Origin of the sequence: Microbacterium sp. S1037, from assembly GCF_048381605.1 — a bacterium.
In the GTDB taxonomy this organism is placed as follows: domain Bacteria; phylum Actinomycetota; class Actinomycetes; order Actinomycetales; family Microbacteriaceae; genus Microbacterium; species Microbacterium testaceum_B.
Genome location: NZ_JBLWIG010000002.1, coordinates 347,021 through 572,808 on the forward strand (window position 1 = coordinate 347,021; position 225,788 = coordinate 572,808).

The window sequence follows — 225,788 nt, forward strand, 5'->3', positions numbered from 1 at the left end:
CGCGGACGGCGATCACCGTCGACGCGGCGCCGAGCGCGAGGGCCGCGATGGCGAGCGCGGCGGGGCTGCCGAGGCGATGGGCGACCCCGCCGATCACGGCCCCTGCCACGAGTGATGCCCACAACAGCAGGGGGCGTCGCCACGCCGTCCGCGAACGCCCGGTGAGCAGGGACGCGAGGCCCAGACCCAGGCTCACGAGGGTTCCCGTCGCGTAGGTGATGGCCACGCGTGCGCGGCCCTCCGCGAGGAAGAGCGTGTTGAGCGCCCCCATCGCGGCGGCGAGCAGTCCTGCTCGCCAGAGCGTCGCGTCGCCGGCCAGGGCGAGTCCGGCCGCGATCCCGACGGCCACCGCAGCGCCCGCGACCACGCGCGCGAGGGGGCGCGACGCGTGCATGCCGGCGGTGGCCCCCGCCGTCACGCCAATCACGAACGCGGCGATGATCCCGGCCGAGATCAGCGCCACCCGGGCGCCGCCGTCGAAGAGGTCTACCGCGCCCTGCGTCGAGTTGCCGCTCATGAACGAGACGAAGAGGCCGCCCGTGTCGAGGAACCCGATCGCGTCGACGAACCCCGCGACGCCGGCGAGAGCGGCCGAGAGGGCGAGCGCGCCGCGGTCCACGTCCTTCATAGCGCCCTCCCGTGCGTCTCGTTGATTCGCATCTTCGTGCGCGGGGCAGCCGCGGGCAAATCCTCGGGGCGTGAAAAGGCCGTCGGGGCCGCGTGCCGATGACACGCGACCCCGACGGCCCCTCTGCGGTGCTTACTCCTGCGGGCGTCGACGGGCGATGATCGTTCCGGCGGCGATGAGCGCGCCGATGACGAGCATTCCCGCGCCGATCGCCGGGAGCGGGGAACCCTCGGCATTCGATCCCGTCTTGGCGAGGTCGTTGCGCGAGCCAGGACCCGCGGTCGCGCTCGGCGACGGGACGGGCTGCGCGGTCGGCTCCGCCGTCGGCTGCGCGGTGGGCTCAGCGGTGGGCTCGGGAGTCGGCTCGACGGTGGGCTCGGGCGAGGGCTCCGTCGGCTCGGGCGACGGCTCGGCCGCCTCGTCCCAGGCCAGGGCGACGGCGGCGTAACCGATCGCCGGGGCGAAGATGTCGATCGAGTCGCGGTTGACGTTCGCGAGGCTGTCGTTGATCGTGTGGTAGTTCCGGTCCATGTAGACCCCGGCCGTCCCGCCGAACAGTGCGGCCTGCTCCTCGGTCTTGATGTCATCGGCGCCCGAGAACAGTCCGCCCGCGGGCACGCCGTTGTCGATGAACGCCTGGTAGTCAGAGCGACCCGAGTACTCGGTGTCGATCCACGGCTGCTCGATGGTGTCGAAGTAGTCGGTGTAGAGCTTCTCGATCTCCACCGACCCTTCGGGGATGTTCACGCCCTCCGCCGGGAAGGTGGAGCGGTCGGCGTCGTACACGCCCACGGTGAAGTTCTCGGAGCCGATCATGTCGTAGTTCAGGTACGACGAGATGCGGTCCCATTCCGCGGGGTCGTTCGCGACGAGGTCGTTGACGTACGCGGTCGAGCCCAGCAGGCCGATCTCCTCGGCGCCCCACAGGGCCAGGCGGATCCGCTTGTCGTTCGGAACCTCGGATGCCGCGATCTTCTCCGCGAGAGCGAGGACGGCCGCGGAGCCCGAGCCGTTGTCGTTCACCCCGGGTCCCTCGGCGACGCCGTCGAGGTGCGCGCCGATGACGACGGTGTCGTCGGGGTCGCCCGCGACGCTGTCGGCGATGATGTTGAAGGACTGGCCGACGAGGAACTGCTTCTCGATGACCGCGGTTCCCTCGACGGGAGCGTCCACGGGCGCCGCGGTGACGAGCGCGGCGAGGGCGTCGCCACTGGCCTGCGGGAGCGTGGCGGCGGGGGAGTCCTCTTCGTTGCGCGGGCCCGAGCCCACGTTGGTCAGCTGATCGTCGGGCGAGACGCCCTCTTCAGCGGGGCGCTCGTTGTTGTAGACGAACACCGCTCCGGCTCCGGCCGCGGTGGCGTTGTCGATCTTGGCCTCGAACGTGCAGTCGCCGCGCTGGACGAGCACGATGGCTCCCGCGGGGACGTTCGCGAAGTCGGTGGGTTCGCAGCCGAGCCGACCGCCGTCCGCGGACTCGGGGAGGGCGAGCGCCGCGGTCACCGGGGAGTCGGTGCCTTCGCTGTTGTCGAAGTGCGAGCCGGTGTAGGTCGTCCCGTCGACCGTGAGGGAGGCCTCGCCGAACTCCGAGTACGGCACGTCGAACGCGTGCCGCGACACCGTGAACGCGCCGGTCGCTTCAAGAACCTGCTCGGCGTACTGCGCGGCGGCCTCGTAGCCGGGGGAGTTCCAGGAGCGGTAACCCTGGTCGGCGAACGACTCGCTGATGTCGGACAGCTCCGTCAGGTGCGTCATGACGTCGGCACCGGTCAGACCGAGATCGTTCGGCGCGTCGCCCGGTGCGGGGGCGGCGAAGGCCGCCGGAGCGACCAGGAGCGCGCCCCCGACGAGGGCGCTGGTGGCCAGGACGGCCGAGGCGCGCCGGGCGCGCGAAGCCGCGCGCGGCGCGAGGGAATGCGGGGTGTTACGGGGCACGGTGAAGGTACCTCTCTGCGGGCGGCGTCGCCCGCTTCATCCGGGGGAAATGACACGTCGCCGGAGGGCGGCGAACGTGTGACCGATTCTCACGGCAAACTCATCAAATGGCCAGAGTCAACCGGATTTTTTACGGCCCGGAAACACGCAAAGCTGACTTTTGCCCCGTCTTTCCGGGGCGAATCAGGAAGATCCGAATCCGTCAGGATCGCGATCTCGGCACGTACCGCGGGACCCAGCGGACGAAGCCGAAGGCGCCCAGCGCGGCAATCGCTCCCATGGCGGCGACGGCCCCCGACAGCGACACCAGCGCCGTCAGCGCCGAGATCATCACGGGAGCGATCGCACCCCCGGCATCCGTCAGGGTCCGCCACGATCCCAGGAACGCGGCCGGCTCGTCCGCGGGTGCCAGATCGGCGCCGAGGGTGAGCAGGATGCCACTGGAGAGCCCGTTTCCGACCCCGAGCACCGCCGCGAACATGGCGAACCACATCGCCGAGCTGTCGAGATCGTGCGTGAACGACAGGGCGAGGAAGCCGGCCCCCATCAGCACCATCGCGGGGAGGGCCGCCCACAGGCGGCCGAAGCGGTCCATGACCTGTCCGCTCGCGTAGAACAGCGCGAAGTCGATGGCTCCCGAGACGCCGACGACCACCGCGATCGTCGAGGCGTCCAGCCCGAGCGACACGCCCCAGAGGGGAAGGACCACCTGTCGCGCCGAACGCACCGCCGACAGTGAGGCGGCGGCGAGGCCGAGGCGCGCCAGCACCGCGCGGAATCGCCACATCGTGCGGAACACGCCGACGCGCTCGACGGTCGGGATCGCACCCGTCACGGGCTCACCGGTGTCCTCGGCGTCGCGCGAATCGCTGCCGTTCGCCGCGACCGCCTTCTCGGGGTCGGGACCGAGGAACACGAGCAGGATCGTCGCCACCTGGCAGACGGCGAAGAAGGCGATGGATGCCTTCTCGTCGCCGAAGATGCCGAGCAGCGCCGCGGAGATGAAAGGGCCGACGAACATCCCGAGCCGGAAGGTCCCGCCGAGAAGCGACAGGGCGCGAGCTCGGAAATGCAGGGGAACGCGCGTCGTCATGAAGGAATGGCGGGCGAGGGCGAAAGAAGCCGCGCAGAAGCCGATGAGGAAGACGGCGGCCGCGAAGATCGCGAGAGTCCCGGCGAAGACGACGCCCACCAGGCCGCCGAGGATGACGATCCCCGCCACGCCCATGGTGATCCGCTCGCCGAACCGCGCGACCGCCCATCCCGCGGGGATGTTGCCGCACAGCTGACCGACCACGAGGGCGGCCGCGACCAGGGCGGCCAGGGCCACGTCCGCGCCGAGCCGGTTCGCGATGACGGGGATGAGGGGGATGACGGCTCCCTCGCCGATCGCGAACAGCAGGGTGGGCCCGTAGATCATGGGTGCGAAGCGCACCAGCACGCTCCGGGGAGAGTCGGCGGTCACCGTCTCCACGATAGGCTGATTCCAAATGCTCGAACTCGATTTGACCGCCGACATCCAGGCGCTGCGCTCGACCTTCGCCGATATCCAGGCCGTGGTCGACGTCGACGCACTCAAAGCCGACATCGATCGCCTCAGCGAAGAGGCGGGTGCTCCCGACCTCTGGGACGACGTCGACAACGCCCAGAAGGTGACCAGCCGGCTCAGCCACCGTCAGGCCGAGCTCAAGCGCATCACCGAGATCGAGCAGCGCCTCGACGACCTCGAGGTGCTCGTCGAGCTGGCGATCGAGATGGACGACGAAGACAGTGCCGATGAGGCCCGCCGCGAGCTGGCCTCGCTGAAAGACGTGATCGGTCAGCTCGAGGTCCAGACGCTTCTCGACGGCGAGTACGATTCCCGCTCGGCCGTCGTCACGATCCGTTCGGGAGCGGGCGGCGACGACGCCACCGACTTCGCCGAGATGCTTCTGCGCATGTACCTGCGCTGGGCCGAGCGTCACAAGTACCCCGTCAAGGTCATGGACACCTCCTACGCCGAGGGCGCGGGCATCAAGTCCGCCACCTTCGAGGTAGACGTGCCCTACGCGTACGGCACCCTGTCGGTCGAGGCCGGCACCCACCGGCTCGCGCGCATCAGCCCCTTCGGCGGTGCCGACAAGCGCCAGACGAGCTTCGCCGCCGTCGAGGTCATCCCCGTGATGGAAGAGGCCGTCGAGGTCGAGGTGCCCGAGGGTGACATCCGCGTCGACGTCTTCCGCTCGTCCGGCCCCGGCGGTCAGTCGGTCAACACGACCGACTCGGCCGTGCGCATCACGCACATCCCCACCGGCCTGGTCGTCTCGATGCAGAACGAGAAGTCGCAGATCCAGAACCGCGCCGCGGCCATGCGCGTCCTCCAGACGCGCCTGCTCCTGCTCAAGCGCGAAGAAGAGGCCGCCAAGAAGAAGGAGCTCGCCGGCACGATCACCGCGAGCTGGGGCGACCAGATGCGCTCCTACTTCCTCTACGGCCAGCAGCTCGTGAAAGACCTGCGCACCGGCTACGAGGTCGGCAACCCCGCCGTCGTCTTCGACGGAGACCTCGACGGCCTCATCGCGGCCGGAATCCGCTGGCGCAAGCGCAAAGACGACGACGACTGAGACGGATGCCGCGGCCCTCGGCATCCATAGGGTTTTCCCGGATGCCGACACGGCGCGTCCTGTCGGGCTCTCCGGAACGCGCGCTTAGGCTCGTCGAGCCATGATCCGGTTCGAGAATGTCACCAAGCGGTATCGCGGCACCACGAAGCCCGCGCTGAGCGCAGTCGACTTCGAGGTGCAGCGCGGAGAGTTCGTCTTCCTCGTCGGCGCCTCGGGTTCGGGGAAGTCGTCGTGCCTGCAGCTGATCCTGCGGGCCGAGACCCCGAGCGAAGGGCGTGTCGTCGTGCTCGGCCGCGACCTCCGCACCCTGTCGAACCGCAAGGTTCCCTATTTCCGTCGCCACATCGGGTCGGTGTTCCAGGACTTCCGGCTGCTGCCGAACAAGACGGTCCACCAGAACGTCGCTTTCACGCTGCAAGTCACCGGTGCCTCGCGCGGCTTCGTCCAGCAGGCGGTTCCGGAGGTCCTCGCTCTGGTCGGTCTCGACGGCAAAGAGAAGCGCCTTCCGCACGAGCTGTCGGGCGGTGAGCAGCAGCGCGTCGCGATCGCGCGCGCCCTCGTGAACCGCCCCCAGGTGCTCCTGGCCGACGAACCGACGGGAAACCTCGACCCCGGTACGTCGATCGACATCATGCGCCTCCTCGCGCGCATCAACGCCGGCGGGACGACGGTCGTCATGGCCACGCACGAGGCGGGATTCGTCGACCAGATGCAGCGCCGTGTGATCGAGCTTCGCGGTGGCGAGATGGTGCGCGATGAGCGCCACGGCGGCTACGGCGACCGTTCGGGGCTGCCGGTGCTCGCACCGGAGGTCGAGAAGGGCGCGGCCGCGGTCGCAGCGCTCACGGCCGTGCTCGAGGTGCAGCGCGAGGTCACGAACATCACCGGGCCCGTCGAGCCGCTCCGCGGACCGGAGGGGTCGGAGCAGGTCTCCGCCGCCCCCGTCGAGCCCACGTCGCCGTCGGTCACCACCGCTGCTGCGGAACGCCGCGAACCCGGGACGAACACGCGCTCCATCCCGGTGAGCAACCCCGAGGTCGACGCGCTCGGCCTCGCCGACAGGCTCGGGCTCGCCGAGAAGAAAGACCGCGACGACGAAGTGGGACCCACGTCATGAGGTTCGGGCTCATCCTCTCCGAGGCCTTCACGGGTCTTCGCCGTAACGCGTCGATGGTCATCTCGGTCATCCTCGTCACCTTCGTCTCGTTGACGTTCGTGGGTGCCGCGATGCTCATGCAGATGCAGATCGGCAAGATGCAGTCGTACTGGGCGGATCGCGCGCAGGTTGCGGTGTTCATGTGCTCCACCGTGTCCGACAAGCCGACGTGCAACGCCGGTGAAGCCGCCACCCAGGATCAGATCGACGCGGTGCGCGCCACGCTCGACGGCGAGGCGCTCAAGCCGCTCATCCGCGATTACACCTTCTCGACCAGCGACGAGGCCTACCAGAACGCTCAAGGTCTGCTGTCGTCCGACATCGCCGGCGTCGTCACGGCGGACCAGTTCAACGCGACGTTCAACATCAACCTCGTCGACCAGAACCAGTCCGACGTGATCGCGGAGGCGTTCAGTGGGCAGGCCGGGGTCGAAGAGGTGACCAACCAGATGCAGTACCTGGAACCGCTGTTCCAGTCGCTCACGGTCGCCACGTACGTCGCCGTCGGCATCGCCGGTCTCATGCTCATCGCCGCGGTCCTCCTGATCGCCACGACGATCCGTCTCTCCGCCTTCGCGCGGCGAAGAGAGCTCGGCATCATGCGTCTCGTCGGAGCGTCCAACCGGTTCATCCAGACGCCGTTCATCCTCGAGGGCGTGCTCGCCGCGCTGATCGGGTCCGCTCTCGCGAGCGTCGCCGTGTGGGCGATCGTGCAGGTCGGCGTCGAACGGTATCTGCGCGATCGGATCAGCTTCATCACGTCGTGGGTGAGTCTCTCGGACGTCGCGATCGTGGTCCCCGTGATCGTGGTGATCGGCGTCGTCCTGGCCGCGTTGAGTGCCGGCTTCGCCATCCGGCGATGGCTGCGCGCCTGATCGCGTAGACTGAGAGGCTCTGTGTGCCCGTGATCATGAGGAGGTGGCACCATGCCTCGTGAGCAGGGGGAGAAGCTCATCGCGTCCAACAAGAAGGCGCGACACGACTACGCGATCGAGAAGACGTACGAAGCCGGTCTCGTGCTGACCGGTACCGAGGTGAAGTCGCTGCGCCAGGGGCGTGCGAACCTCACCGACGGCTACGCGTACATCGACGGCGGTCAGGCCTATCTCGACGCCGTTCACATCCCGGAGTATTCGCAGGGCCACTGGACGAACCACTCGGCCAAGCGCACGCGGAAGCTGCTGCTGCACAAAGAAGAGATCGTGAAGCTCTCGCACGCCGTCGCGGCGGGCGGCTACACGCTCGTTCCGTTGCGTCTGTACTTCCTCGACGGGCGTGCGAAGGTCGAGATCGCGGTGGCCAAGGGCAAGCGCGAGTTCGAGAAGCGACAGACGATCCGCGAGCGCGAAGACAAGCGCGAGGCCGAGCGGGCCATGCGCACGCGCAACCGTCTGGGGGAGTGACTCTCACTCCGCGCGGAAGCGCCCCTCGACGGTCGAGCTCACCACGATCTCGGGCGGCTGCAGACTGAACGACGGCCCGCTGTCGGCGGTCATCGCGCGAGCGGCGAGAGGCATCGGTTGATCGGGTCGCGACGCCAGGAGTCCGGCATCCGCGATCTCCATGGCGGACACGGATGCCAACCCCAGGGCGTCCGCGTAGGCGCTCGCGCGCTCGACCGCGACGCGCACGGCGTCGGCGGCGACGTCGCGTTCGACCCGGGCGCGCGTGTCCGCCGAGAGTCGCCAGTCGACGGCCGTCACATGGACGTCGTCGGACTCGGCCACATCGCCGAGCCACCACGACAGCGCGCCGGCATCGGTGAAGGTGGCCGAGAGCTCGACGGCGGCGTGATGGACGAGGGGGAGCTGAGCGCCCTCGTTGTTCCAGGGGCGGTCGGACCAGACCGACACACGCGCGCTCGACCACTCGGAGATCTCGCCGGAGCGCAGGTGCGCGACGAGGCCGTCCTGGACGGAGGAGGCGCGCTCCTGCGCGCGCTCGACGACCGGGCCGCGAGCGGGTCCGTCCGTCACGACGCTGACTCGCACCGCGGCTTCCTCGGCGCGCACGCGGGCGCTGCTCTCGCCACGGACGGTGATGACGACCTCGCTCATGCCGCGAGCCTACGGGACGGGCCCCGTCGACCGCCGAGAGTCGTCACGCCGCGGGCTGGAGATGCCCGAGGTCGTCGCGCACCTGGGCCCATCGCACGTCGGTGCCGGTGAACAGGTACGTCTGTCCCCACCCCTCGGCGTCCGCCCAGCCGCCCGACTCGCCGCGCAGCGCCCACTGCACGCCCTCAGGCACGTCGAGGCGCTCGAAGCCCGCGTCCGCCAAGTACTCCTGCGCGGAGGTTGCGGCGGATCCGTCGATCGGTGCCCACGCAAGGTCCAGCACGTTGTCGGTGGCTACGTCGGGGCTGGCGCCGAAGCGGCAGCTGAGCTGCCCGACCGGGGCCCCGCCGGGGAAGGCGTCGAACGGGCTGTGCCCGATCTCCTGGCCGACCATGTTCCAGCCGACCCACCCGAGGTCGGCGAGCTCGGCGCGGAATTCCGAGGTGACGGCCTCGTCGCACGAGGCGAAAGAGGCGGGGATGGCACTCGGCTCCGTAGACGAAGACGGGGCGACATCGGGTGAGACGGGGGCTGAAGCCGTGGGGGAGCTGGAGGGTGGCATCGTGGCCGCTCCGGCTTCGTCGATCTGTCCGGCGGGAGTGGTGCAGGCTGAGAGGCCGAGAGCGGCGACGAAAAGAAAAGGGATCAGAGCGGGGCGTCTGGACACGGGGTTGACCGTATCGAACTCGTGCGACCGGCACGGGGACCGGCAGCAGCCGTCACCGAATCGTTGCACGAGCGCTAGGGAATCATCCGGCGTGCTGATCCGTTGTAGACTGTGATGCTCGGGTGCCGCTGACGAAGACGGCGACCCGAGGTGGTAATTCAACAGTGTGACAGTGGCCACTCCGAACGGAGTTCCCGGGGCTGATCGGTTTCGACAGCGCCTGCGAACCCGCGAGAAGCGGGCCGAGGATGTGGGGTTATCTCGTAAACGCTCCCTGCAAAACAATAAGTGCCGATGCTAAGCGCACTGACTTCGCCCTCGCTGCGTAAGCGAGCCCGATAGTCCGTCAGACCGTGTGTGACCCCGCCACGGATCCTGGCGTCATTTAGGGGTCTTGCTGCGTGACGGCGTCTGGACGTCACGCGGGACTTTTCCCAGGCTGGGCTTGTCGACTTAGGTGTCTGTGACAAAGGTCGGAGCCGAGCAGAACGTCTTCACAGACTGCGCCCGGAGAAAACGCGGAGACCCAGCGTTGGACGGGGGTTCGATTCCCCCCAGCTCCACGAGCCACTGTCACCTCGACGACGCCCCCGCTCCCACCCGTCTCGGTGGGGCGGGGGCGTCGTCGTTTCCGCCGTCGTCAGGCGGCCGAGCGCGTGTGGATGTCGCTCTCGCCCGAGACGCCATTGAGCTCGAGGTATACCCGGCCCTCGGTGCGGGTGAGCGTGGCCGTGCTGCGTCGTTCGATGTGACCGGCCATGCGCTCCACGAACCCCGCGTCGAAGCTGTGCAGGAGAACGTCCTCACCCCGATGGATCCGCTTTCCGGCCCACGGTGCGGCGACCTTGTCGGGGTCGCGGTGCGTGTACACGACGGTGCGCGCGGCCTTCATGCTGCCGGTGTGCAGGCGGGCGGCATCCGGGGCTCCCACCTCGATCCACGCCACCAGCGCGCCCGTGAGGTCGCGCACGAGCACAGCGGGTTCGTCCGTGGCCGAGATGCCCTCGCTGAAGTCGATGCCGTCCTCGTACTCGAGGCAGTAGGCGAGCACACGGGTCAGCATGTAGGCGTCGGTCTCGGACGGGTGCCGAGCGACGCGGATCGACAGCTCGTCATAGACGCCGCGGTCGACGTCGGAGAGCTGCACCGTGAACGTGTGAATGGTCGCGCCGATAGCCACGAGGGTCGAGCCTACGTCGTCTGCGCTCGCCTGCGCGTTCGCGCACCCCGTTGAGTTGCGCCGAATGGTCGCCGCGGAGCCTCCCGAGCGGACATTCGGCGCAAGTCGCCGAGTGTGGCGCGCTTGTCGGGGCACGAGTGCAGCGCATAGCGTCGAGGGATGCCAGATCCCCGCGCATTCCGCATCGATGTCGGCCCGTTCCGCCTGGAGCCGACGCCTGACGTCGGCACCTGGACCGCTGTGCCCCGCGAGGCGGACGGGGGAGTGGCATCCGGGATCACTGCCGCGTGGAGCGACTGGGTCGCCTTCGCGGAGAAGGTGAGCCGGGCCGACGAGTTGTGGCGCGAGCGCGAGGCGCGCGGGGACGCGTGGGACGAGGGCTTCTCGGCGGCGGGAGATGCCGCGGCGACCAACCCCTACCGGTGACGGGTCAGGAGGGACCGTCGACGAGCACGAGGCTCTGACGGGTGTCGGCGACTTTGACCCAGCCGTCTCCGAAGAGGTAGGTGATGCCGTAGCCGTCGCTGTCGCCTCGTCCTCCCACCCACGAGGAGTTCTCGGTGACGTAGGTGCCGGCCGGCCCCTCCTCGCGACGCCAGCCGGATGCGACCAGGTCGCGTTCGGCCTTCGCGGCGGTCGCCTCGTCGATCGGAGCCCACCCGAACACCTGGACCCGGTCGGTCGTGATGCGCTGATCGCCCCACTTGCACTGGATCCCGCCGTCGATCTCGGTCGCCCCGATGCGGAACGGCTCGGAGCTCACGCTCCACCCGAGGCCCCGGAAGTCGTCGGCGGTGCTCTTCGGGATGATCGTGTCGCACGTGGGGTCGGCAGCGGGCTCGGGGGTGCCGTCGGAGGTCGGTTCCGGGGTGGAGGTGCCGGCGGCGTCGCTCGGCACCTGCGCGGCCGCGGTCGGCGTCGGTGCCGGAGCGGAGCAGCCGGCGAGCAGGATGCCGGCCAGCGCGACGGTCGAGATGACGAGCCCGAGACGGCGGGTCACGCGGTGCCCTCGTCGTGCGTGAGGCGGAAGAAGTCGTCGTGCAGGATGCCGTTGGTCGCGAACGACGAGCCGGCGTCGAGGCGGTCGGTTCCGTCGAAGGCGGTGAAGCGGCCGCCCGCTTCGCGCACGATCGGCGCGAGGGCGGCGACGTCGTACTCCTTCACGCCGAACTCCGCCACGAGCTCGAGGCGGCCCTCCGCGAGCCACATGTAGGGCAGGGCATCGCCGTACCCCCGGTCGCGCCAGACGGCGCGGGTGAGCCGGTCCAGGGCCGGGAGGAGGTCGACGTCGCGCCACTGCTCGACGCTCTGGAAGCTGACGCTCGCTTTCGCGACGTCGTCGACAGCCGAGACGTGGATGCGGCGTGGTTCACCGGCCGGCGTGTTCGTCCACGCCCCGTGGCCCGTCGCGGCCCACCAGCGGCGCCCGAGGGCCGGCTGGCTCACCACACCCACCACGGGAACCTCGCCGACGCTGAGGGCGATCAGCGTCGCCCAGATCGGGATGCCGCGCATGTAGTTGTGCGTGCCGTCGATCGGGTCGATCACCCAACGCCGGGCGGTTTCACCCGACGTGCCGTACTCCTCGCCCAGAACGGCGTCGCCGGGCCGTTCGGCATCCAGGATCTCCCGGATCGCCCGCTCGGTCGCGAGGTCGGCTTCGGTCACGTGCGTCCGGTCGGCCTTCGTGTCGATGCGCAGGTCGGCGGCGTCGAAGCGCGCCATGGCGACCGCGTCGGCGGCGTCCGCCAGCCGCAGAGCGAGCGCGAGGTCGTCGGCGAGGGTGGGGAGGTTCTCGTCGGGAGTCGGGGACACGGCTCCAGGATAACGGGCGACCCCGGGCCGATTTGGCGCGGTCGCGTCACGCCTGGTAACGTAATCCCTCGGTTCGCCAAGCAAATCTGAGGCGGATCAGCCTGCACCTCTAGCTCAATCGGCAGAGCAACTGACTCTTAATCAGTGGGTTCTGGGTTCGAGTCCCAGGGGGTGCACGCACCGGGCCTCCACCTTCGGGTGGGGGCCCTTTCTCGTGCGGGCGGACGTCACTCCACGGTCCACCATGCGATGTCGACGAGGCACAGGCCCCCGTCGTCCTCCCGGTAGAACAGGTCTCCCGGATACTCGACTCCGGATGCCACCCGCCCGGCGGGCAGCGAGAGGTTGATGCTCCACGTCGGGTCGAGCTCGGCCTGCTCGGGCCAGTACTCGGCGACGAACTGCTCGGGCTCCTCGGCGGACAGTCCGTCCCAGTCGGCGGGGGAGCCGAGATCCAGCTCCCGCCCGTCGCACACCGTACCTTCTGCCTCTCCCGCTGCCGCGGCCTCGATGAGGTTTCGCGTGGTGTCGATCACTCTCGCGCCCTCGGGACCCCAGATCAGCCCGTCCAGAGAGCACCCCGTCAGGGCGAGCGCGGAGGCGGTCGTGAGGGTCGCGGCGATGCGGCGGTGCGTTCGGCTCATGCGCTCAACCTATCCACGGCCCATTACCGTGCGCGTACGCAGCCTGTCACGCGGTGGAAAGGGGGGAAGGACCCTCGTCGACCATCGGAGTCCGGGCAACGACGAGAGCGTGTACGTCGACGTGCTTCCCGCTTCGGCAGAACGTTGACTGCACGCGCCCTACGCGCCGCCTCTTCGGGAAGGATGGCCCCATGGCCGATGACGAGATCTGGGACGTGACCGACATCCAGGGGACTCCGACGGGCGCGCTGCATCGCCGTGGGGACGGCCCGGTGCCGGCCGGGGCGTTCCACATCGTGGCATCCGTCTGCGTGGTGTCGTCGACGGGACGGGTGCTCGTGAGTCTGCGTGCGCCCGGGAAGGACTACCCCCTCGCGTGGGAGTTCCCCGCGGGAAGCGCCCTCCGCGCGGAGTCGAGCCGACGCGGCGCCGCGCGTGAGCTCGAAGAGGAGACGGGGCTCTCGATCGCCCCGGACGATCTCGTCCTCGTCGGGCGGGTGATCGAGGAGCGCGCGCTCTTCGACCTCTGGATCGCGCGAGTGGACGGCGAGCCGGTGCCCGTACCCGACCCCGAAGAGGTCCAGGATGCCGAGTGGGTCACGCTCGATGAGGTGAGGCGCCGTTGGCAGGCGGGGATGTTCGCCTCGCCCTGGAACGCGCGCTTCGACCAGTTGTGGGACACGCTCGCGCGCGAGGTGGGGCGCGGCGCATGAGCTCCGCGTACCGGACGCACGACATTGCGGTCGAGGCGGGGTCGCTTCTCGTAGGGGAGTGGAATCCGGATGCCACGGGCATGCCGTGGCTGCTCGTGCACGGCGTGACCGCCTCGCACCTCGCCTGGGCGTGGCTGGCTGCCGAAGCACCCGGGCAGCGTCTGATCGCTCCCGACCTGCGCGGCCGCGGGCGGAGCGAGAGGGGAGAGGGACCGCTCGGCATGGCCGCCCACGCGGATGACCTCGTCGCTGTCGTGGATACGCTCGGGGTGGAGCAGGTCGTCGTCATCGGTCACTCGATGGGCGCTTTCGTCTCCGCCGTGCTCGCCGATCGGCACGCGGGCCGGGTGGATCGAGTCGTCCTCGTCGACGGTGGCCTGCCCCTGGAACTGCCGCCGGGGATGTCGCCTCGGGAAGCCGTGCGGCACGTGTTGGGGCCGACGGCGGCGCGGCTCGAGCGGCGGTTCGCCGACCAGGGCGAGTACAGAGACTTCTGGCGCGCGCACCCCGCGTTCGTCGACCGCGAGGATCCGCTGCTCGATTCGTACTTCGCGTACGACCTCGCGGGCGCGGCACCGTCCCTGCGTCCCGCTACGTCGCTGTCCACCGTTGAGGAGGACTCGATCGATCAGAACGCGGGCGACGCGATCGGGAGGGCTATCGAGCGGATGCCACGGCCGACGACGCTCCTCGCGGCAGAGCGTGGTCTGCGCGGTGAGGTGCCTCCGCTGTACCCCGACCTGGACGCGCTCCGGGCGACCCACCCGCGCCTTCGGGATGTCCGCCGCGTGGACGGGGTCGACCATTACTCGATCGTCATGTCCGCGGCGGGAGCGCGGGAGGTCGCGCGCGCCGCGGGCGAGGCCGGCTGACGCAACGGTGGGCGTGAGGGTGAAGTTCGGCCCCTTAGGGGTCGAAAGCCGGGTCGCCCGCCCTCCGCGGCTCTAGCGTCGGGCGGATGCGCCGTCTTCTCTCCACTGGTGCCGTGCTCGCCGTCCTCGCCGTGTCGGCGATGGCCGCGATCGCCGTCCCCGCTTCCGCCGCCGTCCCCGACCTGACGGGTCGTTCCTACGTCTCCCTCGGTGACTCGTACGCCGCCGCCTGGGGACTCCCTCTCGCCGCGACGCAGCCCGCCGCGGGGTGCGATCAGTCGGATGAGAACTACCCCCACCTCGTCGCCGAGGAGTTCGGCCTCGACCTCGACGACCGCTCGTGCGGGGGAGCTGTGATCGCCAACGTGGTCGACACTCCGCAGTCGGTGGGCGGGGCGACGGCACCGGTCCAGTCGGACGCCCTGGATGCCGACACCGACCTCGTCACCCTCACGATCGGCGGGAACGACCTCGGGTTCTGGCAGCTCGGTCAGATGTGCATCGCGGCCACGGCGGGAGGGCCGGTCGCCGGGAGTCTCGACGGCAACGTGCACGCCTCGTGCGCCGAACAATTCGTGGTGAACACTCCCGCGGGCCCGGTGAACACGCTCGAGACGCAGATCGATCAGACGGTGGCGCCCGCCCTGTCGGCGGCCCTCGCCGATATCGGGGCCCGGGCTCCGCACGCGAAGGTCATCGTGGTCGGATACCCCGCGCTCGCCCCCGACGCCGCGCACACCCCGAGCGACGGGTGCTATACCTCGCTCCTCCAGGGGCTCGGGTTCCGCACGAACGCCTACCCGTACACGAACGCGGACGTGGAGTTGCTCTACGCCACCCAGGTCCACCTCGACGACACGATGGCGGAGGTCACCGCGGCCTCCGGCGCGACCTACGTCTCGCTGCTCGCGGACTCCGTGGCGCATACGCCATGCAACCCGACCGACGCATACGTCAACGGCATCACGCTGAGCCTCGCCCCCGACAGCGTTCCCGTCTCGGGGCTCCCCGTCGGCGGGATCAAGAAGGGGGCGATCCACCCGAATGCGGCGGGTGCCGCGTTCACCGGTACGAAGGTCTCGGATGCCGTGCGTGCGCTGTTCGCGGAGCCGGATCCGACGCCGACCCCGACGATCACGCCGACGCCGACCCCGACGGACGACCCGTCGCCCACCCCGACGGCGTCACCGAGCCCGAGCGCCACGGAGAGCCCGAGCGCCGGCGTGAGCCCGGTGCCGTCGGCCAGTGCCACGCCCGTCGCCGCCGCGTCGACCGGGGCCTTGGCGACAACGGGGACGCCGTCGGTCGCCGGGGCGATCGGTATCGGTGCTGCGCTGCTCCTCGTGGGGGTCGCGGTGACCCTCCTGCTTCGGCGCCGCGTGCACAGCTGACCCGACCGCTATACGGGCACGCGCCCTGTTCCGAACGATTCGGAACAGGGCGCGTGCGTGCATTCGCGATGCGTCAGGCGGCATCGCCCACGAGGACGGCGGCTCCCTCGTCGGCGATCGTCGGATGGGCCTGATCCACGTGCGCGAGGGCTCGCCGACCGAACAGGACGCACGCCGCCGCGATCAGCACGGAGACGGTCGCCATGACGTACGGCACTCCCGCGCCGGCGGCGTGCCAGAGGAAGGCGGCGAGCGGCGGGGCGACGGCTCCGCCGAGGAAGCGGACCGCCGAGTACGCCGAGGAGGCGACCGAACGGGGGAGGTCGGTGGCTTCCATCACGGCCTCCGTCAACGCCGTGTTCACGACGCCGAGCACCAGACCGCCCACGACGATGCAGATCACGAGTCCGACGGGGGAGTCCACGACGAAAGCGGCGACGAGGAGGTCGACAGCGAGCAGGGGGAGGGCGAGCAGCAGCACCGACGTCAGCCGCATCCGGCGGAGGAGGATCGGGGCGACCCAGACACTCGTGATCGCGAGCGCCACACCCCACCCGAAGAAGGTGAGCCCGATCCCCATCGCGCCGAAGCCCAGCGGGAAGGGGGAGAAGGCCAGGAGGGTGAAGAAGCCGATGTTGTAGAACAGCGCGGTGGCCGCCAGGATCGCGAGCGCCGGACGACCGAGGGCGCGGAACGGTGCGCTGAACGGAATGGGTGTGCGTGCGGGAGCAGGACCGCGCAGGAGCACAGCCACCGCGACGAAGGCGATCGCCATGAGGACGACCACGCCGAAGAACGGTCCGCGCCAGCTCGCCTCGCCGAGGATGCCGCCGAGCAGCGGTCCGATCGCGATGCCCAGGCCGAGCGCCGCCTCATACAGGATGATGGCCGCCGAGCTGCCACCGGAAGCGGCGCCGACGATGGTCGCGAGAGCCGTCGAGATGAACAGGGCGTTGCCGAGGCCCCAGCCCGCGCGGAAGCCGATCACGGCGTCGACGCTTCCGCTCAGCGCGCACAGGAGCGAGAACACGACGATCAGGGCGAGCCCCACGAGCAGCGTGGCCTTCGCTCCGATTCGGCTCGAGATCCAGCTCGTGACGAGCATTGCGAGGCCCGTCACGACGAGGTAACTGGTGAACAGCAGCTCGGTCTCGACGGGCGTCGCCTTCAGGGACTCGGCGATCGCGGGGAGGATCGGGTCGACGAGACCGATCCCCATGAACGCGACGACGCACGCGAAGGCCACGGCCCATACCTGCGCCGGCTGCTTCCACACGCTCGGAGCGGCGCTCATCGCACGACCTCCGGCTGAAGGCCCACGCGGGCCGAGAGGGCGCCGGCAGCCGTGCTCACGGCATCCCATTCGGCGTCCGTCAGATCGGCGACGTGGGGCGCGAGGGCGGTGCTCAGCTGGGCGAGCCAGCGCTCGAGGGCGGAGAGACCGGCGTCGGTCACGGCGATGACGCTGACGCGCGAGTCGTCGGGGTGCGGTTCGCGCGTGACGAGACCCGCGTCGCTGAGCTGGTGGACGAGGCGCGTCATGCCGGGCTGGGTCACGCGGCTGAGGGTGGCCAGGTCGCCGAGACGCTGGGGTCCGTGGTCGCGCAGCAGGGTGAGGGTGCGCCACTGCGCAGAGGGGGCGTCGTTCTGGGTATCGAGGGCCGCGATGCGCGTCAGGGCGTGCACCGCGAGCAGCAATCTCTGGAGATCGTCATCGCGGGTCATGGGGAAAAGCATACCGCAGATATATACCTGAGGTATTTATCGCGAGGCGAGTCGCGTGGACAGCTGGTGCGCGTGCGCGAGCAGCATGCGCCCGAGCTCGCCGAGCCGCTCGCCCGAGAAGCGGAATTCGACGCCGGTCAGGCTCAGCGCCCACTGCGGAGCCCCCGCTCGGTCGAACACGGCCGCCCCCAGGCCCCAGCTGCCCTCGACGATGAGCCCCGGGTTCACGGCGTACCCGCGCTCCTGCGTGTCGCGCACCCGCGCGCGCAGGCGTGCCGGGGCATGCGAGGATCCGAACCTCTCGGCGAGGTCTCCGTGGCGCTCGAGGTAGGCGTCCACATCATGGGGCGGAAGAAAGGCGAGGATCGCGAGACCCGCGGATGCCACCCCCAGCGGGAACCGCACTCCCTCGGACAGCACGAAGGAGCGAATGGGGAAGCTCCCGTCTTCGCGGACGAGGCACACCGTCTCGTCGCCACGCCGCACGGACAGGAACGCGCTCTCTTCGGTCCGGACCGCCAGCGAGCGCACGATGTCGCGCGCCGTCGCGGTGATGTCGAAGCGAGAGGCCGCCACGCTGCCCATGAGGTAGAGCTCGGGGCCGGGGAGCCAGTGGCCGGTCGTCTCGTCGCGGTCGACGAGCCCCTCCGCGCGGAGGGCGGTCAGGAGTCGGTGCGCGGTGGGGCGCGTGAGGTCGGCGTCGCGGGAGAGGTCGCCGATGGTCGCCCCGGCGGATCCCGCCGCCGTCACCAGGCGGAGAAGCGCGGCGGCGCGGGCGATCGCCTGGGCGCCGGGAACGCTCGCCGGTGAGCGCGGATGAGGTGCGGTGTCCACGATGTGGACGCTACGCGGCTTGGCATCCACATCGCAAGATCGCGCTGGGCGCGTCCCGGCGCCGACCCTCAGCATGAGATCACGCAGACACGAAGGAGTTCGCGTGATCGACAAGACCTGGTCCTCGGCCGCCGACGCGGTCTCCGACATCCCCGATGGCGCGTCCCTCGCCGTCGGCGGCTTCGGACTCTCCGGCAACCCCATCGCCCTCATCGAAGCCCTGCTCGCGCAAGGGACGCGAGACCTCTCCGTCGTCTCCAACAACTGCGGTGTCGACGACTGGGGTCTCGGCATCCTGTTGGGGGCCGGCCGGATCCGCAAGATGACGTCGTCGTACGTCGGCGAGAACAAGGAGTTCGAACGGCAGTTCCTCTCCGGTGAGCTCGAGCTCGAGCTCACCCCCCAGGGCACTCTCGCCGAGAAGCTCCGAGCCGGCGGGGCGGGCATCGCGGCGTTCTACACCCAGACGGGAGTCGGAACCCAGGTCGCCGAGGGCGGCCTTCCCCAGCGGTACGACGGCGCCGGAGGTATCGCGGTCGCTTCCCCCGTCAAAGACGTGCGCGCCTTCGACGTCGACGGCGTGCCTCGCGAATTCGTCCTCGAAGAGGCGATCACGACGGACTTCTCGCTCGTCCATGCGTGGAAGGGCGACCGGCACGGCAACCTCGTGTTCCGCAAGGCCGCCCGCAACTTCAACCCGCTCGCAGCGATGGCGGGGCGGGTCTGCATCGCCCAGGTCGAGCATCTCGTCGAGCCCGGCGAGATCGACCCCGACGACGTGCACCTGCCCGGGGTCTACGTCCATCGAGTGGTCGAGGTGGGACCCGGGATCGAGAAGCGCATCGAGAAGCGCACGGTGCGAGAAGGCGTCACCGAGCCGGGGCCGGTTCCTTCGACGAGCTCAGGTCCCTCCGCATCGATGAGCAAGGAGTTCTGACATGGCCCTCACCCGCACGGAGATGGCGGCGCGAGCCGCTCGTGAACTCGCCGACGGCTCGTACGTCAACCTCGGGATCGGCCTGCCGACCCTCGTTCCGAACCACGTCCCCGAGGGCGTGACCGTCGTGCTGCAGTCCGAGAACGGCATCCTCGGCGTCGGTCCGTATCCGACCGAAGACGCGGTGGATGCCGACCTCATCAACGCCGGCAAAGAGACGGTGACCACGCTCCCCGGCGCAGCCTTCTTCGACTCGGCGTTGAGCTTCGGGATGATCCGCGGGGGCAAGATCGACGCCGCGATCCTCGGGGCGATGCAGGTGTCGGCATCCGGAGACCTGGCGAACTGGATGATCCCCGGGAAGATGGTGAAGGGTCCCGGCGGCGCGATGGACCTCGTCCACGGAGCCGCGCGCGTCATCGTGCTCATGGAGCACGTCGCCAAAGACGGCTCGCCGAAGATCGTGAACGACTGCTCGCTGCCGTTGACCGGTCGCGGTGTCGTCGATCGCATCATCACCGACCTCGCCGTCATCGACGTGACCGAGGATGGACTCGTGCTCGTCGAGCTCGCCCCCGGGGTGAGCGTCGACGAGGTGCGGGATGCCACCGAGCCCCCGCTGACCGTGAGACTCACCGAGGAGGTCACCCGATGAACCCCGAAGACGTCGTGATCGTCGCCGCCGCGCGCACCCCTCAGGGGCGCCTGAAGGGCCAGCTCGCTCCGCTCACCGCCGTGCAGCTCGGCGCGGCCGCGATACGCGGAGCCCTCGACCGCGGGGGAATTCCCGCCGAGGCCGTCGACGCGGTGCTGGTCGGACAGGTGCTCCAGGCCGGTGCCGGACAGAACGCGGCTCGCCAGGCTGCCGTCGCCGCCGGGATCGGGTGGGACGTGCACGCGGCGACCGTCAACAAGGTCTGCCTGTCGGGTCTCACGGCGATCATCGATGCCGCGCGCATGCTCCGTCTCGGTGACGCGACGGTCGTCGTCGCGGCGGGCATGGAGTCGATGACCCGCGCCCCGCACCTGCTGATGAACTCGCGCGAGGGCTACGCCTACGGCTCGGTCGAGGTGCTCGATCACCTCGCCTACGACGGCCTGACGGACGCCTACGACCGCGAGAGCATGGGGGCGTCCACCGAGCGCGCCAACGCGCGATTCGACGTGACCCGTGAGGCTCAGGATGCGGTCGCCGCCCGGTCGCACCAGCGCGCCGCCGCCGCTCAGGCAGAGGGCGTCTTCGACGCCGAGATCGTGCCCGTCGAGATCCCGCAGCGCAAGGGCGATCCCGTCGTCGTGACGGCCGACGAGGGCATCCGTGCCGACACGACGGTCGACACGCTCGCGAAGCTCCGCCCCGCTTTCGCCGAGGGTGGGTCGATCACCGCCGGCAACGCCTCGCAGATCTCCGACGGGGCGTCGGCGGTCGTCGTCACGACCCGATCCGTGGCGGACGATCGAGGATGGGACGTCCTGGCGGTCGTCGGAGCCGCGGGACAGGTCGCCGGACCCGACAACTCGCTGCACGCGCAGCCCGCCCGCGCGATCGCGAGAGCCCTCGAGAAGCAGGGCATCTCGGCATCCGATCTCGATCTCGTCGAGATCAACGAAGCCTTCGGCGCTGTCGTTGCTCGTTCGCAGGCCGAGCTGGGGCTGTCCGACGACGTCGTCAACCCGCACGGCGGGGGCATCGCGATCGGTCACCCCATCGGCGTCTCGGGCAACCGGCTCGTCGTGCACGCGGTCCACGAGCTGGTGCGGCGGGGGAGCGGCACCGCCGCGGTCGCCCTCTGCGGCGGTGGAGGTCAGGGCGACGCGCTGATCCTCACCCGCTGACGGACAGACGGATGCCACGACCCCGGGGTCGTGGCATCCGTCGTCCGATCAGCGCGCGAGGCGCTTCTTGAAAAGCTTCTGCTGCTTCTTCGCGACAGGGGAGTCGCCCGCGATCACGCGTCCGCGCCGGGCGCGACGGGTATCGACGACCGATCCGATCGCGAGCGCGAGAGTGATGCCCCAGCTGAGCCACGCGAGCGCGGTGCGCCAGGTGAAGGGCTCGTCGTTGCGCAGAGCCCGCAGGAGCGTGATGCCACCCGTGATGGCGCTGAGAAGACCCGTTCCGAAGATGTACTGGCGCATGCGTTCAACCTACCGAGGAGCGCGGACCGATGCCGCGCCTTGACAGGCGGGCGTGCATATCGCATCCCGTCCAGCCCTCTGCGCCGCCCGACGCCGCTGTTAGCCTGAGGTCGATCCCCGAGGAGGACCTGTGACCCAGGCCGATTTCGTCGTCGTCGCCAACCGCCTTCCCGTCGACCGCACCCCGGACGGTGAGGGATGGCGTCGTTCCCCCGGCGGTCTCGTGACCGCCCTCGAGCCGGTCATGCGTCGCGCCGATGGCGCGTGGGTCGGGTGGGCCGGTCAGCCCGACGTCGAGCTGGAGCCGTTCGAGTTCGACGGCGTGCACCTGGTTCCCGTCGTGCTGTCGGCGGCCGACGTGCAGAACTACTACGAGGGCTTCTCGAACGACACGATCTGGCCGCTCTACCACGACGTCATCGCCGCGCCGACCTACAAGCGGGCGTGGTGGGACGCCTATGTCCGCGTGAACCGTCGATTCGCCGAAGCTGCGGCCGCCTCTGCTTCTCAGAACGCGACGGTGTGGGTGCAGGACTATCAGCTGCAGCTCGTCCCCAAGATGCTGCGGGAGCTCCGCCCCGACCTGACGATCGGCTACTTCCACCACATCCCGTTCCCCGCTTACGGGCTGTACTCGCAGCTCCCGTGGCGCAAGCAGGTTCTCGAGGGGCTGCTGGGCGCCGACGTGATCGGGTTCCAGCGCGTCGCGGACGCGGGCAACTTCGCGCGAGCCGTGCGGCGCCAGTTGCGGTACGAGACGAAGGCCAGCGGCATCCTGGTTCCGGACGAGAAGGGCGGGACGCGCGTCGCCCTCGCCAAGGCGTTCCCGATCTCGATCGACGCCGAGTCGTACGTCGAGCTCGCGCAGAAGCCCGAGATCCAGCAGCGTGCGAAAGAGATCCGCGAGGGGCTCGGCAACCCCCGCAAGATCCTGCTCGGGGTCGATCGCCTCGACTACACGAAGGGCATCCGCCACCGTCTGAAGGCGTGGGGCGAACTGCTCGAGGACGGCCGCGCCACCGTCGAGGACGCCACGCTCGTGCAGGTCGCGAGCCCGAGTCGCGAACGCGTCGACGCCTACGTTCAGCTGCGCGACGAGATCGAGATGACCGTCGGGCGGATCAACGGCGACCACGACACCACCACGCACACCGCGATCCGGTACCTGCACCAGTCGTACCCGCGCGAAGAGATGGTCGCGCTCTTCCTCGCCGCGGACGTCATGCTGGTCACGGCCCTCCGCGACGGCATGAACCTCGTGGCGAAGGAGTACGTCGCGAGTCGCACCGACAACCGCGGTGTGCTGGTGCTGAGCGAGTTCGCCGGCGCGGCCGACGAGATGGGCAGCGCCCTGCTCATCAACCCGCACGACATCGACGGGTTGAAGGATGCCATCGTCCGCGCGATCGACATGCCCGCCGCCGAGCAGGGTCGCCGTATGCGGGCGCTTCGCAAACGCGTGCGCGATCACGACGTCGAGGACTGGTCGCGCGAATTCCTCGAGGCTCTTGCGACGTTCCACGACACGGCCTCGAGCGCGGCGGCCGCAGCCGAGGTCGAGGGCGGTTCCGAGAGCGAGGACGCGGAATGACCGCCGCCGACGCCACGATCGAGGCCGTCGCCACGACCGACCGCCTGCTGATCGCCGTCGACTTCGACGGCACCCTCTCCCCGCTCGTCGATGAGCCGATGTCGGCGCGCATGACGCCGGGCGCCCGTGCCGTGCTCGGCGACCTGGTCACGCTTCCCCGCACGGTCGTCGCTCTCGTCTCCGGACGCTCGCTCGGACACCTTCGCGAGATCGCGGAGCACACGGACGACTCGCTCATCTGGCTCGCGGGCTCCCACGGCGTGCAGTTCTGGGTACCGGGGGTCGGTGTCGAGTCTGCGACGGACGACGACGCGGACCTCGCCCTCCGGGATCAGCTGCAAGACGAGGTCAGTCGTCGCGCCGCCGGGACGACCGGCGTCTGGATCGAACCGAAGGAGTACGGCTTCGGCGTGCACACCCGGACCGCGGATGCCGAGACCGCCCGCGCCGTCCGGGAGATCGCCGACGAGCTGGTCGCCGCCGAGGCGCCCGGGTGGAGGCGTCGCACGGGACACGACATCCTCGAGTTCTCGTTCCGCCACGAGGGGAAGGACTCCGCCGTCGCGCACCTGCGCGAGCGGGTCGGAGCGACCGCGGTGCTGTTCGCGGGCGACGACGTCACCGACGAGGACGCGATGCGCTCCCTCGGCCCCGGAGACCTCGGCATCCGCGTCGGCGGGGGAGAGACCGCGGCCACGCTGCGCGTCGACGACATCGACGCTTTCGTGACCGTCCTGGAGGACATCGCGCGTCTTCGCCGCGCGCACACGGATTGATCAGCGATTCGACACTCGTGGCGCATCGGCGCGCCACGCGCGCGCAATAGACTGCGAGGATGCCCGCACCGCAGAATCCGAACACCGGCGAGTTCGACATCAAGCCCCGCAGTCGCGTCGTCACCGACGGCATCGAAGCCACGACCTCCCGCGGAATGCTCCGCGCGGTCGGCATGGGTGACGAGGACTGGGACAAGCCCCAGATCGGCATCGCGTCGAGCTGGAACGAGATCACCCCCTGCAACCTGAGCCTCGACCGCCTCGCGCAGGGCGCCAAGGAGGGCGTCCACGCCGGCGGCGGGTACCCGCTGCAGTTCGGCACCATCTCCGTCTCCGACGGCATCTCGATGGGCCACGAGGGGATGCACTTCTCGCTCGTCTCGCGTGAGGTCATCGCCGACAGCGTCGAGACGGTGATGATGGCCGAGCGCCTCGACGGGTCCGTCCTGCTCGCGGGCTGCGACAAGTCGATCCCGGGCATGCTCATGGCATCCGCTCGTCTCGACCTGTCGAGCGTCTTCCTCTACGCGGGCTCGATCGCGCCGGGCTGGGTCAAGCTCAGCGACGGCACCGAGAAGGACGTCACGATCATCGACTCGTTCGAGGCCGTAGGCGCGTGCCTCGCGGGCAAGATGAGCGAGGCCGACCTCAAGCGCATCGAGTGCGCGATCGCCCCGGGCGAGGGTGCGTGCGGCGGCATGTACACCGCCAACACGATGGCCTCGGTCGCCGAAGCCCTCGGTCTCAGCCTCCCCGGCTCCGCCGCCCCGCCGTCGGCCGACCGTCGTCGCGACTACTTCGCCCACCGTTCGGGCGAAGCCGTGGTCAACCTGCTGCGCCAGGGCATCACCACGCGCGACATCCTCACCAAAGAGGCGTTCGAGAACGCCATCGCCCTCGCCATGGCGCTCGGCGGCTCGACCAACGTCGTGCTCCACCTCCTCGCGATCGCCAACGAGGCCGAGGTCGAGCTGAACCTGCACGACTTCAACCGCATCGGCGACCGCACGCCGCACGTCGCCGACATGAAGCCGTTCGGCCAGTACGTCATGAACGACGTCGACCGTCACGGCGGCATCCCGGTCATCATGAAGGCGATGCTCGACGAGGGGCTGCTGCACGGCGACGCGCTGACCGTCACCGGGAAGACGCTCGCCGAGAACCTCGCGGACCTGAACCCCGACCCCGTCGACGGTAAGGTGATCCACCGATTCGACGACCCGATCCACGCCACGGGCGGCATCACGATCCTCCACGGCTCGATGGCCCCCGAGGGCGCCGTCGTGAAGTCGGCCGGCTTCGACGGCAACGTCTTCGAAGGCCCCGCCCGCGTGTTCGAGCGCGAGCGCGCGGCCATGGACGCGCTCGAGGCGGGAGACATCGCCGCGGGCGATGTCGTGGTGATCCGCTACGAGGGCCCCAAGGGCGGCCCCGGCATGCGCGAGATGCTGGCCATCACCGCGGCCATCAAGGGCGCGGGGCTCGGAAAAGATGTACTACTCTTGACGGACGGTCGATTCTCAGGCGGCACAACCGGCCTCTGCATCGGCCACATAGCTCCCGAAGCGGTGGACGCAGGTCCGATCGCCTTCGTGCGCGATGGTGATCTGATACGGGTCGATATCGCCGCTCGCACTCTCGACTTGATCGTCGATGAGGCCGAGCTGAGTTCCCGCCGCGAAGGCTGGGAACCGCTTCCCCCGCGCTATACCCGTGGCGTTCTGGCCAAGTACTCCAAGCTCGTGCACTCCGCCGCGGAGGGCGCGGTCACGGGCTGACGGCCGTCCCCCTTTTTCACCTTCTTCTGGTTCTCGAGGTACTCCCATGTCCATCGATTCCCCTACGGCGGCCGTGCCCCGGCCTCCCGCCCGCACCGCCCCGGCGCCCGTGATGACGGGTGCGCAGGCGGTCGTCCGCTCGCTCGATCTGCTCGGGGTCACCGACGTCTTCGGCCTGCCGGGCGGGGCGATCATGCCCGTCTACGACCCGCTGATGGACGACGAGCACGTCCGTCACATCCTCGTGCGCCACGAGCAGGGCGCCGGCCACGCGGCCGAAGGCTACGCCGCGGCATCCGGCAAGGTCGGCGTCGCGATCGCGACGTCGGGTCCGGGGGCCACCAACCTCGTCACCGCGATCGCCGACGCCTACATGGACTCGGTGCCGCTCGTGTGCATCACGGGGCAGGTGTTCTCCACCCTCATGGGCACGGACGCCTTCCAGGAGGCCGACATCGTCGGCATCACGATGCCGATCACCAAGCACTCCTTCCTGGTCAAGACGGCCGAGGAGATCCCCGGCGCCATCGCGGCAGCTTTCGAGATCGCCTCGACCGGTCGCCCGGGCCCGGTGCTCGTCGACATCACGAAGGACGCCCAGCAGGCCGAGGCCGCTTTCGTCTGGCCGCCCAAGATCGACCTGCCCGGATACCGGCCGGTGACCAAGGCGCACGGCAAGCAGATCCAGGCCGCGGCGCAGCTGCTCGCCACCGCGCAGAAGCCCGTCCTGTACGTGGGCGGCGGAACGATCCGCGCGAACGCGGCTGCCGAGCTGAAGGTGCTGGCCGAGGCGACCGGTGCGCCCGTCGTGACCACTCTCATGGCACGCGGCGCGTTCCCCGACTCGCACGAGCAGCACCTGGGGATGCCCGGAATGCACGGCACCGTTCCCGCGGTGCTCGCCCTTCAGGAGAGCGACCTCATCGTCTCGCTCGGCGCGCGCTTCGACGACCGCGTCACGGGCAAGGCGTCGCTGTTCGCGCCGCACGCGCAGGTGGTGCACGTCGACATCGACCCCGCCGAGATCTCCAAGATCCGCACCGCCGACGTGCCGATCGTGGGCGACCTCAAAGAGGTGCTCGTCGACCTGGATGCCGCCTTCCGCGCCGCCGACGCCGAGCACCCGCACGATTACTCGGAGTGGTGGACCTACCTGAACGGCCTCCGCGAGGAGTTCCCGCTCGGCTACACGCCCACCAGTGACGGTCTGCTCTCGCCGCAGCACGTGATCCAGCGCATCGGCGAGCTGACCGGTCCCGAGGGCGTCTACGCCTCCGGTGTGGGGCAGCACCAGATGTGGGCGGCGCAGTTCATCAAGTACGAGCGCCCCAACGCCTGGCTGAACTCCGGCGGCGCCGGCACCATGGGCTACGCGGTTCCGGCCGCGATGGGCGCCAAGGTCGCCCAGCCCGAGCGTGCCGTGTGGGCGATCGACGGCGACGGCTGCTTCCAGATGACGAACCAGGAGCTCGCGACCTGCGTCATCAACGACATCCCGATCAAGGTCGCGATCATCAACAACTCCTCCCTCGGCATGGTGCGCCAGTGGCAGACGCTGTTCTTCGACGGACGCCACTCCAACACCGACCTGAACACGGGACACGGCACGCGTCGCATCCCCGACTTCGTCAAGCTCGCCGAGGCGTACGGGTGCCTCGCGATCCGTGTCGAGAAGGAAGACGAGATCGACGCCGCGATCCAGCTCGCGCTCGACACGAACGACCGTCCGGTCGTGATCGACTTCGTCGTGAGCGCCGACGCGATGGTGTGGCCGATGGTGCCGCAGGGCGTCAGCAACAGCTACGTCCAGTACGCGCGCGACCACTCGCCCGCCTTCAACGAGCAGGAGGACTGAGATGTCTCGTCACGTTCTGAGCCTCCTCGTCGAGGACAAGCCCGGTCTGCTCACGCGCGTCGCCGGTCTCTTCGCCCGTCGCGGATTCAACATCGAGTCGCTCGCCGTGGGTGTCACCGAGGTGCCGGGCCTCTCCCGCATCACGGTCGTCGTCGACGTCGAGGGACTGCCGCTCGAGCAGGTCACGAAGCAGCTCAACAAGCTGATCAACGTGATCAAGATCGTCGAACTCGACCCCGCGGCATCCGTCCAGCGCGAGCACGTGCTGGTCAAGGTGCGGGCCGACAACGCCACCCGCTCGAACGTGCTCGAGGTCGTCAACCTCTTCCGCGCGTCGGTGGTCGACTACGCCCCCGACGCGATCGTGATCGAGATCACGGGCGACTCGGGCAAGGTCGGTGCGTTCCTGAAAGCCATCGAGCCGTTCGGCGTGAAAGAGCTCGCGCAGTCGGGCCTTCTCGCCGTCGGTCGCGGAGGCAAGAGCATCACGGAGCGCGTCCTGCGCAGCTGAGCTTTCTACTTTCCATTCCAACCGGTCCCGGAGCGGGGCCAGAATTCAAGGAGAAACATCCTCATGGCAGAGATCTTCTACGACGACGACGCCGACCTCTCGATCATCCAGGGCAAGAAGGTCGCGATCGTCGGCTACGGCTCGCAGGGCCACGCGCACGCGCAGAACCTCCGCGACTCCGGTGTCCAGGTCGTCATCGCGCTCAAGGACGGGTCGAAGTCGGCCCCCAAGGCGCAGGAGGACGGCTTCGAGGTCAAGAACGTCGCGGACGCGACCGAGTGGGCCGACCTCATCATGATCCTCGCGCCCGACCAGCACCAGCGCTCGATCTACGCCGACTCCATCAAGGACAAGCTGACCGAGGGCAAGACGCTCGCCTTCGCGCACGGGTTCAACATCCGCTTCGGCTACATCGACGCGCCCGAGGGCGTCGACGTGATCCTCGTCGCCCCCAAGGCTCCCGGCCACACGGTGCGTCGCGAGTACGTCGCGGGCCGCGGCATCCCCGACATCATCGCCGTCGAGCGCGACGCCTCGGGCTCGGCCTGGGACACCGCCCTGTCGTACGCCAAGGCCATCGGCGGCACCCGCGCCGGCGTCATCAAGACGACCTTCACCGAAGAGACCGAGACCGACTTGTTCGGCGAGCAGTCCGTGCTGTGCGGTGGCATGAGCCACCTCGTCCAGTACGGCTTCGAGACGCTGACCGAGGCCGGCTACCAGCCCGAGATCGCGTACTTCGAGGTGCTGCACGAGCTCAAGCTCATCGTCGACCTCATGTGGGAGGGCGGCATCGCCAAGCAGCGCTGGTCGATCTCCGACACGGCCGAGTACGGCGACTACGTCTCCGGTCCCCGCGTCATCGACCCGTCGGTGAAGGAGAACATGAAGGCCGTCCTCGCCGACATCCAGTCCGGCGCGTTCGCGAAGCGCTTCATCGACGACCAGGACAACGGCGCCACCGAGTTCCTCGCCCTCCGCGAGAAGGAGCAGGGTCACCCGATCGAGGCGACCGGCAAGGAGCTCCGCGGTCTGTTCGCGTGGAAGCAGCAGGACAGCGACTACGTCGAAGGCTCGGCCGCGCGCTGATCCGTCCGTCGAACGCCCCGGAGCCTCTCGGTTCCGGGGCGTTCGCCGTTGCATGGGGTTCTCTCGCCCCGGATGCCGCGGACGAGGCGCTCGGCGGGGCGCGACCCGGTCGCGGGGGAGCGCCGCTACCGTGGGATCGTGAGCACACCGCGCGATGACGACGCCCTCTCGTGGGGCGGTGACGACGACCCGACCCTCGACGTCGGCGACAAGCGCGCGCCCGACCCCGTGGCGGAGCCGGTCGCGGGACCGGAACCCCTCGTGCCTCAACCCCCTGTCTCCGATTCGCCGCCGACACGCGAGGCGCCGCGGGCGCCCGAGGCCGCGGCATCCGTCGATTCCTCGACGGACGCGACTCCGGATGCCGCGCATTCCGCGCCCCTCGGAAACGTCGGCCTGGTGGGCATCGGCATGGTGGCGGCGACGTTCCTGCTCTTCGCGCTCGGCTGGCTGCTTTCGGGACGCCAGCTCCAGAGCCTCGGCATCCCCATCCCGGATGTGACCGTCGTCGCGATGACCATCGGGGCCACCCTCGCCCCGATCGTGTGGTTCGTGACGGTCCTCGTGCTCACGCGCTCGTGGCGCACCTGGCAGCGATTCCTCCTGCTGATCCTGGGCATCGTCCTGCTCGTGCCGTGGCCGTTCCTGTCGATGGGATCTCTCGCATGAGCGCCGTCGCCCACACCCGTCACCTGCCGACGTGGCTCGTCGTCACGATCGCGGGAATCTTCGGACTGTTCTACGCGTACGTCGTGTGGAGTTCGGTGGCCCTGCTCATCCTGCAGGTCAACGGGCCGCTGGGTCTCAACGGCCTCGGCTGGTTCGTCTACTGCCTGCCGATCGTCTTCCCGCTCATCGCGTTCGGCGTCGCTTTCGCGATCGGCGCGCGGCGGAAGGCGGGGGAGTTCGCCCTCGTGCTGCTCGCCGGGCTGACTCTCTCGGCGGCCTTCTGGCTCGCGATCGTGGGGTACGGGACGACGTCGTACGGGTTGTACGGGTCTTGAGCCCGGTTTCGCGCACGTCATCGCGCGCGACCCGCTCCGGCGTCATACGGTCCGGCATCCATTCGCCTCCGCGCTAGGCTGGCAGACGGCCCGCACGGGTCGCGCGCCCGGTTCGCGCCGGCGGTGCGCGACGGTGCGCGTCAGACCCCCAGCACCGTTTCGAAGGACGCATCCGTGACGAAGCCCGTCGTGCTCATCGCCGAAGAACTCTCTCCCGCCACGATCGACGCGCTCGGCCCCGACTTCGACGTGCGCAACGTCGACGGGACCGATCGCCCCGCGCTGCTCTCGGCCCTCGCCGACGCGCACGCGGTGCTCGTGCGCTCGGCCACCCAGATCGACGCCGAGGCCCTCGCCGCGGCGCCGTCGCTCAAGGTCGTCGCCCGCGCCGGTGTCGGCCTCGACAACGTCGACATCAAGTCGGCCACCGCGGCGGGAGTCATGGTCGTCAATGCGCCGACCTCCAACATCATCTCGGCCGCCGAGCTCACCGTCGGGCACGTGCTGTCTCTCGCCCGTCGCATCCCGGCTGCCCACTCCTCGTTGGCGCAGGGCCTGTGGAAGCGCAGCTCGTTCACCGGCACCGAGCTGTTCGAGAAGACGATCGGCATCATCGGTCTCGGACGCATCGGTGCGCTGATCGCCGCCCGGTTGCAGGCGTTCGACATGCGCGTGATCGCGTACGACCCCTACGTCACCGCGGCTCGTGCTCAGCAGCTCGGTGTGCAGCTCGTTTCGCTCGACGAGCTCCTCGAGCAGAGCGACTTCGTCACCATCCACATGCCCAAGACGCCCGAGACGACGGGAATGATCGGCGCCGAGCAGCTGCGCCGCATGAAGAAGACGGCGTACGTCATCAACGTCGCGCGCGGTGGCCTCATCGACGAGGAGGCGCTGTTCGACGCCCTCGCCACCGGCGAGATCGCCGGTGCCGGCCTCGACGTGTTCTCGACCGAGCCTCCCGCCGAGGGCGGCCCGGCGCGCAAGCTCCTCGACCTGCCGAACGTCGTGGTCACCCCGCACCTCGGCGCCAGCACCGAGGAAGCGCAGGAGAAGGCGGGTGTCTCCGTCGCCCGCTCCGTGAAGCTCGCCCTCGAGGGCGACCTCGTTCCGGATGCCGTGAACGTCGCCGGCGGCGCGATCGACCCGTTCGTGCGTCCCGGTATCGCGCTCGTCGAGATGCTCGGCCAGTTCTTCAGCGGCCTCGCCGACAGTGCCCTCACCAGCCTCGACATCGAGGTGCGCGGCGAGCTCGCCGCCTACGACGTGAGCGTCTACCGCCTCGCCGCACTGAAGGGGTACTTCAGCCGCATCGTCAGCGAGAGCGTGTCGTACGTGAACGCTCCGCTCTTCGCCGAACAGCGCGGTGTCGAGGCGCGTCTCGTCGTCGAGGCCGAGAGCCCGCTGTACCGCAACATCACGATCCTGCGCGGCACGCTCGCCGACGGGTCGACCCTGACGGTCGCCGGCACGCTCGCCGGAACCCGCATGGTGCCGAAGGTCGTCGCCATCAACGGCTACGACATCGAGGTGCCGATCGAGAAGCACCACCTTGTGATGCGCTACGCCGACCGCCCCGGCATCGTCGCGATCTACGGCCAGAAGCTGGGTGAGGCGGGCATCAACATCGCCGGTCTCCAGGTGGCTGCTCCGGATGCCACGGGCCGTGCGCTCTCGGTCCTCACCGTCGATTCGCCCGTGCCCGACGAGATCCTCGGCGCCATGCGCGAGGCCGTCGGCGCCGACCTGTTCCGGCAGATCGACATCGTCGAAGACTGACGCGACAGCGTTCGGGGGAGGGGGTCGCGGGAGCGGCCCCCTTCGTCGTTTCAGTGCCGGTGCGCGAAACTCTGCGCCGTCCACGCGATCCGGGTAGAAGGTGATGTGAACGTCGCAGTCGGGTGGTTCGCGCGACGAAGTTTGCACGAGCCGGTTTCGTCGGATGCTCGTATAGACCTGTGTTTGCTTGGGCTCCAGCTCGTGTCCACCTAAAGGTGGACATCCAGCCCGATGCCAGTGTCCGGGCATGAAGAATCGCTGTTCAGAGCCGTTATCCGAATCCATAACGAAGAATCCTCCGGGCTCGTCGCCCTCGCTAGTCCGCCGCGGCTTTCAGGGCGCCCTCCTCGTAGCCGCAATTGTTGCCTCGTCGCTGGTTCCGGCGACGGGGCGTCCGCGCAATGGGGCGCGCCAGAGCCTCAGCGCTACTGTTCATCGTCGGTTGGCTGCTACGTAGATCCCGCGACAGGGCGAGCCGTGTACACGACGCTCGGGCCGACGCTCACCGCTCGCGAGAGGGATCTGCTGGGGCAGTGTCAATTGCGGATGGCCGGAAGCGGCGCCGCTCTAGCAGGTGGTCTCGCGGGGCGTAACTGGCTGGCGATCCTCGGCGCCGCGTTCAACGGAGGAGCCGCATTGACCGGTCCCTGTAAAGATCTTTGGAACTCGACTGCCCGTTACAGGAGGAGCTGACCATGAGGTCATTGCGCGGTATCAACATTCTGCTTGTCGTCCTCGGCGTGATCTTCGTTATCGTCGGTCTCATCACACTTCGGACTGACGTTTTCGTCGGGGTGATCGGTGGAATCGGTGGGATCCTCATGGTTGTCGGAGGTTCGATCGCCTTGGCGAAGAGTCGAGGAACCACGACCTAAAGCTCTCCCTGTCGGAGATCTTCCTCCCTGCCCCGCCGCAACCCGCTCATGCGCGTATGCGGCGGGGCATCTGCATGCCCAGAACCGCGAGGTCTTCGCATCGAGGACCGAGATCGCAACGATGACAATCACGAGTGAGGGTGCTGCGAGCGTGACGTCGCATCTGCGAGACATGCGCGGGCGAGGGGCCGCCTCGCGCGGATCAGGTGGTCGCCGCGACGACCGCGGCGATGAGCTTGTCGAGGTCAGCACCCTCGACCCGCGGGCTCGGGACGGCGTTGAGGTCGAGAACGGCGTTGAAGTAGAGGCCGTCGCTGACGAGCAGCACGATCTGCAGTGCGGTCTCGTCGCGGGTGTGGCCCCGCAGGCTCTCTTCCCAGAGCTCGCGCACGCGTCGGAGTGATGCGGTGGCGGCGTCGTTGCCGTTCTGCGCGAGGCGGGATACCGCGAGGATCGTCACGTCGAGCGCGGAGCCGGTGTTCTGCGATGAGCGGATGTGCGCGGCGACGGCGCCCTCCGTGGACCTCTCGATCTCTTCCACGTCTTCGCGCGCGAGCTTCTCGAGGCGCTCCACGAGGGCCGCTTCGAGGGCGCTCTTGGAGCTGAAGTGGTAGAGGAGACCGCCCTTGGAGACACCGGCCGATCGCGCGGTGGCATCGACGGTCGCCGCGCGCTCTCCCTCGTCGACGAGGATGCGCGTGAACGCGTCGAGGACGGCTTCGCGGGCGAGTGGGGGGCGGCTCATGACTCCTCGATCGTACTGGCGGCAAGTGTTTCTCGTCTGTTACTATACCGGCTGGACGGTTCAGAAACGGATTCGAAGAATGCTCACCTCGTCGTTGCCCACGCAAGACATCGCCGTGACCCGCGCCGGGTGGCGTGGCTGGTTCGCGCTGGCCGTGCTCATGCTGCCCGTGCTCCTGGTCTCGGTCGACAACACGGTGTTGAGCTTCGCTCTCCCCGAGATCGCACTCGACCTGCAGCCGTCGAGCATCGAGCAGCTCTGGATCATCGACGTCTACCCGTTGGTTTTGGCTGGTCTCCTCGTCACGATGGGCACCCTCGGCGACCGCTTCGGCCGCAAGCGCATGCTGCTGATCGGCGCGACGGGTTTCGCAGCCGTGTCGGCGCTGTCCGCCTTCGCCCCGACGGCGGCTGCTCTCATCGCGGGCCGCGCGTTGATGGGCGTGTTCGGCGCGATGCTCATGCCCTCCACGCTCTCCCTGCTGCGGAGCATCTTCCGCGACCGTGATCAGCGTCGCTTCGCGATCGCGATCTGGGCCTCGGGTTTCTCGGCCGGTGCCGCGCTCGGTCCCATCGTCGGGGGCTTCCTGCTCGAGCACTTCTCGTGGGGCTCGGTGTTCCTCATGGCGGTACCGGTGCTCGTGCCTCTGCTCATCCTCGCCCCCATCTTCGTGCCCGAGAGTCGCGACCCCGCGCCTGGCCGCTTCGACCCGATCAGCGTCCTCCTGTCGCTCGCGACCATGGTGCCGATCGTCTACGGCATCAAGAAGCTCGCCGTCGACGGCCCGGTGTCACTCGCGCCCCTGCTCTTCGTCATCGGCGTCGTCTTCGGCTGGTTGTTCGTGCGTCGTCAGCGGCGCCTGTCCGCGCCGATGCTCGACATGACACTGTTCCAGCGCGGCACGTTCTCGGGCGCGATCCTCGTGAACCTGCTGAGCGTGGTCGGTCTCGTCGGATTCCTGTACTTCGTCGCCCAGCATCTGCAGCTCGTCGTCGGGCTGACGCCGATGGTCGCGGGCTTCGCCCTGCTCCCGGGGCTTGCCCTCATGATCGTGTCCGGCCTCGCGGTCGTGCCCATCGCGGCGCGTTTCGCACCGCGCGTCGTCGTGCCGATCGCGCTCGGCTTCTCGGCGGTCGCCTACGTGATGGTCGCGCTCTCGACCGCCGACCTCGTTCAGCTCATCGTGGCCTTCGGTCTGCTGGGCGTCGGTATCGGTGCGGCTGAAACGGTGTCGAACGAGCTGATCCTGTCGAGCGCGCCCTCCGCGAAGGCGGGTGCCGCGAGCGCCGTCTCCGAGACGGCGTACGAGGTGGGCGCGGTGCTCGGAACGGCTGTGCTCGGCGGCATCCTGGCGGCGTTCTACCGCGCTCAGCTGGTCCTGCCGGAGGGGCTGCCCGATGCCGCGGCATCAGCCTCCCGAGAAACCCTCGCCGGGGCTGTCGCCGTCTCGCACACTCTCGACGACGCCACCCTTGCCGAGGCTCTGCGGACCGCGGCGGCACACGCGTTCGACTCGGGTGTGGTCATCACGGCTCTGATCGGGGCGGGCCTCATCGTCGTCGCGGGTGTGATCGCTGCCACTACCCTGGGAGGAACCCGCGGCACGTCGACGAAGTGACGTGCCCCGAGCTCTGAGGAGAGCGATGTCGCGTGTCGTGAAGCTGGCCGTCATCCCCGGTGACGGCATCGGTCCCGAGGTCGTTGCGGAGGCCGTGAAGGTCCTCGACGCGGTCACCGCCGAATCCGAAGTCGTCTTCGAGAAGACGCACTTCTCCCTCGGGGCGGGTCGCTACCTCGAGACGGGCGACACGCTCACCGATGACGACCTCGCGGCCATCGCGGCGCAGGATGCGATCCTGCTCGGCGCCGTCGGGGGAGTCCCCGGCGACCCTCGCCTGAAAGACGCGAACATCGAGCGGGGCCTCCTGCTGAAGCTTCGGTTCGAGCTCGACCACTACGTGAACCTGCGTCCGTCGAAGCTGTACCCCGGTGCGAGCGGTCCGCTCGCCGACCCGGGAGACATCGACTTCGTGGTCGTGCGCGAGGGCACCGAGGGCCCGTACGTCGGCAACGGCGGCGCGATCCGTCGCGGCACTCCGCACGAGGTCGCCAACGAGACGTCGGTCAACACCGCTTTCGGAGTCGAGCGGGTCGTCCGATACGCGTTCGCCCTCGCGGAGCGTCGTCGCCACAAGCTCACGCTCGTGCACAAGACGAACGTGCTCGTGCACGCCGGCGGCATGTGGAAGCGGATCGTGGATGCCGTGGCATCCGAGTACCCCGGGGTCGACGTAGACTACCTGCACGTCGACGCGGCAACGATCTTCCTGGTCACGAACCCGGGCCGCTTCGACGTGATCGTCACCGACAACCTCTTCGGCGACATCCTGACCGACTTGGCCGGCGCCGTCACCGGAGGCATCGGCCTCGCCGCTTCGGGCAACATCAACCCCGACGGCGCGTTCCCCTCGATGTTCGAGCCCGTCCACGGATCGGCGCCCGACATCGCGGGCACCCAGAAGGCCGACCCCACGGCCGCGATCCTCTCCGTCGCCCTCCTGCTCGATCACCTCGGGCTCGCCGACGAAGCCGCCCGCGTCACCCGCGCGGTCGAGGACGACATCGCGAGCCGCGACGGCGCCCGCAGCACCGCCCAGATCGGCGACGCCATCGTCGAACGCGTCCAGGCGTAACCTGGACCGATCGGCCCGCATCGCCCCCGCGCATCGAACAGTTTTGGATCACGAATGACCACCATCGACACTGACCCCGACACCGGACTCGACCCGCTCGAGTTCGCCGTCACCCGCAACCTCGCGGCGAAGAGCGCGGCGGATCGCGACGCGATCCTCGCCAACCCCGGGTTCGGGCAGAGCTTCACCGACCACATGGTCGACATCTGCTGGTCGGTCCGCGGCGGCTGGCACCGCCCGCGCGTCTCGCCCTACGGGCCGATCTCGCTCGACCCGGCCGCAGCTGTCCTGCACTACGGACAGGAGATCTTCGAGGGCATTAAGGCCTACCGTCACGCCGACGGATCCGTGCACACCTTCCGCCCCGACCAGAACGGTCGTCGTCTGCAGCGCTCGGCCCGCCGCCTGGCGCTGCCCGAGCTGCCCGTGCCGTACTTCCTGCAGTCGCTGCGCGAGCTGATCGCCGTCGACGGCGCGTGGGTGCCGTCGGGCGAGGATCAGAGCCTCTACCTGCGGCCGTTCATGTTCGCGAAGGAGGCGTTCCTCGGCGTGCGCCCCGCGCACAAGGTCGCGTACTACCTCATCGCCAGCCCCGCGGGTGCGTACTTCAAGGGCGGCGTGAAGCCGGTCTCGATCTGGCTCAGCGAGGACTACTCGCGCGCCGGCAAGGGCGGTACCGGTGCGGCGAAGACCGGTGGCAACTACGCCGCCAGCCTCCTGCCCCAGTCCGAGGCGTACGAGAACGAGTGCGACCAGGTCGTCTTCCTCGACCAGGACCGCAACGTCGAAGAGCTCGGCGGCATGAACGTTGTGTTCGTCTACAAGGACGGCACGATCGTCACCCCGCAGTCCGACTCGATCCTCGAGGGCATCACGCGCGACTCGCTTCTGCAGCTCGCTCGCGACCGAGGACACCACGTCGAGGGGCGCAACGTGTCGCTCGACGAGTGGCGCCGGGGTGTGGCATCCGGAGACATCGTCGAGGTGTTCGCGTGCGGCACGGCCGCGGTGGTGACGCCGATCGGCATCCTGAAGGGTCGCGACTTCATCGACGAGCAGCCGACGGGCACTCTCGCCCTCGAGCTGCGCGAGGAGCTGACGAACATCCAGTACGGCCGCGCCGAAGACAAGCACGGCTGGCTGTACCGCCTCGACGCGTAAGCGCCGAGTCCAGCGGAGGGGTTCCCGGATGCCGGGGCCCCTCCGTCGTCTCCGCCGGGCGTCGCCCCTCCGCCATAAACGCGATCCACTCACGGAAACGCGGTGTGCACGTGTTTCTGCGCGCGGATCGTGTTTATGGATGCCGCGGGCCAGGGGCGCGCCGGGGCGGAGGAGCTCGGGCCGGACTCGCTCGCCCCGGGCGGGTGGGGAGACGGATGCCATGTCCGACCCCGCGGATAGGCTGAAGCGGTGAAGATCGCTCGATTCAGCCACCAGGATGCCATTCGCTACGGGATCGTCGACGACGGCGAGCTCGTGGTCCTCGCCGGAGACCCGATGTTCGCGGGATTCGACACGACGGGGGAGCGCGTGCCCCTGTCCGATGTCGCGCTCCTCGCGCCGGTCATCCCGCGGTCGAAGGTGGTCTGCATCGGCAAGAACTACCATGACCACGCCGCCGAGATGGGCGGCGAGGCGCCGGCCGAGCCCCTGATGTTCCTCAAGCCCAACACCTCGGTGATCGGCCCGGGAGACGTGATCGTTCGGCCTACGAGTCTGAGCTCGCACACCGACTACGAGGGCGAGCTCGCCGTCGTCATCGGCCGTATCGCCAAGAACGTCCCCGCCGACAAGGCGAGCGACTACATCTTCGGTTACACCGTGGCCAACGACGTCACCGCACGAGACCTTCAGTGCAGTGACGGGCAGTGGTCGCGCGCCAAGGGGTTCGATACGTTCTGCCCCGTCGGGCCCGTCATCGAGACCGAGCTCGACCTCGAGACCGCCGCGATCACCACGCGCGTCAACGGCGAGGTCCGTCAGCAGGGCCCGGTGTCCGACATGATCCACGGCGTCGGCGCCCTGGTCGCGTACGCGTCCGCGGTCTTCACGCTCCTGCCCGGCGACCTGATCCTCACCGGCACCCCCGCCGGCGTCGGTCCCTTCGTTGCCGGTGATGCCGTCGAGGTCGAGGTCAGCGGTATCGGGGTTCTGCGCAACACCGCGCGCGATGCCTGACGCGACCGCGCCGGTGGGCATCGACCTCGCCGCCACCCAGCGCCGTACGGTGCGGGTCCTGGCGGCGGGGCAGGTGCTCACCGGTGTGGCTTTCGGGGCCACCCTGTCGCTCGGAGCTCTCCTCGCGGCCGATCTGTCGGGCCAGGAGGCGCTGTCGGGCTTCGCGACCGCCGCGGTCACCCTCGGCGCTGCCCTGACCGCCATTCCGCTCGCCCGACTGGCTGCCCGTCGCGGCCGGCGATTCGCGCTGACGACGGGAAACCTCGCGGCGCTCAGCGGGATCATTGTCGTCATCGCGGCGGCCGCCACCCGCACCTTCCCCCTGCTGCTGGTGGGCATCGCGCTCATCGGGGCCGGGAACGCCGGCACGCTCCAATCGCGTTTCGCCGCGACCGACCTCGCGACGACCGCTCGTCGCGGTCGCGACCTCGCGACGGTGGTTTGGGCGACCACCGTCGGAGGCGTGGTGGGTCCTCTGCTCCTCGCACCCGGTGAGCTCGTCGGGGCGAGCATCGGGATGCCGCGGCTGACGGGCGCCTACCTTTTCTCGTTCGCCGCGCAGGTGTGGGCGTTCGCTCTGTACGTGCTCGTTCTGCGGCCCGACCCCCTCTTGCTCGCGCAGCGCCTCGACCGGGAGAAGACCGCCTCGGTGGCCGACATTCCCGAGGCCGATCGCCCGGGACTCGCCCGGTTCGCGATGCTCGCGGTCGCCGCCTCCCACGTCACGATGGCGTCGGTGATGGCGATGACGCCCGTGCACCTGTCGCACATCGTCGCCCCGGATGCCGTCACGCTCGCCGTCGGTGTGACGATCGCGCTGCACGTGTTCGGCATGTATGGCCTGTCACCGGTCTTCGGCATCCTCGCCGACCGCGTCGGACGTCTCACGGTGATCCTGCTGGGGCAGGCGCTCCTCGCGGCGTCGCTCGTCGTCGCGTCGCTGTTCTCCGCGTTCCAGTCCGGCGTGCTGGTTGCTCTCGTGCTGCTCGGCCTGGGCTGGAGCGCCGCGACCGTGGCGGGCTCCGCGTTGCTGACCGAGGCGACCCCGCTCGCTCTGCGCCCGCGACGTCAGGGCCGCAGCGACACCCTTATGACCGCGTGCGCCGCCGTCGGATCGATCCTCGCGGGCGTGATCCTCGGGCTCGTCGGGTACGGCGGTCTCGCCCTCTGGGCCTTCGTGCCCGTCGCGCTCGTGTGCGTGGGTGCCGTGGTCGTCCGGGCACGCGCGTCCTGACCGTCGGCGCGATATGCCCCGGGCGCGCACGAGAGCCCGCTCATCTATAGGCGTGCGCGTGCGAAACTCCTGAGAGATCGGGGCCGTGCACCGCGCGCCCGTCGAGAACCACGCGGCGAGCCCAGAAAGTCAGGAGTTCCGCACCCACCCGGGCCGTGGCCGCGCGCGCGTCGACCGATCAGATCGAGTAGCTGAGAGCTGCCGGCCGGGCGGCGGGCACGGCGGTGGTCCCCAGCGCGCGGAGCGCGCGGTCCACGTCGCCGTCGTCGTTGAAGACGTGGAACGCGACGCGCGCGCGGCCCGCGCGTCCCGACGCCGTGATGCCGCGAGCTGACAGCCGCGAGAGGGCTTCGCCGTCGGCATCCGGCCACGTGACGATCGCCGAGGGGCGTGCCGGCTGGGGGAGTCCGAGTCCTTCGCGGAATCGCGCCGCCAACCCCGTCGCGTGGGCGTAGACCTCCGTGATGTCGGCGTCGGCGAACATCTCGATCGCGGGAGCGGCCCCGACGAAGGCCTGCCAGGCGGGCGAGACGTCGAACCGGCGCGCGTCCGGCGCGAGGGTGCCGCCGGTTCCGTAGCACGATGCCCACGGATCGTCTCCCGAGTACCAGCCCGCCTGCACCGGCCGGAGCGACCGCGCGAAATCGGGTCGAACGGTGAGGAAGCCGACGCCACGGGGGCAGCAGAGCCACTTGTACGCGTGACAGACCGTCGCGTCGAAGAAGGTGGCGTCGACCGGATGCCAGCCCGCGGCCTGCGTGAGATCGCACAGCGTGCGCGCGCCGACGCGGGCGGCCGCGGCGACGATCCCCGCGGCATCCGCGACTTCTCCGGTCGCCGACTGCACGAGAGAGAAGGCCACGAGAGAGGTCTCGGCATCCACGGCGTGGGCGAGCTCGCCGAGCGACGCGGTACGCAGACGGATCCCTCGACCGGCGTGGGCGAAGGGGGCGACGAGCGACGCGAAGTCGCCCTCGGGGCAGAGGACCTCGGCACCGTCGGGAAGCGAAGCGGCGATGAGAGACACCATCACTGACGTCTGCGAGGCGATCGCGACGTCGCTGGCGGGGCAGCGCACGAGGCGCGCGTACGCGGCGCGCGCATCCTCGACGGCGCGGGACGCGGCGGCGACATCGGGGCGACCGGATGCCGCGGCGTCGAGGTCGGCGCGGACGGCGCGCACCGTGGCGCGAGACGGGAGACCGACGGTACAGGCGGCGAGATAGTCGCGGCCGCCGGTGAAGCGGGAGGCGAGGCTGCTCATGGATCCAGGCTCCCGCGGAGCGCGACATTGCACTAGAGCAGGTATTGCATGAGAAACATGCACTCTGCTTATGTATCAGGGTGACCGATCAGGACGACGACCTCGACGCCCATTCGCTCCGCGTCGTGAAGGCCATCGCCGACACCGGCTCGATCACCGCGGCCGCCCACGCGTTGGGCTACAGCCAGCCGGCGGTGAGCCAGCAACTGCGGCGGCTCGAGCGGCGCGCGGGCACGCCGATCGTCGAGCGCGTCGGGCGCGGTGTACGCCTGACGGAGGCCGGCCGCGTCCTCGCGCGGCACGCGGCCGTGGTCACGACGGCCCTCGAGGCCGCCGCCGGTGACCTCGCCGAGCTGCGTGGTCTGCGGGCCGGTCGCGTGCGCATCGCCGCATTCCCCTCGGCCTCGTCGACCGTCGTTCCCCGCGTCATCGCCGCCGTCACGGCTCGCCGTCCCGGGGTTTCGATCAGCTTCGTCGAAGCCGAACCACCCGAGGCGATCGTCGCGGTACGCGAGGACCGGGCCGACATCGCGCTCACCTACAGCTATCCCGGTGACCGGCGTGAGCTCGACCTCGCCGCCAACGGACTCTCGGTGCGCGCGGTCGGTGGAGACGACACCGTTCTCATCCTGCCCGTCGACCACCCGGCCGCCACCGGCCCCATCGACCTCTCCCGCCTCGCGGACGATCGGTGGATCGCGGGATGCCCCCAGTGTCGGGGGCACCTGCTCGAAGCCTGTGCGCGAGCGGGCTTCGTCCCCGACATCGCCTTCGAGACCGACAACTACATCGCCGTCGAGAACCTCGTCGCGCAGGGCGTGGGGGTCGCGATCCTGCCGCGCATGGCGGTGGCATCCTTCCCGCTGCTCGCGGGAATCGCCGCTCCTCGGCTCCCGGATGCCGAGGCCCGCACGCTGCACGTGGTGACCGCTCGCGGCGCGGAACGCGTGCCGGCGGTCGGGGTGGCGCTCGACGTCATCGCCGAGGTGCTCGCCGACTACCCCCTGCCCTCGGGGCGTCAGGCGCGCCGCCGGTAGGATCGAGGGGATGTCTGCCTCTCCCGATCCCCGCACCACGACCGCCACCGGTGCCGACGTCCGCGTCCGGTTCTGCCCGTCTCCGACGGGTCTGCCGCACGTCGGTCTCATCCGCACCGTCCTGTTCAACTGGGCCTACGCCCGGCACAACGGCGGAAAGCTCGTCTTCCGTATCGAAGACACCGATGCCGCGCGCGACAGCGAGGAGAGCTATCAGCAGCTCCTCGATGCCCTGCGATGGATGAACATCGATTGGGACGAGGGCGTCGAGGTCGGGGGTCCGCACGCTCCCTACCGGCAGTCCCAGCGTCACGAGATCTATCGCGAGGTTCTCGACAAGCTCGTCGCGGCGGGAGCGGTGTACGAGAGCTACTCGACGGCCGAGGAGATCGATGCGCGCAACGAGGCCAACGGCCGCGCGAAGCAGCTCGGCTACGACAACTTCGATCGCGACCTCACCGAGGAGCAGAAGGCGGCGTTCCGCGCCGAGGGGCGCCAGCCCGCGTGGCGCCTGCGCGTGCCCGACCACGACCTCACCTACGTCGACCTCATCCGCGGCGAGGTGACCTTCCCCGCGGGATCGTTCCCCGACTTCGTGCTCGTGCGCGCCGGGGGAGTGCCCCTTTATCCGTTCGTGAACCCGGTCGACGACGCCCTCATGGGTATCACCCACGTCATCCGCGGTGAAGACCTCATGCCTTCGACCGCGCGGCAGCTCGCGCTGTACTCGGCGCTGGTGGATGCCGGCGTCACGACGTTCATTCCGCGCTTCGGTCACATGCCGCTGGTGCTGGGTGAGACCGGCAACAAGAAGCTCTCGAAGCGCGACCCGCAGGCCGACCTGTTCCTGCAGCGTGAGAAAGGTTTCATCCACGAGGGACTGCTCAACTACCTCTCGCTCCTTGGCTGGTCGCTGTCGAGCGATCGCGACGTGTTCTCGCTCGACGAGATGATCGCGGCCTTCGACATCGCCGACGTCAACCCGAACCCCGCGCGGTTCGACCAGAAGAAGGCCGAGGCGATCAACGGCGACCACATCCGGATGCTGGATGCCGACGACTTCGCCGCGCGGATCGTCCCCTACCTCGCGGGGGCCGGGTTCATCGCCGAGGAGCCGTCGCCGGAGCACCGGGCGATCATCGCCGCCGCCGCTCCGCTCGTTCAGGAGCGCGTGCAACTGCTCGGTGAGGTGCCGGGCATGCTCGGGTTCCTCTTCGTCTCCGAAGTGGAGTACGCCGAGGATGCGCTCAAGGGTCTCCCGGCGAACGCGGCCGAGGTGCTCGTGGCATCGGTCGGAGCCCTCGAACTCGTGCCGGAGACGGAGTTCACCGCAGCGGCCGTGCAGGAGGCGCTGTCGCGAGCGCTGGTCGACGAGCTGGGCCTCAAGCCCCGCGTCGCTTACGGGCCGCCTCGCGTGGCGCTGACCGGCCGTCGTGTATCGCCCCCGCTTTTCGAGTCGATGGAACTGCTCGGTAAGACCGAGACTCTGCGTCGCCTCGATGCGCTCGTCCGTCACCTCGGCTGAGCATCCGCCGCCTGTCGCCCCGTCCGCGAGACTCGCAGAACCTCGCAGAATCCCCGTCGGATTCTGCGAGGTTCTCGCATTCTGTAAGCACGTCGCGCCGGCGACATCGCGGCGTGCGACGCGCGCGGGCCGACGCCGGTTTGGCGCTGGGCCGCGCTTCACGTAAGCTTGATCCTCGGCACGAGTTCCGGCTCAGCGCCTTGGGGTATGGTGTAATTGGCAACACGGCGGTTTCTGGTTCCGTTGTTCTTGGTTCGAGTCCAGGTACCCCAGCAAGACGAAAAGCCCCGGTCAACGCGCAAAGCGCGGAATCCGGGGCTTTTGCTTTTCCCCCCGAGGGTCTCGCATGTCCGCGGTCATCCTGGTAGGCAGGAGGTATGACCACGACCGCTTCTCCACCGCGACGACCGTCGCCGTCGGAGCGTCGCGCCCGCCGGGAGCGACTGTCGACGTGGATCACGATCGGTGTCGTGCTCGTCGTCTGCGCCGTCGCGGCGTTGGGGGCGTACGGCATGGCGAACTCGTGGTGGGTCGAAGATGCTCCGACCGCCTCCGCCGATCAGCAACTCCCGGATGGGCAGTCGCGGTTCGATCAGGCGGGCCTCGACTTCCTGAACCGGCAGCGACACGCCACCGTCGACGTCGTCGATGCTGCCTCCGCGGGTGAACTCGGGCTCCCCGCGAACGGCGACACGCCGGTCGAAACGCTCGTTCCGCTGACCGTCGATGTCCGCGGGAGCGGGGGAGTGATCTCCTTCCCCGGGGTCTCCTGGTTCGCCCTTGCGACGGAACAGGACCGACTGACCGCTCTGACGGTGGCTCCCGCCTCGAGCGCCACCTGGGTCGCCATCCGCTCGGATCTCGAGCAGCGCGCGGCTCAGTGGGGATGGTCGGACAGCGATCTGCGGGACCTGCAGCAGAACGTCGGGGATGCGGGGCGCGAGGAGGGTGTCGCTCAGACGTTCCGTCTGCCGGCGACTCCCGTCGACGGGATGACCGTCACCGCCGAGGTCTCGGTGGATGAGGGCGGGCGCATTTCTCTGCGATACGTCTTCGCGCGCTGACCTCGCCCGTCCCCTCGTGACGCGTCGCGAGCACAATGGGGTCATGGGAATCGTTGCGCAGCGTCCGGAGGAACCGACCGAGTGGGCGGGGTTGCCCGGGGAGCCACGCCGCGCCCGAAGTCGTGCCGAGATGCTTCCCGAGGGCGAGGTGTCGAGTGCGTCGTCGCCGGACCTGTTGGGGGTGGGAGAAGCGCAGCTCTCGTCGATCTCGGTCCCGTCCGAGATAGAAACTGACCAGACTTAAGTGGATCTGGCCGACCGCCGGCGACACGTGAAGATTTCCGTACTTGGCGGCAGGCGACTAGCTATCGCGCTAGCGTTTGGGCTGACTGTCGGCGGACTGGTGTGGGGGAAACGATGGAGCGCAAGCCGGGGCTGGCGAGCCGACGAGAACTCCTCACGCTCAGCTCGCTAGGTATTGTCGGCACCGCTGCGCACGGTATTGCGTCGATCACACCTGCGGCGGCAGCCGATATATCCGCTACGGGCGGGGCGTCGATCCAAGAGATCGCCGGCGACCAGGTGGGGCTCGCAGACTCGGCGGACACCGCTGTGATCATCGCATCTGCCGCGTCGTTTCCGGATATCGACTCGTCGGGAGAAGAAGACTCGTGGCGTGGCCTTCAGAGCGCAATTAACGCAGCTTTGGCGATTCCGAATGCAGTTCACCCTACAGTCGTGGTGCCCAGTGGTCGCTACAAGGTGAGTCGTGCGCTATTGAACGCTGTTTTTGATTTCACGACCGAATCCGCCTCCGCGCCCCGATCGTTGCGGATTTTGGCGCACGGTGCGCACATCACGAAATCTGGGCACAGCTTCCTCCTCGACATTCAGGGCTCGGTTGGAGCGATCTATGAGGTGGCGTCGATCGAAGACATCTACGACGCTCAACCAACACCCGGTGATCAGCCGAATGCGATGATGAGGGTTGCGCTCGCGACACCGGTGTCGAATCTCGCGCGAGGGGACGTCGTCAAGGTCATTGCGAACAACCATGTGCCCGGATCGATCCCGCGCCCCGAAGCGAGCACGACCGGAAACTACCCGCGCGCGGTCCTCATGGCGGTTGTTGATCGCATCGAGGCCAACGATGTCATTATTACCGGCAACACTGGCCTCTTTGACGCGGTCACGATGAGCCCGCGTTTGGTGAAGCTGGAAACGACATTCGAATTCCGTGGGGGAATATTAGACTCCGCGTCCGGGAGTACCACTGGAATGGTGCGGTGCACGAACCTCGTCGAACCCATCGTGTCAGACCTCATCATTCATCGGAGTCCAGCGTCAGGTGTGCAAATGAAGGGGTGTTGGTCTCCGCGAGTCGACAATATTGATGGACGCTACGCGCCCAACGACCCTTCAGCCAAGGCTGCTGGCTATCTGGTAGCGGACAACGGGTCGTTCTACGGTCAGTACTCGAACCTCCGGGGTGCGCATTGCCGCCATGTGTGGACTGACGACATAAATTCGACCGAGCCAATCAGCGGAATGGGCCCAGTAGCGCCGGACGCACTTGGCAACTTTGGTTCGACCTACGGTGCGAGTGTTACCGCTGTCACAGGAATCCAGTGCGATTCGCAAGCAGTCAGTCCTCACCATGGAGGGCGAAACAGCACTTTCTCGAACATTCTCGTGCTTGGTGGTGCTGGAGGAATCGCATCTCGCGGGCGCGGCCACTCCTTTCGCAACCTTCATCTAGTAGGTGGAAGTGTCGGCGTCGTCATTTTCACCCAGAGCGACGGGGTGACTAGTCGGACTACTATCGACGGTGCGTATATCGACGGTCCCTCGCGCAACGCGATTCGTGTACGGCGAAATACAACCGGTTCCTACGGCGGCGAGCGCGAGGCGGCGACCGACCACATCCAGAACGTCCGCGTTGTCAACTCTCCCCGCGAAGCGCTTCACATACTGAATAGCCGTCTAGTAATCAGCAATCTTTCTGTAGAATTTCCCGCTGTGGTTCCAGCTGTCTCGGGAGCTTCTGACCTGAATGTTTCCATTGCCCTTAGCAACTCTGAAGTCCGAGCGTCCGCTGTCTCACTCAACTTCTCCGGCACGGCACCTGCTTCGATACCCGCCGGTCTTACCCTTATCCAGTTGAATAGTGATTCTGTCTGGCGTAGCTCAGAGATAGATGTTGTGTTTGGGAATCCGACCGCTTCGCCCCGCTTTTCGGCCAGCGTTTCGGCAACTTCACGTGCACTATTTTCCTCGAGCTTTGTCTTCGACTATCTTCCGTCAGCGATCCTGTCGGCATCGAGTGCCGCGTTCCTAGCGGAAAAGAAGTCATCCATATCTTGGCGTGAACGCGAATACTCAGGTGTAACCCGGAGATCCAGCGCGTTCCTCGTGCATTCGCCAGACAGTGACGCATTTTCGGCGCTGTCGGTCTCAGGCGAACTGGTTGGCGCCGTTGGCTTCCAAGGGCACACCTCAGCACTGACAGTTCCGTCGATCCCCGCAGGGACGGTCCGCGGACAGCGCTTGTCGCTGCTGAATCAGTCCAGCTACCCGGTCGTTGTCGTAGCGGGCGGAGCCTCGAAGGTTCGAAGCAGTAGCGCGGGAAATCCGACGCTGAATCAGTTCGAATCGCTTGATTTGCTGTGGACGGGCGGGGTCTGGCAGCAGATATGACTCCGCAACGCCGAATCGCTCCCGCGTTGCGAAGCTCCAGACCCTTCGATCGCGCCGTTCGCGCTGTGCATGCTGGTGTCACCGATGACCTGCTGTCGGCGGATCGCATTCGATGCGGTTCGGCTTGGTCGGATGCTCGAGTGTGATTGTGTGCCTCCCGTTCTCGCGGAGGTTTGACTGCGGGCGTAAGAACTCGACGCTTGCGTCGCTACATGACGATCGTGTGACGGTGTGTGGCGAGCGCAAAAATAATCTGAAAAAATCCTTCACATCGTGCTTCACTGTACGCACATCATCCGTACACCCCCTGAGGCACCTATGAAGAAACCCTGGATCACCGCCGGTGCGGCCCTCGTCGCCGTCCTCGTCGTCGGTGGCGCCGCCGGCACCGTCGCCGTCGCGCAGAGCGGCATTCCCGCCGCGCCCGCCCAACCCGCTTCGAACGTCGGCGCGGTGGCATCCGCCATCGATCTCGAGCGCGCGGGGTCGTTCACGCTCGCCGAGTCCGAGGGGGCGGCCGCTCTCGACGACAGCCGCGTCATCGCGGCAGCGCCGGAGACGACCGCGATCGTGCCCGTCAGCCTCGATGCGACGAGCATCGAGCAGTACTGGCTCTGGGCTTCCGGGGTGGAAGTGACCGCCCACGGGCTCACCCCGGGCTCCGACGTGGAGATCGGCATCGTCTTCAGCTCGGGGACCACGAAGCACTGGGCTCCCGTGCAAGCCGACGCCGACGGCACGATCGTCACCCGGGTCCGCACGCTCGATGTCGACCCCGAGAACACACGCCCCGAGGCCGGCCTCGCACAGATCACGGTCAGCTCGTCGGCGGGCGAGGCGGGGTCGGCCCTGCTCGACATCACCGCGACGACCGACGTCATCACGGTCTCGAGCGACCCGGCCACCATCAGCCAGGACGAGTTCCTCGACCGACCCGTCACGATCCACGCGAGCGGGTTCTCGCCGATGACCAAGGTCTTCTTCAATCTCGGCATGCCGGACACCACGATGTACGCGGTGGGCGAGTACGAGGGTCTCCACTCGGACGAGAACGGGAACTTCTCGTATCAACTGCAGATGAACTCCGTCAACTCGCAGGTGGGTACCTGGCTCATGAGCTTCGTCTCGGACGATCGCAGCGGATCCGCCACCTTCCAGGTGACCGCGGGCGCCGTACGCACCGCCGACAAGGCCGTGACCCCGGCGAGCCGCGAGATCTCTGTCGCCGACTTCGCCGCCGAGCCCGGAATGCGGTTCGCGCTCGACGGATTCCTGCCGTTCGACACCTACGAGCTGCTTCTGACCACCTCTCGCGGCTACACGGCGTCGCTCGGTATCTCGCGCACGGACGGCGAGGGCCGTGACAGCAACGCCATCACGAGCCCGAAGGGCATTCCTGAGGGCGAGTACACCGTCACGGCGCGATCGACCACGACGGGCGACTACGCGACCGGCACCTTCCGTGTCACGGGCAACCCGGCGGCCCCCGCGTCGAAGATCTCCCTGTCGACGAGTTCTGTGAGCTCCGGTTCGCTCGCCGACCCGTCGGGCGGAGTGGCCCTCGAGGGCAGCGACGTCACCCCGGGGACGAGTTTGCGCGTCTCGCTGCGTAACGGCGCCTGGGAGCGGCAACCCCTGCTCGTCGGTGCGGACGCCTACGCCACGGCCGGCGACGACGGACGGCTCGCCGTGACGCTCGTCACCCTCCAGCCGCTGGCGCCGGGAAGCTACACGATCTGGGCGGAGGGCGGCGGTGGTGCGGCGGCGTACGACGTGCGCCTGCCGCTCGAGGTGACGGCCGATGCCACGTCGACCACGCCCTCGGTCGCGCCCGAGACCCGTCTCGCGCCCGTCGACGAGGCCCCCGCGCTTCCGGCGCCCACGCCCGACGCCCCGACCCCGGCTCCCGCGCCGCGGCCGAGTGCCTCACCGACTCCCACTCCCGATCCGATCGAGGACGACGTGCCGAGTCCGGCACTGCCCGTTCCGACCGTGCCTACCCGCTGACGTCCAGGAAACCTCATGATCATCTTCCGTTCTGCGCGCTCGCGCGCCTGCGCCCTGGTCGGGACCGGCCTGCTCGCGACCTCGCTGTCGCTCGGCGCCGCTCTTCCCGCCGGAGCCGCCCCCGGCGGTCTCGATGAGATCGCCCTCGCCCCCGCCGGGTCCGGTGGAGGCACCCCGCTTCCCGACTCCGTCGTCTCGGCGGACGGCCCCGTCGACGTGTTCGTCCAGACGCGCGGTGACAGCGCCCTCGGGGTGCACAGCGCGTGGCAGGCCCGAGGGGCGTCGGACGACGCCGCGTCGGCCGCCGCCGCCGACACCGCGGCACAGAATGCCGAGGTCGCCGATCGCGTATCGGAGGCGCTCGAGCAGATCGACCCCGATGCCGAGGTGCTGTACACCTCGACGTACTCGGTGCCGGGTATCGCGGTCAACGCGGACGCCGACACCCTGCGCCAGCTGGCTGAACGGCCGGACGTCGAGAAGGTGTCTCGCATCGTCACGCAGTCGATCGAGTTGCCTGCGACCTCGGATGCCACCCCGTCGAACGCCGCGTCGGATGCGCTGACGCGAGCGGTCAACGCGTGGCAGCAGGCGGGACGCACCGGTAAGGACGTCACGGTCGCCGTCGTGGACACCGGGGTCGACTACACCCACGCCGACTTCGGCGGACCGGGCACGACGGAGGCGTACCAGCAGGCCCTCGCCTCGACCGATGCGCCCGCCGCTGACTGGTTCGACGCGTCGAAGTACCTCGGCGGGTGGGACTTCGCGGGCCCGACGTACAACGGAGCCAACGGCACGCCGGCGTACGACCCGATCCCGCGCCCCGACGCCAATCCGATCGACGGCCCGGGCGGCAACCACGGTACGCACGTCGCGGGAACAGCCGTCGGCCTGGGCGTCGATAAGGACCTGAAGACGTTCCGCGGCGACTACACGGAACTCTCGGCCGAGAGCGTGCGATCCGAGTTCGCGATCGGCCCCGGTTCCGCTCCCGAGGCGGGGCTCATCGCGCTGAAGGTGTTCGGCGACAACGGTGGCAGCACCTCGCTCACCGGCGCGGCTCTGGAATGGATCGCCCAGAAGGTGGCATCCGGAACCTCGATCGACGTCGTGAACCTCTCCCTCGGCACGAACTACGGCGCGATCGACGACCCCGACAACGCCAAACTGCAGACGCTCGTCGACGCGGGCGTGCTGCCGGTCGTCGCCGCCGGCAACTCCGGCGACGTCACCGACATCGCCGGAAGCCCGGGCACCACGATGGGTGCCCTGACGGTCGCGGCCTCGTCGAGCGGGCACGGCCTCGCCGACGCGGCGTTGGCCACCGTCGGCGACCCGGCGCAGAACCCCGCCGAGAAGATCAAGGTGCAGTACTCGCAGGAGTTCGGCTGGGACTTCGCGGTCGCGGCGAACGTCGTCGCCCTCTCGGAGAAAGACAACGCCGACGGCTGCAAGCCGTTCGACGCCGCGGAGAAGCCTCGGGTCGCGGGCAAGATCGTCTGGCTGGAGTGGGACGATGCGGATGTCGCGTGCGGCTCCGCCGTCCGCTTCGACAACGCGTACGACGCGGGTGCGGTGGGCGTCGTGCTCACCGGTCAGGCGAATTCGTTCGAGAACGGGATCGCCGGCAACGCCGCGATCCCCGGCGCACAGCTCACGGGGGACTCGACCAATGCTCTTCGCTCCGCGATGGAGGAGGGTCGGCTCGTCGTCGAGCTGCGCTCGGACCTGCGTCGGACGATCGAGGTGTTCGACTCGTCGCGGGTCGACACCGCGGCATCCTTCACCTCCCGAGGAACTCACGGCTCGATCGACGACGTGCTGAAGCCCGACGTGTCGGCCCCCGGCGTCTCGGTGATCTCGGCCGGCAACGGTTCGGGAACGGGTCTCGAGGTGCTCAGCGGTACGTCGATGGCCGCGCCGCACGCGGCGGGCGTGGCCGCCCTGGTCGTCGAGGCCCACCCGGACTGGACGGCCGAGCAGGTCAAGCAGAAGGTCATGAACACGGCGGCGCACGACATTGTGACGCCGGGTGCCGACCCCCGTGCCTACGGGCCGGCCCGCGTGGGTGTGGGTCGCGTCGACGCCCTGGCCGCCGTCGAGGGCGACATCAGCCTCCGCTCGGTGGAGAACGGCGATCTGCTCAGCGCCTCGTTCGGCGTGATCGACGCCGGCACCGAACCGATCGTGCAGACGAGGACCATCACGGTCGGAAACGACGGGACGGATGCCACGACCCTCGACCTGCGGTATTCCCCGCGCACCGAGACGCCGGGCGTCGGCTACGACGTCAGCCCGTCCACCGTCACGGTTCCGGCGGGAGGAAGCGTCGACGTGACGCTGACGCTGCGCATCGACGACCCCGCCGCTCTGCGCCGCACCCTCGACCCGACCATGGAGGCGGAGACCGGGGGAGCGCCCCGTCAGTACCTCGCGGACGCCTCCGGCGTTCTCGAGGCGACCGGCCCGACCGGGACCTACCCCGTGCGTCTCGCGGTGTACGCCGCTCCGCGTCCCTACTCGGAGACGCACACGGAGGGGGTCGCGTTCGACGGGGCGTCGGGCACTCTGACGATCGCGGGCCGTGGACTGGACCAGGGCGAGGGCCGCGAGCGGTACCGCTCGCTCATGGTGCCCCTGATCCTCGGCACCACCGATCCCGATGACACGTTCCCCGACACGTCGGCACAGCGCACGCTGGAGAGCGCCGACATCCTGGCCGTGGGAGCGTCGTCGACGGCGTCGCTGCTCGACGACCCGACGCAGGGCGTGCTGACGTTCGGTCTGCAGATGGACGGCGAGTGGGCGCGCATGTCGCCCCTGACCTGGCCATCGGTGCAGCTCGACGTGAACGGCGACACCCGCGCGGACTTCATCGTTCAGGTGCAGCCCGGTGAGGCCGGCGACGTGCCGGTCGCGATGACGATCGACGCGGTGACCGGTGATCTGATCGAGGAACGCCCGGTCAACGGCGTGTTCGGCGATCAGGGCACGAACGTCTTCGACAACACCGTTCTCACGATGTCGACCTCGCTCAAGGCGCTCGGCTACACGCCCGGCACCACGCAGACGACGATCCGCTATCTGGCGCAGACGCGCTCGTACTACAACCCCGCTTTCGACGGCGGGTATCAGAGCGCGCTGGTCGACCAGACGGATGCCGCCACGATCGACGCCTATGCTCCGGCCCTGGCGTTCGGTGACTCCGGGACGGCACTGTTCGCCGACGCCGAGGGATCCGTCGCCGTCACGCGGGCGGGGGAGGAAACGCCTCAGGTGCTGGTCCTCCACCTGCACGGCGACGGTGACGCCCGTGCGGAGATCGTCACCCCGACGGTCGCGGGTGAGCCCACCCCGACCCCGTCGGAGCCGGTCCCGAGCCCGACGGCATCCACCCCCGACGGCGGGGCGACCACTCCGCCCGGCGCGTCGCCCTCGCGCGGTGGGCTCGCCTCGACCGGTGTCGACGGTGCGGTCCTCGTGTGGCTCGGTGCCGGGGCCATGGCCGCGCTGGTCGCCGGATCGGCGATCGCGTGGCGACGCCGCCGACGCTCCTGAGTCCGACCTCGGCGGGCGTCGCGCACTCTTCGAGATGCGCGGCGCCCGCCGAGGCGGCACACTGGGAGGACATGTCCGATCAGACGCTCGTCATCTCCGACCCTCGCGCGGTCCGCGCCATGGCGAATCCTCTGCGCATGGTCGTGGTCGACGAGCTCTACCGACGACAGGGTCCGGCCACCGCCACCGAACTCGCCGAGCTCGTCGGGCTCAGCCCGAGCGCGATGAGCTACCACCTCCGAGCGGCGGAGTCGACCGGACTCATCCGGCGCGGTGAGTCCACCGACGGACGCGAACGGCCCTGGCTCCCCGCGGCGCCGAGCTACTCGCTCGTGGCGAGTGCGGAGTCGGATGCCGTGCAGCGGATGGTCCTGATCGACTCACGCCTGACCCCCATGCGCCAGCGCATGGAGGAGCTGCTGGCGGTGCGGTCGGTCCGCCCTCCGGATGCCGACATCACGTACATGGTCCTGCGGACGGGGCAGCTGCTGTTGAGCGCCGACGAGGTGGGCCGGCTCCAGGATCGCGTCATGGAGGTCTTCGACGAGTTCGAGGCCCTGAGTGCCGGTCGCTCCGAAGAAGGAGAACTGCGGCGCGCGCGGTACATGTGGTCGATCGTCCCCGAGCGGATCGAGCCCGAGGACTGAGCTTTTCACCACTCAGACCTGCGCGCGGCGGGTCGATCGGGACGACGTCGTTCGATGAGTGCGGGCGACCGGTGGGCGACCTGCGGATCGCCTCCGGTCAATCCATCGGGTGCCCGGGTAGCATCCGGGCATCGGTGTCGAGGATCGCCGCGGTGGAAGAGGTGTGATGTGAAGCGTTCGTCGTTCTTCGTGGCAGGGGTCGTCATCGCCGGTCTCGGTCTCGCGGGATGCGCGCCCGCGGCGGATCCGACGCCGGCTTCGGACGCGAGTGCTTCCGTGGCTTCGGCGAACCCCCAACCGTCCGGGAGTTCGCAGGCGCTGCCACCGACGCTCGTCTCGCCTGGCGACCTCGACGGGCGGGACGTGTCCGTGGTGGTCGGCACCGCCCTCGTGATCGCCGCCCCGGACGGGACGGACGCCGAGTGGACCGGAACCACCGCCGACCGCACCATCGCGGAGTTCTCGGCCGGGGGCGCCTCCGAGGGGGCGACGTTCCACCCCGGGTTCATCGCGCGCGGGATGGGAACGACCGAGGCGACGCTCACCGGACCGGAGGGCAAGGAGATCGCCTTCCGTATCTCCGTCGTCGCCCCGTGAAGCGTCGCCCCCTGAACTGACAGTGCCGGTCGTGAGACCGCCGGCGAATCTTCAGTAGCGCGACAGCACCGAGAGCAAGGGGTCCGTTCCGGGCTCGGCGGGTCGCAGGGTCTTGCGCTCGACCTCGTCGAGGTGATGGGTGACGAGGTCGGCGGCGCGCTCGGCGTCCCCGGCGGCGAGGAGAACGAGGAGCTCCTCGTGCTCCTCGATCGAGGCTTGCTGGTCGATGTCGCGGCCGTAGATCGCCAGGATCAGCGCCGTCCGCGACACCACCTCCGACATGTAGCGCTCGAGCAGATCGTTGCCCGTCTCGCGGGCGAGCAGGATGTGGAACTCGCCGCCCAGGCGGGAGGATGCGGCCGCGCGGCGTTCTGCCCATGCTCCGCGCTCAGCGCGTACGTGCGACCGCAGCCGCTCGGCTATGTCGGCATCCCACCGTTCGGCGACGCGGAGCGCGGCCTCGCGCTCGAGGACCCGCCGCACGGCGAAGGCGTCGCGCGCTTCGTCGATCGTGGGGTGCGCGACCTCGGCGGAGCGTCCGTGCGGAGAATCGACGAGGCCGTCGGCGACGAGCCGGGCCAGGACGGTACGGACGAGCGTGCGGCTCACGCCGTAGTGGGCGGCGAGGGTCTCCTCGCCGAGTTTGGTCCCGGGGGTGAGGGCGCCTTCGATGACCGCGGCGCGGAGCGAGGCGTACGCGCGCTCAGCGCGCTCAGCGGGTGAACCGACCGCTTCTGTCTCGGGATTCATGCCACGACTGTATACGAGCGCTCGGCGATTTTCGCGAATGTGCGCGGATGCATGGCGTAACGCAAGCGACGCACGTTCGGAACACGCGCGACTCGTATACGGAATAGAACTATTCCTGTATACAGAAAGGCGCCCGAGATGCGACTCTCCCTCACGTCCCAGCAGCGCGAGCTGCTCGACCGCTCCATTCTCGCCGGTGAGGCGGCGGACATCGCCGACCTCGTGTCACTCGCATTGCGCGAGACCTCGCTCGGCGTGTCCGCCCGTCCGATCCCCGGCGTCTCGCCGACCGAGCGTGCGTGGCGAGACGATCTGGCGTTCACCCCGGGCGCCGAGCGGGTCGCCCGGCAGGAGCACCGTCTGCTCCCCGGGACCGGCAAGGCGTTCGAAGTCCGCGCCGGTCAGATTCTGCGCGTGGCGCAGGTCGACGGCGACCAGTGCGCCGACCTCAACGTCTTCTCGCTCGACGACTATCGCGAGGCGATGCACGTCGGTCGGACCCGCACGCTGCACGGCATCCATCCCGGGGAGGGGAGCTTCCTCTGGTCGGCGCCCCCGCGCGAACGCGCGATGATGTTCGTCCTCTCCGACGACGCAGGTCTGAACGACACCCTCTTCCCCCGGTGCAGCGCGGCGATGTACGAGTCGATGTTCGGATTCGTCGAGCACACGAACTGCGCCGACATGCAGGCGGAGGCCCAGCGCGAGTACGGCCTCACTCCCGACGACGTGCACGACTCGTTCAATCTCTTCATGGCCACGCGTGTGAACGCCGACGGCTCGATCGAGGTCGTGCACCAGCACACCCCCGCGGACGCGTACGTCGAGCTGCTCGCGGTGATGGATGTCTTGGCCGTGCCGAACGTGTGCGGCAACGACATCTTCCGCACGAGCAACCACGCGCTGCGGCCGCTCGACGTCACGGTGTTCGACGCCGCCGAGGCTGATCTCGTCCGGGTGCCGCCGCTCCAGGTCCACCGTGCCCAGCGGACCCCGGCCGACTTCACGCAATCCGAGATCCGCACCGACCGCCGGCTCGCGCGCGACCCCGATTACGTGCCGCACTTCCCTCGTACGCCGGTCACGGTCGACGACCTCGAGGTCGAGCTGACGGATGCCGACACAGCCCTGCTCCTCGCCCATGCGCGCCGTGACCTCTACGGCGATGACGATGAGGCCGCGCTGCGCGACATCGTCCTCAGCTGGTGGGTGCAGAGCCATGCATGAGGTCGACGACTTCGATGCGCTCACCCCGTACGAGCGCTACAAGCTCATGGCGTCGCTCGTCGTCCCGCGGCCGATCGCGTGGGTCACGACGCTCGGCCCGACCGCCATCCCGAACGCCGCGCCCTTCTCGATGTTCGCGATGGTGGGGGAGGACCCGCCGCTGCTGATGGTGAGCATCGACCGCCTGCCCGACGGCGCGCGCAAGGACACCGCCGTCAACATCGACGCCACCGCCGAGTTCGTGGTCCACCTCGTCGACCGCCCCCTGGTGGAGTCGATGGATGCCACGAGCGTGCGGCATCCGCCCGAGGTCGACGAGCTCGCCGAGCGGGGGATCGCGACGGTGCCCGCGGCATCCGTTCGCCCTCCGGTCATCGCGGAGGCCCCGGTCGCGCTGGAGTGCGAGCTGTGGTCGCGCATGGACATCCCGAGCCGCGAGATCTACTTCGGGCGCGTCCGTCGACTGCGGACCCGACCGGGACTGGTCGATCGCGAGCGCATGCGCGTGCGGCTCGCCGACTACGCACCCGTCGCACGGTTCGGCGCGAGTTTCTACACCACCACGCGTGAGCGCTTCACCCTGACCGGCGAACCCACGACCGACATCGATTCCCTCTGAGCTCCACCCGACCCCAGGAGAACACCATGATCAGACCCTCTCGTCCCCTGTCCGCGCTGGCCGCCGGTGCGGCCGTCGCCGCCGCCCTGACCGGCTGCGCCTCGGGCGCCTCGACTCCGGCCGCCACCTCCGACCTCGCGATCGGGGAGACCGACCTCTCGGCCGTGTGCCCGGCGAACGTCGTCATCCAGACCGACTGGAACCCGCAGGCCGAGCAGGGCGGCCTGTTCACCCTGCTGGGTCCCGACGCGACCATCGATGCCGGGAAGAAGAGTGTTTCGGGTCCGCTGATGTCGAAGGGGTCGTGGACCGGTGTGAACGTCGAGATCCGCGCGGGCGGCCCGGCGATCGGCTTCTCAGGCGTCCCGGCGCAGATGTACACGGACCCCGACATCCTGCTCGGCTGGGTGAACACCGACGACGCGATCGCGGCATCCGACACCCTGCCCACCACAGCCGTGATGTCGACCTTCGAGAAGGCGCCGTGGGCGATCATGTGGGACCCGAAGACCTATCCCGACGTCCACTCCATCGCCGATCTCGGAAAGACGGATGCCACCGTCCGCTACTTCGACGGCACCACTTACATGGACTACCTGACCGGGTCCGGACTCCTGCGCGCCGACCAGCTCGACGGCTCGTACGACGGTACGCCGGCCGCCTTCATCGCGGCGGACGGGAAGGCCGCGCAGCAGGGCTTCGCCACCGTGGAGCCGTGGGTCTACGAGAACGCGATCCCCGAGTGGGCTCGTCCGCTCGACTACCAGCTCGTCGCCGACACGGGGTACCCGATCTACGCGGTGGCCCTGGCCGTGCGCAGCGCCGACATCGAGCAGCAGTCCGCGTGCCTGAGCGCCCTCGTCCCCGTCATCCAGCAGGCGAGCGTCGACTACTTCGCCGACCCGGAGCCGGCGAACACGCTGATCGTGTCGGCCGTCGAGCAGTACGACAACGGGTGGGTGTACCCGGCCGAGGAGGCGGCGAACTCCACCGTGCAGCAGCGCTCGCTCGGCCTCGCGGCGAACGGCGGGGATGGGACGTTCGGCTCGTTCGACGCCGAACGGGTGGCGAAGGTGCAGTCGATCGTGACGCCGATCCTCAGCGCGAAAGGCGTGAGCGTGGCCGATGGACTCACACCCGAGAGTCTCGCCACGAACCGGTTCCTCGACGCGTCGATCGCGTTGCCCTGACGCTGCCCGACCTCAGGCGGATCGCGGCACGGCCCTCGGGTCGTGCCGCGATCTGCGTTTTGCGGAACGAAGTGTTGATTCGTGTGGCTTCGTGTTGTATCGTGTGGGAATCTTCGAGGGGGATCCCGTGTACGCAATGGAGCGCCAGCAGCTCATCGAGCGCGAACTGCGCGAGGTCGGACGCGTCAGCGTCGTCGACCTGGCCCGGCGCTTCGACGTCACCACGGAGACCGTCCGCCGCGACCTCGACCGCCTCGAGACCACCGGCTCTCTCCGCCGCGTCCACGGCGGGGCCGTGAGCATCGATCGCGCCAGTACCGCCGAGTCCACGCTGACCGAGCGTCGTGAGCGTCAGGGCGACGCGAAGCGCGCGATCGCCGCGAGCGCTGCCGCCCTCCTCGGCCCCGGCTTCCGGGGCTCGATCTTCGTCGACGCGGGAACAACGGCTGCAGCCGTCGCCGCGTCGCTGCCCGGCGCGCTCACCGCCTCGGCCGGTGTCGAAGTGGTCACGCACTCGCTCGAAGCCGCGCATCTCCTCGCGGGTGAAGAGGGTCTGTCGCTCACCACCATCGGCGGCCGCGTGCGCGGCGTGACCGCCGCCGCCGTCGGTGCGCACACCGTCCGCGCGATCGGACAGTTGCGGCCCGATATTGCCTTCATCGGCACCAACGGTCTGAGTGCGACGTTCGGTCTCAGCACCCCGGATCCCGAAGAAGCGGCCGTGAAGACGGCCATCATCCAGTCCGCGCGTCGGATCGTGCTGCTCGCCGACGCCGCCAAGTTCGGGGAGGAACTGCTCGTGAGCTTCGCTCGACTCGACGAGATCGACGTGCTCGTCACCGACACCCCGCCGTCCGGTGCCCTCGCCGAGGCCCTGGCGGACGCCGATGTGGAGGTGCGCGTCGCATGATCGTCACCCTGACCGCCAACCCCTCGGCCGATCGGGCCGTCGTCCTCGCGGAGGCGCTCGCGCAGGGCGAGGTGCAACGCGCTCTGTCGTCGCGCGAGGACGCCGGGGGCAAGGGCGTCAACGTCGCCCGCGTCGTCACCGCGGCGGGCGCACCGGCGCGGGCCGTCGTTCCGGTGAACGGCCACGACCCCTACCGCCTTCTGCTCGAAGACGCCGGCATCGCGCTCGACCTCGTCGAGGTCGCGGGCCGCGCGCGGGCGAACCTCACCATCACCGACCCGGCGGGCGAGACCACCAAGCTCAACCTCCCCGGTGCCGAGCTCTCCGCCGCGGAAGCCCGCGCGCTCGTGGCGGGCGTCGTGGCCGCGGCAGAAGGCGCAACCTGGCTCGTCCTCGCCGGATCACTGCCACCGGGCGTGCCGCCGACGTTCTACGCGGATCTCATCGAGGCCGTCCGCGAACGGTGGGGGAGCGCTGCTCCACGGATCGCCGTCGACGCCTCCGGCGCCGCTCTGGCCGCGGTCGTCGAGACCGCTCGCCCGGATCTCATCAAGCCCAACCACGAAGAACTCGCCGAGCTCGTCGGTGAGGATGCCGCGGACGACGCCGACGTTCTCGCCGAGGCGGCGCGTCGCGCACGTGCCCTCGTGCCCGGGCGCGTGGCATCCGCTCTGGTCACCCTCGGTGCCGACGGCGCGTTGCTCTTCTCGTCCGAGGGCGCCTGGCGCGGACGAGCCCCCAGAATCCAGGTCGCGAGCACGGTCGGCGCGGGCGACAGCTCGCTCGCCGGTTATCTGCTCGCCGATCTCGAGGGAGCCGCGGCTCCCGAACGTCTCGCGCGCAGCATCGCCTACGGTGCCGCCGCCGCGACCCTGCCGGGAACGCAGGCGCCCACCCCGGCCGATCTTCCCTCCGGGACGATCACCGTTTCCGATTTCCCCACCCCCATCGCAACATCCTGACCACGGAGGTCACTGCCCATGTCCGACATCATCACTCCGGAGCTCGTCAGCCTCGACGCGCCCCTGGGCACCGACAAGCAGTCGGTGATCCGAGCCCTCGCCGAGCGCGTCGTCGCGCAGGGTCGCGCGACCAGCGCTCAAGAGCTGTTCGACGACGCCTGGGCGCGTGAGCAGAAGGACGAGACCGGCCTGCCCGGCGGGATCGGCATCCCGCACGCGCGCAGCGCCTCGGTCACCGAGCCGACTCTCGCGTTCGCCCGCCTCACCCCCGGCGTCGACTTCGGCGCCCCCGACGGACCCGCCGACATCGTCTTCCTCATCGCCGCGCCCGCCGGGGCGGACGAAGCGCACCTGGCGGTGCTCTCGCAGCTGGCCCGCAGCCTCATGAACGATCAGTTCATGTCGGGCCTGCGTTCGGCCTCGACCCCCGCCGACGCGGTGCGGATCATCACGGATGCCGTGAACCCGGCCCCCGCGCCGGCGGCGGCCGAGGCCCCCGCCGCGACCCGCGCTGAAGCACGCACCGCCACGGCGACGAAGACGAAGAAGATCGTCGCCGTCACCGCGTGTGCGACCGGCATCGCCCACACCTTCATGGCCGCCGACGCGCTCACCGCCGCCGGCGCCGAGACCGAGGGCGTCGAGCTCATCGTCGAGCCGCAGGGCTCGAGCGGCTACAAGGCCCTCCCGCAGAGCGTGATCGACGACGCCGACGCCGTGATCTTCGCGGTCGACGTCGACGTGCGCGAGCCCCAGCGCTTCGCGGGCAAGCCCGTCGTCCGCGCGGGCGTCAAGCGCGGCATCGAGCAGCCGAAGCAGCTCATCGCCGAGGCCCTCGCCGCGAGCGAGAACCCGAACGCCGCGCGCGTGCAGGGCGGTGCCGCCTCGGCATCCGCGTCCGACGCACCGGTCGCGCAGCAGTCGGTCGGTCGCCGCATCCAGCGTTGGCTGCTCACGGGTGTGAGCTACATGATCCCGTTCGTCGCCGGTGGCGGTCTGCTCATCGCGCTCGGCTTCCTCCTCGGCGGCTACCAGGTCACGAAGGATGCTGCGAACGTCATCATCCAGAACTCGCTGTGGGATCTCCCGACCGAGAACATCACCTCGCCGCTCGGGCCGATCGGGCAGTACCTGGGCTCCGTCGCCTTCATGATCGGTGCCACCTCGATGGGCTTCATCGTCGCCGTGCTCGCGGGCTTCATCGCCTACGCGATCGCCGACCGCCCCGGCATCGCCCCCGGATTCGTCGCGGGTGCTGTCGCCGTGCTGATGAACGCCGGCTTCATCGGCGGCATCATCGGCGGTCTGCTCGCCGGCTTCATCGCCTGGTGGCTCGGTCGCTTCGACGCCCCGCGCTGGCTGCGCGGACTCATGCCGGTCGTGATCGTGCCGTTCCTCGGCTCGATCTTCGCCTCGGGGCTGATGATCCTCTTCCTCGGTCGCCCGATCGCCGCCCTCATGGCCGCGCTGACCGACGGACTGAACTCGCTCGCTGCCAGCAGCGCCGGCGCGGTCGTGCTCGGTGTGATCCTCGGTCTCATGATGTGCTTCGACCTCGGTGGCCCCGTCAACAAGGTCGCCTACGTCTTCGCCACGACCGGCCTCGCCGCCGCGACCCAGACGAACACCGCGCCGTACCTCATCATGGCCGCGGTCATGGCTGCAGGCATGGTGCCCCCGCTCGCGATGGCGCTCGCGTCGACGCTGCTCGCCCGTCAGAAGTTCACCCCGGTCGAGCGCGAGAACGGCGCCGCCGCGTGGCTGCTCGGTGCCTCGTTCATCTCCGAAGGCGCGATCCCCTTCGCCGCGGCCGACCCGCTGCGCGTCATCCCCGCCTCGATGGTCGGCGGTGCGATCACGGGCGGTCTGAGCATGCTGTTGGGCGTCCAGTCGTTCGCTCCGCACGGCGGCATCTTCGTGTTCTTCGCGATCAACCCGTTCTGGGGTTTTGCCCTCGCAATCGTGGCGGGTACCGTCGTGACGGCGCTGATCGTCGTGGCCCTCAAGGGTCTCGGTCGCAGCACCAAGGACGCCGCCGCCGCCGAGGCCGCTCCCGCAGCCACGGTGGCCGCCTAACACCCCGTCGAATCGGAAGGATTCACCATGGCAGAACGTCAGGCCACCATCGCCAGCGCCTCGGGCCTCCACGCCCGCCCCGCGAAGCTCTTCGTCCAGGCCGTGCAGGAGAAGAAGATCCCCGTCACGATCGCAGCGAACGGCGGCGCCGACCTCAACGCCGGCAGCATCCTGTCGCTCATGGGTCTCGGAGCCGGTCACGGCACCGTCGTGACCCTCAAGGCCGAGGGTGAGGGCGCCGAGCAGGCGCTCGACGAGCTCGTCGCCCTCCTCGAGACCGATCTCGACGCGCAGTAAGCACACTTCACGCGAGAACACCGGATGCCACGGGCCTGAGGCTCGTGGCATCCGGTGTTCTCGCGTTTCGGGGCGACCGTCATGTGCCGGACTCCGGACCAGCCCGGGCTCAGCGGCGCACCCGAGGCGCATTACCCGCCGAAGGCCTCACCCGCTCCGGAGCCCGGGACGGTGCCGCGTCACACGTCGGTCGAATCGCCCGGCTTCAGATCGACGAAGGACCCGCCGTTCTGCTCGACCGCCCACGTCAGGCGGCCGTCTCCCATCTGCTTCCCGGCGGCGGACAGCGTCATGTCGTGCGTCGCGAAGACCCGCTCGGGCTTGACCTCGAGGACGAAGTCGATCGCGTCGCCGATCTTCAGCCACGGTGCGCCGACGGGGGCGGCGAGCAGCGCGACCTTCTTGTGCTTCGGAACGGCGTACGAATCCCCGGGGTAGTACAGAGCGTCGTTCACGAGGACGCCGACGTTGTCGATCACCGGGATCGAGGCGTGGATGACGGCGTGCTCCCCACCGAAGAACTCGAGGTGGAAGGGCGCCAGGTCGAGCGTGTCGCCCGGGTGGACCACGCCGATGTCGAAACCGGCGGCGGCCTGCTTGACGCCCTCGGGTCCGTAGATCGGCGTTCCGGGGTGCGCCTCGAGGAGTCGATTCAGGTGGTCGGGCGTCCAGTGATCGGGGTGCTCGTGCGTCAGGACGATGCCGACGAGCCCCTCCAGGTTCTCGAGCGGTGAGGTGAAGCTCCCCGGATCGATGACGAGCGTGTGTCCCGACTCGGTGAGGACGAGAGCGGCGTGTTCGTGTTTGGTGACTCGCATGCGAGAAGTCAACTCTTCGCCCCGGCGAGCGGCAAGCTCTGGCATCCCGACCTCGAGAGATGTACATATGCCTGTCCACGGATACGCGCGGGCGTCTTCCGCTCGCCGCGCGATGGCGGTACGGTGACCGGACACGCCCGAGATCCCCGGCGGTCCCGCCTCGATTTTGCGTGCGTGCTTTCGTGGTGCATACTTGAACGGTTGCGACGCGGCCCCATCGTATAGCGGCCTAGTACGCCGCCCTCTCACGGCGGTAACGCGGGTTCGAATCCCGCTGGGGTCACCAACAACAAAAAGGCTCCGACCGAATGGTCGGGGCCTTTTTGTTGTTCGGGTGCCGCGGCTGGACGAGGAGCCGCATGAGCGTCACACGTCCGCGTCGGTCGACCGGCGTCGCCGGGCCCGCCGGACGCCCCACACCACCGCGCCGATCACCGCGGCCACGGCGAGCCAGGGGAGAAGGAAACCCAGCCCGATCACGACGCCGTTCAGTGCCGCGACGAGGCCGTTCCACCCCGCGACGAGACCGTCGCCGAATCCCGCGGGATCGGCCGAGACGGTCGAGGCTGCGGGGAGGACCTGCACCGACAGTGACGACATCGCCACCTGGGATTCCAGCAGCGTCAGCTGCTGCCGGTCCGCGTCCAGCTGGGCCTGACGCTCGGCGAGCGCCGATTCCGCCGCGATGAGATCGCTCACCGAGGCCGCCTGCGCCATCAGCTCCGTCAGACGGGCGACGGATGCCTCGGCGGCGGCGACGCGTGCCCGAAGATCGACCGCCTGGTCGGTGACATCGCTGCGGTTCACGCTCGACGCCGTCACGGTTCCGATGGCGGAAAGGCCGTCCATGACGCTCGTGAGCTTGTCGGCGGGGACGCGGACGGTGATCCACGCGGTCGCCGGATCACCGCTCGCACCCTGCGGTATCGCCTCTCCCTCGAACGGCACCGCGCCGGACGCGCCACCCACCTGCGAGGATTCGACGTAGCCGCCGACGGAGGTCGCGACATCCGAGATCCGGGTGACGGCGGTGCCGACGTCGCTCGCCTCGACCGTGGCCGATCCGTTCGCGACGATCTCACGGGTGGGAGCGTCAGGCGCGGCCTCGGTGGCCGATCCGTCGAGCGAGGGGGCATCGGCGACACTGCCCGCGGCCCCGGAGTACTGCTCCGTGAGGGCGCCCCCGCCCGCGGCGGACTGCTCGAACAGAGCGCGGCTGCCGCCGTTCATGACGGCGGGGCCGACGATGGCCGCGATCAGGACCACGCTGGCAGCCGCGGCGGTCCACCCGCCGATCCGGGCGCGACGCCGCCGGCGATCGGCACGGGCGGAGTCGCTGATGCGCGCGAAGATCACCCTCTCCATCGATTCGATCCGGTCCTCGTCGAGAGGGGGGAGTGTGGGGGTTTTCATGGGGTCTCCGTCTCCATTGCGGTGGTGCGCATCCGAGACCGGATGCGGGAGAGGCGATTGCGCACCGTGCCGTGGGTGACGCCCAGATGCTCTGCCGCAGCCTGGTAGCCGTAGCCCTCGGCGGCGCACAGGCGGAAGATCTCGCGATCCACCTCGCCGAGGCCGTCGACCTCGGCGAGGATCGCACGCACCGTCTCGGCGTCGACGACCTCCTGCTCGACGTCGACGCGCGCCGGCATCTCGGGGTCGAGTGCGGCATGCGATCCGTGACGCGCCCGGGCGCGGAGGCGGTTCGCCGCCTGGAGTCGACAGACCGTGGCGAGCCACGGCAGGAGCGACGTCCCCTCGAGCGTCATACCGGGCAGCTTCTTCCACGCGACGACGAACGTGTCCTGCACGACATCGTCGGCGTCGCTGGGATTGCCGACCAGGCCGAGCGCCGTCCAGTACACGGGGCGGACGTACGCGCGATACAGCGAGCGGAAGGCCATCTCGGACCCGCCCGCTGCGCGCGCGACGAGCGCCCTGTCGTCGATCACGTCGTCGGTCATCGGCATCCACTTCTCGTCGGGAGCGGCTCTGCGAGCACTCTCTCACTGAGAGGTGTCCGGGCGCGCGCGATCGTCTCACGGAGATACGCACGCAATGAGCAGTACGCGCACAAGCCGCCCGCCGCGCACGGGACGGCCGATAAACTCGAGCGTTTCCCCCGAGAAAGGCCCGCGATGGAGCTGCAGCTGGACCCGCTCTTCCAGACGATCACCCTCGTGGTGCTCGTGCTGATCCTGGTCGCGGATCTGCTGATCATCCTCAAGCGCCCGCACATCCCCGCGGCGAAGGAATCGACCCTGTGGGTCGTGTTCTACGTCACGCTCGCGCTCATCTTCGCCGGAGTGCTATGGATCGTCGCCGGGGGAGAGGTCGCGGGGCAGTTCGTCGCCGGCTGGCTGACCGAGTACAGCCTCTCGATCGACAACCTGTTCGTCTTCGTGCTGATCATGGGGCAGTTCGCGGTGCCCCGGCGCTATCAGCAGGAGGTGCTGATGGTGGGCATCATCATCGCGCTGATCCTGCGCGGGGCGTTCATCCTCGTCGGCGCGACCATCATCGAGAACTTCAGTCCGATCTTCTACCTGTTCGGCGCGTTCCTCGTGTACACCGCGATCCGCCAGGCCTTCCCGGGCGACGACCACGACGACGACACGCAGAAAGAGAACCTGATCGTCCGGACGCTCCGCCGCGTCCTCCCGATGACGGACTCGTACGACGGTAAGAGAGTCATCACGCGTGTCGACGGCAAGAAGCTGTTCACACCCATGATCATCGTGTTCGTGGCGATCGGCGTGACCGATCTGCTGTTCGCGATCGACTCGATCCCCGCGATCTTCGGCATCACGCAGAGCCCGTTCATCGTCTTCACCGCCAACCTCTTCGCCCTGATGGGGCTGCGTCAGCTGTACTTCCTGCTCGGCGACCTTCTCGATCGCCTCAAGTACCTCCACTACGGCATCGCGTTCATTCTGGCCTTCATCGGCGTGAAGCTCGTCTTCCACGCGATGCACGTCAACGAACTGTCGTTCCTCAACGGCGGTGAGCCCATCGAGTGGGCTCCGGAGATCTCGACGTGGGTTTCCCTCGCCGTGATCGTGGTGTCGATGGCCGTCGCGACGATCGCGAGCCTCATCGCCGCGCGGCGTCAGCCGGCCGTGGCGGACGGACCTCGACACACCCCGGGGTGAGCGGGAGGCGGCGTGACGAGGCGTGTCCCGCAATGTGCGAACACAGACGGTGGTTTCTGCACAAAGTGGGACATGCCCCGGAGGTGAGCGGGACTGGGCGCCGAGCGCGCGGCATCCGGGACTAGAACGCCCGCAGGTTCGCCCGCAGACCCCCGTCGACGTACTCCTCGCGGAGGATGCCGCGACGGCGCAGGATCGGCACCAGGTCGTCGAGCAGGCGGTGGACGGTGACCGGGTGGAGGTCGCCCCATAGCAGCACGCCGTCGTTGCCCCACTCGCCGAGCTCCTCGATGCGGTCGGCGAACTCGTCCGCGGTCCCGACGAAGCCGGAACCGTCTTTCAAACGGCCGAGGCGCGCGTGGGCGGCCAGGATCGTCCGCAGCGGCGCGTCGGCGTCGTGCTTCCCGACGAGTCGTTTGATGCTGCCCTCCGACACGTGCTCGCCGAAGATCGAGCGGTCGAGAGGTCTGTCGAGGTCGAGACCGGTCAGATCCGTCTCGAGGTCGCTGGACTGCTTGCGCGCGATCGAGATCAACGCCTCCTCGGACGGATTCGCGGATGCCGCGACCAGACGGTCGGCCTCCTCCGGCGACGACACCAGTACAGGCTGGATCGCGAAAAGGATCTTGATGTCGGCGGCGTCGCGCCCCGCTGCCTCCGCCGCGGCGTGGATGCGTCCGCGGTAGGCACGGATGCTTGCCTCGTCGAGCGGGGCGAGCGCCAACTGCACGTCCGAATTGTGTCCCGCGAACGCCAGCCCGCGCCCCGAGCCGCCCGGTGAGACGATCGCCGGCTCGCCGTCGGTGAAGGGGATCGCGTTGAGCGGTCCGTCGAAGCCGAAGTACTCACCGCGGTGGCGCGTGGCATCCAATCTCGTCCCGTCGGCGTAGACGCCTGACTCCTCGTCGACGACGAGCGCTCCCTCGCCCCAGCTCCGCCACAGCTGACGGATGCCGTCGAGCCACTCCTCGGCCCGGTCGTAGGCCGCGTCGTGTCCGAGCTGCGGGGCCGTGGAGAAGTGGCGCGCACTGCCGGTGTCGGTGACGACGTTGAGTCCCAGGCGGTGCCCGCTCAGGTGTTGCAGCGTCGCGAACTGCCGGGCCGCGGTGTACGGCAGATACGCAGCGGGGTTCACCGTCGGCACCACGCCGAGGTGCCGCGTCGCGGCGAAGAGGTAGGGGGCGAGCAGGAGCGGATCGTGCTTCGGCCCGCCGAAGGCGTGGCGCACGCGCAGGTCGATCGTCTCCGCACTTCCGAGCGAGGGTGCGTCCTCGATGATGAGAAGGTCGAAGCCCGCCTGCTCGAGGGTTCGCGCCGAGTCCTGGTACAGACCCGGCTCCGTCCAGCGGTGATTCCAGCGGAGGTAGGGATGGCCCCAGCCGTGAGGGCCGAAGCCGCGCGCCAGGAACCACCCGAAGTGCTGCAGACGGCTCACAGGACGACCGTTTCGCGCTCGGCGACGGGCACTCCCACGAGCGCCTGCTCGAGATCGGCGAGGAGGTCGTCGACGTCTTCGATGCCGACGGAGAGGCGGATCGTGCCGGGGAAGACGCCCGCGCGCTCGCGCTCCTCGACCGTGCGCGCCGAGTGCGACGTGCTCTGCGGGTGCAGCACGAGCGAGCGCACGTCGCCGAGGTGGGTCATGTGCGTGATGAGCTTCACCGACTGCACGACGTGGCGCGCAGCTTCGAGTCCGCCGCGCAGGGTCACGGTGAAGACCGAGCCGGTGCCTCGCGTGAGGTACCGCGCACCGAGGTCGTGATGCGGGTGGGATGCGAGACCGACGTGGTCGACGCGCTCGACCTCGGGGCGGTTCTCGAGCCACTGTGCGATCGCCAGAGCGTTCTGCGACTGCCTCTCGACGCGCAAGCTCAGCGTCTCGATGCCCTGCCCGATCAGGAAGGCGTTCAGCGGCGACGGCGCGGGCCCGAAGCGCGGGGCCACGCTCTCGCGGATGTACGCGCCGCGTGCGCGGGTGCCGTACTTCTCGGCATAGCTCGCCCCGCCGAGGCGGTCGGCGTGGACGAGGTGCGGGAAGAGATGACCGGATGCCGCGGCGTCGAAGCGTCCGTCATCGACGATCACGCCCCCGAGCACGGCTCCCTGTCCGGCCAGGAACTTGCTCGCGGAGTGCACGACGACCGCCGCGCCGTGCTCGATCGGACGCAGGAGGTACGGGGTCGTGAAGGTGCTGTCGACCACGAGCGGGATGCCGTGCTCCCGCCCGATCGCGGAGACGGCGGCGATGTCGAGCACGTCGTTGCGGGCGTTGGAGAGGGTCTCGGCGAAGAGCGCCTTCGTGCGCGGGGTGATGGCATCCCGCCACGCGTCGAGATCGGAGGTGTCGACGAACGTCGTCTCGATGCCGAGCCGCGCGAGGTTGTCGAGGAGCAGACCGCGTGTGCCCTCGTAGATGTGCTCGGAGACCACGATGTGATCGCCCGCCCCGGCCAGGGCGAGGAGGGCGACGGTCACGGCGGCTTGTCCGCTCGAGACGAGGACCGCCTGATCGCCGCCCTCGAGGGAGGCGAGGCGGTTCTCCACGGCCTGCACGGTGGGGTTGCCCGTGCGCGTGTACCCGAAGCCCGCGCCGGTGCCGAAGTGCTCGGCGGACTCGTCGAGGTCGGTGAACGTGAAGCCGGCGGTGAGGTAGATCGGCAGAGCGCGCGGCGAGGCGGGTACGGTCGTGGCGCCCACGTGCACCTGTCGGGTCGAGAATCCGGGCTCTGCGTTCGCGGCCATGCGGCACGCTCCTTCCTGCGGCGTTCCAGAAGGCTCGCACGAGCGGTTCCGCGACGCCCAAACGTGCGGCGTCGTGTTACGTCGATCGGTACCCGGCGGAGCGCGGTGCGAGCGCCGAGGGGGAGGAGAGCCGGTGGTATCGTGACCAGGTGCGGATCGTCGGCCTCCTCCTTAGCGGCCGCGACGAGACCTTGTTCTAGGCCTTTCTCGTCGCGGAGTTCGTCGCGGGCCTCACACCCCTCCCGAGGAGAAACGCAAACCATGAGCACGATTCCCGAGAACCCTCGCACCCTGGCCGAGAAGGTCTGGGACGACCACCTTGTCGTGAAGGGCGAGAACGGTCAGCCCGACCTCATCTACATCGACCTGCACCTCGTGCACGAGGTCACGAGCCCCCAGGCGTTCGACGGCCTGCGCGCCGAGGGCCGCCCGGTCCGCCGTCTCGACCTCACGATCGCGACGGAAGACCACAACACCCCGACGCTCGACATCGACAAGCCGATCGCCGACCTCACCAGCCGCACCCAGATCGAGACGCTGCGCCGCAACGCTGACGAGTTCGGTGTCCGCATCCACTCGCTCGGCGACAAGGAGCAGGGCATCGTCCACGTCGTGGGGCCGCAGCTGGGTCTGACGATGCCGGGCATCACGGTCGTCTGCGGCGACTCGCACACCTCGACCCACGGTGCGTTCGGCGCGATGGCGTTCGGCATCGGCACCAGCGAGGTCGAGCACGTGCTCGCGACGCAGACCCTGCCGCTCAAGCCCTTCAAGACGATGGCGATCACGGTCGAGGGCGAACTGAAGCCCGGCGTGACGGCGAAGGACATCATCCTCGCGATCATCGCCAAGATCGGTGCCAACGGCGGCCAGGGCTACGTGCTCGAGTTCCGCGGCAGCGCGATCCGCTCCCTCTCGATGGAGGGGCGCATGACGATGTGCAACATGTCGATCGAGGCGGGCGCGCGCGCCGGCATGATCGCCCCCGACGAAACGACCTTCGCGTACGTCAAGGACAAGCCGCACGCCCCGCAGGGGCAGGACTGGGACGACGCCGTCGCCTACTGGCGTACGCTCCCGAGCGACGAGGGCGCCGTTTACGACGCCGAGGTCTTCCTCGACGCGAACGAGCTCGAGCCCTTCGTCACCTGGGGCACCAACCCGGGCCAGGGCGTGTCGCTGTCGGACGTCGTGCCCACCCCGGCCGACATCAGCGACCCCAACGAGCGCGCCGCAGCCGAGCGGGCGCTCGAGTACATGGATCTCGCGGCCGGCACCCCGATGAAGGACATCCCGGTGGATGCCGTGTTCATGGGCTCGTGCACCAACAGCCGCATCGAAGACCTGCGTGCCTTCGCCTCCGTCATCCAGGGGCGCACCAAGGCCGAGAACGTCCGCGTCATGGTCGTCCCGGGCTCGGCGCGCGTGCGCCTGGAGGCCGAGGCCGAGGGGCTCGACAAGGTGTTCACCGACTTCGGAGCCGAATGGCGCTTCGCCGGGTGCTCGATGTGCCTGGGTATGAACCCTGATCAGCTGGCGCCGGGGGAGCGTTGCGCTTCCACGTCGAACCGCAACTTCGAGGGTCGGCAGGGCAAGGGCGGGCGTACGCACCTCGTGTCGCCGCTGGTCGCCGCGGCCACCGCCGTGCGCGGGACGCTGTCGAGCCCCGCCGACCTGGAGCCGCTCCCCGCGGACATCGTTTCGACCGGGGCGGAGGCCTGACATGGAGAAGTTCACCACGCACACCGGTGTCGCCGCGCCTTTGAAGCGGTCCGCGGTCGACACGGATCAGATCATCCCCGCCGTCTTCCTCAAGCGGGTCACCAAGACGGGCTTCGACGACGCACTGTTCGCGAACTGGCGCCAGGATCCGGAGTTCATCCTGAACCAGGACGCCTACCGCTCGGCATCCATCCTCGTCGCAGGTCCCGACTTCGGTACCGGGTCGAGCCGCGAGCACGCGGTGTGGGCGCTGCGCGACTACGGCTTCCAGGTGGTCCTGAGCCCGAAGTTCGCCGACATCTTCCGCGGCAATTCGGGCAATCAGGGCCTGGTCACGGGCGTGATCACGGAAGACGAGGTCGAGCAGATCTGGGCGGTTCTCGAGGCGAATCCCGGCATCGAGATGACCGTCGATCTGCAGGCCAAGACCGCCACGGTCGGCGACCTCCAGGTCTCGTTCGACATCGACGATTACACTAGGTGGCGGCTTCTCGAAGGGCTCGACGACATCGGGCTCACGCTGCGTGACGAAGACAAGATCACGCAGTTCGAGGCGCGCCGCGAGGCATGGCGGCCGCGGACCCTTCCGGTCCGCTGAGCCCGATCGACCCGATCGGGTCGATTCGCCGCCCCTCGTCCACGAAGTGAGGTCCACCCCCCTATGAGCACACTCGTCAGCGACACCGGAGAGCACCCCATCGGGCAGCCGGATTGGGAGGCGGCAGAGACCCTCACCATCCGCGGCGGTCGTCCGCTGCGGGGAACCGTCGAGGTCAAGGGGGCGAAGAACCTCGTCACCAAGGCGATGGTGGCGGCACTCCTCGGCGACACCACCAGCACGCTCCGCGACGTCCCCATGATCAGCGATGTGAAGGTCGTGCGTTCGCTCCTCGAGGTGCACGGCGTCACCGTGACCGAGGGCGAGGAGGAGGGAACCCTCCACCTCGACCCCTCGGGCGCGGTCGCCGCGCATTTCGAGGAGATCGACGCGCACGCGGGAGCTTCGCGCATCCCGATCCTGTTCTGCGGTCCTCTGCTGCACCTCCTCGGCGAGGCGCTCATCCCCGATCTGGGCGGATGCCGCATCGGCGACCGTCCGATCAACTTCCACATGGACGCACTCCGCGCCTTCGGCGCCGTGGTCGACAAGAGCTATGAGGGGATCCGCATCACGGCCCCGAACGGCCTGCACGGCGCGAACATCACGCTCCCGTACCCGAGCGTCGGCGCGACCGAGCAGGTGCTCCTCACCGCGGTCCGCGCGAAGGGCGTGACCGAGTTGCGCAACGCCGCCATCGAGCCTGAGATCATGGATCTCATCGCGGTGCTGCAGAAGATGGGCGCGATCATCTCGTACGAGCCCAACCGCGTCATCTTCATCGAGGGCGTCGACAAGCTCGTCGGATACGACCACCGCGCGATCTTCGACCGCAACGAGGCGGCCTCGTGGGCCTGTGCGGCCCTCGCCACCGACGGTGAGATCTTCGCCAAGGGCGCTCGCCAGCAGGACATGCTGACGTTCCTAAACGTCTTCCGCAAGGCCGGCGGCTGGTTCGACGTGCGCGAGGACGGCATCCTGTTCCGTCGCGGCGACGCCCTCAAGCCCGTCATGGTCGAGACCGACGTCCACCCCGGTTTCATGACCGACTGGCAGCAGCCCCTCATCGTCGCGCTCACCCAGGCGCCGGGCACCTCGACGGTCCACGAGACCGTGTACGAGAACCGCCTCGGCTTCACGGCCGCGCTGAACAAGATGGGTGCCGACATCGTCGTGCACCCGAAGGGCATCGCGAGCCCCGACCGCCGTGTTCCGCGCCGTGACCTCGAACAGGCCGCCGTCATCAACGGCCCGACGCCGCTGCACGGCGCCGACGTCGAGGTTCCCGATCTGCGTGGCGGCTACAGCTATGTCATCGCCGCGCTGGCGGCCGAGGGGGAGTCGACGGTGCGCAACATCGGCATCATCCGCCGCGGGTACGAGAAGTTCCTCGAGAAGCTGACCGCTCTCGACGCCGACTTCTCCGTCGTGGGCTGACGCCGGTGGCCTCGAACCCCGAGAAGAGCCGGCCGAGCGCCTTCTGGCCGCTCGCGGCGATCATCGTCCCCGTCACGGGTCTCTTCGCCCGGATCGAGATCCGCGGTGCGGAGAACCTTCCTCGCGAGGGCGCGTACGTGCTCGCGCCGAACCACAACTCGGAGTTCGACCCGGTGACCGTCGCCGTGGCCGTGTGGCGCCTCGGTCGCGCGCCGCGGTTCATGGCGAAGGAGAGCCTGTTCAAGGTCCCCGTCCTGGGTGCCGCGCTGCGGGCGACCGGCATGGTCCCCGTGCCGCGGACGTCCACGAGCGCGAACCAGTCCATGAAGGCCGCGCAGCAGATCGCCACGGACGGGCGCGGCGTCATCGTCTACCCCGAGGGGACGCTCACGCGCGACCCCGACCTGTGGCCGATGCGCGGCAAGACGGGCGCCGTCCGGCTCGCCCTCGCCGGCGACCTTCCCCTCATCCCCATGGCGCAGTGGGGTGTTCAGCAGATCCTCCCGCGCTACGGCAAGCTCAAGTTCCCCCGCCGCTCGCACGTGATCGTGGAGTTCGGCCCCGCGATGGATCTGTCGGAGTACGCGGGCTCGACCTCGCCAGCCGTGCTCACGAGCGCGACCGACGCGCTCATGGGACGCATCTCGCAGATGCTCGCCGGCATCCGAGGTCTTCCGGCTCCGGCGGAGCGCTGGAACCCGTCGCAGCACGGGCAGAACGAGACGGGGCGCCTTGAGTCGTAAGAACGCCGCGCCCGTCGCCGGTCCCAAGGTCGCCGTCATCGGCGCCGGAAGCTGGGGCACGACGTTCGGGAAGATCCTCGCCGACGGCGGGGCGTCCGTCGTCATGTGGGCACGCCGTCCCGAACTGGCGGCCGAGATCACCGAGTCCAAGCGCAACAGTCGCTATCTCTCCGGCATCAACCTGCCTCGCACCATGACGGCGACCACCGACCTGGCCGAGGCGATCCGCGGCGCCGAGCAGATCTACCTCTCGGTGCCGAGCCAGTCGCTGCGCGAGAACCTCGCCGCGATCAAGCCGTTCGTCGAGCACACCGACGTGCCGATCGTCTCGCTCATGAAGGGCGTCGAGAAGTCGACCGGCCTGCGCATGAGCCAGGTCATCGAGCAGGTGCTCGCGTGCGACCCGGCGCGCATCGCCGTGGCATCCGGGCCCAATCTCGCGCTCGAGATCGCACGGGAGCAGCCGACCGCGGCCGTCATCAGCTCGCTGAGCCCCGAAACGGCCGAGGCGGTCGCTCGACGCGCACGCAACCGCTACTTCCGGTCGTTCGTGAACACCGACGTCATCGGCACCGAGTTCGGCGGGGTGCTGAAGAACCTCATCGCGGTGGCGATCGGCATCGTCGACGGCGTCGGATACGGCGAGAACACGAAGGCCTCGATCATCACGCGCGGACTCGTCGAGATGACCGACTTCGCCGTCGCGCAGGGAGCCCAGCCCGAGACGCTGCAGGGCCTGGCGGGCCTCGGCGACCTCATCGCGACGTGCCAGTCCCCGCTCAGCCGCAACAACACGGCGGGGCGTCTGCTCGGCCAGGGCTACGGATACAAAGAGGTGGTCGCTCAGATGCAGCAGACCGCCGAGGGCCTGGCATCCGTCGCTCCCGTTCTTCAGCTCGCGAAGCAGGTCGGTGTCGACATGCCCATCGTGCAGCAGGTGAAGATGGTGCTCGACGGCACCATGGACCCGCGGGACATCGCGCCCCACCTGACGACCGACGACGACCAGCCGCAGGGCGAGAGGACGCGAAATGACCAAACCGGTGGTGGTGGTGCTCTTCGGCGGGCGCTCCAGCGAGCATTCGATCAGTTCCGCCACGGCGGGCGGGGTGCTTCGCGCGATCGATCGTGACCGCTTCCGGGTGATCCCGGTCGGCATCACCCGCGACGGGGCATTCGTGCTCGAAGACGACGATCCGGCGAAGTTCGCCCTCATCCCCGAGGCGCTGCCCGAGGTTGTCGACAACGGCACGCGCGTCAGGCTGCCCGACTCGACGCTCTCGAGGGAGTGGACCGTGACGGATGCCGAGGGCACCCGGTCGCTCGGGAACGTCGATGCCGTGCTGCCGATCCTGCACGGTCGCTTCGGCGAAGACGGAACGGTGCAGGGCCTTCTCGAACTGCTCGACATCCCGTACGCGGGCGGCGGCGTGCTCATGTCGGCGATCGGCATGAACAAGCACGTGACGAAACAGGTGCTGCGGGCCGCACACGTGCCGGTCGTGCCCTGGGTGGCTGTCACGCGGGCCGACCTCGCTCACGACCGGCAGATGTGGGAGCGCCGCATGCGCGCCCTCGACCTGCCCGTCTTCGTCAAGCCCAATGAGGCCGGCTCCAGCGTCGGTGTGACCAAGGTGTCGCGCTGGGAAGACCTGGATGCCGCCCTCGACACCGCCTTCGCCGAGGACCGCCTCGTGCTCGTGGAGCAGGCGATCGTCGGGCGCGAGCTCGAGTGCGGCGTCCTGCCCGGGCGCGATGGGGGACCGGTGCGGGTGTCGGTGGCGGGCGAGATCGTGGTCACGGGCCGGGAGTTCTACGACTTCGAGGCCAAGTACCTCGATGCGCCGGGCGTCGACCTGGTCTGTCCGGCGGACCTGCGCGACGGCGAACTCGCCGAGATGCAGCGCATCGCCGCGCAGGCGTTCGAGGCCATCGGCGGCCAGGGCCTGGCGCGCGTCGACTTCTTCTACACCGGCACGGAGTTCTTCGTGAACGAGGTGAACACCATGCCCGGGTTCACCCCGATCTCGATGTTCCCGACGTGCTGGATCGCTTCCGGCCTGAGCTACCCCGACCTGATCAGCGACCTGCTCGACGCGGCGCTCGAGAAGGCCTGACGCGCCCTCGGGCGGGCGACCGCGCGGGCCGCGGGTGGCTACGGGGTCGGGGTGGGTGCAGGCGTCGCGTCCGACAGCGACGTGCACTTCGCCCCGGTCGCGGGGAGATTGTCGCGGATGAGCGGGCCGAGGGCCTGGGCGACGTCACCGCTGCTCGCGACACCCTGATCCAGGAACACCTGCACCGCGGGCTCGCGTCCGTACGTGGTGAGCGTGTACTTGTTCTCGGACGCCCGGGATTCGTCGACGATCCAGTCCACGCCGTCCGACGTCCGGCACGGCAGCGTCGTCGGCGCGGGGGCCTCGAGACCGCAGGTCATGAGAATGGATGCCGGATTCCCCCACGCCGCGGTGGACTGCGCGTCGGTCCAGCGCCGCTCCTGTCCCGAGATCGTCTTGGGCAGACGCGCTTCGACGTTGGCGCAGGCCGGGTCGTTCGCGAGCTTCGCGGGCTCCATCGCGACGTTCGTGCTGCAGGCCGCGAGCCCCGGCAGGAGCGTGAGGGCGGCGAGCAACGCGAGGGTCCGTGAAGAGCGGGGCACCCCTCCAGGCTAATAGCGTGGGGGAGTGACCGACGCCGAGACCAGCCGTGAGATCACCGTGGGAGAGCTCTCCGAGGGGCAGATCCTCCGCGGCATCCTGGACCGACTTCCCCCGTCGACGGCACCGGTCGGGCCGGGCGACGATGCCGCGGTGCTGGCCGTCCCGGACGGGCGCGTGGTCGCGACGACCGACACGCTCGTGCACGGCCCCGACTTCCGGCTCGCGTGGTCGTCGGCGCACGATCTCGGCTTCAAAGCGGCCGCCGTGAACCTCGCCGACGTCGCCGCGATGGGTGCGCGGCCGATCGCTCTTCTCGTGGCCCTCGCGATGCCCGACGCGACTCCGGTGTCGTTCGTCCGCGGCTTCGCCGACGGGCTCGCCGACGCGTGCGCCGAGCTCGCGCCCGATTGCGCCGTCGAGGGCGGCGACCTCACGGTCTCGGACACCCTCACGATCGCGGTCACGGCACTCGGCTCGCTCGACGGCCGCGTGCCCGTGCGCCGCTCGGGAGCGCGGGTCGGCGACGGCGTCTACGTCATCGGTGAACTCGGACCGGCCGCGAAGGGCATCGACCTGCTCTTCCGTCGGTTCACGGATGCCGATGGCACTCCCGTGGCCGTGACGCCTGAGGCGCGCGCGAGCCTCACCGCGGGGGACGCGCACGCGCTGTCGCGCCAGCTCGCCCCCCGACCGCCGATCGCCGACGCGCTGCGTGCCGCGGACGCGGGTGCCACCGCCATGATGGACATCTCGGACGGGCTCGCGCTTGACGCGACGCGCCTGGCGGATGCGTCGGACGTGACCATCGCGTTCGACTCCGCCGCTCTGGGCGACGACCCCGCGCTCGCCCTCGGCGGGGGAGAGGACCACGGGTTCCTCGCGACGTTCTCCGCGGAGGCCGCTCCTCTCGGCCGCCGTGTCGGAACGGTCGAAACGCGCGGGGAGCACTCGATCACCGTGGACGGGTCGCCGTGGGCGGGTCGTACGGGCTGGGATCCGTACCGCGACTGGGATGCCGGCCGCGGTTGACGGCCCACGCCCTCACGCGGTCGGTCGACCCCACCACATCGTCGTGTCGCCGTAGGTGCGCTCGCGTTCGGGCTCGAGCCCGGCGGCGGCCCAGTCCGGCGCGGGGGAACGCTTCGCGCGCTCGACGATGACGGCGGCGTCCGGACTCAGCCGTGGCGCGAGGGCGATCAGCACGCGGGTGAGCTCGTCGTCGCCCACGTCGTAGGGCGGGTCGATGAACACGAGGTCCCACTCGGCTCCGGATGCCGAGAGGTAGGTCGTGACGTTCGCGCGATGCACCCGCACGGGGGCCTCGACGCCCGCGGTGCGCAGCCGATCCGCGTTCTTGCGGATCACGGCGGCGGCGGGAGCGGACAGCTCGACGAGATCGGCTGAGGCGGCCCCACGGCTGAGGCTCTCGAGTCCGAGTGCTCCGGAGCCGGCGTACAGGTCGGCGACGCGTGCCTCACGGAGGAGGTCGGCGGATTCGAGCGCCGCGAAGAGCGACTCGCGCACGCGGTCGCTCGTGGGGCGTGTGCCCTTCGCGGGGACCTCGAGCACTGTGCCGCCGGCACGGCCGGAGATGATGCGCGTCACCCTTCCAGCCTACGGTCGCTCGCCCGAGCGAAGCGGGAGCCGCCGACGATGTCGGTGGTCGTCCCTAGACTCGACGCATGCCCGGTCTGTCGCTCGCCTCCCATCTCGACGGAGCGATCGGCGGCAAGACGGCGGCGGCGTTCGACCGCGCCTTCGGCGTGAAGACCGTCGGCGAGCTCCTCGAGCACTACCCTCGGCGGTACGCGCGGCGCGGTGAGCTGACCCCCATCTCGACTCTGCCCCTGGGCGAACCGGTCACGATCGTGGCCGAGGTGGTGAGCGCGAGCGAGCGGCGCATGCAGAACCGTCGGGGGTCGCTGCTCGAAGTCGTGATCAGCGACGGCGACGGTCGCCTGTCGCTGACGTTCTTCAACCAGCCGTGGCGGCTCAAAGACCTCACCCCGGGCAGGCGCGGCATCTTCTCGGGCAAGGTCGGCGAGTATCGCCGCCAGACGCAGTTGACGAATCCCGACTACGAGCTGTTCGACGACATCGCCGAGGCGCGTGCCGAGGCGGAGGTCAGCGCGAAGCGCCCGATTCCGATCTACCCCGCCACGGCGACCGTGCCGAGTCCCCTCGTGCAGAAGACGATCTCGCTCGTCCTCGACTCGCTCGGCGACATCGACGATCCCCTCCCCGCCGATCTGCGAGCGCGGCGTGGTCTGCTCCCCGCCCGCGCGGCGCTCGAGCAGATCCACCGTCCCGAGAACGACGACGACATCCCGCCCGCCGTGGCGACGCTGCGGATGCAGGAAGCCTTCGTGCTGCAGACGGCGTTGCTGCAGCAGCGTCAGTTCGTGCGTGCGCTCTCGGCGACAAAACGCCCCGCGCATCCCGGCGGACTCCTCGAACGCTTCGACCGCATCCTGCCGTTCGAGCTCACGCCCGACCAGCAGAGCGTGGGGGCCCAGCTCCAGTCCGACATGGTGGGGGACTGGCCCATGAACCGTCTCGTGCAGGGCGAGGTCGGCTCGGGCAAGACCCTCGTGGCCCTGCGCGCCATGCTGCAGGTCGCCGAGTCCGGCGGGCAGTCGGCACTGATCGCCCCGACCGAGGTGCTCGCCGCGCAGCACCTGCGCTCGATAGCCCGCATGCTCGGTCCCGAACTCGCGCCCGAACTGATGCCGACGCTGCTGACCGGTCAGCTTCCCGCTGCGGAGCGGCGTAAGGCCGCCCTGCGCGTCGCATCCGGTCAGGCGCGGATCGTCGTCGGCACCCACGCCCTCCTGAGCTCCACGACGACGTTCGCCGACCTCGGGTTCGTCGTGGTCGACGAGCAGCACCGCTTCGGCGTCGACCAGCGAGAGGCCCTGCGCGCCAAGGGCGATTCTCCGCACACCCTGGTGCTCACGGCCACGCCGATTCCCCGCACCGTCGCGATGACGGTGTTCGGCGATCTCGACGTGTCGACGATCCGGACGATGCCGGCCGGGCGTGCCGGTATCCAATCGTTCGTCGCGCCCCTCGCCGAGAAGCCGAGCTGGTTTGCACGCGTGTGGGACCGCGTGGCCGAGGAGGTCGCGCAGGGACGCCAGGCCTTCGTCGTCTGTGCCGCGATCGACGCCGAGCAGCTCACGGCCGACGAGAAGACCGACGAGCCGGCCGATGCGCCCGACGGTGCCGCAGCCGCCCCTCCGAACGAGACCAACCGAACGCGGTGGGGCGTCGTCCAGGTCGAGGCCCTGCTGTCGCGCCTGCCGGCTTTCGCCGACATCCGCGTCGAGATCCTGCACGGAAAGATGCCGTCCGATGAGAAAGATGCCGTGATGCAGGCGTTCGCGCGCGGCGACATCGACGTGCTCGTCGCCACCACGGTCATCGAGGTCGGTGTCGACGTCCCCAATGCGTCGACGATGGTCATCCTCGAGGCCGATCGTTTCGGTGTCTCGCAGCTTCACCAGCTGCGCGGTCGTGTCGGTCGTGGCGGTCTTCCCGGCCTGTGCCTGCTCGTCACCGAGGCGGCGCCGGGCACGTCGTCGCGCGCGCGGGTCGACGCGGTGGCGGCGACGCTCGACGGCTTCGCGCTGGCCGAGGTCGACCTCGAACTGCGCGGCGAGGGCGACGTGCTCGGCGGCGCGCAGTCGGGCGTGCGTTCGTCGCTGCGTCTCCTGCGCGTCGTCACCGACGCCGACCTCATCACCGAGGCGCGCGCCGAGGGCGAGCGGCTTCTCGCCGACGATCCGGCCCTGCAGCGGCATCCGGGGCTGGCGGCTGCGCTCGAGCGTCGTCTCGGCGTCGAAGAACGTGCGGCGCTCGCGAAGTCCTGAGCACGTGGCCGTCGGTAGGCTGGCGGCATGGACCCCCGGATCGCCGTTGTTCCCGGCTCGTTCGACCCGCCCACGCTGGGGCACCTGGACGTGATCCGCCGCGCGGCCGGTCTCTTCGACCAGCTGCACGTTCTCGTGGTGCACAATCCCGGCAAAGAAGCGATGCTGCCGATCGCCCAACGACAGTCGCTGCTCGAGCAGTCGATCGCCGAGGCGGGTGTCGAGGGCGACGTGGTCGTCGCGGCGTGGAGCATGGGGCTCCTCGTCGACTACGCGACCGAGGTCGGCGCGAAGGTGCTGGTCAAAGGCATCCGGTCGCAGGTCGATGTCGCCTACGAGACGCCGATGGCGATCGTGAACCGGGATCTCGCGCACGTCGAGACGGTCTTCCTCCTCCCAGACCCTTCTCACGCGCTCGTGTCGAGTTCTCTGGTGCGCCAGGTCGCCGGTCTCGGGGGCGACGTGTCGCCGTACGTGCCTCCCGCTGTCGCGCGCTTCCTCGACACCGGCGCGCGCGGGATCTGACCGCCGCGGTTCTCGGCGGGGCTCTTCACGGCTCGAGCTGCCGTGCACGCGCTCAGCGCCCCCGCATAAACGCGATTCACTCACGGAAACACGTGCAGCACGCGTTTCTGTGAGCGGATCGCGTTTATGGGTGTGTCTGCGGCTCCGACCGCACCGACGCGCGGCCGCGGTGCCCCGGGGGCGACGCGCGTCTACAAGCCCGGCCGCGCCTCCCCGGCGCTGACCGCACGTGCGCGGCCGCGTCGTCCGGCCCCTCCCCAGGGCCGCCCGGGTAGCATGGACCCCCGTGAGAACCCACCGCCCCGGACCTTTCCAGCTCCCCGTGCGCGACATCGAGCGCAAGCCGGGCGAGATGCGCGAGCACAGCCTCGAGATCCCCGCGCCCGAGAAATGGGGCGAGGGTCTCGTCTCCGTTCCCGAGGCGGAGCCGCTCGAGCTCGAGGTGCGTCTCGAGTCGGTCCACGAGGGAATCCTCGTGTCGGGAACCGTCGACACCACCGCCACCGGGGTCTGCGGACGCTGCCTGATCGACATCGAGGAGCCTGTCGAAGTCGAGTTCCAGGAACTTTTCGCGTATCCTGGGGATGAAGCGAGTGACTTCGACGTTCAAGACGACCACGTGGATCTTGAAAATCTGGTCCGGGATGCCATTGTCCTGTCGCTTCCGTTCCAGCCGGTGTGTCAGCCGGATTGCCTCGGGCTCGACCCGGTGACGGGCGAGAAGCTGACGGAAAGCCCCGGCGACACGGAGCAGTCGTCCGTTGATCCTCGATGGGCTGCGCTCCAGCAGTACACCCCAGACGACGGCGATGCGCTCCGCGCCGCCCCCAAGACAGAGAAGAGCTAGACATGGCAGGTAACCCCCCGAAGCGGAAGGTCTCCCGCTCCAACACCCGTTCGCGTCGCGCGCAGTGGAAGGCCGAAGCCCCCGCGCTCGTCAAGACCATCGAGAACGGCAAGGTCGTCTACAGCCGCCCCCACCAGGCGAAGGTCGTCACCGACTCGCAGGGCACTGAGCTCTTCCTCGAGTACAAGGGCCGCAAGGTCGCCGACGTCTGATCGGCGATTCGTGACGCGTAACAACGTCGAGCGCTCAGCGCTCACCGAGAAGCTCGGGGTCGACATCGACCCCGAGCTTCTTTCGCTCGCGCTGACACATCGCTCGTTCGCCTACGAGAACGGCGGCATCCCGCACAACGAGCGCCTCGAGTTCCTCGGTGACTCCGTGCTTGGTCAGGCCGTGACCGTGCGCCTCTTCACGCGGCATCCGGATCTCGACGAGGGCCAGCTCGCCAAGCGGCGCGCCGGCGTCGTCTCGACGATCGCCCTCGCCGAGGTCGCTCGCGGTATCGGTCTCGGCCAGCACGTCCGGCTCGGCCGGGGCGAGATCCTCACCGGCGGCAACGATAAGGACTCGATCCTCGCCGACACGATGGAAGCGCTCATCGGTGCGACGTATCTGTCGGCCGGTCCGGATGCCGCGACCGCAATGGTTCTGCGACTCGTCGAGCCCCTGATGGCCGACCCGGCCCGGTACGGCGCGGCGATGGACCCGAAGACCAGCCTGCAAGAGATCGCGGCTCGCCTCTCGCTGCCCGCACCCACCTACGCCGTCGAGGCGTCCGGCCCCGATCACGACCGGCGCTTCACGGCGACCGTCACAGTCGGAGACGTGGTGACCACGGGAACCGGGTCGAGCAAGAAGCAGGCCGAGATGGCCGCGGCGCTCACGGCCTGGCGCGAGCTCGACGCGCGTGCCTGAGCTTCCCGAGGTCGAGGTCGTCCGCGCCGGTCTCGAACCCGCCGTCACCGGTGCGCTCATCGCGTCGGTCGACGTTCGCGACGAGCGAGCGCTCACCCGTCACACCGGCGGAGCGGCGCACTTCGAGGCGGCGCTCACCGGGCAGCGGATGAACGCCGCCGTTCGGCGGGGCAAGTTCCTCTGGATGCCGTTCTCCGACGACGAGGCGATCGTCACGCACCTGGGCATGAGCGGGCAGATGCTGCTCCGGGTCCCGGGTGCCCCCGAGGAGCGCCACGAGCGCATCCGCATCGAGCTCGAGCACCCCGTCCACGGTCCGCTCTCGGTCGTGTTCGCCGATCAGCGGACGTTCGGTTCGCTGGCCGTGGACCAGCTCGTCGACACGCCCGACGGCGCGGCGGCCGGACGGGGGTCGAATCTCGCTCGCGTGCCCACGCAGGTCGCGCACATCGCGCGCGATCCTCTCGACCCCGCTTTCGACGTCGGGCGCTTCCGGGCGCGACTCGCGCGCACGGCCTCGGGGATCAAGCGCGTGCTGCTCGACCAGACCGTCGCGAGCGGCATCGGAAATATCTACGCCGATGAGTCGCTGTGGGCGGCGCGCATTCACCCCGAGACCTCGGCATCCGCCCTCCCGACCCGGGCCGTGAATCGTCTGCTGGGCGAGGTCCGCGCGGTGCTCGACAAGGCACTGGCCGAGGGCGGAACGAGTTTCGACGCGCAATACGTGAACGTGAACGGGCAGGCCGGCTACTTCGCGCACTCGCTCAACGCGTACGGGCGCACCGGTCAGCCGTGTCCCCGGTGCGCCCGACCCATCGTGCGGGTGTCGTTCATGAATCGCTCGAGCCACTTCTGCCCGCACTGCCAGCGCCTGCGGTGACCCACTGACCTCAGTCGAGCACCTTCTTCCACGCCCCCTCGTAAGCCACCGGCACGAAGCCGATCGCCTCGTTGATCGAGAGCATCGGACGGTTCTCCTCCGCGTTGTAGGTGAGCACGCGCGGCGAGGCGGGCGCGATGTCGCGCCACGCGAGCAGACCCGCGCACTTCACAAGCATGCCGAGGCGGTGCCCGCGATGAGTACCCACGACGAGGGTGTCGTGCTGAGACGTCGTGGCCGTGCGGTCCTTGCCGATCGCGAGTTCGTTGAAGGCCACGAGGTCCCCGCTGTCGATGTGTTGCGCGGCCGTGATCAGCAGCAGACGTCCCGCATCGAGGTAGGTGCGCTCGTAGCGGCGTACGCGATCGGCATCCCACTTCTCCTCGTCGAACTCGAGTCCCGCCGCCGGGGCGTCGGTCACCATGCGTTCCTTCATGAGAGCCATTCCGTCGACGAACTCGTCGGGGGTCGGGAGGACCCACTGCACGACCCGGTATCCGGCGGAGGCCGACTCGGCTTCGGCGAGGAGCGCGCGAAGGCGGGGCTCCGCGGTCGTCAGGTCGAGAGCGCTGTTGCGTTCGACCTGTTCCAGAGTGTGCCCGGATGCCAGGAAGTACCGCGCGATGTGATCGTGCGGCACCGATCCGAAGCCGGTGGGAGCCTCGAGGTGAGGCCCGTCGGCGGCGGGGTGTTCGGCCCAGGACTGGAGCACGGTTCGACCGTGCTCTCGAGCGGTCTGTTCGACGAGCGCGTAGGCGGCGCGACCGATGCCGCGTCCCCAGACCGATCGAAGAAGCTCGACGAGCCAGTAGCCCGAACGAGCCCCGTCTTCCTGGGGGAGGTCGAGACCGATACGACCCACCGCCTCGCCGTCGAGAAGAACGAGCCATGAGAGACGCACCTGCGCGGGGTCGGGCTGGAAGTTCGGCAGAAGCTCGTCCGCCGGCATGGAGTGATCGTCGTGACCCGAGATCTCGGCGTACACGAGGTTGCGCACGCGGGTCATTTCGCGGAAGTCCGCGGCGTCATCGTCGTGGATGGAGGCGGGGATGTGCAGGCGTCGGAACTCGACGCCGTCGGGGAGCGAAGTCATCAGGTGTCTTTCGTGAGGGGATGGGACGGTGTGCGCCGCCCGCGCGGGGCGGCGCACACCATTCAGATGGTCGGACGCATCAGTGACGCCGTCCGGTACCAGTCGCGTTCACGCTGGCTCCGTTCGGCGTACTGCACCCGAGCGCGGTGCGCGCTCGTCGTGCGCAGCTCGATGACGTGCACGCGAGCCGCGTGGCGCGTCAACAGCCACAGGCCGAGGCGCAGGGTGAGACGGTCGACGAGGCCGACAGGTCGGTCGACGATCGTGGGAAGAGAAACGGTGGGCGTGGCCGCGGTGTGCTGCGGCGCGCGCGTGGGCAGAGTGCTCATGCGGAGGCTCCGGTGAGAAGAGATGAAGAAAGGAGACGGCGAACGGTGCTCGCGAGGGATCGAATGATCCGGAACGCTCGGCATCCGATGGATGCGGCGCGAGAAGCGGAGACGACGGGCGTCTCGACGCGACGGGGTCAGCCCAGGAAGACGGGCATTCCGACGGCGGTGGTCACTCCGGCAAAGGGTGCGGACAGCACGGGAGCGGCGGTGAAGCCGGTGGCGATGAAGCCGGTGGTGTTGCGAATCATGGGAGGACCTCCTTCCGTCGTCGGTTGCGACCCCCGACGCTAGCGAAGGCTGTCAGCGAATGTCAAGCTCGCGCTCAGATTCCGCGGGATCCCGGGCGCGTCTTCGCGGAGCGAGCGGCTCGCCGCCCCGGAATTCCGCGGGTTCTCCGGTAGCGTGAGGCGTCGACGATCAGACGGGAGGCGCGGCGACATGCACTTGAAAAGCTTGACGCTCAAGGGCTTCAAGTCGTTCGCGCAGTCGACGACGTTCGCGCTCGAGCCCGGTGTGACCTGCATCGTCGGTCCGAACGGATCCGGCAAGTCCAATGTCGTGGACGCTCTCGCGTGGGTCATGGGGGAGCAGGGGGCGAAGACACTCCGCGGCGGCAAGATGGAGGACGTCATCTTCGCCGGCACCTCGACACGGGGCCCGCTGGGGCGCGCCGAGGTACAGCTCACGATCGACAACTCGGACGGCGCCCTCCCGATCGACTACAGCGAGGTGACGATCAGTCGCACGCTGTTCCGTACCGGGGCCAGCGAGTACGCGATCAACGGTCAGACGAGTCGCCTCCTCGACGTCCAGGAGCTGCTGAGCGACTCGGGCCTCGGTCGCGAGATGCACGTCATCATCGGTCAGGGGCGTCTCGACACGGTGCTGCAAGCCACCGCGGAGGACCGTCGGGGCTTCATCGAGGAGGCGGCGGGCATCCTCAAGCATCGCCGCCGCAAGGAGAAGACCGTCCGCAAGCTCGAGGCGATGGAGACGAACCTCACTCGTCTCGGCGATCTCGCCGGGGAGCTCCGCCGGCAGTTGAAGCCGCTCGGGAAACAGGCGGAGATCGCGCGAGAGGCGGCCACGATCGCCGCCGTCGTGCGAGACGCGAAGGCCCGCCTGTTCGCCGACGATCTGGTGCGCCTGCGCAGTCAGCTCGCGGACGCGGCGCGGGCCGAGACCGAACGGCACACCGAGCGTCTGGTCCTGCAGGAGCAGGCGGAGGGCTTGCGTCATCGCGTGGAACGACTCGAGGAAGAGCAGCGATCCGAGGCGGTCGATCAGGCCCGACGCGTGGCGTTCTCGCTCGAGCAGGTGCAGGAGCGGCTCCGTGGGTTGTACACGCTCGCGGGGCAACGCCTCGCCCTGCTCTCCGACGACGACCGCGACACGGGTGCCTTCTCGCCCACCGTGTCGCAGTCGGCGATCGATGACGTCCGGAGCGAGATCGACGACATCGCCGCCGGTCTGGGCGACGCGCAGGATGCCGCCTCGGATGCCGCCCGAGCGGTGGCGCGGGCCCGCGCCGATCTCGACGCCCTCGATGTCGACATCGCCGCACAGAGCGCGCTCGTCTCGGAGCACGACATGAAGCTCACGGCGCTGCGCGGGGCGGCGGCCTCCGCCGCCTCGACGAGGGACGCCGTGCTCGCGGGCGTCGAGCGCCAACAGCGCGCCCTGGACGCGGCACTGGTCCGTCGCGCGGAGGCCGAGGAGGCCCTCGCCGCTCTGGGTCCGACGATCGCGCCGGAAGCGGATTCTGCGGAGCATGCGGCGGCCTACGAGCGTGCTCAGCGCGATGCGAACGACGCGGAGGCGGCAGTGGCGCAGTTGCGGGAGCGCCTGCACGCGGCGGAGCGCGAACGCGACGCCCTGTCCGCGCAGACCACCGCACTGGGTCGCGCGCTGGACGTACGCAATGCCGCCGCCGATCTCGTCGCTTCGGGCCAGCCGGGGGTACGTGGACTGGTGGGCGACGGCGTCAAGGTGACGTCGGGTTACGAGGCGGCCGTGGCGGCTGCTCTGGGCTCGCTCGCCGAGGGTGTGCTCGTCGACGATTCGGCCGCGGCGTTCGCGACGGCCCGTGTCGCCGCCGACGACGACCTCGGCGTGGTCGAGATCGCCCTTGCCGACGCATCGGTCGACGCGCCCGCGGTGAGCGTTCCGGCGGGGGGCGTGCGAGCGGTGGACGTGGTGACCGCACCGCCGGGGATCCTCGGCATCCTGGCCCGGTTCGTCGTCGTCGACGACCTGGATGCCGCGCAGTCGGCGCTTCCGTCCCTCGACGACCGTACGACCCTCGTGACGCGTGCCGGCGAGGTCCTGACCGTTCACACGCTGCGCGCAGGTTCGGGCGCCGGGCGTTCGAGGCTCGAACTCGCCGCGGAGCGCGATGCCGCTGCGGAACGGCTCGCCGAGATCGTCGTGGTCGCGGACTCGCTGCGGGAAGCGCTCAGCGATGCTCAACGGGCGCTCTCCGACGCGCGACAGCGGACGAAAGACTCCCTCGCCACGCTCCGCGCGCACGACGCCGCGCTGGCGGCGCAGGCCGAGAAGGTCAATCGCGTCACCGTGCGGCACGAGGCTGCGGTGGCGGAGTGCGAGCGCCTGGAGGCGGGCCTCGCGCAGGCCTCAGCCGCGGTCGCGGAGGCCGAGGATGCGTCCGCCGCAGCCGAGGCCGCTCTGGCCCGAGCCCTCGAGGCCCCTCGACCGATCCTCGACGCTTCCGCGCGCGACGGCATGGTCGCCGAGCTCGAGGCGGCCCGCGAGACGGAGATGCGCGCACGTCTCGACATCGAGACGCTGAAGGAGCGGGTGCGCGCGGGCGAGGCGCGCATCGTGCAGCTCGAGAACCAGCGGGAGCGCGAACGCGCGGCTGCCGAGGAAGCCGCGCGCCGGGCAGTGATCCGGCGTGCGCAGCGCGAGGTTGCGGCGGAGGTCGCGGCTCAGCTCCCCGCGCTCCTCGACTCGGTCGATCGCTCGGTGAGCCACGCCCGCGTGGAGCTCGCCACGGCGGAGGCGACTCGCACCGCGGTCTCGGCGGATCTTTCCCGCGCGCGCGCCGAAGAGTCCGAAGTCCGGGAGCGGCTCGCGCGCCTGACCGAGAGCGTTCACGGGCTCGAACTCCAGATGCACGAGAAGCGACTGCATGTCACGAGCCTGCTGGAGCGCGTGCAGTCCGAGTTCGCCCTCGACGAAGACATTCTGGTCTCGGAATATGGCCCCGACCAGCTCATTCCCGCGGAGGGGGACGGCGAGGCCGTCGCGTTCGACCGGGCCGGACAGAAGCGCCGACTGCAGGACGCCGAGCGGAAGCTCGGCCAACTCGGCCGCGTCAATCCGCTCGCCCTCGAGGAGTTCGCCGCTCTCGAGCAACGCCACGCGTTTCTCACCGAGCAGCTCGCCGATCTGCAACAGACGCGCGCGGACCTGCAGACGATCATCGCCGAGCTCGACGAGCGGATGCAGACGATCTTCGTCGCCGCCTTCGAAGACACCCGCGCCGCGTTCACCGAGATCTTCCCCATCCTGTTCCCTGGCGGCTCGGGGAGCATCTCTCTCACCGACCCGGAGCACCCGCTGACGACGGGGATCGAGGTCTCCGTCCGCCCCGTGGGGAAGAAGATCGAACGGCTCTCGCTCCTGTCGGGCGGGGAGCGCTCGCTCGCGGCCGTCGCCTTCCTGACGTCGATCTTCACGGCCCGGCCGAGTCCGTTCTACATCCTCGACGAGGTCGAGGCCGCTCTCGACGACGCCAACCTCGGGCGGCTCCTCGGGGTCTTCGAGAAGCTGCGCTCGAGCAGTCAATTGATCGTCATCACGCATCAGAAGCGCACGATGGAGATCGCCGACGCGCTGTACGGCGTGTCGATGCGACAGGACGGCGTGTCTGCCGTCGTCGGCCAGCGCATCGGCGATCGGGCCGCGGCCGCACGCGAAGCCGCCCCCGTAAGCTGAAGCAATGGCTGAGAACTCCTGGTCGCTCGGACGCGCGCTGCGCGGCCTGTTCGTCAAACCCACGATCGACGAGACGACGTGGGACGACCTCGAGACCGCCCTCCTGACGGCCGACTTCGGACCCGACGTGACCGAGCGCCTGGTCGACGAGCTGCGCGAGAAGGTCGAGCGCTTTCGCACGACCGACCCGCGCGATCTGCAGCGCATGCTGAAGGAGACGCTGGAAGAGCACTTCGCGAAGTTCGACACGACCCTGCGGCTCACCGAGCGTCCGGCCGTCGTCCTCGTCGTCGGCGTGAACGGCGTCGGCAAGACGACGACCATCGGCAAGTTCGCGAAGTTCCTGCAGCGCTACGGGCGCAGCGTCGTTGTGGGAGCGGCCGACACCTTCCGCGCCGCAGCGGTCGACCAGCTCGCGACGTGGGCGGAGCGCGGGGGAGCCGCGATCGTGCGTCCGCAGCACGAGGGCCAGGATCCGGCATCCGTCGCCTTCCAGACGGTCGCCCACGCGAAAGAGACGGGCACCGAGATCGTCCTCGTCGACACGGCCGGCCGTCTGCACACCAAGGGTGGGCTCATGGACGAGCTCGGCAAGATCAAGCGGGTGATCGAGAAGCAGGCGCCGATCGCCGAGGTGCTCCTCGTGCTCGATGCGACGACCGGTCAGAACGGGCTCATGCAGGCCCAGGCCTTCCTCGACAGCGCCGGGGTCACGGGTCTCGTCCTGACCAAGCTCGACGGTTCGGCGAAGGGCGGATTCGTGCTGGCCGTGCAGGAGCGCACGGGCATTCCGGTCAAGCTGCTCGGCCAGGGCGAGGGCATCAACGACCTCACCGGTTTCACGCCGCACGTTTTCGCCGCGTCGCTCGTCGACTGACCCGGGCGGGTCGCCTTCCCGAAGCGCGTGCCGCCTGGTTTCATGGGGGTATGGCGATCGAGCACGATTTCTTCGGACTCCTCGAGTCCGGGCCCGACGGGTCGATCTTCTGGTCGGAGAACGTCGAGTTCGGCGACCAGAGTGTGACCGTCGATCTCACGGCCCCCGACCAGGACGACGTGTCCGTCGAGGCCCTCGATGTCGCGGCCGCCATGATCTCGGCGCTCGAAGCCATCGACCTGGCTGCGCGGAACGCCATGGTGGGCGAACTCGACTCGCGCACCAGCGAGGTCACCGAGTACATCCTCCAGCAGCAGGCGACGCTCGGCGAGGAGATCGACGACCTGCTCATCGACCCGTCCGGCGATACGCACATCGATGTCATCAAGTCGATGCAGCTGATGAGCGTGACGATCCTCGCGGACGAGCACGGCGGTACGGACCCGTTCGCCGTTCTCGAGTACGCCCTCGATCCGGATGCCACGGACGACGTGCTGCTGGTGAACCTCGCGTCCGACGGCTCGGTGCAGTCGGTCACGAGCGCCGACTGATCGTCGACGCGCGGTCGGACCGCGACCCGCTCAGACGGCTTGAGCGAACCCCACGCCGTCCGCCGCGATGTCCTTCGTGAGGTGAGCGAGGTGCGGCGGGATCTCGCGCCCCTTCGACACCATCGACTGCGCCCACAGGCGCCCGGCGCGGTACGACGAGCGCACGAGCGGTCCGGCCAGGACCCCGAGGAAGCCGATGCGCTCCGCCTCCTCCTTGAACTCGACGAACTCGGCGGGCTTGACCCACCGCTGCACGGGGAGGTGGCGCGGGGTCGGACGCAGGTACTGGGTGATGGTGATGATGTCGGTCCCGGCTTCGTGCAGGTCGTTCAGCGCCTGCACCACCTCTTCGGGCTCCTCGCCCATCCCGAGGATCAGGTTCGACTTCGTGATGAGCCCGGCGTCGCGCGCCGCGGTCAGCACGCCCAGCGATCGCTCGTATCGGAACGCCGGACGGATGCGCTTGAAGATGCGCGGCACCGTCTCGACGTTGTGCGCGAAGACCTCGGGCCGCGAGGAGAAGACCTCCGCGAGCAGCGCGGGGTTGCCGGAGAAGTCGGTCGCGAGGATCTCGACACCGGTCCCGGGGTTCTCCGCGTGGATGCGCCGCACGGTCTCGGCGTGGAGCCACGCGCCCTCGTCCGGGAGGTCGTCGCGGGCGACGCCCGTGACCGTGGCGTACCGCAGCTGCATCCGTGTCACGCTCTCGGCGACGCGACGCGGCTCGTCGGTGTCGTAGTCGGCGGGTTTGCCGGTGTCGATCTGGCAGAAGTCGCACCGACGGGTGCACTGCGATCCCCCGATGAGGAACGTCGCCTCGCGGTCCTCCCAGCACTCGAAGATGTTCGGGCACCCGGCCTCCTGGCAGACGGTGTGCAGGTCCTCGTTCTTCACGAGGCTCTGCAGGGCCGTGTACTCGGGGCCCATCTTCGCCTTGGTCTTGATCCACTCGGGCTTGCGCTCGATGGGCGTCTCCGCGTTGCGGACCTCGAGCCTGAGCAGCTTGCGTCCGTTCGGAGCGGTGGATGCCGGGACCCCGGCCGTTCCGGTGCCACAGGTGCTCATGCCGCCACCCCCGCGTACTCGGCGTGGAAGACGTCGACGATGCGGGGCACGAGGTCGCCGGGGGAGACGTCGGCTCCGATCACCTCGCTCACGGTGGTCACGCCGGCATCCGAGATCCCGCACGGGACGATCCGCCGGAAGGCAGCCAATGAGTTGTCGCAGTTGACGGCGAAGCCGTGCATGGTCACCCCTTTCTCGACGCGGACGCCGATCGCCGCGACCTTGTCCAGGCCGAGCGGGCGCTGCACCCAGACGCCGCTGCGGCCCTCTACGCGGATGCCGTCGACGCCGATCGGTGCGAGGGCGGCGATGATCAGCGACTCGAGGCGGCGCACGTGCGCGACGACGTCCACCGGCTCCGGCAGACGCACGATCGGGTAGCCGACGAGTTGACCCGGCCCGTGCCAGGTGATCTTCCCGCCGCGGTCGACGTCGATGACCGGCGTGCCGTCGTCGGGCCGCTCGTGATCCTCGGTGCGCTTGCCCGCGGTGTACACGGCTTCGTGTTCGAGCAGGAGCAGAGTGTCGGAGCGACGCCCGGCGACCACGTCCGCGTGGATGCGCCGCTGCTGCGCCCAGCCGTCGAGGTAGGGCACGTAGTCCGGGGCGAACCCCACGTGATCGATGTCGAGCATCTCGGCTCCCGCCGTTGTTGGATTGCGTCTAACAATACATGTCGGGGCGTCTTCTAGGCTGGCGGCATGACCTCGCCGAGCCGCAGTGGACGCCCGCGCGCTTCGTCACGCGAGGTCCTTGCCGAGGCGGCGTGCGAGCTGTTCCTCGAACGCGGATACGAGGCGACGTCGGTATCCGACATCACCCGTCGCGCCGGCGTGAGCCGTTCCAGCTTCTTCAACTACTTCTCGGCCAAGAGCGACGTCTTGTGGTCGGGGTTCGACGAGCAGTCGGCGCGCGGTGTCGCCCTCCTGCGCGACGGCGTCGACACGAGCGAGGCGCTCACGTCGATCGGTGAGGGATTGACCCCCGATGCGCTGGCCCTCGCGATCACGAACGCGGATGCCATGGGGATCGCCGCCGAACTCGACCGCGACCGCGCGGTGCGTCAGTTCCACCTGCAGCGCGAGATCGCGGCGCGCCTGGTGCGCGATGGGGTGACGCCGCTCGTGGCTCAGGTGCGAGCGGGAGCTTTGTCGGCGGCGGTCCTGGCGTCTGTCTGGGCGTGGGCCGACCGCACGGCTGCGGGCCGGTCGCTTCCCGAGACCCTCGCCGAAGCCCTCGGCGGGGCCTGACCCTCCCGTCGGGGCGGCGCGGTCGCCGCGCCCCGCGTAAACTCGACTCATCATGGCGACTTTCGGCACCCTCTCCGACCGGCTCACAGAGACCTTCCGCAATCTCCGGAAGAAGGGCCAGCTCACGCCCGCAGACGTCGACGGGACGGTTCGCGAGATCCGCCGCGCCCTGCTCGACGCCGACGTGGCGCTGCCCGTGGTCAAAGAGTTCACGGCCGCGGTTCGCGAGCGCGCCCTCGGAGACGAGGTCAACCGCGCTCTCAACCCCGCGCAGCAGGTCGTGCAGATCGTCAACGACGAACTCATCGGCATCCTGGGCGGCCAGCAGCGTCGTCTGCAGTTCGCGAAGAACCCGCCGACGGTCATCATGCTCGCCGGTCTGCAGGGCTCGGGTAAGACGACCTTCGCCGGCAAGCTCGCGAAGATGCTCGAGAAGGACGGCCACACGCCCCTTCTCGTCGCCTGTGACCTCCAGCGACCGAACGCCGTGAACCAGCTGCAGGTCGTCGCGGAGCGCGCGGGGGCCGCGATCTACGCTCCGGAGCCGGGCAACGGCGTCGGCGACCCGGTCAAGGTCGCTCGCGACGGAGTCGCCTACGCCACGCGCCAGCAGCACGACATCGTCATCATCGACACCGCGGGTCGCCTGGGCGTCGACGCCGAGTTGATGAAGCAGGCCTCCGACATCCGCAAGGCAACGCAGCCCGACGAGGTTCTCTTCGTCATCGACGCGATGATCGGTCAGGATGCCGTGAACACGGCGAAGGCGTTCCAGGACGGCGTCGATTTCACCGGCGTGGTGCTGTCGAAGCTCGACGGTGATGCGCGCGGTGGAGCCGCACTGTCGGTTGCCTCGGTCACCGGTCGCCCGATCATCTTCGCGTCCACCGGTGAGGGCCTCGACGACGTCGAGCCGTTCCACCCCGACCGCATGGCATCCCGCATCCTCGACCTCGGTGACATCCTCACCCTGATCGAGCAGGCGCAGAACGCCTTCGACGAGGCCGAGGCGATGAAGGTCGCCGAGAAGCTCGCGACGGAGACTTTCACGCTCGAGGACTTCCTCGAGCAGATGCAGCAGATGAAGAAGATGGGCTCCATGAAGAAGATGCTCGGGATGCTCCCGGGCATGGGAAACATGAAGCAGCAGCTCGAGGACTTCGACGAGCGAGAGCTCGACCGCACCGAGGCGATCATCCGTTCGATGACGCCGGGTGAGCGTCGTAATCCCAAGGTCCTCAACGGTTCCCGACGCCTGCGTATCGCGCGCGGTTCCGGTATGACCGTCACCGACGTGAACCAGTTGGTCCAGCGCTTCGAGCAGGCCGCCAAGATGATGAAGACGGTCGCTCGCGGCGGTGTGCCCAACATCCCCGGCATGGGTCCGGTGGGCGGCAAGCCGGGCGCGTCGTCGAAGCGCGGCAAGCAGCAGAAGGCGAAGGGGTCGCGTTCGGGCAACCCGGCCAAGCGCGCGGCCGAGAACGCCGGCATCGCGGCATCCACCGCTCCGACGGGCTCGGGCTTCGGGCTGGGCGGTCAGAAGGCGCCGACGGAGGCCGATCTCGCCGAGCTGCAGAAGATGCTCGGACGCGGCTGACGTCGACGCGGCGGCGCGGTCGGCCTCAGGGCAGGACGTCCGCGTCCTGCAGGGCCGACACGATCGTCTGCTCGATCGCCTTCTGGCCGCGAGCCGTCGGGTGAACGTCGTCGTCCTGCAGCCACTCGGGGTGCCCGAGCAGGGGCTGGCCGATGTCGATGTACGTCCCGCCGACCGCGTCGATCGCATCGTGGAGCGCGTCGGACGTGACCGCGTTGTCGTCCGGGATGTCGGACTCGTCGTTCCAGATCGTGCTCAATCCGACGATGCGGGCGGTGGGCACGGCCTGATGGAGTTCGTCGACCGTGGCAGTGGTGTCCGCGCGGATCTCATCGGGGTCCTGCCAGAAGTCGTTGCTCGACGACTCCACGATGAGCAGATCCGGCTGCAGGGCGGCGACGGCGGGTGCGAAGCCCGCGTAGGCCGTTCCGCACTCGCCCTCGACGACGAACCCCATCCCTCCGCAGGCGAGGTTCGTCAGCGCGAGGTGGGCTCGGGACGCCATGAGATCGGGCCACGCTTCACCGATCGTCAGCCCCGCACCCGACATGAGCGAGTCGCCCACCGTGACCACACGGAGACGCGGGGGAGTGGTGGTAGCCGGAGCGGCAGCGGGGGACTCCACGCCGAAGGTCAGTTCGGGCTGCGGCGCGGTCGGTTCGGGCGCGCATGCGGTCAAGGTCGCGACCAGACCCGCGAGGAGCACGGCCACGGAGCGCGCCGAGCGGGAACGAACGGGGGTCATGGCGCGATCCTAGAGGCGCGGCCATGAGAATCCGCCGAGCGCCCGAGCGCCGGATCGGTCACGCGCGGAGAGCCGCCAGATGCTCTCGCAGCGTCGGGCCCGCGCGGAACTCCCGGATGAGATGCTGCACGACCTCACGCAGGTCGCCGTCGGCGGCTTCGGCCACGGCGAGCTGCCGCGCGGAACTGCCCCCGGTCGCGAGGATCGTCTCGAGGCCCGCGAACTCGCGCGCGCACTTCAGCTCGACGGCGATGTCGGCGAGTTCCTCCATCGACTCCCGCAGGTGCTCGACCACCGGCCGTTGCGTGCCGTCCCGGTCGACGATGACCCGCGCGTCGAGCCCGTACCGCGCGGAGCGCCATTTGTTCTCGCGGGCGAACCATGGCGGAATCCCCGGGAGCTCTTTGCCCTCGTCGAGGAGTCGGGAGAAGTGCTCCACGAGTGTCTGGGCGAGAGCGGCGACCGCGGCCAGCTCGGGAAGCGTGGACATGCCGTCGCACGCGCGGATCTCGACGGTGCCCCAGCGCGGGGCCGGACGGATGTCCCACCGCACCTCGGTGGCATCCGCCATCACACCCGTGCGGACCATGTCGTCGAGGTAGGACTCGAACTGATCCCACGTCTGGAGCTGCCAGGGGAGCCCCGCCGTCGGCAGTTGCTGGAAGACGAGGGAGCGGTTCGAGACGTATCCGGTCCGTTCGCCGGCCCAGAAGGGACTGGATGCCGAGAGCGCCTGCAGGTGAGGCAGATAGACGGTCAGGGCGTTGACGATCGGCAGCACCTTGTCCACGCTGTCGACGCCGACGTGGACGTGCACGCCCCAGATCATCATGTTGCGGCCCCACCACTGGGTCCGCTCGATGAGCGTGTGGTACCTCGTCTTGTCGGTGACCTGCTGGTCGTACCACTGAGCGAAGGGATGGCTGCCGGCGCAGAGCAGCTCGATGCCACGCGGCTCTGTCTCTTCGCGCAGCGCGCAGATGGCGTCGCCGATGTCGTCGACGGCGGCGGCGACCGTGTCCCCGACGCCACTCGTCACCTCGACGGTGTTGGTGAGCAGTTCTCCCGTCACCGTGAAGCGTTCGAGCGCGGTGCGCTCCTCGACGAGCTCCAGGATCTCGGGGGCTCGGGGAACGAGATCGCCCGTTTCGCGGTCGGCGAGCATCAGCTCCCACTCCAGCCCCACGGAGGAGCGCGTCGAGGAAGCGAACTGCAGCGTCATCCGGTCAGTCTGACACGGGACACGCGCGACGTTCTGTTTCGCGCCTCGCCGTGTCATCTGGCAGAATAAAGGGTCGGACCAGGCACTCGACCCTCTATCCAGTGCCGGCCCGCCTTTTTTGAGCTTCCGCCGGGTGTGCACCCCACGCTCCAGGCGATCGGTTCGTTCGCTTTTCACCATCCAGGAGAAAATTCGTGGCTGTCAAGATCCGTCTCAAGCGTCTCGGTAAGATCCGTGCGCCCTACTACCGCATCGTCGTCGCCGACTCGCGCACCAAGCGCGATGGCCGCGTGATCGAGGAGATCGGTAAGTACCACCCCACCGAGGAGCCCTCGTTCATCGAGGTCGACTCGGACCGCGCGCAGTACTGGCTCTCGGTCGGCGCTCAGCCCACCGAGCAGGTCGCTGCGATCCTCAAGCTCACGGGCGACTGGGGCAAGTTCAAGGGCGACAAGGACGCCGTGTCCACCGTCAAGGTGCGCGAGCCCAAGGCTGCTTTCGAGGCTGAGGCCGGCAAGAAGTCGGTCGTCAAGCCCAAGGCCGAGAAGAAGGCCGAGGCTCCCGCAGCCGACGCTTCGGCCGACGACGCCGCCGAGACCTCGGCCGAGTAAGTCCCGTGCTGTCTGCCGCGCTCGAACACGTCGTCAAGGGGATCGTCGATCACCCCGAGGACGTGACCATCCGTTCCAGCACCTCGCCCCGTGGCGACGTGTTGGAGGTTCGCGTGCACCCCGATGATCGGGGTCGCGTGATCGGGCGCGGCGGACGCACCGCCAAGGCTCTGCGCACCGTCGTGTCCGCCCTCGCCGACGGGCGCCGCGTGCGCGTCGACGTGGCCGACGACTGATGGCGGCCGGCGAACCCGCGGGCGGTCAGCCCGCCAAGACTCAGCTCCGCGTGGGGCGGCTCGTCAAGGCCCACGGCCTCAAGGGCGCCTTCAAGCTCGAGCTCTACACCGATGACCCCGAGGGGCGCTTCGTCCCGGGTAACACGTTCACGCTGCAGGTGCCGGAGTCGTCGCCGTGGCACGGTCGTCCGTTGACGGTCCGCGAGTTCCGGTGGATGAACTCGCACCCGGTCGCGTTCTTCGAAGGCGTCGACGACCGCACGGCCGCCGAAGAGCTCGTCAAGGCGATCCTGTGGATCGACCAGGACACCGCCGACGCCCCGGCCGAAGACGACGCGTGGTATGACCACCAGCTCGTCGGCCTCGATGTTGTGCGCGAGGGCGAGACCGTCGGACGTGTCGTCCGGGTCGACCACTTCCCCGCGCAGGACCTGCTGATCGTGCGCCCCTCCGGTGAGGATCGAGAGGTTCTCGTCCCCTTCGTGAGCGCCATCGTGCCCGAGGTCGACATCGAGGGCGGACGCGTGGTCGTCACGCCCCCCGCCGGACTCTTCGAAGACCTCCCGAGCGATGAGGGCGACGAGCACGAGCCGACCGGCGCCGACGGGCCCGAGCCCGAGGACGCCACGAGCGAGGCCGTCATGTGCGAGGACGCCAAGATCGCCGACGCCGCGAGCGCCGACGACACCCGTCGCGAGGACTGACGTGCGTATCGACGTCGTCTCGATCTTCCCGACGATCTTCGACGCCCTCGAGGTGTCGCTCCTCGGGAAGGCGCGGACGACAGGTCTCCTCGACGTCCGGGTGCACGACCTCCGCGACTACACGCACGACCGCCATCGCACGGTCGACGACACTCCCTACGGCGGGGGAGCGGGCATGGTCATGAAGCCCGAACCGTGGGGCGAGGCCCTCGACGACGTCACGCGTGACGCCGCGTCCCGGCCCGTCATCATCTTCCCGTCGCCCGCCGGGGAGCGGTTCACGCAGGCGACCGCGCGCGAACTTTCCACGGCGTCGCACCTCGTCTTCGGCTGCGGTCGCTACGAGGGGATCGACGAGCGCGTGTTCGACTACGCCGCGGAGCTCGGCGACGTACGCCTCATATCGCTGGGCGACTACGTGTTGAACGGTGGCGAGGTCGCCGTCATGGCGATGGTCGAGGCCATCGGCCGTCTCATCCCCGGTGTCGTCGGCAATCCCGAGAGCCTCGTCGAGGAGTCGCACGAAGACGGACTCCTGGAGTACCCCTCGTTCACCAAGCCGGCCGTGTGGCGCGAGCGCGAGGTGCCGCCGGTCCTTCTCAGCGGCAACCACGGCGCGGTGGCGGCATGGCGGCGCGAGCAGCAGCTCGAGCGCACGCGGGAACGCCGACCCGACCTTCTCTCCGACTGAGATCTCGCACGGATGACGGATGCCGCGGCCTCGAGGCCGCGGCATCCGTCATCCGTCCGTCAGTCGACGCCGAGGAACGACCGGTCGGTGAGCACGATCGGTCCGTCGGCGGTGATCGCCACGGTGTGCTCCGAGTGCGCGCCGCGGGAACCGTCAGCGCTGCGGAGGGTCCAACCGTCCGGATCGGTCACGAGCTCGTCGGTCGTCTGGAGGAACCACGGCTCGAGCGCGACGACGAGGCCGGCGCGCAGGGGGTAACCCCGCCCGGCCTTGCCGTCGTTGGCGACGTGCGGGTCTCCGTGCATCGTGCGGCCGACGCCGTGACCGCCGAAGTCGGTGTTGATGCTGAGCCCCTCGGCGTGGGCGACGGCAGCGATCGCCGCGGAGATGTCGCCGATCTTGTGGCCGACGGTCGCCGCGTCGATCGCGGCGACCAGGGCGCGCTCGGTGGTGTCGATGAGAGCGAGGTCCTCGTCGCGGGGAGTGCCGACCACGAACGAGACGGCCGAGTCGGCGACCCATCCGTCGACGGATGCCGCGAAGTCGAGCGACACGAGGTCACCGTCGCGCAGCACGTAGTCGTGGGGGAGGCCGTGCAGCACCGCATCGTTGATCGAGGTGCACAGCACCTTTCCGAACGGGCTTGCCCCGAACGACGGGTGGTAGTCGATGTAGCAGGACTCCGCGCCGGCAGTCCGGATCATGTCGTGCGCGCGACGGTCGAGGTGGAGGAGATTGGTGCCCACCTTGGTCTCGTCGCGCAACGTCGCCAGCACCTCGGCGACGAATCGGCCGGCCGGCCGCATCGCCTCGATCTCGGCAGGGGTGCGCAGTTCGATCATCGGTGGTTCCCTTCGTCACCGACCATTCTCCCCGATCGGGACTGCCCCATCCGTCGCACGCCTTCCTCACTCATAGGCGCTGCACAGTGACGGTGCGTAGCCTCGCTCCATGGTGCTTCGCCGAGTGTTCCTCCGATGGCTGTTCCCCGCCGCCTTCGTCCTGCCGCTGTGGCTGTTCGTCGGGTGGATCGTGTTCGCCGGCGGAAGCGGGTGGGCGCTGCTCTGGTTGCTGATCGCGGCCCCGACCGTGTTCGTCTCGGAGATCCTCCTCTCGCTGCTGGTCCGAGCGCGGGCCAGCGTGAGGCTGTCCGGTGCCGCCGGCTGGCGCGACATCGCGGGGCTGGGGCTCTGGCACCTCGTCATCGTCGCGTTGGGGTTCTACGACGCGCGGCTGTTCTTCGCTCTGCTGGCTCTCAGCGTGGTCGGCGCGCTCGTACTCTTCTGGTCGTCGCTGTCGCAGCTGTGGAACGAAGCGCGCGGTTCGGTGACCGTTCTGCACGCGCAGGACGGCACAGCGTACATTCCCCCGACGTCCGAGCCGCCGCGCCCACGGACGGTCGGCGACGTGATCGTGGTGCCGGAGAACCGACCGGGGCACTGAGCCGGTTTGGTGCGGCTCGCGGGGCATGGCAGAATAGGCGTTTGTGCCCTGACCGGCTCTGCCTCAGGGGAGTCCCGCCGCATCCGCGGCCTCGGGCACGCCTCACCTTTTTCCCTCTTATCGTGCGATCGACCTGTGGCGGTCGCAGGAAGTGATGATCATGCAGATCCTCGACTCCGTCGACGCGGCTTCGCTCCGCTCCGACATCCCCGCCTTCGCTCCCGGTGACACCGTCAAGGTGCACGTCAACATCACCGAAGGCAACCGCTCGCGTATCCAGGTGTTCCAGGGCGTCGTCATCGGCCGCTCGGGCGACGGCGTGCGCGAGACCTTCTGCGTCCGCAAGGTCAGCTTCCAGGTCGGCGTCGAGCGCACCTTCCCGGTCCACAGCCCCGTGATCGACCACATCGAGGTCGTCACGCGCGGCGACGTGCGCCGCGCCAAGCTGTACTACCTGCGCAACCTGCGCGGCAAGAAGGCCAAGATCAAGGAGAAGCGCGACCGCTGAGTCGACTCTCTCGAACGCCCCGTGGCTCCGTCACGGGGCGTTCGGCGTTTTCATGGCCACGCCGTCCGGCGCAGGGCGTGCGATGTGCGACCCTTGTTGCTGCGGGTTCTCCGGTGTGCGGCGAGCCCGGTGAAGGATCTTGCATGAGCGACCAGACCGCGTCGACCCCGGATGCCATGGCATCCTCTTCTCCGGACCGTCGACGACGGGGATGGGGCGCCTTCCTGCGCGACATCGTCGTGATCATCCTGATCGCCCTGGTCGTCTCGTTCCTCGTCAAGACGTTCGTGGTGCGTTCGTTCTACATTCCCTCCGCGTCGATGAACAACACGCTGATCGAGCAGGACCGGATCCTCGTCGACGAGCTCACGCCGCGTTTCGGGCAGTACTCGCGCGGCGACGTGGTGGTCTTCCGCGATCCGGGTGGCTGGCTGCCGGTGAACACCGAACCCGCGCGTCCGCCGCTCGAAGAGGGCGCGGATTGGGTGCTGTCGCTCTTCGGCCTGTCAGCGCCCGACAGCGATGACCACCTCATCAAGCGTGTCATCGGAACGCCCGGTGACCATGTCGTCTGCTGCAACGCCCTGGGGCAGACCTCGGTCAACGGCGTCCCCCTCGACGAGCCGTACGTGAAGCTCGCTCCCGGCGCCACGGCCCCCAATCCTGTTCCGTACGACATCACCGTTCCCCCCGGTTCGCTGTGGGTGCTCGGCGACAACCGGAACAGCTCGAAAGACTCCCGCTTCAACCAGGACCAGCCCGGACAGGGGTTCGTGCCGATCGACAACGTGGTCGGACGTGCCTTCCTGATCACCTGGCCGTTCTCGCGCTTCGGGCTCATCGACTTCCACCACAACGTCTTCGCGGGGGTGCCCGCCCCGGAGGCCACCCCGTGATCGAACCCACGCTGACGCTCGAACGGCGCATGCTCAAAGAGCACGCGCTGATCATCGCGTGCGACGAGGTCGGACGCGGAGCGCTCGCGGGGCCGGTGGCTGTGGGCGCGGCCGTGATCGATCCCGCGCGATCGCGCAAGCGCGTCCCGGCCGGGTTGCGCGATTCGAAGCTCGTGCCGGAGGCGCGCCGGCCCGAGGTGGCTGCCCGCGCGGCGGCGTTCGTGCAGCACAGTGCCGTCGGGTGGGCAAGCTCGGACGAGATCGATGAGATCGGCATCATCCGCGCCCTCGGGCTCGCCGCCATCCGGGCGATAGCCGACCTTCGCGCGCACGGTGTCGTCCCCGAAGACGCGCTGGTCATCCTCGATGGGAACCACGACTACATCACCCCGGCGGGGGAGCGCGGTCTGCACGTCCAGCCCATCGTCAAGGCCGACCGTGACTGCGCGAGCGCCGCTGCGGCATCCGTCATCGCCAAGGTCGCCCGCGACACCGTCATGACCTACCTGCACGACGATCTGCCGGCGTACGGCTGGGCGCGGAACAAGGGCTACGCGAGCCTCGATCACCGCGAGGCGATCTCGGCGCACGGCATGAGCGTGCATCATCGCCACTCTTGGGCGATCGCCGCAGCGCCGACGCTGTTCTGACGGCTCCTCGTCCGGGACGAGGCGGGCGCAGACGCCGGATGCGAGTGAGGACGCGCCCGGGGCGTCGACGCCGTGCGACCTCCGCGACCATGCGCGCCTAGGATGGAGAGACCATGGATGACGACGTCTTCGAGGACTACGACCGCGAACTCGAACTGGCCCTGTACCGCGAGTATCGCGACGTCGTGCAGCAGTTCCAGTACGTGATCGAGACCGAACGCCGGTTCTATCTGGCCAACGATGTCAACGTCGTCCGCCGCGACACCGAGCACGACTTCTACTTCGAGATCTCGATGTCGGACGTCTGGGTGTGGGACATCTACCGGGCCGACAGGTTTGTGAAGTCCGTGCGGGTGTTGACGTTCAAGGACGTGAACGTCGAGGAGCTCTCGCGTCGCGACTTCCAGCTGCCCGAAGAGCTCTCGCTCGACAACTGAGGATCGCGGTCGGGCTTTCCTCCCCAATCCGGTGAATTGCTGACTCCTCCACGGAAGGCGTCTTTGCTCGCTAACCTGACCGCCCGGGGCTGTCACGCTCTCGGACATGGCAGCGAAAGACGAACTCGGACGAGCCGGAGAGAACCGCGCCGTCGCTCACCTCAGCAGCAGCGGCTACCTCATCCTCGATCGCAACTGGCGATGTCCGCAGGGCGAGATCGACATCGTCGCGGATCACCACGGGGCGCTCGTGGTCATCGAGGTCAAGACGCGCACGAGTGAGGCGTACGGTCACCCTTTCGACGCCATCGACGCGCGCAAGGCCGCTCGACTCTGGCGTCTCGCGATGGCCTGGATCGCGGAACACCCCGCGGAGGCACGCGGGCGCCGATTGCGGCTCGACGCGATCGCTCTGACGGGACCCGACCCCTCGACCGCGCGGCTCGAGCACCTCGAGGACGCCTTGTGACCGTCGCCCGTACCTGGGCGGTGGCTCTGTCGGGCCTCCGGGGCGACCTCGTCGATGTCGAAGCCGATCTGTCGCAGCAGACCCCGGAGTTCTCGATCATCGGTCTTCCCGATAAGGCGTTGGGAGAGGCGGGTCGCCGGGTCCGCAACGCGTGTGCGAACCGCGGACTCGACCTTCCCAAGCGTCGGATCACCGTCAACCTCTCCCCGGCCAGCCTGCCCAAGCGCGGCTCGGGTTTCGACGTCGCCATCGCGGTGGCCGCGCTCGCGACGACGGGATCGATGGATGCCGCCCGCGTCGCCGCGACCGTGCACATCGGAGAGCTCGGGCTCGACGGGCGTCTCCGCCCGGTGCCCGGCGTCCTCCCCTCGGTGGTCGCCGCCCAGAGGGCCGGTCATCGGCGCGTGGTGGTCCCGGCCGCGAACGCAGGCGAGGCGGAGCTCGTCGACGGAATGGAGGTCTGCGCCGCCGGCTGTCTCGCCGAGGTCGTGCGGTGGCACGGCGGTTCGTGCGACGCCGGAGAGCTCGAGCCGGTGCTCCCTGCGGTGCCACCCGCCCACGACGCTCCGCCACTCGAGCTTGCCGACGTCGTCGGACAGACCGATGCGGTGGACGCGCTGGTGGTCGCCGCCGCCGGTGGGCACCACATGTTGATGAGCGGTCCGCCCGGCGCAGGCAAGACCATGCTGGCGCGCAGACTCCCGGGCATCCTTCCCGACCTGGACGACCAGGCAGCCCTGTCGGTGGCCTCCGTTCGCTCGCTCTCAGGGGAGACCGTGGTGCGGCTGTCCCGGACCCCGCCGTTCGAGAGCCCCCACCATGGCGCGAGCGCTGCGGCGCTGATCGGAGGCGGTTCCGGAATCGTGCGTCCGGGTGCCATCGCCCGCGCGAGCGAGGGCGTGCTGTTCCTCGACGAGGGCGGAGAGTTCCCCGCCTCCGTCCTCGATGCCCTGCGCCAGCCGCTCGAGAGCGGCGAGATTCACCTGCATCGCTCGGGCGTCGCCGCGACCTATCCCGCGCGATTCCAACTCGTGATCGCGACCAATCCCTGCCCGTGCGGGCAGTACGGCGTTCCCGGCGGCTCCTGCGAGTGCGCGCCTCAGGCGATCCGTCGGTATACGCGCCGCCTCTCCGGTCCGCTGCTCGATCGGATCGACATCGATCTGCGCCTCCAACGGGTGTCCGCCGCGCGACGCGGTACCGAGAACGCGACCATCACGACTCGTGAGGCGAGGGCCATCGTCGCCGAAGCGCGGGAGCGCGCGGCCCGACGCTGGGCGGACACCCCCTGGTCGCGGAACGCGGACGCTCCCGGGACGTGGCTGAGAGGGCCCGCGTCTCCATCCGTCGACGTCCTCCGTCCTCTGGACACCGCGCTGCGACGCGGCGCGCTGACCCTGCGCGGGTACGACCGCCTGCTCCGCGTCGCGTGGACCGTCGCCGACATCGCTGGCCACGACGCGATCACGGTGGACGACATCGGGCGGGCGCTGTATCTCCGGCGGGGGATGAGCGCGTGAGCCTGCCCGATCTGTCTCCCGATGCAGCTCGGGCTGCGCTCACCGGCATCTCGGGTGTGGTGGCCGGGATGGAAGCCGAGGCATATGCACGCACGATCTGGAACGTCATCGCCGAGCCGGGAGACGGCGCAGCGGGGGCGCTGATCGCCGCCGTCGGCGCCGTGGAGGCTCTGGGGACGGCCGCGACGCCGACGGACGACGAGTGGACGGCGGCCCGCGCGCGGTGGTCGCCGAGGTTGCGCCCCGCGGCCGTCCGATCCGCTCTCGACGGCGCTCGACGAGCGGGGGCCCGACTGGTGGTGCCCGGCGATCCCGACTGGCCGTCGCGTGTCGACGACCTCGGCTTCCACGCTCCCGTCGCACTGTGGGTGCGGGGGAGCGTCGGAGACCCCCTCGCACCGGCCGTGTCGATCGTGGGTGCGCGCGCGGCGACGCCGTACGGCGAGGGCGTGACCGCCGACCTCGCCGCTGAACTCGGTGAATCCGGGGTCACGATCATCTCGGGGGCGGCCTACGGGATCGATGGGGCCGCTCATCGGGCGGCGCTGTCGGCGGGCGCGACGACGGTCGCCTTCCTCGCGGGGGGAGTGGATCGGGCGTACCCGCGTGGGCACGAAGGGCTGCTCGAACGGATCGCCGTATCCGGCGCGGTCTGGAGCGAGACCCCGTGCGGATCGAGCCCCACGAAATGGAGGTTCCTCGCACGAAATCGCCTCATCGCCGCGATGGCGGACGCCGTGGTCGTGGTGGAGGCCGGGTGGAGGAGTGGCTCACTGAACACCGCGGCGCACGCGGCGACTCTCGGCCGAGCGTTGGGGGCGGTTCCGGGGCCCGTCACCTCGGCGGCATCCGCGGGGTGCCATCGCATCCTGCGGGAGTACGGCGGCGTGTGCGTGACCTCGGCGGAGGATGTTCGCGAGATGCTCGGCGACGTGTCGACGACACAGGTTCCCGCGGAGTCTCCTGACGAGGAGCGGACGGACGAGACGACTCGCATTTTCGACGCGCTCTCCACGCGCGTCGGTCGGCGGACAGACGACATCGCGCGCCGCAGCGGGCTCTCGGTGACTGAGGCGCAGACTCACCTCGGACTCGCCGAGCTCGAGGGACGGGTGGTGCGGGATGACGACGGAGGCTGGCGTGCGATGCGCGAGTGACGGAAGTCCGTGCGGCGTCGGGGTGCACTTCCCCACGACGCGGGCTGCCGGGAATCACCGTTCGACGAGGAGTCAGCGCGCGCCCTGTCACCCCTCGCCGCCCGACGGGGGCAATCTGGACTCATGCGCTCTTCCGTCGCCGCCGAGGCGTTCCTGTCGCACCTTGCGACCGTGCGCCGACTTTCGCCGGCCACCGTTCGCGCGTACCGATCCGACCTCGCAGACCTGGTGCGCTCGACGAGCGACCCTGAGCTGGCAGACCTCGACATCGAGAGGCTCCGCGAATGGCAGTGGCAGGCGACGACCGCCGGCCTGTCCAAAGCAACCGCCGCTCGACGGACGTCGTCCGTCCGTGCCTTCTTCTCGTGGGCGCGAGACGAGGGCCTCATCGACTCCGACCCGTCGGCCCGCCTCGTCGCCCCAAAACGGGGGCGGACGCTGCCCGTCGTCGCGACGAGCTCGGCTCTCGACGAGGTTCTCGCGAGTGCCGCAACCCGCGCGGAGACCGGCGACCCCCTCGAGCTTCGCGATCACGCCGTCCTGGAGATGCTGTACGGGTCTGGCGCGCGCGTGTCGGAGCTGTGCGGACTCGACCTCGATGACGTGGACCGTGACAATCGCACCCTCCGCCTGCGCGGCAAGGGAGACAAAGAGCGAGTCGTTCCGTACGGCCTCCCCGCCGCGCGCGCACTGGATGCCTACCTCGTGCGCGGACGGCCCGTCTTGAGCGCGCGCGACGATGGCGGGGCCGGACGCGCCGTGTTCATCGGTGCGAGGGGCGCGCGGCTCGGCCCGCGTGCTGTCCATGCGCTCGTGTCACGGGTCGTCGGCCCCGCGGTGGGAGCCGAGGCTCTCGGCCCGCACGCCTTGAGGCATTCCGCGGCCACCCACCTTCTCGACGGCGGTGCAGATCTGCGGACCGTGCAGGAGATCCTCGGGCACGCGAGTCTCGGGACGACGCAGATCTACACCCACGTCTCGGGTGAGCGACTACGCGAGGCCTACCGGCTCGCGCACCCGCGCGCCTGAACTTCCGGCGAGTTCTTGCCGCGCGCCGCGTGATGCGCCGCGGGCTCGCGTCCTGTCTGCGCTCACCGTCAGGCGAGCGCGTGCGGCCTGCCCATCGACCCGTGTCCGTCACGTGCCGCATCAGCTGGGACGGCCGAGACCGGCGTGGAACTCGCAGAGGTCGGGACAGCTAGCGCCCGCCCCACCGCCAGCCGTACCGTGGAAGAGTGAATCGACGGGGACGTGCGCGAAGCGTCGCGCTGGGGGCAGGGGTTCTCGTCGCGCTGCTCACGGGCTGCGCGCTCGCGCCGCAACCGACCATCACTCGCCTGCCCCCGGGGATGGGCGAGGGCGCGGCACAGCCCACGGTGACCGTTCCGTCGCCGTCGGTGGTCCCCGCGAGCCCGTCGTTCGCTGCGTCGACCCCGGCGCCCGCGGAATCCGCGTCCTCGAACAACGGAAGCGGTAACGGCGACACGGGTAACGGCGGCACGGCGGACGGCGAGGGTGTGACCTGTGCCGAGGGAGAGTCCGCATCGATCTCGGGGAGCGAGAAGACCGTGCGCGTCGAGGGGTCGTGCGCCGCGCTGTCGGTCTCGGGAAGCGCGCTGACCGTCGATGCGACGGCTGCGCGTATCGGCTCCCTCGTGATCGCGGGGGACCGCGTCCGGGTGGACGCCGCTGAGATCGGCACGGTCTCGGTGCAGGGCAACGACGGTGCGATCAGTTCAGCGGGGACGATCGGCAGCGTCGATCTGAGCGGCGACAGAACCCGGGTCACCGCGGTGGGCGCGATCTCGTCCGTCGCGGTCCGCGGTCAGAACAACGCCGTGACCGCCGGCGGGGGCGTCGGCGATCGCGTGGTCGAAGGTCGCGACAACCAGATCGGTTGAGGCGATCTCCGCGTCGGCCTTCAGCAGCACGGCAGGAGCACCGCCCGCGGGACACCCCCCAGGAGCCGCAGCGGGTTGATGTACTCCCCGTCGAGCCGCACACCGAAGTGCACCGTCCCCGGCCCGGTGTGCCCACCCGTCGCGACCCCGCCCACCGGCGATCCCCGCGAGACGGCGTCTCCGACAGCCAGCTCCGTCGTGACGGGTTCGAGAGTCGTCACCAGACCGTCGCCGTGGTCGATCGTGACGACGGGCCGACCCGCGACCATCCCGGCGAACGCGACGCGGCCGGCGGCTGGTGCTCGAACGGGTGAGTCCGCCGCGAGGTCCACACCGCGATGACCCGGTCCGTATGCGTGGGCGGGTGCCTCGTAACGTCGGATGAGCTGCACCTCGTCGACCGGCCAGACCCAGCCGCGCTGCGCCAGATCATCCGTCGCGGAGACCGAAGCCGCTGGACACATCACGGATACGACGATCGCGACCGCCGCGGAGACCGATTGGAGAGGTGAACGCCACATGGGATCAGTGTCGCCGGGGCGTCGGGTGTCGATGGCGCGGAGACCGGGGAATGGGGACGAATCGACGAAACACGCCGTGGGGGAGGAGTTGCCAGGGCGAGCGGTCGCCGATGCCCGTCCTGTACACTGGCAGACGCATCTCGTGTATTCGGGATGACTCCGCGTGCCCAGAGCGCAGCGCGCCGTCCTCCGGGACAGCGCATCGCGTGGCATCCACACCCCATGGTCCTCCGCTTCGGCGGTTGGCGGGTGTGCGCCGGGCACCAGGCTCGTCGGACGACTCGTCCGGCGCGATCAACCACAACCACGGCGCGAGAGCGCCCAGAAACAGGAGTACGACCATGGCCGTCGTCACCATCCGCCAGCTGCTCGACAGCGGCGTTCACTTCGGACACCAGACCCGCCGGTGGAACCCGAAGGTGAAGCGCTTCATTCTGACCGAGCGTTCCGGCATCCACATCATCGACCTGCAGCAGTCGCTCGGGTACATCGACAAGGCGTACGAGTTCGTCAAGGAGACGGTCGCGCACGGCGGCACCATCCTCTTCGTCGGCACCAAGAAGCAGGCGCAGGAAGTCCTCGCCGAGCAGGCGACCCGCGTGGGCCAGCCCTACGTCAACCAGCGTTGGCTCGGTGGCCTCCTCACCAACTTCCAGACGGTGTCGAAGCGCCTCGCCCGGATGAAGGAGCTCGAGGAGCTCGACTACGAGAACCCGGCGGAGAGCGGCTTCACCAAGAAGGAGCTCCTCCTCAAGAAGCGTGAGCTCGACAAGCTGCACAAGTCGCTCGGCGGTATCCGCAACCTGCAGAAGACCCCCTCGGCCATCTGGGTCGTCGACGCCAAGCGCGAGCACCTCGCGGTCGACGAGGCCAAGAAGCTCGGCATCCCCGTGATCGGCATCCTCGACACGAACGCCGACCCCGACGAGTTCCAGTACCCGATCCCCGGTAACGACGACGCGATCCGCTCGGTGAGCCTGCTCACGCGCATCATCGCCGACGCCGCGGCCGAGGGCCTGATCCAGCGTCACCAGCCCGCCGGTGAGGACGAGGCCGCCGAGCCCCTCGCCGAGTGGGAGCGCGAGCTGCTCGAGACCAACGCCGAGACCACCGAGGCCGCGACCGAGTCGGCTGCCGACGAGGCCGGTGCCGAGGCTCACGACGAGACCGTCGCCGCCGAGGCGGGCGAGTCCGCCGCCGAGGTCGCCGACGCCGAGGCCACCGACAGCAAGTAAGCAGCGCGACGTCCGCACCACCGCGACGTCACCCGCACAGGCTACGATCCGGCGGGGTCGTGACCGCACCTCCTCGTGAGGTGCGGCGCCACGGCCCCGCCGAGCTCTTATCAAGAACGCATACGACAAGGAGACGCCACACCATGGCAAACTTCACGATCGCCGACATCAAGGCGCTGCGCGAGCAGCTCGGCACCGGCATGGTCGACACCAAGAAGGCTCTCGAAGAGGCCGACGGCGACGTCGAGAAGGCCGTCGAGATCCTGCGCCTCAAGGGTGCGAAGGGCAACGCCAAGCGCGCCGACCGCTCCACGAGCGAAGGCCTCGTCGTCGCTCGCGAGAACGACGGTTCCGTGACGCTGCTCGAGCTCGCCTGCGAGACCGACTTCGTCGCCAAGAACGAGCGCTTCATCGCCCTGGCCGAGAAGGTCGTCGACGCCGCAGCCGCTGCCGGCGCTGACTCCGTCGAGGCGGCCCTCGCCGCCGACGCCGGCGGTCAGAGCGTCGAGCAGCTCATCTCCGACGAAGCCGCGATCATCGGCGAGAAGGTCGAACTGCGTCGCGTGCGCACCATCTCGGGCGACAAGTTCGAGGTCTACCTGCACAAGACCAGCAAGGACCTTCCCCCGCAGGTCGGCGTCGTGCTCGCCTACACCGGTGACGACGCTGAGACGGCTCGCTCCATCGCGCAGCACATCTCGTTCGCGAACCCCTCGTACCTCACTCGCGATGCCGTGCCCGAGGCCGACGTCGAGAAGGAGCGCGAGATCGTCACCGAGATCTCGCGCAACGAGGGCAAGCCCGAGGCTGCCCTGCCGAAGATCGTCGAAGGCCGTGTCAACGCCTTCTTCAAGCAGGTCGCCCTGCTCGACCAGGACTACGCGAAGGACAACAAGCTGTCCGTCGCCAAGGTCGCGTCCGACGCCGGTCTGACGCTGACCGACTTCGCGCGCTTCAAGGTCGGCGCCTAACACCTCGACAGGCTGACGGCCCGTCACAAGGCCCGGGATGCCATGGCATCCCGGGCCTTTTTCCTGCGCGCGCGACGTTTCGACTCCGCCGCCAGGCAGATAGTTTGGATGGAACGAGAGGACATGACACGTGATCGATGAAGCGACCAAGCGCCGCCGGGTGCTCCTGAAGCTGTCGGGTGAGGCATTCGGCGGAGGCCAGCTCGGGGTCAACCCCGACGTGGTCAGCCAGATCGCACGAGAGATCGCCGAGGCGGTCGATCGTGTCGAGATCGCGATCGTCGTGGGCGGGGGGAACTTCTTCCGCGGCGCGGAGCTCAGCCAGCGCGGCATGGACCGCGGCCGTGCCGACTACATGGGAATGCTCGGGACCGTGATGAACGCCCTCGCCCTCCAGGACTTCCTCGAGCAGGCGGGTGCCGCCACACGCGTGCAGTCCGCCATCTCGATGACGCAGGTCGCGGAGCCCTACATCCCGCGCCGCGCCGTGCGCCATCTCGAGAAGGGGCGCGTCGTGATCTTCGGAGCCGGTGCGGGCCTTCCGTACTTCTCCACCGACACCGTCGCGGCGCAGCGCGCGCTCGAGATCGGTGCGGTCGAGGTCCTGGTGGCCAAGAACGGTGTCGACGGCGTCTACACAGCCGACCCGCGCCTCGATCCGTCTGCGACGAAGCTCGACCACCTGACGTACAACGACGCGCTCCAGAAGGGCCTGAAGGTCGTGGACTCGACGGCGTTCAGCCTGTGCATGGACAACGGTATCGACATGCGCGTGTTCGGAATGGAGCCCGAGGGCAACGTCACGCGCGCGCTCCTCGGCGAGACGATGGGAACGCTCGTCACCGCGTGAACCGCCGCGTGGGCCCGGGGTGCCGGGCCTACGCGCGACTAGACTGAGACGTCAGTCCCAACGAATGGAGTCACCGTGATCGCCGATGTCCTCGCCGATGCCGGAACGCGCATGGATCGCGCCGTGGAGGCCGCCAAGGAGGACTTCGCGACCGTCCGCACCGGGCGCGCGAACCCCCAGATGTTCCAGAAGGTCCTGGTCGACTACTACGGGTCGCCGACCCCGCTCGCACAGCTCGCCTCGCTGAACAACCCCGAGGCGCGCACGCTCGTCATCAACCCGTACGACAAGTCGGCGCTGAAGGCGATCGAGCAGGCGATCCGCGACATGCCGAACCTGGGCGTGAACCCCACGAACGACGGCAACATCGTTCGCATCACGATGCCCGAGCTCACCGAGGAGCGCCGCAAAGAGTACGTCAAGCTCGTCCGCGGCAAGGGCGAAGACGCGAAGGTCCAGATCCGCAACCTGCGCCGCAAGGCGAAGGACGACCTCGATGCCCTCAAGAGCGATGTCGGCGAAGACGAACTCGTCCGTGCCGAGAAAGAGCTCGACGGCGTGACGCGCGCGCACGTCGACCAGATCGACGAGGCCCTCAAGCGCAAAGAGGCCGAACTCCTCGAGGTCTGACGTCGATGACCGATGAGTCCGAACGCGACGACGCCGAGCCGCACACCGGTGCGGCCGGTCGTCGTCGTGCCGACGGACCGCGCCGATTGCCCGCCACCGGCGAAGGCGTGACGGCGATCGAATCGCAGTTGCGCGCGATGCGATCGGATGCCGAGCAGCACATCGCGCAGGCCCGCGCCGAGTTCGATCAGGCCAACGAGCGGATCAAGCAGCGCACGGGCCGCGACCTGATCCTCGCAACCCTCATCGGCGTTTTGATCGGGGCGGTCGTCATCGCGTCGCTGATCTTCTTCAAGTGGCTGTTCGTCCTCTTCGCTGCGGCGGCCGTGGGGCTGGCGATCTTCGAGTTCTCGCGCGCCCTCCAGGCATCCGGCCGACGCGTCGACATCGGCCCGCAGCTCGGGCTCGGTCTCCTGCTCCTGCTGAGCGGATTCTTCGCCGGACTGTGGGTGCACTGGGTCGCTGCGCTGGCTGCGGTCGTGATCGTCATCGTCTGGCGTCTGGTCGGTCAGATGTTCGCTCGCGACGGCCGGACGCGCGCCGCCGTCCTCGGCGATGTCCTCGTGGCGGGATTCATCCAGCTCTACCTCCCGTTCCTCGGTAGTTTCGCGACGATCCTGCTCTCGGAGGATCGGGGCGAGTGGTGGGTCCTCGCTTTCCTCATCGTGGCCGTCGTCTCCGACACCGGCGCCTATGTCTCGGGCTTGACCTTCGGGCGCGGCGGACGCCATCCGATGGCGCCGCGCATCAGCCCCAAGAAGACCTGGGAAGGCTTCGCGGGGGCGTTCGTCGCCGCTCTGGTCGCCGGTGTCCTCCTCGCGGCGTTCATGCTCCACATCCCGTGGTGGGCCGGGTTGATCTTCGGCGCCGTCGTGCTGGCGACCGCGACCGTCGGCGACCTCGGCGAGTCGATGGTCAAGCGCGACCTCGGCATCAAGGACATGAGCTCGTGGCTGCCGGGCCACGGGGGAGTCCTCGACCGCCTCGACTCGATCCTGTTGTCGGCGATCGCCGCCCTCGCGATGTTCTATCTGCTCGCCCCGCTGGGAGTGTCATGACCGAATCGACGACCGAAGACCGCCGCACGAGCACCCCGTTCCCGGACGCCCCCGGCCGGACGAAAGGGTACGAGAAGCGAGCCGTCGACCAGTTCCTCGCCCGCGCACGGGATGCCTTCGAGTCCGACGCGGAGGGCACTCTGCGCTCGACGGAAGTGCGTGCAACAGCGTTCCCTCTCGTCCGCGGCGGCTACGCCATCGCACCGGTCGACGCTGCGCTCGGACGGGTCGAAGACGCCTTCGCCGCGCGCGAGCGCGAACACGCGCTGTCTCGTCTCGGTGCCCGGGCCTGGGTCGCGGAGACCCGCGATACCGCACAAGTCGTCCTCGACAGGCTTCAGCGGCCGAGCGGGCACCGGTTCGATCGCGTCGGCTTCATGCGGTACGGCTACCGTGTCGAAGAGGTCGACGTGGCCGCCGACCGCATCGCCCGATACCTCGCCACGGGCGACCCGATCACCGCCGAGCAGGTGCGTTCGGTGGCGTTCCGCATGGAGCGCGGCGGTTATCGGGAGCAGCAGGTGGATGCCGTTCTCGACGCGGTCGTCGAAGTGATGCTCGCGATCGGTTGATCCACACGTCGCCGCCCTTGCATCGCATCGGTAGACTCGAGGAACTGTGACTTCCGGATCCGACCTCACACGTGCGTCTTCGCGCCACGTCTCGCGCCGTGGCGCGAACTCGGCCGACGTCATTCCCCCCGCCCTCCCTCGCCGCGGCGCCCCTCGGTGGTCTCGCCGCCGTGGTGTGGTCGGGGTGTTCGCCGGCTGCGCCGCGCTTCTCTTCGCGGCGGCCTACGTCGGACCCATGGGGGCCGTGATCTCGAGCGCGAAGGCCGAGGAGCCGAAGACGGTCACGCTGTTCGCCGAGGGGCTGAGCGACACGCAGGTCGTGGCCACCTCGGGCGAGCGCGAATCTCCGCAGCTCGACCGCGCGAGCTACAACGTCTACGTCAAGCCGAAGCCGACGCCGACACCCACTCCCTCCCCGGCAGACCAGGGGTCGTCGGGTGGCGGGGGTGGCCCGCTGTTCTACACAGGCGGCGGTGCGCCCGCCGAGTGGATGGCGGCCGCCGGCATCGCCGAGTCCGACATGGGCTACGTCGACTACATCGTCAGCCGCGAGAGCGGCTGGAACCCGAACGCGACCAACCGCTCGTCGGGAGCGTGTGGGCTCGTGCAAGCGCTGCCGTGCAGCAAGGTTCCCGGCAACGGGTACGACCCTGTCGACAACCTGCGGTGGGCCACCGGGTACGCGACGGGCCGATACGGCAGCTGGGCCGGTGCGTACGCGTTCTGGACCAGCAACCACTGGTGGTGAGTGGCATCCATGCCCCGCTCACGCAAGCGCCGCCCGGATTCCCGCCGCGGCGATGACTCGCTCGATCGGTTGATCGCCGGCTGGAAGCGCAACGAGGTCAAGCGCGGCATCGAGTGGACCGTGCAGCCGATATCCGCCCCTCAGGCGCAGAAGGAGTATCGCTGTCCGGGGTGCGGTCGGGCTGTCGAGCCGGGCGTCGCGCACGTGGTCGTGTGGCGCGCGGACGGCGTTCTCGGCGACGCGGCCGACCTGGCCGCGCGTCGCCACTGGCACACACCCTGTTGGAGGATTGCCTGATGGAGATTCGCGGACCCGTCCTGCTTCCGGCGCGACGAGAAGACATCGATCTGCAGACCGTCGACGGTCTGACCCTGGTCGGTGAGCTCGCCCTTCCGGCCGAGCGCGAGCCGGTCGCGACGCTCGTCACCCTGCACCCCCTGCCCACCGCGGGTGGGTTCATGGACTCGCACATCCTGCGCAAGGCGGCCGGCCGCCTCCCTGCCCTGGCAGATCTCGCCGTGCTGCGCTTCAACACACGGGGGACGACTTCGCCTCGCGGTACGAGCGAGGGCTCTTTCGACGGAGGAGCGGCCGAGGCTTTCGACGTCGCCGCGGCCATGGATGTCGTCCGGGAGCGCGGGCTGCCGCGCCCCTGGCTCGTCGGTTGGTCGTTCGGCACGGAGCTCGCGTTGAAGTACGGACGCGACCACGACATCGAAGGCGTTATCCTGCTCTCTCCGCCCCTGCACCGCGCCACCGCCGACGAGGTCGCGGCGTGGGGCCAGGATCGTCGTCGCGTCGTCGTGCTCGTGCCGGAGTTCGACGACTACCTGCGCCCCGACGAGGCTCGCGAGCGATTCGCGTCCATCCCGCACGCGACGCTCATCGCGGTGGACGGGGGCAAGCACCTCTGGGTCGGAGAGACGCAGACCCGCCGTGTCTTGACCGAGATCGTCGCCGCGGTGAACCCCGACGCGTTGCCGCTCGCCGTCGAGTGGGACGACGACGTCGCGGACTGACTCTCGTCAGCGCTCGTTCTGGCGCGGGATGATGACCTCGCGATAGATGATCAGGATGCTGGCCGCCACCGGGATGGCGATCAGCGCACCGAGCAGGTTCAGCAGCGCTCCGCCGGCGAGCGCCGCGATGACGACGACCGCCCCCGGGACGGACACGGCGCGGTTCATGATCCGCGGTGAGATGACGTACGCCTCGATCTGCATGTACACGAGGTAGTAGATGAGGGCGATGAGAGCCATCGTCGGCGAGCCGAGACCGGGGATCAGACACGTCAGGACGATGATCGTCGAGCCGGTCAGGGTTCCCACGAGCGGGATGAGCGAGAAGAAGAACGCCACGACCGCGAGGACCGCCGGGAAGGGGGCGTTGATGATGCTCAGGAAGATCGCGCTCAGGATGCCGTTGATGACGCCCAGACTGACCTGACCCATCACGTAGTACCCCACCGAATCGGTGATCTTCTCGGCCAGCTCGATGAAGCGGGCGCGCTTGGACGCGGGCACCAGCTGGTAGACCGCCGATTTGAGGGACGGAGTGGATGCCGTGAAGTAGATCGTCAGGATCAGGACGATGAACGCGCCACCGAGTCCGGCAGCGACCGCCCCGCCGATCGTCAGGAGACTGTTGCCGACCATGGTGGAGATCGAACCCACGTCGAGCGTCGAGAACCAGTGCTGGATGCCGGCCCACACCTGATCGAGGGGGAGCCACGGCAGAGTCGACGAGGCCCAGTCCTGAGCGCCGGAGACGATCTCGTTCCACCGACCGGGCCGGAGGAGTTCCTCGACCTGTGCGACGAGCTGAGCGATCTGGCTCACGATGATCGGCACGACCATCAGGATGATGCCCGCGAAGATGCCAAGAACTCCGAGGATCGTCGCGAGGACGGCTGCCCAGCGCGGAAGCCCGCGCCGTTCGAGGAAGGAGACCACCGGGTCGAGGCCGAGCGAGAGGAACAGCGCAGTGCCCACGTAGAGGAGGATCGTCGACAGGTTCTCGACGCTGCCGATGAGCAGGAGCCCGACGCCGACACCGAGGGTCGCGAGCAGCGCCACCCGGAAGGGGTTGTGGATCTTCATGCCGGGGACTCCCGCCTCCTGCGGCCGTGGCCGCGTCCTTTCCGCAAGGATACTGAGCGCGCGGCGGTGGGGCGCGTCCAGTCCTCGCCGCGAACTTTCAGGAGTCCTCCGATAGTCTGAAACGTCGATTCTTCGGCGACCACCCGAGTCGCCGATTGAGGATGGTGCATAGCGTGAGATTCGTCTGGGCCGTGGTGGCGTTCATCATCGCCGCCGTCATGATCGGTGCGGGCATCGCCCAGCGCACCGTGTTCCAAGGGCCGGCGGAGACATCGCAGACGATCCAGACGGATCAGTCGACCGCCTACACGATGATCGACGGCGCGGTCCTCGGCAGCCTTCCGGGGGCTCAGACGCTGCGCGTCGACGGCGACTCGAATGTCTTCGTGTCCTACGGCCGCACCGAGGACATGCGAGCGTGGCTCTCGGACGCCGAGTACACGTCGGTCACGATGGGCGACCAGAACACCGTCGAGACCTCCGTCGTCGAACCGACCGTGGAGTCCACGCCCGCGGATTCGACGACCGCGACGGATGCGACCGGGGGCACGGATGCCACGGGAACGGCCGACACCACGACCGGAACGCAGACGGCCGGTGCGCGTTCACCGGCCGGTTCCGACCTCTGGCTCGACGAGTTCGAGCAGACCGGCACCCTCACCCAGACCCTGCAGCTTCCCGCCGATATGAGCGTCCTCGTCGCCTCGGACGGACAGGCGCCGGCCCCCTCCACGATCACGGTGACGTGGCCGGTCGACAACTCCACACCCTGGGCGGGCCCGCTCATCGTGGGCGGGGGAGTCGTTCTGCTGATCGGCCTCGTGCTCTACGTCCTCGGCATCCGTCATGTCCGTCGCTCGCGGCGTCCCCGTCGCAAGGGGCTTCCGCTGCCGGTCACGGAACCCATCTCGATCGCCGACGGCGAGGAGAAGGGCGTGATCAGCGAGTCGACCCGCCGCCGTGGAACCGGCCGGACACGCGGTGCGCTCGGGTCGGGTCGTCGTGCTCTCATCGCCCTCCCCGCCCTCGGGGTGTCCGCAGCGCTCTTCGCGGGCTGCTCCGCCGACGCGTGGCCGCAGATCGCCGCTTCCGATTCCCCGAGCCCGTCCGCCACGGTGATCGTGCCCGAGGGGCAGTTCCCGCCCGCGGTCACCGAGGCGCAGGCGCAGCGCATCGTGTCGAAGATCTCGCAGACGGTCGCGCAGGCCGACGCGGCGATGGACGCCACCGCCGCCGAGACACGCCTGACCGGCCCGGCGCTCGCCGAGCGCAAGACCAACTACACCCTGCGCGCAGCCATCCCCGACCGTCCGGCGCTGCCCGCCATCCCCGCGGAGCCGGTGCAGATCACGCTTCCCCAGACCACGAACGCGTGGCCGCGTACCGTGATGACCGTCGTCGAGTCCGCCGACGCGAGCGCCCCCACGACGACGATCATGATGATGACGCAGGACAACCCCTGGTCGGAGTACCGGGCCTCCTACGTCGGCAACCTCGAGGCATCGACGAACCTGCCTGAGCTCGCCGCGCCATATGTCGGCGCGACCCAGGTGCCGCCGGACTCCTCGTTCCTGGTGATGCCGCCGAACGAGCTCGCCACCGCCTACGCGGACCTCATCAACAACGGACAGAACAGCGCGTCGTGGTCGAAGTTCGACACGGCCAACGACCTGCTCCTGCCGGCGATCGAGGAGAACAAGAAGAAGCGGACCGACGAGCTCAACCAGACCGGAGCGGGCACCGCGGAGATCAGCTTCACGGCATCGGCCGGTCCCACGGATCCGATCGCGCTCGCCACCCTCGACACCGGTGCGATCGTCGCGGTGAACGTGTACGAGAGCGACACGGCGAAGCCGACCAACGCGGACGCCGTCATCAAGCTCGACAACAACCCGGCGGTCAAGGCCCTCACCGGCGTCGACCAGTCGGCGACGGGCTTCACCACCACGTACTCCGACCAGATCTTCTTCTACGTCCCGAGCCAGGGGTCGGACGATCCGATCCGTCTCCTCGGCTACCGATCCAGCCTCCTCGAAGCGAAGGTGTCCCCGTGAGCACTCCTGCCCCCGGCTCCGTCATGCGCGGTGCGGTCGATCTGTCGTCGCTGCGCAACCGTCCCACGCCGCCCGCGACGGGTGGCGCTCCCGCGCCGACCGCGGATGCGCCGGCGACGAAGCTGATCTTCGACGTGACCGACGCGTCCTTCGGAGACGTGCTCGAGCTCTCGCGGACGGTCCCGGTGGTCGTCGACCTCTGGGCGGAATGGTGCGGGCCGTGCAAGCAGCTCAGCCCGGTGCTCGAGAAGGTCGTGACCGAGCTCGGCGGTCGGGTCGTTCTTGCCAAGGTCGACGTCGACGCCAATCCTCAGCTCGCACAGGGCTTCCGCGCGCAGTCGATCCCCATGGTGGTCGCTCTCGTCGCGGGCCAGCCGGTTCCCCTCTTCACGGGCGCGGTCCCCGAACAGCAGGTGCGCGAGGTCTTCGCGCAGCTCCTGCAGCTGGCGGCGCAGCACGGCGTGACCGGAACGGTGCCGACGGGAGACGAAAGCGCGGATGCCGATGAGCCCGTCGAGGCTCCGCTGCCGCCGCTGCACGCCGAGGCGTTCGCCGCGATCGAAGAAGGCGACTATCCGCGGGCGATCTCGGCCTACGAGCGCGCTCTCGCGGAGAACCCGCGCGACGCGGAGGCCGCCGCCGGCCTCGGCCAGGTTCGTCTCCTGAACCGGGTCCAGGACGCTGACCTGCAGCAGGCCCGCGCGGCCGCCGCTGCGGCTCCCACCGACGTCGAGGCCCAGTTCCTCGTCGCCGATCTCGATCTCGCCGGCGGCCACGTCGACGATGCGTTCGGACGCCTGCTCGACCTGTTCGCAGCCCTTCCGGCGGAAGAGCGCGCTCCGGTGCGAGCGCGTCTCCTGGAGCTCTTCGGCATCGTCGGTGACGACGACGCGCGCGTCCTCCGCGCGCGAGGGCGACTGGCGTCCCTGCTCTTCTGATCATCGACGAAGGGCCCGTCCGCCGAGGACGGGCCCTTCGCCATATCGGTACCGGGTCAGGCCCCCGCGGAGTGCTGCAGCCAGAGCACCCCGAGCGGCGGCAGAGTGAGGACGGCGCTTCCGCGCGCGTCTGTCGTCACGGCGCCGAAGTTGCCCTGACCCGAGCCGCCGAAGGCTTCGGCGTCGCTGTTGAGGACCTCGGTCCACGTCCCCGCCTCGGGGAGGTCGATCGGGAAGTCGCCGAGGGGCACGCCCGAGAAGTTGCACAGCACGGCGATCGTGTTGCCGTGGTGATCGCGCCGGGCGAAGGCGAGCACGTTCGGGTTCCAGGCGGGTGCGCCCAGGCGCGAGAACGCCGCCCCGTCGTGATCGCGCGACCACAGCGGCGCGTGCTCCTTGTACACGCGGTTGAGCTCGGCCACGAAGTCGTGCAGTTGCGCGTGAGACGGCTGATCGAGCATCCACCAGTCCAGGCCGCGTCCTTCGGACCACTCGGACATCTGGCCGAACTCCTGGCCCATGAACAGCAGCTGCTTGCCGGGGTGGCCCCACATGTACGCCAGGAAAGCGCGCATGTTCGCGAGCTTCTGCCAGTGGTCTCCCGGCATCCGTCCGAAGAGGCTGCCCTTGCCGTGCACGACCTCGTCGTGGCTGATCGGAAGGATGAAGTTCTCGCTGAACGCGTAGACGAACGAGAACGACAGCTCTCCCTCGTGGTGCGAGCGGTACATCGGATCGCGCGCGATGTACTGCAGGGAGTCGTTCATCCACCCCATGTTCCACTTGAAGCCGAAACCGAGGCCGGCGTGGGACGTGGGCGCGGTGACGCCCGGGAAGCTCGTGGACTCCTCGGCGATCATCGCGATACCGGGGTAGCGCTTGTACGAGGTCGCGTTGACCTCCTGGAGGAAACGGATCGCCTCGAGGTTCTCGCGCCCGCCGAACTGGTTGGGGGCCCACTCGCCGTCGTTGCGGGAGTAGTCGAGATAGAGCATGGAGGCGACGGCATCCACTCTCAGACCATCGACGTGGAACTCCTCGAACCAGTAGAGCGCGTTCGCGACGAGGAAGTTGCGCACCTCGTTGCGGCCGTAGTCGAAGATGAGCGTGCCCCAGTCCTTGTGCTCGCCGCGGCGGGGGTCGGGGTGCTCGTAGAGCGCCTCGCCGTCGAAGCGCGCCAGGGCGAACTCGTCCTTGGGGAAGTGGCCGGGGACCCAGTCCATGATGACGCCGATGCCGGCCTGGTGCAGGCGATCGATCAGGTAGCGCAGGTCGTCGGGGTCGCCGAAGCGGCTCGTCGGGGCGTAGTAGCCCGACACCTGGTAGCCCCAGGAGCCGCCGAACGGGTGTTCGGCGAGCGGCAGGAACTCGACGTGCGTGAAGCCCTGAGCGCCGACGTAGGCGATGATCTCGTCCGCGGCGTCGCGATACGACAGCCCCTGCTTCCACGAGCCGAGGTGGAGCTCGTAGATCGACATCGGACGGTCGATCGGCGCGCTGTTCGAACGCTCCGTGATCCAGCTGTCATCCGACCAGGTATAGGTCGAATCCGTCACGACCGAAGCCGTCGCGGGCGGAACCTCGGCGAGGCGCGCCATCGGGTCGGCCTTCTGCACCCATGCGCCACTGCGCGCGAGGATCTCGAACTTGTAGCGTGCGCCGACGCCCACGCCCGGCACGAAGAGCTCCCAGATACCACTGGACCCCATGGAGCGCATCGCGCTGCCCTGACCGTCCCAGCCGTTGAAATCGCCGATCACGCGCAGCGCCCGCGCGTTGGGAGCCCAGACGGTGAAGGCGGTCCCGGAAATACCGTCGATCTCGCGCACGTGCGCTCCGAGGACACGCCACAGCTCCTCGTGTCGGCCCTCGGCGATGAGGTGCAGGTCGAGCTCGCCGACCGACGGCGGGAAGCGATAGGGATCGTCGGCGACGTGACCGACGCCGTCGTCGTAGGTCGAGCTGACGCGGTAGGCACCGGGGTGGCCGGGGACGGACGCTTCCCAGATCCCGCCCCGCACGTGCGACAGAACGGCCGTCTTGCCGTCACCGAGTTCGGCGACGACCTCCTTGGCGAGGGGGCGACGAACGCGGATCACCCACCCCTCCGCGGTCTCGTGCGCGCCGAGGACGCTGTGCGGGTCGTGGTGCGTGCCGTAGGCGACGGCATCCAGGATCTCGGCGGGAAGCGTGCTCATCGGACCTCCTTCACGTGCAGGATGTGCACGGGTTCGTCGAACGCGTCCAAGCGCACGAAGTTGTGATCGGCCCAGGTCCAGACCTGACCGGTCACGAGGTCTTCGACCTCGTAGGGGGTGCCGGGCTCGACGCCCCACACCGTGGTGTCGAGATGCACCGTGCTCTGCCGCGCCGAGTGCGGGTCGACGTTGGCGACGACGATGATCGTGTCGCTCTCGCCGGTGGGGGAGAGCGCCGCGTCGAGGTGCTTCGAGTAGACGAGGATCGCGTCGTCGTCGCTCCAGTGCACGTTGAGGTTGCGAAGCTGGCGCAGGGCGGGGTGGTCGCGCCGCACGTGATTCAGCATGCGCAGGTAGGGAGCGAGGGAATCGCCCGCCGCTTCGGCGCCCACCCAATCGCGGAACTTGTACTCGTACTTCTCGTTGTCGATGTTCTCTTCCGACCCCGGACGAGCCACGTTCTCGTAGAGCTCGTAACCGGCGTAGACGCCGTAGGTCGGCGCGGCCGTCGCCGCCAGGGCCGCGCGGATCTTGTAGGCCGGACGGCCTCCGAACTGGAGGTACTCGGTGAGGATGTCGGGGGTGTTGACGAAGAGGTTGGGGCGCAGGAAGTCGGAGGTCTCGTGCGCGAGGCCCGAGAGGAACTCCTCGAGCTCTTCCTTCGTGTTCCGCCACGTGAAGTAGGTGTAGCTCTGCTGGAACCCGGCCATGGCGAGTCCCTGCAGGGGAGCCGGGCGCGTGAACGCCTCGGCGAGGAAGACGACGTCGGGCTCTTCGGCGCTGACGGTCGCGATCAGCCACTCCCAGAACTGCAGGGGCTTGGTGTGCGGATTGTCGACGCGGAAGATGCGGACGCCCTGGGCGATCCAGTGCCGCACGATCCGCAGGACCTCGGCGCGGATGCCGTCGGGGTCGTTGTCGAAGTTGACCGGGTAGATGTCCTGGTACTTCTTCGGCGGATTCTCGGCGTAGGCGATCGAGCCGTCGGGCAGCGTCGTGAACCACTCGGGGTGCTCCGTCACCCACGGGTGGTCGGGCGAGGCCTGGAGGGCCAGGTCGAGCGCGACCTCGATGCCCTGGGCGCGTGCGGCCGAGACGAAGGCGCGGAAGTCGTCGAGAGTCCCGAGGTCGGGGTGCACGGCGTCGTGACCGCCCGCCGGACCGCCGATGGCCCACGGCGAGCCGGGGTCGCCGGGCGACGTGACGAGGGTGTTGTTCGGGCCCTTGCGGTTGCTCTCGCCGATGGGGTGGATCGGCGGCAGGTACAGCACGTCGAAGCCCATGCCGGCGACCCCCGGCAGACGGTCCGTCGCGGTGCGGAAGGTTCCGCTCACGACGGTTCCGTCTTCGGCGCGCGTCGCGCCCTCGGATCGGGGGAAGAACTCGTACCACGCGCCGACGCCGGCGCGCTCACGCTCGACGAGCAGCTCCGTCTCACGCCCCACCGAGACCAAGCCCATCACGGGCCTGGCCGCGAAGATGGCGGCGATCTCGGGGCTGCGGACGATCTCGAGGGCGACGTCATCGTGCGTGTCCGGGTCGCGCAGCGCGCGCGCTGCCTCGTACAGCACGTCCTTGTCGCTGCCGGGGCGCTTCTTCTCCCCGCGCGCGCGGTCGAACAGCCGGGCACCGATCTCGCGCATGAGAGCGGTGTCGACCCCCGCGGCGATCTTGACGTCGGCCGCGTGCTCCCACGTCGCGAACTCGTCGGCGAACGCCTCGAAGCGGAATCGCCAGATGCCCTGCTCGAGCGGAGCGACGAGCGTGGACCACCGGTCGAACCCGTCGTTCAGGGGGCTGAGCCGGTGCAGCGACTCGTCGCCGGAGGGCGAGAACAACCTCACGTGCACGCCGATGCGGTCATGCCCTTCGCGGAAGGCGGTGACCGTGAAGGGGACGGCCTCGCCGACGTACGCCGACGGGCGGAATCGTCCGCCCGGCACGCTGGGGTGGGGGAGCGCGAGCGGGATGCGCGGCGTCACCACGCCCTTCGCGGTCGGCGTCGGTTTGACCGGGCGCTCGGGAATCGAGGCGCCGCTGCGCCAGGGACGTACGGGCGTAGGAGTCGTCGTGGTGGCCACGATCCGAACCTATCGCGGCCCGCCGACCTCACGGCATCCATTCTCCCGGCCTTGACACGACGGCCCGGTTACTCGACGCGGAACAGTCTCATCGACGTTCCCGCGACGGCGAGCACATCTCCCGCGGCGAAGCGTTCGCCGTGCTCGGTCGGGGCCTCTTCCTCGCTCGACCAGAGCGAGACGAACGAGACGCCCGGCTCCAGCGTCGGCAGCGTCACGTCGGTCGCGCGCTCGTTGCCGTGCACGATGAGCAGGATGCGATTGAGTTGCTCTTCCTCAGGCGTCGAGGTCGCCAGATATTGCAGAGTCCGGTGCGACGGGTCCGTCCACCGCTCGCCCGACATGGTCTCGCCCCGCTCGTCGAACCACTCCATCACCGAGGCCGAAGGGATGCTCTCTCCCGCCCGGGCGAAACGCTTCGGGCGCAGCGCCGGGTTCTCGCGCCGCAGCTGCAGGAGGCGCTGCGTATGCGCGAACAGGTCGCGTTGCCAGGGCGCGAGGTCCCACGACAGCCACGTGAGGGTCGAGTCATGACAGTAGGCGTTGTTGTTGCCGCGTTGGGTGCGGCCCATCTCGTCGCCCGCGGTGATCATCGGGACGCCCGCCGACAGCAGGAGCGTGCCCATGAGGTTGCGCATCGCTTTGCGGCGCGTGGCGAGCACCTGTTCGTCGTCGGTGCGCCCCTCGGCACCGTGGTTGAACGAGCGGTTCGTGTCGGCGCCGTCGCGATTCTGCTCGCCGTTGCCGAGATTGTGCTTGACGTCGTACGAGACCAGGTCGCGGAGCGTGAATCCGTCGTGGGCGGTCACGAAATTGATGCTCGCGAGAGGTCCGCGCTCTTCGCTGAAGGTGTTGGACGAACCGGCGAGTCGCGTCGCGAAACCCCCGATGCCGACCGGGGCGGTATCGGCCCGGCGGGCGTAGTCGATGTCGCTCAGCCAGAAGTTGCGCACCCGATCGCGGTAGCGGTCGTTCCATTCGTGCCAGCCCTCGCCGAAGGCGCCCGTCTGCCACCCGCCCATGCCGACGTCCCACGGCTCGGCGATGAGCTTGGTCCCGGCCAGGTGCTCGTCGTCTCGGATGGCCTGCAGCAGCGGATGATCGGGCGTGAAGGAATGGTTCGCGTCGCGCCCGAGCGTCACCGCGAGGTCGAAGCGGAAGCCGTCGATCTGCACCTCGTTCGTCCAGTACCGCAACGAGTCCAGGACGAGACGCGCAGCGGCATCCGTCGACGTGTTCACCGCATTGCCGCAGCCGGTCTCGTCGATGTAGACGCCCTCGTCGGTCTGCCGGTAGTAGGAGCGGTTGTCGATGCCGCGCAGGCTCGTGCGCGGGCCGCCGATGCTCTCTTCGGCCGTGTGGTTGTAGACCACGTCGAGGATCACCTCGAGGCCGGCCTCGTGCAGGAGCTTGACCATTCCCTTGAACTCGCGCAGGACGGCCTCGGGCCCCTCGGCGCGGCTCGCGGCCGTGGCGTACGCGGCGTGCGGGGTGAAGAAGTTCAGCGAGTTGTAGCCCCAATAGTTGGTGAGGCCGAGTTGGAGCAGGCGCGGCTCGGTCGCGAACGCGTGCACGGGGAGCAGTTCGACGCTGGTGATGCCCAGCGAGTGGAAGTGCTCGATCATCGCGGGGTGCGCGAGACCGGCGTACGTGCCGTGCAGCGCGGGCGGGATGAACGGATGCCGCTTCGTCAGCCCTTTGACATGCCCCTCGTAGATGACGGTGCGGTCCATCGGCACCCGAGGCTTGGTGGACGCGCCCCAGTCGAAGGCGCCGTCGATCACCACGGAGCGCCAGTCGCCGAACGACCCGGAGACGAGTCCGCGCGAGTAGGGCTCGATGAGAAGCGTCTGCGGATTGAAGGTGTTCCCCGGCCCGTGCGGCCCCCCGACGCGGATCGCGTAGCGCGCACCCGGGCGCAGCAGGGGAGTTGTGACCTCGAACACCCCACCACCCGTCGGCGCCATCGTGAGCGTCTCGGTCGCCCAGTCGAGATCGACGTCGTCGAACACGAGGAGCTGCATCGCGTCGGCGTGAGCCGACCACACGCGCAGGGTGCCTCCGTCGGGACCGAGGGTCACGCCGAGGTCGTCGAGTGCGTCGTCGAGCAGACCGGCGTGCGGGGGAAGGACAGCCTCGGGTCGGACCATGAGATCTAGGGTAGTGAAGGCGGCGCGCGTCGTCGGGAGGGAAAGCGGGATGCAGGTCTACCTCGATCACGCAGCGACCACCCCGCTGCGCGCAGAAGCCCGGGAGGCATGGCTGGCCGCGCACGAGGTGCTGGGCAACCCGTCCTCGATCCACGGCGCCGGCCAGGCCGCCAGGCGTCTGCTCGAAGACGCCCGCGACGAGCTCGCGCGCGTTCTGCGGTGTCAACCGATCGAGATCGTCTTCACGTCCGGCGGGACGGAGGCGGCGAACCTCGCGCTGAAGGGACTGTGGTGGGCGCGCCCTCACGGGTCGGACACGGTGGTCCTCCCCGACGGGGAGCACCACGCCACGCTCGATGTCGTCGGCTGGCTCGCGTCGGCCGAGGGCGCCGACGTCCGGGCAGTCGCTCTGGACGATGCGGGACGCATCGGCACCGACGCCTTCGCCGCGGCCCTCCCCGGCGCGGCGCTCGCGACGGCGCTCGTGGCGAACAACGAGGTCGGAACGCTGCAGGATGCCGCAGGCCTGTCTTCCGCGGCATCCGCGGCCGGAGTTCCCCTTCATCTCGACGCGGTCTCGGCGCTCGGACAGGTCCCGATCGATTTCGCCGGTTGGCGGGGGACAGGCACGGCGGGCGGAGGACTTGCCGCGCTGTCGGTGTCGGCGCACAAGGTCGGCGGTCCCGTCGGTGTCGGAGCCGCCGTCGTGTCGCGCCACGCGACCCTGACGCCCCTGGTGCACGGCGGGGGACAACAGCGGGGGCTCCGCGCCGGTACCCAGGACGTCGCAGGAGCCGCCGCCTTCGCGGCGGCTGCCACCGCAGCCGAGGCCGAACGCGAAGACGAGACGCGGCGGCTGAGCGCCCTGCGCGATCGGCTGATCGACGGCATCCGTCGTTCGATTCCCGAGGCTCGGCTGCTGGGCGACCCGGTCGACCGGCTTCCGGGGAATGCGCACGTCTTGTTTCCGGATGCCGCGGGCGAGACGTTGCTGTTCCTCCTCGACATGGCGGGGGTCGCGGTTTCCACGGGATCGGCGTGCCAGGCCGGCGTGGCCGAGCCGTCTCACGTGGTCCTGGCTCTGGGGCTGGGGGAGCGCGCGGCGCGTTCGGTGCTCCGTTTCACCCTCGGGCGCACCTCGACCGCGGGAAACGTCGATGCCGTCCTCACCCTGCTTCCGGACGCCTACGCCCGGGCTGTGGCATCCGGAGCCCGTTCAGGTCACGCTTCGTAGACTGGGACGATGCGAGTTCTGGCGGCGATGAGCGGTGGCGTCGATTCCGCGGTGGCGGCGGCGCGCGCCGTCGACGCGGGCCACGACGTGGTCGGCGTGCACCTGGCGCTCTCGCGCGCCGGCGGCACGCTTCGCGCGGGGAGCCGCGGGTGCTGCACGATCGAGGACGCGATGGACGCCCGACGCGCGGCCGACAAGCTCGGGATGCCGTTCTACGTCTGGGACTTCTCGGAGCGGTTCCGCGACGACGTCATCGACGATTTCGTTGCGGAGTACCGCGCGGGTCGGACGCCCAACCCCTGCATGCGATGCAACGAGAAGATCAAGTTCGCCGCGCTCCTCGAGCGCGCGATCGAACTCGGCTTCGACGCCGTCTGCACCGGGCACTACGCCACTCTCGTCGACACGCCCGAAGGGCGGGAGCTGCACCGGGCGTCGGACAACGCCAAGGACCAGTCGTACGTCCTGGGCGTGCTGACGGCCGAGCAGCTCGCGCACACGTACTTCCCGCTGGGCTCGACCCCGTCGAAGGCGCTCGTGCGCGCCGAGGCGGAGGAGCGCGGCCTGACGGTGGCGCAGAAGCCCGACAGCCACGACATCTGCTTCATCCCCGACGGTGACACCCGCGGCTGGCTCGCCGACAAGGTCGGTGCCGAGAAGGGCGAGATCCTCGACCGTTCGGGAGCCGTGGTGGGCACCCACGACGGAGCTCACGCGTTCACCGTCGGCCAGCGCCGAGGGCTGCAGCTGGGCGTTCCCGCCGCCGACGGCAAGCCGAGGTTCGTGCTCGAGGTGCGTCCGGTGAACAACACCGTGGTGGTCGGCCCGAAGGAGGCTCTGGCCTGCGCCGAGATCGCGGGGGAGCGTTTCACGTGGGCGGGGCGCGCGCCGTCGGCGACGTCGTTCTCGTGCGACGTGCAGATCCGCGCCCACGCCGATCCGGTTCCCGCGGTCGCGACGCTCGACGGCGGGGTGTTGACCGTGCGCCCGGAGGTGCCGTTCGACGGCGTGGCCCCCGGCCAGACGGCGGTGCTGTACGACGGCACGCGCGTGATCGGGCAGTTCACGATCGACCGGACCGTGTCGGCGGTGCCGGTCGAGGTCTGAGCTCTGTCGCGGAAGGCGCGGCGCCGGGACAGGGCGGCGTCACCGCAGAACAGCCCTGCGCGCGCGGCGGGAGGGCGCTGCGCGCGGGCGGGAGGGCGTTGCGCGCGGGCGGGAGGGCGTTGCGCGCGGGCGGGAGGGCGCTGTGAGCGGGCGAGAGGGCGTTGCGCGCGGGCGGTGTGACGGGCGGAGGACGAGGGACGAGCGGAGGATTGCCGCGTCGGAATCGCCCTCCCGTCGTCCCTCGTCCTCCGCTCGACACGCTCCCGCAAGGCCCGCGCTCGATGTCGGAGGCCCTCCCTAAGCTGGATCCGTGACCGAGCACGATCAGCTTCCCGACCTCACCCTCGACGACGCGCGCACCGAGGCCGCCGACCTGGCCCAGCGCATCGTCGACGCCCGCGAGGCGTACTACGGTCGCGATGCCGAGCTCGTCGACGACGCGACCTACGACGGCTGGATGCACCGGCTCGAGGCGCTCGAGCGGCTTCATCCCGAGCTGCAGGGGCAGGACAGCCCGACGCTGTCGGTCGGTGCGGCCGGGGCCACGGATCTCGCGACGATCGAGCACGCCGAGCGCATGCTCAGTCTCGACAACGTGTTCTCGCCAGACGAACTGCGCGACTGGGCGGTCAAGACCGAAGCCGCCGCGGGGCGGAAGGTGCACTGGCTCAGCGAGCTCAAGATCGACGGCCTGGCGATCAGCCTGAGGTACGAGAACGGCGTGCTGACCTCGGCGGCGACGCGCGGCGACGGGCGCGTGGGCGAGATCGTCACCGAGAACGCGCTGCGTCTCGCGGGTGTGCCGCGCGAGCTCTCGGGAGCGGGCCATCCGGCGCTCGTGGAGGTGCGCGGAGAGGTCTTCATCCCCGTCGCGAAGTTTGAGAACCTCAACCGCCTCCAGGGGGAGTTCCGGGAGCGCGCCGTCGCTGAGGCGCGAGAGCGTGCCGCCGGTCGGCGCGGTGCGCGTGCGTTCGACGAAGAGAAGGCGGAGCAGGCTGCGGCGCGCCGGTTCCCCGCCTTCGCCAACCCGCGAAACGCGGCCAGCGGTGGCCTGCGGCAGCAGATCGAGAAGAAGAGCGGTCTCGAACTCGAAGCGGGTCTCGCGCGGATCGACTCCCTGTCACTGTACGTGCACGGGATCGGAGCGTGGCCCGATCCGCCCGTTGCGGCGCAGAGCGAGATCTACGAACTCCTCGCGTCGTGGGGACTCCCCACGTCGCCGTACAGCCGCGTCGAATCGAGCATCGACGGCGTGCTGTCGTTTGTCGCGCACTACGGCGAACACCGACACGACGTGGAGCACGAGATCGACGGCGTGGTGGTCAAGGTCGACGAACTCGCGCTGCACGACGAGCTCGGCGCGACCAGCCGTGCACCGCGGTGGGCGATCGCGTACAAGTACCCGCCCGAGCAGGTGAACACGAAGCTGCTCGACATCGTCGTCTCGGTCGGTCGCACGGGGCGCGCGACACCGTTCGCGGTGATGGAACCGGCGAGGGTCGCAGGGAGCGTGGTGCGCCAGGCCACCCTGCACAATCAGGATGTCGTCAAGGTCAAGGGCGTCCTCATCGGCGACACCGTGGTCCTGCGAAAGGCCGGCGACGTCATCCCCGAGGTGCTCGGGCCCGTCGTCGAGCTGCGCGACGGGACCGAGAGGGCATTCGTGATGCCGGCGGACTGCCCCGAGTGCGGCACGCCCCTCCGCCCCGCGAAAGAGGGCGACATCGACCTGCGGTGTCCCAACGCACGCTCGTGCCCCGCGCAGGTGCGAGGCCGCGTCGAGCACATCGGCTCGAGGGGCGCTCTCGACATCGAGGCGCTCGGTGAGGTCACGGCGGCTGCGCTCACGCAGCCGGACGTGCCCGAGCGCCCGCCGCTCGACACCGAGGCCGGATTGTTCGACCTGACCGTCGAGGAGCTGGTTCCCATCGAGGTCGTCGTCCGCGATTCGGAGACGGGCGAGCGCAAAGTCGACCCGGACACCGGAGAGCTCGTACGTCGGGCGCCGTTCCAGAAGCTCGGCCCAGCGTCGTACCCGCCCGGGACCCAAGACCTCGATCCGGCCGAGCGAAGGCGCCGCGGCATCCGCAAGGACCACCGCGAGGTGCTGCCGTCCGAGCAGGCCGTCAAGCTGGTCGCCGAGCTCGAGAAAGCCAAGACGAAAGACCTGTGGCGTCTGCTCGTCTCGCTGAACATCCGCCATGTCGGGCCCGTCGCCGCGCGGGCACTCGCTCAGTGGTTCGGATCTCTGGATGCCATCCGCGCGGCGTCGCGCGAAGAGCTCGCCGCGGTCGAGGGGGTGGGCGGCATCATCGCCGACGCCGTGATCGACTGGTTCGAGGTCGACTGGCATCGAGAGATCGTCGATCGGTGGGCGGCTGCGGGGGTGCGGTTCTCGGTGCCGGGGCACCCCGGTCCCGGGGCCGCCGCCGCGGCGGGTGGTGTTCTCGCCGGTCTCACCGTGGTCGCGACGGGTTCGCTCGACGGCTACACGCGTGAGGGGGCGCAGGAGGCGATCCTCGCCGCCGGCGGCAAAGCGGCGTCGAGCGTGTCGAAGAAGACCGACTTCGTCGCGGCGGGGCCGGGTGCCGGATCCAAGCTCGCGAAGGCCGAGGAGCTGGGGCTGCGCATCCTGGATGCCGCTCAGTTCCGCATTCTGGTCGAGCAGGGGCCCGCAGCACTCGATGGCGGTGCGCCTGAAGGCTCGGACGCGGTCGTCGACGAGCGTTAGGCCGCACGGAGGTGCGATCGGCGAGTCGGCACCGGCGACCCGCGGCAGGCGACGACGTCATCGCTCAGGCGACGATCACTCCTTCGGGAGGAGCTGCTCCCGTACCTGGCGGCGCAGCACCTTGCCGATGAGTGACTTCGGCAGTTCGTTGACGACGACGATGCGACGCGGAACCTTGTACGGCGTCAGGATGCCGCGCGCGAACGCCCGCACCGCCTCAGCGTCGATCGCGCCGGGAGTAGTCGGAACCACCGCGGCGACGACCTCCTCACCAGAGTGTTCACTCGGCAGCCCGACCACGGCCACATCGGCCACGTCGGGATGCTGGCGCAGCACGTTCTCGACCTCGGTGGGTGCGACGTTGAAACCGCCCGTGATGATCAGTTCTTTGATCCGGTCGACGATGCGGACGAACCCGGCGTCATCGATCGTGACGATGTCCCCCGTGCGGAACCACCCGTCGACGAAGACTTCGTCGGTCGCTTCGGGCTTGCCGTAATAGCCGGAGAACACCTGCGGTCCTCGGACGACGAGTTCGCCGCGTTCGACGTCGCGGCGCGGGTCGTCGGGGTCGACGACCCGGCACTCGGTTCCGGGGAGCGGAAGACCGACCGTCCCGGCGACGCGGTTGTCGGCGACGGGGTTCGCCATGAGGACGGGGGAGCACTCGCTTAGACCGTATCCCTCGACCAGGTATCCGCCCGTGGCCTTCTCGAAGGGGACGACCAGATCGTGCGGCAGCGCCATCGCGCCGGAGATCGCCACGTCGGTGCCGTGGAGCGAGATGCCCTTCGCCTGCGCCGCGGCGAGGAGCCGCTCCGCGATCGGCGGAACCAGGGGCAGGAAGGTCGCGGGGTGCTTCTTCGTCACAGCCAGGACCAGATCGGGATCGAACTTGGGGAACAGCACCAGTCGCGCTCCCATCGACATGGCGAACGTGAGGCACAGAGTGAGCCCGTAGGCGTGGAACATCGGCAGGACGGCATAGACAACGCACCCTTCGCCCCGCACGATCTGCGGCACCCACGCGCGCGCTTGCGCGGCGTTGGCGAGGAGATTTGCGTGCGTCAGCATGGCACCCTTGGGGGTACCGGTGGTGCCGCTCGTGTACTGGATGATCGCCAGGTCGGCCGACGAGGGACGCGGGTGCGCCTCGGGCAGCGGCGAGTGACGCACGAGGTCGGCCCAGGGGGTGGCGTCCCGCGTCTTCTCGGTGAGTGCCGCCCGCGACTCTCGGGCCTTCGCGATCGGGAGGCGCAGCGCCAGGCGCATGCGGAACGGCATCGCTTCTGTCACGTCGACCGACACGAGCGTCGTCAGCCGCAGGTCCGCGGGGAAGTCCTGCACCGTGCGCACGACCTTGCTCCAGACGATGGCGTGCTTCGCGCCGTGGTCTTCGAACTGCTTCCGCAGCTCGCGAGCGGTGTAGAGCGGGTTGTGCTCGACGACGACGGCGCCGAGCCGCAGGACGGCGTAGAACGCCACGATGTGCTGCGGGCAGTTCGGGAGCACGATCGCCACCGGGTCGCCGGCGCGCACGCCGTGAGCAGCCAGCGCGCCTGCGACGCGCGCGATCTCGGCGGACATCTCGGCGTACGTCGTCTCTCGTCCGAAGAACTGGAGCGCCGGAGCGTCGGGATAGTCGCGGGCCGAGGCATCGACGATGTCGACGAGCGACCCGGTCTGGGGCTCGAGGTCTTCGGGAACGCCGGCGGCGTAGCTGTGGGTCCAGGGACGGGGCGGATCGAAGCTGGTCACCCGGCCAGCCTAGGGCGAGGCATGTCGCGCGGGGCGTCGTTCACAACCGCGATCCGTGTCCACAGGATTTCGGAGGCGAGTCGACCGTTCCTCCCCAGGCGTGTCTCGCTCGGCGACTCTCCCCGGCCATGCCGGTCGCGAGCGCAGGGCGAACACGACGCGAACTAGGATCGGAGGGTGTCTGAAATCACTCCTGATCTCGTGCGCCATCTCGGTGTGCTCGCCCGGATCCAGTTGAGCGACGAGGAGGTCCAGAGCCTCACCGGCCAGCTGGATGCCATCGTCGACAACATCGCGAAGGTGTCCGAGGTGGCGACCCCCGAGGTCGTCGCGACGAGCCACCCGATCCCGCTCGAGAACGTCTTCCGCCCCGACGTCGTGCAGCCGCAGCTGACGCGCGAGCAGGTGCTGCAGAACGCGCCCGACCAGGCCGACGGCCGATTCCGCGTGACCGCCATTCTGGGAGAAGAGCAGTGACCGATCTCACCCGCCTCACCGCGGCCGACCTGGCGGCCAAGCTCTCGTCGTCCGAGGTGTCGAGCGTCGAAGCCACGCAGGCGCACCTCGACCGCATCGCCGCCGTCGACGGCGCCGTCCACGCGTTCCTGCACGTCAGCGACCACGCCCTCGACGTCGCGGCTGACATCGACCGCCGTCGCGCCGCCGGTGAGCAGCTGCACGAGCTGGCCGGAGTGCCGCTCGCGGTGAAGGACGTGCTCGTCACGACCGACATGCCGTCCACCAGCGGTTCGAAGATCCTCGAGGGCTACATGTCGCCCTACGACGCCACGGTCGTCGCTCGTTCCCGTGCCGCCGGTCTCGTGCCGCTCGGGAAGACCAACATGGACGAATTCGCGATGGGCTCGTCCACGGAGTTCTCCGCCTACGGTCCCACGCGTAACCCCTGGGATCTCGACCGCATTCCGGGTGGTTCCGGCGGTGGCTCGGCGGCGGCCGTCGCCGCCTTCGAGGCACCCCTGGCACTCGGCTCCGACACCGGTGGTTCGATCCGCCAGCCCGCCCACGTCACCGGCACGGTCGGCGTCAAGCCCACCTACGGTGGGGTCAGCCGCTACGGCGCGATCGCCCTGGCCTCGAGCCTCGACCAGGTCGGTCCGGTCACCCGCACCGTGCTCGACGCAGGCCTGCTGCACGACGTGATCGGCGGGCATGACGCGAACGATTCCACTTCGCTGTCGGACGCGTGGCCCTCATTCGCCGCGGCCGCCCGAGAGGGGGCGACCGGTGAGGTCCTGAAGGGCCTGAGAGTGGGCGTCATCCGCGAGCTCGACGACCGCGGCTTCCAGAAGGGCGTGTCGGACTCGTTCCGCGCCTCGCTGGCTGCCATGGAAGCCCAGGGCGCCGAGATCGTGGAGATCAACGCGCCTCACTTCGAGTACGGAGTCGCCGCGTACTACCTGATCCTTCCCGCCGAAGCGTCGAGCAATCTCGCGAAGTTCGACTCGGTGCGATTCGGTCTCCGCGTGACCCCGCAGGGGGCCCCCACGGTCGAGAACGTCATGGCCGCGACGCGCGACGCCGGGTTCGGGCCCGAGGTCAAGCGCCGCATCATCCTCGGAACGTACGCGCTGTCGGCGGGATACTACGACGCCTACTACGGCAGCGCGCAGAAGGTGCGCACGCTTATCCAGCAGGACTTCGACGCCGCTTTCGCGCAGGTGGACGTCATCGCGACGCCCTCGGCGCCGACGACGGCCTTCCGACTCGGCGAGAAGATCGACGACCCCCTGCAGATGTACCTCAACGACATCACCACGATCCCTGCCAACCTCGCGGGCGTCCCGGGTATCTCGATCCCCAGCGGCCTGGCCGAAGAAGACGGGCTGCCCGTCGGCATCCAGTTCCTCGCCCCCGCCCGCGAGGACGCGCGCCTGTACCGCGTCGGCGCGGCGCTCGAGGCGTTGCTCGTCGACCAGTGGGGCGGTCCGCTCCTCGACCGTGCCCCTTCTCTCACGAACGGAGCGTCGCTCTGATGGCGAAAGACGCCCTGATGGACTTCGACGAAGCGCTCGAGATGTTCGAGCCCGTCCTCGGTTTCGAGGTGCACGTCGAGCTCAACACCGCGACCAAGATGTTCTCGTCCGCGCCGAACCCGGCGAACGAGGCGAACCACGGCGCCGAGCCGAACACGCTCGTCGCGCCGGTCGACATGGGGCTCCCCGGTGCCCTGCCGGTGGTGAACGCCGAGGCGATCCGCTCGTCGATCAGCCTGGGCCTCGCCCTCGGCTGCTCGATCGCGCCCTCGAGCCGGTTCGCTCGGAAGAACTACTTCTACCCCGACCTCGGCAAGAACTACCAGATCTCGCAGTACGACGAGCCGATCGCCTTCGAGGGCTCGGTCGAAGTCGAGCTCGAAGACGGCTCGATCGTCACCGTGCCGATCGAGCGCGCACACATGGAGGAAGACGCGGGCAAGCTCACCCACATGGGCGGCTCGACCGGCCGTATCCAGGGCGCGGAGTACTCGCTCGTCGACTACAACCGCGCCGGTGTGCCGCTCGTCGAGATTGTCACCAAGCCGATCTTCGGTGCGGAGCACTCCGCCCCCGCCCTCGCCAAGGCGTACGTCGCGACGATCCGCGACATCGTTCGCGGTCTCGGCATCTCGGAGGCCCGGCTCGAGCGCGGAAACCTCCGCTGCGATGCGAACGTGTCGCTGCGTCCGCGCGGCCAGGAGAAGCTCGGCACCCGCACCGAGACGAAGAACGTGAACTCGATGCGTTCTGTCGAGCGCGCCGTGCGGTACGAGATCCAGCGCCAGGCCGCGATCCTGGCCAAGGGTGGCACGATCACGCAAGAGACGCGGCACTGGCACGAAGACACCGGGCGCACCTCGCCGGGTCGACCGAAGTCGGATGCCGACGACTACCGCTACTTCCCGGAGCCCGACCTGCTCCCTGTGGTGCCCGCGCCTGAACTGATCGAGGAGCTTCGAGCGGCGCTCCCCGAGCCTCCCGCCGCGCGCCGGCGTCGACTCAAGGCCGAGTGGGGCTTCACCGACCTGGAGTTCCAGGACGTCGCCAACGGCGGGCTCCTCGACGCGGTGGCCGACACGATCGCCGCAGGGGCCGCCCCCGCGGCCGCCCGCAAGTGGTGGACCGGCGAAATCACTCGCGTCGCCAACGCGCAGGAGCGCGATGCCGCCGATCTCGTTTCACCGGCGAACGTCGCGGCCCTTCAGAAGCTCGTGGACGCGGGAACGCTCACTGACAAGCTCGCCCGCCAGGTGCTCGAAGGCGTCATCGCCGGTGAGGGGACGCCCGAAGAGGTCGTCGCTGCGCGCGGTCTCGCCGTCGTCTCCGATGACGGGGCGCTCATCGCGGCGATCGACGATGCGCTTGCCGCTCAGCCCGACGTCCTCGCGAAGATCCGTGACGGCAAGGTGCAGGCCGCCGGCGCCGTCATCGGCGCGGTCATGAAGGCGATGAAGGGGCAGGCCGACGCCGCCCGCGTGCGAGAGCTCGTGCTGGAGCGCGCGGCCGCGCAGTAGAACCGCCCGCAGGACCCCGGATGCCACGATCCCGGCCGCGCATGCGCGGCGGGTCGTGGCATCCGTCGTTCTTGCGGGCTTGAGGCATCGTCAGCGCCAGCGTCTCGATGTCGGAGGCCCGGGAGAGAATGGACCTATGGGACGCGGGGACGGCACGGGGCGCATCGTCTCGCCCCCGGGCGCGGATGACACCGGCACCGGCATCCTGCACGTCGACATGGATGCCTTCTTCGCCTCGGTCGCGGTGCTCGATGACCCCTCCCTCGCCGGAAAGCCGCTCATCATCGGCGGCTCCGAGGGCCGCGGCGTGGTGTCGAGCGCGTCCTACGAGGCTCGTCGCTACGGGGTGAAGTCGGCCATGCCGGTCGCCGTCGCGCTGAGACTGTGTCCGACCGCAATCGTCGTCAATCCTCCGTATCACCGGTACACCGAGATGTCGCGGCAGGTCATGGCGATCTTCCATGACGTCACGCCCCTCGTCGAACCCCTCTCGATCGACGAGGCCTTCCTCGACGTGCGAGGCGCTCGACGTCTGTGGGGGAGTCCGGGGCGGATCGCGCGCGATCTCCGCGCACGAGTCGAGGCCGAGACCGGACTCACGTGCAGCGTCGGGGTCGCGGCGACGAAGCACGTGGCGAAGATGGCGTCGACGATCTCCAAGCCCGACGGGTTGCTCATCGTCGCGGCGAGCCAAACCGAGGCCTTCTTGCGTCCGCGGTCGGTGCGGGCCCTCTGGGGTGTCGGGCCCAAGGCGGCCGAGGCTCTCGAGGCGCGCGGCATCCGTCTCGTCTCCGACATCCTGGACGCGCCCCAGGCCGTGCTCGTGCAGGCACTGGGACCGGCGATGGCAGAGCGGGTCTGGCATCTCTCCCGCGGGATCGATGCCCGCGAGGTCCATACGGGTCGCACGGAGAAGAGCATCGGTCACGAAGAGACATTCCACGCTGACATCTCCGATACGCCCACGCTCCACGTCGAGCTGCGCCGTCTCGCGGATCGGGTCGGAGCGCGTCTGCGCGCGCAGCAGTACGAGGCGGGCACCGTGGCCATCAAGGTCCGCTTCAGCGACTTCACCACGCTGAGTCGCTCGCGTACCCTGCCCGAGGCGACCTCCGTCGGTCAGCGCATCGGCGATGCGGCGATCGAGCTGTTCGACGCGATCGACCGTCGACAAGCGGTGCGGCTCGTGGGCGTGCGCGGCGAGAAGCTCGCTCCGGCGGCCATGGCCGCGACCCTGTGGGATGACGACGCCGAATGGCGCCGCGTCGAGGGGGCGCTCGACAGCGCCGTCGCCCGTTTCGGTCGCGGCGCCGTGACCCGCGGCTCGTTGCTCGGACCGACCCGTGGCGGCGGGGCGCTCCCGACCAACCCTCGTCCGACGTACGACCACTGACACGGTCGGCGCGACGGCGCAACACCCCTGGGCTCCGGTGGGCGTCGCGGGTACGGTGGGGAACATGCCCAACATCGCATTGGAACTCGGCAAGCAGTCCACCAACTTCGGCGTCACGGCCGCGTACGGCGAGCAGCAGGACGTCGACGGCGTCCGCATCGTCCCGGTCGCGCTCACGTGGGCCGGTTTCGGCGGTGGATCCGACGAGCAGGGCAACGGTGGCGGTGGCGGCGGCGGATACACCCTGCCTCTCGGCGCATACATCCGCCGCGGCGACGACCTGCGCTTCGACCCGAACATCGTGTCGCTGCTCGCCGTCGCCGTTCCGTTCGTGTGGGTCGCGGGTCGCGCTCTCAGCCGTGTCATCCGCGCCCTCAAGAAGTAACGCGGACGAGGTCGACGAGGCTCTCACCGCGGCCACGTCCGCGGTGTTCGAGCGCGTGCGCGCGATCGGCGCGACCAACCCGGTGATCGTCATCGACGGGCGCAGCGGTGCGGGGAAGAGCTCGCTCGCACGCCGCCTCGTAGCGGCCTGGCCGTTGAGAGGACGAGTGCAGCTCGTCGCTCTCGACGATGTCTATCCCGGCTGGGACGGTCTCGCCGCCGGCTCGACGTACGCGTGCGAGATGATCCTGACTCCGCACGCGAAGGGCGCTGTCGGGGTGTGGCAGCGCTGGGACTGGGATGCCGGCGGGCGTGCGGAAGCCTACGCCGTCGACCCGTCCCTGCCGCTCGTCGTCGAGGGAGCGGGTGCTTTGACTCCGGAGACCGCGCGGTTGGCGGACGTCGCGGTGTGGGTGGATGCGCCGTCGCCGTCGCGCAGACATCGCGCTCTCGAGCGTGACGGCGATACGTATCGTCCGCACTGGGAGCGGTGGGCGGCGCAGGAGGACCGGCACATCGAGCAGAACGGCCCGGTGTCGCTCGCGACCCTATTCGTGCGGGTGCCGTAAGCCGGACGCAGTGGCCCCAACGATCGCGGGCGCTCGGGCAGTGGCGCGTCCGGCGTCTTCGACCAGCTGGAGGGTCGGGTCCCTGAGCTCGTCGAAGGGACCGGGCGATGCCGAAACGCTCAGCGGCGGTTGAGTGCGGTGACGAGACCGTCGAGGCGGTAGCCGATCCAGTCGTAGATCCCAAAGCGCGGATCGTCGGGCTGATGATCGTCTTCGCTAAGGATGCCGAGGCGTGTCGCCATCACGAGACGCACCGCCGACAGGGTCCGCATCCACGACAGGGCCTCGTCTTCGCCGAGAGCGATGGTGAGGGTGGCATCCGGGTCGCCTTGGTCATGCGCCCCGCCGTCCATGCCGAGGGTGCGGAGGACGACCTCCGCGTCGGCGGCGCGTCGACCGAGCAGGTCGTCGCCGGTCAGCCGACGGAACTCCCGTGTCGCTTCCTCATCATCGGGATACGCATCCGGCAGCAGGCGTGCGACGGCAGGGTCGTCACTGCGCTGCGTGTCCGTCACGACATCACGGAACTGCCCGACGATGCCGGCGAGGTGAAGGGCCTCGAGACCGCTGATCTCGAGGACGACGATCTTGTCGCTCACGCGGGTTCCTTCCGAACTGTCGCCCACAGGCCGTAATCGTGCATGGCATGCGCGTGTGCTTCCATCACCTCGCGGGGGCCGCGCGCGACGACCGCGTGACCGTCGTGGTGCACGGCGAGCATGAGCCGCTCGGCCGTCGCGGCGTCGAAGCCGAAGTAGGTGCGGAACACGTGACTGACATAGCTCATGAGGTTCACGGGGTCGTTCCACACCACCGTCTGCCATGACGAGGGCGGAACGGCCGTGAGCTCGGTGTCGTCGACGACGTCGAGATCGGGGGTGGCCACCGTCGGCATCATGCCCACCCCAATTCGTGCAGGCGCGCGTCGTCGATGCCGTAGAAGTGGGCGATCTCGTGGACCAGGGTGGTGTGGATCTCGTCGCGGAGCTCCTGCTCGTCGGAGCAGGCCGCGAGGTGCGGCTCGCGGTAGAGGATGATGCGGTCGGGAAGCTCGCCCACGCCGTATCGGTCGCGCTCCGTCAGAGCCCAACCGTCATAGAGTCCGAGGAGATCGAGCGACCCGTCCTCGGGCCGGTCTTCGACGACGAACACGACATTGTCCAAACCCTCGACCATGTCGTCGGGGAGCTGGTCGAGTTCGTCGACGACCAACGCCTCGAACTGTTCGGCGTCGAGCCGGAGCGCGACGCCGGAACCCGCGTCTTCGCTCATGTCATCTCCTGAAAGTCGCCGCTCGGGCAATTCTACGGTCGATCGGCTCGAGCCCGACGAAGGACGAAGGCCCGTCGAGGTGATCGACGGGCCTTCGGGGGAGTGGGGTGGCTAACGGGACTTGAACCCGCGACCCCCGCGACCACAACGCGGTGCTCTACCAACTGAGCTATAGCCACCATGTGTCTGCCGCAGCGGACAACTGAACAATTATGTCACACGTGGTGAGCGAACGATGACACGGCCGAGGACGCGATCGACTTCGCCTCGTCACTGGTGGGACCCGGCTGAGGGACGAATACGGCTTCGCGATAGTAGGCGAGCTCGCGGATGGACTCGAGGATGTCGGCGAGCGCCCGGTGTCCGCCGTTCTTCGCCGGCGCGTGGATGTACGCCCGCGGATACCACCGGCGGGAGAGTTCCTTGATGCTCGAGACGTCGACGTTGCGATAGTGGAGCCAGCGGTCGACGCGCGGCATGTACTTGGCCAGGAACATGCGGTCGGTGCCGATGGTGTTGCCCGCGAGGGGAGCCTTTCCCTCGACCGGCGCGAACCGCTGGATGTATTCGAGCGCCTGGAACTCGGCATCCGCGAGGCTCACCCCGTGGGGGATCTCGTCGAGGAGTCCGGACGAACGGTGCATCTCGGTGACGAACTCGCCCATGTTCTCCATCGCCGAAGCGTCGGGCTTGATCACGATGTGGAAGCCGGGGTCGAGCACGTTGAGCTCGAAGTCGGTGACGACGACGGCGATCTCGACCAGCTCATCGACCGCGAGGTCGAGGCCCGTCATCTCGCAGTCGATCCAGACGAGCCGGTCATTCGTGGAGGCGCCTACCATCCCTCCAGTCTAGTGAGGGGGTCCGACACCGGAGCCGAGTCCCCCAGACACGATTCGAACGTGTGACCGGCGGATTAGAAGGCCGCTGCTCTATCCACTGAGCTACTGGGGGTCGTGCACCAGGATATCTCCGCCGTCCGACCCCATCACACCGACTCGCGCGTCGATCCCCTGGCCGCGGGCCGCGGACGGAGGTACTCTGCCGCCATCGAGAGCAAAGGAGCACTCATGTCCGAAACGGTGACGCGACGCCTCTGGGTCGCATACGGGCCCGCGGGTGTCGTCGGCAAGATCCAGAAGGATGCCGATGGCTACGGCGTTCATATGGCGGGGAAGGACGAGCCGCTGGGCGTGTACCCCACGATGGAGATCGCGAAGAACGCGCTCCACTCGCACCTGAAGCCCGGCAGCGACCGGCCCGAGTTCCGCGAGCACTGAGCAGAGAGTCCCCGCGCGCAGCCTCGGACGGGGCGGCGCGCGGGGACTCTCTCGTCGCACGTGCGCGGGCACCGTCACACGTGCGCGGGCGCGGGGACCTTGTCGCGCGTGGCCAGCACAGGCAGGGCCACGTGGACCAGTGGCCCGATGCCGAGGGCGAAGACCACGGTCCCGATCCCCACGGTGCCGCCGAGGATCCATCCGAGGACGAGCACGGTTCCCTCGACACCGAGCCGGCAGGCCCAGATCGGCCAGCCGAAGCGCGCGTGCAGGCCCGTCATGAGCCCGTCGCGCGGGCCGGGACCGAAGCGGGCGCCGATGTAGAGACCGGATGCCGCCGCCACGACGACGACACCGGCTACGAGCATGAGTGCTTGAAGCCACCACGCGTCGGGGTGCGGGAGGAATCCCAGAGCGATCTGCATACTCGTGCCGACCAGCAGGATATTGGCGACCGTACCGGCGCCGGGCTTCTGGCGCAGGGGGATCCACACGAGGAGAACGCCGAGTCCCACGATGTTGGTGATCCATCCGACGCCGATTCCGGTGACGCGCGAGAGTCCCTCCGCGAAGACCGTCCACGGGTCGACCCCGAGCCCGGCTGCGACCGTGAGCGCACAGCCGAAGCCATAGGCGATCAGGCCGATGAGAAGACGAAGAATGCGCTGGGACATGAGGAAATCCAATCAGGGGATTGGCTTTTGCGCGTGATGCCAATTCACCTATCGTGGCCTCATGGATTCCCGGATCTCGGCACGCGCTCTGGCGGAAGCCCTGGGCGGCTGGCGGGGCAACGGGCCTGCCTACGAAGCTCTCGCGGACGCCGTGCGGCTGCTCTGCCTCGACAACCGCATCGCTCCCCGGACGGCCCTGCCGGCAGAGCGTGAGCTCGCCGCGGCGCTGTCGCTGAGCCGGACCACCGTCGCGGCCGCGTATCGAAGTCTCCGTGACACGGGCCACATCGAAAGCCTGCGGGGGAGTGGGAGCGTCACACGCCCCCTACCGCGGAACGATCCCGCGGGCCTCGCGGCCGTGACGGACGCGATCGATCTGCAGCAGGCCAGCCCCGCTGCGTGGCCAGGTCTGCCCGCGGTCATCAACGAGGTGCTCCAGGACGCCAGCGCCATCGTCGCCCGCTCCGGATACGACGTGGTCGGGTCGATCGCCCTCCGCGAGGCGATCGCGGACCGCTACCGCGGACGCGGGGTGCCGACCACAGCCGACCAGATCCTCGTCACGACCGGCGCTCAGAGCGCGATCCACCTCGTGGCATCCGTGCTTCTCAATCGTGCGGACCGCGTACTGATCGAGACGCCGACCTACCCGCATGCAGCGGAGGCCTTCCGGTACGTGGGTGCCCGTCTGGTCGGGGTGCCGGTCTCGACGGCGGACGGGTGGGACCTCGACCGGGCCGCGCAGACGTTCGCACGGACTCTGCCCTCTCTCGGGTACCTCATGCCGGACTTCCAGAACCCGACGGGTCGCACGATGTCGCCCGCGGAAGTGGATGCGTTCGTGAAGGGTGCGGAAATGACCGGTACGTTCCTCGTCCTGGATGAGACCACGGCGGACCTCGACATCGATCGCCCGGGGCGTGCCACGCACTTCCCCGAGTCCGACTTGGTGATTCGCATCGGCTCGCTGGGCAAGACCGTGTGGGGCGGGTTGCGGGTCGGGTGGATTCGTGCCGAAGCGGACATCGTCCGCCGCTTGGCCAGCGGCCGGCCGGTCCACGATCTGGGTACGCCCGAACTCGAGCAGGCCGTCGCCACGCTGCTCGTTCCCCGCCTCGACGAGATCGCCGCCCAGCGGGGAGACCTGCTCCGCGCCGGGCGCGACGCCCTGGTGCGCGCCCTGCGCTCGACATTCGAGGACTGGGAGATCCCCACCCCGCACGGCGGGGTGTCGCTCTGGCTCGGGATCGGCGAGCCCGTCAGCACACCCCTCGTCATGAACGCCCGCTCTCGCGGGCTCCTCCTCTCGGCCGGGTCGCGGTTCGCGACCGAGGGCGGACACGATCGGCGGCTGCGGATGCCGTTCACCGCCCCGCCGGCCACCCTCGACCGCGCCGTCGACCTGCTCGGGGCGGCGTGGGCGGACGTCCGCGCCGACGGCCGCGCATCTCGCCTCGGCGAGCTCACCGCGCTGGTGTGAGGCGTTCCGCCACCGCTCCGGAAGCAGGTCATCGCGCGTAGCGAAGACATTCGAGAGCCTCGGCCGCGGACCAGAACTCGCCGAGCCGTCGGAAGGCGCCGGACGCGGAGTGGAACCGCTCGGCGGCATATCGCCAGCCGCGCTCGGACGCCGTGGCCCGAACGTGCCCCACAACGACTCCGCGTCGATCGGCGATGCGCCACAGACCAGCGGCGACATGGGTCGCTGCGCCCCACCCGGCCGGACGCGGTGCCGGAGCGAGGTCGTTCCACAGTGCGGTGCTCATGCGGGGAATCTACGACCGACCTCCGACATCGGGACGGAGGAGGGTTTTCACGCCTCACCCCCACGACGCGAAATGCGCGGATCCTCCACAAAACCGGTCTTCCTCGGCATGACGCTCGCGCGGCGACGGGCAATCTGGCCTCGCTCCGGTATCCGTCGGGCACACGGATGCCGGAGCGCACACCCTGAGGAAAGGAATCCACCATGAGCGACCACATCACTCTCGTCGGCAACATCGTCGGCGACCCCGAAGAACGCGCGACTCGCGGAGGCGACTCCATCGCGGCCTTCCGTCTGGCGGTGAGCGAGCGCCGTTTCGATCGCGAGCGCGGACAGTGGATCGACGGGCACACCAGCTATTACGCCGTGTCGGCGTTCGGCGAACTCGGACGGAACGCTCTCGCGTCGATCCGAAAGGGCGAGCGCGTCGTGGTCTCGGGACGGCTGCGCCTGCGCGAATGGGAGAACGAGACGAAGCGCGGTGTGAGCGCCGACGTGACAGCGGACGCGGTCGGACACGACCTTCGCTGGGGGACCACGCAGTTCCAGCGGACGCCCCGCGGCGACACGGCGCGTTCCGAGACCGCGGAGACGCCGGCGCCTTCGAATGACGAATGGGCGGCTCCGACCGCTGAGGACGGAGCCATCGCCCCGTCCTCGGGTGAGCAAGCGGGCGAGAACGACAGAGAAGCGATCGAAACCGCGGACGCCACACCCTTTTGACGACGGTATCGCGCGCCGGGTGCTGCGGGGCGTGGAAAGCGCCGTCGGAGGAGGTCCGTAGAATCGAGCGCGTGTCTCGCCCCTCAGGTCGTCTTCTCGCTCCCGCAGCGCTCGTCGCTCTCCTGGCTTTGAGCGGATGCACCGGGGCATCACCCGAGCCCGCTCCGGCTCCGGCGACGAGCGCGCCCGTGGACTCGTCGGCACCCACGTCGTCGCCGACGGCCGCCCCGGCTCCGACACTGGAACCGAACGGCTCTGCGGCCGACAACCTCCCCTACTTCTCGCAGATCGTCGCGGGCGTCGCGGGGGGTCCGAATCCGGTTTCCGGTCGCGCGTACATCGATGCGCTCGTCCAGGGCGGCTTCGACAAGGCCCTGATGCAGGTGACGCAAGACGAGTCGACGATCGGAAACCCCGCCGAGAGCATCGAGTTCTCGGTGAGGTGGGGAGACCAATGCCTCGTCGGGCAGGTCGGGCCGTCGATCGGCGCTCCCGTGAGCACGGTCCTTCCGGGACTCAGCTCCGGGGGATGTCTGATCGGCCAGACCCGTCCCATCGACTGGTGACGAGCCGTCCCGTCGCGAAGCGTCGCACCGCCGTGCACGCCCTCTCGAGCGGCTCTCTCCACCGCGGGCGCTGATCGACATCGGGGAGGCGAGCAACGGCACGGGCGCCGGATGTCCGTGCGTCCCCTAGACGCGCGGGAGCCCGGCCGTCGCCCCCGCGGGCCATAGACTGGACAGGTTATGGCGGAATACATCTACTCCATGGTCCGCGCGCGCAAGGCCGTGGGCGACAAGCTGATCCTCGACGACGTCACGATGTCGTTCCTCCCCGGTGCCAAGATCGGCATGGTCGGGCCGAACGGTGCCGGTAAGTCCACGATTCTGAAAATCATGGCCGGTCTCGACACCCCGTCCAACGGAGAGGCGCGGCTGAGCCCGGGCTTCACTGTCGGCATCCTCATGCAGGAGCCTGAGCTCGACGACAGCAAGACGGTCCTCGAGAACATCCAGGACGGCGTGGCGATCAAGCCGAAGCTCGACCGGTTCAACGAGATCTCGGCGCTCATGGCAGACCCGGACGCCGATTTCGACGCGCTGCTCGCCGAGATGGGCACGCTGCAGGAAGAGATCGACGCGGCCGACGGCTGGGACCTCGACTCCCAGCTCGAGCAGGCGATGGACGCCCTGCGCACGCCGCCGGCTGACGCGAGTGTCGTCCCCCTCTCGGGTGGTGAGCGCCGTCGCGTCGCGCTCGCGAAGCTGCTGCTGCAGAAGCCCGACCTGCTCCTCCTCGACGAGCCCACCAACCACCTGGACGCCGAGAGCGTGCTCTGGCTCGAGCAGCACCTGAAGGCCTACAAGGGCGCCGTCATCGCCATCACCCACGACCGGTACTTCCTCGACAACGTCGCGGAGTGGATCGCCGAGGTCGACCGCGGTCACCTGTACCCCTACGAGGGCAACTACTCCACGTACCTCGAGAAGAAGGCACAGCGTCTCGACGTCCAGGGCAAGAAGGACGCGAAGCTCCAGAAGCGCCTGAAGGAAGAGCTCGAGTGGGTCCGCTCCAACGCGAAGGGGCGCCAGGTCAAGTCGAAGGCTCGTCTGGCACGCTACGAGGAGATGGCGGCCGAGGCCGAGCGCACCCGGAAGTTGGACTTCGACGAGATCCAGATCCCCGCGGGTCCGCGCCTGGGCAGCATCGTCATCGATGCCAAGAAGCTCGAGAAGCGCTTCGGCGACCGGTCGCTCATCAGCAACCTGAGCTTCAACCTGCCGCCGAACGGCATCGTCGGCGTGATCGGTCCCAACGGTGTCGGAAAGACCACGCTCTTCAAGACCATCGTCGGCCTCGAGCCCCTCGACGGCGGCACCCTGAAGATGGGCGAGACGGTCAAGATCAGCTACGTCGACCAGTCGCGCGCCAACATCGACCCCGAGAAGACGCTGTGGGAGGTGGTGTCGGACGGTCTCGACATCATCACGGTCGGCAAGACCGAGATCCCGTCGCGCGCCTACGTCTCGAAGTTCGGCTTCAAGGGACCCGACCAGCAGAAGAAGGCCGGCGTGCTCTCGGGTGGTGAGCGCAACCGCCTGAACCTCGCCCTCACGCTCAAGGAGGGTGGCAACCTGCTGCTGCTCGACGAGCCGACCAACGACCTCGATGTCGAGACGCTGAGCTCGCTCGAGAACGCGCTGCTCGAGTTCCCCGGCTGCGCCGTCGTGATCACGCACGACCGGTGGTTCCTCGATCGCATCGCCACGCACATCCTCGCCTACGAGGGCACCGAGGAGCACCCCGACCAGTGGCACTGGTTCGAGGGCAACTTCGAGGCCTACGAGGCGAACAAGATCGAGCGCCTCGGTGCCGACGCCGCGAACCCGTCGCGCTCCACCTACCGCAAGCTCACGCGTGACTGACGACGTCGCTTCGGTGACCCCCGACGAGGGTCCGGCATCCGCCGGGCCCTCGCGGGTCCACGTCCCCATACACCTGCGATGGGGCGACCTCGACGCCCTGGGGCACGTCAACAACACCTCGATGCTGAAGCTCCTCGAAGAGGCGCGTCTGCGGGCATTCTGGTTCAGCGACGGTGAGGGCGAACCGCTTCCGACCGCCGTGTTCGACATGGACGTGCTCGACAGCGGGGGAGACCGCGCCACGCTCATCGCCCGGCAGGAGATCGAGTACCTCCGTCCCGTGCCCTACAGCCAGCGCCCCCTCGACGTCAGGATGTGGATCGGCGCCATGGGCGGTTCGAGCGCCGACATCTGCTTCGAGGTCTACAGCCCTGTCGGCGACGCCGAGCCGACGCTGTACGCACGCGCCACGGCGGTGGTCGTGCTCGTCGACACCGCCAGCGGGCGACCGATCCGCTGGAGCGAGACCGAGCGCTCGGCGTGGGCGCCCTACGTCGGAGCGCCCATCGAGTATCGCCGTCGGCCCGGCCGCAGCTGACCACGACAGGGCGAACGGATGCCGAGGGCTCGGCATCCGGAATCAGTCGCGGGGAACCCGCACCATGACCTCTTGGGCGACGCTCGCGATGAGGACGCCGTCGCGACCGTAGATGCGGCCCGTCGACAATCCGCGACCGCCGCGCGCGTTGGGCGACTCCTGCACGTACAGCAGCCAGTCGTCGACGCGGCCCGGGCGGTGCCACCACATCGCGTGGTCGAGGCTCGCGACTCTCAGCCCCGGCGTGTTCCACGCGACGCCGTGGGCCCGCAGGATGGACTCCTGGATCGTCAGGTCGCTGAGGTACGCCAGCGCGGCGCGGTGGACGGCCGGGTCATCGCCGACGGGGCGGCGCAGCTTCATCCACACGGCCTGCCTCGGCACGTGAGGGCCCTCCGCCGAGGCGTAGAGCGGCGAGGCGACATGACGCACTTCGACGGGGCTGGCTGACAGCATGCGCCTGCTGATCGGGTGCAGGGCGTCGACCTTGAGGGTCGGAACGGCCTCCGGGGCGGGGACACCGTCGGGCATCGGTTCGAAGTGTTCGAGTCCCGGGTCGTCGTCCTGGAACGACGCGATCATCGAGAAGATCGGCACACCGGACTGGAACGCCTGCGTCCGCCGTGTGGAGAAGGACCGACCGTCGTGGATGCGGTCCACCGAGAACGTGATGCCGTCCGTCGGGTCGCCGGGACGCAGGAAGTAGCCGTGCATCGAGTGCACCGTCCGCTCGGGCGGAAGGGTGCGAGAGGCGGCCACGATCGTCTGCGCGAGCACCTGCCCGCCGTAGACACGACCGGTCGGCATCGGCTGCGACACGCCCGTGAAGATGTCTTCGGTCGTCCGGGCGCCGGCGTCGCGGAGATCCAGCACCGCGAGGAGGGACGCCACGGGATCGTTGGCGTCGGTCACGCTGACTCCCGTTCCGGCACGGCGTACCCGCACCGCTTGATAGTTTAGGGCGGGTGTCCGCGCGCCTGTTGTTCCCCGACCCGCAGGCGGCAGCCGACCTGCTCACCTTCGCCTCCCGGGCCATCCGTCTCGGAGACGGCACGGTGCGCCTCCGCGCCGCCTCCGGCGTCCTCGCCACGACCGCGGCTCCCCTCGCACCGCGCGGCCTGTTCGACGCGACGCCGACGGTGCTCGGGATGCGCATCTCCGCCATCGATCCGGAGCTCGAGTGCGACCTCGTCGTCGAGGCATCCGCGCTGCTGCCGGCCCCGGATGACGCGTCCGCCGTCGTTCTGCCCGAGACGGCGACCTCGCCCGCGTGGGCGGGTATCTCGCCTCCGCGGAGCGGATGGGAGCAGACGGATGCCATCGACGCCGCCGTTCTGGCATCCCGCGCCCAGTACGGAGTGGCGGCCGTCGCCGATTCTCTTCCCACGGATGCCGGCGAGGACGTCGTCCGGACGGTTCGCGCGCAGGTATGGGGACAGCCCGACGAGGCGCTCGGGGGACTGCCGCTCGGTACGGCCTTCGCCGCGTTCGCGCTCGGATTCATCGCCGGGGGCGAGGAGGCGCTCGTGCGCAGGAGCGGCGCGTGGACTCGCGTCACGCTCACGCGTGGGCACGTTCTCGTGCGGGGGCCGGTGCGTTCCGGACTGACCGCCGTGCGCACGACCGGGAGCTGATTCAGGGAACGCAAAGGCGGCATCTCTACGCTGGATGCAGCAAGGGGAGTACTCCCATCGCGATGCATCCGTCATCACGAGGTCACCGTTGGCCTCCGGGTGCGTCGGGCCGGTTTCGGCGGAGGAGACCTTGACGTCGCAGCCGTGTGCTGCCCGTCGAGAGGTGCCCCCATGGTCTCGTTCTCCCGCCTATTCGATCTCGCTTCGAAGGCCGTCGACAAGGCGTCCTCCTCCGGTGCCGGCTCGCGCCCCGCCCCCGGTGGTCGCGATTGGCGCGACATGGTCCGCTCCGCCGCGGATGCCGTCACCGGCGATCGGCGCGGAGACGCGCCCGCGTCCTCGACGCCCCCGCCCGCGGCCGGCCCCCACGGCCGCTACGCACCTCCGCCGGCCGGAGTCACCCACGGCGCCCGACACGCATCCGGCGGGGCCTCGGCTGCGACTCTGTCGGCCGACGATCGCGCCGCGATCGCCCGCTACGATTATCTGCTGCGAACGGCAGACCCCGACCGCGTCGAGCAGATGCACCGCGAGGCCTTCGCCCGCTTGACCCCCGATCAGAGGGCGCACGTGCGGGCTCGGATGGACGCCGATCTCGACCCGCACGAGCGCCCCCGCTCCAATGACCCCGCGGATCTCGCGCGGACCGCGGCACGGGCCGAAGCGGCTCGCCCCGGGCGGATGTCGGCGCTGCTGGCCAAGGCCGGACGGGGCGGACTCGTCGGGGCCGGCGTGGTGGGAGCCGGAGGACTGCTCGCGGCCGTCGCCGGCGGGGCTGTCGTCAGCGCCGTCGCCGCGCCCCTGCTCGCACAGGCAGGGGAGATGGGCGTCGACTTCGCGGGGCTCGCCGAAGGGGTCGACCTCGAGGCCCTGGCATCCGGTGCCGATCTCTCCTCTCTCGCCGAGGGGACCGGGATCGGGGAGCTGGCCGGCGGAGCCCAGGATGCCGTGACGGGCTTCGGCGAGCAGCTGTCGGGGTTCGAGCTGCCGGGCTTGAAAGACCTCTTCTGACGGATCGCGGTGCGAGGACCGCCTCCCGTAGATGCGTGGTTACGAGGGCGATCCGTCGGCCGCACGGACGGGGAGACCCGTGTCGGGGCGGCCGTTCTGCTGCGGCCCGATGCCCCGCGCCTCGAAGGTGTTGACCATCGCGTACGCGGCACGCTCGAGATAGTCCCAGAGGGGCGCCTCGAACGCGGGTGGGAGGGCGATCTCGTCCACCGCGGCGCGCATGTGTCGCAACCATCGATCGCGCGCGTCGGGGTCGACGTGGAACGGCATGTGCCGCATGCGCAGGCGCGGGTGTCCGCGCGTCGCGCCATAGGTCGTCGGGCCGCCCCAGTACTGGGCGAGGAAGAGCGTGAGACGTTCGGCCGCGGGCCCGAGGTCTTCCTCGGGGTACATCGGCTTGAGCACCTCGTCGGTGGCGACACCGCGATAGAACGCATCGACCAGTCGGCGGAAGGTGTCCATCCCCCCGACCTGGTCGTAGAAGCTCACGGGCTCGCTCATTGGCTCGCTCACGGGGTGTCCTTCTCGTCAGCCCGAACAGCGGGCGGGGTCGGCTTGGGCTGGTCGACGCCCGGCGCGTCCGGCAGGTTCACGACGGCCGTCGGGGTGTCGTCCCGCACGGCCTTCTTCTTCTTGACCCGGGGCGGCACGTCGGACGCGCGGTCCTCGACCGTCTCGGACACCTCGAGCTTCCGACCACGGGGGCGCCACCGCGGCCGCTCCGCGCCGGGGGCCACCTGCGTCTCCTTGGTCTTCGGCGGGTGCGCGCCCCGAACGCTCTGCGCGCCCTCGGGCCCGGTGAGCGTGATCGAGTTGAGCTGCGGCAGGGCGATCCCCATCGCGTCGATCGCGCGCTTCAGCCGGGCGCGCAGCTCGCGAGCGACGTCGTCTTTCGCGCTTGATCGGGTCTTCATGACGAGCCGGATGACGAGGGCGTCGCCGCTGATCGACTCCAGCCCCCAGATCTCGGGCTGCTCGATGATGCGCGAGCGCCACTTCGGCTCCTTCGCCATGGCCTTCGCAGCGGTGAGCATCGCGGTCTCGACATCGTCCAGATCGGCGTCCGTTGGAACCGCGAGGTCGATGATGACGCGCGACCACCCCTGCGACATGTTGCCGATGCGCGTGATCTCGCCGTTGCGGACGTACCAGAGGGTGCCGTTCACGTCGCGGACGTGGGTGATGCGCACGCTCACGAACTCGACGATGCCGGTCGCGAGACCGAGGTCGACGACGTCGCCGATACCGATCTGGTCTTCGGCGACGATGAAGATGCCGTTCAGCACGTCCTTGACGATGTTCTGGGCGCCGAAGCCGAGTCCGGCACCGACGGCCGCCGTCAGCAGCGTGAGGGATGCCAGCGCGTCGGGAGCCACGATGGTGGCTATCCACACCAGGGCGACGACGACCAGGATCACGTTGACGATGTTCTGGAGGATCGTGCCGAGGGTTCGCGTCCGCTGGACGAGACGGACCGCGCTGAGCGGGGATCTGTCGAGCGCCTGCGTGTCGTCGACCCGGGCCTTGCTCTTGGCGCCGTTGACGATGCGGTCGACCACTCGGCGGATGATCACGCGGAGGAGCCACGCGGCGACCGCGACGCCGACGATGATGCCCAGGATCTGCAGCAGGACGCCACCGAACCCGAGCAGCTGGCCGCCGATCCAGGTCCAGGTGTCGATGCTCGTCAGGTTGCCCGGGTCGACGGACTGCGAGGGAGACGGTTCGGGGACTTCGGCGAGAAGTGACATCCCTCCCATCGTAACGAGCGGCTCCTCAGCGCGGCCTGGAAACGACGGATGCCCCCGCTCTGAGGGAGTGGAGGCATCCGAGGTCAGGGCGGGCGTTACACCGCGTCGCGCTCCTGAACGGCCAGGGCGCGCTCCACTCCGGCGAGGTTCTCGCTCACCAGTCGGCGGAGCGCCGGCGCGGCGTCCTTGTGCTCGGCGAGCCAGCCACGCGTGGCGTCGCGCAGAGCCGCGCTCGCGAGAGCGGCGGGATACAGACCCACGATGAGGTACTGCGCGATCTGGTAGCTACGCGACTCCCAGATCGGCAGCAGCATCGCGAAGTAGGGCTCGACGAAGTCGGCCAGGACTTCGACGGTCGCCGGGTTGGTGAAGCCCGCAGCGGTGGAGCGCACGATCGTGTTGGGAGCGTCGGTGCGTTCGATGAGCGAGTCCCACGCCTCCTGCTTCGCCTCGTGCGACGGCAGCGACGCCTTGGCCATCGCCGCGAACTCTCCGCCCTTCGCCGTGTTGTCGGCGGCGCGCGCCTCATCGATTTCGGCCGCGGTGACGGCGCCCGCCGAGGCGAGCGACACCAGCAGCTGCCACGACAGATCGGTGTCGATGGTCAGACCCTCGAGCGTGATCTCTCCGTCGCGCAGAGCTTTCACGGTCTCGGCGTGCGCGGGAGTGGATGCCGCCGACGCGAACGCCGTGACGAACTGCAGCTGGCTGTCGCTGCCGGCCTCAGCCGCTTGCGCGAGCTCCCACAGACCGTCCGCGACGCGTTCGCGCGACGCCTCCCGCTTCGCGGGCGCGACGTACGAGTTCGCCGCGAGCTGCAGCTGGGCCAGCGTCGTGCGGACGGTGGTCGACTCGGTCTCGGAGCCGATGTTGCGCAGCACGAGGTCGAGGTAGTCGGTTGCCGAGGCCTCGGCATCCCGAGTCTGATCCCACGCGGCGCCCCAGACGAGCGAGCGCGCCAGGGGGTCGGAGATGTCCTTCAGGTGCGCGATGGCCGTGGCGAGCGACCGCTCGTCGAGGCGGATCTTCGCGTAGGCGAGGTCGTTGTCGTTCAGCAGGACGAGGTCGGGACGACGGATGCCGCGCAGTTCGGGCACCTCGGTGCGGTCGCCGTCGACATCGATCTCGACGTGATGCACGCGCTCGAGGGCGCCGGCATCGTTCAACGAGTAGAAGCCGACGCCCAGGCGGTGGGGACGGATGGTGGGGTAGTCGGCGGGGGCGGTCTGCACGATCGCGAAGCGCGAGACGGTGCCGTCCGCGCCTTCCTCGATGAGCGGGGTGAGGGTGTTGACGCCCGCGGTCTCGAGCCACTTCTTCGCCCAGTCGCCGAGGTCGCGACCGCTGGTGGCCTCGAGCTCGACGAGAAGATCGCCCACCTCGGTGTTCGACCACTGGTGCTTCTGGAAGTACGCCGCGACACCGGCGAAGAACTGCTCGATGCCGACCCAGGCGGCGAGCTGCTTGAGCACCGATCCACCCTTCGCGTACGTGATGCCGTCGAAGTTGACCTGCACGTCCTCGAGGTCGTTGATCTCGGCGACGACGGGGTGGGTCGACGGCAGCTGGTCCTGACGGTACGCCCAGGTCTTCTCCATCGCGTTGAAGGTCGTCCAGGCGGCCTCCCACTCGGTCGCCTCGGCCGTGGCGATGGTCGACGCCCACTCGGCGAACGACTCGTTCAACCAGAGGTCGTTCCACCACTTCATCGTGACGAGGTCGCCGAACCACATGTGGGCGAGCTCGTGCAGGATCGTGACGACGCGGCGCTCCTTCACGGCATCCGTCACCTTGCTCCGGAAGACGTAGGTCTCGGTGAACGTCACCGCACCGGCGTTCTCCATCGCGCCCGCGTTGAACTCGGGCACGAACAGCTGGTCGTACTTGGCGAAGGGGTAGGGGAAGCCGAACTTCTCCTCGAAGTAGGCGAAGCCCTGGCGGGTCTTCTCGAAGACGTAGTCGGCATCCAGGTACTGCCAGAGGCTCTTGCGCGCGAAGACACCGAGGGGGATGACGCGGCCGTCGGCGCTCGTCAGCTCGCTGTAGGTCGCCTCGTAAGGGCCGGCCACGAGCGCGGTGATGTACGACGAGATGCGCGGCGTCGCGGGGAAGACCCAGCGGGCGACGTCGTCGGAGACGGCCACCGGCTCGGGGGTGGGGGAGTTCGAGACGACCTTCCAGCGCGCGGGCGCCGTGACCGAGAACGTGAACTCGGCCTTCAGGTCGGGCTGCTCGAACACCGTGTACATGCGGCGGGAGTCGGGCACCTCGAACTGCGAGTAGAGGTAGACCTCGCCGTCGACGGGGTCGACGAAGCGGTGCAGACCCTCACCCGTGTTCGTGTACTCGCAATCGGCTTCGACGACGAGCTCGTTCTCGGAGGCCAGGTCATCGAGCGCGATGCGCGAGTCGGCGAACACCGCAGCGGGGTCGAGCGTGCGACCGTTCAGCGTGACGGAGTGGACCGTTCGTGCGATGAGGTCGATGAACGTCGAGGCGCCCTCGGTGGCGGCGAAGGTCACCACGGTGCGCGAGGAGAAGACCTCGTCGCCGCGGGTGAGGTCGAGCTGCACGTCGTAGGCGCGCGTGTCGACGATCGCGCGACGCTCCTGTGCTTCGATGCGGGTGAGGTTCTCTCCTGGCACTGGCGTACTCCCTGGGATGAGGGTGGATCGCCGCAGAAAGCGCTCTCGCGGATGACGACGAACGCCGTCGGCGACGATGACAACCAGATAAGCCTAGTCACGAGATAACCCGCATCCTGCCCCGTCGAGCAGGTGGGAGGATGTCACCGTGAGCACGACCGACACGGACACCAACCCTGAGACCGTCCTCTACGCGTCGCCCGCCGCGGCGTCCGGACCCAAGTGGGTCGAGACCCCCGTGGCGTACGACGGCATCCTCCTCGCCGGCTTCGGCGGGCCGGAGGGCCAGGACGACGTCATCCCCTTCCTGCGCAACGTCACGCGCGGACGCGGCATCCCCGATGAGCGCCTCGAAGAGGTCGCCCACCACTACCGCCACTTCGGCGGCGTGAGCCCGATCAACCAGCACAACCGCGAACTGAAGGCGGCGCTGGAGGCGGAGATCGCGAAGCGCGGACTGGGTCTCCCCGTCTACTGGGGCAACCGCAACTGGGCGCCGTACCTCGAAGAGGCCGTGACCGAGGCCGCCGAGGCCGGAGACACCACTCTTCTCGCCATCGCGACGAGCGCCTACAGCTCGTTCTCGAGCTGCCGCCAGTACCGCGAGGACTACGCCCGCGTGCTCGAGGCAACCGGCCTCGGCGAGACGGTGACCATCGACAAGGTGCGCCAGTTCTTCGACCACCCGGGCTTCGTCTCGACCTTCGTCGAGGGTGTGAAGGCCGCCGTGTCCGAATTCACGGCGGACGGCATCGCCCCCGAGAAGATCCGCGTCCTCTTCTCGACCCACTCGATCCCCACCGCCGACGCGCAGCGGTCCGGCCCGCGGGACGTGGACTTTGGCGAGGGCGGTGCGTACGAGGCCCAGCACAAGGCCGTGGCGGCGTTCGTCATGGCCGAGGTGGCTGCGGCCGTCGCCGACGTCGAATGGGAGCTCGTCTACCAGTCGCGCTCCGGCCCGCCGACGCAGCCCTGGCTCGAGCCCGATGTCAACGACGTGATCGCGGAGCTCCCCGACCGCGGAGCGGAGGCCGTCGTGATCGTGCCGCTCGGCTTCGTGAGCGACCACATGGAGGTGCTCTGGGACCTCGACACTGAAGCGATGGAGGCGGCGGAGGAAGCCGGCATCCGGGCGGTGCGCACGCCCACGCCCGGCATCGACCCGGCGTACGTGTCCGGCCTCATCGATCTCGTCGAGGAGCGGTTGAAGGGCACACCCAAGTCCGAGCGGCCGCACCTGACGGATCTCGGACCCTGGTACGACGTGTGCCGCCCGGGGTGCTGCGAGAACATCCGCGCGGGCTTCAAACCGGTCGCCGCGGGCCTGCGGCCTTGACGACGTGATCGATGCCGTCCGTTCTCTCGAGGAGAGCGGACGGCATCGTCATGTCCGCCCGGGTGTCGGTGGCCCTCAATAGGATGAGCGCATGCGAATCCACCTCGGCACCGATCACGCCGGTCTCGAATTCTCGACCCAGATCCAGCACCACCTCGCCGCGCAGGGGCACGAGGTCGTCGACCACGGTCCGATTGAGTACGACCCGCTCGACGATTACCCCGCGTTCTGCATCCGGGCCGCGCAGGCCGTCGTGCGCGATCAGGCCGACGGGGTCGAGGCGCTCGGCGTCGTGTTCGGCGGATCGGGCAACGGCGAGCAGATCGCGGCCAACAAGGTCCTCGGTGTGCGCGCGGCCCTGGTGTGGAGCATCGCGACGGCGGAGCTGGCTCGCGAGCACAACGACGCGAACGTGATCGCGATCGGCGCTCGTCAGCACACGTTCGAGGAAGCCTCGTCGTTCATCGACCGCTTCATCGCCACGCCGTTCTCGGGCGAGGAGCGCCACGCCCGTCGCATCGCGCAGCTTGCGGCGTACGAGCAGGACGGCGTCCTGCTGCCCGACCCGCGCGAAGGACGCGCGCAAGCCGACGTCCTCGCGGCCGGCGACTCGTTCGACCCCGAGGCAGGCTGATGCCCGAAGGGCATTCCGTCCACCGCATCGCTCGGCAGTTCGCGCGGAACATCGTCGGCCGCACGGTCTCGGCATCCAGTCCGCAAGGGCGGTTCGTCGAGGGCGCGTCGGTGATCGACGGGCGAGAGGCGATCGACGTGCGCGCGGTCGGCAAGCAGATGTTCCTGGCCTTCGACGGCGACGTGTGGTTGCGCGTACACCTCGGGATGTACGGCGCCTGGGACTTCTCGGGTGAGATTGCCGTCGACGCGACCATCGCCTCGGCGAACGGGCGCATGGGGCACACCAACCAGCGCGGGACCGTCATCGATGACAACCCGATCCTGGATGCCGCCGGCGAGAACTCCCTGAGCTCGATCGGTGCTCCGCGGCGCACACGTGTGCGGATGTCGGAGCAGACCACCGGGCTCGAAGAGCAGGTGGAGTGGCCGCCCCCGGTGGTGGGGGCGGTGCGGCTGCGGTTGCTCACCGAGGCCACGTGCGCCGACCTGCGTGGCCCGACGGCCTGCGTCCTGCAGTCTCCGGATGAGGTCGCCGCGACCATCGCGAAGCTCGGACCGGATCCGCTCGTCGACGACGTGACCGAGGGTGAGGAGCGTTTCGTCGCGACGGTGAGGAAGAAGCCGACGGCGATCGGTCTGCTTCTGATGGACCAATCCGTGGTCAGCGGTATCGGCAACGTCTACCGCGCCGAGATCCTCTTCCGCGCGCGGCAGAACCCGCACACGCCGGGGCGCGATGTGCCAGAGGATGTCGTGCGCGAGATGTGGCGCGACTGGGTGCGGCTCCTCTCGATCGGTGTCGAGACCGGTCAGATGATGACGATGGACGACCTCGACCCCGAGGCGTACCGTCGCGCGATGGCGCACCGCGACGACCGGCACTGGGTGTACCACCGTGCCGGGTTGCCCTGCCGTGTGTGCGGGACGACGGTCCTGATGGAAGAGGCGGCCGGGCGCAAGCTGTACTGGTGCCCGCGGTGTCAGGCGTGACGGGGGTGCCGGTCCCTTCGACAGGCTCAGGGACCAGAGCAGGCACCGGTAGGGGCTGTGGCGACGGCGCACCGCGGAGGCGGCTGAGCCTGTCGAAGCCACCGGGACCGGCGATCTAGGCTGAAACGGTGCGTCAGAACCCCAGCTTCGCGATGACCGATGTCAGCGAGCTCCGCCGTCTCATCGACCATCACCCTTGGGTCACCCTGGTCAGCCAGGGTGATACTGGTCTCGTCGCCTCTCACTACGCGGTCCTCCTCGACGACGACCGCGACGATCTCACGATCGTCGGCCACGTCGGCAAGCCCGACGACGCGATCCTCGGCCTGGGCGAGAAGGAGCTCCTCGTCGTCGTCCAGGGCCCGCACGGGTACATCACGCCGAAGTGGTACGGGGACGTCCCGGCGGTTCCGACCTGGAACTTCGTGTCGGCGCACCTCTCCGGCATCCCGGAGCTGTTGAGCCCGGCCGAGAACCTGCGCGTTCTCGAGCGCCTTGTTGAGCGGTTCGAGGGGACCGGCGACGAGGCGCGTGGCCTGTACACGCTCCCGAACGACGTGGCCTTCGTCGAGCGTCTCGAGCAGGGCACCGTGGGTTTCCGGCTCACGCCCACGCGGGTGACCGCCAAGCGCAAGCTGAGTCAGAACAAGGCTCCCGAGGTCGTCGACACGATCATCGCGGGACTCACGGAGCACAATCCCGCCCTGGCGGCCGAGATGAGCCGTGCAGCCGCAGCTCGGGTGCGACCGTGATCGGCGAGAACGTCGGTTTCGTCCGCGCGGTGCGGGTCGCCGGTCCGGGTCGGGAGCTGCTGCCGACCCTCGAGCCCGTCGACCTCGTCATCGAGAACGGTGTCATCGCCGACATCGCACCGACCGGCAACCTGAAGCCCACGGGGCTGGTCCTCGACGGCGAGGGCGGATGGCTCCTTCCCGGGCTGTGGGATCACCATGTTCACGTGCTGCAGTGGGCACTGTCCGCCGACCGCGTGCCCCTCAGTGAGGTCGCGTCCGCACACGATGCGGCGACGATCATGGCTCTGGCGCCCGAAATCGACGGCCGCCGAGTCGGCTCCGGCTTCCGTGACGGCCTCTGGCCCGATACCCCGACTCTGCGCATGCTGGATGCCACGACGGGCGAGGTTCCGACCTACCTCATCAACGCGGACGTCCACAGCGTGTGGATGAACTCCGCTGCTTTTCGGCGCGAGGGCTTCAAGCCCGTGGCATCCGGGCTCCTCCGCGAGGAGGACGCGTTCGAGATCTCCCGCCGTCTGAACGCGGTGGAGCCCCGAATCGCCGATCGTTCGGTCGAGCGGATGGCGAGCGCGGCCGCCGCCCGCGGGATCGTCGGCCTCGTCGACCTCGACATGACCTGGAACGACGAGCCGTGGCAGCGGCGTGTCGCCCGGGGATTCGACACCCTGCGCATCTCGTACGGCACGTACCCGCAGCACCTCGACCGAGCGATCGCCGAAGGTCTGCGCACGGGCGACAGCGTACGCGGGGCGGCACACGATCTCGTGCGCGTCGGACCGTTGAAGGCCATCACCGACGGCTCGCTGGGAACGCGGACGGCGGCCTGCGCCCATCACTACCCCGGCGAGATCGACAATCACGGCCTGCTGACCATCGCGCCCGACGAACTGGTCGAGATGATGACCAGGGCGACGGCGGCGGGTCTCGAATGCGCCATCCACGCGATCGGCGACATCGCGAACGCGCACGCGCTCGACGCGTACGCGCTGACCGGCGCGGTGGGCACCATCGAGCACGCCCAGCTCGTCGCGCACAGCGACATCCCGCGCTTCGCCCGGCTCGGGGTCGCCGCGAGCGTGCAGCCCGAGCACGCGCTCGATGACCGCGACATGACGGATGCCATCTGGGCCGAGCAGTCCGCTCAGCCCTACCCCCTGCGGGCGCTGGCCGACAGCGGCGCAAACCTGCGCTTCGGATCGGACGCCCCGGTCGCTCCTCTCGACCCGTGGGCGGCGATGGCCTCGGCGGTGTTCCGCACGCGGGACGGACGCGATGCCTGGCAACCCCACGAGCGGGTGGGCATCGAGACGGCGATCGCGGCATCCACCGCCGGCGGGTCGACCGCACCGGCCGAGATCACCCCCGGGGCCCTGGCCGACCTCGTCGTCGTGGGGGCCGACCCGTTCGCCGCCGACGAGAGAGGCCTTCGGTCGATGCCGGTTCGCGCGACGCTGCTCGCCGGCCGCGTCACCCACGGCGCCTGAGTCCGGCCGCGCACGAACGACGAAGGGGGCGGTGCCGAAGCACCGCCCCCTTCGCGCGAAAATTCTTACGCGGCGAGGTGCGCGAAGAGGAACCAGCGGTCCTTGTCGAGGCCGCGCTTGATCTCGATCGCGACGTCCTGGCTCGACATGTCGATCTCATCGAGGCCCTCGATGGCCGCCTCGATGTCGACCAGAACGGCGTCGATGTCGGCGATGACGGCGCGGATCACGACGTCCGACGGGGCGAAGCCGGCGGGAACCTCGGTGGCCTTCGCCTTGGCCGCGACGGTCGAGAGACGGGAGTCGATCGGGAGCCCCAGGGCGACGATGCGCTCAGCGGCCAGGTCGGCCCAGTCCTGCGCGTGAGCGACGACGGAGTCGAGGAGCTCGTGGACGCCGATGAAGTTCGAGCCGCGCACGTGCCAGTGAGCCTGCTTTCCGTTGACGACGAGGGCCTCGAGGCCGATGACGACGGGGGAGAGGAACTGGGCGGTGCCGGCGGCCATCGTGGGGTCGACGGTGGTGGCGGCGGGGGTCTGAACGGTGCTCATTTTCTGCTCCTTCTCGCAGCGAACGAAGTCTGATGGATGTAACGCTACTCACGCGACAGCATTCCGCAAGCAAGTTGAGGCTCGGCTAAATCCCTGATGAATAGGCAATCCTCACCTCACTCGCCGCGTCAGCTGCGCCTTTCGACTGACGCGTGTGAGGATCGGCGCATGCCGCATCACACCCCGCGCACCGAGGCGTACGGAGATCATCCCGACCAGTGGGTACGAATCGTCGGTGTCGCCTCCGCTGAGCTCGTCTTCTGCTTCGTCCACGGTGGGTACTGGCGCCCTCGTTACACGGCGGAGCTGATGGATCCGCTCGTCGAGCGCATCGCCCACGGCGAGGCTGGCGTGGCCGCGGTGAACATCGAGTATCGCCGCGAGGGTGACGTCGTCGCCATGCAGGCCGATGTGCGCACCGCCCTCCGCCGTGCCCGGCAGCTCTTTCCCGACGCCGTTCGCGTGGTGGTCGGCCATTCGGCCGGCGGCCACCTCGCCCTGGTCTGCGCCGACGAAGCGGAGCTCATCTTGGCGCTGGCCCCGGTGACGGATCTCGTCGGCGGGTACGCGGCCCATATCGGCTCCGATGCCGTCGCCGAGCTCATGGGGACGTCCCCCTCGGAGAGCCCCGCCGCTTACGACGCCGTGACCCCCCAGCCTTCGTTGGTGCCGACTCTCGTCGTGCACGGCGCCGACGACGACCGCGTCCCGGTGAGCCACGGTCGCGATTTCGCGCAACGCGCCCGCGAGACCGGCGCTCCCGTCGACCTCTTCGAGTTCGCACAGCTCGACCACATGCTGCTCATCGACCCCGACGGGCCTCACTGGCCGGCCCTCGAGGGCTGGGTGCGCAGCCGACGGCACGACCGACGGAAGGATGCCTCATGACCATCGCCCCGGACGCATCGATCCTCGCCCTCCCCGACGCGACACCCGACGTCCACGGCGACGCTTTCGTGGCATCCGGCGCTCGAGTGATCGGGGATGTCGTCCTGGGGTCAGGGGCGAGCGTCTGGTACAACGCCGTCTTGCGCGGGGACAGCGCCCCGATCGTCGTGGGGGCTCGGTCGAACGTGCAGGACAACGTGTCGGTCCACGTCGACAGCGGACGCCCCGTCACGATCGGAACGGACGTGTCGATCGGACACAACGCGGTCCTCCACGGCTGCACGATCGGCGACGGCTCCCTCATCGGAATGGGGAGCGTGATCCTCTCTGGTGCCGAGATCGGACCGGGATGCCTCGTCGCCGGGGGAGCGGTGGTGCTGGAGGGGACGGTGGTGCCGGCCGGCTCGCTGGTCGCCGGCGTCCCCGCGAAGGTGAGGCGCGCCCTGAGCGAGGAGGAGCGCGAGAAGATTCTGCGCAACGCGTCGACCTACCTCGCCCATACGTTGCGCCACGAAGGTGCCCGCGCGGCCGCCCGATAGGCCTTCTTCCTCCCTCGGCAACGCGCGCCCGGACGCGCTCGAGCGTCGCGGGGGCGGCGCCCGCGAGTCAGTGCAACGACCTCACGTGACGGGGACGACGGCCCGCAGCGCCCATCCATCGGAGGTCGGCCCGGCAACGAGTTCTCCCGAGAAGAGGGCGAGCCTCTCCCTCGTGCGCGCCATTCCGCGACCTCCGAGAGCACTCTCTGCGGGCGCGCGTCCGCGAGAGCGGTTGTTGCGCACCTCCAGCGTGATCTCGTCCGCGTGCCTCGCGACCTGGATGACCGCGCCCGTCGCCCCGGGGGCGTGCTTGATGATGTTCATGGCCGACTCCGTGATCGTCTCCACGAGAACCTCCGCGACACCCGGAGGTAGATCGGCCGTTCCCGACACGCTCACGCGAGCGCGGATGCCGGCATCCCGAAGCTTCTGTGCGAGCGCTTCGGCGGCCCCCGACACGTCGACGGGCGCCGCTTCCTCGGACCGGGAGGAGGCGCGCTGGGGCGCGTCTCTCATGACGGCGAGCAGGGACTGTGCGCTGCGGAGCGCCCGGCTCGCCGAGTCCTCGATGGTCGTGAGCGAGACCTGGCGGGACTGCTCGTCGGGCTGCTTCGGAAGAGCGCGGGCGTGGAAGAGCAGCAGCGTCAGATCATGCGCGATGCCGTCGTGCAGTTCATCCGCGATACGGTCCTGCTGAAGGCGGGAGATCTCTTCGAAGGCGCGCGCGATCCGGGCTCGCTGCGCCAGCAGGAACTCGTCGCGGGCGGTGAACAGTCGGACGGTGATTCCTGCGAGGAGCGCGACGACGGCGCAGACCAGGATCCCGTAGACGCCGTTTGTCACGAGCGTCGATTCGGCGACCACCAGATAGACGCTCAACGCTCCCAGCAGACCGACGTGGAGCATGATGACGGCGGGCACGCATGTCGCTGCCACGAGGACGAGCGCCACGCCGAGTTCGAGCAGGTCGCCCCCGCTGCCGGTGAGGACAGCGCTCGTCCCGCAGATCGCCATGGTCATCAGCGCCGCGCCGAGCGGGCGCCACGCGAACAACGCGAGGCTCGAGTACAACCCCAGGGCCAGGAGGTCTCCGCGCGCGATCTCGCCACTCGCGGTCATGACGCCGATCTGCACGCAGACGAGCACGGCGACGACGAGGAGGAGAAGCAGCCGGAAGAACGGGTGCAGCTCGCGCGCTCGCCAGAACACAGCCGTTCTCAGCATGCGCGTCAGAGAGAACGGCGCCTCCGTCTCCAGAGCCTCGGACCGGGACCCGGGCCCGGACACTGTCGACCCTCGCGACGGGAAACCTTCAGGCACAGAACCCCAGGAGCTGGCAGATGATGTCGCCGAGGTCGAGGGGCGCGATCCCTGCCGCCGTCGTCGGAAGAACGATGTCGGATACCAGGTGGTTCAGCATGTTGTCTCCTTCTCGTCGCCCTCGACCATACCCGGCCCCCTTCCTCAGCTCGGCGGAGCGGCCCGCTGCAGAGACGCTTTCGCCCGATCGCCGCCCGGGTAGCGTGGAGGGGTGAACGGGCCCATCCGCGTGCTCATCGTCGACGACGAAGCCCTGCTGCGGCACGCCCTGCGTGCGTTTCTCTCCGCGGACGATCGCGTCGATCTCGTAGGCGAGGCCGCGGACGGAGTCGAGGCACTCGAGGCCTACCCCGCGTGCGCTCCCGACGTCGTCCTCATGGACATCAAGATGCCCCGCCTCGGCGGTATTGAGACCACGCGTCGACTCGTCGAGCAGGATCCCCACTATCGTGTCATCGCCCTGACGACGTTCACGACCGAATGGCGGGCTCTCGAGATGCTGAAGGCGGGCGCGGCCGGCTATCTGGTCAAAGACTCGACGCCCGAGCAGATCGTCGACGCCATCATCGCGGCGTATCAGGGAGATCGCGTCGTCTCGCCCGAGGTGCAGCGGACGTTCGTGCTCGATTCCCTCGACGAGGAGAACCCCCGCACGGCGCCATCGGAGGCTCTGAGCGAGCGCGAGAGAGAGATCGTCGGGCTGATCGCACGTGGTCTCTCCAACGTCGAGATCGCCGAGGCGCTGCACTACGCGGAGAGCACGGTCAAGGCGGACATCCGCAACATCAACCGTCTGTGGCAGGTCGAGAACCGCCTCCAGGTCGTCCTGCGTGCGGCTCAGCTCGGAGTCGTCTCGCTCTGACGGGCACTACTCGCACTTCGTAGCCCTAGGGCTACACCTGCCTTCTCGCCTGGATTCGGGCACCCGCACGTGGACATCCTGGATCGGAACATCCATCCGAGGAGGAACGATGAAGAAGCTGCTCACATCCATCGCGTGGGGGACGACCATCGTCCTCGCCGTCAGTGCGGGTACGGCCACAGCCGCTATGGCCACCACCAGTCCCGCTCCCCAGACCCAGCAGGTCGTCCAGAGCGGATACTCGACCGAACAGATGCTCGATGGCATCGTCTTCAACCGGGGCGTGGTCGCCGCCGACCTCGACATCGTCGTCGCTCTCCCGGAGAACATGACCGCCGCGGACGTCGCCGAATACGACGAGGTGGTCTCGACGCTGCGCACGTCCATGCTGACGCGTGACGCCGACGCTCTCGCGGTCGCGGCCGAGCAGATGACCTCGGGCGACCCGTATCAGGTCGAGACCGCGCTCGCCGCCTACCGAACGAGCTTCGAAGCGGCGATGGATGCCGAATACCCCGGCGTCCGCGAGGACCACCAGATCATCACGCCCATGTGCGGCCTGATCGCGGTCTGCGGCGCCGTCTCCGTCGCCGCGATCGCTCTCGGCGCCGCGATCGCCGTCGTGACGTTCAACGTCGCCGGCGGCGTCAACATCATCTACCTGGAGAACGGGCTGTGGGACGGAAACTCGTTCACCGGTGCGCGGAGCGCGCCCACGGACGAGTCAGGCAGCGAGAAGCCCCAGGGCCTCAGCGCTACCGACACGGTGCGCTTCCTCGCCACCAACCTCGCGGGGAAGTGACCGGCGAAGCGCGCGCCCACCGCGTTCCCCGTCGCTGGGCGGTCTGGATCGCCCTGCTGGTTCCGGCGGTGCTGATCACCGTCGTCGCCGTCGGCTCTGTCGTCGGCAATCGCGCGCGTGCGAACGTGCTGCACCCGCAGGGGCCGCCCCCTGCGGGTGCAGTCGTGGCGGACACGTTCCGTCAGGGGTGGGGCTTCTTCACCCGGGATGCGCGGGAGGATCGCATCGATCTCTTCATCGACATCGACGGGCAGTGGCAGCGGTCGTCCGCGGGGGTCATGGCGACCGCCGATCACCTCTTCGGCGCGAATCGCACACAGCGCGCCTACATGGCCGACGTCGCCTACCTGAGCGCGGAACTCGAACAGGACGCGTGGGAGGGCTGCGCCGGGGGAACGAGCCAGGAGGCGCTCGAAACCTGCTCATCGACGGCATCCGAAACCGTCATCTCCGCCCGACCGATCGCACAGATCCCGTGCGACGAACGGGTCATCGTGACGAAAGAACGGACGATCCCGTTCGCGTACGCAGGTCTCACCGACCAGCGTCAGCTGGAAGTGCAGGTGATCCGCATTGACTGCGATTAGGTCATTCGCCTCGACCCGCTTCACCGCGGCGACGGATGCCATCGTGGCGTGGGGGTCGACGGACCGCCTGGGCCGGTGGGTGCAGGTCGTCCGATCGCTGCTTGCGCTCGGCACCTTCCTGACCCTCGTGGTCAATCCCGCGGCCATCCTGCTGCACTTCCCGACGGGCGTGGTGCCCGACGAGTACTGCGGGGGTGTCCTCGGGCTCGGTGCGTTCTGCGTGTCGCCGTTCGACACCGACACCACTCGGTTGCTCCTCGCGGCGATGTGCGTCCCTCTGCTGATCGGCTTCCTGCCCGCGGTGACCGGTCCGCTGCACTGGTACGCCGCGTTCACCGTCGCCAGCAACACTCTCGGTGTCGAGGGCGGAGACCAGCTCACCGTGAATCTCAGTGCGCTCCTGTGCCTGGCCTCTTTCGTCGACGGCCGGCTCTGGGGCTGGCGACCGCGGAGAAGCGGGGCCGATCGCCCGCTCTCGAATATCTGGGTCGGCGTGATCCTGTTCGCCGCTCGTCTGCAGGTCGCCTACGTCTACTTCGAGGCAGCGATCGTCAAGCTCAGCAACCCGCTGTGGTCGGACGGCACCGCCATGTGGCTGTGGGTGCAGAACGGAGGGTTCGGCGCGACTCCCGCGGTCTCCGCGGCGCTGCAGTCGCTGCTCGCCCACCCCGCGGTCGCGGTGGCGGCGACCTGGGGCACGATCGCTCTCGAGTTGTTCCTCTGCCTCACCATCGTCTTCGCCTCCGCCCCTCGACGCCGCCTCCGCCTGTTCGCGCTCGTGTGCGGCATCCTGTTCCATCTGGCGATCGCCGTCGTGATGGGCTTGGTGACGTTCGGCGTCGTCATGGCGGCGGCCCTGCTGGTGGCGCTGCACCGCGCAGATGATCCCCTGCCCCGCCGCGCGGCGACCGAATCCGCCCCGCAGCGCGAACCCGAAACTTCCATCCTGAACGGAGAACCCCGATGATCATCGCCATCAGTACCGCCATTCCGCTCCTCGCCGCGGGTGTCCTCATCCTGTGGACCGCCTATCGCGCCTACCGGCAGATCCTGCCGATGAACTTCTGGATCGGAATTCGCACGGCGACGACACTCCGATCCAATGAGGCCTGGCGCGCGGGGCACGCAGCCGCAGCGATTCCCATCGCGGTCGGAGGCATCGGCCTGATCGTCGCCGCGGCGGCCGCCGTCTTCGCGGGGGAGGAGTACGCCATCTACGCCGCGATGGCGGGCTGCGCCTGGATCGTCGTCTGGCTGATCATCGGATCCGTCGCGGCGGGGAAGGCGGCGAACCGCGTTCCCCAGGGTTGACGGCCGTTTCCGGAACGGCTCCCGTCGAGCACCCCATCGCGGGTTCGACGGGAGCCGTTTCGACGTTCACGGGAGCGGGGGCGCTCGCGTCGGAAAGCCGGAGGATGGCAGCGAAGAGACCTGCAGATCAGCAGGAGTGGAGGGGATGACGGGAATCGAACCCGCACCATCAGTTTGGAAGACTGAGGCTCTACCATTGAGCTACATCCCCGCGGCGGCGAACCGCAGCGTCGTCCACTCTACTTCACGAACGGACGTGCCATGAACACCGCGTCGTTCCCGAGTCCCTCCCGTGTCGTCCCGGTCGGCGGGAAACTCCGGATCTCGCGGGCGACAGCCCCCGCGACCTGATCGTCTAGACTCTCAGGGGTCGTTTCGTCGAACGCGCACCGCGCGTCGCCCCGGGGCGTAGCTCAGCTTGGTAGAGCGCCCGCTTTGGGAGCGGGAGGCCGCAGGTTCAAATCCTGTCGCCCCGACGTGACGGCCCCCAGACCACAGGCCTAGCCGGCCCCCGCGTGCGCGCGGGCCACACAAGGAGAACACACCGCATGGTCAACAGCACCGTCGAGAAGCTCAGCCCGACCCGGGTCAAGCTCCACATCACGGTCTCGCCCGACGAGCTCAAGCCGAGCATCGCGCACGCGTACGAGCACATCGCCCGCGACGTGCAGATCCCCGGCTTCCGCAAGGGCAAGGTCCCCGCGCCCATCATCGACCAGCGCATGGGCCGTGGCGCCGTCATCGAGCACGCCGTCAACGAGGGTCTCGACGGGTTCTACCGCGAGGCTGTCGAGGCGCAGGAGCTGCGTGTCATCGGCCGTCCCAACGCCGAGATCGTCGAGCTCCCCGACCTCAAGGACTTCTCGGGTGACCTGGTCGTCGACGTCGAGGTCGACGTCCGCCCCGAGTTCGACCTTCCCGCTTACGACAGCATCACCGTGACCGTCGACGCCGTCGAGGCCGACGAAGCGGGGATCGACGCCGAACTCGATCGCCTTCGCGCGCGCTTCGGCACGCTCGTGACGGTCGACCGTCCCGCCGCGAAGGGCGACTTCGTCGAGCTCGACCTCGTCGCCACGATCGACGGCACCGAGATCGACCGCGCCGAGGGCGTGTCGTACGAGGTCGGCTCCGGCGAGCTGCTCGAGGGCATCGACGAGGCCATCGACTCGCTCACCGCCGACGAGGAGACCACGTTCCGCTCGAAGCTCGTCGGTGGCGACCACGCCGGCGAAGAGGCCGAGGTCTCGGTCAAGATCACGGCCGTCAAGGAGCGCGAGCTCCCCGAGGCCGACGACGACTTCGCGCAGATGGCATCCGAGTTCGACACCATCGCCGAGCTCCGCGAGTCGCTCAGCGAGCGCGTCTCGCAGCAGGCCGTGTTCACGCAGGGCTCCGCCGCGCGCGACAAGTTCATCGACGCCCTCCTCGAGGCCGTCGAGATCCCCGTCCCGCCGCAGCTCATCGAGGACGAGGTGCACAACCACCTCGAGGGCGAGAACCGTCTCGAGGACGACGTCCACCGCGCCGAGGTCACCGAGGCGAGCGAGAAGCAGTTCCGCACGCAGATGGTGCTCGACAAGATCGCCGAAGACGCCGACGTGCAGGTGTCGCAGGACGAGCTGACCCAGTACCTCATCCAGTCGGCTGCGCAGTACAACATGGCGCCGCAGGACTTCGTGAACGCGCTGCAGCAGGGCAACCAGCTCCCCGCGCTCGTCGGCGAGGTCGCCCGCAACAAGGCGCTCGCGATCGCGCTCGGCAAGGTCACCGTCGTCGACACCAACGGCAAGCCCGTCGACCTGACCGGATTCGTCGCGGTCGAGGGTGAAGAGGCTGCCGCGGAGGACGAGGTCGTCGAAGAGGCGCAGGAGATCGCGGATGCCGCGGCCGACGCCGACGCCGTCATCGACGCCGAAGAGGCCCCCGCCAAGGCTCCGGCCAAGAAGCGCGCCCCGGCGAAGAAGAAGGCCGCCGACGCGCCCGCCGCTGACGAGGCCCCGGCCGACGAAGCGCCCGAGAAGGCTCCGGCCAAGAAGCGCGCCCCCGCGAAGAAGAAGGCCGCGGACAGCGAGTAAGTCGTGACGAGGGGGCGGATGCCATGGCATCCGCCCCCTTTCGCGTTCCCGGGACCGCGCTACCGAAACGCGCACCCGAACAGAACCGTCGAGTGTCCAAGACACGCCGCAATGCCCGGTGGGGAAACGGCGTGTCTTGGACAGTCGGCGGGCACCGCACAGAGAAGGATCGGGCCCATCATGAACGACTGGCAGAACCGAGTGGACGCCGTCTGGGCGGACGAGACCCTCACGCCCGGTGACGTGATCGAGCGGATCGACGCGCTCTCGAGCGAACGGCCGGAGGACGACGCGGTGGCCCTGTTCGAGCGAGCGGGTGCACGCGACTCGGCCGGTGTCGAGGACGAGGCGGAGGTCCTCTACCGCCGTGCCCTCGCGCTCGGTCTCGACGACGAGCGCCGCACTCGCGCGACGATCCAGCTCGCCAGCACCATCCGCAACCTGGGCAAGACCGCCGAAGCCCTCGCGATGCTGCGCGCGGAGTACGAGCGCGAACCGCGCGGACCCCTGCACGACGCGGCTGCGGCGTTCTACGCGCTGGCGCTGGTGTCGAGCGGCGAGTCCGAGCGGGCGGCATCCATCGCCCTTCAGGCCCTCGCCCCGCACCTTCCGCGCTATACCCGGTCGGTGACCGGATACGCGCGAGAAATCGCCGACGACCGCGTCTGATCCGCCCGCGGCGAACACGGCATCCCGCCCCGGAACGCGCCGGTAGATTCGTTGCAGATCACCGGAAGAGGAGCACAAATGCCCGAACCCCTTATGGCAACGAGCGTCTTCGACAGGCTGCTGAAGGACCGCATCATCTGGCTCGGTTCGGAGGTGCGTGACGAGAACGCCAACGAGATCTGCGCGAAGATCCTCCTGCTCGCCGCAGAAGACCCGCAGAAGGACATCTACCTCTACATCAACTCGCCCGGCGGCTCGATCACGGCCGGCATGGCGATCTACGACACGATGCAGTTCGTGCCGAACGACATCGTCACCGTCGGTATCGGCATGGCGGCCTCGATGGGGCAGCTGCTGCTGACGAGCGGCACCAAGGGCAAGCGTTACATCACGCCCAACGCCCGCGTACTTCTCCACCAGCCCCACGGCGGGTTCGGCGGAACGTCGAGCGACATCCAGACGCAGGCTCAGCTCATCCTCGACATGAAGCGCCGCCTCGCCGAGATCACGGCCTCGCAGACCGGCAAGAGCGTCGAGCAGATCAACGCCGACGGTGACCGCGACCGCTGGTTCACCGCTCAGGAAGCCCTCGAGTACGGCTTCGTCGACCACATGCGCGAACACGCCACCGACGTCACCGGCGGCGGCGGAACCGCGGCCTGAGTCGAGAGGAAAAGGACACCGATATGAACATCCCCACCTTCGGCGGCGCTGCGGCGCACATGCCTTCGAGCCGCTACGTCCTTCCTCAGTTCGAGGAGCGCACCGCCTACGGCTACAAACGTCAGGACCCCTACAACAAGCTGTTCGAGGACCGCGTCATCTTCCTGGGCGTCCAGGTCGACGACGCCTCGGCAGACGACGTCATGGCCCAGCTGCTCGTTCTCGAGTCGCAGGACCCCGACCGCGACATCATCATGTACATCAACTCGCCCGGTGGCTCGTTCACGGCCATGACGGCGATCTACGACACGATGCAGTACGTCTCGCCGCAGATCCAGACGGTCGTGCTCGGACAGGCCGCGTCCGCGGCATCCGTCCTGCTCGCCGCCGGCGCGCCCGGCAAGCGTCTCGCCCTGCCCAACGCCCGCATCCTGATCCACCAGCCCGCGATGGGCGAGGCCGGTCACGGACAGGCGTCGGACATCGAGATCCAGGCCGCCGAGATTCTGCGCATGCGCACCTGGCTCGAAGAGACCATGGCCCGCCACACGGGTCAGGACGCGGCGAAGGTCAACAAGGACATCGACCGCGACAAGATCCTCTCCGCCCAGGAGGCGATGGAGTACGGCATCGTCGACCAGGTGCTGACCACGCGCAAGCGTCAGCCGGCGGCACTCACCGCCTGATTCCCGCGCGTTCTCGACGACGCCCCGCAGACCCGTCTCGGTCTGCGGGGCGTCGTCTCGCGCGGATCACACCGGCACCGCGGGCGCAAATGCCCTCGGTTCGCTCGGGCACGGGTTAGGCTCGTGGCACACAGGCGTGAGGGCGCCGAGTGACGAGGAGGAACAGGCATGGCACGCATCGGAGAAAGCGCCGATCTGTTCAAATGCTCCTTCTGCGGAAAGAGCCAGAAGCAGGTGCAGCAGCTGATCGCCGGTCCGGGCGTGTACATCTGCGACGAGTGCGTCGAGCTCTGCAACGAGATCATCGAAGAGCGCATGGCCGAGTCCTCGGCCGGTGAGGTCGCCGAGTTCGACCTCCCGAAGCCGCGCGAGATCTTCTCGTTCCTCGAGGAGTACGTCGTCGGACAGGAGCCCGCGAAGCGCGCTCTCGCCGTCGCCGTCTACAACCACTACAAGCGCGTCCGTGCGCACGGCACCCTGCAGCCCGCCGAGGCGCGTGCCGAAGAGATCGACATCGCCAAGAGCAACATCCTGCTCCTCGGTCCGACCGGTTGCGGCAAGACCTACCTCGCGCAGACTCTCGCGAAGCGGTTGAACGTGCCCTTCGCGGTCGCGGATGCCACGGCTCTCACCGAGGCCGGCTACGTCGGCGAAGACGTCGAGAACATCCTCCTCAAGCTCCTGCAGGCAGCCGACTTCGACGTGAAGCGCGCCGAGACGGGCATCATCTACATCGACGAGGTCGACAAGATCGCCCGCAAGGCCGAGAACCCCTCGATCACGCGCGACGTGTCGGGCGAGGGCGTGCAGCAGGCGCTGTTGAAGATCCTCGAGGGCACGGTCGCCTCGGTGCCGCCGCAGGGCGGCCGGAAGCACCCGCACCAGGAGTTCATCCAGATCGACACGACGAACGTCCTGTTCATCGTGGCCGGGGCCTTCGCGGGTCTCGAAGAAATCATCTCGGCGCGCGTCGGCAAGCACGGCGTGGGCTTCGGCGCTCCGCTGCACCGCAAGGAGGACGCACCCGACCTCTTCAGCGAAGCGCTGCCCGAAGACCTGCACAAGTTCGGTCTCATCCCCGAGTTCATCGGTCGTCTCCCGGTCGTGGCATCCGTCTCGCCCCTTGACCAGGACGCGCTCATGGAGATCCTCACCGCTCCGCGCAACGCGCTCGTCAAGCAGTACCAGCGTATGTTCGAGCTCGACGGTGTGCAGCTCGAGTTCGACGAGGACGCGCTGCGCGCGATCGCCGACCTCGCCGTCGCCCGCAAGACGGGTGCGCGCGGACTGCGCGCAATCCTCGAGGACGTGCTCGGGCCGATCATGTTCGACGTGCCATCGTCCGACGACATCGCCAAGGTCGTCATCACGCGCGCGGCGGTCGAGGACGGTGCCCAGCCGACGATCGTCTTGGCGCAGAAGCGTCGCAGCGCCTGACACGCGTGGGGGCCTGGCGCGGGCGCGGTGCCTCGCTGCGCGTCCGGCCGTTCACCGTCGGCGGGATCGCGCGCGGTGCTCGACTGGTGCTCCGCGACACGCCGGACGCCGCTCTCTCGCTCGCTCTCGACGCCCTGCGCGAGGAGCGTTTCGACCTCGGGGACGATCGTGTGGCCCGGGCGCTGGGGGAGCGCGGCTCGGAGTGGGTCGCGCAGGACGTCCGCATCGGCCACCCGAATCCGTCGTGGAACACCGGATTCGTGGATGCCATGATGTCGGACACTCTTCTGACGGTGGTGCCCGGCCTCTGGCGTCACGCCACGCCGACCCTCGTCATGGCCAGTGCGCGGGCCCACCGCGAGGGCGCGGAGCTCGTCGCCTTCTCTCACGTCACCGTCCGAGGGTGGACCTCGTCGAACGACGCGGCCCCCCTGCTGAAAGCGGCTCTGGACCGGGTCGAGGCGTCGGGGAACGTCGTGTCGCGCGAGCCCCTGCACGGTGTCCCGAACGACGGAGCTCCGGCCTCCCAGGCTTTCGTGCGCGAGGTCCTGGGCTGGCGCTAGAGGGCGCATGGTGCCGGCCGCGCCGCGCTGCTGTGGCCGGCACCCGCGCGCGCAGCCGCCCATGAACACGATTCGCTCACAGAAACACGAGGAGAACGCGTTTCCGTGAGCGAACAGCGTTTATGCGGGTCGCCGCCGCCACCCGGCACGGGGTGATCGCTCAGCCCGTCAGGCCCCGACGCTCCAGCAGTGGCTGGATCTCGGCATCCCTGCCCCGGAAGTCGCGGTACGCGGCGAGCGGATCGGCCGACCCTCCCACACCGAGGAGCCGCTGCCGGAAGCGGTCGCCGTTGTCGCGCGTGAGACCGCCGTTCTCGCGGAACCACTCGACCGTGTCGGCGTCGAGCACCTCGCTCCAGATGTACGAGTAGTAGCCCGCGCTGTAGCCGCCCGAGAACACGTGCGCGAAGTAGGTCGAGGCGTAGCGGGTGGGGACAGCCGGGTTGTCGAGGCCGATGTCGGCCAGCGCTGTCGCCTCGAACTCCGCGACGTCGATGTCGGCGGTCACCTCGTCGACGGAGAGGCCGTGCCATGCCTGGTCGATCCAGGATGCCGAGAGGTACTCGCTCGTCGCGAAACCCTGGTTGAACGCTTCCGACGCGTGCAGCCGCTCGACGACATCGGTGGGCAGAGGCTCATCGGTGTCGATATGACGGGCGTAGTTCGTGAGGATCTCGGGCCAGAGGATCCACATCTCGTTGACCTGGCTCGGGAACTCGACGAAGTCGCGGTGGACCGCGGTGCCGGCGAAGTGCGGGTAGGTGACCGTGGCGAACAGCCCGTGCAGGGCGTGACCGAACTCGTGGAAGAGCGTCGTGACCTCATCGAGCGTGAGCAGAGTGGGCGTGCCCGGCGCCGGCTTGTTGACGTTCAGGTTGTTGACGACGACAGGAGCCGTCCCGCGCAGGGCCGACTGGGTGACGATCGAGTTCATCCAGGCGCCGCCGCGCTTGGAGTCACGCGTGTACAGGTCGAGCAGGAACAGTCCGAGTTCACTGCCATCGGCGTTGTGCACCTCGAACACGCGGACGTCGGGGTGGTAGCCCTGCAGATCGTGACGTTCGGTGATCGTCACGCCGTAAAGCTGCTCGGCCGCGAAGAAGACGCCGTCGCGGAGGACGCGCTCGGCCTCGAACCAGGGGCGCAGGGCCGCGCGATCGAGGTCGTACTCGGCCGCGCGCACCTTCTCGGTGTAGAAGGCCCAGTCGTGGGCTTCGATCCGGATGCCATCGGCGTCCGCGATGCGCTGAAGGGCGGCCTGCTCGGACCGGGCGTTCGCCGCGGCGGGCACGGCGAGGCGACGGAGAAGATCGTGCACCGCTTCGGGGGACCCGGCCGTCTGGTCGGCGAGGATCGCGGCCGCGTGAGACGGGTACCCCAGGAGGGCGGCGCGCTCGGCGCGGAACCGCACGATCTCGCGGAGGACCTCGCGGTTGTCGTGCTCGTTGCCACGTGCGCCACGCGCACGCGATGCCTCGAGCAGCCGGCGCCGGCTCTCGCGGTTCGCGAGGGACGCGAGGTAAGGGTGTCCGGTGTAGAGCGTGAGGGTGACGACGTACCGACCGTCGAGCCCGCGGGCGGTGGCGGCCTGTGCGGCGGCCGACAGCTCGCCCTCGCTCAGTCCGTCGAGTTCGGCGGCATCGTCGAACACGACGGCGAGATCGTTGGTGTCCGCGAGGAGGTTCTTCTCGAACGTCGTCGTCAGGACCGAGAGACGCTGGTTGAGGTCGGTGAGCCGCTTCTTCTGCTCGTCGTCGAGACCGGCACCGGCCAACGACATCTCGCGGTGGTAACGCTCGACGAGGTGGCGGCTCTCGGCATCCAGACCCAGCTCGTCGAGCTGCGCGTGAAGAGCCGAGATGCGGGCGAAAAGGGTCGCGTCCAGCTGGATGGCGTCGCTGTGGGCGGCCATGAGCGGCGCGAGCTCTTCCTCGACGGCCTGGATCTCGGCCGTGCCGTCCGCCGACGACACCGTGTAGAACGTGCGGGCGACGCGGTCGAGCAGAGCCCCGCTGCGCTCGAGGGCCATCAGGGTGTTCTCGAAGGTCGGCGCGTCGGTTTGCGAGGTGATCTGCTCCACCTCGGCCCGGTGCGCGGCGAACGCTTCGCGGAACGCGGGCAGGTAGTGCTCGGCGCGAATGCTGCCGTAGGGCGGCAGATCGTAGGGGAGAGCGGGCGGTGAGAGGAGGGGATTGGTCACGGCATCCGTCATTCGTCCAGCGTAGTCACCTGCCTCATGACCGGATGCAAAGAAGTGTTTGCATAGATTCAATTGCAAAGGTATCTTTGCACTATGAGCACGGAGACGCCCCGCGAACGCATCCTCGACGCCGGCGCGCTGCGCGCCCTCGCACACCCCCTCCGCGTGCGCCTGTTCGATCTGCTCAGCCAGTACGGGGCTCAGACGGCCAGCGGACTGGCCGCGCTGACGGGCGAGTCCACGGGAGCCACCAGCTACCACCTGCGCGCACTCGCACGTCACGACCTCATCCGCGAGGTCGAGGGGCGCGGAACCGCGCGCGAGAGGTGGTGGGAGCGCCCCGCCGGCGCTGTCACGCTGTCTGACCCGGAACTCGCGAAGACCCCCGCGGGTCGAGCCGTGCAAGAGGTCGTCGCGAGCGAGACGTTGACGCTGCGACAGGAGCAGCTCATGCAGTTCGTCCGACACGGCTGGGACGAGACCGCCGAGTGGCGGGACGCCACCCTGATCTCCACCGCCAGCGCGAGGCTGACAGCCGAACAGATGGCCGAGCTCAGCGCTCGGCTACAGAACGTGATCGACGAGACGGTCGCCCGATACCGAGACCAGACCGGAGACGCTGTGCGCGTGGTGTCGGTGCGCGCCGACGTCTTCCCCCTGCCCATTCAAGGAGCCGCATCATGACCACCCTGACGACTTCCCTGCCCACCGCGCCCCGCGCGCTCGCGCCGACCGCTCTCGACCGCGCGCTGATCGCTCTCTCGCGGGCGCTCGCGCGAGCCGCCGAACACCGCATGCGGGCGCGCGAGGATCGGGCCCTCACCACCCGCACGCGGGACACCGCCCGTGATCGCGGGCGGTCACTGACCGCGGAGGCGGAGTTCACGCTCCGCATCCGCTGACGTCGACTCAGGCGAACTCGTCGCCCTCGTCGTAGCGCACGACGACCTCGCCGGCGGCATCCTGCGTCACGATGACGCCGGTGTCGAGCTCAGCCACCGGACGGCCCTCGAGGAAGGTCAGCGTCCACCGCGGCGCGGGGGCGCTGAGCCCGTCGGGGTTGAGAGCTTCCTCGACCGCGGCGATCTGCGCGTGGAGCACCTCGGGAACGGCCTTCGGCGGCTCTTCGCGGGCGGTCCAACGGGTTCCGAGCTGCATCAGTCCTCCTGGGGTGCGAACACGATGTCGGTGACGGTGGTGGTCTCGCCCTCGGCGAAGGCGATGGTCTCGATGCGTCCCACCGCCCGCAGGTCGCCCTCCGCGAGGCGCAGAGCCTCGACGTGCGGGCCGGAAACAGTGAGCGAGGTGACCGGCGTCTTCTGCGAGGCCTTCGCCTCGGTCTTGGCGCGACGGATGCCGATGAGCGCCTGACTCACGGCGGTCAGCACCGCCGGGTCGCCCTCGATGCCGAGCGGCTCGGGCCAGGCGACAGTGTGCACCGAGCCCTCTTCGAACCACGACCACACCTCCTCCGACGCGAACGAAAGCACGGGCGCGAACAGGCGCACGAGCGTCGACAGGGCCGTGCGCAGCGCGAGCGCCGCGGAGGCCTGACCCACGTCGGTCTGGTCGTACGCGCGCTCCTTGACGAGCTCGAGGTAGTCGTCGCAGAACGTCCAGAAGAACGACTCCGTGATCTCGAGCGCCCGCGCGTGGTCGTACGCCTCGAACGCGGCCGTGGCGTCGCGCACCACCGCATCCAGGGTCGCGAGCATGGACGCGTCCAGGGCGTGCGTGACCTGCGCGCCCTCGGGCACCGGGAACGACAGCACGAACTTCGCCGCGTTCAGCAGCTTGATCGCGAGGCGTCGACCGATCTTCACCTGCGTCGGGTTCTGCGGGTCGAACGCCGCGTCGGTACCCAGACGGCTGGACGCCGACCAGTAGCGCACCGCGTCGGAGCCGTGCTGCTTCAGGATGTCGGCGGGCGTCACCACGTTGCCCTTCGACTTCGACATCTTCTTGCGGTCGGGGTCGACGATGAAGCCCGAGATCGCGGCATCCGACCAGGGGCTCCGGTCGTCTTCGAGGGCGCTGCGCAGCATGGTCGAGAAGAGCCAGGTGCGAATGATGTCCTGACCCTGCGGGCGCAGGTCGAAAGGCGCCACGAGGTTCCAGAGCTCGTCGTCGCGCTGCCAGCCGCCGGCCAGCTGCGGCGTGAGCGACGAGGTCGCCCACGTGTCGAGGATGTCGCGCTCAGCGTCGAAGCCTCCGGCCACACCCCGCTGATCCTCGGCGTACCCCGGGGGCACGTCGGTGGTCGGGTCGACGGGCAGAGACGCCAGGTCGGGGGTCAGCACGCGGTCGTAGTCCCGCTCCCCGTTCTCGTCGAGGGCGTACCAGACCGGGATCGGCACGCCGAAGAAGCGCTGGCGCGACACGAGCCAGTCGCCGGTGAGCCCGTTGGTCCAGTTCTCGAAGCGCACGCGCATGAAGTCCGGATGCCACGACATCTCGCGACCGAGCGAGATCAGACGCTCGCGCAGCTCGGCATCCCGCGCACCGTTGCGGATGTACCACTGGCGCGTCGACACGATCTCGAGCGGGCGGTCGCCCTTCTCGAAGAACTTCACGGGGTGCGTGAACGGCTTCGGAGCACCCTCCATGGCGCCGGACTCCTGCAGCAGCTCGACGATGCGCTTCTTGGCGCTGAAAACCGTCTTGCCCGCGAGTTCCGCGTACGCCGCCTTCGCGGCATCCGTCACGATCACATCGGGGGCCTCGGCGACGATCCGCCCGTCCTTGCCGATGATCGTGCGGTTGGGTAGATCGAGCTCGCGCCACCAGATGATGTCGGTCACGTCGCCGAAGGTGCAGATCATGGCGATGCCCGACCCCTTGTCCTTCTGCGCGAGGGGGTGAGCGAGCACCGGCACCTCGACGTCGAACAGGGGCGTGCGCACGGTCGAGCCGAACAGCGGTTGGTAGCGCTCGTCGTCGGGGTTGGCGACGAGGGCCACGCACGCCGCGAGCAGCTCGGGGCGGGTGGTCTCGATGAACACGTCGCCCGAGCCGTCGGTCTTGGCGAAGCCCACGCGGTGGTACGCGGCGGGCTGGTCGCGGTCCTCGAGCTCGGCCTGCGCGATCGCGGAACGGAAGTCCACGTCCCACAGCGTCGGCGCGAGCGCCTGGTAGGCCTCGCCGCGCTCGATGTTGCGCAGGAACGCCAGCTGGCTCGTGCGGATCGAGTCGTCGGAGATCGTGCGGTAGGTCTGCGTCCAGTCGACGCTCAGACCCAGTTCGCGGAAGAGGTCTTCGAACTGCTTCTCGTCTTCGACCGTCAGCTGCTCGCACAGCTCGATGAAGTTGCGGCGGCTGATGGGCACCTGGTCGGCGGCCTTGCTGCTCTTGTTGTCGCCGCCCGCGAACGGCGGGGTGAAGTCGGCGTCGTAGGGGAGCGACGGGTCGCAGCGCACGCCGTAGTAGTTCTGCACGCGGCGCTCAGTGGGCAGGCCGTTGTCGTCCCAGCCCATCGGGTAGAACACGGTCTTGCCGCGCATGCGCTCGAACCGCACCTTGACGTCGGTGTGGGTGAACGAGAACACGTGTCCGATGTGCAGGCTTCCGGATGCCGTCGGCGGCGGGGTGTCGACCGAGTACACGCCCTGACGACCGGCCTCGGCGGCGCGGATGCGATCAAAGACGTAGGTGCCGTTCTCACGCCACACGGCGTCCCACTTCTGCTCGAGGCCTTCCAGGGCGGGCTTGTCGGGAATGGTGGCCATGGGGGTACTCCTCGAGCGATATGGGCGGCACTGTGTGAGCGTGCCTGATGGGTGTGGCATCCAGGATACCGGGGGAGTCGCGCGCGAGAGCGCGGCGCGCAGATCCGGAGATCGCGGCCGGATCCGGATGCATTCGCGCGCTGCGTCCGGATCCAGCGCCCTTCTCCGGATCTGCGGACCACCCTCCGCGCCCGGAGTTTCCGCACCGGGTCCAGGAACACCGGTAGTCTGAAGGTTCCCCATCGAAAACTCCGAGGTTGCTCCATGCCTTCTGTGCCTTCCCGCGGGCGGCTCGCCCGCCGCGTGCTCTCGACGGTGGCCGTCGCCGCGGTCGCCGCTCTGACCCTCTCTTCGTGCGCCGGTTCCGACCCCGCGGCAGAGGGGGACGGTGAGCTCGTCTGGGCGATCGAGGGAGCCAACCTCTCGGCCGGGCACATGGACCCGCAGACCAGCCAGCTCGACGTGTCGGCGATGGTCCAGCGTGCGGTCCTCGACTCGCTCGTGTTCCAGGAGGCCGACGGGTCGTTCTCGCCGTGGCTCGCGACCTCGTGGGAGGTCGAGGACGGCGGTGCGACCTACGTCTTCCACCTCCGTGACGACGTGACCTTCCACGACGGCACACCGTTCGACGCCGCCGCGGTGAAGGCGAACTTCGATCGCATCGTCGACCCCGCGACTGCGTCGGCGCAGGCGGCGTCGATGCTCGGCGGCGACCTGTACGCGGGCACCGATGTCGTCGACGAGCACACCGTCCGCGTGCGCTTCTCGCAGCCCTACTCACCCTTCCTGCAGGCCGCGAGCACGGCTCTGCTCGGGTTCTACTCGCCCGCCGTGCTCTCGGCGAAGGCCGACCAGCTCAAGGCCGGCGGTCCCGGGGTGAACGTCGGCACCGGCCCCTTCGAGCTGACCGAGTACACGCCCGATCAGGACATCGTGTACACCCGCAACGACGACTACACGTGGGGACCCGACGGCGGCGGAAAGCCGGCGTTCAAGACGCTTCGCGTCGACATCCTCCCCGAGGCCTCGGTGCGCCTCGGCGCGCTGTCGAGCGGCCAGGCCGACGTCGTGACGAACCTCCCGCCGAACCTCGTCTCGCAGGTTCCGGGCGATGACACCGTCGAGTCGATCGCGTACCCGGGCCTGCCCTACTCGCTGTACCTGAACGAGAAGTACGGGGTGTTCGCCGACCAGAACGTGCGGCAGGCCTTCAGTCGCGCGATCGACGTCGACACGGCCGTGCAGGAGATCTTCTTCGGGCAGTACCCGCGCGCCTGGAGCATCCTCGGCGCCACGACGCCCGGTTACGACGCGAGCCTCGAGAACTCCTGGCCGTTCGACCCCGCCGAGGCGAACGCGCTGCTGGACGCCTCCGGATGGACGGGACGGGATGCCGACGGCATCCGCACCAAGAACGGTCAGCGTCTCACCGCCCGGTGGATCGCGTGGACCCCGGTCCCGGACGACCGTGCGGCGCTCGCGAACGCGATCCAGAGTGACCTCAAGGCTGTCGGTTTCGACCTGCAGCGCGAGGTGCTGGAACCCGGCGCGTACAACGAGCAGTACGGTCCGAAGACGTTCGATCTGACCGACTGGGGCTTCTCGGGCGTCGACCCCGACCTGCTGCGGAGCCACCTCGCCACCGACGGTTTCCAGAACGCCTCGCAGGTCAGCGATCCCGCGCTCGACGCCCTGCTCGAGGAGGGCGCCTCGACGACCGATCAGGCCGCGCGGAACGCCATCTACGCGCAGGTGCAGCAGTGGAATGCGCAGCACGCCGCGATCGTCCCGCTGTACAGCCCCGCCCTGATCAGCGCCATCACTCCGAGAGTGTCCGGCCTGACCTTCGACCTCTACGGTCGCCCGTTGTTCGCGACCGCCTCGGTCGGCTGATCGCCCGCACACCACGGACCACGGATGCCACGCCCTCGCTCGCGCGCGATCCTCTCGCGCCTCGGCGGGATCGTGGCATCCGTCGTCCTGGTGTTGTGGGGAGCGGCCACCGTCGCGTTCGTCGCGTTCCGGATCATCCCCGGCGATCCGGTCGAGGTCATGCTCGGCCCGCAGGCGCAGGTCAGCGACGCGGTCAAGGACGGAATCCGCACGGAGCTCGGACTCGACCGCCCGGTGCTCGAGCAGTACGGCGCGTTCCTCGGTCGACTCGCGCGCGGTGACCTGGGGGAGTCGTACCAGTTGCGACTGCCCGTGAGCGAGGTCATCGGGCGCCAGCTCGGCCCCACCCTGCAGCTCTCGGCCCTCGCGTTGGGGATCGCGCTCGTCCTGGCCCTGGCATCCGCTCTTCTCGTCCGCGGACGGACGGGCCGGGTCGTGGCATCCGGGATCGAACTCGTCGTGCTCTCGTCGCCGGTGTTCTGGACGGGGCTCGTGCTGCTGAGCGTGTTCTCGTTCCAGCTCGGCTGGTTCCCGGTGTCGGGGGCGCGCGACCCGTCGGCGATCGTCCTGCCGGCCGTGACGCTGGCCCTGCCGGTCGCGGCTCTGCTCGCGCAGGTTCTGCGCGACGGGGTGCAGGCGGCGGAACGCGAACCGTTCCTCGTCACCGTGCGAGCACGTGGTGCCTCGCCGTTCCGCGAGAGCGTGCACCACACTCTGCGTCACGCGAGCGTGGGCGCCGTGACGCTCGCGGCCTACCTCGTCGGCTCCCTTCTCGGGGGCGCCGTGCTCGTCGAGACGGTGTTCGCCCGCCCCGGCATCGGGCGAGTGACGCTCACGGCGATCACCGACCGCGACCTGCCCGTCATCACGGGTGTGATCCTGCTGAGCGCGCTCGTCTTCGTCATCGTGAACACGATCGTCGACCTCGTCGTGCCGCTGCTCGACCCGCGGCTCCGGGGCGCGTCCGCGGCGATCCGGGTGCGGGCGGGGGTGCCCGCATGACGGTGGTGGATGCGCCGAAGCGCACGCGTTCCGGCGGGCGGACCCTCGCGCTCGGCATCGCCGGCGGGGTGCTCGCCGTCATCGCCCTCGCGGCTGTCGCCCCCGGCCTGCTCGCGACGCACGACCCGCTGGTCACCGACGTCCGTGCGGCTCTTCAGCCGCCGAGTGCGGCGCACTGGTTCGGCACGGACCAGAGCGGGCGCGATGTGTACTCGCGCGTCGTCTACGGGACGGGCCGCTCGGTCGGTACGGGGCTCCTCGCCACCGCGCTGGCTTTCGTCGTCGGTATCGTGGCCGGGTCTCTCGCCGCTGTCTCGCCAAGGGTCGTGGATGCCGCCGCCATGCGCGTCGTCGACGTGCTGCTCGCGTTCCCCGAGTTCCTCGTCGCGCTCCTCGTCGTCGCGGTCCTGGGACCGGGCCCGGTGAACGTCGCGGTGGCCGTGACGATCGCCGCCGTCCCGGTCTACATCCGCCTCGCTCGCGCGCAGACGCGCACACTCGCGGCCGCCGAGCACGTCGAGGCCGCGCGGATCGTCGGCGTCCCGGCCGTCATCGTGCACATCCGCCACGTGCTGCCGGGCGTCCTGGGCGCCGTGAGCGTGCTGGCCACGATCGGCATCGGCACGAGCATCCTCGCCGCGGCGGGGCTGAGCTTCCTCGGGCTGGGGCCCACCGAACCCACGCCGGAATGGGGGTTGATGCTCTCGGCTGGACGCAACCTCCTGCTGCAGGCTCCCTGGGTCGCCGTGTTCCCCGGGCTGGCGATCACCACGACCGTCATCAGCGTCAGCGTGATCGGGCGCATCCTGCGGGCCGGGGCCGAGGAGCGGGGCGCATGAGCGGGCTCAGGGTGCGAGACCTCCGGGTCGCCGCGGGGCGAACGCCGCTCGTCCGCGGTCTCGACCTCGACGTGGCGCCGGGGGAGTGCGTCGCGATCGTCGGCGAATCGGGCACCGGCAAATCGCTGACCGCGGCGGCGCTGCTCGGTCTGCTGCCGCGGGCCCTGTCGTGGAGCGCCGCCGCCCTCGAGGTCGACGGGGTCGACGCACGCGGACTCGACGAGCGGCGGTGGCGCGGGCTCCGCGGGCGCCGGATCGCCCTGGTGTCGCAGGACGCCCTCGTCTCGCTGGACCCGCTGCGGCGCGTCGGAGCCGAAGTGGCCGAGCCCGTGCGCATCCATGAACCCGCCGTCCGCGGGAAGGCGCTCCGCGCGCGCGTCCGCGGGGTGCTGGACCGCGTGGCGCTGCCCGAGCCCGACCGGCGGGCTCGCCAGTATCCCCACGAGCTCTCGGGCGGACTTCGCCAGCGCGCGCTCCTCGCCTCGGCTCTCGCCGCCGACCCCGCGATCCTCATCGCCGATGAACCGACGACGGCCCTGGATGCCACGGTCCAGGCGCGCGTGCTCGACCAGTTGCGGCGTATTGCCGACGCCGGTGTCGCGGTGGTGTTCATCAGTCACGACCTCGCGGCCGTCCGCCGCGTGGCCGATCGCGTGATCGTCCTGCACGACGGTCGCGTGGTCGAGACCGGCGAGACCGCCCGGGTGCTCTCCGACCCGCGCGATCCGCAGACCCGCGCGCTCGTCGAGGCGACGCACCACGAGCTCCTGCACCGCGCCCCACGATTCGACGCACCGCTGATGGCCGGCAAGGGACTGCGCAAGAGCTTCGGCGACCGCGTCGCGGTCGACGACGTCGGTTTCACGCTGCACCGTGGACGGACCCTCGCGATCGTCGGCGAATCGGGATCGGGCAAGACGACGCTCGCCCGACTCATCGTCGGAGTGAGCGCCCCGGATGCCGGAAGCCTCACGTTCGACGGACGCCCCTGGTCGCCCCACGCGGCGCGCGGTGCTGCTCGGCGCCGCGTACAGCTCGTGCAGCAGAACCCCTGGGGCGCGCTCGATCCGCGCTGGAGCGTCGCCCGCACGGTGGGGGAGGCGGTCGCTGCGGCCGGGGTTCCCCGTCCGCGCCGCCGCGCCGAGGTCGATGCGCTGCTGCACGAGGTCGGTCTGGGTGCCGGCTTCGGGCGACGACTGCCGGCGCAGCTCTCGGGCGGACAACGGCAGCGGGTCGCGATCGCTCGCGCGCTGGCGACGGATCCCGACCTCCTCGTTCTCGACGAACCGGTCTCGGCGCTCGACGCGACCTTTCGCGCGCGTATCCTCGACCGCCTTCGGGCTCTCCAGCGTGAGCGGGATCTCGCGATGGTGTTCATCACGCACGATCTCGAGGTGGTCGCGGGCATCGCCGACGACGTGCTCGTGATGAAGGACGGCCGCGTCGTCGAGTCCGGCCCCGTGCCGTGCGTGTTCGCCGAGCCCCGGCATCCCTTCACGCAAGAGCTCCTCGCCGCCTCCGCGACTCCGTCTTCCGAACGGTAAGTGTCCGAAACATCAGCGAGCTGCTCGCCGCGTGGACAGCGCCGATCACGGGGCGGTGAGTGTCCAGAACACCCGGAGGCACTCGCGCTGTCGTCCGGGTTTCGTGGACACTCACCGAACCTCCGGGCACCGCCGGCGACGCGCGGTGCGGGCGGGTTCGACGAGCCGCGACGGTTCGCGGGAGCGCGTAGACTAGAGCGATCAGCACCGATCCGGCCATCACCGGGGAGCTCGCGGAAGAAACGGGTCACGGCCCGGATTAGAACCGCGCGGGGCAGGCCCGTCACAGCCGCAGTGAGAGCGGCGTTCCCGGGAGGGCGCGCAACGCAGGGTGGTACCGCGGTCCCGACGGATCGTCCCGGCGAGGAGACCTCGACCCGCGGAGAGACATGACCTACCCTCGCCCCTCATCCTTCGGCCCCGCAGCTGACGCCAGCGCCGCGGGCACGGCATCCGTTGTTCCCAGCCCGCGCTTCCCGGACATCGAGCGTGACACCCTCGCGTTCTGGGCCGAGGACGACACATTCCGCGCCTCGATCGCGAACCGTGAGGGCGCCGAGGAGTGGGTCTTCTACGACGGCCCGCCCTTCGCCAACGGTCTCCCGCACTACGGGCACCTGCTCACCGGGTACGCCAAGGACGTCTTCCCGCGCTTCCAGACGATGCGCGGCAAGAAGGTCGACCGCGTCTTCGGCTGGGACACCCACGGTCTCCCGGCCGAGCTCGAGGCCATGAAGCAGCTCGGGATCACCGAGAAGGACGAGATCGAGCGCATGGGCGTGGCGACCTTCAACGCGAAGGCCCGCGAGTCGGTGCTCGAGTACACGCGCGAGTGGCAGGACTATGTCACCCGTCAGGCCCGGTGGGTCGACTTCGAGCGCGGCTACAAGACGCTCGACACGACCTACATGGAGAGCGTCCTGTGGGCGTTCAAGACCCTGCACGACAAGGGCCTCGCGTACGAGGGCTACCGCGTGCTGCCGTACTGCTGGCGCGACGAGACGCCGCTGTCGACGCACGAGCTGCGCATGGACGACGACGTCTACAAGATGCGTCAGGACCCCTCGGTCACCGTGACCTTCCCTCTCGTCGGCGCGAAGGCCGAGGCGCTGGGTCTCACCGGCGTCCGTGCCCTCGCGTGGACGACGACCCCGTGGACCCTCCCGACGAACCTTGCCCTCGCGGTGGGTCCCGGCATCCGTTATGCAGTTATTGAGGGCGGCCCGAACGGCGCGGCCGACGTGCACACGACCCCCGACGGCACCCCCGACGAGGCGTTCGAGGCCGTCGCGCACCGCTACCTGCTCGCCGAGGATCTGCTGCCGAACTACGCGAAGGATCTCGGGTACGAGAGTGCGGATGCCGCCCGCGCGGCCGTCCAGACGACGGTCCTGGGCGCCGAGCTCGAGGGCGTCTCGTACGACCGCCTCTTCGACTACTACGCCGACGCGTCGGTGTGGGGCACGCAGGACGCCTGGAGAATCCTCGTCGACGACTACGTCACCGTCAGCGACGGCACGGGCATCGTGCACCAGGCCCCGGCGTACGGTGAGGACGACAAGCGTCTCGCGGATGCCGCGGGCCTGCCGACGATCATCTCGCTCGACGACGGCGGCCGGTTCCTGTCGGCCGTGACCGACGTCGCCGGCGAGCTGTGGATGGAGGCCAATCGGCCGCTCATCCGTCTGCTGAAGCAGGGCGGCCGCCTGTTGCGCGAGGCGTCCTACGAGCACTCGTACCCGCACTGCTGGCGCTGCCGGAACCCCCTCATCTACAAGGCCGTGTCGAGCTGGTTCGTGCGCGTGACCGACATCAAGGACGACCTGCTGGCGAACAACCAGCGGATCACCTGGGTGCCCGAGAACGTCAAGGAGGGCCAGTTCGGCAAGTGGCTCGAGGGCGCTCGCGACTGGTCGATCAGCCGCAACCGATACTGGGGCTCGCCGATCCCGGTCTGGAAGAGCGACGACCCGAACTACCCGCGCGTCGACGTGTACGGCTCGCTCGCCGAGATGGAGGCCGACTTCGGCAGGCTGCCGCGCAACGCCGACGGCGAGGTCGACCTGCACCGCCCCTACATCGACGACCTCACGCGCCCGAACCCCGACGACCCGACCGGGCAGTCCACGATGCGCCGCATCGAGGACGTGCTCGACGTGTGGTTCGACTCGGGCTCGATGCCGTTCGCGCAGGTGCACTACCCGTTCGAGAACCACGAGTGGTTCGACGAGCACGCCCCCGCCGACTTCATCGTCGAGTACATCGGACAGACCCGCGGCTGGTTCTACGTCATGCACGTGCTCTCGACCGCGCTGTTCGACCGCCCGGCCTACACGGGCGTCTCGTGCCACGGCATCGTGCTCGGCAACGACGGGCAGAAGATGTCGAAGTCGCTGCGCAACTACCCCGACGTGCGCGAGGTCTTCGATCGCGACGGCTCGGACGCCATGCGCTGGTTCCTCATGTCGTCGAGCGTTCTGCGCGGCGGCAACCTCGTCGTGACCGAGGAGGGCATCCGCTCGGGCGTACGCGAGTTCCTGCTGCCGCTGTGGAACGCGTGGTACTTCTTCGCGACGTACAGCAACGCCTCGGGACCCGACGGCTACACCGCCGCGTGGCGCACCGACTCCACCGACGTGCTCGATCGGTACATCCTCGCGTTGACCGGCGACCTTGTGCGCGATGTCGCCGCCGACCTCGAGGGCCTCGACTCCACGACCGCCGCCGAGCGCCTGCGCGACTTCGCCGAGGTGCTGACCAACTGGTACATCCGGCGCTCGCGCGACCGCTTCTGGGTGGGTGTGACCGACGATCCCACCAGCCGCGAGGCCTTCGACACGCTGTACACCGTGCTAGAGACGCTGACCCGCGTCGCGGCCCCGCTCATCCCGCTCGTCTCGGAGCGCGTCTGGCAGGGCCTCACCGGCGGACGCAGCGTGCATCTGACGGACTGGCCCGACGCGTCGGCCTTCGCGGCCGCGGAAGACATCCGCACCGCGATGGACACCGTGCGCGACGTCTCGAGCGTCGCCAACGCGCTGCGCAAGCGCGAGGGCAAGCGTGTGCGCCTGCCGCTGCCGCGTCTGACGGTGGTGACCCCGGATGCCGCGGGCCTGGCGCAGTTCGACGACATCCTCCGCGAGGAACTCAATGTCAAGAGCGTCGAGCAGGTCGCCCTCGAGGACGGCACGGCCGCCGAGTACGGCATCACCCACCGCCTCTCGGTGAACGCGCGCGCCGCGGGCCCTCGCCTGGGCAAGCAGGTGCAGCAGGCGATCAAGGCCGCCCGCGAGGGCGACTGGAGCGAGGTCGACGGGCGAGTCGTGGCCGGTGGCATCGCCCTCGAGCCCTCCGAGTACGACCTCGTCGTGGAGACGGCGGGCCGGCCCGAGGGAGAGGCGCTCGCGGTGCTGACCTCGGGCGGCTTCGTGCTGCTCGACACCGTCACCACCCCCGAACTCGAGGCCGAGGGCCTGGCGCGCGACATGATCCGCGGCATCCAGGACACGCGCAAGGCGGCCGGCTTCGACGTGAGCGACCGTATCTTCCTGTCGCTGACGTTCGTCGACGACGCCGACACGCGGGCCGTCGCGCAGGCGTTCGACGTTGCCGGCGTGGCATCCGAAACCCTGGCGGAGGCGGTCGTCTTGGCCGGTCCGCAGGGCCGACTGATCGAGCGCGGCGCGGCCCTGCCCGCCGAGTACGAGACGCAGATCGCTGCCAAGACCTACGCGAACGTCGGCGCGGTCACCGTCGCCGTCGCCCGCATCGGAGGCACCGCATGAGCGACCGTACGAGAGCCGACGCCGTCTACAGCGCCCTGCTCGAACGCCAGGGCGAGCAGTGGGTGCAGCCGCGCGTCGAGCGCACCCGCCGCGTTCTCGAGCTGCTCGCCGACCCGCAGCGCACCTACCGCGTGATCCACGTCACCGGCACGAACGGCAAGACCTCGACGAGCCGCATGATCGAGAGCCTGCTGCGCGCGATGGGGCTTCGGACGGGCCTGTTCACCAGCCCGCACCTCGAGCGGTTCACCGAGCGCATCCTCATCGACGGCGAGCCGGTGTCGGATGCCGCGATCGCGGACGCGTGGGACGAGATCCAGCCGTTCGTCGACATGGTGGATGCCGAGTTGGCCGGCGCGGGCGACGCCCCGCTGACGTTCTTCGAGCTGCTGACGGTGCTCGCGTTCGTCGTCGCCGCGGACGCGCCGATCGACGTGCTCGTGCTCGAGGTCGGCATGGGCGGCGAGTGGGACTCGACCAACACCGCGGACGGCGACGTCGCGGTGTTCACCCCGATCGACATCGACCACGTCGACCGACTCGGCTCGACCGTCGGGGAGATCGCCACGGTGAAGGCGGGCATCATCAAGCCCGGCGCGGCCGTCGTCTCGGCTCCGCAGCCGCCCGACGCGCTGCGCGCCATCCGCCAACGCGCCGAGAAGGAGGGCGCGACGGTTTCGATCGCGGGTGACGGGTTCGCCCTCGAGGGGCAGACCCTCGCCGTCGGGGGACAGCAGCTCGACATCCGCGGCGTCGCGGGAACCTACCGCGAGGTCTACCTGCCGCTGTACGGCGCGCACCAGGGTGCCAACGCGGCCCTGGCGGTCGCGGCGGTCGAGTCGCTCATCGGCGGCGGGACCCAGCCCCTCGCCGCCGACGTGATCGCCGATGGTCTCGGCACCGCGACCTCGCCCGGCCGCCTGCAGCTCATCGGCACGGCGCCCACGGTCTTCGTCGACGCCGCACACAACCCGCACGGCGCCCGCGCCCTGGTCGCCGCCCTCGACGAGTCGTTCGACATCGACGAGTGGGGGGCGGTCATCGGCATCCTGGATGGAAAGGATGCCGTCGGCATCATGTCCGCACTCGTGCCGGCCGTCGCGCGTGTGTTCGCCACCGCTCCCGACAGCGACCGCGCCACCGATCCCGACACGATCGCCGACGTGGCCGAAGCGGCCGACCTGCCGGTCACCGTGCACCCGACGCTCGAGGACGCCGCCGACGCGGCACGGGCGTGGGCGGCCGAGTCCGACCGTCGCGCCGTCGTCATCGCGGGCTCCGTCGTCCTCGCGGGCGAAGCGCTGCGTTTGTCGGAGCTCGAGGACTGGAAGTCGGGGTGGCAGGCGTGAGCCCTCGGGAGCCGCGCGCGCGTCGCCAGCGCGGTGCCCTCGAATCGCTCGGTGCCGTCGTGCTCGGCTTCGAGTCGATCATCGTCTTCCTCGGCGGTCTCGTCGTCTACGGACTGAAGGTGCTGCCGTTCGGCATCGAGCCGTGGTGGGGGATCGTCGGCGGCGTCGTGATGGCCGTCGCCATGGTCGCCGTCGCCGGCCTCCTCCGCCACCGGAAGGCCGTGTGGGTCGGCTGGGCTCTTCAGGTGCTCCTGCTCCTCGGCGGGTTCCTCGTTCCGGCCCTCGCCGTCGTCGCGCTCATTTTCGGTGGCATGTGGGCGTATGCGACGATCAAGGGAGCGGCCCTCGACCGGCAGAACGCCCGGCGGTCCGCTTCCCCCGACCTCTCGAACGGAGAATGACCCATGGCCACCGAAGAGACCCTCGTCCTGGTCAAGCCCGACGGCGTCGCCCGCGGCCTGACCGGCGCGATCCTCGCCCGTATCGAGGCGAAGGGCTACGCCCTCGTCGACATCCGCCTGGTCGAGCCCGACCGTGAGCGCCTCGCCCAGCACTACGCCGAGCACGAGGGCAAGCCGTTCTACGAGCCGCTCCTCGAGTTCATGCTCTCCGGCCCCTCGGTCGCCATCCGTCTCGCGGGCAACCGCGTGATCGAGGGCTTCCGTTCGCTCGCCGGAACCACCGACCCCACCACCGCCGCGCCCGGCACGATCCGCGGCGACTTCGGCCGCGACTGGGGCCTGAAGGTGCAGCAGAACCTCGTCCACGGCTCCGACAGCGTCGAGTCCGCCGAGCGCGAGCTCGCGATCTGGTTCGCCTGATCCCGGATGCCGAGATGGCCGCCGCCCCGAGGGGTGGCGGCCATCACTGCGTCCCGATCCCTTCGACGAGCTCAGGAACCTGCGCCGGCGCCCGGTGAGATGACTGCTACCGGCCCGCGCCCTCGACCGAGGAGGTGGCTGTGCTTGTGGAAGCCACCGGCCCGCGCGCGACGCCCTCAGGTTCGCGACAAGCCCGCCCGGCGCCCCGCCGCCAGCCAGGACACCGGGCCGAGCACGGGAACGGCGAGGATCACGATCGCCCACACCAGCACCGACGTCGACGACAGCCGTCCCGCGCTGCGGCACAGGCTGACGATGGCCCAGACGGCAAGACCGAGCACCACCACGGCCAGCCCCGACCACACCAGGTCGTACGCGGCAGGCATCAGCGGGTTCGTGGCATCCATTCCTCGAACCTAGGGCACAAGTCCTTTGCGCGCGAGAAACCGCGGGTACGAGAACCCGAGGGCACGAGAACGACCCGCGATGAGGTCAGAACTGCGCCAGGACGTTGAGTCGAGCCTGCGCGATGACGGCGATGACGACGAGCGCCGCGAGTGTCATCAGCGGGACCCAGGGCATGAGCCGTTCGGCGACGTGCCGCACGCGCGGCGCCGGGATCACGCCTTCGCGGAGCACATGCAACGTCACGACGAAGAACGAGGGGATGACGACCGACCACGTCACCATGCACCACGGGCAGAGCGTCGCGAGCACGAAGATGCTCTGCGAGATCAGCCAGATGACGAAGGTCAGCGCGAAGGCGAAACCGAGCCAGAACAGCGCCCAGAACCAGCGCGCGAACCGTGCACCGGCCAGCAGCGCCATGCCCACGACGACCGGCGCCATCCACGCCGTGAGGCCGATGATCGGGTTCGGGAATCCGAACACGCTGCCCTGGGGCGACTGGAGGTTCGCCGAGCACTGGACCAGGACGCTGAAGTCGCAGGATGCCGCTTCCCCGGGGTTCTTCAACTGGGCGAAGCGCTCCATCGTCAGCGAGAACGCCGCCCACCACCCGACGATGCCGGCTAAGACGAGCCAGATCGCGACCACGACGGGGCGGCGAGGGGTGACGGTGTCGCTCATGGCTCGATTCTGTCACCGCGTACTTCGCTGTCCGCTGAAGATCGCTCGGTGTCGAAGAGCCCCCGTGCGGTGGTTTCCGGACGGACCGTGCGATAATGATGTTTCGATGTACCGCGGCCGCGCCGCAGGAGCATCACCAGAAGACTTCGGGCGATGACCGCCCTTCGCAGCACGAGCCGCCGGCCTGCTGCAGACCGAGTGAGTTCGCGGCCCCGCCGGGTGCGGCGCCGCACGAGATTTCGCCGGGCGACGCGCGGTGTCGCCCCGCCAGGGAGTACGCCACAATGGCAGACGCAAGCGACGAACAGACCCCCACCGAGCAGATCGCGCCCGACGCCGCAGTCGAGCAGGACGCTTCCTCCGACGCCACCGCTTCCCCCGAGGCGCCGACGGTCGACGAGGAAGAGGGCGCGGTTCAGGATGCCGAGAGCGCCGCGGCGCTCGACACGGCTCCTCCCGCGGTGCTCGACGAGACGCCCGCCGAAGAAGCGCCCGCCGACGCGGTGTCCGCCGAGAGCGAGCAGGACGCTGAGCCCGCTGTCGCCGACGCCGCGACGGACAGCGCGACAGAAGACGCCGCCGACGCTGACGCTCCCGCGCCGGTGGACGAGACGCCCGCCGAGGCCGCCCCCGCGCCGGACACCGCTGACGAGACGTCCACCGCCGAGACGCGCACCGCCGAGGCGCCCGAAACGGAGAAGACGGCCGAGGTCGCGGCATCCGAAGCGCCCGCGGAAGAGACGTCCGCACCGCAGAAGCCGGAACGCCCGACCGCCGTGTCGCTGGGCCTTCTGCCCGAGGTGTTCGTGTCCGCGGTGTCGACCCAACTGCACTTCTACGCGCCCGAGCCGCTTCCGGCGGCCCTGCGCGACGACTCCGACGACCGCGGCTTCCGCGACGAGCGCGACGACGAGGCTCCGGCGGAGCGCACCTCCGCGAACGCTCGACGACGCAACCGCCGTCGCGGTGGCGCCGCCGCCGCCAGCGCAGACGACCAGGACGACGCCCCCGCGGCCCCGCCGCGCCAGCGCGCCGTCGAGGTCGTCACCGAGCCGCAGCGCATCAAGGGCTCCACGCGCCTCGAGGCCAAGAAGCAGCGGCGCCGCGATGGTCGCGAGGCCGGCCGTCGCCGCCCGGTCGTGACCGAGGCCGAGTTCCTCGCGCGCCGCGAGGCCGTCGACCGCGTGATGGTCGTGCGGTCGAAGGCCGGCCGCATCCAGATCGCCGTCCTCGAGGACAACGTGCTGGTCGAGCACTACGTCGCCCGCAACCAGGATGCGTCGCTCATCGGCAACGTCTACCTCGGCCGCGTGCAGAACGTGCTCCCGAGCATGGAGGCCGCGTTCGTCGACATCGGTCGCGGGCGCAACGCCGTGCTGTACTCCGGCGAGGTCGACTGGGACGGCATCGACACCGGCAACCAGCCCCGCCGCATCGAGCTCGCGCTGAAGTCGGGCGACCGTGTCCTGGTCCAGGTGACCAAGGACCCCGTGGGCCACAAGGGTGCGCGCCTCACGAGCCAGATCTCGCTCCCGGGGCGCTACCTCGTCTACGTGCCCAACGGCACCATGAACGGGATCTCGCGCAAGCTGCCCGACACCGAGCGCGCCCGCCTCAAGAAGATCCTCAAGGAGGTCCTGCCCGAGTCGTCGGGCGTGATCGTCCGCACCGCGGCCGAGGGGGCCACCGAGGAGCAGCTGACGCGTGACGTCCAGCGCCTGACCTCGCAGTGGGAGCACGTCAGCAGCCAGCTGCAGACGATCCAGGCGCCCGCGCTGCTGCACTCCGAGCCCGATCTCCTCGTCAAGATCGTCCGCGACGTCTTCAACGAGGACTTCACGCGCATGCTGATCCAGGGCGACGAGGCGCTGCAGACGATCTCCAACTACCTCGCGGGGGTCGCCCCCGACCTGCTCGAGCGCGTCGAGAAGTACGAGGGCGAGCAGGACCCCTTCGATGCCTTCCGCGTGACGGAGCAGATCGAGAAGGCCCTCGACCGCAAGGTCTGGCTGCCCTCCGGCGGTTCGCTCGTGATCGACCGCACCGAGGCCATGACCGTGGTCGACGTCAACACCGGCAAGTTCGTCGGTTCGGGCGGGAACCTCGAAGAAACGGTCACGAAGAACAACCTCGAAGCGGCCGAAGAGATCGTGCGTCAGCTGCGTCTGCGCGACATCGGCGGCATCATCGTCGTCGACTTCATCGACATGGTGCTCGAGTCCAACCGCGATCTCGTGCTCCGTCGTCTCATCGAGTGCTTGAGCCGCGACCGCACGAAGCACCAGGTCGCCGAGGTCACCTCGCTCGGCCTCGTGCAGATGACGCGCAAGAAGCTCGGCCTCGGCCTTCTCGAGACCTTCAGCGAGGCCTGCGAGGTCTGCGCCGGACGTGGCGTCGTCGTGCATCACGACCCCGTCGTCCGCCACCGCACCGGAACGAACGGCAACGGGAACGGCACCGGCGGCTCGAGCAACCGTCGCACGCGTGGCGGCAACGGCAACGCCTCCTCGAACGGATCGAACAACGGCAACGGTGCTCCGGCCGGCAACGGGGGAGCGGCAGCGGCCGCCGGTGGCACGCACGTGATCACCGAGGGCGTGAAGTCCGCGCTCGCGCAGATCGCGGCATCCACGATCCACCCCACCGTCGAAGACCCCGCGATCGTCGAAGCGGCCGTGGTCGCCTCGGTCGAAGCGGTCCTGGATGCCAAGGTCGAGGCGCCCGTGCGCGAGAAGCGTCCGCGCAAGAAGCGTGAGCCGAAGACCCCGCGTACCGAGAAGGACGCGCTGCTCGAGTCGGTGCTCGAGGCGCTCCCGGAGCCGAAGGCCCCCGGTCAGGGACGCTCGCGCCGCCGCGTCACGACGGCCGCCCTCACCGGGACCCCGGTCGACGCCCAGCCGTCGTCGGACTGATCGTTCTCACCCGTGAGGGGTCATGCCCTGTCGTCCGCGACGTGGGCATGACCCCTCACGCGCGTCCGCGGCGTTCGCGGGCGGTGATGCGCAGGCCCGAGGCGCGGAGACGACGGACGAGCTCGCGCCCGCCGACGTGTTCCGCGCCGGCGGCGACGAGATCGGCGTGGCGCTCGTCGGGAACGTCGTAGTGGTCGAGATCGAACGCACGGGCGGGAATCCCGGCGGCCGCGGCGAAGGCGTGCAGCTCGTCGAGATCGCTGTCGCTGACGAGGTGCGCCCACAGTCGTCCATGGGCGGGCCACTGCGGGTCGTCGATCAGGATCGCCATTCCGTGATCCTACGGTCGACACGCGGGTCGTATGCTTTTGCCGGATGCCGTCCCGTGAGCTAAACTTGACCCTTGGTGCGTCGTGTCCGCCCCTACCAGCGCGTGACACCCGCGAGCCGAGCTCGCCGGATCGTACCGAGATTTGGGTCGAGAGACCCTCTCGACGTCATCAGACAACCGGAGCCGTGCGCTCCCGAATGAAACAGGTGTGAAGTGGTCTACGCAGTTGTGCGCGCCGGCGGCCGGCAGGAAAAGGTGGAGGTCGGCACGATCGTCGTGCTCGACCGCCAGGCGGCGAAGATCGGCGAGAGCATCCAGCTGCCCGCCGTCCTGTTCGTCGACGGCGACGCCGTCACGACCGACGCCGACAAGCTCGCGAAGGTCTCGGTCACGGCCGAGGTCCTCGGTGAGGAGCGCGGTCCGAAGATCGTGATCCAGAAGTTCAAGAACAAGACCGGCTACAAGAAGCGCCAGGGCCACCGTCAGGACCTCACGCGCGTCAAGATCACCGGCATCAAGTAAGAGCCAGGAGACGCAGAGATGGCACACAAAAAGGGCGCAAGCTCCACCCGTAACGGTCGTGACTCCAACGCACAGCGCCTCGGCGTGAAGCGCTTCGGCGGCCAGGCCGTCAACGCCGGCGAGATCCTCGTCCGCCAGCGCGGCACGCACTTCCACCCCGGCGCCAACGTCGGCCGTGGAGGCGACGACACGCTCTTCGCTCTCGCCGCCGGTGCGGTCGAGTTCGGCAACAAGGGCGGCCGCAAGGTCGTCAACATCGTCGCCGCAGCGGAGTAATCCACAGCGCTCAGCGCGCGATAGAGGGGGTGGGCACAGCCCGCCCCCTCTTCTTTTCTTTCCGGCATCCCGGTCCCGTCCCGAAAGGACTCCCATGGTCACCTTCGTCGACCGCGTCACTCTGCACCTGCGTGCGGGCAAGGGCGGCAACGGCTGCGTGTCGGTGCGCCGCGAGAAGTTCAAGCCTCTGGCCGGTCCCGACGGCGGCAACGGCGGACACGGCGGCGACGTCGTCCTCGTCGCCGACCCCCAGACGACCACCCTGCTCTCGTACCACCACTCGCCGCACCGCTCCGCGGGCAACGGCGGATTCGGGATGGGCGACCACCGCTCCGGCGCCATGGGCGAAGACCAGGAGCTCCCCGTCCCGCTCGGCACGGTCGTGAAAGACACCGACGGCACCGTTCTCGTCGACATGCTCACCCCCGGCATGCGCTTCGTCGTCGCCCCGGGTGGTCTGGGCGGGCTCGGCAACGCCGCGCTGGCCTCGCCCAAGCGCAAGGCTCCCGGCTTCGCGCTGCTCGGGACACCGGGGTGGGAGGGCGATGTCGTCCTCGAGCTCAAGACCGTCGCCGACGTCGCCCTCGTCGGCTTCCCCTCGGCCGGAAAGTCGAGCCTCATCGCCGCCGTGTCGGCCGCGCGCCCCAAGATCGCCGACTACCCGTTCACGACGCTGCACCCGAACCTCGGCGTCGTCCAGGCGGGCGACGTGCGGTTCACGATCGCGGACGTGCCCGGACTCATCGAGGGCGCGAGCGAGGGCAAGGGGCTCGGCCTGGAGTTCCTGCGCCACGTCGAACGCTGCACCGCGCTCGTGCACGTCCTCGACTGCGCGACCCTCGACCCGGGTCGCGATCCGCTGAGCGACCTCGACGTGATCCTCGGCGAGCTGGGGGCGTACCCGGTCCCCGAGGGGCAGCTGCCGCTCCTGGAGCGCCCGCAGATCATCGCCCTGAACAAGGTCGATGTCCCTGAGGCTCACGAACTCGCCGACTTCGTGCGCCCTGACCTCGAAGCGCGTGGATTCCGCGTGTTCGAGATCTCCACGGTCAGCCGCGCCGGCCTGCGCGAACTCACCTTCGCCCTCGCCGACATCGTCGAGCAGCATCGTGTGGCGACGATCGACGACGCCCCGGCTGAGCGCATCGTCATCCGTCCGAAGGGTGCCGAGAAGGACTTCGAGATCAAGGTCGAGGGCGGCACCTACGGACCCGTCTACCGCATCCTCGGCGACAAGCCGGTCAAGTGGGTGCAGCAGACCGACTTCCAGAACGAAGAGGCCGTGGGCTATCTCGCCGACCGTCTCGCGCGCCTGGGCGTCGAGGACGGTCTGTTCCGCGCCGGCGCCGTCGCTGGCGCGACGGTCGTCATCGGCCCCGGAGACGGGATCGTGTTCGACTGGGAGCCCACGCTCACCTCAGCCGCTGAGCTCATGACCGCGCCCCGCGGCACCGACCCGCGTCTCGTGCAGAACCCGCGTCGTACGTCGTCCGAGCGTCGTGAGCAGTATCACGAGCGAATGGATGCCAAGGCCGAGGCGCGCGCTGAACTCGAGGCCGAGCGCCGGGCGGCGCGCGCCGCCGGGATCGACCCGGACGGCGACTCCTCGGCTCTCCTGGACGAGGCGGACGAACGGTGATGGCCTCGACCCGCGCCGACATCCCACGCGCGTCGCGCGTCGTCGTCAAGGTCGGCTCGTCGTCGATCAGCGGTGACGGCGCGCACCGCATCGACACGATCGTCGAGGCCCTCTCTCGCGCTCACGCGGGTGGCGTCGAGGTCGTGCTGGTGTCGTCCGGCGCCATCGCCACCGCCCTGCCGCTCCTCGACCTCGGCGGCCGACCGAACGACCTCGCCACGCAGCAGGCGGCCGCCGCCGTGGGGCAGAACGTCTTGATGTGGCGCTACCAGACCTCTCTCGACCGCTTCGGGCTGCTGGCCGGTCAGGTGCTGCTCACGGCCGGCGACCTCGAGAACGCCACTCCGCGTTCCAACGCGCGTCGTGCCATGGAACGGCTTCTGGGGCTCGGCATCCTGCCCATCGTCAACGAGAACGACACCGTCGCCACGCACGAGATCCGCTTCGGCGACAACGACCGGCTCGCCGCCCTCGTGGCACAGCTGATCGGGGCCGACGCGCTCGTGCTGCTCAGCGATATCGCGTGCCTGTACACCGCCCCGCCGAACGAACCCGGCGCTCGCCCGATCACCGACGTGGCCTGGGGTGACGACCTGTCCGACTTCGAGTTCGGTGCGGGCGTCGTCAACGGCGTCGGCACCGGGGGAGCGGCGACCAAGGTCTCGGCCGCGAAGCTCGCGTCGACGGCCGGTGTCGGCGTTCTGGTGACCAGCGCCGATCTCGTCGCCGATGCCCTCGCCGGCGAGTCGGTGGGGACGTGGTTCGCTCCGAATCCGGATGCCGTCACCCTGTCGACCGGTCCGATCGGCGCCGTCGCCGCGACGGTAGACTGACGCGATGACCACGATCGCTGTCTCCGTCCAGGAGCGTCTGCGTCTGGCGAAGGACGCGGCGCGACAGATCGGCCTGCTCGACGCCGACGCGAAGACGTCTCTCCTGAACGCGATCGCCGACGCTCTCGACGCCGCGACCGACGACATCGTGCTCGCGAACGCCGACGATCTCGAGCGCGGTCGGGCGAACGCGATCGGCGACGCCCTTCTCGACCGGCTGCGCCTCGACGCCGGCCGTGTCGCGGCGCTCGCGGCAGCCGTCCGCGAAGTCGCGGTGCTGCCCGACCCGGTCGGGCGCGTCCTCGACCGTCGCACCCTTCCCAACGGGCTCGCACTCGAGAAGGTCGCCGTGCCGTTCGGTGTCGTCGGTTCGATCTACGAGGCACGCCCCAACGTCACGGTCGACATCGCCGCTCTCGCCCTGCGATCGGGCAACGCGGTGGTGCTCCGGGGCGGCTCCGCCGCGCAGAGCTCCAACGCGGCACTCGTGACGGTCATGCGCGGGGCACTCGCCTCGCAAGGTGTCTCGCCCGAGGCGGTGCAGACCGTCGACGACTTCGGCCGTGACGGTGCCCGCGCCCTCATGAATGCCCGCGGTCTCGTCGACGTCCTCGTCCCGCGGGGGAGCGCGTCGCTCATCGAGACGGTCGTCACCGAGTCGACCGTCCCCGTCATCGAGACGGGCGCGGGCGTCGTCCACGTCTACCTCGATGAGACGGCGCGCGCGGACTGGGCGCGCGAGATCGTCCTGAACGCCAAGACCCAGCGACCGAGCGTCTGCAACGCCGTCGAGACGGTCCTGGTGCACCGCGCGGCGGCCGACCGTCTGCTGCCCGAACTGCTGGTCTCGCTCGCCGAGGCGGGCGTCAGCGTGCACGGCGACCCGACCGTCGCGGGGTACGACCCGCGCGTCGTCGCGGCCACCGACGCCGACTGGGCGGCCGAGTACCTCAGCCTCGATCTGGCTGTGCGGGTGGTCGACGACCTCGACGCCGCCCTCGACCACATCCGGCGCTACTCGACGCACCACACCGAGTCGATCATCACCGACGACGACACCGCGGCGCAGCGCTTCCTGGCCGAGGTCGACTCGGCGGTCGTGCTCGTCAACGCGTCGACCCGCTTCACCGACGGCGGCGAGTTCGGTTTCGGCGCCGAGGTCGGCATCTCCACGCAGAAACTTCACGCGCGCGGCCCGATGGGTCTCGCCGAGCTCACGAGCACGAAGTGGCTCGGGCGCGGCGACGGACAGGTCCGCGTCTAACCGCCTAAAATGGCACTGCGCGCCGCGCAGACACCCGAAACGGAGCACTGATGACTTTCGCCTCACTTCTCGCCCACGCCGCCGAAGAGGCCGGTCACCACGGCGGCAACGTGCAGGCCCAGACCTTCTGGATCGGCGCCCTCGCCTTCGTGGTGTTCGTGTCGCTCAGCCTCGTCACGCTGTCGTACCGCAACGTCTCGAACCGTCACGCGCACAAGGCCGAGGCCTACACGAAGAAGCACGGGACGCCGACGCCCGAGGCGCACGGCCACTGAGGCCCACCGTATGTCGGTGACGCGAGCCCCTCGCATCGGGGTCATGGGTGGGACGTTCGATCCCATCCATCACGGTCACCTGGTGGCGGCGAGCGAGGTCGCGCAGTCCTTCGACCTCGACGAGGTCGTCTTCGTGCCCACGGGCCGCCCGTGGCAGAAGGACGAGGTCACGGCGAGCGAACACCGTTACCTCATGACGGTGATCGCGACCGCCTCGAACCCGCAGTTCACCGTGAGCCGGGTCGACATCGATCGCGACGGCCCGACGTACACCATCGACACGCTGCGTGATCTGAAGAGCCAACGCCCCGGCGCCGACCTGTTCTTCATCACCGGAGCCGACGCGGTCGCGCAGATCCTCAGCTGGCGCAATCACCAGGAACTGTGGGATCTCGCGCACTTCGTCGCCGTCTCCCGCCCGGGGCACGTCCTGACGACCGAGGGACTCCCGACCGAAGATGTGAGTCAGCTCGAGATCCCGGCCCTGTCGATCTCATCCACAGACTGCCGCGCCCGTGTGCGCCGAGGACACCCGGTGTGGTACCTCGTGCCCGACGGTGTCGTGCAGTACATCGCGAAGCACCACCTCTACCGGAGTAACGCATGAGCACTTCCGAGAACAATGGAACCCCGCCGCTGACGCGGCGCCAGCTGCGCGAGATCCGCAACACCGGCGCGACGCCGATCATCCCGACGCCGCCGGTCGAGCCCGCCGTCGAGGCGGCGCCCGAGCCCGCGGTCGCGAACGAGCCCGCAGTCGCGAACGAGCCCGCGGTCGCCGACGACTCGCCGGTCGCGCACGACGAGCGCACCGCAGATGGACAGCCCGCGACGCCCGACGAGCCCACGTCGCACGACGACAGCGCGACGCCGGAGCCGCCGGTGGAGCCCGACGCTCCCGTCTCCTCGACGCAGCCCGCGCAGCCCGTGACGACGCCGGAACCTGCCGTGATCGGCCTTCCGTCCTCGGCGGTCGACGACAATTCGGCGTACGCACCGACAGGACTCACCCGGCGTCAGGTGCGCGCGCAGGAGAAGATCCGAACGGCGTCGGTGCCGGTCATCTCGCCCGACCTCACCCCGGCCGTCCCCGGCCAGAGCGCGCCCACCGGAGACCTTCCGGCGATCTTCCGCCCGGCCGTCGCCGAGGAGCCGGAAGCAACCGAGCCCGTACCCGCGCCGCCGGTCTCGTCGACGGTGAACCCCGAGCTCGGATCCGACCTCCTCAACGGTGCGACGCCGGACATCTCGCTGCCGCCCTCTTTCGATCAGCTGATCGCGCGTAGCGGCGCCGCGACGGGGTCGGTCTCGACCCCGAACGCGCTGATCCTCTCGGACGCCCCCGTCGGCGGACCGCTGGTCGCTCCGGTGACGGCGACGGGCGAGGTCATGATCACGGGAACGTTCGAACTTCCCCAGGGCTTGGGGTCCGTCGGCCACGCCCCCGGCACCACCGACGGCCGCGAAGCAGACGCCGTCCTCCTCGACGGAGAGCTGCCGGCAGCGTCGTCGCCCACACCGATCGCCGCCAGCGCGGCGATCAGCACCGTCAAGCAGCCGGGCGACATCATCCGCCCACCCGCGCCGGAGAAGGGCAGCAAGCTCGTCATCGGCCTCATCATCACCACCGGCGCTCTGGCGATCGCCGTGGCGGTGGCTCTCGCCATCGCCGTCACGACAGGAGTATTCGGATGACCGCGACCCAGAACGGCCGCGAGATGGCACAGATCGCCGCTCTCGCCGCCGACAGCAAGTCGGGCGAAGACCTCGTCGCCCTGGACGTTTCGGAGCCCCTGCCTCTCGTCGACATCTTCCTGCTCGTGACGGGCCGCAACGAGCGCAATGTCGCGGCGATCGCCGACGAGATCGAAGAGAAGCTCCTCGAGGCGGGTCACAAACGTCTTCGGCGCGAGGGTCGCCAGGAGTCACGCTGGGTGCTGCTCGATTTCGGCGACCTCGTCGTGCATGTCTTCCACGAGGAGGAGCGCGTGTACTACGGCCTCGAGCGCCTCTGGAAGGACTGCCCGGTCATTCCGCTCGAGCTCCCGAGCCCGGCCACGGCGGACTGACCCGCGCCCACACGGCGATGCCCCCGCGCTTCTCGGCGCGGGGGCATCGCCGTTTCATCGTCAGGATCGCCCCTCGCATTCGTGGGCGATCGCGACGTCATCCGTATCGCTGGCGGTACCGGCGCTCGGCCGCCGGGTGCAGAGCGAGGGGGAGGGTGTCGATGAGACTCGCCGGGGTCAGGTACTGGATGCCGAGGGCGCCAGGAGGCACGAGAGCGGCGGCGTCGTCGATCAGCACGTCGACGAGCCGCTCGACCACGAGGTCATCGAGATCCGCACGAGCGACGAGAAGATTCGCCACCCCGATCGCCGGGACGGGTGCCGACGCACCGTAGACCCCCGCGGGGATCATCGTCGAGACGTAGGCATCGGGGGAGCGGCGACGCAGCTCGGGCAGCACCGCGGTGATGTCGAGGACGGCGATCGGCGTTCGCTCCGCCAGGTCGGCGATCTGGGGCGTCGGGATTCCCCCCGACCAGAAGAGGGCGTCGATGCGACCCTGTTCGAGGTCGGCCACGGCATCTCGGAAAGATCTCTCGACGGTGACAGGCCCCCGATCACCCGGGCCGAGGCCCGCGGCATCCAGAACCCGACGCGCCGTCGCGGCGGCTCCTGATCCGGGGGCGCCGAGCGAGACGACGCGTCCGGCGAGCTCCGGGAGCGAGCGGGGGCCGTCGTCTGCGCGGACCACGCACTGGAGGTAGTTCTGGTAGACGCGTCCGATCGCGAAGAAGGCATCATGTCCGGGAGCCTCCGCGGCGGCATCCGCCAGCGACAACGCGAGGTCGATCTCCTGATCGCCGAGCAGGGCGAGGTTCTCGACGCTCCCCTGCGTGGCGAGCGCGGTGATCCCCACCTCGGCTCCGGCTGCCTCCCTGAGCAGCTCCCCGAACTGGAGGTAACTACCGCCCGCTTCACCGCAGCCGAGCCTGACGACCGGGATACCCGTCGGGGCGCAGCCGGCGAGAGCGATCGCGCCGAGTGCGGCGCCGGCCCAGAGGAAGCCGCGCCGGCTGACCGCCGTCACGTCCGCCTCCAGACCAGGCGCACCGACAGACCGCCGAGCGGGGAACGCGCGAGTTCCATCCGCCCGCCGGCGGCTCGCAGAAGCTGCACCACGATCGCGAGGCCCAGCCCGGTACCGGTGCGCGAAGAGTCCCGTCCTGCACGCCAGAACCGCGTGCCCATGCGGGACAGATCGTCATCGTCGAGATGCTCGCCGGAGTCTTCGACCGTCAGCACGGGACCTTCGGTCTCGGCGACGAGCGCCACGCGCACGTGCGACCCCGGTCCCGCGTACTTCGAGGCGTTGTCGAGGAGGACGTCGAGCATCTCGTCGAGGTCGGCACGCCCGCAGGGCACCGTCACCTCGGCGTCGGACACGACCTCGAGTCGCACGCCCGCCTTCCGCAGAAGCTCGCGGTGCCGCTCGACCAGGTCCGCGGCCGTGACGACGCACTCGCGCTCCGCACCCTCAGCACGGCCCACGTCGTGGCCCTGCGTCTGCGCCGATGCACGGTGCTCCGCGTTCGCGAGGGTAAGCATTCGCTCGACCGTGTGCTCGAGACGGTCGAGGTCCTCGTCGACGGCGACAAGGTCGTCACCTGCCTCCCCGTCGCGGGGGAGACCGTCGACGCGGAGACGGATCGCCGCGAGGGGCGTCCGCAGTTGGTGGGAGGCATCGGCCACGAACCCCCGCTGCTGCTCGAGGCTGTTCTCGACCTCGTGCGCCATGGCCGCGAACGCGCGGCTGAGTCTGCGGAGCTCGGGCGGACCCGAGGGGCGAAGCGGCGCGGGATCGCGATGAGCGGTGACGTCGGCGACCGCGGTGTCGAGAGCGCGGACGGGGCGGAGGATCCAGCGCGTCCAGAGCAGCGAGGCCACCATCAGGGTGCCGAGCAGGACGACCCCGATGACCGCGACGATCGCCCACGCCTGCGCGACATCGCGTTGCGCGCCGCGGAGATCGACCGAGAGCACCACCACCCCCGTCGAGAGGTCGCCCGCGGCGATGACAGGCACGGCGACGAGAGCGGATGAGGGTCCCCACGGGGTGACGCGCGGCAGGGTCAGCTGCGGGATCGCGCGTGACGCGGCCGTCGCGACGGCGTCGACCTGATCGTCGCGCGTGAGCGATCCCGCCGAGGCGACGACCTCTCCGCTCTCGTCGAGGACGAGCACGGATTCGGTGTACACGGCGTGAAAGCGCTGCAGGTACGTTTCGAGGCTCTCGGCGTCGCCCTGCACGAGGGCGGTGCGGGCGCGCTGCACGACCTGGTCGAGCGCGGCGGTGCGCTGCAACGCGAGCTGCTGCGTCCGCGAGTCGGCGATGGACTGGGCCGTCGGAATCAACACCGCGATCACGGCGATGAGCCCGAAGACGAGCAAGGGGAGGAGGACGCGCAGCTTCACCCGGCATCCTCGAGTCGGTAGCCGACCCCGCGGATGGTCGTGATCGTGACCTCGGGAACCTTCTGTCGAACCTGACCGAGGTGCACGTCGAACGATCGCGACGACGTCGAGTACCCGTCGCCCCACACCTCATCGAGGATCTGCGGGCGTGTCACCACCTGCCCCGCCCGCCGGGCGAGCGCGAACAGGATGCCGAACTCGTTCGGTGTGAGAGCGACGTCGCGGTCTCCCGCGCGGACCGTACGGGCGTCGACATCGATGTCGATCGACCCCGCTCGCACGCGGGTGGGTTCCTCCGCGGGCCTGTAGCGCCGAGTGACCGCGAGCAGACGCGCGAGCAGCTCGTGCAGGCGAACGGGCTTCACGAGGTAGTCGTCGGCGCCGAGAGCGAGAGCCCGCACCGTGGAACGCTCGTCGCCGCGTGCCGTGACGACGATGACGGGGACCTCGCTCACGGCGCGCAACGCGCGGAGGACGTCGAGCCCGTCCATGTCCTCGAGCCCCAGGTCGAGGAGCACGACCTGTGCGTCGCGGTGCCGAAGCAGCACGTCGCTGCCGCGCGCGACCCGGGTGCACGTGTGCCCCGCTCGTTGCAGCGCGGCGACGAGAGCGGCGGCGACGGAGCCGTCATCCTCGGCGACGAGTATGTGCATGGGGTTCATCGTAGGCATCGCCGGCGCGAGAGGAACGCAGGGCGGACACCGAATGTAAGGCCGGTGTAAGGATCTCGATCACGCTGGGCGCGAGCGACCACGATGTCGGATACGCCTCGTCGTCGCCGCCGAGCACCGGACCCTCGGCCGACGGCCCACGAGGCGGCGTTCCGTCCCTCGACCGATCGGATTCCCATGTCAACGACGACATCCGCCCCCGCGGCGACCACCACGACGATCCCCACGAGTCTTCGACGCTCGATCTCGAACACGCTGAAGGGCTCAGCCGGGAACCTCGTGGAGTGGTACGACGTCTACGTCTACTCCGTCTTCGCGGTGTATTTCGAATCGCAGTTCTTCAGCGCCGACGACAAGAACTCCACGATCTACGTGTGGGCGATCTTCGCCGTCACGTTCCTCATGCGGCCGATCGGCTCGTGGTTCTTCGGTCGATTCGCCGACCGCTACGGACGGCGGCTGTCGCTCACGGTCTCCGTCTCGCTGATGGCGTTCTGCTCCCTGGTGATCGCGTTCGCGCCGACGGCGGAGATGATCGGCGTGGGCGCCGTGGTGATCCTCGTCTTCGCCCGTCTCGTGCAGGGTTTCGCCACGGGCGGCGAGTACGGGACCAGCGCCACGTACATGTCCGAGGCGGCGATGCCCGGCCGTCGTGGCTTCCTGTCGTCGTTCCACTACGTCACCCTCGTCGGCGGTCACGTGCTGGCGCAGACGACGCTCCTCATCATGGTGCTCACCCTCGACGAGGATGCGATCTCGGCGTGGGGCTGGCGCGTCGCCTTCGCCATCGGCGGCGTCGCCGCGGTCGCGGTCTTCTGGATGCGGCGCACGATGGACGAGTCGCTCGAGAAGAGCGTGATCGAGAACACCAAGTCGGGCAAGACCAAGGAGTCGGGTTCGCTCCGCGACCTCTTCGTGAACAACTGGCGCCCGCTGCTGCTCTGCTTCGCGGTGACCGCCGGCGGCACCGTCGCGTTCTACACGTACTCGGTGACGGGACCGAACATCGTCAAGACGGCGTTCTCGGGCGGCGACGTCATCGCCGGGACCATCATCAACCTCGTCGCCCTCACCGCGCTCATGCTCATGCAGCCGCTCGGCGGCTGGCTCAGCGACAAGGTGGGACGCAAGACGCTGCTGGTCTTCTTCGGCGTCGGGGGAGTGCTGTACACGTGGTTCCTCATCACGATGCTGCCGCAGCAGACGAACGAGTTCACGGCCTTCGCGATCCTCTTCGGCGGATTCGTGATCCTCACCGGCTACACCTCGATCAACGCCCTCGTGAAGGCTCAGCTCTTCCCGACGCACGTGCGCGCCCTCGGCGTCGGTCTCGGTTACGCCCTCGCCAACTCGTTGTTCGGCGGCACGGCGCCGTTGCTCTACGCGGGCGCCCAGAGCACCGCGCAGGTGCCGCTGTTCATCGTGTACGAGACGGTCATCATCGCTGCCTCGCTGGCGGTGTACATCTTCGCGCTGCGCAACAAGGCACCGAACTGGCTCGACGACGAGGTGCTGATGCGGGACGCGCGAGAGGCGCGGAGCCGGGAATCGGTCGCATCGCGCTGACCCGAACGGATCCGGATGCCGAGGCTCCCGGCATCCGGATCCCCATCTGCCCCGTCACGGCGGTGCCCCGGGTGCTCGTGCCCGACGCGTCGAGAAGGAGCCCCACGGTGCGAGCGGGGCACCGACGCGCGACGGCGATCCGATCGAACACCGCGATCCCACAGTCCGACGGAACGAAGAAAGCCCCCGCCGAGGCGGAGGCTTTCTCTGGGTGGACCTGAGGGGACTCGAACCCCTGACCCCCTGCATGCCATGCAGGTGCGCTACCAGCTGCGCCACAGGCCCGTTTTTTGTTTTCTGCCCCGTTTGAGGCAACTCCATGAGCTTACTACACGCGATCGAGTGGCAAGAAATCGGCGCCGCCGGGCGTGTCGTCGGTGGCTCCGACGGACGTCAGCACAGCGCGTCGCAGACCCTGCGCACGGTCGCTCAGGGCGCGCTGACGGGCGACGTACTGCGCCTTGCCCTCCGCCGTCTCGATGGCGACCGGGGAGTACCCCCAGTCGCGGAGGTCGTACGGGGATGCCTCCATGTCGAGCGTCCGGATGTCGCGCGCCAGTTCGAAAGCGTCGAGGAGGAGGCGACCGGGAACGAGGGGGCCGAGCTTCACGGCCCACTTGTACACGTCCATTCCCGCGTGCAGACAGCCGGGCTGTTCGCGATCCGTCTGGGTCTCGCGCGACAGTGGCTCGCGGTTGCGCGGCACGGCGTCGGGCGTGAAGAAGCGGAAGGCGTCGAAGTGGCTGCAGCGGAGGTCGTGCGCGTCGACGACGGCATCCGTCCCGTCCCTCCCCAGTCGCAACGGGACGTCGTGGCGCACCTCGTCCACGCGGTACGCCATCGCCCACTCGTGAAGGCCGAAGCAGCCGAACTGCGCGGGCCGGTGCAGCGTCGCGCGGAGGAGGTTCACGATGCCGCGGTACAGCGATCCGCGCTCGGTCCGGAAGGCCTCGGCATCCACCCGCACCCCGCTGCCCGCGCGGCGGTACCAGCGCCAGCCGGCGCGCTCGTCGGCGTCGTCGAGCACCACCCCGGGGCCCGGGTGCCACCGCCGGAGGATCGCCGGCTTGTACGAGTAGTAGGTGAAAAGGAAGTCCTCGACGGGATGCTTCTGCGCGCGGCTCGCCCGCGCGCGGTGCTCCGCCGTCAGGGCATCGGCGCGAGCCGCGTGCGCCTCGGCCTCCGCCGTCCATTCGTCACGACCCAGGACCGTGTCGACGAGCAGCGCGGTCATTCGACCGGCTCGATGAGGGCGGGGGAGTCGTTGCGAACGTTGCCCACGGCCGGCGACACGACGTGGTCGTCGAGCGTCTCGGCGACGTCGGGGGCCGCGTCGATCGCCGCGTCGAGGATGTCGCCGACATTCTCAGTCGTCGGGTCGAGCCACGCGTCGGCGAAGTCGGGGTCCATGAACAGGGGCATCCGGTCGTGGATCGACCCCAGTCGGCCGATCGAATCGCGGGTGAGGATCGTGCAGCTGAGCACCCACCGCGCCGGATCGTCGTCGGCACGCGCGGGGTCCTTCCACCACTCGTAAAGGCCCGCGAAGAAGAGCGGCGAACCGTCGGCGGGGTGGATGTAGTGCGGCGTCTTGCCCTCGTCGGTCGTCTTCCACTCGTAGTACCCGGATGCCGGGATCACTGCGCGCCTCTTGATGAGGGCGTTGCGGAACATCGGCTTGTCTTCGATCTCTTCGGATCGCGCGTTGAAGGCGCGCGCGCCGATCTTGACGTCTTTTGCCCACCCGGGGACGAGTCCCCACCGCGCGACCTCCAGCCGACGTACCGGGGGCTCGGTCTTCACCGAGTCGAGCACGATCGCCACCGACGACGTCGGCGCGATGTTGTAGGAGGGCGGAGGCAGTTCATCGCTCTCGACATCGATGCGCAGGACACCCACCAGCTCCGACGCCACATTGGCCACGACGAATCGACCGCACATGCTTCCACCGTACGCGCCCCCTCCGACATCGGGCCGGGCGCGTGGCATCCGCGATCAGCCCTCCGCCGTCACGCGTCCGACGCGATGACTCCGGTGCTCTCGAGCCGGTCGAGCAGGGCAGCCCCGTCCGACCCCGTGACCCAGGGCACTTCGGATGCCGAGTGGTCGTCGACGACCGTCCGTCCACCGGCGAGGACGGCTTCAGCGGGAAGGAGCCGACGGATCGCCACGGCGGCGACGTTCTGCGGATGGTCGATCGCGAACTGCGTGTAGATCGCGTCGTCGTGCTGACCGTCGTCACCCACCAGCAGCCACTTGACGCGGGGGAACTCGCTCGCGAGTCGGCGGAGGTTCTGCTCTTTGTGATCGCGGCCGCTGCGGAACCAGCGGTCGTGCGTCGGTCCCCAGTCGGTCAGCAGGAACGACCCCGCGGGGAACAGGTGACGGCGCATGAAGCGCGTGAGCGTCGGGGCGACGTTCCAGGCCCCGGTGGAGAGATAGATCACCGGGGTACCGGGATGCTCGCGCGTGAGCCTCTCCAGCATCACGGCCATGCCCGGTACGGGCTGGCGCGCGTGCTCGTCGAGCACGAACGAGTTCCAGGCAGCGAGGAGCGGGCGGGGGAGCGCCGTGACCATGACCGTGTCGTCGATGTCGCTCACGACGCCGAACCGCACGTCGGAGCCGACGATGAAGACGCGTGTCTCGGCGGGCTGGCTCCCCTCCACCGACATCGTGATGGTCTGCCATCCCGGCGCGAGCGTCGCGGGCAGCCGTGCGTCGATGACCCCGCCGCGGTCGGCCGACACCTCGTGCGTGACGCCGTCGATGACGACGCTGACTCTCGCCATGCCCACCGGGACGGCCGCGAAGCTACGCCAGCCCCGGAGGCTCGCGAACTCGCCCGTCGACGTGCGCTTGAGGGGAGGAGCGATGAGCACGCGACCCAGGACGCGGATCCATTCCTCGGTGCCGTACCCCGGAAAGCCGGTGACGGCGGGACGCAGTCCGCGCGCGCGGGCGCGCTTCTCGCGCCACCGATGGAAGCGGCGCTCCAGTCGGGCGAACCAGAGCACTTTGGCGCGGGGGGAACGAGGCATCCGCCTCAGTCTTTCACGTCACCGTCCACCGGTTCGAGGGGGTGCACATCGTCGGCGAGATGACGACGCTCGATCCGCTCGATGACCTTCTTGCCCACGAACACCAGCACGAGGAACACGACGAGGATGCCGACGAAGACATAGCCGGCGTAATGGATGCGGTCCGCGAGCTCGCGATACGTACCGGCCGCCGTCGCCGCAACCGAGATGTACAGAGCCGACCAGATCGCACACGCCGGGGCCGTCCACGCGAGGAAACGTCGGTAGCTGTACCCGCTCATCCCGACGGTCAGGGGGACGAGGGAGTGCAGCACCGGGAGGAACCGCGAGAGGAAGATCGCCGGCCCGCCCCGCCGCCGCAGGTAGCGATCCGCGCGCTCCCAGTTGCGTTCACCGAGCTTCTGCCCGAGCTTCGACGCGCGGATGCGCGGGCCGAAATAACGGCCGAGCCAGAACCCGCCGCTCTCGCCGAGCAGAGCGCCGACGACCACGGCCGAGGCGAGGATGACGCCCTCGAGAGGGGAGGCGATCGCCGTCCCGGCGACGATGACCATCGTGTCTCCGGGCACGATCAAACCGACCAGCACGCTCGTCTCGAGCATGACCGCGACACCGGCGAGGATCGTGCGCAGCACGGGGTCGACGTTCTGCACGACGTCGAGCAACCACGTGAGGATCTCGTTCACCTCCGTCAGCTTAGAGGCGACGCCGAGGCCTAGCCTGGGAGCGTGCCGCGTTCCGCCCCTCCGCTCGCCCTCCCGTGCTGGGTGGACCCGGAGACGGTCTTCACGAGCCTCTGGGCCGCCGAACCCGCGGCGTTCTGGCTCGACGGCGGTGTGGATGCCGAGACCGGCTGGAGCTGGATGGGGGCGGGGCACCGGGAGAGCGCGAACGACCCCCTTCACGTCATCGCGTCGAACGATTCCCGCGGCGCATTTCACGGCGGGTGGGTCGGCTGGATCCCGTACGACGGCGACCCCGCGTGGATCCGCGTCGACGCGGCGCTCGCGTTCGATCACGAGAAGCGGCGCGTGTGGGCGGTCGGGACGGATGCCAAGGCCCTGGCCGACCTCGCCGAGCGGGCGCTCGCCGTCGGGCCGGTCGCTGCCGTGGCTCCCGCGGAACCGCGAGGGGTGGCATCCGGTCGCCATGAAGCCGACGAGTACGCCGGACTCATCGGGGCGTGCCGCGAGCACATCCGCGAGGGGGACGCCTATCAGCTGTGTCTCACGACCCGATTCACCGTTCCGGGCCGATTTCTCGCCCTCGATGTGTTCCGGCGCCTCCGCGCGACGTCGTCGTCGCACCACGGCGGCTTCGTGCGGATCGGCGACACCGCCCTCGTGAGCGCGTCACCCGAGCGCTTCCTCGAGGTGCGCGGAGGGGCCGTGCACACGCACCCCATCAAGGGCACGCGCCCGCGCGCCACCGATCCCGTCGTCGACGAAGCGCTCGCTGCGGAGCTGCGGACGGATGCCAAAGAGCAGGCCGAGAACGTCATGATCGTCGACCTGATGCGCAACGACCTCTCGCGCGTCTGCGTGCCGTCGAGCGTCGGGGTCGACCGGCTGCTCGAGGTCGAGTCGTATCCGCACGTGCATCAGCTCGTCAGCGAGGTGTCGGGGCGGCTGCGTCCCGGAACGACGCTCGGCGCGCTCGTCGACGCCGCCTTCCCGGCGGGCAGCATGACCGGTGCGCCGAAGGCCTCGGCGATGACGATTCTCGAGCACCTCGAGGGTGCCCCCCGGGGCATCTACTCCGGCACCTTCGGATGGATCGGAGACGACGGCTCCGCGGATCTCGCGATGGTGATCCGCAGCATCGTCGTCGAGGCGGATGCCGCCCACGTCGGCGCCGGCGGAGGTATCACGTGGCGCTCGGTCGCGGCATCCGAAGTGGCCGAGGTGGGAATCAAGGCGCGCGCCCCGCTCGCCGCGCTCGGCGCGCAGGTGCCGCCGGGATGGTGACGGGCCGGGTCCGATAACCTGGACGTTGGCCCTCGGGCCTCCCGACCTCACGATTGGCTTCACCCGTGTCTGAGAACACCACACCCGTGCCCGGCGAGGGCGCCTTCGACGCCCACGCGATCCAGGCGAAGTGGCAGCGCGCGTGGGCGGACAAGGATCCGTTCCGCGCCGGTGGCGACGACGACAAGCGCCCGCGCAAGTACGTGCTCGCGATGTTCCCGTATCCCTCGGGCGACCTGCACATGGGTCACGCCGAGAACTACCTCTACTCCGACATCGTGGCGCGATTCTGGCGCCACCGCGGCTACAACGTGCTCAACCCCATCGGCTGGGACTCGTTCGGCCTGCCCGCCGAGAACGCCGCCATCAAGCGCGGGGCCGACCCCGTCGAGTGGACGTACGCGAACATCGCGCAGCAGAAGGAGAGCCTGAAGGACTACGGCGTCTCGTTCGACTGGAGCCGCGTGCTGCACACGAGCGACCCCGAGTACTACCGCTGGAACCAGTGGCTGTTCCAGAAGCTGTACGAGAAGGGCCTCGCGTACCGCAAGGACGCGCTCGTCAACTGGGACCCGGTCGATCAGACCGTGCTCGCGAACGAGCAGGTGCTGCCCGACGGCACCTCCGATCGCAGCGGCGCCGTCGTGGTGAAGAAGAAGCTGACGCAGTGGTTCCTGCGCATCACCGACTACGCCGACCGCCTGCTCGACGACCTCAACCAGCTCGAGGGCTTCTGGCCGAGCAAGGTCATCCAGATGCAGCGCAACTGGATCGGCCGCTCCGTCGGTGCCGACATCACCTTCGAGATCGAGGGTCGTGACGAGAAGATCACGGTGTTCTCGACCCGCCCCGACACGCTGCACGGTGCGACCTTCTTCGTCGTGGCGCCCGAGTCCGACCTCGCGGCCGAGCTCGCGGCATCCGCGGATCAGGGCGTGCGCGAGACGTTCGAGGCGTACCTCGCCCAGGTGCAGCGCGCGACCGACATCGAGCGTCAGGCGACCGACCGTCCGAAGACCGGCGTCTTCCTCGGCCACTACGCGATCAACCCGATCAACGGCGAGAAGCTGCCGATCTGGGCCGCCGACTACGTGCTGGCCGACTACGGTCACGGAGCGGTCATGGCCGTGCCCGCGCACGACCAGCGCGACCTCGACTTCGCCCGCGCGTTCGACCTGCCCGTCAAGGTCGTCGTCGACACGAATGCCCCGGTCACCGGCGCGATCCCCGTGATCGAGCTCGACGACGAGGGCGTGCCGATCGACCCGCTGGGCGACATCGAAGAGACCGACCCCGTCAAGACCGGGATCGCGCTCACCGGTGACGGCCGCATGATCAACTCCGGTTCTCTGAACGGACTGTCGAAGCGCAACGCGATCGCCCGCGTCATCGAGGAGCTCGAGGCCAAGGGTGTCGGCCGCGCCGCCAAGACCTATCGCCTGCGTGACTGGCTGATCTCACGTCAGCGCTACTGGGGCACGCCCATCCCGATGCTGCACGGAGAGGACGGTTCGATCACGCCCGTGCCCGCCGATCAGCTGCCGGTCGTCCTGCCGTCGGTGGAGGGGCTCGACCTCAAGCCCAAGGGCACCTCGCCGCTGGGCGCTGCCACCGAGTGGGTGCAGGTGACCGACCCCGAGACGGGCCAGACGCTGCTGCGCGACCCCGACACGATGGACACGTTCGTCGACAGCTCCTGGTACTACCTGCGATTCCTGTCGCCGGGCGACGAGACGCAGCCCTTCTCGGGTCGCGAGGCGTCGAAGTGGGGCCCGGTCGATTTCTACATCGGCGGTGTCGAGCACGCGATCCTGCACCTGCTGTACGCGCGATTCATCACCAAGGCGCTGTTCGACATGGGCCTGGTGGAGTTCACCGAGCCGTTCTCGAGCCTCATCAACCAGGGCATGGTCATCCTCGACGGCGCCAAGATGTCGAAGAGCAAGGGCAACCTGGTGCTCTTCCAGGAGGAGCTCGACGCCCACGGCGCCGACGCCCTGCGCGTGGCGCTGGCCTTCGCCGGTCCCGTGGAGGACGACAAGGACTGGAACGACGTCTCGACCACGGGAGCGGCGAAGTTCCTCGCCCGCGCGCTGCGCATCGCGCACGACGTCGACAGCGAGAAGGACGTCGTGTGGGCCGAGGGCGACCAGGCCCTGCGCCGCGTGACGCACCGCCTGCTGGCGGAAGCGCCCAACCTCATCGAGCAGACGAAGTTCAACGTCGTCGTCGCGCGCCTGATGGAACTGGTCAACGCGACCCGCAAGGCGATCGACGGCTCCGCCGGCACGAGCGACCCCGCCGTGCGAGAGGCCGCCGAGGTCATCGCGATGACCCTCGACCTCTTCGCCCCGCACACCGCGGAAGAGATGTGGCAGACGCTCGGCTACGACGGCTTCGTTGGCCTGGTCACCTGGCGCCAGGCCGACCCGACGCTGCTCGTCGAAGACAGCGTCACCGCCGTGGTGCAGATCGACGGCAAGGTGCGCGGCACCCTTGAGGTCTCAGCCAAGATCGGCGCCGACGAGCTCGAGAAGCTCGCGCGAGCGGACGAGAAGGTCCGCCGCGCCCTCGGTGAGCGCGAGATCGTGCGCGCGGTCGTGCGGCCGCCGAAGGTGGTCAGCTTCTCGACGAAGTAGGACCCGCGGATGCCGCGTCCCGAGCGCTCAGCAGAGCGGGAGGGGCGGGGCATCCGGCGTATCAGGCGCGGGAATAGACCGAGCCGTCGGCCGTACGCACGAGAAGACCGTGGTCGACGAAAGCGCGGCGAAGGCCGGCGACGTCGTCCGTCACCCCGGCGAGCCGCGCGTTGATCTCGGCCTCGGAGACGGTGTCGCCGGGCGCGAGCACGCGGGTCGCGAGATGCTCCAGGAGCGCTTGCCGGTCGGTCGCTCGCGCGGGCATGCCGACGACGCGGCCGTCCTCCAAGAAGCGATCCACGCCCTCGCGCCGAGCGGGGCCACTCGCGGATGCCAGGGCCCGGGCGAACACGTCCGGGACGGCGACGAGCCCCTCTGCGGTGGCGGAGACGAGCCCCGCCGCCGTGAGCGACTCGGTGATGCGCTGCGCCTTCTTCGGGGGGATCGTGGCGAGGGCCTCGTCGATCGACTGAGCGAGGACGATGCGGGCATAGATCTCGCGCGCGCGGTCATCGGCGAGAGCGGCGAGGATCGCGCGCCAGGCGTTCTGATGCATGAGATCGAGTCTCCTCGTGGAACGACGACCCGTGAAATCCCTGCGCCGTATTCCACCCCCGGTTGGTAGAGCGCCCCTCCACCCGAAACGTAGCGTCGGGACCAAGCTGCACAACCGACGGAAAGGCGGCGGGCGTCATGACCCTTTCGGTGAAGAACCTCAGCAAGCGATACGGGAAGACCTTCGCGGTGAAGAACGTCTCGTTCGAGATCGCGCCCGGAAAGGTCACCGGATTCCTCGGGCCCAACGGCGCGGGGAAGTCGACGACCCTGCGCTCGATCGTCGGTCTGGACTTCCCGACGTCCGGGGAGGCGTTGATCGACGGCCGGAGGTACGCGGAGCTGAAGGCGCCCTTGCACGAGGTCGGCACTCTGCTCGATGCGAAGGCCGCGCACCGCTCACGGCGCGCCGTCGACCACCTTCGATGGATCGCGGCCACCCACGGCATCCGGCGGGCACGGATCGACGAAGTGCTCGACATCGCGGGGCTCACGACGGTCGCGCGCAAGCGGGTCGGGGGGTTCTCGCTGGGAATGGCCCAGCGGCTCGGTATCGCCGCCGCGCTCCTCGGCGACCCCCACACGCTGATCCTCGACGAGCCGGTCAACGGTCTCGATCCGGACGGCGTGACATGGATCCGCGAGCTGCTTCGTGGTTTCGCCGCGGAGGGACGCACGGTCTTCCTCTCCTCGCACCTCCTGGGGGAGCTCTCGCTCATCGCGGAACACATCGTCGTCATCGGGCAGGGCCGGATCATCGCCGACGCCCCCTTGACCGCGCTCATCCAGACATCTCCCACCGTCCGCGTCCGCACGGCGGAGGCGGCACGGCTCGCGGAGCTCGTGGCGGGACCCGGCGTCGCAGCGACGATGCCCGCGCCGGACCGGCTCGAGATCGACGGGCTCCCCGTCGAGCAGATCGCCGAGATCGCCGCGCGCGAACGGATCGTGGTCTACGAGATGGGACAGCTCACGAGGACGCTGGAGGATGCATACAACGACCTCACCCTCGGAGCCGTCGAGTACGCGCCGCAGCAGGCGGGGGAGCCGCACCGTGTCTGAGACGGCGACCATGACCAGCGCGAAGCGCGCGACCTGGGTAGCCCCGGTCACGTTCCCTCGCGTCCTCCGCGCGGAGGCGATCAAGCTGGCCACGCTGCCGAGCTTCGTCTGGGCCTTCGTGATGGCCTACGCGGTCCTGGGCGGGTTCGGCATCCTCACGGCTCTCGCGCGGATCCTGCAGCGGGACGCCGCGACGCCGACCATTTCGGCGGGAGCGGGAACAGCGCTGACCGGTATTCAGGGCGCGCAACTGGTCATCGTCCTCGTCGCCGCGGTCTTCGCGACCACCGAATTCGCGCACCAGACCGTGCAGCCCAGCTACCTGGCGGAACCTCGCCGGCTGCGTGTCCTGGCGAGCAAGGCCGTCCTCGTGGGCGCCCTCTCACTCGTGGTCGGCTCAGCGGGGGCGACGACGGCATTGCTCGCGGCAGCAGCGGTGGCGCGCAGCGCGGGGCTTCCCTTCGAGATCACGGGCACCTACGCGGCCCAGCTGATCGCGGGGGCGGCGATCTATCTGGCCGCGATCGGTGTGACGGGACTCGCGATCGGTGCGCTGCTGCGCAGCACCGTGGGGGCGATCATCGCCGGCCTCGTCCTGCTCAACGTCTTGCCGCTGCTGGTCGGTGCGGCGCCGGTCGAGAGCATCCGGGATGCCGCGGGATACCTGCCGTCCACCGCCGGCCTGATGATCCTGCAGGAGCACGTGCCCGCCGGGTTCATCGCGCCGTGGTTCGGAGTCCTCATCGCCTGCGCGTGGGCCGGCGTGCTCCTCGGCGCCGCCGCTCTCGTGACCAGGAGGACCGACGCATGACGACGGCGGCCCCCTCTCGCCCGACTGTGCATCGGAGGACCAGACCGTTCGGATCGAGCATCCGCGCCGAGAGCATCAAGTTCTGGTCGCTCCGATCGAACCGGATCCTCGTGACTCTGGCGATCCTGTTCGTCCCCCTCAACGCCGTGCTCCTGTCGGTCTCCCTGGGGCAGCGGGCGGAGAGCCCCGATCCGCGGATGCGCATCTCGTCCGTTGACGCCGTCGCCTACCTCGACAGCGTCCTCTGGCTGCAACTGCTCATCGCGGTGATCGCGGTGCTGGCCGCCACCGGCGAGAGCGGCGGCAGGATCGGAGCCTCCTTCCTGGCCGTTCCGACCCGGCTGCCCGTTCTCGGAGCGAAGGTGATCGTCGTGGGGCTCGTGTCCTTCGGCATCGGGGTCGTGGGGGCGACGGCCGGTCAGCTGCTGCCTCATCTGCTGCTGTCGGGGACGGGTGTGGCTTACGCGGCGGACCCGGCCGACGTCTTCCGGGGGGCGATCTCGTCGGGGGCGTATCTGGGTCTCATCGCCGCGATAAGTCTCGCCATCGCGGTCGTCGCCGGCAACCTCATCGTCGCTCTCCTCGTGCCGCTCGCGCTCTTCACGATCGTCCCCTCGGTGATCGCCTCGTTCGGGGGAGAGCTCGGGAGTCGGATCTCCGGGTACTTCCCCACGATCGCCGGACGTACGGCCCTCTCCGCGGCGGAGAACCCCGGCGGGCTCGACAGCACGACGGGCTTCCTCGTGATGCTCGCGTGGGCCGTCCTCGCGGTCGTCGGTGCGGGTCTGCGGTATCGATTCGCCGATGCGTGACCCGCTGCCCGAGGGGGCCGCTGAGTAGACTGCCCAGACACCTGAAGAGAGGGGCTCGCGATGATCGACGTCGACGCGAGCGTCCCCGGGCCTCACCGGCTCCGCGGCCTCGTGGACGTCGTCCTCGCGGTCGTGGCCATCCTCCCGGGACTCATCAGCATCCTCGTGGAAGGCTCCTCGCCCGCCCTCACGGTCGGCCTTCTCCTCCTCGCCGCCGTGACGCTCTGCGCACGACAGCGGGTGCCGTGGACGGTTCTCGCCGTCGTGGCCGTGCTCGCGGCGATCGGTGAGGGGCAATCCTTCACGTTGGCCCTCTGCCTGGCGGTTTACACCGTCGCACGGCGGTCGACGACCGGACGCGCGGCGCTCGGCTACCTGCTGGCCGTCGGAGTGCCGCTGCTGGGGACGACGGTCAAGATCATGCTGGGTGTCGCGGTCACCGCGACCGACGACATCATTCCCGCGATCGGGGTGGGCACGAGCGTCGTCGATCCGTACGTCGTCCTCGCTTGCGCGGCGGGGATCGTGGTGCAGAACACCCTGCAACGCCGCCGCGCGCAAGAAGCCCTCCTGCAGCAGAAGATCGACAGCGCTCGGGCGACGGAACGCACGAGGATCACGGCCGAGATGCATGACGTAGTCGGACACGCCCTGACGGTGATGATCTCTCTGGCGAACGGGGCGCGTTCGGCGTGGGACACGGACCCCGAACGCTCGCGTCAGGCACTCGCCCACCTGGGCGAGGTCGGGGCGACGGCGCTCGACGACATGCAGCGGACTCTCCGCGTACTGCGCGACTCCGACGACCAGCTCGACGATGCGCTCCATCACTCCGGATACGACCTCCCCGACATCGGCAGCATGGTCGAGGTCTTCCACGCCGCGGGGATGCCCGTGCACCTGCGACAGCGCGGCGATGCCCTTCCGGAGAGCACGATGCTCAGGGCCGCGGTCCACCGCATCGTGCAGGAATGCCTCACGAACGTGCTCCGCTACGCGCAGGGGGCGACGTTCGTGCTCGTCACGATCGAGTGCTCCGCTCGGACGGGTGTCGTCGCGATCGATGTCGAAGACGACGGCCGTTCGACCGGCGCCGGAAGCATCGGCACGGGGCGCGGTCTCATCGGTGTCTCGGAGCGAGCGGCGTCGTTCGGCGGCACCTGCGTCTATGGCCCGCGGACCCCCGGCGGATGGGCGGTGCGCACGACCCTGCGAACGGAGAAGTCCCGATGATCGACGTGCTCATCGTCGATGACCAGGCACTCGCACGACTCGGCAACTCGCTCGTCGTCGAGAGCGCGGCGGACCTTCACGTGATCGGAGAGGCCGCGACCGGGGAGCAGGGGGTCGCCCTCGCCCAGACCCTGCGCCCCGATGTCGTCCTGATGGACGTCCGGATGCCGGGAATGGGCGGCATCAGCGCCACCCACGCCATCACCTCGGCCAGCCCGACGACGCGAATCGTCGTCCTGACCTCGTTCGACCTGGATCAGTACGCGTTCGGAGCCCTCGAGTCCGGCGCGAGCGCCTTCCTCCTCAAGAGTGCTGCCCCTGAACGCCTGATCGATGCCATCCGGACCGTGCATCGCGGCGATGCGGTGGTCGAACCTCACATCACCCAGAAGTTGATCCATCGTGCCCTGAGATCGGATGACGGACAGGCGGCATCTCGTCCGATCGGCATGCCCGCCGAGCTCTCGGTCCTCAGCCCGCGCGAACAGGATGTGTTCCTGGCGATGGCGACGGGGATGACGAACGCGGAGATCAGCGAACGGCTGTTCTTGTCACCGGCCACGGTGAAGAGCCACATCAACAAGATCTTCAGCAAGCTCAAGCTTCGCGACCGTGTCCATGCCGTCATCCTCGCGCACCGTCTGAAGATCACGGGGGAGTGACCCCCCGCGTTGGCGGCTGAGATTCAACCAGTGGTTGGTGGTTGCCCGGCCCCGTCCGGCAATACGTTCCTCACAGAAGAGTCGCCGCCGGCCGTAAGGGATGTGAAGATGATCGGGATCGTTGTCGCGTCCCTACTGGTGCTGGTCGCAGGACTGCTGTCGCTCTGGTGGGCTCGTGCTTCCTGGCGAGGCACGCTGCCGCAGAACTGGCTCTTCGGGTATCGGACGCCGCTGACGCTGTCCGACAAGGATGCGTGGACGACGGTCAATCGCGCTCCCGCTCCTTTCGCCGCGGTCGGCGGCATCGGGGCGAGCGCCGCCGCCGTCATGGCTCTTGTGCTCACGCTTCTCGGCCTCAGCAGCATCGCGCCGGCGTTCTTCGGGGCGGGGCTGGGGTGGCTGCTGCTGTGGACGGTTCTGGGGATCGTTCCCGCGCACCGAGCGGGGAGGAACTACAAGCGGATGCGCAGCTCGGCCTGAGATCGACGTCTCATCCGCTTCTGACCGCGGCGGCTCCGCGGTCTCATCATCTCGAGAACCCGCGCGCGTGATCGCTCGCCGTGGACCACGCTTCGTGACGGGGGATCACCGAGCGTGATGGCGGTGCCGCGCGCGCTCGTGACGAGCGACGACGCAGCCTTGCAACGGTCTCGAGTTCTGACCATCGACGCATCACCTGGGGGAGGTGATTATCCATGGACGACATCTACGAGGCGCCTTGTGCAGTGCTCGTCGCCGACTTCCGCCGCGACACGGCGTTGACCAGTCGCGGCGGCTGGCCCGACCTCTTGGGCTGGTGGTTCTGACGCCACGCCCGCCGGCCGGCGTACGACACGAGACACAGATCATTCACAAGGAAAGTGAGCATTCATGAAGAACAGAGGCAAACCACTGCTGGTGGCGATCACCGCCGGAGCCCTTGTCCTGGCCGGGACGACGGCCGCTTCGGCGGACAGCTCGAGCCGAGACGGGTCGGTGTCAGCGGCCGCGAACGTCGCCACCGGTGACTACACCGATCGCGAGGTCGTCGAATTCCTGGCCTTCGGCGCCGGCACCATCGATGCCGAGCACCCGGGTCTGATCGCCGAGCTCGGCTATGACGGCGTCGCCGCCGAGGCACCGCCCGCGGAACTGGTGGACGAGATCGTCGCCGGGGTGACGCAGGTCAATCCGGCGTTTCACGCTCAGGTGACGGAGCCGCTGCAGAGCGGCGACCCGGTCGCTGTGGAAGCTGCGCTCACCGTCTACAACGACTCGATGATCGAGTACGTCAAGAGCTCGGACGACTGGACGGTCGGATCGGGCGACGACGGCTCGGCTACCGCCTACTGCCTGGTCTGGCCTCTCGCCCTCGCCGTGGCTCTCGTCGTCGCCGTGGTGTCGACACGCATCGTGGCCTACGTCGGGCCGAGCACGCCGTCGGCGACGCTCGCCTCGGACGACCGGCTCACCCGCCAAGAGGCATCAGCGACGATCGCGTCGACCATCGCGCCGTGACCCCGACGGTGCCCGCCCACGCCGCCGTGCGCGGGCGGGCACCCCTCCCCTGGAAGGAGGCATGCCCATGGACGACTCTGTCGACGACATCGTCGCCGGTCGCGGTTCCATCGTGGCGTTCGTCCTCACGCTTGCCGTGATGCTCCCCGTCCTGTTCGTGTCGGTGCTGGTCGCGGTCCCGCCGACCACGATCTCGCTCGGTATGGGACAGGACTTCCGCAACAACTACAGCGCGTTCGTCTCGCAGGGGTGGAACTTCTTCACGAAGGACCTCCAGGGGACTCAGTTCGGCGCGTACACGACGGTGTCGGGCTCCGCGCCGGTCAGTCTGTTGACGACTCCGCAGACGCGCATCGAGAATGCGTGGGGTCTCACCCGGAACCAGCGGGCACAGGGACCGGAGCTCGCGAACCTGGCCAACGCCGTGACGCAGTGGCGGGAATGCTCGACCTTGCGAATCTCCTGCGCCATGGATCTCGATGCCGAGCCGATCGAGCTCGTCAACACGAGCCCCCCTGCCGACGCTCTGCGGGTCGGTGATCCTCACGCAGGAACGGCAGAGTCCCTGGAGCTACCGCACCTTCCCCTCGGCCGACGAGCAGATCGTCGACAAGGTCGCGCCGGTCGATGTCGTCTGCCCCGCGAACGGAGGAGGATCATGAGCCTGCTCTCCACGCTGTCGACGTTCGATCACCGTCGCCTCTGGTTCGGCGCCGCGCGCACCGTTCTCGCCTCGGGCCAGATCGTGCTCCTGGCCTTCACCGACCCGCGTGCGCTTCTCGTGCCCGTGGGGGATCAGCCCGCCGCTCCGTACTGCGATGGCGTGAAGGCGATCAGCGCGTACTGCCTCGGAGGCGATGTCCTCGCCCCTTCGACGAGACACGCGATCATGCTGATCCTCCTGGTCGTCGTGGCATCCGGGTTCCTTCCCCGCGCGACCGGAATCCTGCACGCCTGGGTGACCTTCTCGATCGCCGGCAGCATCGCCCTGCCTGACGGGGGAGAACTGGCCGCCAAGGTCGTCACGCTGCTGCTCGTTCCGATGTGCCTGACCGACGACCGTTGGTGGCATTGGACGCGGCCGAGATCGTCCCTCAGCCCGTCGGCGCGCGGTGTCGCGTATGCGGCGCTGTGGGCCGTGCGCCTCCAGGTCGCGGGCATATACCTGCACTCCGGTGTGGGCAAGTTCGCCAGTTCCGACTGGCTCTCGGGCACCGCGGAGTACTACGTCCTCCGCGACAACATGTTCGGCGCCGCCGGCTGGGTGCGCGATCTCGGGGTCGCCGTGATGTCGGTGCCGTCTTTCGCGTTCGCTGTGGCCTGGGGGTCGATCGCGCTCGAGATCGCCGTCGGTGTGATCATCCTGTGCGGAACAGACAGGCTCCGTCGCGTGGCGCTGGCCGCCGTGATCGTCTTCCATGTCGGGATCATCGTCACCATCGGACTCTGGACGTTCGCTCTCGTGATGATCGGCGCCGTCGCCGTCGCCTGTCTGCCCGCGACACCGCGTGGCAGCGGTCCCCACCACGTCCCCGCTGTCCTGTCGGCGCTGAGGCGCAGGCTCAGGCCCGACGGCGGTTCGCCCTCGCTCTCCGGCATCCCCGCCACCGTCCCGGTCGCCGACGAGGGCGCCGACGGCATCCCCTCCCCGCAACGCGCGGTGGTTCCCGAGCAGGGGAGGAGGTGAGACAGATGACCGAAACCTACGAGAAGCCTCAGGTGCTCGTCGTGGGCGACTTCCGCAAGGACACCGCCTTCACGTCCCAGGGCTACTGGACCGACGTCCTCGGCTGGTGGCTCTGACCCGCCGCTGATCCCGGGTGGGAGCGGTCGCCTCGTGGCCGCTCCCACCCTCCCTTCCACAGATCTGAGTCGACACCATGCGCTTCCTGCTCTATCCCGACCGAGAGGTCATCGCGCCCGCCCCCTCCGCGGCGTTGCCGAAGTATGTTCCGCATATCTCCGGACGCCCGTGGATCGTCGGCGACTGGGACGACGCAGAGATCGTCCAGGCCTCGAACAAGGATTACCGAGTCGTTCTTCTCGGCACCGTTGGTAGCAGCGATGAGGAGCTCCGCTCGTGGCTCGACGCCGGCGGCCGAGAGCCGGACTTCACGACGATTCACCGCAGCATCGCCGGGGCGTTCTTCACCCTCGTCTCCACGTCCGCCGGAACCACGCGGGCTTTCGGGACGCTGTCGAGTTTCCGGCGCCTGTCCTTCTCCACCGACCCGGACGCCCCGCTCGCCTCCAATTCCCTCGCGCTGCTGATTGAGATGTTCCGCCCGCGTCTCCGCGAGGAGCGCGTGCCGCTCGCCCTCATCGCTCCGCGCGCACCCTGGCCCCTCGGCGACGCGAGCTACTGGCAGGGAATCGAGAACGTGCTGCCGACCCATCAACTGTGTGCGGATACGACGGGTCCCCTTCACGTGAGCGAACGGTGGGCTCTCCCTCGACGCCACGTGCCACAGGACGAGGTCACGCCGGCTCTGACCGCGGCGCTTCACGCCGCCATCGAGGCGCGGGCTCGACACGCCAGATCCACCCTGAGCACGGACCTCTCCGGAGGGATGGATTCGACCTCCCTCGCGTTTTTCGCGCGAGAACACGCGAGCGAGCTGACGACCATGCACCTCGGCATCAGCGTCGAGATGAACGACGACGCCGAGTGGGCGGATGCCGCGGCCCGGGCGCTTCGCAGCCGGCACATCCGCGTGTCGCACGACGAGTTCCCGCGCTGGTTCGCCGGATGGCACGTCACGAACGAGCGGTTCGCGGCGGAGCCCGAACCGTCCATCCGCACGGAGGGAATGCACCGCGCGATGGCCGAGCGTCTCAGCGAGCACGGCTGCACGATCCACCTCGCCGGCTCCGGAGGAGACGAGCTCTTCTACCCGGACGAATCCGTCCTCCCCGGCCTGCGACGCGAGGCACCCGCGGCGCTCTACGGGGCGATCCGGGGGATGGCGACGCTTCACCGCTGGCCCCTGGCGAAGACGGTTCGCGCCGCGCTCAACAGGGACGATCCACGTTCGTGGCTCGTGCGGGAGACCGCGTCGCTGGGCATGACGGAGTTCGAGCGGCCCTCACCCGCGTGGGACGTCGTGTTCTCGCTGTCCCCGTGGGCCACGGACACCGCGCTGTCGGCGGTCCAGGATCTGATCCTCGAGAACACCGCGGATGCACAACTCGATGCCGCATTCGCCAGCGACGCCGTCGCGTACGGAATGATCACGCGCAACGGTCAGATCCACCGCGCCCTCGATGAACAGACGCGTGAGGTCGGCGTCCGCTACGAGGCGCCTTTCCTCGATGACGCGGTCATCGAACTCGCGCTCCAGGTGCGCCTGGTCGATCGTCTGAACACCCGTCGCTTCAAGCCCGGCCTCGCCGCGGCCGCCGCAGGCGTCGTCCCCGATCTCTTTCTCGACCGACGGTCGAAAGGCGATTACATCTCGTTGATCTACACCGCGTTCAACGAGCACCGCAGATCCATCGCGGCCCAGGCCGACGACTTCCGCCTCGGCCGACGCGGACTGGTCGACGTCGAGCGCCTGAAAACGTATCTGCAGAGCATGCAACCCCAAGCGCAACACTTCTTCCCGTTCGAATTCCTCCTGGCCGCGGAGCGTTGGCTTCGGGCCGCGGATCGGATGACACTCGTGAACGAAAGGTGAGCACGATGCCACACACCTACCACCTCGCCGACGACGTCCGCTTCACGGAAGTGAACCACGGGGGCGTTCTGCTCAGCCGACGCTCCGGGCAGTACCGCCAGGTGAATGCCTCCGGAACGCGCATCCTCCGCCTCCTGGTCGACGGGGAGCCCGTGGACGGCATCGTCGAGCACCTCCAGAAGCTGTATCCGGATGTCGACGCCGCCCAGATCACGCGCGATCTCCACCAACTTCTCGATGACCTCGCCGCCGAAGGAGTACTCGTCCGTGTCTGACATCGTCGTTCCCCTCGAAGCCCGGCAACGTCTTTCGGCGAACGATCGGCTCCGCGCGTTCCTCGTGCTTCCCCTCGTCTTCTTCCTGGTGCGGCAACAGCCCGATCGACTCGAACGCCTGCTCACGACACTCGCGCGGGGGAGGCGAGCCGCCGATCGATCGCTGGTCGAGCGCGGTCTCGATGCCGTCGTCTCCGTCAGCCGGAGATGCGCGGGACGCTATTGTCTCGATCGCGCGACGGCGACCGCGCTGTTCTGCTGGACCTATGGCAGATGGCCCGAATGGCACGCCGGCGCCGCGATCGATCCCTTCCGTGCTCACGCCTGGATCTGCGTCGAGGGCGCACCCGTTCGCGAACCCACGTCCCTGATGAAGTACTTCGTGCCGTTCATCAGCGTGGGTCCGTCGACGAATCCCGATGCGCCCGCGACCTGAGACCGTCGCGGCGGGCCCGCTGGCGGAGTCCGGGACGCACACCCCTCGCCACGTCTGAGCTTCCGCTCCACAACGGATCCTCCCCAGTTCGGCCTCGAGGCTAACGATCCACGGATGACGCTCAGGTGCCCGCGCACCGTTCCTTCCTCTTCCTAGGGTTGCCGGGTGACCGAGGCCCTCGAATCCCCACCGGGTGCGCTCGCCGCGCGTCGGCGGCTGGGAGTCGGGGCCGTGATCGCTCTGGTCCTGATCGTCTTCGCGGTCACGATCGGCATCGGAATGCTGCGGGGCGTGTCCGGCACGCAAGAGGTGTCCGCCGCATCCCCACCGCTCGCGACCGCGCTCGCACCCCCGCAGGCCGGTCTGTACGTCCACGTCGCGGGTGCCGTGCGCGCCCCCGGCCTCTATCGCCTCGCCGCGGGGGACAGGGTCGCGGATGCCGTCGCCCGGGCAGGCGGCTTCACGGACGACGCGGAGCGCGCCGGGGTGAACCTTGCACGACCCGTCGCGGACGGGGAGCAGATCGTGGTGCCCGTTGTCGGAGCGTCACCCGACGACGGCACCGGTGCCGCCCACGGCACCGCCGCAGGAGGCCTCGTCGACCTGAACACGGCCACGCGCGAAGAGCTCGACGCACTGCCGCGGGTGGGACCGGCGATCGCCGACCGCATCATCGCGTGGCGGAAGGAGAACGGCCGCTTCACCAGCGTCGACGATCTCGGCTCCGTGCCGGGCATCGGCGACAAGATGCTCGACGGCCTCCGAGACCTGGTGCGGGTATGACGGCCCTGCAGCGCCGTGCGCTGCGACCCGCCGCCGTGGCGATCGCGACGTGGGCCGGTGCAGGATGGGCGACCTCGACGCCGGATCTGGCCGGGCTCATGGTCTCGATGGCGGTGGTCGCTGCCCTGTGCGCGGCGGCGTTCCTGAGGGTTCGGCATCCCGCCCTCGGTATCGCCGCGGTGGCGCTCGCGTGCGCGGCCGCGACCGGTGGCAGCGTCACGGCTGCGGCCCCGGCCCGTGCGCAGATCGCCGCCCTGCAGGTCGAAGGGGATCGTCAGCTCGATGTCGAACTGACCGTCGTCGGACACGTGGCCGGGGCGAGCGACGGCGGCGCGTGGTTCGACGCGGTCGCCTCTCGCGTCACGGCGGGAACCGTCACGGTGACCGGTGGCATCCCGACCCGTGTCGGCGTGGATACGGGCGGTCGCGCCGAGGTCGCGGCATCCGGTCTTGGCAGCGTGATCCGCCTGACCGGACGAGCGGTCCCGCCGAGACCAGGGGAGAGGGCGATTCTCGTCCTCCGCGCGCAGGAGATCATCGAAGCGCCTCCACCCGAGGGAATCTGGGCGTGGTTCGAGGCACTGCGAGACGGCCTCGTCGCCTCGACCCGCGGCCTCCCGCAGCCCGGGGCGGGTCTCGTGCCGGGACTCGCGGTGGGCGACACGTCGAGCCTCGATCCCGCGACGGATGCGGCCATGACCGCCTCCTCCCTCTCTCACCTCACGGCCGTCTCCGGTGCGAACTGCGCGCTCGTCGTGGGCGCCGCGTTCGTCCTCCTTGCAGCGGTGGGCGCCCCGCGCGCACTCCGCGTCGTCGGAGCGTCGATTGTTCTGATCGGCTTCGTCGTGCTGGTGACACCCGAGCCGAGCGTGGTTCGCGCGGCGACCATGGCGGCAATCGCGCTGCTGGCCCTCGTCCTCGGCCGCCCCGCTGCGGGAATGGCGGTGCTCTCCGCCGCGGTGACGGTGCTGATGATCGCCGATCCGTGGCTGTCCACCTCCCTCGGCTTCGCTCTGTCCGCTGCGGCCACCGCGGCCCTGCTCGTCCTCGCCCGCCCGATAGCGCGCGGTTTGGAGCGATGGATGCCGCGCGCCCTCGCCCTCGCGTTGGCCGTGCCGACGGCCGCTCAACTCGCCTGCGGACCGCTCATCGTCCTGATCGATCCCCACGTGCCGTTGCTGGGAATCGTGGCCAACCTCGTGGCAGACCCGGCGGCGGCACCAGCGACCATCGCGGGCGTCCTCGCCTGCATCGCTCCCTTTCCCTGGCTGCGCGACGGGCTTTCCGCTCTCGCCTGGATCCCCGCGGCCTGGATCGCGGCGGTGGCACACACCACGAGCGGTATCGGGGCGCAGAACCTGCCGTGGCCCGACGGCGCGTTCGGCGCGGCGCTGCTGACGGTCGTCAGCGCGTCGATGGCCGTCGCGCTCATCCGACCGACCCGGCTTCGACGAGCGACCGCCGTGGCGACCGCGGTCATCGCCGTCACCGTCGGTCTGATTGCGGGTCACACCACCCTGCGAACGGTCGCCGGGCCGCTCACGGTCCCGACGACGTGGGATGTGGCCATGTGCGATGTCGGACAGGGCGATGCGACGCTGTGGCGCTCAGGCAATGCCGTGGCGCTCGTCGACACCGGACCCGAACCGGAACCGCTCGCGCAATGCCTCCGAACCTTCGGTGTCGACCACCTCGACCTCGTCGTGCTCACGCACTTCGACCTCGACCACATCGGCGGGTCAGCAGCCGTCGTCGGACGAGCCACACTCGTCGTCCACGGGCCCGTCGACGTCCCCGAGGATCAGCGACTGCTCGACCGGTTCGCCGCGGCGGGTGCAGAGCTGCAGCAGGCGACGACCGGGACGACGGGAACGGTGGGGGAGACCCGCTGGCAGGCTCTCGGGCCGGCGCCGCGCGACGAGCCCGGCAACGGTGCCAGCGTCGCCCTCGACGTGGTCGGTGCGGACTTCCCGCGCACCGTGCTTCTCGGCGACCTGGGCAAAGACGCACAGGCCGCCCTGCTCCGTCGGGTCGAGGTACCGCGGGTGGA

The 225,788-nt window shown here is 69.3% G+C and carries 219 protein-coding genes, 8 tRNA genes, 1 other RNA gene and 1 pseudogene (2 of these 229 running past the window's edge); 163 read left to right on the forward strand and 66 right to left on the reverse strand.

Going from position 1 to position 225,788, the window contains the following annotated elements; genetic code table 11:
• The 3 genes from ACMW4R_RS12330 to ACMW4R_RS12340 all read right to left on the reverse strand — a co-directional run.
• Positions 1-628, reverse strand: partial view of a DUF1275 family protein gene (locus ACMW4R_RS12330; RefSeq protein ID WP_058615204.1) — the 5' portion only. 32 nt of this gene lie to the left of the window's left edge; only the first 628 of its 660 coding nucleotides appear in the window; the start codon lies at positions 626-628; its stop codon lies off the left edge, out of view.
• Between the two features lie 132 nt (positions 629-760).
• Entirely contained in the window at positions 761-2,560 is a 1,800-nt protein-coding gene (locus ACMW4R_RS12335; protein WP_418300055.1) for a M20/M25/M40 family metallo-hydrolase, read from the reverse strand.
• 202 nt (positions 2,561-2,762) lie between these two features.
• Positions 2,763-3,980, reverse strand: coding sequence for an MFS transporter (locus ACMW4R_RS12340; protein WP_058626359.1), 1,218 nt, complete (start codon positions 3,978-3,980; stop codon positions 2,763-2,765).
• A 70-nt stretch (positions 3,981-4,050) separates the two neighbouring features.
• On the opposite strand from ACMW4R_RS12340, the gene prfB reads away from it, so the two are divergent.
• From prfB to smpB, 4 genes are all read left to right on the forward strand, one after another.
• Positions 4,051-5,163 carry a peptide chain release factor 2 gene (prfB, locus tag ACMW4R_RS12345; RefSeq protein WP_013586257.1) on the forward strand — a complete coding sequence of 371 codons (1,113 nt, stop codon included), beginning with the start codon at positions 4,051-4,053 and terminating at the stop codon, positions 5,161-5,163.
• Positions 5,164-5,263: 100 nt separating this feature from the next.
• The gene (gene ftsE / locus ACMW4R_RS12350) at positions 5,264-6,280 is read left to right on the forward strand and encodes a cell division ATP-binding protein FtsE (protein WP_058596492.1); all 1,017 of its coding nucleotides are present in this window, start codon (positions 5,264-5,266) and stop codon (positions 6,278-6,280) included.
• The gene (ftsX, locus tag ACMW4R_RS12355) at positions 6,277-7,194 is read left to right on the forward strand and encodes a permease-like cell division protein FtsX (RefSeq protein WP_058596493.1); all 918 of its coding nucleotides are present in this window, start codon (positions 6,277-6,279) and stop codon (positions 7,192-7,194) included. The genes ftsE and ftsX overlap by 4 nt, the downstream gene beginning before the upstream one ends.
• A 51-nt stretch (positions 7,195-7,245) precedes the next feature.
• Positions 7,246-7,722, forward strand: coding sequence for an SsrA-binding protein SmpB (smpB, locus tag ACMW4R_RS12360; protein ID WP_058596494.1), 477 nt, complete (start codon positions 7,246-7,248; stop codon positions 7,720-7,722).
• A gap of 3 nt (positions 7,723-7,725) precedes the next feature.
• Here the strand turns inward: smpB and ACMW4R_RS12365 are convergent, their stop codons facing one another.
• Positions 7,726-8,376, reverse strand: coding sequence for an SIMPL domain-containing protein (locus tag ACMW4R_RS12365; RefSeq protein ID WP_418300056.1), 651 nt, complete (start codon positions 8,374-8,376; stop codon positions 7,726-7,728).
• A gap of 43 nt (positions 8,377-8,419) precedes the next feature.
• A complete protein-coding gene (locus tag ACMW4R_RS12370; RefSeq protein ID WP_418300057.1) occupies positions 8,420-9,043 on the reverse strand; it encodes a hypothetical protein in 624 nt (207 codons plus the stop codon).
• Between the two features lie 196 nt (positions 9,044-9,239).
• Between ACMW4R_RS12370 and ssrA the strand changes: the two genes are divergently transcribed.
• Positions 9,240-9,609, forward strand: a transfer-messenger RNA (tmRNA) gene (ssrA, locus tag ACMW4R_RS12375).
• Positions 9,610-9,683: 74 nt separating this feature from the next.
• Here ssrA and ACMW4R_RS12380 read toward each other — a convergent pair.
• Complete coding sequence (locus ACMW4R_RS12380; protein WP_058614465.1) at positions 9,684-10,223, reverse strand: YaeQ family protein; 540 nt, start codon at positions 10,221-10,223, stop codon at positions 9,684-9,686.
• A gap of 159 nt (positions 10,224-10,382) precedes the next feature.
• Here ACMW4R_RS12380 and ACMW4R_RS12385 point away from each other — a divergent pair, with 159 nt between their 5' ends.
• Positions 10,383-10,649, forward strand: a complete 267-nt coding sequence (locus ACMW4R_RS12385; RefSeq protein WP_418300058.1) for a hypothetical protein — start codon at positions 10,383-10,385, stop codon at positions 10,647-10,649.
• A 4-nt stretch (positions 10,650-10,653) separates the two neighbouring features.
• Here ACMW4R_RS12385 and ACMW4R_RS12390 read toward each other — a convergent pair whose 3' ends face one another.
• Together ACMW4R_RS12390 and ACMW4R_RS12395 are read right to left on the reverse strand one after the other, a co-directional pair.
• Positions 10,654-11,223, reverse strand: coding sequence for a hypothetical protein (locus ACMW4R_RS12390; RefSeq protein WP_418300059.1), 570 nt, complete (start codon positions 11,221-11,223; stop codon positions 10,654-10,656).
• Entirely contained in the window at positions 11,220-12,038 is an 819-nt protein-coding gene (locus tag ACMW4R_RS12395; RefSeq protein ID WP_418300060.1) for an inositol monophosphatase family protein, read from the reverse strand. The genes ACMW4R_RS12390 and ACMW4R_RS12395 overlap by 4 nt, the downstream gene beginning before the upstream one ends.
• A 103-nt stretch (positions 12,039-12,141) precedes the next feature.
• Between ACMW4R_RS12395 and ACMW4R_RS12400 the strand changes: the two genes are divergently transcribed.
• Positions 12,142-12,214 (forward strand) — tRNA-Lys (locus ACMW4R_RS12400).
• 51 nt (positions 12,215-12,265) lie between these two features.
• On the opposite strand, the gene ACMW4R_RS12405 is transcribed toward ACMW4R_RS12400, so the two are convergent.
• Positions 12,266-12,682: a hypothetical protein gene (locus tag ACMW4R_RS12405; RefSeq protein ID WP_418300061.1), complete on the reverse strand. Its 417-nt coding sequence runs from the start codon at positions 12,680-12,682 to the stop codon at positions 12,266-12,268.
• A gap of 191 nt (positions 12,683-12,873) precedes the next feature.
• Between ACMW4R_RS12405 and ACMW4R_RS12410 the strand changes: the two genes are divergently transcribed.
• The 3 genes from ACMW4R_RS12410 to ACMW4R_RS12420 all read left to right on the forward strand — a co-directional run bounded on the left by ACMW4R_RS12410 (position 12,874) and on the right by ACMW4R_RS12420 (position 15,658).
• Positions 12,874-13,395, forward strand: a complete 522-nt coding sequence (locus tag ACMW4R_RS12410) for an NUDIX hydrolase (protein WP_058595912.1) — start codon at positions 12,874-12,876, stop codon at positions 13,393-13,395.
• A complete protein-coding gene (locus tag ACMW4R_RS12415) occupies positions 13,392-14,267 on the forward strand; it encodes an alpha/beta hydrolase (protein ID WP_058628573.1) in 876 nt (291 codons plus the stop codon). Before ACMW4R_RS12410 ends, ACMW4R_RS12415 begins: the two co-directional genes overlap by 4 nt.
• An 86-nt stretch (positions 14,268-14,353) precedes the next feature.
• The gene (locus ACMW4R_RS12420) at positions 14,354-15,658 is read left to right on the forward strand and encodes an SGNH/GDSL hydrolase family protein (protein ID WP_418300062.1); all 1,305 of its coding nucleotides are present in this window, start codon (positions 14,354-14,356) and stop codon (positions 15,656-15,658) included.
• Between the two features lie 73 nt (positions 15,659-15,731).
• Here the strand turns inward: ACMW4R_RS12420 and ACMW4R_RS12425 are convergent, their stop codons facing one another.
• From ACMW4R_RS12425 to ACMW4R_RS12435, 3 genes are read right to left on the reverse strand one after another with little or no spacing between them, the layout of a single operon-like run.
• A complete protein-coding gene (locus ACMW4R_RS12425) occupies positions 15,732-16,952 on the reverse strand; it encodes an MFS transporter (protein WP_058628571.1) in 1,221 nt (406 codons plus the stop codon).
• The gene (locus tag ACMW4R_RS12430) at positions 16,949-17,383 is read right to left on the reverse strand and encodes a MarR family winged helix-turn-helix transcriptional regulator (protein ID WP_058595908.1); all 435 of its coding nucleotides are present in this window, start codon (positions 17,381-17,383) and stop codon (positions 16,949-16,951) included. Before ACMW4R_RS12430 ends, ACMW4R_RS12425 begins: the two co-directional genes overlap by 4 nt.
• Positions 17,384-17,419: 36 nt before the next feature.
• Positions 17,420-18,217 (reverse strand): IclR family transcriptional regulator, encoded by a 798-nt coding sequence (locus ACMW4R_RS12435; RefSeq protein ID WP_418300063.1) that lies wholly within the window; start codon positions 18,215-18,217, stop codon positions 17,420-17,422.
• A gap of 103 nt (positions 18,218-18,320) precedes the next feature.
• On the opposite strand from ACMW4R_RS12435, the gene ACMW4R_RS12440 reads away from it, so the two are divergent.
• Genes ACMW4R_RS12440 through ACMW4R_RS12450 form a run of 3 tightly spaced genes read left to right on the forward strand, consistent with a single transcriptional unit; the run spans position 18,321 to position 20,990 of the window.
• Positions 18,321-19,154, forward strand: coding sequence for a CoA transferase subunit A (locus tag ACMW4R_RS12440; protein ID WP_418300064.1), 834 nt, complete (start codon positions 18,321-18,323; stop codon positions 19,152-19,154).
• Position 19,155: 1 nt separating this feature from the next.
• The gene (locus ACMW4R_RS12445; RefSeq protein WP_193752633.1) at positions 19,156-19,809 is read left to right on the forward strand and encodes a CoA transferase subunit B; all 654 of its coding nucleotides are present in this window, start codon (positions 19,156-19,158) and stop codon (positions 19,807-19,809) included.
• Positions 19,806-20,990, forward strand: a complete 1,185-nt coding sequence (locus ACMW4R_RS12450) for an acetyl-CoA C-acetyltransferase (protein ID WP_058595905.1) — start codon at positions 19,806-19,808, stop codon at positions 20,988-20,990. Before ACMW4R_RS12445 ends, ACMW4R_RS12450 begins: the two co-directional genes overlap by 4 nt.
• 48 nt (positions 20,991-21,038) lie before the next feature.
• Here ACMW4R_RS12450 and ACMW4R_RS12455 read toward each other — a convergent pair whose 3' ends face one another.
• Positions 21,039-21,293 (reverse strand): hypothetical protein, encoded by a 255-nt coding sequence (locus ACMW4R_RS12455; protein ID WP_058595904.1) that lies wholly within the window; start codon positions 21,291-21,293, stop codon positions 21,039-21,041.
• A gap of 130 nt (positions 21,294-21,423) precedes the next feature.
• Between ACMW4R_RS12455 and otsA the strand changes: the two genes are divergently transcribed.
• The 9 genes from otsA to serA all read left to right on the forward strand — a co-directional run bounded on the left by otsA (position 21,424) and on the right by serA (position 31,676).
• Positions 21,424-22,884 (forward strand): alpha,alpha-trehalose-phosphate synthase (UDP-forming), encoded by a 1,461-nt coding sequence (gene otsA / locus ACMW4R_RS12460; RefSeq protein WP_058628569.1) that lies wholly within the window; start codon positions 21,424-21,426, stop codon positions 22,882-22,884.
• The gene (gene otsB / locus ACMW4R_RS12465; RefSeq protein ID WP_418300065.1) at positions 22,881-23,660 is read left to right on the forward strand and encodes a trehalose-phosphatase; all 780 of its coding nucleotides are present in this window, start codon (positions 22,881-22,883) and stop codon (positions 23,658-23,660) included. Before otsA ends, otsB begins: the two co-directional genes overlap by 4 nt.
• A gap of 59 nt (positions 23,661-23,719) precedes the next feature.
• Positions 23,720-25,438 (forward strand): dihydroxy-acid dehydratase, encoded by a 1,719-nt coding sequence (gene ilvD / locus ACMW4R_RS12470; RefSeq protein WP_058614257.1) that lies wholly within the window; start codon positions 23,720-23,722, stop codon positions 25,436-25,438.
• Positions 25,439-25,484: 46 nt separating this feature from the next.
• Positions 25,485-27,293 (forward strand): acetolactate synthase large subunit, encoded by a 1,809-nt coding sequence (locus ACMW4R_RS12475; RefSeq protein ID WP_058595900.1) that lies wholly within the window; start codon positions 25,485-25,487, stop codon positions 27,291-27,293.
• A 1-nt stretch (position 27,294) separates the two neighbouring features.
• Positions 27,295-27,804 carry an acetolactate synthase small subunit gene (gene ilvN / locus ACMW4R_RS12480; RefSeq protein WP_058595899.1) on the forward strand — a complete coding sequence of 170 codons (510 nt, stop codon included), beginning with the start codon at positions 27,295-27,297 and terminating at the stop codon, positions 27,802-27,804.
• A gap of 63 nt (positions 27,805-27,867) precedes the next feature.
• Positions 27,868-28,893, forward strand: coding sequence for a ketol-acid reductoisomerase (gene ilvC / locus ACMW4R_RS12485; protein WP_058595898.1), 1,026 nt, complete (start codon positions 27,868-27,870; stop codon positions 28,891-28,893).
• A gap of 138 nt (positions 28,894-29,031) precedes the next feature.
• Positions 29,032-29,562, forward strand: coding sequence for a DNA polymerase III subunit gamma/tau (locus ACMW4R_RS12490; protein ID WP_363334040.1), 531 nt, complete (start codon positions 29,032-29,034; stop codon positions 29,560-29,562).
• Positions 29,559-29,897, forward strand: coding sequence for a bacitracin resistance protein (locus ACMW4R_RS12495; RefSeq protein WP_418300066.1), 339 nt, complete (start codon positions 29,559-29,561; stop codon positions 29,895-29,897). The genes ACMW4R_RS12490 and ACMW4R_RS12495 overlap by 4 nt, the downstream gene beginning before the upstream one ends.
• A gap of 174 nt (positions 29,898-30,071) precedes the next feature.
• Positions 30,072-31,676, forward strand: coding sequence for a phosphoglycerate dehydrogenase (gene serA, locus ACMW4R_RS12500; protein ID WP_418300067.1), 1,605 nt, complete (start codon positions 30,072-30,074; stop codon positions 31,674-31,676).
• A 1,077-nt stretch (positions 31,677-32,753) separates the two neighbouring features.
• Here serA and ACMW4R_RS12505 read toward each other — a convergent pair.
• Complete coding sequence (locus ACMW4R_RS12505) at positions 32,754-33,296, reverse strand: TetR/AcrR family transcriptional regulator (protein WP_058628563.1); 543 nt, start codon at positions 33,294-33,296, stop codon at positions 32,754-32,756.
• Positions 33,297-33,375: 79 nt separating this feature from the next.
• On the opposite strand from ACMW4R_RS12505, the gene ACMW4R_RS12510 reads away from it, so the two are divergent.
• The 5 genes from ACMW4R_RS12510 to ACMW4R_RS12530 all read left to right on the forward strand — a co-directional run bounded on the left by ACMW4R_RS12510 (position 33,376) and on the right by ACMW4R_RS12530 (position 39,401).
• Positions 33,376-34,914, forward strand: a complete 1,539-nt coding sequence (locus ACMW4R_RS12510) for an MFS transporter (protein ID WP_418300068.1) — start codon at positions 33,376-33,378, stop codon at positions 34,912-34,914.
• A 25-nt stretch (positions 34,915-34,939) separates the two neighbouring features.
• On the forward strand, positions 34,940-35,989 hold the full coding sequence (locus ACMW4R_RS12515) for a 3-isopropylmalate dehydrogenase (protein ID WP_418300069.1): 1,050 nt from the start codon (positions 34,940-34,942) through the stop codon (positions 35,987-35,989).
• Between the two features lie 54 nt (positions 35,990-36,043).
• Positions 36,044-37,150 carry a branched-chain amino acid aminotransferase gene (locus ACMW4R_RS12520; protein WP_058614249.1) on the forward strand — a complete coding sequence of 369 codons (1,107 nt, stop codon included), beginning with the start codon at positions 36,044-36,046 and terminating at the stop codon, positions 37,148-37,150.
• A gap of 249 nt (positions 37,151-37,399) precedes the next feature.
• Positions 37,400-38,167 (forward strand): fumarylacetoacetate hydrolase family protein, encoded by a 768-nt coding sequence (locus tag ACMW4R_RS12525; RefSeq protein WP_418300070.1) that lies wholly within the window; start codon positions 37,400-37,402, stop codon positions 38,165-38,167.
• Positions 38,160-39,401, forward strand: coding sequence for an MFS transporter (locus ACMW4R_RS12530; RefSeq protein WP_418300071.1), 1,242 nt, complete (start codon positions 38,160-38,162; stop codon positions 39,399-39,401). Before ACMW4R_RS12525 ends, ACMW4R_RS12530 begins: the two co-directional genes overlap by 8 nt.
• A 178-nt stretch (positions 39,402-39,579) precedes the next feature.
• Here ACMW4R_RS12530 and ACMW4R_RS12535 read toward each other — a convergent pair whose 3' ends face one another.
• Complete coding sequence (locus ACMW4R_RS12535) at positions 39,580-40,665, reverse strand: aminotransferase class V-fold PLP-dependent enzyme (protein WP_418300072.1); 1,086 nt, start codon at positions 40,663-40,665, stop codon at positions 39,580-39,582.
• An 80-nt stretch (positions 40,666-40,745) separates the two neighbouring features.
• On the opposite strand from ACMW4R_RS12535, the gene ACMW4R_RS12540 reads away from it, so the two are divergent.
• The 9 genes from ACMW4R_RS12540 to ACMW4R_RS12580 all read left to right on the forward strand — a co-directional run bounded on the left by ACMW4R_RS12540 (position 40,746) and on the right by ACMW4R_RS12580 (position 53,740).
• On the forward strand, positions 40,746-41,702 hold the full coding sequence (locus ACMW4R_RS12540) for a LysR family transcriptional regulator (RefSeq protein WP_058628558.1): 957 nt from the start codon (positions 40,746-40,748) through the stop codon (positions 41,700-41,702).
• 10 nt (positions 41,703-41,712) lie between these two features.
• Positions 41,713-43,227 carry a glutamate--tRNA ligase gene (gltX, locus tag ACMW4R_RS12545; protein WP_418300073.1) on the forward strand — a complete coding sequence of 505 codons (1,515 nt, stop codon included), beginning with the start codon at positions 41,713-41,715 and terminating at the stop codon, positions 43,225-43,227.
• 201 nt (positions 43,228-43,428) lie between these two features.
• A tRNA-Gln gene (locus ACMW4R_RS12550) sits at positions 43,429-43,500 on the forward strand.
• 104 nt (positions 43,501-43,604) lie between these two features.
• Entirely contained in the window at positions 43,605-44,291 is a 687-nt protein-coding gene (locus ACMW4R_RS12555; protein ID WP_418300074.1) for a hypothetical protein, read from the forward strand.
• A 357-nt stretch (positions 44,292-44,648) separates the two neighbouring features.
• Positions 44,649-46,928 (forward strand): hypothetical protein, encoded by a 2,280-nt coding sequence (locus ACMW4R_RS12560; RefSeq protein ID WP_418300075.1) that lies wholly within the window; start codon positions 44,649-44,651, stop codon positions 46,926-46,928.
• Between the two features lie 318 nt (positions 46,929-47,246).
• Positions 47,247-48,935, forward strand: a complete 1,689-nt coding sequence (locus tag ACMW4R_RS12565; protein ID WP_418300076.1) for a hypothetical protein — start codon at positions 47,247-47,249, stop codon at positions 48,933-48,935.
• 15 nt (positions 48,936-48,950) lie between these two features.
• Complete coding sequence (locus tag ACMW4R_RS12570; RefSeq protein WP_418300077.1) at positions 48,951-52,496, forward strand: S8 family serine peptidase; 3,546 nt, start codon at positions 48,951-48,953, stop codon at positions 52,494-52,496.
• A gap of 71 nt (positions 52,497-52,567) precedes the next feature.
• Positions 52,568-53,143, forward strand: a complete 576-nt coding sequence (locus ACMW4R_RS12575) for an ArsR/SmtB family transcription factor (RefSeq protein ID WP_153001443.1) — start codon at positions 52,568-52,570, stop codon at positions 53,141-53,143.
• 168 nt (positions 53,144-53,311) lie between these two features.
• On the forward strand, positions 53,312-53,740 hold the full coding sequence (locus tag ACMW4R_RS12580; RefSeq protein WP_058595881.1) for a hypothetical protein: 429 nt from the start codon (positions 53,312-53,314) through the stop codon (positions 53,738-53,740).
• Between the two features lie 51 nt (positions 53,741-53,791).
• Here the strand turns inward: ACMW4R_RS12580 and ACMW4R_RS12585 are convergent, their stop codons facing one another.
• A complete protein-coding gene (locus tag ACMW4R_RS12585) occupies positions 53,792-54,490 on the reverse strand; it encodes a GntR family transcriptional regulator (protein ID WP_058595880.1) in 699 nt (232 codons plus the stop codon).
• A 138-nt stretch (positions 54,491-54,628) separates the two neighbouring features.
• Between ACMW4R_RS12585 and ACMW4R_RS12590 the strand changes: the two genes are divergently transcribed.
• The 7 genes from ACMW4R_RS12590 (at position 54,629) to ACMW4R_RS12620 (ending at position 61,771) form a co-directional block, all read left to right on the forward strand.
• Complete coding sequence (locus ACMW4R_RS12590) at positions 54,629-55,717, forward strand: DUF1989 domain-containing protein (RefSeq protein WP_418300078.1); 1,089 nt, start codon at positions 54,629-54,631, stop codon at positions 55,715-55,717.
• Positions 55,710-56,336, forward strand: coding sequence for a flavin reductase family protein (locus ACMW4R_RS12595; protein ID WP_418300079.1), 627 nt, complete (start codon positions 55,710-55,712; stop codon positions 56,334-56,336). Before ACMW4R_RS12590 ends, ACMW4R_RS12595 begins: the two co-directional genes overlap by 8 nt.
• A 26-nt stretch (positions 56,337-56,362) precedes the next feature.
• Positions 56,363-57,526 (forward strand): ABC transporter substrate-binding protein, encoded by a 1,164-nt coding sequence (locus ACMW4R_RS12600; RefSeq protein ID WP_418300080.1) that lies wholly within the window; start codon positions 56,363-56,365, stop codon positions 57,524-57,526.
• A gap of 127 nt (positions 57,527-57,653) precedes the next feature.
• Positions 57,654-58,436, forward strand: coding sequence for a DeoR/GlpR family DNA-binding transcription regulator (locus tag ACMW4R_RS12605; RefSeq protein WP_193753617.1), 783 nt, complete (start codon positions 57,654-57,656; stop codon positions 58,434-58,436).
• Entirely contained in the window at positions 58,433-59,398 is a 966-nt protein-coding gene (locus ACMW4R_RS12610; protein ID WP_418300081.1) for a 1-phosphofructokinase family hexose kinase, read from the forward strand. Before ACMW4R_RS12605 ends, ACMW4R_RS12610 begins: the two co-directional genes overlap by 4 nt.
• A gap of 18 nt (positions 59,399-59,416) precedes the next feature.
• Complete coding sequence (locus ACMW4R_RS12615) at positions 59,417-61,474, forward strand: PTS fructose transporter subunit IIABC (RefSeq protein ID WP_418300082.1); 2,058 nt, start codon at positions 59,417-59,419, stop codon at positions 61,472-61,474.
• A 27-nt stretch (positions 61,475-61,501) separates the two neighbouring features.
• Positions 61,502-61,771, forward strand: a complete 270-nt coding sequence (locus tag ACMW4R_RS12620; RefSeq protein WP_058595874.1) for an HPr family phosphocarrier protein — start codon at positions 61,502-61,504, stop codon at positions 61,769-61,771.
• Between the two features lie 179 nt (positions 61,772-61,950).
• Here the strand turns inward: ACMW4R_RS12620 and ACMW4R_RS12625 are convergent, their stop codons facing one another.
• On the reverse strand, positions 61,951-62,589 hold the full coding sequence (locus ACMW4R_RS12625; RefSeq protein WP_058627851.1) for an MBL fold metallo-hydrolase: 639 nt from the start codon (positions 62,587-62,589) through the stop codon (positions 61,951-61,953).
• 210 nt (positions 62,590-62,799) lie between these two features.
• Here ACMW4R_RS12625 and ACMW4R_RS12630 point away from each other — a divergent pair.
• Positions 62,800-62,875: transfer RNA gene (locus ACMW4R_RS12630), tRNA-Glu, on the forward strand.
• An 80-nt stretch (positions 62,876-62,955) separates the two neighbouring features.
• Here the strand turns inward: ACMW4R_RS12630 and ACMW4R_RS12635 are convergent.
• On the reverse strand, positions 62,956-64,002 hold the full coding sequence (locus ACMW4R_RS12635) for a DUF4349 domain-containing protein (protein ID WP_418300083.1): 1,047 nt from the start codon (positions 64,000-64,002) through the stop codon (positions 62,956-62,958).
• Positions 63,999-64,553, reverse strand: coding sequence for an RNA polymerase sigma factor (locus ACMW4R_RS12640; protein ID WP_058627859.1), 555 nt, complete (start codon positions 64,551-64,553; stop codon positions 63,999-64,001). Before ACMW4R_RS12640 ends, ACMW4R_RS12635 begins: the two co-directional genes overlap by 4 nt.
• 174 nt (positions 64,554-64,727) lie before the next feature.
• On the opposite strand from ACMW4R_RS12640, the gene ACMW4R_RS12645 reads away from it, so the two are divergent.
• On the forward strand, positions 64,728-65,741 hold the full coding sequence (locus ACMW4R_RS12645; protein ID WP_058595871.1) for a TerC family protein: 1,014 nt from the start codon (positions 64,728-64,730) through the stop codon (positions 65,739-65,741).
• Between the two features lie 121 nt (positions 65,742-65,862).
• On the opposite strand, the gene ACMW4R_RS12650 is transcribed toward ACMW4R_RS12645, so the two are convergent.
• Positions 65,863-67,176 carry an LLM class flavin-dependent oxidoreductase gene (locus tag ACMW4R_RS12650; RefSeq protein WP_058630009.1) on the reverse strand — a complete coding sequence of 438 codons (1,314 nt, stop codon included), beginning with the start codon at positions 67,174-67,176 and terminating at the stop codon, positions 65,863-65,865.
• Positions 67,173-68,483, reverse strand: a complete 1,311-nt coding sequence (locus ACMW4R_RS12655; RefSeq protein WP_418300084.1) for an O-acetylhomoserine aminocarboxypropyltransferase/cysteine synthase family protein — start codon at positions 68,481-68,483, stop codon at positions 67,173-67,175. Before ACMW4R_RS12655 ends, ACMW4R_RS12650 begins: the two co-directional genes overlap by 4 nt.
• A gap of 261 nt (positions 68,484-68,744) precedes the next feature.
• On the opposite strand from ACMW4R_RS12655, the gene leuC reads away from it, so the two are divergent.
• The 6 genes from leuC (at position 68,745) to ACMW4R_RS12685 (ending at position 75,100) form a co-directional block, all read left to right on the forward strand.
• A complete protein-coding gene (leuC, locus tag ACMW4R_RS12660; protein ID WP_058627855.1) occupies positions 68,745-70,205 on the forward strand; it encodes a 3-isopropylmalate dehydratase large subunit in 1,461 nt (486 codons plus the stop codon).
• Position 70,206: 1 nt separating this feature from the next.
• Positions 70,207-70,803 carry a 3-isopropylmalate dehydratase small subunit gene (gene leuD, locus ACMW4R_RS12665; RefSeq protein WP_418300085.1) on the forward strand — a complete coding sequence of 199 codons (597 nt, stop codon included), beginning with the start codon at positions 70,207-70,209 and terminating at the stop codon, positions 70,801-70,803.
• Between the two features lie 63 nt (positions 70,804-70,866).
• Positions 70,867-72,240 (forward strand): UDP-N-acetylglucosamine 1-carboxyvinyltransferase, encoded by a 1,374-nt coding sequence (gene murA / locus ACMW4R_RS12670; protein ID WP_058595866.1) that lies wholly within the window; start codon positions 70,867-70,869, stop codon positions 72,238-72,240.
• 5 nt (positions 72,241-72,245) lie between these two features.
• Positions 72,246-72,983 (forward strand): lysophospholipid acyltransferase family protein, encoded by a 738-nt coding sequence (locus ACMW4R_RS12675; protein ID WP_418300086.1) that lies wholly within the window; start codon positions 72,246-72,248, stop codon positions 72,981-72,983.
• Positions 72,973-74,115 carry an NAD(P)H-dependent glycerol-3-phosphate dehydrogenase gene (locus ACMW4R_RS12680; protein ID WP_058595864.1) on the forward strand — a complete coding sequence of 381 codons (1,143 nt, stop codon included), beginning with the start codon at positions 72,973-72,975 and terminating at the stop codon, positions 74,113-74,115. The genes ACMW4R_RS12675 and ACMW4R_RS12680 overlap by 11 nt, the downstream gene beginning before the upstream one ends.
• Positions 74,015-75,100, forward strand: coding sequence for a D-alanine--D-alanine ligase family protein (locus ACMW4R_RS12685; protein WP_418300087.1), 1,086 nt, complete (start codon positions 74,015-74,017; stop codon positions 75,098-75,100). Before ACMW4R_RS12680 ends, ACMW4R_RS12685 begins: the two co-directional genes overlap by 101 nt.
• A gap of 38 nt (positions 75,101-75,138) precedes the next feature.
• Here the strand turns inward: ACMW4R_RS12685 and ACMW4R_RS12690 are convergent, their stop codons facing one another.
• Positions 75,139-75,642, reverse strand: a complete 504-nt coding sequence (locus ACMW4R_RS12690; RefSeq protein WP_058614226.1) for a DUF3515 family protein — start codon at positions 75,640-75,642, stop codon at positions 75,139-75,141.
• Positions 75,643-75,667: 25 nt separating this feature from the next.
• Between ACMW4R_RS12690 and thiL the strand changes: the two genes are divergently transcribed.
• A complete protein-coding gene (thiL, locus tag ACMW4R_RS12695; protein WP_418300088.1) occupies positions 75,668-76,672 on the forward strand; it encodes a thiamine-phosphate kinase in 1,005 nt (334 codons plus the stop codon).
• A gap of 12 nt (positions 76,673-76,684) precedes the next feature.
• Here thiL and rsmD read toward each other — a convergent pair whose 3' ends face one another.
• Positions 76,685-77,248, reverse strand: a complete 564-nt coding sequence (gene rsmD / locus ACMW4R_RS12700) for a 16S rRNA (guanine(966)-N(2))-methyltransferase RsmD (RefSeq protein WP_058596499.1) — start codon at positions 77,246-77,248, stop codon at positions 76,685-76,687.
• A gap of 77 nt (positions 77,249-77,325) precedes the next feature.
• Here rsmD and ACMW4R_RS12705 point away from each other — a divergent pair, with 77 nt between their 5' ends.
• The 6 genes from ACMW4R_RS12705 to mutM all read left to right on the forward strand — a co-directional run bounded on the left by ACMW4R_RS12705 (position 77,326) and on the right by mutM (position 82,685).
• Positions 77,326-79,515 carry an ATP-dependent DNA helicase RecG gene (locus tag ACMW4R_RS12705; RefSeq protein ID WP_418300089.1) on the forward strand — a complete coding sequence of 730 codons (2,190 nt, stop codon included), beginning with the start codon at positions 77,326-77,328 and terminating at the stop codon, positions 79,513-79,515.
• 27 nt (positions 79,516-79,542) lie between these two features.
• Entirely contained in the window at positions 79,543-80,040 is a 498-nt protein-coding gene (gene coaD / locus ACMW4R_RS12710; RefSeq protein WP_058596501.1) for a pantetheine-phosphate adenylyltransferase, read from the forward strand.
• Positions 80,041-80,392: 352 nt separating this feature from the next.
• Positions 80,393-80,887 carry a YceD family protein gene (locus ACMW4R_RS12715; RefSeq protein WP_058596518.1) on the forward strand — a complete coding sequence of 165 codons (495 nt, stop codon included), beginning with the start codon at positions 80,393-80,395 and terminating at the stop codon, positions 80,885-80,887.
• A gap of 2 nt (positions 80,888-80,889) precedes the next feature.
• Complete coding sequence (gene rpmF, locus ACMW4R_RS12720) at positions 80,890-81,099, forward strand: 50S ribosomal protein L32 (protein ID WP_013586329.1); 210 nt, start codon at positions 80,890-80,892, stop codon at positions 81,097-81,099.
• A gap of 10 nt (positions 81,100-81,109) precedes the next feature.
• The gene (gene rnc, locus ACMW4R_RS12725) at positions 81,110-81,802 is read left to right on the forward strand and encodes a ribonuclease III (protein WP_058614223.1); all 693 of its coding nucleotides are present in this window, start codon (positions 81,110-81,112) and stop codon (positions 81,800-81,802) included.
• Positions 81,795-82,685, forward strand: coding sequence for a bifunctional DNA-formamidopyrimidine glycosylase/DNA-(apurinic or apyrimidinic site) lyase (gene mutM, locus ACMW4R_RS12730; protein ID WP_418300090.1), 891 nt, complete (start codon positions 81,795-81,797; stop codon positions 82,683-82,685). Before rnc ends, mutM begins: the two co-directional genes overlap by 8 nt.
• Positions 82,686-82,695: 10 nt before the next feature.
• Here mutM and ACMW4R_RS12735 read toward each other — a convergent pair whose 3' ends face one another.
• Together ACMW4R_RS12735 and ACMW4R_RS12740 are read right to left on the reverse strand one after the other, a co-directional pair.
• Entirely contained in the window at positions 82,696-83,778 is a 1,083-nt protein-coding gene (locus tag ACMW4R_RS12735; protein WP_418300091.1) for a GNAT family N-acetyltransferase, read from the reverse strand.
• 62 nt (positions 83,779-83,840) lie between these two features.
• On the reverse strand, positions 83,841-84,107 hold the full coding sequence (locus ACMW4R_RS12740; protein WP_058596505.1) for a hypothetical protein: 267 nt from the start codon (positions 84,105-84,107) through the stop codon (positions 83,841-83,843).
• Between the two features lie 441 nt (positions 84,108-84,548).
• On the opposite strand from ACMW4R_RS12740, the gene smc reads away from it, so the two are divergent.
• Genes smc through ACMW4R_RS12755 form a run of 3 tightly spaced genes read left to right on the forward strand, consistent with a single transcriptional unit; the run spans position 84,549 to position 89,498 of the window.
• Positions 84,549-88,070 (forward strand): chromosome segregation protein SMC, encoded by a 3,522-nt coding sequence (gene smc, locus ACMW4R_RS12745; RefSeq protein WP_418300092.1) that lies wholly within the window; start codon positions 84,549-84,551, stop codon positions 88,068-88,070.
• 4 nt (positions 88,071-88,074) lie between these two features.
• Positions 88,075-88,947 carry a signal recognition particle-docking protein FtsY gene (gene ftsY, locus ACMW4R_RS12750; RefSeq protein ID WP_058596507.1) on the forward strand — a complete coding sequence of 291 codons (873 nt, stop codon included), beginning with the start codon at positions 88,075-88,077 and terminating at the stop codon, positions 88,945-88,947.
• Positions 88,948-88,997: 50 nt separating this feature from the next.
• On the forward strand, positions 88,998-89,498 hold the full coding sequence (locus ACMW4R_RS12755; protein ID WP_058596508.1) for a DUF2004 domain-containing protein: 501 nt from the start codon (positions 88,998-89,000) through the stop codon (positions 89,496-89,498).
• Between the two features lie 30 nt (positions 89,499-89,528).
• On the opposite strand, the gene lipA is transcribed toward ACMW4R_RS12755, so the two are convergent.
• Positions 89,529-90,563 (reverse strand): lipoyl synthase, encoded by a 1,035-nt coding sequence (gene lipA / locus ACMW4R_RS12760; RefSeq protein ID WP_418300093.1) that lies wholly within the window; start codon positions 90,561-90,563, stop codon positions 89,529-89,531.
• Positions 90,560-91,198, reverse strand: a complete 639-nt coding sequence (gene lipB / locus ACMW4R_RS12765) for a lipoyl(octanoyl) transferase LipB (protein ID WP_058627924.1) — start codon at positions 91,196-91,198, stop codon at positions 90,560-90,562. The genes lipA and lipB overlap by 4 nt, the downstream gene beginning before the upstream one ends.
• A 66-nt stretch (positions 91,199-91,264) precedes the next feature.
• Here lipB and ACMW4R_RS12770 point away from each other — a divergent pair, with 66 nt between their 5' ends.
• Positions 91,265-91,813 (forward strand): TetR/AcrR family transcriptional regulator, encoded by a 549-nt coding sequence (locus ACMW4R_RS12770; protein ID WP_418300094.1) that lies wholly within the window; start codon positions 91,265-91,267, stop codon positions 91,811-91,813.
• 52 nt (positions 91,814-91,865) lie between these two features.
• Positions 91,866-93,410 carry a signal recognition particle protein gene (ffh, locus tag ACMW4R_RS12775; protein ID WP_418300095.1) on the forward strand — a complete coding sequence of 515 codons (1,545 nt, stop codon included), beginning with the start codon at positions 91,866-91,868 and terminating at the stop codon, positions 93,408-93,410.
• 25 nt (positions 93,411-93,435) lie between these two features.
• Here the strand turns inward: ffh and ACMW4R_RS12780 are convergent, their stop codons facing one another.
• Both ACMW4R_RS12780 and ACMW4R_RS12785 read right to left on the reverse strand, forming a co-directional pair.
• Positions 93,436-94,155 carry an SGNH/GDSL hydrolase family protein gene (locus ACMW4R_RS12780; protein WP_058596513.1) on the reverse strand — a complete coding sequence of 240 codons (720 nt, stop codon included), beginning with the start codon at positions 94,153-94,155 and terminating at the stop codon, positions 93,436-93,438.
• 58 nt (positions 94,156-94,213) lie between these two features.
• Positions 94,214-95,377, reverse strand: a complete 1,164-nt coding sequence (locus ACMW4R_RS12785) for a glutamate--cysteine ligase (protein WP_418300096.1) — start codon at positions 95,375-95,377, stop codon at positions 94,214-94,216.
• A gap of 194 nt (positions 95,378-95,571) precedes the next feature.
• Between ACMW4R_RS12785 and rpsP the strand changes: the two genes are divergently transcribed.
• From rpsP to trmD, 4 genes are read left to right on the forward strand one after another with little or no spacing between them, the layout of a single operon-like run.
• Positions 95,572-95,988 carry a 30S ribosomal protein S16 gene (gene rpsP / locus ACMW4R_RS12790; RefSeq protein WP_058596515.1) on the forward strand — a complete coding sequence of 139 codons (417 nt, stop codon included), beginning with the start codon at positions 95,572-95,574 and terminating at the stop codon, positions 95,986-95,988.
• Positions 95,989-95,993: 5 nt separating this feature from the next.
• Entirely contained in the window at positions 95,994-96,224 is a 231-nt protein-coding gene (locus tag ACMW4R_RS12795) for an RNA-binding protein (protein ID WP_013586345.1), read from the forward strand.
• Complete coding sequence (gene rimM / locus ACMW4R_RS12800; protein ID WP_418300097.1) at positions 96,224-96,928, forward strand: ribosome maturation factor RimM; 705 nt, start codon at positions 96,224-96,226, stop codon at positions 96,926-96,928. Before ACMW4R_RS12795 ends, rimM begins: the two co-directional genes overlap by 1 nt.
• A 1-nt stretch (position 96,929) precedes the next feature.
• Entirely contained in the window at positions 96,930-97,619 is a 690-nt protein-coding gene (gene trmD, locus ACMW4R_RS12805) for a tRNA (guanosine(37)-N1)-methyltransferase TrmD (RefSeq protein WP_418300098.1), read from the forward strand.
• A 59-nt stretch (positions 97,620-97,678) separates the two neighbouring features.
• Here the strand turns inward: trmD and map are convergent, their stop codons facing one another.
• Positions 97,679-98,461 (reverse strand): type I methionyl aminopeptidase, encoded by a 783-nt coding sequence (gene map / locus ACMW4R_RS12810; RefSeq protein ID WP_058597685.1) that lies wholly within the window; start codon positions 98,459-98,461, stop codon positions 97,679-97,681.
• Positions 98,462-98,570: 109 nt separating this feature from the next.
• Between map and ACMW4R_RS12815 the strand changes: the two genes are divergently transcribed.
• The 10 genes from ACMW4R_RS12815 to ACMW4R_RS12860 all read left to right on the forward strand — a co-directional run bounded on the left by ACMW4R_RS12815 (position 98,571) and on the right by ACMW4R_RS12860 (position 106,600).
• The gene (locus ACMW4R_RS12815; RefSeq protein ID WP_058597684.1) at positions 98,571-99,062 is read left to right on the forward strand and encodes a hypothetical protein; all 492 of its coding nucleotides are present in this window, start codon (positions 98,571-98,573) and stop codon (positions 99,060-99,062) included.
• Between the two features lie 160 nt (positions 99,063-99,222).
• Positions 99,223-99,570 (forward strand): 50S ribosomal protein L19, encoded by a 348-nt coding sequence (gene rplS, locus ACMW4R_RS12820; RefSeq protein WP_058597687.1) that lies wholly within the window; start codon positions 99,223-99,225, stop codon positions 99,568-99,570.
• A 143-nt stretch (positions 99,571-99,713) separates the two neighbouring features.
• The gene (gene lepB / locus ACMW4R_RS12825) at positions 99,714-100,466 is read left to right on the forward strand and encodes a signal peptidase I (RefSeq protein ID WP_058597683.1); all 753 of its coding nucleotides are present in this window, start codon (positions 99,714-99,716) and stop codon (positions 100,464-100,466) included.
• Positions 100,467-100,495: 29 nt separating this feature from the next.
• Positions 100,496-101,116, forward strand: coding sequence for a ribonuclease HII (locus ACMW4R_RS12830; RefSeq protein WP_058613045.1), 621 nt, complete (start codon positions 100,496-100,498; stop codon positions 101,114-101,116).
• A 113-nt stretch (positions 101,117-101,229) separates the two neighbouring features.
• Complete coding sequence (locus ACMW4R_RS12835) at positions 101,230-101,553, forward strand: DUF2469 family protein (protein WP_013586353.1); 324 nt, start codon at positions 101,230-101,232, stop codon at positions 101,551-101,553.
• Positions 101,554-101,659: 106 nt separating this feature from the next.
• The gene (locus ACMW4R_RS12840; RefSeq protein ID WP_058613042.1) at positions 101,660-102,022 is read left to right on the forward strand and encodes a YraN family protein; all 363 of its coding nucleotides are present in this window, start codon (positions 101,660-101,662) and stop codon (positions 102,020-102,022) included.
• Positions 102,019-103,542: a YifB family Mg chelatase-like AAA ATPase gene (locus ACMW4R_RS12845; RefSeq protein ID WP_418300099.1), complete on the forward strand. Its 1,524-nt coding sequence runs from the start codon at positions 102,019-102,021 to the stop codon at positions 103,540-103,542. The genes ACMW4R_RS12840 and ACMW4R_RS12845 overlap by 4 nt, the downstream gene beginning before the upstream one ends.
• Positions 103,539-104,699 (forward strand): DNA-processing protein DprA, encoded by a 1,161-nt coding sequence (gene dprA / locus ACMW4R_RS12850; RefSeq protein ID WP_418300100.1) that lies wholly within the window; start codon positions 103,539-103,541, stop codon positions 104,697-104,699. Before ACMW4R_RS12845 ends, dprA begins: the two co-directional genes overlap by 4 nt.
• A gap of 123 nt (positions 104,700-104,822) precedes the next feature.
• Positions 104,823-105,728, forward strand: coding sequence for a tyrosine recombinase XerC (locus tag ACMW4R_RS12855; protein WP_058613039.1), 906 nt, complete (start codon positions 104,823-104,825; stop codon positions 105,726-105,728).
• A 206-nt stretch (positions 105,729-105,934) separates the two neighbouring features.
• The gene (locus ACMW4R_RS12860; protein WP_418300101.1) at positions 105,935-106,600 is read left to right on the forward strand and encodes a DUF3060 domain-containing protein; all 666 of its coding nucleotides are present in this window, start codon (positions 105,935-105,937) and stop codon (positions 106,598-106,600) included.
• Positions 106,601-106,620: 20 nt separating this feature from the next.
• On the opposite strand, the gene ACMW4R_RS12865 is transcribed toward ACMW4R_RS12860, so the two are convergent.
• A complete protein-coding gene (locus ACMW4R_RS12865; protein ID WP_418300102.1) occupies positions 106,621-107,121 on the reverse strand; it encodes a murein hydrolase activator EnvC family protein in 501 nt (166 codons plus the stop codon).
• Positions 107,122-107,462: 341 nt separating this feature from the next.
• Between ACMW4R_RS12865 and rpsB the strand changes: the two genes are divergently transcribed.
• The 9 genes from rpsB (at position 107,463) to ACMW4R_RS12910 (ending at position 114,204) form a co-directional block, all read left to right on the forward strand.
• Positions 107,463-108,356, forward strand: coding sequence for a 30S ribosomal protein S2 (gene rpsB / locus ACMW4R_RS12870; RefSeq protein WP_058596101.1), 894 nt, complete (start codon positions 107,463-107,465; stop codon positions 108,354-108,356).
• A 143-nt stretch (positions 108,357-108,499) separates the two neighbouring features.
• Entirely contained in the window at positions 108,500-109,327 is an 828-nt protein-coding gene (gene tsf / locus ACMW4R_RS12875) for a translation elongation factor Ts (RefSeq protein WP_058596100.1), read from the forward strand.
• Positions 109,328-109,457: 130 nt separating this feature from the next.
• On the forward strand, positions 109,458-110,177 hold the full coding sequence (pyrH, locus tag ACMW4R_RS12880) for a UMP kinase (RefSeq protein ID WP_275797029.1): 720 nt from the start codon (positions 109,458-109,460) through the stop codon (positions 110,175-110,177).
• A 75-nt stretch (positions 110,178-110,252) separates the two neighbouring features.
• A complete protein-coding gene (gene frr / locus ACMW4R_RS12885; protein ID WP_058596098.1) occupies positions 110,253-110,807 on the forward strand; it encodes a ribosome recycling factor in 555 nt (184 codons plus the stop codon).
• A 5-nt stretch (positions 110,808-110,812) separates the two neighbouring features.
• A complete protein-coding gene (locus ACMW4R_RS12890; protein ID WP_058596097.1) occupies positions 110,813-111,865 on the forward strand; it encodes a phosphatidate cytidylyltransferase in 1,053 nt (350 codons plus the stop codon).
• Positions 111,862-112,437: a DivIVA domain-containing protein gene (locus ACMW4R_RS12895; RefSeq protein ID WP_058596096.1), complete on the forward strand. Its 576-nt coding sequence runs from the start codon at positions 111,862-111,864 to the stop codon at positions 112,435-112,437. Before ACMW4R_RS12890 ends, ACMW4R_RS12895 begins: the two co-directional genes overlap by 4 nt.
• A gap of 46 nt (positions 112,438-112,483) precedes the next feature.
• Positions 112,484-113,185, forward strand: a complete 702-nt coding sequence (locus ACMW4R_RS12900) for a transglycosylase SLT domain-containing protein (RefSeq protein ID WP_241490420.1) — start codon at positions 112,484-112,486, stop codon at positions 113,183-113,185.
• A 9-nt stretch (positions 113,186-113,194) separates the two neighbouring features.
• A complete protein-coding gene (locus ACMW4R_RS12905) occupies positions 113,195-113,482 on the forward strand; it encodes a hypothetical protein (RefSeq protein ID WP_058596095.1) in 288 nt (95 codons plus the stop codon).
• Positions 113,482-114,204 carry an alpha/beta hydrolase gene (locus ACMW4R_RS12910; RefSeq protein ID WP_418300103.1) on the forward strand — a complete coding sequence of 241 codons (723 nt, stop codon included), beginning with the start codon at positions 113,482-113,484 and terminating at the stop codon, positions 114,202-114,204. The genes ACMW4R_RS12905 and ACMW4R_RS12910 overlap by 1 nt, the downstream gene beginning before the upstream one ends.
• A 6-nt stretch (positions 114,205-114,210) precedes the next feature.
• On the opposite strand, the gene ACMW4R_RS12915 is transcribed toward ACMW4R_RS12910, so the two are convergent.
• Positions 114,211-115,284 carry an AI-2E family transporter gene (locus ACMW4R_RS12915; RefSeq protein ID WP_058596093.1) on the reverse strand — a complete coding sequence of 358 codons (1,074 nt, stop codon included), beginning with the start codon at positions 115,282-115,284 and terminating at the stop codon, positions 114,211-114,213.
• 173 nt (positions 115,285-115,457) lie between these two features.
• Here ACMW4R_RS12915 and ACMW4R_RS12920 point away from each other — a divergent pair, with 173 nt between their 5' ends.
• Together ACMW4R_RS12920 and ACMW4R_RS12925 are read left to right on the forward strand one after the other, a co-directional pair.
• Positions 115,458-117,338 carry a glycosyl transferase gene (locus ACMW4R_RS12920; RefSeq protein ID WP_418300104.1) on the forward strand — a complete coding sequence of 627 codons (1,881 nt, stop codon included), beginning with the start codon at positions 115,458-115,460 and terminating at the stop codon, positions 117,336-117,338.
• Positions 117,335-118,276: a tetratricopeptide repeat protein gene (locus ACMW4R_RS12925; RefSeq protein ID WP_058596091.1), complete on the forward strand. Its 942-nt coding sequence runs from the start codon at positions 117,335-117,337 to the stop codon at positions 118,274-118,276. Before ACMW4R_RS12920 ends, ACMW4R_RS12925 begins: the two co-directional genes overlap by 4 nt.
• Before the next feature lie 56 nt (positions 118,277-118,332).
• On the opposite strand, the gene glgB is transcribed toward ACMW4R_RS12925, so the two are convergent.
• From glgB to glgX, 3 genes are all read right to left on the reverse strand, one after another.
• A complete protein-coding gene (gene glgB, locus ACMW4R_RS12930; RefSeq protein WP_418300105.1) occupies positions 118,333-120,474 on the reverse strand; it encodes a 1,4-alpha-glucan branching protein GlgB in 2,142 nt (713 codons plus the stop codon).
• Positions 120,471-122,555 carry a maltotransferase domain-containing protein gene (locus ACMW4R_RS12935; RefSeq protein WP_418300106.1) on the reverse strand — a complete coding sequence of 695 codons (2,085 nt, stop codon included), beginning with the start codon at positions 122,553-122,555 and terminating at the stop codon, positions 120,471-120,473. The genes glgB and ACMW4R_RS12935 overlap by 4 nt, the downstream gene beginning before the upstream one ends.
• A gap of 68 nt (positions 122,556-122,623) precedes the next feature.
• Positions 122,624-124,705 carry a glycogen debranching protein GlgX gene (glgX, locus tag ACMW4R_RS12940; protein ID WP_418300107.1) on the reverse strand — a complete coding sequence of 694 codons (2,082 nt, stop codon included), beginning with the start codon at positions 124,703-124,705 and terminating at the stop codon, positions 122,624-122,626.
• 49 nt (positions 124,706-124,754) lie between these two features.
• Here glgX and ACMW4R_RS12945 point away from each other — a divergent pair, with 49 nt between their 5' ends.
• From ACMW4R_RS12945 to ligA, 3 genes are all read left to right on the forward strand, one after another.
• On the forward strand, positions 124,755-125,939 hold the full coding sequence (locus ACMW4R_RS12945) for a cysteine desulfurase family protein (protein ID WP_418300108.1): 1,185 nt from the start codon (positions 124,755-124,757) through the stop codon (positions 125,937-125,939).
• A 9-nt stretch (positions 125,940-125,948) separates the two neighbouring features.
• On the forward strand, positions 125,949-127,046 hold the full coding sequence (gene mnmA / locus ACMW4R_RS12950; RefSeq protein WP_081317290.1) for a tRNA 2-thiouridine(34) synthase MnmA: 1,098 nt from the start codon (positions 125,949-125,951) through the stop codon (positions 127,044-127,046).
• Between the two features lie 310 nt (positions 127,047-127,356).
• Positions 127,357-129,777 (forward strand): NAD-dependent DNA ligase LigA, encoded by a 2,421-nt coding sequence (gene ligA, locus ACMW4R_RS12955; protein WP_418300109.1) that lies wholly within the window; start codon positions 127,357-127,359, stop codon positions 129,775-129,777.
• 75 nt (positions 129,778-129,852) lie between these two features.
• Here ligA and ACMW4R_RS12960 read toward each other — a convergent pair whose 3' ends face one another.
• The gene (locus ACMW4R_RS12960; RefSeq protein WP_058596084.1) at positions 129,853-131,535 is read right to left on the reverse strand and encodes a long-chain-fatty-acid--CoA ligase; all 1,683 of its coding nucleotides are present in this window, start codon (positions 131,533-131,535) and stop codon (positions 129,853-129,855) included.
• A 177-nt stretch (positions 131,536-131,712) separates the two neighbouring features.
• Here ACMW4R_RS12960 and gatC point away from each other — a divergent pair, with 177 nt between their 5' ends.
• The 6 genes from gatC (at position 131,713) to ACMW4R_RS12990 (ending at position 137,392) form a co-directional block, all read left to right on the forward strand.
• Entirely contained in the window at positions 131,713-132,012 is a 300-nt protein-coding gene (gene gatC / locus ACMW4R_RS12965) for an Asp-tRNA(Asn)/Glu-tRNA(Gln) amidotransferase subunit GatC (protein WP_058596083.1), read from the forward strand.
• A complete protein-coding gene (gatA, locus tag ACMW4R_RS12970) occupies positions 132,009-133,529 on the forward strand; it encodes an Asp-tRNA(Asn)/Glu-tRNA(Gln) amidotransferase subunit GatA (RefSeq protein ID WP_058629253.1) in 1,521 nt (506 codons plus the stop codon). Before gatC ends, gatA begins: the two co-directional genes overlap by 4 nt.
• A complete protein-coding gene (gatB, locus tag ACMW4R_RS12975) occupies positions 133,529-135,046 on the forward strand; it encodes an Asp-tRNA(Asn)/Glu-tRNA(Gln) amidotransferase subunit GatB (protein ID WP_058596081.1) in 1,518 nt (505 codons plus the stop codon). Before gatA ends, gatB begins: the two co-directional genes overlap by 1 nt.
• Before the next feature lie 136 nt (positions 135,047-135,182).
• Positions 135,183-136,439: a DNA polymerase IV gene (gene dinB, locus ACMW4R_RS12980; protein ID WP_418300110.1), complete on the forward strand. Its 1,257-nt coding sequence runs from the start codon at positions 135,183-135,185 to the stop codon at positions 136,437-136,439.
• A gap of 64 nt (positions 136,440-136,503) precedes the next feature.
• Positions 136,504-136,824, forward strand: coding sequence for a hypothetical protein (locus tag ACMW4R_RS12985; protein ID WP_058596110.1), 321 nt, complete (start codon positions 136,504-136,506; stop codon positions 136,822-136,824).
• The gene (locus tag ACMW4R_RS12990; protein ID WP_418300111.1) at positions 136,799-137,392 is read left to right on the forward strand and encodes a hypothetical protein; all 594 of its coding nucleotides are present in this window, start codon (positions 136,799-136,801) and stop codon (positions 137,390-137,392) included. Before ACMW4R_RS12985 ends, ACMW4R_RS12990 begins: the two co-directional genes overlap by 26 nt.
• 119 nt (positions 137,393-137,511) lie before the next feature.
• On the opposite strand, the gene ACMW4R_RS12995 is transcribed toward ACMW4R_RS12990, so the two are convergent.
• The 6 genes from ACMW4R_RS12995 to ACMW4R_RS13020 form a co-directional block, all read right to left on the reverse strand.
• A complete protein-coding gene (locus ACMW4R_RS12995) occupies positions 137,512-137,991 on the reverse strand; it encodes a DUF2017 family protein (RefSeq protein ID WP_241492203.1) in 480 nt (159 codons plus the stop codon).
• Complete coding sequence (gene clpS, locus ACMW4R_RS13000; RefSeq protein WP_241490422.1) at positions 137,988-138,287, reverse strand: ATP-dependent Clp protease adapter ClpS; 300 nt, start codon at positions 138,285-138,287, stop codon at positions 137,988-137,990. Before clpS ends, ACMW4R_RS12995 begins: the two co-directional genes overlap by 4 nt.
• Positions 138,287-138,664 (reverse strand): metallopeptidase family protein, encoded by a 378-nt coding sequence (locus ACMW4R_RS13005; RefSeq protein ID WP_058596077.1) that lies wholly within the window; start codon positions 138,662-138,664, stop codon positions 138,287-138,289. Before ACMW4R_RS13005 ends, clpS begins: the two co-directional genes overlap by 1 nt.
• A gap of 103 nt (positions 138,665-138,767) precedes the next feature.
• A tRNA-His gene (locus ACMW4R_RS13010) sits at positions 138,768-138,843 on the reverse strand.
• Between the two features lie 36 nt (positions 138,844-138,879).
• A complete protein-coding gene (orn, locus tag ACMW4R_RS13015) occupies positions 138,880-139,506 on the reverse strand; it encodes an oligoribonuclease (protein WP_058596076.1) in 627 nt (208 codons plus the stop codon).
• Between the two features lie 39 nt (positions 139,507-139,545).
• Positions 139,546-139,618 (reverse strand) — tRNA-Arg (locus tag ACMW4R_RS13020).
• Between the two features lie 116 nt (positions 139,619-139,734).
• On the opposite strand from ACMW4R_RS13020, the gene ACMW4R_RS13025 reads away from it, so the two are divergent.
• Positions 139,735-139,944 (forward strand): hypothetical protein, encoded by a 210-nt coding sequence (locus ACMW4R_RS13025; RefSeq protein WP_058596108.1) that lies wholly within the window; start codon positions 139,735-139,737, stop codon positions 139,942-139,944.
• Between the two features lie 74 nt (positions 139,945-140,018).
• On the opposite strand, the gene ACMW4R_RS13030 is transcribed toward ACMW4R_RS13025, so the two are convergent.
• The gene (locus ACMW4R_RS13030) at positions 140,019-140,618 is read right to left on the reverse strand and encodes a YczE/YyaS/YitT family protein (RefSeq protein ID WP_418300112.1); all 600 of its coding nucleotides are present in this window, start codon (positions 140,616-140,618) and stop codon (positions 140,019-140,021) included.
• A 61-nt stretch (positions 140,619-140,679) separates the two neighbouring features.
• On the opposite strand from ACMW4R_RS13030, the gene ACMW4R_RS13035 reads away from it, so the two are divergent.
• A complete protein-coding gene (locus ACMW4R_RS13035; protein WP_058596074.1) occupies positions 140,680-142,098 on the forward strand; it encodes a PLP-dependent aminotransferase family protein in 1,419 nt (472 codons plus the stop codon).
• A gap of 28 nt (positions 142,099-142,126) precedes the next feature.
• On the opposite strand, the gene ACMW4R_RS13040 is transcribed toward ACMW4R_RS13035, so the two are convergent.
• Complete coding sequence (locus ACMW4R_RS13040; RefSeq protein ID WP_153001351.1) at positions 142,127-142,384, reverse strand: hypothetical protein; 258 nt, start codon at positions 142,382-142,384, stop codon at positions 142,127-142,129.
• 203 nt (positions 142,385-142,587) lie between these two features.
• Here ACMW4R_RS13040 and ACMW4R_RS13045 point away from each other — a divergent pair, with 203 nt between their 5' ends.
• The 4 genes from ACMW4R_RS13045 to ACMW4R_RS13060 all read left to right on the forward strand — a co-directional run bounded on the left by ACMW4R_RS13045 (position 142,588) and on the right by ACMW4R_RS13060 (position 146,070).
• Positions 142,588-143,106: a single-stranded DNA-binding protein gene (locus tag ACMW4R_RS13045; protein WP_058614408.1), complete on the forward strand. Its 519-nt coding sequence runs from the start codon at positions 142,588-142,590 to the stop codon at positions 143,104-143,106.
• 71 nt (positions 143,107-143,177) lie between these two features.
• Positions 143,178-143,672: a DUF6993 domain-containing protein gene (locus ACMW4R_RS13050; protein WP_193751278.1), complete on the forward strand. Its 495-nt coding sequence runs from the start codon at positions 143,178-143,180 to the stop codon at positions 143,670-143,672.
• A gap of 180 nt (positions 143,673-143,852) precedes the next feature.
• Positions 143,853-145,532, forward strand: coding sequence for an energy-dependent translational throttle protein EttA (gene ettA / locus ACMW4R_RS13055; protein WP_058596072.1), 1,680 nt, complete (start codon positions 143,853-143,855; stop codon positions 145,530-145,532).
• Positions 145,525-146,070, forward strand: a complete 546-nt coding sequence (locus ACMW4R_RS13060; RefSeq protein WP_241492202.1) for an acyl-CoA thioesterase — start codon at positions 145,525-145,527, stop codon at positions 146,068-146,070. The genes ettA and ACMW4R_RS13060 overlap by 8 nt, the downstream gene beginning before the upstream one ends.
• 42 nt (positions 146,071-146,112) lie before the next feature.
• On the opposite strand, the gene ACMW4R_RS13065 is transcribed toward ACMW4R_RS13060, so the two are convergent.
• Positions 146,113-146,982, reverse strand: coding sequence for an acyl-CoA thioesterase (locus ACMW4R_RS13065; protein ID WP_418300113.1), 870 nt, complete (start codon positions 146,980-146,982; stop codon positions 146,113-146,115).
• 53 nt (positions 146,983-147,035) lie between these two features.
• On the opposite strand from ACMW4R_RS13065, the gene ACMW4R_RS13070 reads away from it, so the two are divergent.
• Positions 147,036-147,704 (forward strand): hypothetical protein, encoded by a 669-nt coding sequence (locus ACMW4R_RS13070; RefSeq protein WP_418300114.1) that lies wholly within the window; start codon positions 147,036-147,038, stop codon positions 147,702-147,704.
• Positions 147,705-147,875: 171 nt separating this feature from the next.
• Entirely contained in the window at positions 147,876-148,715 is an 840-nt protein-coding gene (locus ACMW4R_RS13075; RefSeq protein ID WP_418300115.1) for a cation-transporting ATPase, read from the forward strand.
• 39 nt (positions 148,716-148,754) lie between these two features.
• Here ACMW4R_RS13075 and ACMW4R_RS13080 read toward each other — a convergent pair whose 3' ends face one another.
• From ACMW4R_RS13080 to pepN, 3 genes are all read right to left on the reverse strand, one after another.
• The gene (locus ACMW4R_RS13080; RefSeq protein ID WP_058596069.1) at positions 148,755-149,216 is read right to left on the reverse strand and encodes a globin; all 462 of its coding nucleotides are present in this window, start codon (positions 149,214-149,216) and stop codon (positions 148,755-148,757) included.
• 8 nt (positions 149,217-149,224) lie between these two features.
• Positions 149,225-150,466 carry a mechanosensitive ion channel family protein gene (locus ACMW4R_RS13085; RefSeq protein WP_058596068.1) on the reverse strand — a complete coding sequence of 414 codons (1,242 nt, stop codon included), beginning with the start codon at positions 150,464-150,466 and terminating at the stop codon, positions 149,225-149,227.
• Between the two features lie 95 nt (positions 150,467-150,561).
• Positions 150,562-153,111, reverse strand: a complete 2,550-nt coding sequence (gene pepN / locus ACMW4R_RS13090; RefSeq protein WP_418300116.1) for an aminopeptidase N — start codon at positions 153,109-153,111, stop codon at positions 150,562-150,564.
• 148 nt (positions 153,112-153,259) lie between these two features.
• Between pepN and ACMW4R_RS13095 the strand changes: the two genes are divergently transcribed.
• The 5 genes from ACMW4R_RS13095 to ACMW4R_RS13115 all read left to right on the forward strand — a co-directional run bounded on the left by ACMW4R_RS13095 (position 153,260) and on the right by ACMW4R_RS13115 (position 158,315).
• Positions 153,260-154,447 (forward strand): ferrochelatase, encoded by a 1,188-nt coding sequence (locus tag ACMW4R_RS13095; RefSeq protein ID WP_058614414.1) that lies wholly within the window; start codon positions 153,260-153,262, stop codon positions 154,445-154,447.
• Between the two features lie 91 nt (positions 154,448-154,538).
• A complete protein-coding gene (locus tag ACMW4R_RS13100) occupies positions 154,539-155,081 on the forward strand; it encodes a ribose-5-phosphate isomerase (RefSeq protein ID WP_058596065.1) in 543 nt (180 codons plus the stop codon).
• The gene (locus ACMW4R_RS13105; RefSeq protein WP_058596064.1) at positions 155,081-156,073 is read left to right on the forward strand and encodes an Fpg/Nei family DNA glycosylase; all 993 of its coding nucleotides are present in this window, start codon (positions 155,081-155,083) and stop codon (positions 156,071-156,073) included. The genes ACMW4R_RS13100 and ACMW4R_RS13105 overlap by 1 nt, the downstream gene beginning before the upstream one ends.
• A gap of 128 nt (positions 156,074-156,201) precedes the next feature.
• The gene (locus ACMW4R_RS13110; protein WP_193754825.1) at positions 156,202-156,825 is read left to right on the forward strand and encodes an FMN-binding negative transcriptional regulator; all 624 of its coding nucleotides are present in this window, start codon (positions 156,202-156,204) and stop codon (positions 156,823-156,825) included.
• Positions 156,822-158,315, forward strand: coding sequence for an amidohydrolase (locus ACMW4R_RS13115; RefSeq protein WP_418300117.1), 1,494 nt, complete (start codon positions 156,822-156,824; stop codon positions 158,313-158,315). Before ACMW4R_RS13110 ends, ACMW4R_RS13115 begins: the two co-directional genes overlap by 4 nt.
• Positions 158,316-158,380: 65 nt before the next feature.
• Here the strand turns inward: ACMW4R_RS13115 and ACMW4R_RS13120 are convergent, their stop codons facing one another.
• Positions 158,381-158,866 carry a Dps family protein gene (locus ACMW4R_RS13120; protein ID WP_058596062.1) on the reverse strand — a complete coding sequence of 162 codons (486 nt, stop codon included), beginning with the start codon at positions 158,864-158,866 and terminating at the stop codon, positions 158,381-158,383.
• Positions 158,867-159,034: 168 nt separating this feature from the next.
• Here ACMW4R_RS13120 and ACMW4R_RS13125 point away from each other — a divergent pair, with 168 nt between their 5' ends.
• Together ACMW4R_RS13125 and ACMW4R_RS13130 are read left to right on the forward strand one after the other, a co-directional pair.
• Entirely contained in the window at positions 159,035-159,754 is a 720-nt protein-coding gene (locus tag ACMW4R_RS13125; RefSeq protein WP_418300118.1) for an alpha/beta hydrolase family protein, read from the forward strand.
• Complete coding sequence (locus ACMW4R_RS13130; protein ID WP_418300119.1) at positions 159,751-160,293, forward strand: gamma carbonic anhydrase family protein; 543 nt, start codon at positions 159,751-159,753, stop codon at positions 160,291-160,293. The genes ACMW4R_RS13125 and ACMW4R_RS13130 overlap by 4 nt, the downstream gene beginning before the upstream one ends.
• A gap of 81 nt (positions 160,294-160,374) precedes the next feature.
• Here the strand turns inward: ACMW4R_RS13130 and ACMW4R_RS13135 are convergent, their stop codons facing one another.
• Positions 160,375-161,517, reverse strand: coding sequence for a sensor histidine kinase (locus ACMW4R_RS13135; RefSeq protein ID WP_058626762.1), 1,143 nt, complete (start codon positions 161,515-161,517; stop codon positions 160,375-160,377).
• Positions 161,518-161,824: 307 nt separating this feature from the next.
• On the opposite strand from ACMW4R_RS13135, the gene ACMW4R_RS13140 reads away from it, so the two are divergent.
• The 5 genes from ACMW4R_RS13140 to ACMW4R_RS13160 all read left to right on the forward strand — a co-directional run bounded on the left by ACMW4R_RS13140 (position 161,825) and on the right by ACMW4R_RS13160 (position 165,175).
• Positions 161,825-162,475, forward strand: a complete 651-nt coding sequence (locus ACMW4R_RS13140) for a response regulator (RefSeq protein WP_418300120.1) — start codon at positions 161,825-161,827, stop codon at positions 162,473-162,475.
• A 109-nt stretch (positions 162,476-162,584) separates the two neighbouring features.
• Complete coding sequence (locus tag ACMW4R_RS13145) at positions 162,585-163,277, forward strand: hypothetical protein (protein WP_058626764.1); 693 nt, start codon at positions 162,585-162,587, stop codon at positions 163,275-163,277.
• Complete coding sequence (locus ACMW4R_RS13150) at positions 163,274-163,864, forward strand: SdpA family antimicrobial peptide system protein (RefSeq protein ID WP_058626765.1); 591 nt, start codon at positions 163,274-163,276, stop codon at positions 163,862-163,864. The genes ACMW4R_RS13145 and ACMW4R_RS13150 overlap by 4 nt, the downstream gene beginning before the upstream one ends.
• Entirely contained in the window at positions 163,851-164,831 is a 981-nt protein-coding gene (locus ACMW4R_RS13155; protein ID WP_153003297.1) for an HTTM domain-containing protein, read from the forward strand. Before ACMW4R_RS13150 ends, ACMW4R_RS13155 begins: the two co-directional genes overlap by 14 nt.
• Positions 164,828-165,175, forward strand: a complete 348-nt coding sequence (locus tag ACMW4R_RS13160) for an SdpI family protein (protein ID WP_418300121.1) — start codon at positions 164,828-164,830, stop codon at positions 165,173-165,175. Before ACMW4R_RS13155 ends, ACMW4R_RS13160 begins: the two co-directional genes overlap by 4 nt.
• 137 nt (positions 165,176-165,312) lie before the next feature.
• Here ACMW4R_RS13160 and ACMW4R_RS13165 read toward each other — a convergent pair.
• Positions 165,313-165,386, reverse strand: a tRNA-Gly gene (locus tag ACMW4R_RS13165).
• A 191-nt stretch (positions 165,387-165,577) separates the two neighbouring features.
• Between ACMW4R_RS13165 and ACMW4R_RS13170 the strand changes: the two genes are divergently transcribed.
• The 7 genes from ACMW4R_RS13170 to ACMW4R_RS13200 all read left to right on the forward strand — a co-directional run bounded on the left by ACMW4R_RS13170 (position 165,578) and on the right by ACMW4R_RS13200 (position 171,271).
• Positions 165,578-165,651, forward strand: a tRNA-Pro gene (locus ACMW4R_RS13170).
• Between the two features lie 72 nt (positions 165,652-165,723).
• Positions 165,724-167,253 (forward strand): trigger factor, encoded by a 1,530-nt coding sequence (gene tig / locus ACMW4R_RS13175; RefSeq protein ID WP_418300122.1) that lies wholly within the window; start codon positions 165,724-165,726, stop codon positions 167,251-167,253.
• 180 nt (positions 167,254-167,433) lie between these two features.
• Positions 167,434-167,922, forward strand: a complete 489-nt coding sequence (locus ACMW4R_RS13180) for a tetratricopeptide repeat protein (RefSeq protein ID WP_418300123.1) — start codon at positions 167,434-167,436, stop codon at positions 167,920-167,922.
• A gap of 78 nt (positions 167,923-168,000) precedes the next feature.
• Positions 168,001-168,585 (forward strand): ATP-dependent Clp protease proteolytic subunit, encoded by a 585-nt coding sequence (locus ACMW4R_RS13185; RefSeq protein ID WP_013586418.1) that lies wholly within the window; start codon positions 168,001-168,003, stop codon positions 168,583-168,585.
• Positions 168,586-168,608: 23 nt separating this feature from the next.
• On the forward strand, positions 168,609-169,271 hold the full coding sequence (locus ACMW4R_RS13190; RefSeq protein WP_058596255.1) for an ATP-dependent Clp protease proteolytic subunit: 663 nt from the start codon (positions 168,609-168,611) through the stop codon (positions 169,269-169,271).
• Between the two features lie 168 nt (positions 169,272-169,439).
• Positions 169,440-170,708 (forward strand): ATP-dependent Clp protease ATP-binding subunit ClpX, encoded by a 1,269-nt coding sequence (gene clpX, locus ACMW4R_RS13195; RefSeq protein ID WP_058231495.1) that lies wholly within the window; start codon positions 169,440-169,442, stop codon positions 170,706-170,708.
• Between the two features lie 5 nt (positions 170,709-170,713).
• The gene (locus ACMW4R_RS13200) at positions 170,714-171,271 is read left to right on the forward strand and encodes a hypothetical protein (protein ID WP_418300124.1); all 558 of its coding nucleotides are present in this window, start codon (positions 170,714-170,716) and stop codon (positions 171,269-171,271) included.
• Positions 171,272-171,431: 160 nt separating this feature from the next.
• On the opposite strand, the gene ACMW4R_RS13205 is transcribed toward ACMW4R_RS13200, so the two are convergent.
• Positions 171,432-173,483 (reverse strand): M3 family metallopeptidase, encoded by a 2,052-nt coding sequence (locus ACMW4R_RS13205; protein WP_418300125.1) that lies wholly within the window; start codon positions 173,481-173,483, stop codon positions 171,432-171,434.
• 81 nt (positions 173,484-173,564) lie between these two features.
• Between ACMW4R_RS13205 and ACMW4R_RS13210 the strand changes: the two genes are divergently transcribed.
• Both ACMW4R_RS13210 and ACMW4R_RS13215 read left to right on the forward strand, forming a co-directional pair.
• Entirely contained in the window at positions 173,565-174,155 is a 591-nt protein-coding gene (locus ACMW4R_RS13210) for an ArsR/SmtB family transcription factor (protein ID WP_418300126.1), read from the forward strand.
• Positions 174,152-174,373, forward strand: coding sequence for a hypothetical protein (locus tag ACMW4R_RS13215; RefSeq protein ID WP_058626676.1), 222 nt, complete (start codon positions 174,152-174,154; stop codon positions 174,371-174,373). The genes ACMW4R_RS13210 and ACMW4R_RS13215 overlap by 4 nt, the downstream gene beginning before the upstream one ends.
• Before the next feature lie 7 nt (positions 174,374-174,380).
• Here ACMW4R_RS13215 and ACMW4R_RS13220 read toward each other — a convergent pair whose 3' ends face one another.
• Positions 174,381-174,629 (reverse strand): hypothetical protein, encoded by a 249-nt coding sequence (locus tag ACMW4R_RS13220; RefSeq protein WP_058626675.1) that lies wholly within the window; start codon positions 174,627-174,629, stop codon positions 174,381-174,383.
• Positions 174,629-177,196 (reverse strand): valine--tRNA ligase, encoded by a 2,568-nt coding sequence (gene valS / locus ACMW4R_RS13225; RefSeq protein ID WP_418300127.1) that lies wholly within the window; start codon positions 177,194-177,196, stop codon positions 174,629-174,631. The genes ACMW4R_RS13220 and valS overlap by 1 nt, the downstream gene beginning before the upstream one ends.
• A 264-nt stretch (positions 177,197-177,460) precedes the next feature.
• Here valS and ACMW4R_RS13230 point away from each other — a divergent pair, with 264 nt between their 5' ends.
• The 8 genes from ACMW4R_RS13230 (at position 177,461) to ndk (ending at position 188,429) form a co-directional block, all read left to right on the forward strand.
• The gene (locus ACMW4R_RS13230; protein ID WP_418300128.1) at positions 177,461-179,089 is read left to right on the forward strand and encodes an ABC transporter substrate-binding protein; all 1,629 of its coding nucleotides are present in this window, start codon (positions 177,461-177,463) and stop codon (positions 179,087-179,089) included.
• A gap of 24 nt (positions 179,090-179,113) precedes the next feature.
• Complete coding sequence (locus tag ACMW4R_RS13235) at positions 179,114-180,091, forward strand: ABC transporter permease (RefSeq protein ID WP_058596263.1); 978 nt, start codon at positions 179,114-179,116, stop codon at positions 180,089-180,091.
• Positions 180,088-180,930 carry an ABC transporter permease gene (locus ACMW4R_RS13240; RefSeq protein WP_418300129.1) on the forward strand — a complete coding sequence of 281 codons (843 nt, stop codon included), beginning with the start codon at positions 180,088-180,090 and terminating at the stop codon, positions 180,928-180,930. Before ACMW4R_RS13235 ends, ACMW4R_RS13240 begins: the two co-directional genes overlap by 4 nt.
• A complete protein-coding gene (locus ACMW4R_RS13245) occupies positions 180,927-182,474 on the forward strand; it encodes a dipeptide ABC transporter ATP-binding protein (protein WP_418300130.1) in 1,548 nt (515 codons plus the stop codon). The genes ACMW4R_RS13240 and ACMW4R_RS13245 overlap by 4 nt, the downstream gene beginning before the upstream one ends.
• A 389-nt stretch (positions 182,475-182,863) precedes the next feature.
• Complete coding sequence (gene ileS, locus ACMW4R_RS13250) at positions 182,864-186,259, forward strand: isoleucine--tRNA ligase (protein WP_418300131.1); 3,396 nt, start codon at positions 182,864-182,866, stop codon at positions 186,257-186,259.
• On the forward strand, positions 186,256-187,608 hold the full coding sequence (locus ACMW4R_RS13255; RefSeq protein ID WP_418300132.1) for a bifunctional folylpolyglutamate synthase/dihydrofolate synthase: 1,353 nt from the start codon (positions 186,256-186,258) through the stop codon (positions 187,606-187,608). Before ileS ends, ACMW4R_RS13255 begins: the two co-directional genes overlap by 4 nt.
• On the forward strand, positions 187,596-188,009 hold the full coding sequence (locus ACMW4R_RS13260; RefSeq protein WP_081318144.1) for a DUF4233 domain-containing protein: 414 nt from the start codon (positions 187,596-187,598) through the stop codon (positions 188,007-188,009). Before ACMW4R_RS13255 ends, ACMW4R_RS13260 begins: the two co-directional genes overlap by 13 nt.
• A gap of 3 nt (positions 188,010-188,012) precedes the next feature.
• Positions 188,013-188,429: a nucleoside-diphosphate kinase gene (ndk, locus tag ACMW4R_RS13265; protein WP_058596268.1), complete on the forward strand. Its 417-nt coding sequence runs from the start codon at positions 188,013-188,015 to the stop codon at positions 188,427-188,429.
• A gap of 176 nt (positions 188,430-188,605) precedes the next feature.
• Here the strand turns inward: ndk and ACMW4R_RS13270 are convergent, their stop codons facing one another.
• Entirely contained in the window at positions 188,606-188,836 is a 231-nt protein-coding gene (locus ACMW4R_RS13270; RefSeq protein WP_058613077.1) for a PLD nuclease N-terminal domain-containing protein, read from the reverse strand.
• An 85-nt stretch (positions 188,837-188,921) separates the two neighbouring features.
• Complete coding sequence (locus ACMW4R_RS13275) at positions 188,922-189,518, reverse strand: vitamin K epoxide reductase family protein (protein ID WP_058613078.1); 597 nt, start codon at positions 189,516-189,518, stop codon at positions 188,922-188,924.
• 284 nt (positions 189,519-189,802) lie between these two features.
• Here ACMW4R_RS13275 and ACMW4R_RS13280 point away from each other — a divergent pair, with 284 nt between their 5' ends.
• Positions 189,803-192,430, forward strand: coding sequence for an Rne/Rng family ribonuclease (locus ACMW4R_RS13280; RefSeq protein ID WP_153004649.1), 2,628 nt, complete (start codon positions 189,803-189,805; stop codon positions 192,428-192,430).
• Between the two features lie 55 nt (positions 192,431-192,485).
• Here ACMW4R_RS13280 and ACMW4R_RS13285 read toward each other — a convergent pair whose 3' ends face one another.
• Positions 192,486-192,761, reverse strand: coding sequence for a DUF4031 domain-containing protein (locus tag ACMW4R_RS13285; RefSeq protein WP_058596271.1), 276 nt, complete (start codon positions 192,759-192,761; stop codon positions 192,486-192,488).
• Positions 192,762-192,974: 213 nt separating this feature from the next.
• On the opposite strand from ACMW4R_RS13285, the gene rplU reads away from it, so the two are divergent.
• The 9 genes from rplU to rsfS all read left to right on the forward strand — a co-directional run bounded on the left by rplU (position 192,975) and on the right by rsfS (position 199,639).
• A complete protein-coding gene (rplU, locus tag ACMW4R_RS13290) occupies positions 192,975-193,283 on the forward strand; it encodes a 50S ribosomal protein L21 (protein WP_081317309.1) in 309 nt (102 codons plus the stop codon).
• A gap of 18 nt (positions 193,284-193,301) precedes the next feature.
• The gene (gene rpmA, locus ACMW4R_RS13295; RefSeq protein WP_058596273.1) at positions 193,302-193,559 is read left to right on the forward strand and encodes a 50S ribosomal protein L27; all 258 of its coding nucleotides are present in this window, start codon (positions 193,302-193,304) and stop codon (positions 193,557-193,559) included.
• A 94-nt stretch (positions 193,560-193,653) separates the two neighbouring features.
• On the forward strand, positions 193,654-195,198 hold the full coding sequence (obgE, locus tag ACMW4R_RS13300) for a GTPase ObgE (RefSeq protein ID WP_058626670.1): 1,545 nt from the start codon (positions 193,654-193,656) through the stop codon (positions 195,196-195,198).
• Positions 195,195-196,031 (forward strand): glutamate 5-kinase, encoded by an 837-nt coding sequence (gene proB / locus ACMW4R_RS13305; protein ID WP_193752645.1) that lies wholly within the window; start codon positions 195,195-195,197, stop codon positions 196,029-196,031. The genes obgE and proB overlap by 4 nt, the downstream gene beginning before the upstream one ends.
• Positions 196,032-196,035: 4 nt before the next feature.
• Complete coding sequence (locus ACMW4R_RS13310; protein ID WP_418300133.1) at positions 196,036-197,295, forward strand: glutamate-5-semialdehyde dehydrogenase; 1,260 nt, start codon at positions 196,036-196,038, stop codon at positions 197,293-197,295.
• A gap of 50 nt (positions 197,296-197,345) precedes the next feature.
• Positions 197,346-197,570: a hypothetical protein gene (locus ACMW4R_RS13315; protein WP_013586444.1), complete on the forward strand. Its 225-nt coding sequence runs from the start codon at positions 197,346-197,348 to the stop codon at positions 197,568-197,570.
• A 10-nt stretch (positions 197,571-197,580) separates the two neighbouring features.
• Positions 197,581-198,177 carry a nicotinate-nucleotide adenylyltransferase gene (nadD, locus tag ACMW4R_RS13320; protein ID WP_058596277.1) on the forward strand — a complete coding sequence of 199 codons (597 nt, stop codon included), beginning with the start codon at positions 197,581-197,583 and terminating at the stop codon, positions 198,175-198,177.
• On the forward strand, positions 198,174-199,265 hold the full coding sequence (locus ACMW4R_RS13325; RefSeq protein ID WP_418300134.1) for a hypothetical protein: 1,092 nt from the start codon (positions 198,174-198,176) through the stop codon (positions 199,263-199,265). Before nadD ends, ACMW4R_RS13325 begins: the two co-directional genes overlap by 4 nt.
• The gene (gene rsfS / locus ACMW4R_RS13330; protein WP_058596279.1) at positions 199,262-199,639 is read left to right on the forward strand and encodes a ribosome silencing factor; all 378 of its coding nucleotides are present in this window, start codon (positions 199,262-199,264) and stop codon (positions 199,637-199,639) included. Before ACMW4R_RS13325 ends, rsfS begins: the two co-directional genes overlap by 4 nt.
• Before the next feature lie 97 nt (positions 199,640-199,736).
• On the opposite strand, the gene ACMW4R_RS13335 is transcribed toward rsfS, so the two are convergent.
• The 3 genes from ACMW4R_RS13335 to ACMW4R_RS13345 are packed head-to-tail and all read right to left on the reverse strand — an operon-like array spanning position 199,737 to position 202,704.
• Positions 199,737-200,666, reverse strand: coding sequence for a TAXI family TRAP transporter solute-binding subunit (locus tag ACMW4R_RS13335; protein ID WP_418300135.1), 930 nt, complete (start codon positions 200,664-200,666; stop codon positions 199,737-199,739).
• A complete protein-coding gene (locus ACMW4R_RS13340; protein WP_418300136.1) occupies positions 200,663-202,051 on the reverse strand; it encodes a sensor histidine kinase in 1,389 nt (462 codons plus the stop codon). Before ACMW4R_RS13340 ends, ACMW4R_RS13335 begins: the two co-directional genes overlap by 4 nt.
• Complete coding sequence (locus ACMW4R_RS13345) at positions 202,048-202,704, reverse strand: response regulator transcription factor (RefSeq protein WP_058596282.1); 657 nt, start codon at positions 202,702-202,704, stop codon at positions 202,048-202,050. Before ACMW4R_RS13345 ends, ACMW4R_RS13340 begins: the two co-directional genes overlap by 4 nt.
• A 195-nt stretch (positions 202,705-202,899) precedes the next feature.
• Here ACMW4R_RS13345 and ACMW4R_RS13350 point away from each other — a divergent pair, with 195 nt between their 5' ends.
• Complete coding sequence (locus tag ACMW4R_RS13350) at positions 202,900-204,288, forward strand: MFS transporter (RefSeq protein ID WP_418300137.1); 1,389 nt, start codon at positions 202,900-202,902, stop codon at positions 204,286-204,288.
• Between the two features lie 212 nt (positions 204,289-204,500).
• Here ACMW4R_RS13350 and ACMW4R_RS13355 read toward each other — a convergent pair.
• The 5 genes from ACMW4R_RS13355 to ACMW4R_RS13375 all read right to left on the reverse strand — a co-directional run bounded on the left by ACMW4R_RS13355 (position 204,501) and on the right by ACMW4R_RS13375 (position 208,015).
• Positions 204,501-204,573: transfer RNA gene (locus ACMW4R_RS13355), tRNA-Ala, on the reverse strand.
• 43 nt (positions 204,574-204,616) lie between these two features.
• On the reverse strand, positions 204,617-205,522 hold the full coding sequence (locus ACMW4R_RS13360) for a 3-methyladenine DNA glycosylase (RefSeq protein ID WP_418300138.1): 906 nt from the start codon (positions 205,520-205,522) through the stop codon (positions 204,617-204,619).
• Entirely contained in the window at positions 205,519-206,229 is a 711-nt protein-coding gene (locus tag ACMW4R_RS13365) for an SOS response-associated peptidase (RefSeq protein ID WP_418300139.1), read from the reverse strand. Before ACMW4R_RS13365 ends, ACMW4R_RS13360 begins: the two co-directional genes overlap by 4 nt.
• Positions 206,230-206,297: 68 nt before the next feature.
• Positions 206,298-207,329: an App1 family protein gene (locus tag ACMW4R_RS13370; RefSeq protein WP_058596286.1), complete on the reverse strand. Its 1,032-nt coding sequence runs from the start codon at positions 207,327-207,329 to the stop codon at positions 206,298-206,300.
• A gap of 5 nt (positions 207,330-207,334) precedes the next feature.
• Positions 207,335-208,015: a DedA family protein gene (locus ACMW4R_RS13375; protein ID WP_058596287.1), complete on the reverse strand. Its 681-nt coding sequence runs from the start codon at positions 208,013-208,015 to the stop codon at positions 207,335-207,337.
• Positions 208,016-208,057: 42 nt separating this feature from the next.
• On the opposite strand from ACMW4R_RS13375, the gene ACMW4R_RS13380 reads away from it, so the two are divergent.
• A complete protein-coding gene (locus ACMW4R_RS13380; RefSeq protein WP_418300140.1) occupies positions 208,058-209,296 on the forward strand; it encodes an anthranilate synthase component I family protein in 1,239 nt (412 codons plus the stop codon).
• A 65-nt stretch (positions 209,297-209,361) separates the two neighbouring features.
• Positions 209,362-211,935: a leucine--tRNA ligase gene (leuS, locus tag ACMW4R_RS13385; RefSeq protein WP_418300141.1), complete on the forward strand. Its 2,574-nt coding sequence runs from the start codon at positions 209,362-209,364 to the stop codon at positions 211,933-211,935.
• A 61-nt stretch (positions 211,936-211,996) separates the two neighbouring features.
• Here leuS and ACMW4R_RS13390 read toward each other — a convergent pair whose 3' ends face one another.
• Positions 211,997-212,491 carry a DUF2087 domain-containing protein gene (locus tag ACMW4R_RS13390; RefSeq protein ID WP_418300142.1) on the reverse strand — a complete coding sequence of 165 codons (495 nt, stop codon included), beginning with the start codon at positions 212,489-212,491 and terminating at the stop codon, positions 211,997-211,999.
• 137 nt (positions 212,492-212,628) lie between these two features.
• Between ACMW4R_RS13390 and ACMW4R_RS13395 the strand changes: the two genes are divergently transcribed.
• The 16 genes and pseudogenes from ACMW4R_RS13395 to ACMW4R_RS13470 form a co-directional block, all read left to right on the forward strand.
• Positions 212,629-213,552 (forward strand): ATP-binding cassette domain-containing protein, encoded by a 924-nt coding sequence (locus ACMW4R_RS13395; protein ID WP_418300143.1) that lies wholly within the window; start codon positions 212,629-212,631, stop codon positions 213,550-213,552.
• Positions 213,553-213,562: 10 nt separating this feature from the next.
• The gene (locus ACMW4R_RS13400; protein ID WP_058596291.1) at positions 213,563-214,363 is read left to right on the forward strand and encodes an ABC transporter permease; all 801 of its coding nucleotides are present in this window, start codon (positions 213,563-213,565) and stop codon (positions 214,361-214,363) included.
• Positions 214,364-214,473: 110 nt separating this feature from the next.
• Positions 214,474-215,175 (forward strand): hypothetical protein, encoded by a 702-nt coding sequence (locus tag ACMW4R_RS13405; RefSeq protein ID WP_153003302.1) that lies wholly within the window; start codon positions 214,474-214,476, stop codon positions 215,173-215,175.
• A 60-nt stretch (positions 215,176-215,235) separates the two neighbouring features.
• On the forward strand, positions 215,236-216,408 hold the full coding sequence (locus ACMW4R_RS13410; protein WP_418300144.1) for a sensor histidine kinase: 1,173 nt from the start codon (positions 215,236-215,238) through the stop codon (positions 216,406-216,408).
• A complete protein-coding gene (locus ACMW4R_RS13415) occupies positions 216,405-217,070 on the forward strand; it encodes a response regulator transcription factor (protein WP_206542545.1) in 666 nt (221 codons plus the stop codon). Before ACMW4R_RS13410 ends, ACMW4R_RS13415 begins: the two co-directional genes overlap by 4 nt.
• A 108-nt stretch (positions 217,071-217,178) precedes the next feature.
• The gene (locus ACMW4R_RS13420) at positions 217,179-217,550 is read left to right on the forward strand and encodes an SdpI family protein (RefSeq protein ID WP_418300145.1); all 372 of its coding nucleotides are present in this window, start codon (positions 217,179-217,181) and stop codon (positions 217,548-217,550) included.
• Positions 217,551-217,940: 390 nt separating this feature from the next.
• Entirely contained in the window at positions 217,941-218,567 is a 627-nt protein-coding gene (locus ACMW4R_RS13425; protein ID WP_418300146.1) for a hypothetical protein, read from the forward strand.
• Between the two features lie 202 nt (positions 218,568-218,769).
• Positions 218,770-219,057: pseudogene (locus ACMW4R_RS13430) on the forward strand (SdpA family antimicrobial peptide system protein); the annotation flags it as partial.
• The gene (locus ACMW4R_RS13435; protein ID WP_369406719.1) at positions 219,047-219,229 is read left to right on the forward strand and encodes a hypothetical protein; all 183 of its coding nucleotides are present in this window, start codon (positions 219,047-219,049) and stop codon (positions 219,227-219,229) included. The pseudogene ACMW4R_RS13430 and the gene ACMW4R_RS13435, both read left to right, overlap by 11 nt.
• Positions 219,202-220,254, forward strand: a complete 1,053-nt coding sequence (locus ACMW4R_RS13440; protein ID WP_418300268.1) for a sporulation-delaying protein SdpB family protein — start codon at positions 219,202-219,204, stop codon at positions 220,252-220,254. The genes ACMW4R_RS13435 and ACMW4R_RS13440 overlap by 28 nt, the downstream gene beginning before the upstream one ends.
• Positions 220,255-220,259: 5 nt before the next feature.
• A complete protein-coding gene (locus tag ACMW4R_RS13445) occupies positions 220,260-220,370 on the forward strand; it encodes a lasso RiPP family leader peptide-containing protein (protein WP_119863578.1) in 111 nt (36 codons plus the stop codon).
• 77 nt (positions 220,371-220,447) lie between these two features.
• Positions 220,448-222,244 carry an asparagine synthase-related protein gene (locus ACMW4R_RS13450; protein WP_418300147.1) on the forward strand — a complete coding sequence of 599 codons (1,797 nt, stop codon included), beginning with the start codon at positions 220,448-220,450 and terminating at the stop codon, positions 222,242-222,244.
• Between the two features lie 5 nt (positions 222,245-222,249).
• A complete protein-coding gene (locus ACMW4R_RS13455) occupies positions 222,250-222,519 on the forward strand; it encodes a PqqD family peptide modification chaperone (RefSeq protein ID WP_153001381.1) in 270 nt (89 codons plus the stop codon).
• Positions 222,512-222,955, forward strand: coding sequence for a lasso peptide biosynthesis B2 protein (locus tag ACMW4R_RS13460; RefSeq protein WP_058626652.1), 444 nt, complete (start codon positions 222,512-222,514; stop codon positions 222,953-222,955). The genes ACMW4R_RS13455 and ACMW4R_RS13460 overlap by 8 nt, the downstream gene beginning before the upstream one ends.
• Before the next feature lie 165 nt (positions 222,956-223,120).
• On the forward strand, positions 223,121-223,738 hold the full coding sequence (locus ACMW4R_RS13465) for a ComEA family DNA-binding protein (RefSeq protein WP_058629536.1): 618 nt from the start codon (positions 223,121-223,123) through the stop codon (positions 223,736-223,738).
• Positions 223,735-225,788, forward strand: the 5' portion of a protein-coding gene (locus ACMW4R_RS13470; protein WP_418300148.1) for a ComEC/Rec2 family competence protein. The gene runs 244 nt beyond the window's last position; the window shows 2,054 of its 2,298 coding nt (coding positions 1-2,054); its start codon is at positions 223,735-223,737; its stop codon lies off the right edge, out of view. Before ACMW4R_RS13465 ends, ACMW4R_RS13470 begins: the two co-directional genes overlap by 4 nt.

Coding starts and splice junctions, on each gene's coding strand:
- ACMW4R_RS12340 (WP_058626359.1), bottom strand. CDS start 3,980: ATGATCTACGGGCCCACCCTGCTGTTCGCGATCGGCGAGGGAGCCGTC.
- prfB (WP_013586257.1), top strand. CDS start 4,051: ATGCTCGAACTCGATTTGACCGCCGACATCCAGGCGCTGCGCTCGACC.
- ftsE (WP_058596492.1), top strand. CDS start 5,264: ATGATCCGGTTCGAGAATGTCACCAAGCGGTATCGCGGCACCACGAAG.
- ftsX (WP_058596493.1), top strand. CDS start 6,277: ATGAGGTTCGGGCTCATCCTCTCCGAGGCCTTCACGGGTCTTCGCCGT.
- smpB (WP_058596494.1), top strand. CDS start 7,246: ATGCCTCGTGAGCAGGGGGAGAAGCTCATCGCGTCCAACAAGAAGGCG.
- ACMW4R_RS12365 (WP_418300056.1), bottom strand. CDS start 8,376: ATGAGCGAGGTCGTCATCACCGTCCGTGGCGAGAGCAGCGCCCGCGTG.
- ACMW4R_RS12385 (WP_418300058.1), top strand. CDS start 10,383: ATGCCAGATCCCCGCGCATTCCGCATCGATGTCGGCCCGTTCCGCCTG.
- ACMW4R_RS12405 (WP_418300061.1), bottom strand. CDS start 12,682: ATGAGCCGAACGCACCGCCGCATCGCCGCGACCCTCACGACCGCCTCC.
- ACMW4R_RS12410 (WP_058595912.1), top strand. CDS start 12,874: ATGGCCGATGACGAGATCTGGGACGTGACCGACATCCAGGGGACTCCG.
- ACMW4R_RS12415 (WP_058628573.1), top strand. CDS start 13,392: ATGAGCTCCGCGTACCGGACGCACGACATTGCGGTCGAGGCGGGGTCG.
- ACMW4R_RS12420 (WP_418300062.1), top strand. CDS start 14,354: ATGCGCCGTCTTCTCTCCACTGGTGCCGTGCTCGCCGTCCTCGCCGTG.
- ACMW4R_RS12425 (WP_058628571.1), bottom strand. CDS start 16,952: ATGAGCGCCGCTCCGAGCGTGTGGAAGCAGCCGGCGCAGGTATGGGCC.
- ACMW4R_RS12430 (WP_058595908.1), bottom strand. CDS start 17,383: ATGACCCGCGATGACGATCTCCAGAGATTGCTGCTCGCGGTGCACGCC.
- ACMW4R_RS12445 (WP_193752633.1), top strand. CDS start 19,156: ATGGCCCTCACCCGCACGGAGATGGCGGCGCGAGCCGCTCGTGAACTC.
- ACMW4R_RS12450 (WP_058595905.1), top strand. CDS start 19,806: ATGAACCCCGAAGACGTCGTGATCGTCGCCGCCGCGCGCACCCCTCAG.
- ACMW4R_RS12455 (WP_058595904.1), bottom strand. CDS start 21,293: ATGCGCCAGTACATCTTCGGAACGGGTCTTCTCAGCGCCATCACGGGT.
- otsB (WP_418300065.1), top strand. CDS start 22,881: ATGACCGCCGCCGACGCCACGATCGAGGCCGTCGCCACGACCGACCGC.
- ilvD (WP_058614257.1), top strand. CDS start 23,720: ATGCCCGCACCGCAGAATCCGAACACCGGCGAGTTCGACATCAAGCCC.
- ACMW4R_RS12475 (WP_058595900.1), top strand. CDS start 25,485: ATGTCCATCGATTCCCCTACGGCGGCCGTGCCCCGGCCTCCCGCCCGC.
- ilvN (WP_058595899.1), top strand. CDS start 27,295: ATGTCTCGTCACGTTCTGAGCCTCCTCGTCGAGGACAAGCCCGGTCTG.
- ilvC (WP_058595898.1), top strand. CDS start 27,868: ATGGCAGAGATCTTCTACGACGACGACGCCGACCTCTCGATCATCCAG.
- ACMW4R_RS12495 (WP_418300066.1), top strand. CDS start 29,559: ATGAGCGCCGTCGCCCACACCCGTCACCTGCCGACGTGGCTCGTCGTC.
- ACMW4R_RS12505 (WP_058628563.1), bottom strand. CDS start 33,296: ATGAGCCGCCCCCCACTCGCCCGCGAAGCCGTCCTCGACGCGTTCACG.
- ACMW4R_RS12510 (WP_418300068.1), top strand. CDS start 33,376: ATGCTCACCTCGTCGTTGCCCACGCAAGACATCGCCGTGACCCGCGCC.
- ACMW4R_RS12515 (WP_418300069.1), top strand. CDS start 34,940: ATGTCGCGTGTCGTGAAGCTGGCCGTCATCCCCGGTGACGGCATCGGT.
- ACMW4R_RS12520 (WP_058614249.1), top strand. CDS start 36,044: ATGACCACCATCGACACTGACCCCGACACCGGACTCGACCCGCTCGAG.
- ACMW4R_RS12530 (WP_418300071.1), top strand. CDS start 38,160: ATGCCTGACGCGACCGCGCCGGTGGGCATCGACCTCGCCGCCACCCAG.
- ACMW4R_RS12535 (WP_418300072.1), bottom strand. CDS start 40,665: ATGAGCAGCCTCGCCTCCCGCTTCACCGGCGGCCGCGACTATCTCGCC.
- gltX (WP_418300073.1), top strand. CDS start 41,713: ATGTCTGCCTCTCCCGATCCCCGCACCACGACCGCCACCGGTGCCGAC.
- ACMW4R_RS12555 (WP_418300074.1), top strand. CDS start 43,605: ATGACCACGACCGCTTCTCCACCGCGACGACCGTCGCCGTCGGAGCGT.
- ACMW4R_RS12560 (WP_418300075.1), top strand. CDS start 44,649: ATGGAGCGCAAGCCGGGGCTGGCGAGCCGACGAGAACTCCTCACGCTC.
- ACMW4R_RS12565 (WP_418300076.1), top strand. CDS start 47,247: ATGAAGAAACCCTGGATCACCGCCGGTGCGGCCCTCGTCGCCGTCCTC.
- ACMW4R_RS12570 (WP_418300077.1), top strand. CDS start 48,951: ATGATCATCTTCCGTTCTGCGCGCTCGCGCGCCTGCGCCCTGGTCGGG.
- ACMW4R_RS12575 (WP_153001443.1), top strand. CDS start 52,568: ATGTCCGATCAGACGCTCGTCATCTCCGACCCTCGCGCGGTCCGCGCC.
- ACMW4R_RS12585 (WP_058595880.1), bottom strand. CDS start 54,490: ATGAATCCCGAGACAGAAGCGGTCGGTTCACCCGCTGAGCGCGCTGAG.
- ACMW4R_RS12590 (WP_418300078.1), top strand. CDS start 54,629: ATGCGACTCTCCCTCACGTCCCAGCAGCGCGAGCTGCTCGACCGCTCC.
- ACMW4R_RS12595 (WP_418300079.1), top strand. CDS start 55,710: ATGCATGAGGTCGACGACTTCGATGCGCTCACCCCGTACGAGCGCTAC.
- ACMW4R_RS12600 (WP_418300080.1), top strand. CDS start 56,363: ATGATCAGACCCTCTCGTCCCCTGTCCGCGCTGGCCGCCGGTGCGGCC.
- ACMW4R_RS12610 (WP_418300081.1), top strand. CDS start 58,433: ATGATCGTCACCCTGACCGCCAACCCCTCGGCCGATCGGGCCGTCGTC.
- ACMW4R_RS12615 (WP_418300082.1), top strand. CDS start 59,417: ATGTCCGACATCATCACTCCGGAGCTCGTCAGCCTCGACGCGCCCCTG.
- ACMW4R_RS12620 (WP_058595874.1), top strand. CDS start 61,502: ATGGCAGAACGTCAGGCCACCATCGCCAGCGCCTCGGGCCTCCACGCC.
- ACMW4R_RS12625 (WP_058627851.1), bottom strand. CDS start 62,589: ATGCGAGTCACCAAACACGAACACGCCGCTCTCGTCCTCACCGAGTCG.
- ACMW4R_RS12635 (WP_418300083.1), bottom strand. CDS start 64,002: ATGAAAACCCCCACACTCCCCCCTCTCGACGAGGACCGGATCGAATCG.
- ACMW4R_RS12640 (WP_058627859.1), bottom strand. CDS start 64,553: ATGACCGACGACGTGATCGACGACAGGGCGCTCGTCGCGCGCGCAGCG.
- ACMW4R_RS12645 (WP_058595871.1), top strand. CDS start 64,728: ATGGAGCTGCAGCTGGACCCGCTCTTCCAGACGATCACCCTCGTGGTG.
- ACMW4R_RS12655 (WP_418300084.1), bottom strand. CDS start 68,483: ATGGCCGCGAACGCAGAGCCCGGATTCTCGACCCGACAGGTGCACGTG.
- leuC (WP_058627855.1), top strand. CDS start 68,745: ATGAGCACGATTCCCGAGAACCCTCGCACCCTGGCCGAGAAGGTCTGG.
- leuD (WP_418300085.1), top strand. CDS start 70,207: ATGGAGAAGTTCACCACGCACACCGGTGTCGCCGCGCCTTTGAAGCGG.
- murA (WP_058595866.1), top strand. CDS start 70,867: ATGAGCACACTCGTCAGCGACACCGGAGAGCACCCCATCGGGCAGCCG.
- ACMW4R_RS12685 (WP_418300087.1), top strand. CDS start 74,015: ATGACCAAACCGGTGGTGGTGGTGCTCTTCGGCGGGCGCTCCAGCGAG.
- ACMW4R_RS12705 (WP_418300089.1), top strand. CDS start 77,326: ATGCCCGGTCTGTCGCTCGCCTCCCATCTCGACGGAGCGATCGGCGGC.
- coaD (WP_058596501.1), top strand. CDS start 79,543: ATGGACCCCCGGATCGCCGTTGTTCCCGGCTCGTTCGACCCGCCCACG.
- ACMW4R_RS12715 (WP_058596518.1), top strand. CDS start 80,393: ATGCGCGAGCACAGCCTCGAGATCCCCGCGCCCGAGAAATGGGGCGAG.
- rpmF (WP_013586329.1), top strand. CDS start 80,890: ATGGCAGGTAACCCCCCGAAGCGGAAGGTCTCCCGCTCCAACACCCGT.
- ACMW4R_RS12735 (WP_418300091.1), bottom strand. CDS start 83,778: ATGACTTCGCTCCCCGACGGCGTCGAGTTCCGACGCCTGCACATCCCC.
- ACMW4R_RS12740 (WP_058596505.1), bottom strand. CDS start 84,107: ATGAGCACTCTGCCCACGCGCGCGCCGCAGCACACCGCGGCCACGCCC.
- smc (WP_418300092.1), top strand. CDS start 84,549: ATGCACTTGAAAAGCTTGACGCTCAAGGGCTTCAAGTCGTTCGCGCAG.
- ftsY (WP_058596507.1), top strand. CDS start 88,075: ATGGCTGAGAACTCCTGGTCGCTCGGACGCGCGCTGCGCGGCCTGTTC.
- ACMW4R_RS12755 (WP_058596508.1), top strand. CDS start 88,998: ATGGCGATCGAGCACGATTTCTTCGGACTCCTCGAGTCCGGGCCCGAC.
- lipA (WP_418300093.1), bottom strand. CDS start 90,563: ATGAGCACCTGTGGCACCGGAACGGCCGGGGTCCCGGCATCCACCGCT.
- lipB (WP_058627924.1), bottom strand. CDS start 91,198: ATGCTCGACATCGATCACGTGGGGTTCGCCCCGGACTACGTGCCCTAC.
- ACMW4R_RS12770 (WP_418300094.1), top strand. CDS start 91,265: ATGACCTCGCCGAGCCGCAGTGGACGCCCGCGCGCTTCGTCACGCGAG.
- ffh (WP_418300095.1), top strand. CDS start 91,866: ATGGCGACTTTCGGCACCCTCTCCGACCGGCTCACAGAGACCTTCCGC.
- ACMW4R_RS12780 (WP_058596513.1), bottom strand. CDS start 94,155: ATGACCCCCGTTCGTTCCCGCTCGGCGCGCTCCGTGGCCGTGCTCCTC.
- ACMW4R_RS12785 (WP_418300096.1), bottom strand. CDS start 95,377: ATGACGCTGCAGTTCGCTTCCTCGACGCGCTCCTCCGTGGGGCTGGAG.
- rimM (WP_418300097.1), top strand. CDS start 96,224: ATGGCGGCCGGCGAACCCGCGGGCGGTCAGCCCGCCAAGACTCAGCTC.
- map (WP_058597685.1), bottom strand. CDS start 98,461: ATGATCGAACTGCGCACCCCTGCCGAGATCGAGGCGATGCGGCCGGCC.
- ACMW4R_RS12815 (WP_058597684.1), top strand. CDS start 98,571: ATGGTGCTTCGCCGAGTGTTCCTCCGATGGCTGTTCCCCGCCGCCTTC.
- rplS (WP_058597687.1), top strand. CDS start 99,223: ATGCAGATCCTCGACTCCGTCGACGCGGCTTCGCTCCGCTCCGACATC.
- lepB (WP_058597683.1), top strand. CDS start 99,714: ATGAGCGACCAGACCGCGTCGACCCCGGATGCCATGGCATCCTCTTCT.
- ACMW4R_RS12830 (WP_058613045.1), top strand. CDS start 100,496: ATGCTCAAAGAGCACGCGCTGATCATCGCGTGCGACGAGGTCGGACGC.
- ACMW4R_RS12835 (WP_013586353.1), top strand. CDS start 101,230: ATGGATGACGACGTCTTCGAGGACTACGACCGCGAACTCGAACTGGCC.
- ACMW4R_RS12840 (WP_058613042.1), top strand. CDS start 101,660: ATGGCAGCGAAAGACGAACTCGGACGAGCCGGAGAGAACCGCGCCGTC.
- ACMW4R_RS12855 (WP_058613039.1), top strand. CDS start 104,823: ATGCGCTCTTCCGTCGCCGCCGAGGCGTTCCTGTCGCACCTTGCGACC.
- ACMW4R_RS12865 (WP_418300102.1), bottom strand. CDS start 107,121: ATGTGGCGTTCACCTCTCCAATCGGTCTCCGCGGCGGTCGCGATCGTC.
- rpsB (WP_058596101.1), top strand. CDS start 107,463: ATGGCCGTCGTCACCATCCGCCAGCTGCTCGACAGCGGCGTTCACTTC.
- tsf (WP_058596100.1), top strand. CDS start 108,500: ATGGCAAACTTCACGATCGCCGACATCAAGGCGCTGCGCGAGCAGCTC.
- ACMW4R_RS12890 (WP_058596097.1), top strand. CDS start 110,813: ATGACCGATGAGTCCGAACGCGACGACGCCGAGCCGCACACCGGTGCG.
- ACMW4R_RS12895 (WP_058596096.1), top strand. CDS start 111,862: ATGACCGAATCGACGACCGAAGACCGCCGCACGAGCACCCCGTTCCCG.
- ACMW4R_RS12905 (WP_058596095.1), top strand. CDS start 113,195: ATGCCCCGCTCACGCAAGCGCCGCCCGGATTCCCGCCGCGGCGATGAC.
- ACMW4R_RS12910 (WP_418300103.1), top strand. CDS start 113,482: ATGGAGATTCGCGGACCCGTCCTGCTTCCGGCGCGACGAGAAGACATC.
- ACMW4R_RS12915 (WP_058596093.1), bottom strand. CDS start 115,284: ATGAAGATCCACAACCCCTTCCGGGTGGCGCTGCTCGCGACCCTCGGT.
- glgB (WP_418300105.1), bottom strand. CDS start 120,474: ATGAGCACGCTTCCCGCCGAGATCCTGGATGCCGTCGCCTACGGCACG.
- glgX (WP_418300107.1), bottom strand. CDS start 124,705: ATGGTCCGACCCGAGGCTGTCCTTCCCCCGCACGCCGGTCTGCTCGAC.
- ACMW4R_RS12945 (WP_418300108.1), top strand. CDS start 124,755: ATGCAGGTCTACCTCGATCACGCAGCGACCACCCCGCTGCGCGCAGAA.
- mnmA (WP_081317290.1), top strand. CDS start 125,949: ATGCGAGTTCTGGCGGCGATGAGCGGTGGCGTCGATTCCGCGGTGGCG.
- gatB (WP_058596081.1), top strand. CDS start 133,529: ATGGCGAAAGACGCCCTGATGGACTTCGACGAAGCGCTCGAGATGTTC.
- dinB (WP_418300110.1), top strand. CDS start 135,183: ATGGGACGCGGGGACGGCACGGGGCGCATCGTCTCGCCCCCGGGCGCG.
- ACMW4R_RS12985 (WP_058596110.1), top strand. CDS start 136,504: ATGCCCAACATCGCATTGGAACTCGGCAAGCAGTCCACCAACTTCGGC.
- clpS (WP_241490422.1), bottom strand. CDS start 138,287: ATGCCGACGGTGGCCACCCCCGATCTCGACGTCGTCGACGACACCGAG.
- ACMW4R_RS13005 (WP_058596077.1), bottom strand. CDS start 138,664: ATGAGCGAAGACGCGGGTTCCGGCGTCGCGCTCCGGCTCGACGCCGAA.
- orn (WP_058596076.1), bottom strand. CDS start 139,506: ATGGTAGGCGCCTCCACGAATGACCGGCTCGTCTGGATCGACTGCGAG.
- ACMW4R_RS13025 (WP_058596108.1), top strand. CDS start 139,735: ATGTCCGAAACGGTGACGCGACGCCTCTGGGTCGCATACGGGCCCGCG.
- ACMW4R_RS13030 (WP_418300112.1), bottom strand. CDS start 140,618: ATGTCCCAGCGCATTCTTCGTCTTCTCATCGGCCTGATCGCCTATGGC.
- ACMW4R_RS13035 (WP_058596074.1), top strand. CDS start 140,680: ATGGATTCCCGGATCTCGGCACGCGCTCTGGCGGAAGCCCTGGGCGGC.
- ACMW4R_RS13040 (WP_153001351.1), bottom strand. CDS start 142,384: ATGAGCACCGCACTGTGGAACGACCTCGCTCCGGCACCGCGTCCGGCC.
- ACMW4R_RS13045 (WP_058614408.1), top strand. CDS start 142,588: ATGAGCGACCACATCACTCTCGTCGGCAACATCGTCGGCGACCCCGAA.
- ettA (WP_058596072.1), top strand. CDS start 143,853: ATGGCGGAATACATCTACTCCATGGTCCGCGCGCGCAAGGCCGTGGGC.
- ACMW4R_RS13075 (WP_418300115.1), top strand. CDS start 147,876: ATGGTCTCGTTCTCCCGCCTATTCGATCTCGCTTCGAAGGCCGTCGAC.
- ACMW4R_RS13080 (WP_058596069.1), bottom strand. CDS start 149,216: ATGAGCGAGCCCGTGAGCTTCTACGACCAGGTCGGGGGGATGGACACC.
- ACMW4R_RS13085 (WP_058596068.1), bottom strand. CDS start 150,466: ATGTCACTTCTCGCCGAAGTCCCCGAACCGTCTCCCTCGCAGTCCGTC.
- ACMW4R_RS13100 (WP_058596065.1), top strand. CDS start 154,539: ATGCGAATCCACCTCGGCACCGATCACGCCGGTCTCGAATTCTCGACC.
- ACMW4R_RS13105 (WP_058596064.1), top strand. CDS start 155,081: ATGCCCGAAGGGCATTCCGTCCACCGCATCGCTCGGCAGTTCGCGCGG.
- ACMW4R_RS13120 (WP_058596062.1), bottom strand. CDS start 158,866: ATGAGCACCGTTCAGACCCCCGCCGCCACCACCGTCGACCCCACGATG.
- ACMW4R_RS13125 (WP_418300118.1), top strand. CDS start 159,035: ATGCCGCATCACACCCCGCGCACCGAGGCGTACGGAGATCATCCCGAC.
- ACMW4R_RS13130 (WP_418300119.1), top strand. CDS start 159,751: ATGACCATCGCCCCGGACGCATCGATCCTCGCCCTCCCCGACGCGACA.
- ACMW4R_RS13135 (WP_058626762.1), bottom strand. CDS start 161,517: ATGCTGAGAACGGCTGTGTTCTGGCGAGCGCGCGAGCTGCACCCGTTC.
- ACMW4R_RS13145 (WP_058626764.1), top strand. CDS start 162,585: ATGAAGAAGCTGCTCACATCCATCGCGTGGGGGACGACCATCGTCCTC.
- ACMW4R_RS13160 (WP_418300121.1), top strand. CDS start 164,828: ATGATCATCGCCATCAGTACCGCCATTCCGCTCCTCGCCGCGGGTGTC.
- tig (WP_418300122.1), top strand. CDS start 165,724: ATGGTCAACAGCACCGTCGAGAAGCTCAGCCCGACCCGGGTCAAGCTC.
- ACMW4R_RS13180 (WP_418300123.1), top strand. CDS start 167,434: ATGAACGACTGGCAGAACCGAGTGGACGCCGTCTGGGCGGACGAGACC.
- ACMW4R_RS13185 (WP_013586418.1), top strand. CDS start 168,001: ATGCCCGAACCCCTTATGGCAACGAGCGTCTTCGACAGGCTGCTGAAG.
- ACMW4R_RS13190 (WP_058596255.1), top strand. CDS start 168,609: ATGAACATCCCCACCTTCGGCGGCGCTGCGGCGCACATGCCTTCGAGC.
- clpX (WP_058231495.1), top strand. CDS start 169,440: ATGGCACGCATCGGAGAAAGCGCCGATCTGTTCAAATGCTCCTTCTGC.
- ACMW4R_RS13205 (WP_418300125.1), bottom strand. CDS start 173,483: ATGACGGATGCCGTGACCAATCCCCTCCTCTCACCGCCCGCTCTCCCC.
- ACMW4R_RS13210 (WP_418300126.1), top strand. CDS start 173,565: ATGAGCACGGAGACGCCCCGCGAACGCATCCTCGACGCCGGCGCGCTG.
- ACMW4R_RS13215 (WP_058626676.1), top strand. CDS start 174,152: ATGACCACCCTGACGACTTCCCTGCCCACCGCGCCCCGCGCGCTCGCG.
- ACMW4R_RS13220 (WP_058626675.1), bottom strand. CDS start 174,629: ATGCAGCTCGGAACCCGTTGGACCGCCCGCGAAGAGCCGCCGAAGGCC.
- valS (WP_418300127.1), bottom strand. CDS start 177,196: ATGGCCACCATTCCCGACAAGCCCGCCCTGGAAGGCCTCGAGCAGAAG.
- ACMW4R_RS13230 (WP_418300128.1), top strand. CDS start 177,461: ATGCCTTCTGTGCCTTCCCGCGGGCGGCTCGCCCGCCGCGTGCTCTCG.
- ACMW4R_RS13235 (WP_058596263.1), top strand. CDS start 179,114: ATGCCACGCCCTCGCTCGCGCGCGATCCTCTCGCGCCTCGGCGGGATC.
- ACMW4R_RS13240 (WP_418300129.1), top strand. CDS start 180,088: ATGACGGTGGTGGATGCGCCGAAGCGCACGCGTTCCGGCGGGCGGACC.
- ACMW4R_RS13245 (WP_418300130.1), top strand. CDS start 180,927: ATGAGCGGGCTCAGGGTGCGAGACCTCCGGGTCGCCGCGGGGCGAACG.
- ileS (WP_418300131.1), top strand. CDS start 182,864: ATGACCTACCCTCGCCCCTCATCCTTCGGCCCCGCAGCTGACGCCAGC.
- ACMW4R_RS13255 (WP_418300132.1), top strand. CDS start 186,256: ATGAGCGACCGTACGAGAGCCGACGCCGTCTACAGCGCCCTGCTCGAA.
- ndk (WP_058596268.1), top strand. CDS start 188,013: ATGGCCACCGAAGAGACCCTCGTCCTGGTCAAGCCCGACGGCGTCGCC.
- ACMW4R_RS13270 (WP_058613077.1), bottom strand. CDS start 188,836: ATGGATGCCACGAACCCGCTGATGCCTGCCGCGTACGACCTGGTGTGG.
- ACMW4R_RS13275 (WP_058613078.1), bottom strand. CDS start 189,518: ATGAGCGACACCGTCACCCCTCGCCGCCCCGTCGTGGTCGCGATCTGG.
- ACMW4R_RS13280 (WP_153004649.1), top strand. CDS start 189,803: ATGGCAGACGCAAGCGACGAACAGACCCCCACCGAGCAGATCGCGCCC.
- ACMW4R_RS13285 (WP_058596271.1), bottom strand. CDS start 192,761: ATGGCGATCCTGATCGACGACCCGCAGTGGCCCGCCCATGGACGACTG.
- rpmA (WP_058596273.1), top strand. CDS start 193,302: ATGGCACACAAAAAGGGCGCAAGCTCCACCCGTAACGGTCGTGACTCC.
- obgE (WP_058626670.1), top strand. CDS start 193,654: ATGGTCACCTTCGTCGACCGCGTCACTCTGCACCTGCGTGCGGGCAAG.
- ACMW4R_RS13310 (WP_418300133.1), top strand. CDS start 196,036: ATGACCACGATCGCTGTCTCCGTCCAGGAGCGTCTGCGTCTGGCGAAG.
- ACMW4R_RS13315 (WP_013586444.1), top strand. CDS start 197,346: ATGACTTTCGCCTCACTTCTCGCCCACGCCGCCGAAGAGGCCGGTCAC.
- nadD (WP_058596277.1), top strand. CDS start 197,581: ATGTCGGTGACGCGAGCCCCTCGCATCGGGGTCATGGGTGGGACGTTC.
- ACMW4R_RS13325 (WP_418300134.1), top strand. CDS start 198,174: ATGAGCACTTCCGAGAACAATGGAACCCCGCCGCTGACGCGGCGCCAG.
- rsfS (WP_058596279.1), top strand. CDS start 199,262: ATGACCGCGACCCAGAACGGCCGCGAGATGGCACAGATCGCCGCTCTC.
- ACMW4R_RS13345 (WP_058596282.1), bottom strand. CDS start 202,704: ATGCACATACTCGTCGCCGAGGATGACGGCTCCGTCGCCGCCGCTCTC.
- ACMW4R_RS13350 (WP_418300137.1), top strand. CDS start 202,900: ATGTCAACGACGACATCCGCCCCCGCGGCGACCACCACGACGATCCCC.
- ACMW4R_RS13360 (WP_418300138.1), bottom strand. CDS start 205,522: ATGACCGCGCTGCTCGTCGACACGGTCCTGGGTCGTGACGAATGGACG.
- ACMW4R_RS13365 (WP_418300139.1), bottom strand. CDS start 206,229: ATGTGCGGTCGATTCGTCGTGGCCAATGTGGCGTCGGAGCTGGTGGGT.
- ACMW4R_RS13370 (WP_058596286.1), bottom strand. CDS start 207,329: ATGCCTCGTTCCCCCCGCGCCAAAGTGCTCTGGTTCGCCCGACTGGAG.
- ACMW4R_RS13390 (WP_418300142.1), bottom strand. CDS start 212,491: ATGCATCAGAACGCCTGGCGCGCGATCCTCGCCGCTCTCGCCGATGAC.
- ACMW4R_RS13395 (WP_418300143.1), top strand. CDS start 212,629: ATGACCCTTTCGGTGAAGAACCTCAGCAAGCGATACGGGAAGACCTTC.
- ACMW4R_RS13400 (WP_058596291.1), top strand. CDS start 213,563: ATGACCAGCGCGAAGCGCGCGACCTGGGTAGCCCCGGTCACGTTCCCT.
- ACMW4R_RS13410 (WP_418300144.1), top strand. CDS start 215,236: ATGATCGACGTCGACGCGAGCGTCCCCGGGCCTCACCGGCTCCGCGGC.
- ACMW4R_RS13415 (WP_206542545.1), top strand. CDS start 216,405: ATGATCGACGTGCTCATCGTCGATGACCAGGCACTCGCACGACTCGGC.
- ACMW4R_RS13420 (WP_418300145.1), top strand. CDS start 217,179: ATGATCGGGATCGTTGTCGCGTCCCTACTGGTGCTGGTCGCAGGACTG.
- ACMW4R_RS13425 (WP_418300146.1), top strand. CDS start 217,941: ATGAAGAACAGAGGCAAACCACTGCTGGTGGCGATCACCGCCGGAGCC.
- ACMW4R_RS13435 (WP_369406719.1), top strand. CDS start 219,047: ATGCCGAGCCGATCGAGCTCGTCAACACGAGCCCCCCTGCCGACGCTC.
- ACMW4R_RS13445 (WP_119863578.1), top strand. CDS start 220,260: ATGACCGAAACCTACGAGAAGCCTCAGGTGCTCGTCGTGGGCGACTTC.
- ACMW4R_RS13450 (WP_418300147.1), top strand. CDS start 220,448: ATGCGCTTCCTGCTCTATCCCGACCGAGAGGTCATCGCGCCCGCCCCC.
- ACMW4R_RS13455 (WP_153001381.1), top strand. CDS start 222,250: ATGCCACACACCTACCACCTCGCCGACGACGTCCGCTTCACGGAAGTG.